Origin of the sequence: Glutamicibacter sp. AOP12-B1-11 (assembly GCF_052379245.1) — a bacterium.
Taxonomy (GTDB): domain Bacteria; phylum Actinomycetota; class Actinomycetes; order Actinomycetales; family Micrococcaceae; genus Glutamicibacter.
On record NZ_JBQSYL010000005.1, the window covers coordinates 1 to 164,011 of the forward strand.

Annotated in this window: 142 protein-coding genes, 2 tRNA genes, 1 pseudogene and 1 riboswitch; of the genes and pseudogenes, 94 read left to right on the forward strand and 51 right to left on the reverse strand. The window is 59.6% G+C overall.

Going from position 1 to position 164,011, the window contains the following annotated elements; genetic code table 11:
- Positions 1-206 precede the first annotated feature (206 nt).
- Positions 207-1,769 carry an MFS transporter gene (locus ACT3UQ_RS03885; RefSeq protein ID WP_105553851.1) on the reverse strand — a complete coding sequence of 521 codons (1,563 nt, stop codon included), beginning with the start codon at positions 1,767-1,769 and terminating at the stop codon, positions 207-209.
- A gap of 31 nt (positions 1,770-1,800) precedes the next feature.
- Between ACT3UQ_RS03885 and ACT3UQ_RS03890 the strand changes: the two genes are divergently transcribed.
- The 4 genes from ACT3UQ_RS03890 to ACT3UQ_RS03905 all read left to right on the forward strand — a co-directional run bounded on the left by ACT3UQ_RS03890 (position 1,801) and on the right by ACT3UQ_RS03905 (position 4,569).
- Positions 1,801-2,358 carry a TetR/AcrR family transcriptional regulator gene (locus ACT3UQ_RS03890; protein WP_105553850.1) on the forward strand — a complete coding sequence of 186 codons (558 nt, stop codon included), beginning with the start codon at positions 1,801-1,803 and terminating at the stop codon, positions 2,356-2,358.
- A gap of 130 nt (positions 2,359-2,488) precedes the next feature.
- Positions 2,489-2,935 (forward strand): cytidine deaminase, encoded by a 447-nt coding sequence (locus ACT3UQ_RS03895; RefSeq protein WP_105553849.1) that lies wholly within the window; start codon positions 2,489-2,491, stop codon positions 2,933-2,935.
- Positions 2,936-3,290: 355 nt separating this feature from the next.
- Positions 3,291-3,776: an AAA family ATPase gene (locus tag ACT3UQ_RS03900; RefSeq protein ID WP_181148478.1), complete on the forward strand. Its 486-nt coding sequence runs from the start codon at positions 3,291-3,293 to the stop codon at positions 3,774-3,776.
- Between the two features lie 229 nt (positions 3,777-4,005).
- A complete protein-coding gene (locus ACT3UQ_RS03905; protein ID WP_105569855.1) occupies positions 4,006-4,569 on the forward strand; it encodes a GNAT family N-acetyltransferase in 564 nt (187 codons plus the stop codon).
- A gap of 342 nt (positions 4,570-4,911) precedes the next feature.
- Here ACT3UQ_RS03905 and ACT3UQ_RS03910 read toward each other — a convergent pair whose 3' ends face one another.
- The gene (locus ACT3UQ_RS03910; protein WP_096287593.1) at positions 4,912-6,699 is read right to left on the reverse strand and encodes an ABC-F family ATP-binding cassette domain-containing protein; all 1,788 of its coding nucleotides are present in this window, start codon (positions 6,697-6,699) and stop codon (positions 4,912-4,914) included.
- Positions 6,700-6,887: 188 nt separating this feature from the next.
- On the opposite strand from ACT3UQ_RS03910, the gene ACT3UQ_RS03915 reads away from it, so the two are divergent.
- The 3 genes from ACT3UQ_RS03915 (at position 6,888) to ACT3UQ_RS03925 (ending at position 9,600) form a co-directional block, all read left to right on the forward strand.
- Positions 6,888-6,962 (forward strand) — tRNA-Gln (locus ACT3UQ_RS03915).
- 135 nt (positions 6,963-7,097) lie between these two features.
- Positions 7,098-8,549 (forward strand): bifunctional UDP-N-acetylglucosamine diphosphorylase/glucosamine-1-phosphate N-acetyltransferase GlmU, encoded by a 1,452-nt coding sequence (glmU, locus tag ACT3UQ_RS03920; RefSeq protein ID WP_105553845.1) that lies wholly within the window; start codon positions 7,098-7,100, stop codon positions 8,547-8,549.
- A 70-nt stretch (positions 8,550-8,619) separates the two neighbouring features.
- Entirely contained in the window at positions 8,620-9,600 is a 981-nt protein-coding gene (locus tag ACT3UQ_RS03925) for a ribose-phosphate diphosphokinase (RefSeq protein WP_096287589.1), read from the forward strand.
- A gap of 83 nt (positions 9,601-9,683) precedes the next feature.
- Here ACT3UQ_RS03925 and ACT3UQ_RS03930 read toward each other — a convergent pair whose 3' ends face one another.
- Positions 9,684-10,127 carry a DUF1801 domain-containing protein gene (locus ACT3UQ_RS03930; RefSeq protein ID WP_105569856.1) on the reverse strand — a complete coding sequence of 148 codons (444 nt, stop codon included), beginning with the start codon at positions 10,125-10,127 and terminating at the stop codon, positions 9,684-9,686.
- A gap of 302 nt (positions 10,128-10,429) precedes the next feature.
- On the opposite strand from ACT3UQ_RS03930, the gene ACT3UQ_RS03935 reads away from it, so the two are divergent.
- The 4 genes from ACT3UQ_RS03935 to sufU all read left to right on the forward strand — a co-directional run bounded on the left by ACT3UQ_RS03935 (position 10,430) and on the right by sufU (position 13,294).
- Complete coding sequence (locus ACT3UQ_RS03935; RefSeq protein ID WP_105553843.1) at positions 10,430-10,714, forward strand: 50S ribosomal protein L25; 285 nt, start codon at positions 10,430-10,432, stop codon at positions 10,712-10,714.
- A 45-nt stretch (positions 10,715-10,759) separates the two neighbouring features.
- Positions 10,760-11,341, forward strand: coding sequence for an aminoacyl-tRNA hydrolase (gene pth / locus ACT3UQ_RS03940; RefSeq protein WP_105569857.1), 582 nt, complete (start codon positions 10,760-10,762; stop codon positions 11,339-11,341).
- A gap of 198 nt (positions 11,342-11,539) precedes the next feature.
- Positions 11,540-12,841, forward strand: coding sequence for a SufS family cysteine desulfurase (locus ACT3UQ_RS03945; protein ID WP_105553841.1), 1,302 nt, complete (start codon positions 11,540-11,542; stop codon positions 12,839-12,841).
- Complete coding sequence (gene sufU / locus ACT3UQ_RS03950; RefSeq protein ID WP_105553840.1) at positions 12,842-13,294, forward strand: Fe-S cluster assembly sulfur transfer protein SufU; 453 nt, start codon at positions 12,842-12,844, stop codon at positions 13,292-13,294.
- 97 nt (positions 13,295-13,391) lie between these two features.
- On the opposite strand, the gene nhaA is transcribed toward sufU, so the two are convergent.
- Entirely contained in the window at positions 13,392-14,675 is a 1,284-nt protein-coding gene (gene nhaA / locus ACT3UQ_RS03955) for a Na+/H+ antiporter NhaA (protein ID WP_308727260.1), read from the reverse strand.
- Positions 14,676-14,903: 228 nt separating this feature from the next.
- Entirely contained in the window at positions 14,904-15,398 is a 495-nt protein-coding gene (locus ACT3UQ_RS03960; protein ID WP_096287575.1) for a DUF2505 domain-containing protein, read from the reverse strand.
- A gap of 226 nt (positions 15,399-15,624) precedes the next feature.
- On the opposite strand from ACT3UQ_RS03960, the gene mfd reads away from it, so the two are divergent.
- The gene (gene mfd / locus ACT3UQ_RS03965) at positions 15,625-19,251 is read left to right on the forward strand and encodes a transcription-repair coupling factor (RefSeq protein WP_105553838.1); all 3,627 of its coding nucleotides are present in this window, start codon (positions 15,625-15,627) and stop codon (positions 19,249-19,251) included.
- A gap of 59 nt (positions 19,252-19,310) precedes the next feature.
- On the opposite strand, the gene ACT3UQ_RS03970 is transcribed toward mfd, so the two are convergent.
- From ACT3UQ_RS03970 to ACT3UQ_RS03990, 5 genes are all read right to left on the reverse strand, one after another.
- Positions 19,311-19,790 (reverse strand): tetratricopeptide repeat protein, encoded by a 480-nt coding sequence (locus tag ACT3UQ_RS03970; RefSeq protein WP_258133601.1) that lies wholly within the window; start codon positions 19,788-19,790, stop codon positions 19,311-19,313.
- A 104-nt stretch (positions 19,791-19,894) separates the two neighbouring features.
- Positions 19,895-20,146, reverse strand: coding sequence for a hypothetical protein (locus ACT3UQ_RS03975; protein WP_105569860.1), 252 nt, complete (start codon positions 20,144-20,146; stop codon positions 19,895-19,897).
- 35 nt (positions 20,147-20,181) lie between these two features.
- On the reverse strand, positions 20,182-20,868 hold the full coding sequence (gene deoC, locus ACT3UQ_RS03980; RefSeq protein WP_181148502.1) for a deoxyribose-phosphate aldolase: 687 nt from the start codon (positions 20,866-20,868) through the stop codon (positions 20,182-20,184).
- Between the two features lie 56 nt (positions 20,869-20,924).
- The gene (locus ACT3UQ_RS03985; RefSeq protein WP_444636511.1) at positions 20,925-22,655 is read right to left on the reverse strand and encodes a phospho-sugar mutase; all 1,731 of its coding nucleotides are present in this window, start codon (positions 22,653-22,655) and stop codon (positions 20,925-20,927) included.
- Between the two features lie 37 nt (positions 22,656-22,692).
- On the reverse strand, positions 22,693-23,493 hold the full coding sequence (locus ACT3UQ_RS03990; RefSeq protein ID WP_105569863.1) for a purine-nucleoside phosphorylase: 801 nt from the start codon (positions 23,491-23,493) through the stop codon (positions 22,693-22,695).
- 114 nt (positions 23,494-23,607) lie between these two features.
- Between ACT3UQ_RS03990 and ACT3UQ_RS03995 the strand changes: the two genes are divergently transcribed.
- The 3 genes from ACT3UQ_RS03995 to ACT3UQ_RS04005 all read left to right on the forward strand — a co-directional run bounded on the left by ACT3UQ_RS03995 (position 23,608) and on the right by ACT3UQ_RS04005 (position 27,722).
- Positions 23,608-25,020, forward strand: coding sequence for an NAD(P)H-quinone dehydrogenase (locus ACT3UQ_RS03995; protein WP_105649481.1), 1,413 nt, complete (start codon positions 23,608-23,610; stop codon positions 25,018-25,020).
- Between the two features lie 377 nt (positions 25,021-25,397).
- Positions 25,398-26,786, forward strand: coding sequence for an MFS transporter (locus ACT3UQ_RS04000; protein ID WP_105569865.1), 1,389 nt, complete (start codon positions 25,398-25,400; stop codon positions 26,784-26,786).
- A 183-nt stretch (positions 26,787-26,969) separates the two neighbouring features.
- The gene (locus ACT3UQ_RS04005; RefSeq protein WP_105649480.1) at positions 26,970-27,722 is read left to right on the forward strand and encodes an SDR family oxidoreductase; all 753 of its coding nucleotides are present in this window, start codon (positions 26,970-26,972) and stop codon (positions 27,720-27,722) included.
- Positions 27,723-27,800: 78 nt separating this feature from the next.
- Here the strand turns inward: ACT3UQ_RS04005 and ACT3UQ_RS04010 are convergent, their stop codons facing one another.
- The 6 genes from ACT3UQ_RS04010 to ACT3UQ_RS04035 are packed head-to-tail and all read right to left on the reverse strand — an operon-like array spanning position 27,801 to position 37,761.
- Positions 27,801-30,995 (reverse strand): type I restriction endonuclease subunit R, encoded by a 3,195-nt coding sequence (locus ACT3UQ_RS04010; protein ID WP_219844261.1) that lies wholly within the window; start codon positions 30,993-30,995, stop codon positions 27,801-27,803.
- A gap of 22 nt (positions 30,996-31,017) precedes the next feature.
- Positions 31,018-32,124: a PDDEXK nuclease domain-containing protein gene (locus ACT3UQ_RS04015; RefSeq protein ID WP_105569868.1), complete on the reverse strand. Its 1,107-nt coding sequence runs from the start codon at positions 32,122-32,124 to the stop codon at positions 31,018-31,020.
- A gap of 47 nt (positions 32,125-32,171) precedes the next feature.
- Entirely contained in the window at positions 32,172-32,885 is a 714-nt protein-coding gene (locus tag ACT3UQ_RS04020; RefSeq protein ID WP_146113372.1) for a hypothetical protein, read from the reverse strand.
- A gap of 29 nt (positions 32,886-32,914) precedes the next feature.
- Complete coding sequence (locus ACT3UQ_RS04025) at positions 32,915-34,120, reverse strand: restriction endonuclease subunit S (RefSeq protein ID WP_181148480.1); 1,206 nt, start codon at positions 34,118-34,120, stop codon at positions 32,915-32,917.
- On the reverse strand, positions 34,107-35,735 hold the full coding sequence (locus ACT3UQ_RS04030; protein WP_105569871.1) for a class I SAM-dependent DNA methyltransferase: 1,629 nt from the start codon (positions 35,733-35,735) through the stop codon (positions 34,107-34,109). Before ACT3UQ_RS04030 ends, ACT3UQ_RS04025 begins: the two co-directional genes overlap by 14 nt.
- Positions 35,722-37,761 carry a hypothetical protein gene (locus ACT3UQ_RS04035; protein WP_444636512.1) on the reverse strand — a complete coding sequence of 680 codons (2,040 nt, stop codon included), beginning with the start codon at positions 37,759-37,761 and terminating at the stop codon, positions 35,722-35,724. The genes ACT3UQ_RS04030 and ACT3UQ_RS04035 overlap by 14 nt, the downstream gene beginning before the upstream one ends.
- Before the next feature lie 232 nt (positions 37,762-37,993).
- On the opposite strand from ACT3UQ_RS04035, the gene ACT3UQ_RS04040 reads away from it, so the two are divergent.
- From ACT3UQ_RS04040 to ACT3UQ_RS04055, 4 genes are read left to right on the forward strand one after another with little or no spacing between them, the layout of a single operon-like run.
- A complete protein-coding gene (locus ACT3UQ_RS04040) occupies positions 37,994-38,464 on the forward strand; it encodes a hypothetical protein (protein ID WP_105569873.1) in 471 nt (156 codons plus the stop codon).
- A gap of 2 nt (positions 38,465-38,466) precedes the next feature.
- The gene (locus ACT3UQ_RS04045) at positions 38,467-39,114 is read left to right on the forward strand and encodes an Rnase Y domain-containing protein (protein ID WP_444636513.1); all 648 of its coding nucleotides are present in this window, start codon (positions 38,467-38,469) and stop codon (positions 39,112-39,114) included.
- Positions 39,115-39,166: 52 nt separating this feature from the next.
- The gene (locus tag ACT3UQ_RS04050; protein WP_444636514.1) at positions 39,167-39,946 is read left to right on the forward strand and encodes a TM2 domain-containing protein; all 780 of its coding nucleotides are present in this window, start codon (positions 39,167-39,169) and stop codon (positions 39,944-39,946) included.
- Between the two features lie 12 nt (positions 39,947-39,958).
- Positions 39,959-40,237, forward strand: a complete 279-nt coding sequence (locus tag ACT3UQ_RS04055; protein ID WP_444636515.1) for a hypothetical protein — start codon at positions 39,959-39,961, stop codon at positions 40,235-40,237.
- Positions 40,238-40,345: 108 nt separating this feature from the next.
- Here ACT3UQ_RS04055 and ACT3UQ_RS04060 read toward each other — a convergent pair whose 3' ends face one another.
- The 5 genes from ACT3UQ_RS04060 to ACT3UQ_RS04080 all read right to left on the reverse strand — a co-directional run bounded on the left by ACT3UQ_RS04060 (position 40,346) and on the right by ACT3UQ_RS04080 (position 48,709).
- Positions 40,346-42,118: an acetyl/propionyl/methylcrotonyl-CoA carboxylase subunit alpha gene (locus ACT3UQ_RS04060; protein WP_105569877.1), complete on the reverse strand. Its 1,773-nt coding sequence runs from the start codon at positions 42,116-42,118 to the stop codon at positions 40,346-40,348.
- 318 nt (positions 42,119-42,436) lie between these two features.
- Entirely contained in the window at positions 42,437-43,075 is a 639-nt protein-coding gene (locus tag ACT3UQ_RS04065) for a Maf family protein (protein ID WP_444636516.1), read from the reverse strand.
- A complete protein-coding gene (locus ACT3UQ_RS04070) occupies positions 43,072-46,512 on the reverse strand; it encodes an MMPL family transporter (RefSeq protein WP_444636517.1) in 3,441 nt (1,146 codons plus the stop codon). The genes ACT3UQ_RS04065 and ACT3UQ_RS04070 overlap by 4 nt, the downstream gene beginning before the upstream one ends.
- 3 nt (positions 46,513-46,515) lie before the next feature.
- Positions 46,516-47,187 (reverse strand): TetR family transcriptional regulator, encoded by a 672-nt coding sequence (locus tag ACT3UQ_RS04075; RefSeq protein WP_096287537.1) that lies wholly within the window; start codon positions 47,185-47,187, stop codon positions 46,516-46,518.
- Positions 47,188-47,326: 139 nt separating this feature from the next.
- On the reverse strand, positions 47,327-48,709 hold the full coding sequence (locus ACT3UQ_RS04080; protein ID WP_176484225.1) for a dicarboxylate/amino acid:cation symporter: 1,383 nt from the start codon (positions 48,707-48,709) through the stop codon (positions 47,327-47,329).
- Between the two features lie 597 nt (positions 48,710-49,306).
- On the opposite strand from ACT3UQ_RS04080, the gene ACT3UQ_RS04085 reads away from it, so the two are divergent.
- Positions 49,307-49,618: a VOC family protein gene (locus ACT3UQ_RS04085; RefSeq protein ID WP_444636518.1), complete on the forward strand. Its 312-nt coding sequence runs from the start codon at positions 49,307-49,309 to the stop codon at positions 49,616-49,618.
- Positions 49,619-49,679: 61 nt separating this feature from the next.
- Here ACT3UQ_RS04085 and ACT3UQ_RS04090 read toward each other — a convergent pair whose 3' ends face one another.
- The 3 genes from ACT3UQ_RS04090 to ACT3UQ_RS04100 all read right to left on the reverse strand — a co-directional run bounded on the left by ACT3UQ_RS04090 (position 49,680) and on the right by ACT3UQ_RS04100 (position 53,354).
- Positions 49,680-51,347, reverse strand: coding sequence for a DUF885 domain-containing protein (locus tag ACT3UQ_RS04090; protein WP_444636519.1), 1,668 nt, complete (start codon positions 51,345-51,347; stop codon positions 49,680-49,682).
- A 131-nt stretch (positions 51,348-51,478) separates the two neighbouring features.
- Positions 51,479-51,697, reverse strand: a complete 219-nt coding sequence (locus ACT3UQ_RS04095) for an acyl-CoA carboxylase epsilon subunit (protein WP_096287529.1) — start codon at positions 51,695-51,697, stop codon at positions 51,479-51,481.
- A 46-nt stretch (positions 51,698-51,743) separates the two neighbouring features.
- Positions 51,744-53,354: an acyl-CoA carboxylase subunit beta gene (locus ACT3UQ_RS04100; RefSeq protein ID WP_444636520.1), complete on the reverse strand. Its 1,611-nt coding sequence runs from the start codon at positions 53,352-53,354 to the stop codon at positions 51,744-51,746.
- A gap of 195 nt (positions 53,355-53,549) precedes the next feature.
- Between ACT3UQ_RS04100 and ACT3UQ_RS04105 the strand changes: the two genes are divergently transcribed.
- The 7 genes from ACT3UQ_RS04105 to ACT3UQ_RS04135 all read left to right on the forward strand — a co-directional run bounded on the left by ACT3UQ_RS04105 (position 53,550) and on the right by ACT3UQ_RS04135 (position 61,218).
- Positions 53,550-54,407: an SDR family oxidoreductase gene (locus ACT3UQ_RS04105; protein ID WP_444636521.1), complete on the forward strand. Its 858-nt coding sequence runs from the start codon at positions 53,550-53,552 to the stop codon at positions 54,405-54,407.
- A gap of 39 nt (positions 54,408-54,446) precedes the next feature.
- Entirely contained in the window at positions 54,447-55,313 is an 867-nt protein-coding gene (locus tag ACT3UQ_RS04110) for a biotin--[acetyl-CoA-carboxylase] ligase (RefSeq protein WP_105553818.1), read from the forward strand.
- 86 nt (positions 55,314-55,399) lie between these two features.
- Positions 55,400-55,951: a hypothetical protein gene (locus ACT3UQ_RS04115; protein WP_105553817.1), complete on the forward strand. Its 552-nt coding sequence runs from the start codon at positions 55,400-55,402 to the stop codon at positions 55,949-55,951.
- The gene (locus tag ACT3UQ_RS04120; RefSeq protein ID WP_105553816.1) at positions 55,948-57,159 is read left to right on the forward strand and encodes an adenylate/guanylate cyclase domain-containing protein; all 1,212 of its coding nucleotides are present in this window, start codon (positions 55,948-55,950) and stop codon (positions 57,157-57,159) included. Before ACT3UQ_RS04115 ends, ACT3UQ_RS04120 begins: the two co-directional genes overlap by 4 nt.
- A complete protein-coding gene (locus ACT3UQ_RS04125) occupies positions 57,160-58,089 on the forward strand; it encodes a PP2C family protein-serine/threonine phosphatase (RefSeq protein ID WP_105553815.1) in 930 nt (309 codons plus the stop codon). It begins immediately after the preceding gene.
- 87 nt (positions 58,090-58,176) lie between these two features.
- Positions 58,177-60,420 carry an NAD-dependent DNA ligase LigA gene (gene ligA / locus ACT3UQ_RS04130; protein ID WP_105553814.1) on the forward strand — a complete coding sequence of 748 codons (2,244 nt, stop codon included), beginning with the start codon at positions 58,177-58,179 and terminating at the stop codon, positions 60,418-60,420.
- The gene (locus ACT3UQ_RS04135; protein ID WP_444636522.1) at positions 60,421-61,218 is read left to right on the forward strand and encodes an inositol monophosphatase family protein; all 798 of its coding nucleotides are present in this window, start codon (positions 60,421-60,423) and stop codon (positions 61,216-61,218) included.
- 106 nt (positions 61,219-61,324) lie between these two features.
- Here ACT3UQ_RS04135 and ACT3UQ_RS04140 read toward each other — a convergent pair whose 3' ends face one another.
- From ACT3UQ_RS04140 to ACT3UQ_RS04150, 3 genes are all read right to left on the reverse strand, one after another.
- Positions 61,325-61,837, reverse strand: a complete 513-nt coding sequence (locus tag ACT3UQ_RS04140) for a hypothetical protein (RefSeq protein WP_146112477.1) — start codon at positions 61,835-61,837, stop codon at positions 61,325-61,327.
- A gap of 277 nt (positions 61,838-62,114) precedes the next feature.
- The gene (locus tag ACT3UQ_RS04145) at positions 62,115-62,522 is read right to left on the reverse strand and encodes an SRPBCC family protein (RefSeq protein WP_444636523.1); all 408 of its coding nucleotides are present in this window, start codon (positions 62,520-62,522) and stop codon (positions 62,115-62,117) included.
- A gap of 83 nt (positions 62,523-62,605) precedes the next feature.
- Positions 62,606-63,412 carry a glucosamine-6-phosphate deaminase gene (locus tag ACT3UQ_RS04150; RefSeq protein ID WP_105553931.1) on the reverse strand — a complete coding sequence of 269 codons (807 nt, stop codon included), beginning with the start codon at positions 63,410-63,412 and terminating at the stop codon, positions 62,606-62,608.
- A 566-nt stretch (positions 63,413-63,978) separates the two neighbouring features.
- On the opposite strand from ACT3UQ_RS04150, the gene ACT3UQ_RS04155 reads away from it, so the two are divergent.
- Positions 63,979-64,515 carry a GNAT family N-acetyltransferase gene (locus ACT3UQ_RS04155; protein ID WP_105569885.1) on the forward strand — a complete coding sequence of 179 codons (537 nt, stop codon included), beginning with the start codon at positions 63,979-63,981 and terminating at the stop codon, positions 64,513-64,515.
- 72 nt (positions 64,516-64,587) lie between these two features.
- Positions 64,588-66,501 carry a penicillin-binding transpeptidase domain-containing protein gene (locus ACT3UQ_RS04160; protein ID WP_105569886.1) on the forward strand — a complete coding sequence of 638 codons (1,914 nt, stop codon included), beginning with the start codon at positions 64,588-64,590 and terminating at the stop codon, positions 66,499-66,501.
- A 13-nt stretch (positions 66,502-66,514) separates the two neighbouring features.
- Here the strand turns inward: ACT3UQ_RS04160 and ACT3UQ_RS04165 are convergent, their stop codons facing one another.
- Entirely contained in the window at positions 66,515-67,117 is a 603-nt protein-coding gene (locus ACT3UQ_RS04165) for a GNAT family N-acetyltransferase (RefSeq protein WP_181148482.1), read from the reverse strand.
- A gap of 54 nt (positions 67,118-67,171) precedes the next feature.
- Between ACT3UQ_RS04165 and ACT3UQ_RS04170 the strand changes: the two genes are divergently transcribed.
- From ACT3UQ_RS04170 to ACT3UQ_RS04190, 5 genes are all read left to right on the forward strand, one after another.
- The gene (locus ACT3UQ_RS04170) at positions 67,172-67,798 is read left to right on the forward strand and encodes a maltokinase N-terminal cap-like domain-containing protein (protein ID WP_105719015.1); all 627 of its coding nucleotides are present in this window, start codon (positions 67,172-67,174) and stop codon (positions 67,796-67,798) included.
- Positions 67,799-67,884: 86 nt separating this feature from the next.
- Positions 67,885-68,181 carry an Asp-tRNA(Asn)/Glu-tRNA(Gln) amidotransferase subunit GatC gene (gene gatC, locus ACT3UQ_RS04175; protein WP_096287501.1) on the forward strand — a complete coding sequence of 99 codons (297 nt, stop codon included), beginning with the start codon at positions 67,885-67,887 and terminating at the stop codon, positions 68,179-68,181.
- Positions 68,171-69,724 carry an Asp-tRNA(Asn)/Glu-tRNA(Gln) amidotransferase subunit GatA gene (gatA, locus tag ACT3UQ_RS04180; RefSeq protein ID WP_444636524.1) on the forward strand — a complete coding sequence of 518 codons (1,554 nt, stop codon included), beginning with the start codon at positions 68,171-68,173 and terminating at the stop codon, positions 69,722-69,724. The genes gatC and gatA overlap by 11 nt, the downstream gene beginning before the upstream one ends.
- 9 nt (positions 69,725-69,733) lie before the next feature.
- The gene (gene gatB / locus ACT3UQ_RS04185) at positions 69,734-71,242 is read left to right on the forward strand and encodes an Asp-tRNA(Asn)/Glu-tRNA(Gln) amidotransferase subunit GatB (protein ID WP_444636525.1); all 1,509 of its coding nucleotides are present in this window, start codon (positions 69,734-69,736) and stop codon (positions 71,240-71,242) included.
- 427 nt (positions 71,243-71,669) lie between these two features.
- Positions 71,670-71,939 carry a hypothetical protein gene (locus tag ACT3UQ_RS04190; RefSeq protein ID WP_146114017.1) on the forward strand — a complete coding sequence of 90 codons (270 nt, stop codon included), beginning with the start codon at positions 71,670-71,672 and terminating at the stop codon, positions 71,937-71,939.
- Positions 71,940-72,060: 121 nt separating this feature from the next.
- On the opposite strand, the gene ACT3UQ_RS04195 is transcribed toward ACT3UQ_RS04190, so the two are convergent.
- Positions 72,061-72,528 (reverse strand): mycothiol transferase, encoded by a 468-nt coding sequence (locus tag ACT3UQ_RS04195; protein WP_444636526.1) that lies wholly within the window; start codon positions 72,526-72,528, stop codon positions 72,061-72,063.
- Positions 72,529-72,665: 137 nt separating this feature from the next.
- Between ACT3UQ_RS04195 and ACT3UQ_RS04200 the strand changes: the two genes are divergently transcribed.
- Together ACT3UQ_RS04200 and ACT3UQ_RS04205 are read left to right on the forward strand one after the other, a co-directional pair.
- Positions 72,666-72,845, forward strand: a complete 180-nt coding sequence (locus tag ACT3UQ_RS04200; RefSeq protein WP_444636527.1) for a hypothetical protein — start codon at positions 72,666-72,668, stop codon at positions 72,843-72,845.
- 387 nt (positions 72,846-73,232) lie between these two features.
- Positions 73,233-73,448 carry a hypothetical protein gene (locus ACT3UQ_RS04205; protein ID WP_105649447.1) on the forward strand — a complete coding sequence of 72 codons (216 nt, stop codon included), beginning with the start codon at positions 73,233-73,235 and terminating at the stop codon, positions 73,446-73,448.
- On the opposite strand, the gene ACT3UQ_RS04210 is transcribed toward ACT3UQ_RS04205, so the two are convergent.
- Positions 73,445-73,708, reverse strand: a complete 264-nt coding sequence (locus ACT3UQ_RS04210) for a hypothetical protein (protein ID WP_444636528.1) — start codon at positions 73,706-73,708, stop codon at positions 73,445-73,447. The two genes, ACT3UQ_RS04205 and ACT3UQ_RS04210, sit on opposite strands and share 4 nt — an antisense overlap.
- A 91-nt stretch (positions 73,709-73,799) precedes the next feature.
- Between ACT3UQ_RS04210 and ACT3UQ_RS04215 the strand changes: the two genes are divergently transcribed.
- From ACT3UQ_RS04215 to ACT3UQ_RS04265, 11 genes and pseudogenes are all read left to right on the forward strand, one after another.
- On the forward strand, positions 73,800-74,708 hold the full coding sequence (locus ACT3UQ_RS04215) for an aminoglycoside phosphotransferase family protein (protein WP_444636529.1): 909 nt from the start codon (positions 73,800-73,802) through the stop codon (positions 74,706-74,708).
- A gap of 101 nt (positions 74,709-74,809) precedes the next feature.
- A complete protein-coding gene (locus tag ACT3UQ_RS04220; protein WP_105553800.1) occupies positions 74,810-75,997 on the forward strand; it encodes an ROK family protein in 1,188 nt (395 codons plus the stop codon).
- Between the two features lie 126 nt (positions 75,998-76,123).
- Entirely contained in the window at positions 76,124-77,719 is a 1,596-nt protein-coding gene (locus tag ACT3UQ_RS04225; protein ID WP_444636530.1) for a peptide ABC transporter substrate-binding protein, read from the forward strand.
- 79 nt (positions 77,720-77,798) lie between these two features.
- A complete protein-coding gene (locus ACT3UQ_RS04230; RefSeq protein ID WP_105553798.1) occupies positions 77,799-78,722 on the forward strand; it encodes an ABC transporter permease in 924 nt (307 codons plus the stop codon).
- Complete coding sequence (locus tag ACT3UQ_RS04235) at positions 78,719-79,627, forward strand: ABC transporter permease (protein ID WP_105553797.1); 909 nt, start codon at positions 78,719-78,721, stop codon at positions 79,625-79,627. Before ACT3UQ_RS04230 ends, ACT3UQ_RS04235 begins: the two co-directional genes overlap by 4 nt.
- Positions 79,627-80,643, forward strand: coding sequence for an ABC transporter ATP-binding protein (locus tag ACT3UQ_RS04240; protein ID WP_105553796.1), 1,017 nt, complete (start codon positions 79,627-79,629; stop codon positions 80,641-80,643). The genes ACT3UQ_RS04235 and ACT3UQ_RS04240 overlap by 1 nt, the downstream gene beginning before the upstream one ends.
- On the forward strand, positions 80,624-81,661 hold the full coding sequence (locus ACT3UQ_RS04245) for an ABC transporter ATP-binding protein (protein ID WP_105553795.1): 1,038 nt from the start codon (positions 80,624-80,626) through the stop codon (positions 81,659-81,661). The genes ACT3UQ_RS04240 and ACT3UQ_RS04245 overlap by 20 nt, the downstream gene beginning before the upstream one ends.
- Before the next feature lie 73 nt (positions 81,662-81,734).
- Entirely contained in the window at positions 81,735-82,916 is a 1,182-nt protein-coding gene (locus tag ACT3UQ_RS04250; RefSeq protein ID WP_444636531.1) for a Gfo/Idh/MocA family protein, read from the forward strand.
- 19 nt (positions 82,917-82,935) lie between these two features.
- Positions 82,936-83,178, forward strand: coding sequence for a hypothetical protein (locus ACT3UQ_RS04255; RefSeq protein WP_105649443.1), 243 nt, complete (start codon positions 82,936-82,938; stop codon positions 83,176-83,178).
- A 54-nt stretch (positions 83,179-83,232) separates the two neighbouring features.
- The gene (locus tag ACT3UQ_RS04260; protein ID WP_105649442.1) at positions 83,233-83,877 is read left to right on the forward strand and encodes an isochorismatase family protein; all 645 of its coding nucleotides are present in this window, start codon (positions 83,233-83,235) and stop codon (positions 83,875-83,877) included.
- A 146-nt stretch (positions 83,878-84,023) separates the two neighbouring features.
- Positions 84,024-85,250: pseudogene (locus ACT3UQ_RS04265) on the forward strand (low temperature requirement protein A).
- A 77-nt stretch (positions 85,251-85,327) separates the two neighbouring features.
- Here the strand turns inward: ACT3UQ_RS04265 and ACT3UQ_RS04270 are convergent.
- Positions 85,328-86,002, reverse strand: coding sequence for an HAD family hydrolase (locus ACT3UQ_RS04270; RefSeq protein ID WP_258137736.1), 675 nt, complete (start codon positions 86,000-86,002; stop codon positions 85,328-85,330).
- Between the two features lie 34 nt (positions 86,003-86,036).
- Positions 86,037-86,483: a MarR family winged helix-turn-helix transcriptional regulator gene (locus ACT3UQ_RS04275; protein WP_105569888.1), complete on the reverse strand. Its 447-nt coding sequence runs from the start codon at positions 86,481-86,483 to the stop codon at positions 86,037-86,039.
- Between the two features lie 113 nt (positions 86,484-86,596).
- Here ACT3UQ_RS04275 and ACT3UQ_RS04280 point away from each other — a divergent pair, with 113 nt between their 5' ends.
- Together ACT3UQ_RS04280 and ACT3UQ_RS04285 are read left to right on the forward strand one after the other, a co-directional pair.
- Complete coding sequence (locus tag ACT3UQ_RS04280; protein WP_444636532.1) at positions 86,597-87,781, forward strand: MFS transporter; 1,185 nt, start codon at positions 86,597-86,599, stop codon at positions 87,779-87,781.
- 79 nt (positions 87,782-87,860) lie between these two features.
- Positions 87,861-88,691, forward strand: coding sequence for an aldo/keto reductase (locus ACT3UQ_RS04285; RefSeq protein WP_444636533.1), 831 nt, complete (start codon positions 87,861-87,863; stop codon positions 88,689-88,691).
- 201 nt (positions 88,692-88,892) lie between these two features.
- On the opposite strand, the gene ACT3UQ_RS04290 is transcribed toward ACT3UQ_RS04285, so the two are convergent.
- Complete coding sequence (locus ACT3UQ_RS04290) at positions 88,893-89,798, reverse strand: LysR family transcriptional regulator (protein WP_444636534.1); 906 nt, start codon at positions 89,796-89,798, stop codon at positions 88,893-88,895.
- A 137-nt stretch (positions 89,799-89,935) separates the two neighbouring features.
- On the opposite strand from ACT3UQ_RS04290, the gene tdh reads away from it, so the two are divergent.
- The 5 genes from tdh to hutI all read left to right on the forward strand — a co-directional run bounded on the left by tdh (position 89,936) and on the right by hutI (position 98,193).
- Entirely contained in the window at positions 89,936-90,982 is a 1,047-nt protein-coding gene (gene tdh, locus ACT3UQ_RS04295; protein ID WP_444636535.1) for an L-threonine 3-dehydrogenase, read from the forward strand.
- Positions 90,983-90,992: 10 nt separating this feature from the next.
- Positions 90,993-92,192: a glycine C-acetyltransferase gene (locus ACT3UQ_RS04300; RefSeq protein ID WP_444636536.1), complete on the forward strand. Its 1,200-nt coding sequence runs from the start codon at positions 90,993-90,995 to the stop codon at positions 92,190-92,192.
- Positions 92,193-92,327: 135 nt separating this feature from the next.
- Entirely contained in the window at positions 92,328-95,291 is a 2,964-nt protein-coding gene (locus ACT3UQ_RS04305; protein ID WP_444636537.1) for an ATP-binding protein, read from the forward strand.
- A 90-nt stretch (positions 95,292-95,381) separates the two neighbouring features.
- The gene (locus tag ACT3UQ_RS04310; RefSeq protein ID WP_105553783.1) at positions 95,382-96,797 is read left to right on the forward strand and encodes an FAD-binding oxidoreductase; all 1,416 of its coding nucleotides are present in this window, start codon (positions 95,382-95,384) and stop codon (positions 96,795-96,797) included.
- A 196-nt stretch (positions 96,798-96,993) separates the two neighbouring features.
- The gene (gene hutI / locus ACT3UQ_RS04315) at positions 96,994-98,193 is read left to right on the forward strand and encodes an imidazolonepropionase (RefSeq protein ID WP_105649434.1); all 1,200 of its coding nucleotides are present in this window, start codon (positions 96,994-96,996) and stop codon (positions 98,191-98,193) included.
- On the opposite strand, the gene ACT3UQ_RS04320 is transcribed toward hutI, so the two are convergent.
- Positions 98,177-98,809 (reverse strand): class I SAM-dependent methyltransferase, encoded by a 633-nt coding sequence (locus ACT3UQ_RS04320; protein ID WP_105553781.1) that lies wholly within the window; start codon positions 98,807-98,809, stop codon positions 98,177-98,179. The genes hutI and ACT3UQ_RS04320 overlap by 17 nt on opposite strands.
- 132 nt (positions 98,810-98,941) lie before the next feature.
- Here ACT3UQ_RS04320 and tpx point away from each other — a divergent pair, with 132 nt between their 5' ends.
- From tpx to ACT3UQ_RS04380, 12 genes are all read left to right on the forward strand, one after another.
- Positions 98,942-99,442 (forward strand): thiol peroxidase, encoded by a 501-nt coding sequence (gene tpx, locus ACT3UQ_RS04325; RefSeq protein WP_105649433.1) that lies wholly within the window; start codon positions 98,942-98,944, stop codon positions 99,440-99,442.
- A 275-nt stretch (positions 99,443-99,717) separates the two neighbouring features.
- A complete protein-coding gene (locus tag ACT3UQ_RS04330) occupies positions 99,718-100,590 on the forward strand; it encodes an SIS domain-containing protein (protein ID WP_374955680.1) in 873 nt (290 codons plus the stop codon).
- A 9-nt stretch (positions 100,591-100,599) separates the two neighbouring features.
- Entirely contained in the window at positions 100,600-101,538 is a 939-nt protein-coding gene (locus ACT3UQ_RS04335; RefSeq protein WP_105649431.1) for an ROK family protein, read from the forward strand.
- Entirely contained in the window at positions 101,535-102,467 is a 933-nt protein-coding gene (locus ACT3UQ_RS04340) for a 1-phosphofructokinase family hexose kinase (RefSeq protein WP_105649430.1), read from the forward strand. The genes ACT3UQ_RS04335 and ACT3UQ_RS04340 overlap by 4 nt, the downstream gene beginning before the upstream one ends.
- Before the next feature lie 12 nt (positions 102,468-102,479).
- The gene (locus ACT3UQ_RS04345) at positions 102,480-103,316 is read left to right on the forward strand and encodes a class II fructose-bisphosphate aldolase (RefSeq protein ID WP_105649429.1); all 837 of its coding nucleotides are present in this window, start codon (positions 102,480-102,482) and stop codon (positions 103,314-103,316) included.
- Between the two features lie 510 nt (positions 103,317-103,826).
- Positions 103,827-105,086: an extracellular solute-binding protein gene (locus ACT3UQ_RS04350; protein ID WP_444636538.1), complete on the forward strand. Its 1,260-nt coding sequence runs from the start codon at positions 103,827-103,829 to the stop codon at positions 105,084-105,086.
- A gap of 136 nt (positions 105,087-105,222) precedes the next feature.
- Complete coding sequence (locus tag ACT3UQ_RS04355; RefSeq protein WP_105569895.1) at positions 105,223-106,152, forward strand: carbohydrate ABC transporter permease; 930 nt, start codon at positions 105,223-105,225, stop codon at positions 106,150-106,152.
- A gap of 2 nt (positions 106,153-106,154) precedes the next feature.
- Positions 106,155-107,012 carry a carbohydrate ABC transporter permease gene (locus ACT3UQ_RS04360; RefSeq protein ID WP_219844281.1) on the forward strand — a complete coding sequence of 286 codons (858 nt, stop codon included), beginning with the start codon at positions 106,155-106,157 and terminating at the stop codon, positions 107,010-107,012.
- 2 nt (positions 107,013-107,014) lie between these two features.
- Positions 107,015-107,725, forward strand: coding sequence for a copper homeostasis protein CutC (locus ACT3UQ_RS04365; protein ID WP_105649428.1), 711 nt, complete (start codon positions 107,015-107,017; stop codon positions 107,723-107,725).
- Between the two features lie 12 nt (positions 107,726-107,737).
- A complete protein-coding gene (locus tag ACT3UQ_RS04370; protein ID WP_105569897.1) occupies positions 107,738-108,541 on the forward strand; it encodes a DeoR/GlpR family DNA-binding transcription regulator in 804 nt (267 codons plus the stop codon).
- Positions 108,542-108,660: 119 nt separating this feature from the next.
- A complete protein-coding gene (locus ACT3UQ_RS04375; protein WP_444636550.1) occupies positions 108,661-109,413 on the forward strand; it encodes a CPBP family intramembrane glutamic endopeptidase in 753 nt (250 codons plus the stop codon).
- A gap of 57 nt (positions 109,414-109,470) precedes the next feature.
- Complete coding sequence (locus ACT3UQ_RS04380) at positions 109,471-109,878, forward strand: GNAT family acetyltransferase (RefSeq protein WP_105649426.1); 408 nt, start codon at positions 109,471-109,473, stop codon at positions 109,876-109,878.
- Between the two features lie 97 nt (positions 109,879-109,975).
- On the opposite strand, the gene ACT3UQ_RS04385 is transcribed toward ACT3UQ_RS04380, so the two are convergent.
- Positions 109,976-110,620, reverse strand: a complete 645-nt coding sequence (locus tag ACT3UQ_RS04385) for a VOC family protein (protein ID WP_105553769.1) — start codon at positions 110,618-110,620, stop codon at positions 109,976-109,978.
- Between the two features lie 173 nt (positions 110,621-110,793).
- Positions 110,794-110,911: riboswitch (SAM riboswitch) on the forward strand.
- Positions 110,912-111,002: 91 nt separating this feature from the next.
- On the opposite strand from ACT3UQ_RS04385, the gene ACT3UQ_RS04390 reads away from it, so the two are divergent.
- Together ACT3UQ_RS04390 and metX are read left to right on the forward strand one after the other, a co-directional pair.
- Entirely contained in the window at positions 111,003-112,346 is a 1,344-nt protein-coding gene (locus ACT3UQ_RS04390; protein WP_105649492.1) for a bifunctional o-acetylhomoserine/o-acetylserine sulfhydrylase, read from the forward strand.
- A gap of 2 nt (positions 112,347-112,348) precedes the next feature.
- Positions 112,349-113,494: a homoserine O-acetyltransferase MetX gene (gene metX / locus ACT3UQ_RS04395; protein WP_105649425.1), complete on the forward strand. Its 1,146-nt coding sequence runs from the start codon at positions 112,349-112,351 to the stop codon at positions 113,492-113,494.
- Positions 113,495-113,590: 96 nt separating this feature from the next.
- Here the strand turns inward: metX and ACT3UQ_RS04400 are convergent, their stop codons facing one another.
- The gene (locus ACT3UQ_RS04400) at positions 113,591-114,457 is read right to left on the reverse strand and encodes an SGNH/GDSL hydrolase family protein (protein WP_105553766.1); all 867 of its coding nucleotides are present in this window, start codon (positions 114,455-114,457) and stop codon (positions 113,591-113,593) included.
- Between the two features lie 51 nt (positions 114,458-114,508).
- A complete protein-coding gene (locus ACT3UQ_RS04405; RefSeq protein ID WP_105649424.1) occupies positions 114,509-114,934 on the reverse strand; it encodes a hypothetical protein in 426 nt (141 codons plus the stop codon).
- A gap of 201 nt (positions 114,935-115,135) precedes the next feature.
- On the opposite strand from ACT3UQ_RS04405, the gene ACT3UQ_RS04410 reads away from it, so the two are divergent.
- The 3 genes from ACT3UQ_RS04410 to ACT3UQ_RS04420 all read left to right on the forward strand — a co-directional run bounded on the left by ACT3UQ_RS04410 (position 115,136) and on the right by ACT3UQ_RS04420 (position 117,305).
- The gene (locus tag ACT3UQ_RS04410; RefSeq protein WP_444636539.1) at positions 115,136-115,792 is read left to right on the forward strand and encodes an alpha/beta hydrolase; all 657 of its coding nucleotides are present in this window, start codon (positions 115,136-115,138) and stop codon (positions 115,790-115,792) included.
- Between the two features lie 104 nt (positions 115,793-115,896).
- Positions 115,897-116,958: a hypothetical protein gene (locus tag ACT3UQ_RS04415; RefSeq protein WP_105649422.1), complete on the forward strand. Its 1,062-nt coding sequence runs from the start codon at positions 115,897-115,899 to the stop codon at positions 116,956-116,958.
- Entirely contained in the window at positions 116,955-117,305 is a 351-nt protein-coding gene (locus ACT3UQ_RS04420) for a GntR family transcriptional regulator (RefSeq protein WP_105553762.1), read from the forward strand. Before ACT3UQ_RS04415 ends, ACT3UQ_RS04420 begins: the two co-directional genes overlap by 4 nt.
- 34 nt (positions 117,306-117,339) lie before the next feature.
- Here the strand turns inward: ACT3UQ_RS04420 and ACT3UQ_RS04425 are convergent, their stop codons facing one another.
- Positions 117,340-117,567, reverse strand: coding sequence for an RNA-binding S4 domain-containing protein (locus ACT3UQ_RS04425; RefSeq protein WP_105553761.1), 228 nt, complete (start codon positions 117,565-117,567; stop codon positions 117,340-117,342).
- A gap of 301 nt (positions 117,568-117,868) precedes the next feature.
- Between ACT3UQ_RS04425 and ACT3UQ_RS04430 the strand changes: the two genes are divergently transcribed.
- From ACT3UQ_RS04430 to ACT3UQ_RS04440, 3 genes are all read left to right on the forward strand, one after another.
- Positions 117,869-119,254, forward strand: coding sequence for a glycine--tRNA ligase (locus ACT3UQ_RS04430; protein WP_105553760.1), 1,386 nt, complete (start codon positions 117,869-117,871; stop codon positions 119,252-119,254).
- Positions 119,255-119,259: 5 nt separating this feature from the next.
- A complete protein-coding gene (locus tag ACT3UQ_RS04435) occupies positions 119,260-120,186 on the forward strand; it encodes a GNAT family N-acetyltransferase (protein ID WP_096287471.1) in 927 nt (308 codons plus the stop codon).
- Positions 120,187-120,269: 83 nt separating this feature from the next.
- Positions 120,270-121,256 carry a DMT family transporter gene (locus ACT3UQ_RS04440; RefSeq protein WP_444636540.1) on the forward strand — a complete coding sequence of 329 codons (987 nt, stop codon included), beginning with the start codon at positions 120,270-120,272 and terminating at the stop codon, positions 121,254-121,256.
- Positions 121,257-121,358: 102 nt separating this feature from the next.
- Here the strand turns inward: ACT3UQ_RS04440 and ACT3UQ_RS04445 are convergent, their stop codons facing one another.
- From ACT3UQ_RS04445 to ACT3UQ_RS04475, 7 genes are all read right to left on the reverse strand, one after another.
- A complete protein-coding gene (locus ACT3UQ_RS04445; RefSeq protein WP_105553758.1) occupies positions 121,359-121,835 on the reverse strand; it encodes a GNAT family N-acetyltransferase in 477 nt (158 codons plus the stop codon).
- A gap of 179 nt (positions 121,836-122,014) precedes the next feature.
- Positions 122,015-123,004 (reverse strand): ABC transporter substrate-binding protein, encoded by a 990-nt coding sequence (locus ACT3UQ_RS04450; RefSeq protein ID WP_444619998.1) that lies wholly within the window; start codon positions 123,002-123,004, stop codon positions 122,015-122,017.
- A gap of 80 nt (positions 123,005-123,084) precedes the next feature.
- Positions 123,085-123,951, reverse strand: a complete 867-nt coding sequence (locus tag ACT3UQ_RS04455) for an ABC transporter ATP-binding protein (protein ID WP_105649419.1) — start codon at positions 123,949-123,951, stop codon at positions 123,085-123,087.
- Positions 123,952-123,968: 17 nt separating this feature from the next.
- Positions 123,969-125,051 carry an iron-enterobactin ABC transporter permease gene (gene fepG / locus ACT3UQ_RS04460; protein ID WP_105649418.1) on the reverse strand — a complete coding sequence of 361 codons (1,083 nt, stop codon included), beginning with the start codon at positions 125,049-125,051 and terminating at the stop codon, positions 123,969-123,971.
- Positions 125,048-126,193, reverse strand: coding sequence for an iron chelate uptake ABC transporter family permease subunit (locus ACT3UQ_RS04465; RefSeq protein WP_444636541.1), 1,146 nt, complete (start codon positions 126,191-126,193; stop codon positions 125,048-125,050). Before ACT3UQ_RS04465 ends, fepG begins: the two co-directional genes overlap by 4 nt.
- Before the next feature lie 403 nt (positions 126,194-126,596).
- Positions 126,597-128,246, reverse strand: a complete 1,650-nt coding sequence (locus ACT3UQ_RS04470; RefSeq protein WP_105569907.1) for a DUF5671 domain-containing protein — start codon at positions 128,244-128,246, stop codon at positions 126,597-126,599.
- A 2-nt stretch (positions 128,247-128,248) separates the two neighbouring features.
- Positions 128,249-128,719, reverse strand: a complete 471-nt coding sequence (locus ACT3UQ_RS04475) for a hypothetical protein (protein WP_146113376.1) — start codon at positions 128,717-128,719, stop codon at positions 128,249-128,251.
- A 102-nt stretch (positions 128,720-128,821) separates the two neighbouring features.
- On the opposite strand from ACT3UQ_RS04475, the gene dusB reads away from it, so the two are divergent.
- The 4 genes from dusB to ACT3UQ_RS04495 all read left to right on the forward strand — a co-directional run bounded on the left by dusB (position 128,822) and on the right by ACT3UQ_RS04495 (position 133,415).
- Positions 128,822-130,018, forward strand: coding sequence for a tRNA dihydrouridine synthase DusB (gene dusB, locus ACT3UQ_RS04480; RefSeq protein ID WP_181148494.1), 1,197 nt, complete (start codon positions 128,822-128,824; stop codon positions 130,016-130,018).
- Between the two features lie 37 nt (positions 130,019-130,055).
- Positions 130,056-131,339 (forward strand): deoxyguanosinetriphosphate triphosphohydrolase, encoded by a 1,284-nt coding sequence (locus ACT3UQ_RS04485; RefSeq protein WP_096287455.1) that lies wholly within the window; start codon positions 130,056-130,058, stop codon positions 131,337-131,339.
- A gap of 68 nt (positions 131,340-131,407) precedes the next feature.
- Positions 131,408-133,288, forward strand: a complete 1,881-nt coding sequence (gene dnaG / locus ACT3UQ_RS04490) for a DNA primase (RefSeq protein WP_444636542.1) — start codon at positions 131,408-131,410, stop codon at positions 133,286-133,288.
- Positions 133,289-133,342: 54 nt separating this feature from the next.
- Positions 133,343-133,415, forward strand: a tRNA-Asn gene (locus tag ACT3UQ_RS04495).
- Here the strand turns inward: ACT3UQ_RS04495 and ACT3UQ_RS04500 are convergent.
- On the reverse strand, positions 133,377-133,700 hold the full coding sequence (locus ACT3UQ_RS04500; protein ID WP_441688148.1) for a helix-turn-helix domain-containing protein: 324 nt from the start codon (positions 133,698-133,700) through the stop codon (positions 133,377-133,379). The two genes, ACT3UQ_RS04495 and ACT3UQ_RS04500, sit on opposite strands and share 39 nt — an antisense overlap.
- A gap of 110 nt (positions 133,701-133,810) precedes the next feature.
- Here ACT3UQ_RS04500 and ACT3UQ_RS04505 point away from each other — a divergent pair, with 110 nt between their 5' ends.
- The 13 genes from ACT3UQ_RS04505 to ACT3UQ_RS04565 all read left to right on the forward strand — a co-directional run bounded on the left by ACT3UQ_RS04505 (position 133,811) and on the right by ACT3UQ_RS04565 (position 147,604).
- Entirely contained in the window at positions 133,811-134,074 is a 264-nt protein-coding gene (locus ACT3UQ_RS04505; protein WP_441688142.1) for a hypothetical protein, read from the forward strand.
- Complete coding sequence (locus tag ACT3UQ_RS04510; RefSeq protein ID WP_441688143.1) at positions 134,071-135,051, forward strand: hypothetical protein; 981 nt, start codon at positions 134,071-134,073, stop codon at positions 135,049-135,051. Before ACT3UQ_RS04505 ends, ACT3UQ_RS04510 begins: the two co-directional genes overlap by 4 nt.
- A gap of 3 nt (positions 135,052-135,054) precedes the next feature.
- A complete protein-coding gene (locus ACT3UQ_RS04515; RefSeq protein ID WP_444636543.1) occupies positions 135,055-136,191 on the forward strand; it encodes a DUF2637 domain-containing protein in 1,137 nt (378 codons plus the stop codon).
- An 86-nt stretch (positions 136,192-136,277) separates the two neighbouring features.
- Positions 136,278-137,549: a helix-turn-helix domain-containing protein gene (locus ACT3UQ_RS04520; RefSeq protein WP_444636544.1), complete on the forward strand. Its 1,272-nt coding sequence runs from the start codon at positions 136,278-136,280 to the stop codon at positions 137,547-137,549.
- A 64-nt stretch (positions 137,550-137,613) separates the two neighbouring features.
- Positions 137,614-138,435, forward strand: coding sequence for a sigma factor (locus tag ACT3UQ_RS04525; RefSeq protein WP_441687834.1), 822 nt, complete (start codon positions 137,614-137,616; stop codon positions 138,433-138,435).
- A 92-nt stretch (positions 138,436-138,527) separates the two neighbouring features.
- On the forward strand, positions 138,528-138,851 hold the full coding sequence (locus ACT3UQ_RS04530) for a hypothetical protein (protein WP_441687835.1): 324 nt from the start codon (positions 138,528-138,530) through the stop codon (positions 138,849-138,851).
- Positions 138,852-138,994: 143 nt separating this feature from the next.
- On the forward strand, positions 138,995-139,630 hold the full coding sequence (locus ACT3UQ_RS04535) for a hypothetical protein (protein WP_441687836.1): 636 nt from the start codon (positions 138,995-138,997) through the stop codon (positions 139,628-139,630).
- A gap of 32 nt (positions 139,631-139,662) precedes the next feature.
- Positions 139,663-140,007, forward strand: a complete 345-nt coding sequence (locus tag ACT3UQ_RS04540; RefSeq protein ID WP_441687837.1) for a hypothetical protein — start codon at positions 139,663-139,665, stop codon at positions 140,005-140,007.
- Between the two features lie 33 nt (positions 140,008-140,040).
- Complete coding sequence (locus ACT3UQ_RS04545; protein ID WP_441687838.1) at positions 140,041-141,078, forward strand: conjugal transfer protein TrbL family protein; 1,038 nt, start codon at positions 140,041-140,043, stop codon at positions 141,076-141,078.
- 123 nt (positions 141,079-141,201) lie between these two features.
- The gene (locus ACT3UQ_RS04550) at positions 141,202-142,755 is read left to right on the forward strand and encodes an SCO6880 family protein (protein WP_444636545.1); all 1,554 of its coding nucleotides are present in this window, start codon (positions 141,202-141,204) and stop codon (positions 142,753-142,755) included.
- The gene (locus ACT3UQ_RS04555) at positions 142,749-144,239 is read left to right on the forward strand and encodes a conjugal transfer protein TraC (protein WP_441687840.1); all 1,491 of its coding nucleotides are present in this window, start codon (positions 142,749-142,751) and stop codon (positions 144,237-144,239) included. Before ACT3UQ_RS04550 ends, ACT3UQ_RS04555 begins: the two co-directional genes overlap by 7 nt.
- Positions 144,236-146,053 carry a type IV secretory system conjugative DNA transfer family protein gene (locus ACT3UQ_RS04560; protein ID WP_441687841.1) on the forward strand — a complete coding sequence of 606 codons (1,818 nt, stop codon included), beginning with the start codon at positions 144,236-144,238 and terminating at the stop codon, positions 146,051-146,053. Before ACT3UQ_RS04555 ends, ACT3UQ_RS04560 begins: the two co-directional genes overlap by 4 nt.
- Positions 146,054-146,755: 702 nt before the next feature.
- Entirely contained in the window at positions 146,756-147,604 is an 849-nt protein-coding gene (locus ACT3UQ_RS04565) for a hypothetical protein (protein WP_441687842.1), read from the forward strand.
- A gap of 79 nt (positions 147,605-147,683) precedes the next feature.
- Here ACT3UQ_RS04565 and ACT3UQ_RS04570 read toward each other — a convergent pair whose 3' ends face one another.
- Positions 147,684-148,103, reverse strand: coding sequence for a hypothetical protein (locus tag ACT3UQ_RS04570; RefSeq protein WP_441687843.1), 420 nt, complete (start codon positions 148,101-148,103; stop codon positions 147,684-147,686).
- 138 nt (positions 148,104-148,241) lie between these two features.
- Between ACT3UQ_RS04570 and ACT3UQ_RS04575 the strand changes: the two genes are divergently transcribed.
- The 3 genes from ACT3UQ_RS04575 to ACT3UQ_RS04585 all read left to right on the forward strand — a co-directional run bounded on the left by ACT3UQ_RS04575 (position 148,242) and on the right by ACT3UQ_RS04585 (position 156,012).
- Positions 148,242-148,823 (forward strand): single-stranded DNA-binding protein, encoded by a 582-nt coding sequence (locus tag ACT3UQ_RS04575; protein WP_444636546.1) that lies wholly within the window; start codon positions 148,242-148,244, stop codon positions 148,821-148,823.
- Positions 148,824-148,996: 173 nt separating this feature from the next.
- A complete protein-coding gene (locus ACT3UQ_RS04580) occupies positions 148,997-149,491 on the forward strand; it encodes a hypothetical protein (RefSeq protein WP_441687845.1) in 495 nt (164 codons plus the stop codon).
- A 47-nt stretch (positions 149,492-149,538) separates the two neighbouring features.
- Positions 149,539-156,012: a helicase-related protein gene (locus ACT3UQ_RS04585; RefSeq protein ID WP_444636547.1), complete on the forward strand. Its 6,474-nt coding sequence runs from the start codon at positions 149,539-149,541 to the stop codon at positions 156,010-156,012.
- 49 nt (positions 156,013-156,061) lie between these two features.
- On the opposite strand, the gene ACT3UQ_RS04590 is transcribed toward ACT3UQ_RS04585, so the two are convergent.
- The 4 genes from ACT3UQ_RS04590 to ACT3UQ_RS04605 all read right to left on the reverse strand — a co-directional run.
- Entirely contained in the window at positions 156,062-156,931 is an 870-nt protein-coding gene (locus tag ACT3UQ_RS04590; RefSeq protein ID WP_441687847.1) for a CPBP family intramembrane glutamic endopeptidase, read from the reverse strand.
- Between the two features lie 40 nt (positions 156,932-156,971).
- On the reverse strand, positions 156,972-160,940 hold the full coding sequence (mobF, locus tag ACT3UQ_RS04595) for a MobF family relaxase (protein WP_444636548.1): 3,969 nt from the start codon (positions 160,938-160,940) through the stop codon (positions 156,972-156,974).
- Entirely contained in the window at positions 160,937-161,803 is an 867-nt protein-coding gene (locus ACT3UQ_RS04600; RefSeq protein ID WP_441687849.1) for a hypothetical protein, read from the reverse strand. Before ACT3UQ_RS04600 ends, mobF begins: the two co-directional genes overlap by 4 nt.
- A 1,282-nt stretch (positions 161,804-163,085) precedes the next feature.
- A partial coding sequence (locus ACT3UQ_RS04605; RefSeq protein ID WP_444636549.1) for an ATP-dependent nuclease occupies positions 163,086-164,011 on the reverse strand: 926 nt, incomplete at its 5' end.

Sequence of the window (164,011 nt, forward strand, 5' to 3'; positions counted from 1 at the left end):
AATGCGCACAAGAGGAACCTTCACTGGGATACTATTTGATGAGTTCGGCTCAGATTTATTTGTTGACCGTAATTCAGCGATGGAGCAGGTTGAAGTTGGAACCGGCCGTGGTAGGCGAGCTTGCGCAAGCCGATACATACGAGTTGGTGACTAGTGTGACCGCAATCCCCGCTAGGGCGACCGGCATTCTCGATTGGGATTGCTTACTACTCTTGTTTGTTCGGGGTCTGGCTGCCTTTTCGACTAGAGATCAGTGTCCATATGACGTCGATGACGAAGAAGATGACCCATATCTTTCCTGCGCCGTACAAGAAGCTTGGGATTCCTTCGAGCTCGGGTCGGCCTCCGGAGGCGAGGTGTTCGCCGAAGTCGTTGGTGCTGAATGAGTCCACTATCCAGGACATGCCCGTGAAGGCCAGTGCGATCTGAGCGATGGCGAAAATGAGTAGATGCCAGCCGAGGCCAGTGAGTTTGGAGTTATCTGCCTTGGTTGTTGCCATCATCTTTTCCTCTTGGTTATGTTCGGGTTGCCAGGCCTGTGGGCCTGGCGTGTTCATTTCCTCTGAAGTAGAAACAGCCGGTGCTGTCACCGGGCTTGGCTCGTCCCGGGGGACGTTGGCGGCGCCAGAACGACGTACAGCCCACGGCGTGACGATGGCTCCGGCGGCGATGACGCTCGCAAACAGGATGCAGGCAACCTGCCAGGAAGTTGTCTCATAGCTGACGCCAGCCACTAGCGCACCGACTCCGGCACCGGCCAACTTGGCTGACTCGTAGAGCCCAAATCCTTTTCCGCCGCGTTCACGTGCTACCTCGGCGATGACGGATTGCTCGATCGGGATGATAGCTGCCCACGCCGCTGCACTAAGAATCCACAGGGCGGCGATCGGCAAAGGTGAGGGCGCGAACGCTAAAGTGAACGCGAATGTGGCACTGGATAGCGCTGCGATAGCTGCGACTCTGCGCCGTCCGATCCTCAAAGTGATCCGGTGTGCTGGCCCTGGAACCAGGCTTATCACGATGGCGCCAGGCAGGAATACCAGCGCGATGGAAACCACGTCGAGGTCGAAAGCCTTTTGAAGGTGCAGCAGCAACAGCAAGCCAATTGCTGCTTCAGCCAGCGAGGTTAGTGCGGTAGCAACCAGCATTGGTCGTAGTCGCTGCGTCGGGAAGGCTGACTCTGCCTGTTTCGGGGACACAGTGGCGCGTCGAGGTGCTGTTGCGATCATTACCGCAGCGACGAAGCAGGCACCGGAAGCGGCCCAGAAAACACCTTGGAAATTCAGTGAACTGATTAGTGTCAGGCCGGCGACGAAGGCCACCCAAGATCCAGTTTCCTGCCACGTCATCAGCTTGGGAAAGGCAAACGAATCTGTGCCCGCCGATTCGCTCACTATGGCCCGTAACGACACCCAGAACAACGCACCCCCAAACCCACCGAGTGCCGCCGAGATAAAGGCCATTGCCGAACCCGCGGATAGTGCATATCCAGCGCACGAGAGCCCATACAACACTGCCCCAGCAGCTGCAATATTCCGACGTTCCCACACATCGGCCAGCAGCCCGGCGGGAAACCTGGCGGCAAAAGAGACAAAGAGTTCCGCTGCAACCAGTACGCCTATCACGGTCGCATCCAGCCCGAGCGCTGTTCCCGCCCAAAGGGGAATAAGGAAATCCAGCAAGTCTGCGGGGCCACCGACCAGCGCTGCCGACCACCTCGCTGAGGATTGGCGAACGGGAGCGCTCTGGGTAGTTGATGGCGATTTCATATTCAGAGAATACACACGTATTCTGGTGTTTATGAAATCAGGGATAAATAAGCGGGAAGCCTTTGCCGCATCGGTACTGGACCTGATTGTTCGTGGCGGTATCCAAGCTGTCAGTATCCGAACCGTGGCAGCAGATTCGGGCTGGTCCGTCGGGGCCTTGCAAAAGACGTTCTCCAACAAGGAAGCCCTGCTCCGTGCCGCCGTTAATCTGGTTATTTCCAGAGCCGAGGCGCGTATGAATGCTCTCCCTTTCAGTGGAGATGCGGTGGACTACCTGGTTCGCATGGTCGAGGAAACTTTGCCCCTCGACCAGCAGCGCAGAGAAGAGGCCATCGCCTGGAATGCCTTCGCTGCCGAGGCTATCCACACACCGTGGATCGCTGAAATCCTTATAGGCCAGGACAAGCTAGTCTCTGAACAATTGGTAGAGGCCTTGCGGTCTTTTGGTACAGCGCAACCGGAAGCTGCTGCGGCTGGCATCATTGCTATTTCAGACGGCTTCGCGCTCCGGCTTCTATATGACCCGACACAGGCAGCGGAATTCTGTACGGCACTGCGTCCAATCATCAATCATTTGCTCACCATCTAGGCCACCTAGCACGGAATCCCGCAAGCCGAACGCTCAGTTGGACGGTCGACGGAATGAACAGACGCGGGAATTTGAAAGGTTAGAACTAGCCAATAACATTTTGCTGAGTGGTTCATGCCAGAATGCGTTTATGAAACTTAACCAAAAACTCGTCAACGCGGCAATAGAACACATCAATCGTCGCTGGCCAGATGCGGAGCAGGCCGTCGCTGCCGCCTTGTACCTCGAAGATGGACAAATATTAACTAGCATCAGCCTCGACAATTTTAATGCTGCGGCTAACCTGTGTGCTGAAACGGGTGCCATCTGTCAGGCGTACAACATGGATCGACGAGTAACCGCCTCAGTTTGCGTGAGCAAGGCAGCCGGTGAAGACCAAGTTACGATTCTTGCTCCTTGTGGTCTTTGTCAAGAAAGACTCGCACTTTGGGGGCCGGACGTTCAGGTCGCGGTATCAGATCCCGGCTCAGCTGGAGGGTGGGCTGCGCGTACGCTGATTGAAGTCAATCCGTACTACTGGGCCACGGAGTTCACCGATGATGGGGCATGGCCAACTACTGCGGACCACAACGGATAACCGAAGGCAATACTTCTTTTCGCGTCGTTGGCTTTCGTCCCGCATACATTCCACTGGCTAATGCAGTCCACGCTTTACTAATTGCAATGCCATGTTGCACTAAGCGGACCATTTTTGGAGTCGTGCCAGATTTTAGGTTCCCTAAAAATGAGAGTCTACGATCCGTCCCATGAGCCGGTCGCTAGCCGATGAGTTTGCGGTGGGTGTTCGGAGCCTTCAGCATCTGGGCAGTACGCCCGCATGCCGAACGCTCTGTGGGACGCCGTCATCTATGCCAGAGCTAGAATGAGGTCATCTGCGTGCAGCGATGCGTATCGGTTTCATATTTGGATCTTAAGGAATGCAGGTGATGTGTATGTTGATAGTGATTCGTGGAAATTCAGCCTCAGGGAAAAGCACGATCGCGCGCATGCTGCAAACCAAACTCGGGAAACTTACAGCGGTGCTTCAGCAGGATCACTTTCGCAGAGTTATTTACCATGAGCGAGAGCAGGAAAGCCTAGCTCACGCAGACCTACTCGAAATTGCTGCCATTCATTGTCTAAACCGTGGACACAACGTAATCCTGGAAGGGATCTTTAACGCCTCCAGATACGGGGGAATGTTAGAGCGCGTGGCAGCGCATACTGCTGATGCCAGATTTTATTCATTCGATCTCGCTTTCGAAGAGACTGTCAATCGACATTCGACGAGACCGCAAGCCACTGAATTCAGCGATAAAGATATGCGCGGTTGGTACCACGGATGGCAGCCTCTTCCGTTCGTATCAGAGATGCGAATTGTTGCTGATGAAACTCCCGAGCAAATCGTTGAACGTATTTTGCAGCGCCCCACCCGCTAGAAGGAACTTTTCACCTACAGGTTTCCCGTAAGCCGGTCCTCTGGGGAAACGTACGTAAGAGGAACGCTCTACGGGACGAAACCATCACCACGGCGTATCCCGAAGATAGATAGCACCTTTGCGGACACCGGCCCGGCACGTTGTTGTTGGGCAAAGCGTCATGCCTGATGTCGCGCTGGCTTCCTCGCCTGGAATGCTCCTGAGGAAACAAGACATAGACTGAGTCACTATGAGAGAGACCGATCAAGAAGTTGGTTACGTCCGGTTCGAGCATGTTGCCCCGGACGAGATTTGGGCTGAAGTCACAAATCTCTTCGTCTTGTGTTTCGCAGCCCATCCTTACAATGAATCAGCAGATGAGCTACAAAGTATTGTTCAATGGGGCCCAGAGAAACTTGCTAGTCCTGGTGGGCGGCTTGTCGTGGCGAGGCACGATGATCAACTGGTCGGCTTTGCTTTATCTCAGAGGCTTGACCAGGACAGCTCTTGGTTGCAACGACTCAATGGGATGCCGCCAATGCTAGATTTGGACATCTTGCCTTCGAGAACCTTGGTTGTCCAGGAACTCGCTGTCAACGAAAACTTTCGAGGCCGTGGGATAGCCAAACAATGCATCCGTGGACTTCTCTCTAACCGAGCCGAACAAGATGCCGTCCTAGGTGTTTTTGGCCAAGCCACCCAAGTCCGAGAAATGTATAGGCACTGGGGTTTTTCGGAGCTCGGCACCTCTCCCATTTACGGCGGAACCGTGACCCTGCATGCCTTGCATCACAAACTTCCATGGACGGCCTAGGTTTCCAGCTTCAGACCAGTCCGTATGCGGGAACCCGCAAGCAATCATCTTCACCTCTGCAACAGTCGCTTCGTCCCACAGGGGTATGTTGGGACTATCGTTCGGGACCGTCCCGCAAGACGGTCGTTATACGGGACAGACGCTCAGCTGACTTCTGATATTTTCAAAACTTCGAGTTTCCAACGATTTCGCATTCCCATATACCCCGCCCGAGAAAATGCCCGGTGAACGGGGGCTAAGCGGGACACATTTCTGGGCGTTTGCTCCATAAAAATAGTGGCGCAGAAACCGAAGTTTCTGCGCCACCATTTCGTCAATTCAGGAAGTACCCGAAGCGGCCGACTAGTCGACTAATTCTGACAGTTCCAGCCAACGTTCTTCCAGGACGTCAACTTGTTCTCGAAGTTCACGAATCTCGGCCGTGATCTTGCCCAGACCTTCGAAGTCGCTTTGATCATGTGCTGCCAACTTTTCGTTCAGCTTGCTGATCTTCTGGTCGAGCTGACCGACCTTGCGCACGTTCGCGTTCAGTTCTTTCTGCGCGGCTCGACGGTCAACGCCCGAGCCGCCCGCAGTTTTGCCGCCCTTTGCAGAAGCGCTTGTGGGGTTGCCCGAGCCCTTGGAGCTTTCTGAACTGCGCAGCTCCAGGTATTCATCTACGCCACCTGGCACATGACGGAAGTTTCCATCGAGGATTGCGTACTGCTGATCGGTGACGCGTTCTAGCAAGTAGCGGTCGTGGGAAACGACAATCAAGGTACCTGGCCAAGAATCCAACAGATCTTCGAGGGCGGCCAGCATGTCGGTATCAACATCGTTAGTCGGCTCATCGAGGATCAGCACATTTGGCTCATCCATCAGGATCATCAGCAACTGAAGCCGGCGGCGCTGGCCACCGGATAGTTCCCGGACCTTGGTGGACAGATGTGCCGAGGAGAAGCCCAAGCGCTCCAAAAGCTGCGCCGGGGTCAGATCCTTGCCGTCCACATTAAAAGTAGTGCGGTAGCGGGCCAAGATCTCTCGGACCCGATCCTCGCCGATCTTTTCCAATTCACGGAACTGCTGGTCCAGCACCGCGAGCTTAACCGTCTGGCCGCGCTTGATCGTGCCGCCGGTAGGCAATACGGTTCCTGCAATCAGGCCCAAGAGCGTGGACTTGCCTGCGCCGTTGGCACCGAGCAGGCCGGTGCGCTCACCCGGGGCGATGCGCCAGGTGAAAGGCTTCAGGATGCGCTTCTCACCGAAGCTGACCTCGGTGTCCAAGAGATCCACCACATCCTTGCCCAGACGCGTGGTTGCCATCTTCTTCAGTTCCAGCGGATTGCGAACCGGTGGAACGTCGGCGATCAGCTGGTTTGCCGCTTCGATGCGGAACTTCGGTTTGGCAGTTCGCGCCGGGGCACCTCGGCGAAGCCAAGCGAGTTCCTTTTTCATCATGTTCTGGCGCTTGCCTTCGGTCACCGCCGCAATGCGATCACGCTCGACGCGCTGCAGGATGTACGCGGCGTAGCCGCCTTCGAAGGGTTCAACTAGGCGGTCATGGACTTCCCAGGTGTCGGTGCAGACCTCGTCCAGGAACCAGCGGTCGTGGGTTACGACCATGAGCCCGCCCGAATTCTTCGCCCAGCGATTCTTCACGTGATTCGCCAGCCACGAAATGCCTTCGACGTCCAAATGGTTGGTTGGCTCGTCGAGGATGACCACGTCCCAGTCCTGGACGAGCAATGCGGCCAAGGCGACGCGTCGTCGCTGGCCGCCGGAGAGGGTGGAAATTTTCGCTTCCCAATCCAAATCCGCCACCAGGCCGGAAACCACATCGCGAATGCGTGCCTCGCCGGCCCATTCGTGGTTTTCCATGTCGCCGACCAGCGCGTAGTGCACGGTAGCGTCGGAATCCAAGGTATCGCTCTGGTCGAGCACACCGACGCGCACTCCGCTGCGTCTAGTCACGCGGCCTGAGTGCGGCTCGATTTTGCCCGCGAGCATGCGTAGGAGCGAAGATTTGCCTTCGCCGTTGCGTCCCACGAGCCCGATGCGGTCACCTTCGGAAATACCGATGGTGACCGAGTCGAATACGACGTGAGTGGGATATTCCAGATGTAGGGTTTCGCCCCCGAGTAAATGAGCCACACCTCTAGTTTACGAAGCAGGGCAAATCGAGACGGATCCGCATCACCTGGAACCGGTGATTTTTTGCCGGAGAACAGCTGGAAGGACAAAAATACCCCTTCTTGGGTGTGTTGTGCGATTTCACTCAGGACATGGAACGTGGCAGAATAATTAGCGTGCTAAACGGGCAATGCCCGCGCGGTGCGTTTTCCGCCCTGGTGTAATGGCAACACGCCAGCCTTTGGAGCTGTGCATTGTAGGTTCGAATCCTACGGGCGGAACCACTTTGCTCAAGCGCCCCCTGCGGGCGCTTTTCTTTTTGGCGCCAGTTAAGCCGATCTTCTTCCGCGCGATAGACTGTCACCGGGGTTTTACTTCAATGCCGGAAACCTCAAACTCGACTTCGCAGGAGAAAGCACTTGAGCGATCAGGTCAACGCACCAGTAGCCGTTATCGTCCTCGCCGCAGGCGCGGGAACTCGGATGAAATCGGCGAAGCCGAAGATCATGCATGAAATCGCAGGTCGTTCCATGATTTCCCACGCGTTGCACGCAGCTTCTGCGTTGGAGCCAAAGAGCTTGGTCGCCGTGGTGCGTCACCAGCGTGACCTCGTGGCGGCGCATATTCTGGGCCAGTTCCCGAACATCACCATTGCCGACCAGGACGAAGTTCCCGGCACCGGACGCGCCGTGCAGCAGGGCCTTGAAGCGGTGGATCCAGCCCTCGAAGGAACCGTCGTGGTGACCTACGGCGATGTGCCATTGCTCACCAGCGAGGTGCTCTCCGGATTGGTTGTCACCCACGAGGCCAGCGGCAACGCGGTCACCGTGCTGACCACCGAGCTGGATGACCCTTCGGGCTACGGGCGCATCCTTCGCGATGAGAACGGGGACGTCTCCGGCATCCGCGAACAGAAAGATGCCAACGAGGCCGAGCTGGCCGTCAAGGAAATCAACTCCGGCATCTATGCATTCGATGCCGCCATGCTGCGTTCGGCGCTGACCGAGGTCACCACCGACAACGCGCAGGGCGAAATGTACCTGACCGACGTGCTCGCCATTGCTCGCTCGCGTGGCGGCCGCGTCGCTTCCTCGCAGATCGCCGACCGCTGGCAGATCGAGGGCGCGAACGACCGCGTCCAGGTCTCCAACCTGGCCCGCATCTACAACGAGCGCAAGGCCGAATTCTGGATGCGCCAGGGCGTGACCATCGTTGATCCGGCCACCACCTGGATCGACGCGACGGTCATCATTGGCCAGGATGTCACCCTGAAGCCGGGCACCCAGCTGCACGGGGAGACCATCATCGGCACCAACGCGGTAGTTGGCCCCGACACCACCTTGACCAACGTGGTGGTCGGCCAGAACGCCACGGTGAAGCGCACCGACGCTACCGACTCGCGCATCTCCGAGGGAGCCAGCGTGGGTCCATTCGCTTACCTGCGCCCGGGGACCGAGCTCGGCCCGGACGGCAAGATCGGCGCGTTCTACGAAACCAAGAACGTCACCATCGGCCGCGGCTCCAAGCTCTCGCACCTCGGCTACGCCGGGGATGCCGAAATCGGCGAATTCACCAATATCGGCTGCGGCAACATCACCGCCAACTACGATGGCGAAAAGAAGCACCGCACCAAGATCGGTTCGCATGTGCGCACCAGCTCGAACACCGTGTTCATCGCCCCGGTAGAACTCGGGGACGGCGCCTACACCGGCGCTGGCGCGATCGTACGCAAAAACGTCCCGGCCGGTGCGCTTGCGCTGTCCGTGGCCCCGCAGCGCAACACCGAGGGCTGGACGCTGGAGAAGCGCCCCGGCACCCCTTCGGCCGACGCCGCGTTCAAGTCCTCATTGAATGGCTCGGATTCCGAGTAATTCATTCGAGGAAGTCATTTCCTCAGACCACCTCATACGTGATAGCGAAGCGAGCGAGAAAGCAAACCCCATGAGTGAAATCAGCCATAATGTCGATAAAAAGCTGGTCCTGGCCACCGGCCGGGCACACCCGGAACTGGCAGCGGAAGTCGCCAAGGAACTGGACACCGAACTGCTCCCGTTGAACGCCTACGACTTCGCTAACGGCGAGATCTACGTTCGGTCGGATGAGTCGGTCCGCGGCAAGGAAGTCTTCCTGCTGCAGTCCTACCCGGCCCCACTGAACAACTGGCTGATGGAACAGCTGATCATGATCGATTCGATGAAGCGCGCCTCGGCGCGGCGCATCACCGTGGTCGCACCGTTCTACCCGTATGCCCGCCAGGACAAGAAAGGCCGTGGCCGCGAGCCGATCTCGGCTCGTCTGGTCGCAGACCTGTTCAAGACCGCAGGCGCAGACCGGGTGATCTCGTGCGATCTGCACACCGCGCAGATCCAGGGCTTCTTCGACGGTCCGGTGGACCACCTGTTTGCTTTCCCGCTGCTGGCCGACTACATCCGCACCAAGGTGGATGTGGAGCAGGTTACCGTGGTGTCCCCGGATACCGGCCGCGTGCGCGTTGCCGAGCAGTGGGCCGAACGCCTCGGCGGTGCCCCGCTGGCGTTCGTCCACAAGTCCCGCGATCTGACCATGCCTAACCAGGCCGAGTCCAAAACCGTGGTGGGCCAGGTTGAAGGCCGCACCGCGGTGCTGATCGACGACATGATCGACACCGGTGGAACCATCGCCGGCGCGGTGCGCGTGCTGAAGGAAGCCGGAGCCAAGGACGTCATCATCGCCGCCACCCACGCGGTGTTCTCCGAGCCTGCCGCGCAGCGTCTGGCCGAGTCCGGTGCCACCGAAGTGGTTGTCACCAACACCCTGCCGATCCCTGAAGAGAAGCGCTTCGAGAACCTCACCGTGCTCTCGATCGCACCGATGCTGGCTCGCGCCATCTCCGAGGTCTTCCACGAAGGTTCGGTGACGAACCTCTTCGACGGCCGCGCCTAGCAGTCCTCGTTTCGCAAGCCTCTGGCCGGCACCTTCGGGTGCCGGCCAGAGGCCGTTAAAAGCTATTTACCAGCGCATGAAGCTCAGCCGTCGGAAACCGGACCCTGCCCGGCTTCGGTGCGCGCCAAGGTGTGAGAGGCTTCGAGCAGCTCACGAAGCACGCCCAGATCGATCTTGGACAGCCGTCCCAGATAGAGGCAGGCCTTGCTGGCCCGGTGCGGGCCGAGCGCCGCGAGCAGTTCGGGCCACTTCTCGGCGAAATCGCTTTGGAGATAGAGGGTGTGCTTTGCGGATCCTGGGGCGAAGGCCATGAGCGGCGCCCGTGCGCTGCGCCCGTTGGCATGGAAGTATTCGTATTCACCGAACCCGATGATTTTCCCGGCCCAGACCACCGGTGTCTCTGCCGTGATTTCCTGATAGAGGCTCAGCAGCTCCTCGGCCTCGGCCCGCCGTGTCCCGGGGGCACGGTCCAAGACTTCTGAAACCGGCATCTCGGACGGTGACATCGCTGGTTGTTTCGTAGCCACAAGTGCTCCTTGGTTTAGGCGGATTCTCACCGTTGATCTATTGGATTGTTGCCACGCTACCGGGGGAGCGGAACTATGCCAAAAGGTATCATCTCTTGATGATGTGGGATGGGCTACATGTTTTTTCTCCGGGGTGAGTAACTGGTAGAATTACTCATTGTGCCCAGGCGAGGGAAACATCTTTTTTGATGTAGCCGTTATCGACAAGGCCGGAAAAGCTCTTTCATCTCCAGATGATGGATGCTTCCCAGGTCCACGCAGGGCGTAAGAAGTAGCATTCATTTACTCTAAGGAGATTCATCATGGCATCTGTCAACCTTGACGCCGTAGTCCGTTCCGATTTCGGCAAGGGCGCAGCCCGTCAGGCCCGCCGCGACGGCATGATCCCAGCAGTCATCTACGGTGCAGGCTCCGAGCCACAGCACATCCTGCTGCCAATCCACGAGACCACCCTGGCCATCCGTGACCGCAGCGTTCAGCTGGTTCTGAACATCGAGGGCAAGGAAGTAACCACCTCGATCAAGGATGTTCAGGTCCACGCCATCAACCGCACCGTTGATCACATGGACCTGCTGATCGCTGCGTAATTGCACTCTTCGGAACTGCAATACAGCTTTTAGTAGCTAAGACTCATGAGCAATGACACTTGGCTGGTAGCCGGGCTCGGGAATCCCGGGCCCGGCTACGCTGGCAATAGGCACAATATCGGGCACATGGTGCTCGACGAGTTGGCACAACGTTCCGGCTCTAAATTCAAAACCCATTCCTCGCGTGCCCAGATTATCCAGGGCCGGCTAGGCATCGGCGGACCCCGCATCGTCTTGGCCAAACCCCTGACCTACATGAACCTCTCCGGTGGACCGGTCGCGAACCTCGCCAAATTCTTTGGCATCGGGATCGAAAAATTGATCGTCGTCCACGACGAGATCGACATTCCCTTCGATACGGTCAAGCTCAAGCGCGGCGGGGGAGAAGGCGGCCACAACGGGCTGCGCGATATCTCCAAGGCCATGGGCTCCAAGGACTATCTTCGCGTGCGTGCCGGCGTGGGGCGTCCCGCCGGGCGCATGGATACCGCGGACTGGGTGCTGCAGGACTTCTCGAAAACCGAAAAGCAAGCGCTGCCGTTTCTCATCGACAATTCGGCGGACGCAGTCGAACTGTTGATGTCCTCCGGGTTGGAAGCGGCGCAGGAGAAGTTTCACACTTCCTGATCGTATTGCGATCAAAGCGGTCAGAATTTTTGCCACTGCGGCAGGGGTTCTGGCCGTTTTGCCTTTGCTGAGGGGTTGCTAACTAAGGACTTACTTAGATGTGTTCTGCGTTCTAGAGTGGAATAATTAGCTAATGTACCCTTTGCCTAATCAGCTTAAGCGATCTGGCAAACCACATCCATTACCTCGGAGGACCACGTGCAGACGGTTACCGGTCACCCAGAAACCACCGAAGCGCTCTCTCAAGCAGAGGTCGCACGGATCAAAGCAGACTTTGAAATCCTGGAGCACCAGGTCAACGGCACCGAGCTCATCTATTTGGACTCCGGAGCGACCAGCCAGAAGCCACGCTGCGTCTACGAAGCCGAGCAGCATTACTACGAGAACGCCAACTCGGCAGTGCACCGCGGTGCACATACCCTCGCCGTTGAAGCCACCGATATTTTCGAGCAGGCACGCGAGACCGTGGCCAAGTTCATCGGCGCGCGCAGCAACGAACTGGTGTGGACCTCGAATGCCACCGAAGCGTTGAACCTCATCTCCTACTCGCTTTCCAACGCCTCGCTCGGCCGCGGCGGCGAGTCTTCCGCACGCTTCCGGATCGGTGCCGGCGATGAGATCCTGGTGACCGAGATCGAGCACCACGCAAACCTGATCCCTTGGCAGGAATTGGCGTTCCGCACCGGCGCGACCTTGCGTTACGTGCCGGTCGACGAGCACGGGGCACTGCGCTATGAGTTGCTCGACGAGCTGATCAACGAGAAGACCAAATTGGTGGCCTTCACCCATGTGTCCAACGTCCTGGGCACCATCACGGACGTCGCGCGTTTTGTCACCGCCGCGCGGAAGGTCGGAGCACTGACGGTGCTGGACGGATGCCAGTCGGTCCCGCATATGCCCGTTGACGTGAAGGCCCTGGACGTGGACTTCATGGCCTTCTCCGGACATAAGATGCTCGGCCCAACAGGCATCGGCGGCCTCTACGGCCGTGCCGAGCTGCTGGACGCCATGCCGCCGTTCCTGACCGGCGGATCGATGATCACCGTGGTCGATATGGAACATGCCGAATTTCTTCCGTCGCCGCAGCGCTTCGAAGCCGGGACACAGCGCATCGCGCAGGTCCACGGGCTGGCTACCGCCGCCAGCTACTTGGACGAGATCGGCATGGATCGCATTGCCGCTTGGGAGGAACACCTCGGGGCCATGCTCTTCGAGGGACTGTCCAAGCTGGAAGGCGTGCGCGTTTTCGGTCCCTCCGGCATCAAACGCATCGGCACCGTGCCTTTCGAAGTCATCGGGGTCCACCCGCATGATGTGGGCCAGTTCCTGGACTCGCGCGGCATCGCCGTGCGCGTCGGACACCATTGCGCCCAGCCGCTGCACCGTGCCCTGGGAGTATCTGCCACGACTCGTGCAAGCACCTACCTTTACAACACCGAGCAGGACGTTACCGCGCTGATCGAGGCCGTTGCCTCCGTGCGTGAATACTTTGGAGTTTAAATGAACGAGCTAGATCAGCTGTACCAACAGGTCATCCTCGACCATGCCAGGCGTCGTTTCGGCTCGCCCTTGGTCGACCCGGCAGACGGCGAACTGCATGGCGAATCGCACCAGCACAATCCCATCTGCGGAGATCAGATCCGTGTCCGCGTGGCTCTGGATGGCGACGCGCATTTCACGGCGATGAGCTGGGAAGGAGACGGCTGTTCCATCTCCATGGCCTCCGCCTCGGTGCTCAGCGAGATGCTCCCGGAGATGACCAAGGATGAATTCCTGGACAAGCTGGAAGTCTTCCGTGAAATGATGCGCTCGCGGGGCACCATGGTTCCGGACGAGGACGTGCTGGAAGACGCTGCGGCATTCGTTGGTGTCTCCAAGTTCCCGGCACGCGTTAAGTGCGCCATGCTCGCCTGGGTGGCAGCCGAAGCAGCCATGCTGGGTGCCAACGCCTGAGCGGATCTCAGGGCAGCGCCAGAGCCTCTAGATATAAAGAAACCCTTGCTCCGCACATTGAAAATGTGCCGAGCAAGGGTTTCTTCGTCAAGCAGAGCTAGTCTTTGTCGCCGGGCTGGTAAACATCCGGGATGCCATCTTTGTTGTCATCGCGTGTTTCGCGGGCGGCAATGATCTTGTACCCACGGTTGCGCGGGATCAGCCACAAGGCGCCGAGGATCGCGGCAATGAAGGAGCCGGCCAGGATTGCGACCTTTGCATGTTCGTAGTGCACCGATTCCAGACCGAAGGACAGCTCGGAGACCAGCAAGGAGACGGTGAAGCCGATGCCCGCCAGCAGCGTCACGCCGAACAGGTCAGCCCATTTGGCGTCCTTATCCAAGGACGCCTTGGTGAACTTGGTGAGCAACCAGGTGAAGCCCATGATGCCGATCGGCTTGCCGAGCACCAAGCCAAGCACGATGCCCCAGAGCACCGGGTCGGTGAACAGCCCGCCGCCGCCGGAATCGGAGGAAACCACAGTGACACCCGCGGCGAAGAAGGCAAAGATCGGGATGCAGAAACCGGAAGAGAGCGGACGGAAGCGGTGCTCGAAGAGTTCGGACAAACCATAGCCTTCACGACCGTCGGTGCGTTTGACCGGGATGCAGAAGCCCAGAACCACGCCCGCGATGGTTGCGTGAATTCCCGAACCGAAGATGAAGATCCAGGTAATGACGCCCAGCGGCAACAGGATCGCCCACGCCGCCCAGGCGCGCTTGGCGAAGAACTTGCCCAGGGAACGGGCCAGCACGGTGAACAGGATGATCGGAATCAGGGCCAGCCCGAGGTAGGCCAGCTTGAGCTCGTCGGTGAAGACGAAGGCGATGATGACGATGGCGATCAGGTCATCAACCACCGCGAGGGTCAGCAGGAAGATGCGCAGCGCGGCCGGCAGAGCCGAACCGATGACGGCAAGCACCGCGACGGCGAAAGCGATATCGGTCGCCGTGGGGATCGCCCAGCCGCGGAGCAGCTCGGTGCCGCCCCCGGAACCGGCGGCGATAGCCACGAAGACCAATGCCGGAACCAGCACGCCACCGAAGGCAGCGGCAACCGGGACCGCCGCGGTTTTGACGTTGCGCAGATCGCCAATGACGAATTCTTTCTTCAATTCCAGACCGGTCAGGAAGAAGAACACCGCCAGCAAGGCGTCGGCTGCCCAGTGGCCGATGGAAAGATTCAGGTCGACACCGAAGAGGGTGGGCCCGAAATGAAAATCACGCAGCGCAAAATAGGAATCGCGCATCGGCGTGTTGGCCCAAATGAGAGCGAGGATCGCGCCAGCGATGAGGACCATGCCGCCGACGGTTTCCTTGCGCAGGATATCTCCAATGCGCACCGACTCTTTGTAGCTTGGGCGCGAAAACAGGTTCCTTGGCGAACCTGAAGAGGGCGTTGGAGTCATTGTTGAACTCGCTTACTTCGATAAATGAAAATTTGTTCGCCGACCAGACTTCCCGGCACACCTGACTTTAACACTAGCGCGAAACGTGGCTCGAACCACAAAATCCCGGGTGAGCGCATCTTCACACCGACCCGGGATCTTGCCGCTGGTTCTTGACGGCGGTTAGCGCGAAAGCCACTCATTGACCTGAGCGGCCTGCATGTTCAGCGCCTTGCCCAGGTACGGCTCCGCAGCGGAGGCAAGCTTGCCGCCGATGAACGGAATCGACGAGGAAACCTTCGCATCGATAGCGAATTCGCTCTGCTCACCGGCTGGGCTCAACGATTCGGTGCCGGAGACCGACACCGGGACGCCTGCCACGTTGATCTTCACCGAAGCCGAACGATTGCCTGCTGCATCCGGTGCGCTCCACTGCTCGACCTGCGTGACATCAATGGAAGCGCCCACGAATTTACGGGCGAAGTCCGGCACGCGGTCGGTGGGCAGCGCGCGGACGGTGGTCAGCGTGAAGGCGCTATTGGTGTCGCCCTCAACGGTGAAACTCGTCAACGTGCCCTTGGCGAGCGAGGTCAGATGCTCGGCGAAACCGCGATCGGCCAAGGTCGCGATGACCTTGTCTGCAGGGTGCGCGATCTGCGTGCTTGCGTTCAATGCCATGAATACGAATCCCGTTCTTGAAAGGTTCGGCGGTCGTGCAGAACAATCTTGTGTTCCGTGCCGGTTCTGGTCGTTATTAACCCTATCGGTTCCCTCAGGTTAGGTAGGCTAGGAAGGCCGCATAAAACAACATATTGGCATTGCGCCGACCGCGGAAACATTTTGCGGTCGTTGTTTGTGGTGCGCTACCGGATATTTTGCCTTCAGGAGAGGAACTTTAAGCAACATGAGCCTGAGCGGACTTCATGATTTCCTGCGCGAGGAACCGTCATTTAGGCGAATCCAGCAAGGCGCCTCGTTGGCCTTCAACGCCCGCAGCGAAGAGCTGGAGATCGCCGCCCCGCCGGGGATGCGCGCGATTCTCGGCGCCCACGTCGCCGAGGGGCTCTTCTCCGGGCAAGAGCAGTCGATCATGCTGATCGTGACCGCCACCGGGCGTGAGGCCGAGGATGTTTCGGCCTCCCTGACCGCATACATGCCCGCAGAGCAGATTGCGGAGTTCCCTTCCTGGGAGACCCTGCCCCATGAGCGGCTCTCCCCGCGCAGCGATACCGTGGGCCGTCGCCTGGAAGTCCTGCGTCGGCTGCACGACGGAGACCCGACGCTGAAGGTCATCATCGCGCCGATTCGCGCGGTGCTCCAGCCGCTGGTCTCCGGATTGGGGCAGCTGCGCCCGGTGGAGCTCGAGCTCGACGCGGAGCCGGGCTTCGAAAGCGTCATCAGGGATCTGGCCGCGGCGGCCTATGCCCGGGTGGACATGGTCACTCATCGCGGCGAATTTGCCGTCCGCGGCGGCATCATCGACGTCTTCCCGCCAACTCTCGAGCATCCGGTGCGCATCGACTTCTTCGGCGAGCAGATCGATTCGATGCGCTACTTCTCGATCGCCGATCAGCGTTCCTTGGAAGGCGAGGCTCCAGCCAAGATCGTGGCCACTCCCTGCCGCGAAATGCTCATTACCCCGCAGGTGATGAGCCGGGCCGCCAACCTCAAGGCGAACTTCCCCGCGGCGACGGAAATGCTGACCAAAATTGCCGGCGGCATAGCGGTGGAAGGCATGGAATCCCTGGCGCCGCTGCTGGTGGATGAGATGGTGCCGTTGCTCTCGCTGCTTCCGGCCTCGTCCATCGCACTGGTGATGGAACCCGAGCGAGTCCGCTCCCGCGCCCACGACCTGAACGCGACCAACGCTGAATTCCTCGCCGCGGCGTGGGCCTCGGCCTCCGACGGCGCGGCGGCGCCATTGGATCTGAGCACCGCGGAATCCGGACGCAAGCTCGCCTCCGGAGACTTCGCCTCGCTGGCCGAAACCGTTGAGCATGCCAAGGACGCCAAGGTCTCTTGGTGGTCGCTGACCTCGCTGGGTGCGGATGAAGATCTTGGCCTAGGCGCGGCGACCATCCGAGTCGAGGCCCGCGAGCCACGCGGCTACCAAGGCGACATCGAAGCGATGATGGAATTCCTCTCCGGCCGGGTCAAGGACGGGTGGCGCTTGGTGGTGGCCACCGAAGGCCCGGGCCCGGCGGCGCGGCTGTCTGAACTTTTCCAGGAATACCAGATCCCGGCGCACCGTGTCCCGGAGCTCAGCGAGCTGCCCACGGCGGGACTCATCGAAATCACGCAGGCCACCGCGGGGCGCGGCTTCGTTTTTGACGAGCTGAAATTCGGGTTGCTGACCGAGGCCGACCTGTTGGGGCGTTCGAGCGCCTATGGCAGCCGCAAGACGCGCAAGCTCAGTGCCAAGCGCAAGCGCAATGCGGTGGATCCGCTGTCCCTGCAAACCGGCGACTACATCGTGCACGAGCAGCACGGCATCGGCAAATTCGTGGAATTGGTGGCACGCAAGGTGTCCGGCTCCTCGAAGGATGCCAAACGCGAATACCTCGTGGTGGAATACTCCGCTTCGAAGCGCGGGGCACCGGGGGACCGGCTCTTCGTTCCGATGGAGCAGCTGGACCTGGTCACCCGCTATGTGGGAGGCGAAGCGCCAAGCCTGTCCAAGATGGGCGGCTCGGACTGGGCCAGCACCAAGTCAAAGGCCCGCAAGGCGGTCAAGGAGATCGCCGGGGACCTGATCAAGCTGTACTCGGCGCGGATGGCCAGCCGCGGCCACTCCTTCGGCCCGGACACCCCGTGGCAGAACGAGCTCGAAGAGGCCTTCGCCTATATCGAGACCCCGGATCAGCTCACCGCCATCAACGAGGTCAAGCAGGACATGGAGCGCGAGATCCCCATGGACCGGCTGATCTCCGGTGACGTGGGCTTCGGCAAGACCGAGATCGCGGTCCGTGCCGCGTTCAAGGCGGTCCAGGATTCCAAGCAAGTGGCCATCTTGGTGCCAACCACGCTGCTTGCCTCCCAGCACCACCAGACCTTCACCGAACGCTATTCGGGATTCCCGCTGCGAGTGAAGTCGCTTTCCCGTTTCCAGACGGCCAAGGAATCCAAGGAAATCCTTGCCGGGCTCAAGGACGGCTCGATCGATATCGTGATCGGCACCCACCGGCTACTGTCCAAGACGGTCCAGTTCAAGAACCTCGGGTTGGTGGTCATCGACGAGGAACAGCGCTTCGGTGTGGAACACAAGGAAGAGCTGAAGAAGATGCGCACCAACGTGGATGTGCTGGCGATGAGCGCCACGCCAATCCCGCGCACCTTGGAAATGAGCCTGACCGGCATCCGCGAGACCTCGACGCTGGCCACGCCTCCGGAGGAGCGCCATCCGGTGCTGACCTTCGTCGGACCGCGCAGCGATAAGCAGATCTCCGCCGCGATCCGCCGAGAGCTGATGCGCGACGGCCAGGTGTTCTTCGTGCACAACCGGGTCTCCTCCATCGACCGGGTCGCCGCGGAGCTGCGCGAACTGGTTCCCGAGGCGCGCGTCGAGGTGGCGCACGGCAAGATGAGCGAATCGCGGCTGGAACGAATCATCCAGGACTTCTGGGAGAAGAAGTTCGATGTGCTGGTCTCCACCACCATCATCGAAACCGGCCTGGACATCTCGAACGCCAACACGCTGATCGTGGACCGGGCGAACAACTACGGGCTCTCCCAGCTTCACCAGCTTCGCGGGCGTGTGGGACGTGCCCGCGAGCGCGCCTACGCCTACTTCCTCTGGGATGTGGAGAAGCCGCTCGGCGAGGTGGCGCTGGAGCGGCTGAAGGCTGTGGCAGCGCATAACGAGCTCGGCTCGGGCTACCAGTTGGCGATGAAGGATCTTGAATTGCGCGGAGCGGGCAACTTGCTTGGCGGGGAGCAGTCCGGACATATCGCCGGGGTCGGCTTCGACCTCTACCTGCGCCTGGTCGGCGAGGCGGTAGCCGACTTCAAGGGCGAAGGCGAAGAAGAAGCCACCGAAATGAAAATTGATCTTCCGGTCAATGCGCACCTGCCCCACGAATACGTGCCGGGTGAACGGCTGCGTTTGGAGGCCTACCGCAATATCGCCGGAGCCGAAACCGCCGAAGCGCTCGCCGAGGTCCGCGAGGAGCTCGAGGACCGTTATGGCAAGCTGCCGCAGCCGGTAGAGAACCTGATGCGTGTCGCGGCGCTGCGCGTGAGGGCACGCGCGGTGGGGCTGCGTGACATCCAGCAGATCGGGAACCACATCAAGGTGTCACCGGCGAAGATCGGAGACCTTCCGGCCTCGCGTCAGGTCCGTTTGGAACGCCTCTACCCAGGGGCCGCGAACAAGCCCGCCTTGAACGCAATCTTCATCCCGAAGCCGCGGACGTCGCCGGTGGGCGGCAAGGACCTTGCCGACGAGGCGATCCTTGAATGGGCCGAGCGCATGCTCTATGGAATCTTCGAGCCGACGCCGGCGGCACCAGCGGCGGCCGAAGCGAAAAAGTAGGCCTCGAGCAAATCGATGGCCGGGATTCCAGAACTGGATTCTGGGATCCCGGCCATCGGTCAGCTGGTGCGCAATTCGGCCGCGTAGGCGTGCACCGGCCGGGCATAGAGTTCCAGGCTCGGAGCCAATGCCTGCAAGGCGACCTGAAGGGCCGCGGAGCCTTCACCGGCATCATGCAAGGCCAAGGCGAGAAACGCTTGGGCATCACGGTGCAAGGAAGAATCCGGGCCGACCATACGGAGCAATTCGATGGCTTCCCGGACCTCTCCCAAATTGCGCAGGGTGCTGGCCAGCTGGATTCGCGCTTCGCTCAGTTTCTGCTCGCTCAATCTCCCGGCAATCGCCGCGCGGTAGGGGCCGACGGCCAGGGCCTCCTCGCCCAGATAATCGTGCAGCGAGGCTCGTTCAAAAAGGGCCTCAGCATCATCGGCTGGCTTTTGCGCCAGTAGTTGCGCCAGCTCATTGCGCAGGGCATCTGGATTTTTAGTCCCTGCGGTGTTCCAGAATAATTCGATACGTTCTTGCCAGCTGCCGGTCATGGCTTGAGACTAGTCTGGCAATCCAAGCCCAAGCAAGCAGCCTTGGCCGGACGGGGCGCGAAAAAGGGGGAGGCCCGAAGACCTCCCCCTAGCTCAAGCTTTACTTACTTGGCGGTGCTAGCTGCGGCAGCCACGGCGATGGAGTCCGAGCGGCCCATCAGGTGCATCGGAATTGCGAAGGCGCCGAACGACAGCACGAAGCATGCGATGGTCGGCCACCAAGCGGTCTCCAAGGTCCAGTAGGACAAGGCGTAGATGCCGGCCGAGAACAGCACCAGGAAGATCACGGTATTAACGATGTTGCCAACGAGGCGACCTTCACCAGAGTGGGCGGTGTTCTTGCCGTTCGAGTACACTTTTTCTCCTTGAGGAAACGAATGGGTGCGGTGCCCTAGTAGCTGGACCCGCTTTGCTCTCCCTCTAGGATAGCAACTCCGGAGCTGGAACCGAGACGTGTTGCGCCGGCGGCAATCATGGCCCGGGCGGTTTCCACGCTGCGCACGCCGCCCGAAGCCTTGACCCCTAGATCGGGGCCCACGGTTTTGCGCATCAAGGCGACATCTTCCACGGTGGCTCCACCGGTGGAGAAACCGGTGGAAGTCTTCACGAAATCGGCTCCCGCGGCCTTGGCGGCCTCGCAAGCCAGAACCTTGGCCTCTTCGGTAAGCAGGCAGGTTTCGATGATGACCTTCAAGATAGCGCCACCTTCGTGGGCTGCCTGGGCAATGGCGAAGATCTCGTTAACCAGCGCGTCGCCATCGCCACGCAGCGCCGCGGACACGTCGATCACCATGTCGATCTCGTTGGCGCCGTCGGCGACCGCGGTGCGGGTTTCAAAGACCTTGGTATCGGTGGTGGAGGTGCCCAGCGGGAAGCCAATCACCGAACAGGTCAAGACGTTGGAGCCGGACAGCTCGCGGGAGACCGTGGAAACCCACAGCGGGTTCACGCAGACGGACTTGAACTCATACTGCTTGGCTTCTTCGCAGATCGTCACGATCTGTTCGCGCGAAGCGTTCGGTGCCAGCAGGGTGTGGTCGATATAGCCGGCAATTTCGCGGGCGCTCAGTTCACTCATCATGATCCTCTGTTCGTTCTCTTACATAGTTTTTGAGCAGGTCCTGTACGAAGAAATTATTCGTTCAGGAACGCTTCGAGTTCGCGCTTTATGGCTAGGCACTGCTCGGTGGCACGCGCCCGGGCGGCAGGCACGCCGGCCAAGTCATCTGCGCGTTCCACGGTTTCGAGGTAGCACTTGAGCTTGGGTTCGGTGCCCGAGGGGCGGACTATGACGCGTGCCCCGGTAAAGGTGTGCAGCACCATTGCATTGGTGGCCGGCAGCTTTTCGGTGCCGCGGGACAGGTCGGTGACCTCGGTGACCGCCGCTCCGGCTAGTTCTGCCGGGGCGTTGGTGCGGATCTTGTCCATCAATACCGGAATCTGCGACAGGTCGGTGAAGCGCAGGGAAAGCTGGTCGGTGACATGCACGCCGTGCTTGGCCGCCAGCTCGTCCAGGCGGCCCTGGATGCTGTTGCCGCTGGCCTTGAGCTCCGCCGCCAGGTCGGCGAGTACCAACGCCGCGGACATTCCGTCCTTGTCGCGCACGAGCCCCGGGGCCACGCAGTAGCCCAGTGCTTCTTCGTAGCCGAAGCCGAGGTTCTCCACCCGCGAGATCCACTTGAAACCGGTGAGGGTTTCCTCGTGTTCGCGCCCGCTGTCCTTGGCAATCGCCGCGAGCATGCGCGAGGAGACGATGGAATTGGCCAGCTTCTGTTCCGCCGGGAGGCTGCGTGAAAGCTGATCTCCGAGCAGCCAGCCCACTTCGTCGCCGCGTAGCATGCGCCACGCGGTGCCGTCATGGATGGCGCCGGCGCAACGATCCGCGTCGGGGTCATTGGCGATAACCAGATCTGCGCCGACCTTGCGCGCCAGGGCCAGGGATAAATCGATGGCCCCCGGCTCTTCGGGATTGGGGAACTTCACCGTCGGGAAGTCCGGATCCGGGTGTTCCTGCTCGGGGACCATATGCACATCGGTGAACCCCGCGTTGCGCAAGGCTTGGCGCATGGTGTGGCCGCCGACGCCGTGCATGGCGCTGACCACTACCTTCAGCTGCTTGCGGTGCAGCGCGCGGGCTTCATCCGCCGCGTCAATCACCTTGCCGATCGAATCCAGGTAGGCCGCCTCGACATCTCCGTCCTGGCCGGCACCCGGAAGCACCGTCCACCCGGAGGGCAGACGCTCAATCTGCGCCACCGGCTGGTTCGGGTCGATGAGCTCCGCGATCTGCTCATCGATGGGGGAGACGATCTGCGCGCCGCGGCCCACCTCGTCGGCCACCCTGCCGCCGACATAAACCTTGTAGCCGTTATCTCGGGGCGGGTTGTGGCTCGCGGTGACCATGACTCCGGCCTCGGCGGAGAAGGTGCGCACCGCCCAGGCCAGCACCGGGGTGGGCAGTGCCGAAGGCATGAGCAAGACCTCGAAGCCGGCGGCGGTGAAAACCGCCGCCGAATCCACGGCGAACACCTCGGAGTTGTAGCGCGCGTCGAAACCGATCACTACCTTGGGCGCATAGGCGCCCGCGGCCCGTTCGCTGAGGAACCGGGCGATCCCGGCGGCGGTGCGCATGACCACGACGCGGTTCATCCGCATCGGGCCGGCGCCAAGTTCGGCACGCAACCCTGCGGTTCCGAATTCGAGCACGCCAGAAAAGCGCTCGGCAAGATCGTCCATGGCGATCGCATCCCCGGATTCGACCCGGGCGATCAGCTGCTGGAGTTCTTCGGCGGTAGCCGCATCCGGGTCCTGCGCTGCCCAATGGGCCGCCCGCGCCAGGAGCTGGATTTTCTCGGTGTGGTTCATCGTTTTCCTAGCCTCGAAAAGTGAAGTTGATTCTCGCCTAGAGCCGGGCGATGATCTGCGCCAGAAGTTTCGAGATGCGCGGGCCGGCAGCCTGGCCGGCTTCGATGACCTCTTCGTGACTCAATGGAATCGGGCTGATGCCGGCGGCCAGGTTGGTCACCAGCGAGATGCCGAAGATTTCCATTCCCGCATGGCGGGCGGCGATGGCTTCCAGCGCGGTGGACATGCCCACCAGATCGGCGCCGATGGTTTTGGCGTACCGCACCTCGGCCGGGGTCTCGTAGTGCGGGCCGGTGAACTGAGCGTATACGCCTTCGTCCAGGGTCGGGTCGACCTCACGGGCCACCTCGCGCAGGCGCGAGGAGTAGAGGTCCGTCAGATCCACGAAGGTGGCCCCTTCCAATGGGGACGTGGCGGTGAGGTTGAGGTGATCCGAGATCAGCACCGGGGTGCCCGGAGTCCATGCTGGATTCAGCCCGCCGCAGCCATTGGTCAGCACCACCTGGGTGCAGCCGGCGGCGGCTGCGGTGCGGATGGGGTGCACTACCGAACGGACTCCGCGTCCCTCGTAATAGTGGGTACGCGCGCCAAGGACCAGCACGCGCTTGCCGGTTTCGGTCAGGATCGAGGAAATGCTGCCACGGTGGCCGGGTACGGCCGGGGCATGGAACCCGGGGATGTTGGCGGCATCCAGGGTGTGGGTGGTCTCGCCGATCAGTTCGGCGGCCTGGCCCCAACCGGAGCCTAGGACAAGAGCAATGTCGTGCTTTTCGACGTTAGTCTGCTCGGCAATTACCTGGGCGGCCTGTGCCGCCAACGCCTGTGGGTCGTTTTGCATATCATTCACTTGAAATACGCTACCGGTAGGTAGCCCCTTTGTCAGGTGGCAACCGTGGCAACAGGGCGAAATTCACTGGATCGTGATGTGCGCAAATCCGGTGCATGGTGAACAATGGGAAAGGTGAGCGCAGATCGTAGGAATAAAGCAACCCGTTTAGTAATCCTTGGTGGCGGACCAGGTGGCTATGAAGCTGCCATGGGAGCCGCCCAGCTAGGTGCCAATGTCACCGTCGTAGAGCGTGCCGGGATGGGTGGTTCGGCGGTCCTCACGGACGTCGTGCCGTCCAAAACCCTCATCGCTACCGCTGACGCGGTACGTCGGGTGCAGCACGCAGAAACCTTCGGTGTCCACATCGAGGGCATCAACGATGCGCAGACCGACTTCTCGGTGGTCAACCACCGTTTGCTGGCCCTGGCGAAGGAGCAGTCCGGGGATATCCGCACCGGTCTGGAGCGCGCCGGGGTGCGTATCGTGATCGGCGAAGGCCGCCTGGTGGACCGCAAGACGGTGGCGGTAAGCCACCCGGACGGTTCCGAGCAGTCGATCGAAGCCGACGCCATATTGCTTGCCGTCGGCGCCCATCCGCGCGAACTTCCTACCGCCAAGCCAGATGGCGAGCGCATCTTCAACTGGACCCAGATTTATAACATGAATGAGGTGCCAGAGCACCTGATCGTTGTCGGCTCCGGTGTCACCGGTGCCGAGTTCGCTTCCGCCTATAATTTGCTTGGCGCCAAGGTGAGCTTGGTCTCCTCGCGTGACCGTGTGCTTCCGGGCGAGGACGCGGACGCCGCGGCCGTGCTTGAGGACGCCTTCAAGGAAAACGGCGTCAATGTCGTTTCCCAGGCTCGCGCCGAAGGGGTGGAGCGCAAGGGGGACAAGGTGTTCGTCACCTTGGCCGATGGCCGAGTGCTCGAAGGCAGCCATTGCCTGGTTGCGGTCGGCGGCATCCCGAATACCGAAGGCCTCGGTCTGGAGGAAGCCGGCGTTCAGCTCAGCGATTCGGGCCACATCAAGGTGGATGGCGTTTCGCGCACCACCGTCACCAACGTCTACGCGGCTGGCGACTGCACCGGTGTCTTCGCGCTGGCTTCGGTGGCCGCGATGCAGGGCCGCATCGCGGTTGCTCACCTGCTTGGCGACTCGGTGAAGCCGATCGATCTGGATTTGGTCTCCTCGAACGTCTTCACCTCCCCGGAAATCGCCACCGTCGGTGTCTCGCAGCGTGCGGTCGCCGAGGGCAAGTACCAAGCGAACATCATCAAGATTGATCTGAACACGAACGCTCGGGCAAAAATGATGAACGTCGAACAGGGCTTCGTGAAGATCGTTGCGCGCAAGGGCTCGGGCACCGTTATCGGTGGCGTCGTCGTCGCACCGCGGGCCAGTGAATTGATCTTCTCCTTGGCGCTTGCGGTGCAGAACAACCTGCACGTGGATGATGTAGCCGAAACCTTCTCGGTCTACCCATCGCTCTCCGGCTCGTTGGCCGAAGCCGCCCGCCGCTTGCACCGTCATATCTAGGTCTCTTGCCGCATAAGCCGGGCGTTCCTGAGCAGCAATCGGGAATGCCCGGCTTTTTCGCGCTGTCAGGGCCGTGGGAAGCCAGCGCCAGGTGGTGCGCAAGGCCACTGCCGCAGATTGGCGCAGAAGTATATTTTCGTGGGGCACTTCATAGTCCGCTCGTCTTTTGATATAAGGCATGCGCTGCGTTCGATTGCCGCGTCTCACTATTCGGGAGCACATTTCGCGCAAGTCAGGGGCGGATAAGTGGCCAGGCGGGTGCTGAATAAAAAATGTGTCCAAATATTGGACACAAATATCCACATACTGGTCGTTTCGGCTTACCATTGTGAAGTCATAAACGAGCCTTTACTCGCACTTCAGAAGGAGCCGCCGCCATGTCGCAGGCTAACCAGACAGTAGCGCCAAAGGAAAACACCCGTGGGCGCGTGCTGTTCGCCAGCATGATTGGCACCACGGTCGAGTTCTTCGACTTCTATGCCTACGCCACCGCGTCGGTATTGGTTTTCCCAACGCTGTTCTTCCCCAACGCCACGGCGATCAACGCCATCCTGTCCTCTTTCGCCATTTTTGGTGTCGCATTCATCGCGCGCCCGCTCGGTTCGATCGTCTTCGGCCACTACGGCGACAAGCTAGGACGCAAGGGAACTCTGGTTGCCTCGTTGCTGCTGATGGGTATTGCGACCTTCCTGATGGGCTTCCTACCCGCCGCGCAAGGCCACTGGACGGTGCTTGCGCCCACTGCGCTGGTGATCCTGCGCTTCGCACAGGGCCTGGCCTTGGGCGGCGAGTGGTCCGGTGCCGCATTGCTTGCCACCGAAAACGCTCCGAAGAACAAGCGCGCCATCTACGGAACCTTCCCGCAGCTCGGCGCACCGGTTGGCTTCATCCTGGCTAACCTGATGTTCGTGGTCCTGCAGACCACGCTGACCGCCGAGCAGTTCTTGGCCTGGGGCTGGCGCGTTCCGTTCTACTTCTCCGCGGTGATGGTCATCATTGGCCTGTGGGTGCGCCTGAAGCTCGTGGAATCGTTGTCCTTCCAGAAGGTGCTCAACGAGAAGAAAGTGGTGAAGTCCCCATTCTCGGTGACCATGAAGAACCACTGGCGACCAACCTTGGCCGGTACCTTCATCATGCTTGCCACCTATGTGCTCTTCTACCTGATGACCTCGTTCACGCTGACCTACGGCACCACCGCGGCAACGATTGAACAGGGACAGGCCGCCGCCGATGCCGCAGGAAAGACCTTTAGCGCCGAAGGGTTCGTCCCGGGTCTGGGTATCGAACGCCCAACCTTCTTGACCATGCTCATCATCGGCGTCGTCTTCTTCGGTATCTTCACCGTGGTCTCCGGGCCGCTGGCCGAGAAGTTCGGCCGCCGCAAGTTCCTGATCTGGGTTACCAGCGGAATCTTGGTCTTCGGCTTGGCCTGGACCCTGTTCTTCGGTCCGGGGCAGGGCGCGGCGATGGCCGGTCTGGTCATCGGTTTCACGCTCATGGGCCTGACCTTCGGTCCGATGGCTTCTTTCCTGCCTGAGCTGTTCCCTTCAAACGTGCGCTACACCGGTTCGGCAGTTGCCTACAACATGTCTTCGGTGATCGGTGCGGCTCCGGCTTCGTTCGTGGCCATCGCATTGTGGAGCGCCGGCAAGGGCAACACGATGGGCGTCGGAATCTACCTGGCCATCGCCGCGGTGCTGACGCTCTTTGCGCTCTTCCTGACCCGCGAGACCAAGGACGTGGACATGGAGGAATTCGTCGAGTAGCCTCGGTCGCCGAATGTTTTCGAAGGTGCGCAGGGAATTCCGCCAGGAAATTCCCTGCGCACCTTCTTTTGCTTTTGGCGGTTCAAAACGGCTGAGCTTGTCGTAGAGTCGGAATGGAAAGAGACGAGCTAGTGCTCATGGTGAGCCTGCTGACGTGGCAGGCATCCGAGATAGGGAAAGCCCATGAAGATTGCTATTGCAGGTGGAACCGGAACTATCGGCCGTCACGTGGTGGCCGCGGTTGAAATGGCCGGTCACCAGCCGCTGATCCTGACCCGAAAAACGGGCATGGACCTGCTGACCGGCCGCGGCCTGGCCCAAGCCCTGGCAGGGGTGGGCGCGGTTATCGACGTTACGAGCACCACAAGCATGCGCACCAGCACGGCGGTGGAATTCTTCACAAAGGTCACCGAAAACCTGCTGGCCGCCGGTCGGGCGGTGGGCAGCGCCAATCATGTGGCCCTGTCGATCATTGGCGCTTTGGCGGTGGACGCCCAATATTATGCGGGCAAGGCAGCTCAGGAGCGTTTGCTGATGGCGCAGCCCGGCGGATATACCCTGCTGCGCACCTCCCAATTCCACGAGTTCGCCGGTCAAATGCAAGGCCGTTTGGGCCTTGGCCCGGCGCAATTTGCTCCGGCTATGCGTTCGCAGCCGATCGCGGCGGCCGAGGTCGCCGCCGAATTGGTGAAGCTTGCGGTGGCCCAGCCGCAAGGCGTGGTGGCAGATCTCGCCGGTCCGCGCGAAGAGCGGATGGTGGATCTGGTTCGCGCCTATCTCAAACACGCCACCGGAAGGGCCAAGCGCGTGATGGAAATACCCATTCCCGGGCCAATGGGCCGTGCCATGCGCGATGGCACATTGCTGCCCGGAACCGGCGCGCGGCTGGGCTCCCAGACCTTTGCCGATTGGCTGCAGGAACAGCAAAGGCAGTAAGAGCCCGTTTGCGGTTTCGCGGAGCCGGCAAGCAGCCGGGAATGCAGGGAAGCAACGCAGGAAGGCCAGCAAGAGGTATCAGTGCACCCTGGCGCGGACGTTCTCGCGCAGGGCCATGGTTTCCATCTGCTCGATCACGAGCTTGATGGCCTCGGGCTGCTGGTCTGGCGGGTAGCCGTTGATCACCAGCAGCCGTTTGACTTGGGAACGCAATTTGGCGCGTACATCTTCGCGTACGGTCCAATCGGTTTTCGCATCCCTTTTCATCATGGCGACGAGCTGGCGGGCGATCTCGGCAAGGATTCCCGGACCTTGCAGATCGACCGCGGACTCATTCTGGCTGATGGCATCGTAGAACGCCAGTTCCTTGTAGTCCAACGGCGGCTCGAAGCGTTCGCCACGGCTGGCCTCATCGGTGATTTCGTCGGCCATCTCCAGCAGCTCTGCGATGATTTCCGCGCTGGTGAGTTGCTGATTCGTGTATTTGCGCATCAGTTCGGTGATGCGCTGCGAAAAGGCGCGCTGGCGAATCATGTTGTGCGCGGTGACGTTGATGGATTCCTCGGCTACCAATTTACGCAGTGCCTCGATGGCCAGATGCTGGTTCTTGGCCTTCTTCGCCTTCGCAACAAATTCCGGGGTGAGCTGGCCTAAGCTGGGCTTGGGCATCCCGGCGGCTTCGTAGATGTCTAAGACCTCACCGGTGACATCGGTGGACCGGGCAATGAGGTTCCCCAGCAGCGTCTGGATCTCGCTTGGAATCGGGCGTCCGTTGGCGCGGCGCTCCTGCGCATCGAATTTCGCCATCCAGACACGTACTTCCTCGAAGAACTGCACATCTGCGCGCAGCTCATCCACCGCGCCGGAGGCGGAGCACAGCGACCAGGCGCGCGCCAAGGCCGAGGATGCGATGCGATAGGTTGCCCCGAGGCTGGCTTCGCCTTCGGCTGGCTGATTGCCTGGAGTCAGCGGATCGCGCAGGTAGTTCACCGTGCTGTGCACCGCGCCGAGCCAGGAACGGGCCGAAGGCCCGCTGCGCAGCAACCGCCAGTCGATACCGGCGAGCATCTTTTCGATCTGGGCGATCAGCTGCTTGGTGAGGACCGCCAGTTCCTCGACGTTGCGGCCCACGGGTTTGCGTTTCTGGTCAGTGGAGGAGTATTCCTGCAAAGCCGCCGCCAGATTATCGGCCAACGGGGCGAAGGCCACCAGCAACCCGTCTTGTTTGCCGCGGAAGGTGCGGTTCACGCGGGCCAGGGTCTGCATAAGCAGGGCGCCCTTGAGCGGGCGGTCCAGGTACAGGGTATGCAAGGCCGGGGCATCAAAGCCGGTGAGCATCATGTCCTTGACGATGACCAATTCCAGTTCGTCCTCGGGGTTCTTCACCCGGGCCTTGACGATATTGTTCAGCGAGTCGCGGCGGACATGCGTGGACACCGGCGGCACATCCGTGGCATCCCCGGAATAAACCACCTTGATTTTGCCGGCGGTCAACTCATCGCTATGCCAGTCCGGGCGCAGCCTGATGACCGCGGCGTAGAGGTTTGCGCAGATTTCCCGGGTTCCGCCAACGATCATGGCCTTGCCATAGGTGGGTTTTCCCTCCGGCTCGGCGATGAACCCGGACATGGTTGCCCGACGCTCCTCCCAGTGATCCACGATTTCCTTGGCGAGCATCTCGATGCGCTCCGGGGCTCCGTAGACCGCATTGACCACGGCCACCGATTGCTCGATCTTGACTCGTTCGGTGTCGTCCAGACCGACGGTGGCCTCATCCGCCGCATTGTCGATGTCCTCTTCGCTCAATTCCTCCGAGCGCTGCACCTTGATCAGCCGCGGCTCGAAGTACACCGGAACGGTAGCCCCGTCGTCCACGGCCCGGGACAGGTCGTAGATGTCGATGTAGTCGCCGAACACGTCGCGGGTGTTGCGGTCTTCAAAGGAAATCGGGGTGCCGGTGAAGGCAATGAGCGTGGCACCGGGCAGCGCATCGCGCAGGTGGCGGGCATAACCATCCAGATCGTCGTAGTGGCTGCGGTGGGCCTCATCCACCATGACGATGATGTTCTTGCGGTCCGACAGCAATGGATGGCTTTGGCCGGTTTCGCGTTCGCGCTTGGTCTTGCCGAATTTCTGCAAGGTGGTGAAATAGATGCCCCCGGTCACCCGATTGGACAGTTCTGCGCGCAGGTCGCTGCGCCGTTGGATCTGCATGGGAGTGTCCGGGAGCAGCAGCGAGCGCTCGAACCCGGCGAAGAGCTGGCCGTCCAATTCGTTCCGGTCGGTGATCACCACGATGGTCGGATTCTTCAGCTGAGCGTGCCGCATCACCCGGTTGGCGTAGAGCTCCATTTCCATGGACTTGCCCGAGCCCTGGGTATGCCAGACCACCCCGGCCTTGCCGGTGGACTTCACCGCTGTGATGGTCGAGCCTACGGCCTTGGCCACGGCAAAGTACTGGTGCGGCTTGGCGATGCGCTTTTGCAGCTCCTCGCCGCCGTCGAAGGCGGTGTACCAGAAGAGCAGCTGGAGGAAGCGGGACGGATTGTAAAGCCCGGACAGGGCAGTTTCCAGTGGCAGCGGCGCTTCACCGCTAAGGTCATGGCCGGTTTCCACCGGCACCCCGTCATCATCGACCTTCCATGGAGAAAAATGGTTCAGCGGGGTAAATGGGGTGCCGTACCGTGCATCCAGTCCGTCGGAGGCGAGCGTGAACACGCAGAAGCGGAAAGCCAACGGGAACTCGCGCAGATAGGTTTGCAGCTGGGCGTGGGCAGTGGCCACGGTGGCGGAGACCGCACCGGCCTTCTTCAGCTCGACGATGCTCACGGGCATGCCGTTGCAGTAGAGCACTACGTCGAAGCGGCGCTCGTATTCGCCCTGCACGAGGCGGACCTGGTTGACGGCCAACCAATGGTTGTCCGTTTCCTCCATGCCCATCAGGCGCAGGGTCGGGTTTTGTTCGGTCCCGTCCGTATCGTAGTAGGACAGCCGATAGCCTTCGGTGAACATCCGGTGGACCCGGTAGTTCTCCGCAATGGCATCTTGGGATTTGGGAGCGATGATTTCAGCCAAGGCTTGCTGCAGATATTGGTCCGGCACTCCAGGATTCAACCGACGCAAGGCGGCGAGCAGGCGCGGCTTGATCAGCAGTTCATCCCAGGAGTCGCGCTCGCCGGTGCCAGGGGCAATGTACTTGCCGTGTTTGGGTTCCCAGCCTTCTTCGCCGAGCCGTTCGAGAGTGATACCTTCCCAGACATCCTCGTTGTTCATCGAATTCATGAGGGATCCTTTCCTAGGACTGCTGATCTAGCTGATGGGCATCTTCGAGTTCTGATTCGAGCTCTTCGATGGTTGGAAGTCCTGTGGCGAGCTCCGCCGGCAGGGAGTCCTTGATTTCGGTGGCCCACTCGGCGACGCCGATGGGGGATTTGAACCCACGCAACGCGTATTCGGCCACGACTTCGTTTTTCGTCTTGCACAAGAGCAGTCCGATGGTGGGTTCATCGTCTGGCTGGGCGAGAAGGTCGTCTACCGCGCTCATGTACATGCCCAATTGCCCGAGGTGGCCCGGTTCGAATTTGGTGACTTTCAATTCGATGACGACGAAGCGGCGGAGCTTGAAGTTGTAGAAAAGCAGGTCCGGGAAGAACTCGTCTCCGGCGATATTCAGTCTCATTTGCCGGCCGACAAAGGCGAATCCACGGCCAAGTTCGAGCAGGAAATGCTCGACATGCTTGATGAGCTGGTTCTCGAGGTCCCGCTCGTTGCGTTGGTTGCCCAGCGACAGAAAATCAAAGATATATGGGTCTTTGATGGACTCTTGGGCCAGAGTGGCAGCCGATTCGGGAAGCCTGTCGTGGAAATTGGTTACTGCTTTACCGGAACGTTCATGCAGGTGAGTCGCGATCTCGTGGACGAGGGAGTTACGGGACCAGCCCTCTTCGATAGCTCGCGATGCATACCAGAGCCGAGCCTCGGAATTATCAAGCTTCTCTAGCAAAGCGATGTGGTGGTACCAAGGTAATGTTGCAAGCGGCGCTTGCAACATTACTGAGCCCGGCCATGCCTCGGCTAGCGATTTCATGTACCGGAGATTTCGCGGAGAGTACCCTCGCGCGTCAGGAAACCGTTCCTTCAAGTCAGAAGATAAGCGCGTCACTACACGTGCGCCCCAGCCTTCCTCGGTTTCTCGGGCGAGGAGCTCGGCGCCAATTCCCCAGTAGGTGTGGATTAATCCCTGATTTACGGCGGAAATAGTACGAGCTTGACCAGTCTCGATACGCGTGGAGACAGCCGTCAGGAGGTCGATGTACCATTGCGGAACGGAGGATCGTGCTGGGGCATTCGAGAACCCGATTTTACTCAGTCTGCTGGAATCCCTGGGCTGAGATTCATGCATGATAGAACTCCGTTCAACAAGTTGGGGCGGGTTACTGTCTCGTTTTGCTATCCTGCTTCTTCAATGAGGATTGGGCGGGCCAAAATGATGCGCCGTTCATTAACGTCTGCAGTATCCAATACGGCCGCAGTTAGCCGAGCGGAAGGGAGACGGATTTGCCGATCCCAAGTGCGGCGTGAACGTTCAGTCTCCTGCATGGCAAAAACTGCACGATCACCGCTTTCGATCCATACAGCCATCATTGCGGAGACATCGGCAGCAACTTCTGGTGAGTTGAGCTCAAGTTCCGTCCGCACTATTTCGGCAAGGATTGATGGATCAGAAGGGTATCCGCGTGTTGTGCGTAGCTGCTCCTTGGTCCAACCCCGAACCCAGCCACCATGGGCGACATTGTCAGGCGAACCCACAAGAATTAGATCCGTTTCTTGCTCTCGGAACGGTTGTTGTGGAGGTGTATTCGAATGTCCCCACATGACGCTTGCCTCGCCATAAGTACTGTTCCCGAATAATCCAAATGGCATAACGCCGATGCATAGATTGGTAACGTAAGTATCTAGTAATGAGCCTTCGAATACTTCCCAAGGGTCTTTTCGAATTTGGCGATTCTTTCGTCGTGCCACTTTGAGAGCCATATCGACGCGTTCAGCCGACGAGAGTACTTCGCTATGTTCGATGTTTCGTTCGGCGCTGAAAAATCGCGATAAACCAACTTTCCATCCGCGAGTGCGAGACAGTATATGCCCATCGTGCACGTGATCCATGAGCGCTCGCTCCGAGAAATAGTGCATGGCTAAGCGCCTGCCTGCTGAGCGATATGTTCAGCATCTCTGACACTAAGTTTTCCGGACATGAGCTGCGGGAGGAGCGTATCCCGTGTTAGCTGCAGGAGCTCGTTTTCGGCCAAGAATCCAGCGATGGTATTTTCAATTGCGCCGACCTTTGATTCAATTTCTGATGCAATATCTTCACGCACCGTAGGGACTAGAATCCCATGCAACTGAGACTTGTTTATGGAACCAAAAACGGTCCCTTCTGCTTCGTACGGTGCCCAAACCGAACTTTCATGTCGAAGCAGGTGGAACAAGGTAGCCTGACGGCCAAATTTGTGTCTAACCGCTGAAAGTCCGCGACCTATGCAAACCTCATCTTGAGAGAAATTCACTTCCCCAACAGGGGCACGTACGCTCAACAGTATGTCGCCCTTTTGCGCAAGTCGTAATGCGTTAGTTGTGCTAACGCGACGCGATGGGAAACGCATGCCGAAATCGCGGACCCCTTGGAAAAACGCTATGCCCTCGCTATTTTCATTCAGGTCTGATCCTTTAGGAGAGGTACCCATGACAATGTTCGCGGCTTCATCGAGTCGTTGAGTCAATGACGTGACTGTCATTCGAACCATAGTTTTGGCTAAGTCGTCTGCAGTATCAGCGAGTTTTGTATTTGCCGCGATCTTGTCGTCGAGCGCGCCGAGAACTTCAGCGATGGCTTGTTGAGTGCCGATTAAAGGTAGAGGCACTAAATGCGAAGCGGCAAAATCGGTGTATTGGAATCGAGCAACGCCAGTATGCTGAACTTGGTACTGCTCAATTTCACCGGAGAGATACATCGACTGTAGATACCAGTAGAGGTATCTAGGGTCAACGATTTCACTATTCGCACGCATAAATCGGGCGAAGCTGGCGCATGTGACTGGACTGCTGAACCCTGCTTGAACTCGTTCCGAAAAGATCATGGTGCGCCCGGTTGGCCGACCAGGTGAGCCCCCTGCTGTTTCTATTAGAATGTCACCTGGCTCCAAGGTTCTACGCTGTACGTTTTTCTGATTCAAGAAGCGGACAGGGACTTTTCGCGTATCTCCAACGGAGACATCATGGAAATCAGTAGCACGAATTACTTGGTACTTTTCATAGCCATCCTGCTCCTCTGCTTTCCCCCAATCGCCATCCTTTGTTGTTATCAGGAGGTCTTTGAGGAGAATTCTACTAGTCTTGTGCATTCTGAACTCTTCCCAACTGCTGGCGAACAATTTGATCCAGTCGCGACGACTCATCCAACTGATCGAAGAGTCCCTTCTTCAACCGTTCTATCTTCTCTTCGATTGGTTCACCGTCGTCTTCGACTTCAGCGGCCCCGACGTAGCGTCCCGGGGTAAGGGCGTATCCCGCATCCTTAATTTCCTGAACTGTGGCCGAGTAGCAGAATCCCGGAACGTCTTCGTAGGCCCCTTCGGCAGATTCCTTGCCACGCCACGTATGGAAGGTATTGGCAATCGTTGAAATATCTTCATCGCTGAGTGCTCGTTCGGCGCGGTCAACCATGTGCCCCATACTGCGGGCGTCGATGAACAGCGTTTGCCCCGAGCGGTCCGTGGAGCCACCTACGCTGGCAGTTTTGTCTTTCGCGAAGAACCAGATGCAAACGGGGATGCCGGTGGAGCGGAAGAGTTGGGTTGGCAGGGCCACCATGCAGGAGACCACATCGTTCTCCACCAGCTTGGCGCGGATGTCTCCCTCGCCACCGGAGTTCGAGGACATGGAGCCATTGGCCATAACCACGCCGGCGGATCCGCCGGGTGCAAGTTTGGACAGGATGTGCTGGATCCACGCATAGTTGGCGTTGCCGGTGGGCGGAACACCGTAGGCCCAGCGGGGGTCTTCCTCGTTCCTCGCCCAGTCCTTGATATTGAATGGTGGATTGGCCATGATGTAGTCGGCTTTCATCTCCGGGTGGAGATCGCGGCCGAAGGTGTCTCCCCAACGGGGGCCCAAATTCGCATTTAGGCCGTGAATGGCCAGGTTCATCTTGGCCATGCGCCAGGTGCGCTCATTGAGCTCCTGGCCGTAGACGGAGATCGCCGTGCGATCCTCATTGTGGGATTCAAGGAATTTCTCAGTCTGGACGAACATGCCGCCCGAGCCGCACGCTGGGTCGTAGACGCGGCCGCTCTGGGGTTCAAGCACTTCAACCAGGACTCGCACCACGCCTGCTGGCGTGTAGAACTCGCCGCCTCGTTTGCCTTCGGCACGGGCGAACTTCTCCAGGAAGTATTCGTAGACTTCGCCGAGCAGGTCGCGGGCACGCGTTGACCCTTCACCAGTGAACCGCGCACTGTTAAACATGTCGATCAGTTCACCCAAGCGGCGTTGGTCTACGCTGTCGCGGTTGAAAATGCGCGGTAGGGTGCCGGCCAGCGTTGGGTTGGCTGTCATCAATTCATCCATGGCGGTGTCCACAAGCTCACCGATGTTCTTCGGAGCATTTCCGTCAACCGCGGACAGGCCCTTGGCATTCACAGCCAGGTGGGACCAGCGAGCGGCATCTGGAACAAAGAATGCGCCATGTCCGGTGTACTCGTCCGGATCATCGATCAGCAGGGCGATCTGGGCCTCGGCCAGGCCGCTGTCCGTCAATTCGGCGCGGATCTGTTGACGCCGCTCTTCGAAGGCATCCGAGACGTATTTCAGGAAGACCAGACCAAGGATGACGTCCTTGTACTGCGAGGCATCCATGGATCCGCGAAGCTTATCCGCAGCTTTCCACAAGGTGTCTTTGAGTTCCTTCATAGTTGAAGGAAGCGCGGCTTGGGCCGCTGACTTTTTACGGGGTGGCATTGCTGCCTTCCTTTCGCTGGGTACTGCGATCAATCATGTCAATTTTTTGGTCAATAACCATATTGGTTAATGAGTTTTCAAGCGCGTTAATCGTTTCTATTCTTTTTTGCGCGATCTTTTGCTCATTTTTCAGAAACTCCAAAGCTCGAACCAGCAGGTCTTTTTTGTCTTCGGGACAGATCCGGATATGCGTTCTCGGCCATTGCTTCAGCTGCTGGCGGTTAAGCGCTTCGACTATGAGGTCAGGGATCAGCCCACTGGAATTGTCCGCGGTAATTCGCAATGCCTTTGCCGGGAATCGCACCACTCGTGAGCCTTCGCGATCTACGACCGCCCGGACTTCGCCGGTTGTGCTGAAGACAATGTCGCCGGGTTCGGTCAGTTGGCTGTTCCCATAGCCGTTGGCCAATGCGAAGTGGGAAATAGTTGCATCCGTTTTGGCACTGGGTAGCAAGCTTGCCTCCCAGATGCCGATGCCAGAACGTACTGAGTCGTCGACATCACCTGGAGCAAATCTGGTGCCCGGCAGATGCTTCAAAGCACCGGACTCAAGCAGCTCACCGATGGTTGGTTCATGTCCGCGCTTGAAGTCCAGTCGAGTTTCCAATGCAGAAAATTCGAAAGGAAAACCGGGGCGGGCTTCGTTGGTTTCCTGCACTACATCGGCAAGAGCCTCCAACTCGGTGACGGCTCGGGCGGACGTTGCGTAGTCGGTGTAGATCTCCCGCTCCATGCGTGGTGCGGGAATCAGTCCTCCGGATGCAGCGACCAACGTGGGAAGTGGCATCCAGCGTGAGTGGATTACGGCCACTGGTCTCTTGCTGGTCATATTCCGTAGACCAAACGCCACCTGCGCGCCAAAATCCGCATTGAGCAGCTGCGTCAAAGTCCGTAGGCTCAGATCCGAGACGAGCATGCGTGCCGGACTCTCTCCGGTGCTTGGCAGTTCCGGCCCAAGAATCCACAAGGCCATGCGCTGCCGTGGCCTCGCGGCCCTTACGCCAGATGGGAGGGAAGCGATCACGTGAACACGCCGACTGCGCAGGATCGTTGAGCGGATCGAGTCCAGCTCCTTGTCCTCCAGCGGTTCGCTGAGAATCGATGCTGGTCCAACGATCAGTCCTCTGTCCTGACGGTCGAGGCTGAGTGCAAGCTCATCGATTTGGGAAAGCAAGGCACTTGCCTGGGCATCCGGGACCTCGGAGGACGGCAGTTGGGCCAGATAGGTTGCCTGTCCGTCCGTATGGACTGAGTCCAAGATGACATTGTCCTTACCGGCGGCAACGGCTACCACTCGACGCATGGCCATTCGCGCCAGTGCCGACCGCGCGGCCGTGTTCGGTTGCTGCAAGCCAACGGTGAGCGATTCTGTTTCCGGGAGTCGAGCCAGTGTGCTGAGCAGCAGGTCGCTTCCGCCGCGGGTGGCCTCAACTATCGCGCCTTGACCGCGCAGGGCCAAGGCCACGTCCGCGAGGAACAAGAGCGCGTCTTCGCTGAGAGCCGTTTGGTGCAGCTCCTTCAAGCCCTCGGTGAACCGCGCCGAATAGATGGCTTCCAAAGCGTGAGCCGCCGTATATGCGGCGTCAGCGCACATGTCCGCCTTCTTTGCCAGATGCTGCAGGTTCCGTGATTCATGGATTTCCTTGAAAAGGAACTCATCATCCGGATCTTCTTCGTCGGCCAGGTCCACGAGGTCATCGACTGCGTAGGTGCCCAAAGGCTCTCCGACCAGGGTCCTCAAGGCCAACAGCGCGGTCAATGGCTCGATGTCCTGCGGATCAATCTGGATATTTATTCCAGCGTCGGTCCGGACATGTGGGTTGTTCCCTTTGCCAGTCTCTTCCAGCCACGACACCACGTCATGCGAGAAGAAATAGCGCTGTTCGCCGCGAACCACGGCAGGTTCTGGAAATGGTGTGGAGCCGGCGGCATGCCGCTTGATCCACATATTCACGACGGGACGCCTGACCTGAGCCAGGCTCGCAATATCGGACATGCTCATGAGGTCACAGTGTTGATTTTCCATGAACACCTCCTGGAATTGTGGCGCCGATTGTTCCTTTCTCCATCATGTCAGAGTTCCAAGCAATACTCTCATTTTCTTTGATAACCCCCATTATCAGTTTATTTAATGACTCAGAGTGAATGTTCTCCGTAGCGTGGACTCGTCAGCACAAGCTGGCATCCAGTTCGGCCGGGCCAAGTTTGGGGACGCGGTCCGGCCCAGCAGATCTCATCACTTTCCAGGAGGTAGCGACATGTCGGAGACAGCCGACCAACCGCCAACTGAAACCAGCGAATTGGAGCAAGCAACGCGCTTGCCGCGACGGTGGATGCTCCCGGCAGCAATTGGGGGAGTTGCCGGTTGCCTCATCGGTGCGCTGGCGGTTGCCGGCATGTCGAACCCTGGACTGTTTGCCGGCGGGCCCGATTTTGCCCAGGTTGCCGAAGAATGCGAAGTTTCCGCGGAAGGCTTTCTCGTGCTGGATGACGGCGAGGCGCTGCAGCTGGACAGCAAAGGCAGTGACGTCTGGGATTCCGGAACGGAGGACTTCGCGCAGATTGCCTGCGTGCTGGCCGGGCTGGAGGTCCCCGGATCGGTGATCAGCAAGATCGACAGCACCCGGGCGCTGGATGGCCGCCAAGACGACAGCTGGGACGGCGTGGCAATTTCCTGGTCCTACCACCCCGACTCCGGGGTGGACATTCTTCTAGAAAAGGAGCGGTAACCATGAATTCCACCGAGCAATCCTCCACAGCTGATTCTTCGCACGTCAACCGAAAGCGCCGCGGATGGTTCAAACCTTTGCTGGCGCTCGTGGTCCTGCTGGGAACGCTGGCCGTCGGTTTCCTTGTCGGAAACGACAGCATGGATCCGACCCAGAGTGAGGAATACGCCGCTCTGGGGGCCGAGAAGTCCGCCGTGGAAGGCGAACGAGATGCCTTCGAGGAGGCGCGCGACGAGGTGCGGCAAGAACTCGACGAGTACCGGGACGAAACCGAAACCCGGGAAGCCGAGCTGGCTGAGCGCAGCGACGAGCTGGATTCCAGATCCAAGGCGCTCGACGAGCGCAAGGAGGAGCTGGATGAATCCGATGCGGCACTGGCCGAACGCGAGAAAGCCGTCGGCAAGGCCGAGGACGAGAAAGAAGCCAATACCGTCAGCAACGGCGTGTGGACCATTGGCGTGGATATCAAGGCCGGAACCTACAGGTCTGACGCGCCAGTCTCCAGCGACTGCTATTGGGCAGTGCTCAAAACGGGAACCAATGGGGACATCATCGACAATGACATCCCGGGCGGCGGACGTCCTTCGGTCACCGTGGGCAAGGGCCAAGACCTCGAGCTGAGCCGTTGCGGTACCTGGACCAAGCAATAACTGATCATCACTACCTATGACGCAGCTTCTGGCTGTGAGATTGAGGAATATCATGTCCAACCATATTCAGCAGGCTTATGACGCTCCGGGTTATCCCGGTGACCAGGCGCCAGCAAAATCATTTGTCGCCACCTGGCTCTTGTCCTTGTTCTTCGGGTTTCTCGGGGTAGACCGTTTCTATCTCGGCAAGATCGGTACCGGTGTGCTGAAGCTCTTGACCTTCGGTGGTCTGGGAGTGTGGGTGCTGATCGACTGGATCATCATCCTGACCGGCTCGATGCGCGACAAGTCCGGCAGGTTGCTAGAGGGCTACGCTAAGCACCGGCTCGTCGCGTGGATTGTCACCGCCGCATTGCTGGTCGTGGGGATGGTGTCAGGCGGTAGCAGTGCCGCAATGCTTGCCAAGACGGCCGCAGACGTGCCGGCGGTGTCGCAGCAGGCAGATCCCAGCTCCGCGGCAGCAGCCCCGGCTGAAGCCGAAGAGGAAGTTGTCGAAGACCCGGTCGGCGAAGCCGTCGAAGAGGCTGCAACCTGGCAAGAAGTGGTCACGTTGAAGGGCGGAACCGATAAGTCAAGCTCCACCTTCGACCTAACTGACGCGGAAGCCCGCATGACGTACTCGTTCGCCGGCGGCGAGGATTTCGCCATCGGTGCCATCTACGTCTTGGAAGAAGGGATCGTGCTGCTCGAAGACGGCGGCATTCCCGAGGTCATGCTCGACGGTCCTGCCGAGGACGAGACTGCACTCCATAAGAGCGCGGGCACATACTACTTGGACGTCAACGCGGCGAACTTCAGCGGGTGGACCGTTACCATCGAAGAGCTGCGGTAGGGGCGGGGGACAATGAAATATCTGCTGTCCAAAAAGGCGGAAGTTCTCGTATCTGCCATGTTCCTCACCGGTTGCCTGGCCATTGCCGCCTCCAACATTCTGGACAACGTTGACGAAGCCACACGCGGGGCGGAGCCCAACTACCTGATCACCGGAGTCTGGGTACTGGTTGCATTAGTGCAGATAGTGCTCTTCATCATGCACTTGAGTGCCTTGCGCACCTACAAGCGGTACGTTGCACAAACCGGAAATACGCAGGAAGCCAAAGCGGGACCGGAGAACCTGGAATAGTCACCTCCAAGATTCTCGCAGGGAAGGCCGGGCCAGAAAGCAAAAACCGGGCTTGTTTGACCTTGGAATCCAAGGTCAAACAAGCCCGGCTTTGTGCTGCCTGTTAGATTAGTCGGCGTCGACGATCGAAGCGATCACGGCACCGGAGGACAATGATTCACCGGGGCTGACTTCCAAGCCCTCGATCTTGCCAGCGCGGTGCGCGGTGATTGGCTGCTCCATCTTCATCGCTTCGAGCACCACGATCAAGTCGCCTTCGGCTACGGTGTCACCGCTTTCAACGGCTACCTTCACGATGGTTCCCTGCATGGGCGAGCGCAGCTCGGCACTGTTTCCAGCGGCGGCCCCGGCCTTGCGGCCCGGCTTGCGCTTCTTCTTGGCAGCCTTGTCATTCGCGGCGGCAGATGCCGCGCCCAGCGAGGAGGGCAAGGTGACTTCCAAGCGCTTGCCGGCAACCTCAACGGTGACCGAGGTGCGTTCTGCAGCTTCTTCCGCCTCGACCTGTGGCATCGGGTGCGGCTCGATGACGGTGGCGAATTCGGTTTCGATCCACCGGGTATGCACCGTAAAAGGCCCGGATTCGGGCACGAAGGCCGCATCGCTCATCACCGCGCGGTGGAATGGCAGCACCGTGGCCATGCCTTCGAGCTGGAATTCTTCCAGCGCGCGGCGGGCGCGGGCCGCGGCGATCTCACGGGTGGAACCGGTGACGATCAGCTTCGAGATCATCGAGTCAAAGTTGCCCGAGACGCTCTCGCCAGCTTCGACGCCGGAATCCACGCGCACGCCGGGGCCGGTAGGCAGAGTCATCTTGGTGATGGTGCCAGGGGTGGGGACGAATCCGCGTCCGGCGTCTTCGCCGTTGATGCGGAACTCGAAGGAGTGGCCGCGGACCTCGGGGTCCGTGTAGCCGAGCTCTTCTCCACGGGCGATGCGGAACTGCTCGCGGACCAGATCCAGCCCGGTGACCTCTTCGGAGACGGTGTGCTCCACCTGCAGGCGGGTGTTGACCTCGAGGAAGGAAATGACGCCATCCTGTCCCACGAGGAATTCGCAGGTGCCGGCACCGGTGTACTTCGCCTCGCGCAGGATCGCCTTGGAGGATTCGTAGAGCCGGGTGATCTGCGCTTCGCTCAGGAACGGCGCCGGGGCCTCCTCGACAAGCTTCTGATTGCGGCGCTGCAAGGAGCAGTCGCGAGTGGAGACCACCACGACGTTGCCCTGGATGTCGGCCAGGCACTGGGTTTCCACGTGGCGCGGGGCATCCAGGAAGCGCTCGACGAAGCATTCGCCGCGGCCGAAGGCCGCGATGGCTTCACGCACGGCGGACTCGTAGAGCTCGCCGATGTCTTCGCGGTTGCGCACCACCTTGATGCCGCGTCCGCCGCCGCCGTAGGCGGCCTTGATGGCCAGCGGCAAGCCGAACTCGTCGGCGAATGCGTAGACCTCTTCGGCCGAAGCGACCGGATCCTTGGTTCCCGGAACCAGGGGAGCGCCCACCTTCTCGGCGATATGGCGCGCCTTGACCTTGTCGCCCAGCTGGTCGATGGAATCCGGGCTGGGGCCAATCCAGGTCAGGCCCGCGTCGATGACGGCCTGGGCGAAATCGGCGTTCTCGGCCAGGAAGCCGTAGCCGGGGTGGATCGCGTCGGCGCCGGAACGCTGTGCGATATCCAGAATCTTCTCGATACGAAGGTATGATTCGGCGGCGGTGGTGCCGCCCAGTGCGTAGGCTTCATCTGCCAGACGCACGTGCAGCGCATCGCGGTCCGAGTCGGAATAGATCGCAACCGATTCGATTCCTTCATCGCGTGCTGCACGGATAATTCGCACTGCAATCTCGCCGCGGTTGGCGATTAGCACCTTCGTCAATGGATTCATGGGTGAACCTTGTCTATAAAAAATTAGGGTTTCTCACCTAGGAGCCTATCGGCTTTGTGGGAAGTATATGTACTTATCCGGAAAATCTGGGGTGTTAGGCCGATATTTTTGGAGGGTTCCTACAAAATGTGCTGCCATTTGGGCCAAAGACAAAACTCCTGATGTCCTGAGGCCTAACAGGCACCGTATTCCACACTTCGTTTCACCCTCTTTCGCGGGGCAAACCGGTGAACCGGCGGCCAACGGATTCGAGGGGATTGTTAAACACCGCGTCCCTGTCCGAGAATAAATCTTGGACAGGGACGCGGCAGGAGATGGCTACTTCCAGAGGCTCACAATCGGGATTCCGGCTTCCGCCAGCAGCTCGCGCAGCACGAAGATATCCAGACCCACCACGTTTTGGAAGTTCCCTTCGATGGACTCGATGAAGGCCGAGGCCAAGCCATCGATGGTGAATGCGCCGGCACAGGGCAGCGGTTCACCGCTGGCCACGTAGGCTTCGATTTCCTCGTCGCTGACCTCGGCGAAGTGCACGGTGGTCGAGGAGACACGTCCCCTCGCGCCTTGCGGGGCGTCGGTGTCTACCAGCCAATGCCCGGAATGCAGGATGCCGGTGGCGCCACTGAGCTGCTGCCAGCGTTCGCGGGCCACCTCGGCGGTATAGGGCTTGCCGTAGGCCACGCCATCGAGCTCGAAGACGGAGTCGCACCCCAGCACCACTGTGCCCTCGGGGTGCTCACCTGCGGCGACGTTCTCGGCCTTGGCCCGGGCCAGGAGCAGCGCGGTTGCTTCCGGGCTTTGCGCTCCGCCGGCGCTCACGGCGGCTGCCAACACGGCATCCTCGTCAACACGCGAGATCTGGGTTCCGAAGGCCAGCCCGGCATCGGCCAACAACTTTTGCCGCCCCGCGGAGGCGGAGGCCAGCAGCAGCCGGGCGCTCTTTTTGCTAGCGGTCATACGGTTACCTCTTCCTTGGCCGAAGCTTCGCCGAGCGGCCGCTCGGCCTTGCGGTCCAGCATCTCATTGAGCTTTGCGCCCTCGACATCCACGTCTGGAAGGATCTTATCCAGCCATTTCGGCAGGTACCAAGCCTTGTCGCCCAACAGGTGCATAATCGCTGGAATCAGCGTCATGCGTACCACGAAGGCATCAAAGAGCACCCCGGTAGCCAAGGCGAAGCCCAACGGCCGAATCATTGACAGGTGGGAGAAGATGAAGCCGGCAAATACCGCGATCATGATCAGCGCGGCCGCGGTCACCACCGGGGCGGCCATGGAGAAGCCCGAGCGCACCGCGTCCCTGGCCGACAATCCGTGGGCGTAGTGCTCACGCATCGCCGAGACCAGGAACACCTGATAGTCCATGGCCAAACCGAAGAGGATGCCGGTGAGCAGGATCGGCAGGAAGCTCAGCAGCGGGCCGGGGACATTGACGTCGAAGACCGAACCCATCCAGCCGAACTGGTACACCATCACGCTGGCCCCGAAAGCCGCAGCCAGCGAAAGCAGGAAGCCACCGGTTGCCAAGAGCGGAACCACTACCGATCGGAAGACCAGCAAGAGCAGGATCAGCGAGAGCCCCACCACGATGGCCAGGTACGGAGGCAAGGCGGAGGTCACCTTCTCCGAGACATCGATCTGCGCTGCGACCTGGCCGGTCACCGCGATCTTGGCGCCCGTGGCGTCGTTGATCCTCTGGGCGTCGCCGCGCAGCTCGTGCACCAGCGCTTCGGTGGCGGCGGAGGCGGGGCCATCTGCCGGGATCACCTGGATCGCGGACAGCGACCTGTCTTCGGTCATGGTCACCGGGATGGCGGCGACCACGCCGTCGTATTCACGGAGCATGTCTGCGATATCCAATGACTTGGATTCGGCCTGCCGCTCGGATAGGTCTGCGGGAAGGTCCGCGAGGACCAGCAGCGGGCCGTTGTAGCCGGCGCCGAACTTGTCGCTGGTCTGCTGATAGGCCTGGAAGGCCTGTGAGTCGGCGGCTTCGGCGCTGCCATCGGGCAAGGCGGTACGCATCTGCGATACCGGGATCGAAATGGCGCCGAGCACCACGACCACCAGCAGCGACACGGGAATCGCGATCTTGGTGACCAGGCGGACCCAGCGCGCCGAGACAGGTTCCTTGGCCACCGGCTTGTCCGCCTTTTTCCGGGCACGCTTGGACACCAGCTTGGAGCCGGCCATGGCCAGCAGCGCGGGGAGCAGCGTGATGTTCAGCAGCACCGAGCAGAGCACGGTAAAGGCCGCGGAGAGTCCGAGCACCGTCAGGAACGGCAGACCCGGAACTGCGAGGGCGGACAGCGCGATGATGACCGTCAGCCCGGCGAAGACTACGGCATTGCCGCTGGTACCCACCGCGCGGGCGATCGATTCACCGACCTCCATGCCGGAGAGCAACTGCGTGCGGTGGCGGTGAATGATGAACAGCGCGTAGTCGATTCCCACCGCGAGTCCCAGCATCAAAGCCAGCGCGGGGGTAATCGAGGCCATGGTGAACATCGAGGAGAAGGCAAGCGTGGTGCCCACCCCGGCGCCAACACCCAGCAGGGCGAGCAAGAGCGGCAAGCCGGCGGCGATCAGGGTGCCGAGCATGACCAGCAGGACTACGGCGGCGATCACCACGCCGATGATTTCGGCGGTGCCGAAGACCTCCGAAATGTCCTGCAGGATTTCCTTGGAGAAGAGCACCTCGACACCGGTGGACTGCGGCCCGCTGGCGATTGCGGTGATGGCTTCACGATCCGACGCGGTCAATGCGTCGGTCGCGATGCGGAAACTGACTTGGGAGACGGCGGTGGAGCCATCTTCGGAGACGAAACGCATGTCCCCGCTGGCGCCTACCTGGCGGGAGGCGAACTCAAGTTCGGCCCGTCCGCTCTCGAGGTCTTTTTCTCCCTTGGCGATGTCTTTTTCGCCCTCTTCGAGCTCTTTGGTCTTTTCCTTGATCGTCGTTTCGGACTCGCGCAGCTGTTTCTCTGCGTCCGCCAGCTGCGCTTTGCCGGCTACGAAGGCAGCCTTTTGCTTGTCGAATTCTGCCTGTCCGGCGTTGAGCTCGGCGCGGCCGGATTCAACTTCGGCACGCGCCTGCGCCAGCTTTGACTTGTTCGCATCGATTTCTTGCTTGCCCGAGGCAAGCTGTGCCTTGGCCTGGTCAAGCTGCTTTTTGGCGGAGGCCAGTTCGCCGCGGCTAGCCTCGAGCTCCTGGCGGCCTTCGGCGGCCTGGGTGGCCCCGGCATCCAATTCCTTGCGCGCGGCATCCAGCTGCTTCAGGCCCGCCTCGGCCTGGTCGATCTGCTTCAGCGCGGCGCTGGCCTGAGCCTTGCCCTCGGTGGCCTGCAGCTTGGCGGCGTTCAGTTCGGCGAGGCCGCCCTGCAGTGCCGTCAGCTTTTCGGTGTACTCGCGAATCAGGGCTTCGTCACCCTCGGCTTCGGCCTGTTTGAGCGCCTGTTCGACTCCGGGGATCTGGGATTCCAGTTCCGAGATTTGCGGTTCAATGGTCTTCAGGCCCTCTTCGGCCTTCGCCAGGCCCTCGGTGGCCTGCTCTTTGCCGGCAACTAGTTCCTTGTCAAACTGGCTGCGGGACTTGCCGTCCAGAAGCTTGTCCAGCCCCGCCCGGTATTCTTCCTCGCCTGCGTTCAGCTGCGCCTCTGCCTGATCGAGCTGCTTTTCTCCGGCCTCGAACTGGCTCCGCCCGGACTGGTACTTTTCGAATCCCGCATTGTATTCGGCGAGGCCCGCCTTGTATTTCTTTTCGCCGTCGTTCAGCTGCGCCTGCCCGCTGTTCAGCTGGGTTTCACCGGCGCGTAGCTCATTCCAACCGGCGGCCAGCTTCTTTTCGGCCGCGGCGATCTGCGGCTCGGCGTCCTCGATTTCCTTGGTGCCATCGAAAAGTTCGGACCAGCCCTCGGTGATCTTCTTTTGGCCGTCCGCGAGCTGTACCTTGCCGTTAGCTACCTGTTCCTTGGCATCGTCGAGTTCTTTCTGCCCGTCCACCAGTTCTTGTTGGGCGTTGTCCAGCTCGGGCTTGGCGTCATCAAGCTGTTTCTGCAGTTCGAAGGGGCTCATGGCCTCGACGACCTGCGGATGCAAGGCCAGCTGATCCAGGGAGTCCTGGATCGCCGATTTCTGGTCCGCGTTCAACTCGCGGTTTGAACCTTCACGGAAGACGATGGTGCCCTGTCCGCCGGCAAGATCGGGGAGTTCTTCCTTCATCCGGTCCATGGTGCGCTGGGTTTCGGTGCCCGGCAGGGTGAAGGTGTTCGACAGCTGCCCCATGAACAGGCTGGCACAGACGCCGATGGCGATAAACGCCGCAATCCACATGGAGAGCATGCGGAAACGGTGCCTGTGGGCCCACGAGGCGAGGCGGTAAAGGAACGTAGCCATGGCTTAGTCTTCCTTGAGCGAGTTTGGTGCGGTCAATGGCAGCGAGTTGAAACCCGCATCGAGTGTTTCCATGGCCCGGGTGATGAGCCGATGGAAGGAAGAGATGAGTTCGTCGGAAACGTGCAGCCCGGTCGCATCCGGCTCGGGCAGCTGGTCGATCCACGTATCGAAGGCCGCTTGCCCGGCCCCGAGGATGGCATGCGTGAACACGCGGATGGAGTAGGCATCGGTATGCGGGTACCGGGCGGCTATTTTGGCGATGACGTCGCCGGTGGCGCTTTGCCAGGCAATGAAATTCGGCGGGTAGCAGGTTCCGTTTTCCTGCCGGCGCAGATAGGCGCCGAATTGCGCGACCTGCCCCAAAAGCTCGGTGGCCCGCTCGGATTCCAAGGCGCGGACCACTGCTTGCATCAGTGGCAGCTGGTCGGTCAGGGGAGTTAATGTCTCGACCATGTGTTCGAGCACCGCGTGCAGGGGGTAGGACAAGATTGCATCTACGGAGGGGAAATAATTGAACAGGGTGCGCCGGGAAATGCCGGCAATTTCGGCGATTTGGGTGGCGGTGATCGCCGTGCCGTGCCCCTCGCGCAGCAGTCGAAGGGCGGCGTCGACGATCGCCTGATGCGTCGCCTGCCTATTGAGTTCGCGGCGCGTGCCGGTGCCATTGGAAGTCACGTAATTACACTACGTGCAAACTTGCACGCTGTGCAAAGTGGGGAGTTGTGTTCTGCCCCACGAAAAAGCGGTCGGCATCCTCCTGATGGGAGGATGCCGACCGCTGGGTGCTGCTCAGGCCGCTCGGACCTGAGGGGAACTAGGCATTTGCCGACGTTGCCGCCGACTGATCCTGGGTGGCCGCGATGCTGTCGTCGGCGAATGGATTGCCATTGCGTGGGGCGTTGTACAGCTCCGCATCCAAGATGCCTTCGCGCTTGGCGACAATCGTTGGGACCAAGGCCTGGCCGGCCACGTTGACCGCGGTGCGGCCCATGTCAACAATCGGATCAACCGCGAGCAGCAGGCCAACGCCGGCCAGCGGAAGTCCAAGGGTGGAGAGGGTCAATGTCAGCATCACTACCGCTCCGGTCGTGCCGGCAGTAGCAGCCGAGCCCAGAACCGAAACCAGGGCAATTAGCAGGTAGTCGGTCACGCCGAGGTCAATTCCGAAGAACTGCGCCACGAAGGTGGCGGCAATCGCCGGATAGATGGCTGCGCAACCATCCATCTTGGTGGTTGCACCCAAGGGGACGGCGAAGGATGCGTAGCCCGAGGGCACGCCGAGGTTGCGTTCGGTCACGCGCTGAGTCAGCGGCAGCGTGCCGATGGAGGAGCGGGAGACGAAACCGAGCTGCACCGCGGGCCACACCCCGGAGAAGTACTGCTTGATGGAAAGGCCGTGGGAGCGAACCAGGATGGGGTAGAGGGCGAAGAGCACCAGGGCCAGACCGATGTAGATGGCGAGGGTGAACTTGCCCAGCGCCCCAATGGTGTCCCAGCCGTAGCTTGCGACGGCGTTGCCGATCAGGCCAACGGTGCCGAGCGGGGCGATGCGGATAATCCACCACAGCACCTTTTGGATGATCGCGAGGATCGAAGCGGAGAAGGCCAGGAATGGTTCGGCCGCCTTGCCGACCTTCAGCGCGGCAATGCCCACGGCGATGGCGATCACCAGGATCTGCAGCACATTGAAGCTGATCGAGGTGGTGGCCGCATCCTCGGCGAGCTTGGTGCTTGCGCCCAGGCCCAGGAAGTTCGAAGGGATCAGCCCGGTCAGGAATCCGAGCCAGTCGCCGGTCTTGCCGTCGTACTCGGCCGGTGCGCTTTGGCCGGTATTGGCGCCGGGCTGCATCAGTACGCCCAGTCCCATGCCGATGGTCACGGAGATTAGCGCGGTGATGCCGAACCACAGCAGGGTCTGCCAGGCCAGGCGTGCAGCGTTTGTCACCTGTGCCAGATTGGCAATGGAAGCAACCACTGCGAAGAAAATCAGCGGGATGACGGCCGTGCGCAGCAGGGCAACGTAGCTGGAGCCGATGATCTGCAGGGCTTCACCGAGCGCGTTGGGTTCCTCGGAAGTGCTGCCGGTGTACTTGGCGACCAGGCCGAGGATCAGACCGACGATCAACGCAGCGATAATCTGCGGACCGAAACTGGTCATCCAACGAGGCAGTCGGGATGAAGGTGCGGTGTTAGACATGACTAAAACGGTATGCCGGAAAACGCCAACCATCGCAGTTAAAGTTACGCAACATTACGATTCTGGATTATTCCGTTATTGACAACTCAATTACTGTGCGACCGGTCACCGATCTGGGCTGAAATCCAGAGGTGTTTTGCGGATTGCGACGAGTGCCCCGGCATTCGGAGGTGCCCTGCGCGGCGTACCGGAGGCCTCGCCCAGGAGTTTCCAGATGGATTTTCGTAGGTAATTATGCTTCCAAGGATTTGGTTATTGCCGGTGAAATACAAGATGGCAGTACGAACGGTCGGCGCCAGGCGAAAACGCGCAACGAACGGTCTCAGCAGTTCTTGGGCTCCGGGCTGCACGCAATGGAATGGCACCGCGTACTGGCGAACTGCACCGCCTGCGCAGGGGTCGGTCCGCCGGCTGTTGACGATGGCCAGTTGGCTTTGAAAGTCGGTAGATTGGATGCCGCTAGGGGATTCGCCTTAGGCGTGCGACGACGAACATCGGAGAAATCATGCGGGTATATATCACTAGCGTCATGGTTGATGACCAGGCGAAGGCCGAAAAGTTCTACACCGAAATTTCTACACCGAAATTCTCGGATTTGTGAAGAAGCACGATGTGCCGGTGGGTGAATTCAAATGGCTGACACTTGTCTCGCCAGAAGATGAGGCAGGCGTCGAGGTCCTGCTGGAACCTGCCGAGCATCCGGCGGCGCGACCATTCCAGGCGGCTCTTTTCGCCGATGGCATTCCGCTGACCTCATTCGCGGTTGACGATGTCCGGTCCGAATATGAGCGTTTGCGCGCCCTGGGCGTGCGGTTCACCCAGGAACCCACAGAGATGGGCCCGGTGACCACTGCCGTATTGGATGACACCTGCGGAAATCTGATCCAGCTGTCCAACTACCGCGGTTAATGACGCGGCAGGAGCCGTTGGCTGCCGGGAATCCCCGGCAGCCATCGGCTTGGCTAGCTGCCTAGCTCAGCAGGGCGCGGTTGAGCGTATCAAGTCCCACCGAGCCGAGTTTCAGCGCCTTGGTGTGGAAGTCCTTGAGCTCGAATTGCCCGCCATCGCGGGCGGCAACCTCGTCGCGGGCCTGCTCCCAGAGCCGCTGGCCGATTTTGTAGCTGGGGGCCTGGCCCGGCCAACCGAGGTAGCGGTTGTATTCGAAGTCCAACTGGCCCTCGGTGAGATCCAGATTCTTCTGCAAGAACTCATACCCGTTATCGGCGTCCCAGGTTCCGGTGCCCCACTGGGGAGGAACCGCCAGGGCCAGATGCACGCCAATGTCGAAGACCACGCGGGCCGCACGAATGCGTTGGGCATCAAGCATGCCCAGATAGTCGCCCGGATCATCGAGGTAACCCAGCTTGTGCATCAGCCGCTCGGAATACAGCGCCCACCCCTCGCCGTGGCCGGAAACCCAGCAGAGCAGCCGGCGCCAGCTATTGAGCGTGTTCGCCTGCATTTGCGCGGTACCTATCTGCAGGTGATGGCCCGGTACCCCTTCGTGGTACACGGTGGTCAGCTCCGACCAGGTGGAGAACTGGTCTTCGCCCGGCGGCACCGACCACCACATGCGTCCGGGACGGGTGAAATCTTCCGAGGGCCCGGTGTAGTAGATTCCCCCGTCTTCTGTCGGGGCGATCAGGCACTCGATTCGATCCATCGGGGCTGGAATATCGAAGTGCCTGTCGCGCAGCTCGGCAATCGCCTTGTCGGCTTTGTCCTGCATCCAGCTCTTCAGGGCCTCGGTGCCGTCCAGTTTGCGCGCCGCATCAGCGTTGAGGATCGCCTTGGCTTCCTCGATGGAGGCGCCGGGCTTGATCAGTTCGGCCACGCGCTGCTGCTCCGCGATGATCGCATCTAGCTCGCCGACTCCCCAGGCGTAGGTCTCGTCCAAATCAACCGATGCACCCAGAAAGCGGCGGGACATCAACGCGTAGTATTCACGGCCTGCCGCATCCGCCTCGGGGGCCTGCGCCAGCAGTTCTTCCCGAAGCATTTGCGCAAGCTTCAGGTAGGCGTTCTTCGCCAGGGACGCTCCGGCGTGCAGCGACTCGGCGAGCTCGGGGTCTTGCTCGGCACCGGAGGTGGCTAGCCGATCGAAGAACCCACCGTCTTTTGCATAATCCCGGCACTGGCCGGCGACGATCTTCACCTGACGCTTAGCCGACACCAACCCCTTGGAGGCCGAATCGCGCAATGAGGCGATGTAGCCGTCGATTGCCTGCGGGACGTTGGCAAGCCGGGCGGCCACAAATGCGAAGTCCGCTGCGCTCTGCTGCGGCATGAGGTCGAAGACCGAGCGGATTTCCTGCGCCGCGCAGGCGATATTGTTCAGCTCGGTGCGTCCGGTCAGCTGGATTTCCAGATCCAGGCCGAGCCGCTCCTGCATCGCATCGAGGGTGACCGAGTCGATGTCATCTTGTGGCTTCGCCGCCTCAAGTTCCGCGAGAGTCTCCCGCAATAGCTCGATCTGCTGATCGGTGCCCCTGGGGGAGTAGTCGGAATAGGCCGACTCATAACCGGGGAGCCCGAATGAAACGCCGTACTCCGGAACTAATTCGAGAGTCTTGGCAAAGAAATTTTCCGCAATGGCGTCGATGCCCGTCGGCACGCGCTGCGTAGCAGTGGATGTCATGGAGCTAACACTAATAGATATGAAAGATTTGTTGAAGAGTATTGGGTAATTGCCGGCACACTTGTTTGGAATGCGATAAACCCCGGAGCCCTGTCTTTCGACAGAACGCCGGGGTGCAATACCAGCTGCCTCTAGCGTCGGCCTAAGCTCCAGCCGAGGCGGGGAGTCAGCGCGCGGCGCTTGCGAATGCGTGCCACGCGCTGTGGTTCGGCTGGGGTTTCGCTTGCTGCCGGTGCGGCGGTGCCCATCGCCGCGAGCAGTGCGGTGACTGCCGCGAGTTCCTCGGCGCTGGGCTTGCCCTTGGTCACGGTGATGAGGGCGGCCGCATTGGCGGTGCTTTGCTCGGGCACAGGCTACTCCTTGAGAAAATTAGTTGCTGGTCAATGAGTCCGCCGCTTACAGCGGGATATTGCCGTGCTTCTTCGGGGGCAGGGTCACATGCTTTTCACGCAGCGCGCGCAGCCCGCGCACTAGCTGCAGGCGGGTCTCGCTAGGGGCGATCACCGCGTCGATGTAGCCAAGCTCGGCGGCCTGGTACGGGTTGAGCAGTTCCGCTTCGTAGTCTTCGATGATTTGCTTGCGGCGCGCCTCGACGTCGCCGCCTTCGGCTTCTACCGCGGCCAGATCGCGGCGGTAGAGAATATTCACCGCGCCCTGTGCTCCCATCACGCCAATCTGCGCCGTCGGCCATGCCAGGTTGAGGTCTGCGCCAAGCTTCTTGGAGCCCATCACGATGTACGCTCCGCCGTAGGCCTTGCGGGTGATGACGGTCAGCTTCGGCACGGTGGCCTCGGCGTAGGCATAGAGCAGCTTCGCGCCGCGGCGGATGATGCCCTGGAATTCCTGGTCCTTGCCGGGCAGGAAGCCCGGGACGTCCACAAAGGTCAGGATCGGGATATTAAAGGCATCGCAATTGCGCACGAAGCGGGCTGCCTTCTCCGAGGCGGCGATATCCAAGGTGCCGGCAAACTGCATCGGCTGGTTGGCGACCACGCCTACGGTGCGCCCCTCGACGCGGGCGTAGCCGATCATGACGTTCGGCGCGTAGAGCGCCTGCATCTCGAAGAAGTGAGCGTCGTCGACAACCGACTCGATCACCTTGCGCATGTCATATGGCTGGTTCGCGGAATCAGGAATCAACGTGTCCAGGGACAGGTCATCGTCGTTGAGTTCCAGGTCCTCGTCGAATTCGGCGATAATCCCGTCGGCGAGATTCGAGGAAGGCAGGAAGTCCAGCAGTTCCTTGCAGAACTCCACGGCGTCTTCCTCGTCGGTGGCCAGATAGGTGGAGGTGCCGGTGTTCGCGTTGTGCTGGCGTGCGCCGCCCAGGGACTCCATGTCGATCTCTTCGCCGGTGACGGTCTTGATGACGTCGGGGCCGGTGATGAACATGTGGCTGGTCTTGTCGACCATGATCACGTAGTCGGTCAGCGCGGGGGAGTACGCCGCGCCGCCGGCGCTCGGGCCCATGATCAGTGAAATCTGCGGGACGACGCCGGAGGCGTGGACGTTGTTGCGGAAGATGTCCGCGAACATGGCCAGCGAGGCGACGCCTTCTTGGATGCGTGCTCCGCCGCCGTCGAGGATGCCGACGACCGGGCAGCCATTGCGCAGCGCAAATTCCTGGACCTTGACGATTTTCTCGCCATTGACCTTGGAGAGGGAACCGCCGTAGACGGTGAAGTCCTGCGAGTATACGGCGACAAGGCGGCCATCCACGGTGCCGTAACCGGAAACGAGTCCATCGCCCAGGGGCTTCTTCTTTTCCATGCCGAAGGCGGTGGAGCGGTGCACTGCAAGGGCATCAAATTCGATGAAGGAGTCTTCGTCCATCAGCATCTCGATGCGTTCGCGTGCGGTGTGCTTGCCGCGGGCGTGCTGCTTTTCGATGGCGGCTTCACCCGAAGGCGCCTGTGCCAGATTCTGGCGGCGGCGGAATTCGGCAAGCTTGCCGGCGGTGGTGGACAGATCGATTGATTCTTCCGTCTCGGTACGGCCCTGCGTCATGCCTTCGACTCCCTCGGGTTATGTCTTATGTGTAGGAATGGCACAAGAAAAATGCCAACTAAGTCAGTCTAACCGGGAAAATTTCGGTTTTTGTTGTAGGAAACTTACAAATTGGCCCCGGGGAGAACGTGAAGCACGCCAGAATAAGTTACTCACGAGTAGCTTAGTGCGGCGACATCGCGTAATCTAGGTCACATGACTAATGAATTGCGAGCCGACATCGCCCCTGACATTTCACAACTTAGCGGCCGAACCATCGTGATGAGCGGTGGAAGCCGCGGCATCGGATTGGCCATCGCCGAAGCTGCGGCAAAAGCCGGAGCAAATATTGTCTTGCTGTCAAAGACAGACACGCCACACCCCACTCTGGAAGGCACCATTCATTCTGCGGTAGCGAAGATCAACGCCGCCGGAGGCCAGGGGCTGGCGGTAGTCGGAGACGTGCGCGAAGATGCTGACGTCCGGCGCGTGGTCGACGCGGCGGTCGAAAAATTCGGCGGCATCGACATCGTCATCAACAACGCCTCCGCCATCAACCTGGCCAAAACGGATGACCTGGACATGAAGCGCTACGACCTGATGCAGGACATCAACGTGCGCGGCACCTTCCTGCTGTCCAAAACCGCGCTTCCCTACCTGCGCCAATCGACGCACGCGCATATTCTCACCTTGTCGCCGCCGCTGAACCTCGACCCGCACTGGGCGGGCCTGCACCTGGGCTACACGATGGCCAAATATGGCATGTCATTGACCACCCTCGGGCTGGCCGAAGAGCTCAAGGGCGATGGCGTCGGGGTGAACTCCCTGTGGCCGGCAACCCTCATCGATACCGCAGCCATCCGGAGCTTGCCAGGGGGAATGAAAATGATTCAGGCAGCACGCACCACGGACATCGTTGCGGACGCGGCGATGTGCATCTTGGCCAGCACGCCGTCTTCGGTGAGCGGGAATTTCTTCACCGACACCCAGGTGCTGGAGCTTTCCGGGGTAACCGACCTGGAAAAGTACTCGGTGAATCCCCAGGCCCAACTCATCGAGGACATTTTCCTTTAGAACTGAAGTTCGGTGCCGTGCGTGTCATAGAGTTGAAGGATGAATCCTGAAACATCCTCGGCGCGTGCGGCTCTGGACCCGTTGCCGCTTCATGAATTGGCCGCGCAACTGCGGCTGGGATTTATCAAGGTGCTCGCTACCTCGGGTTCCACCAACACCGAGCTTGCCCAGCTGGCAAGCTCCGGCGCCGCCGGGCACCTGAGCGTCCTATTCAGCGAGCATCAGCAGCAGGGCAAGGGGCGGTTGGGCCGCGAATGGGTAACGCCGGCCGGGTCGGCCATCACGGTCAGCGTCCTCGCTTCGCCGGGCACTGCCATGGAGCCAGAGTCCTTGTCCTGGTACACCATGCTGGCGGCACTGGCCTGGTCGCAGGCCGTAGAGGAACTAGCGCCGGTGAAGCCGCGCATCAAATGGCCCAATGATCTGCTTGCCGGAGACCGGAAAATCTGTGGAATTCTTGCCCAGCTGGTGCAGACGCCGCAAGGATTCGCTGTAGTCGTTGGAACCGGGATCAATGTAGATCAAGAAGCCTCGGAGCTTCCCGTCGCCACGGCAACCTCGCTGCGACTAGCCAGCGGCACCCGGGTCGACCGCGGTGAGCTCCTAGCCGAATATCTGCGTCGCTTCACCGCATTGGATGCCGCTTTTCGTGCGGTGGGCGGGCAGAGCACCGCGTCGCTCGGAGAATATTCCGGCCACTCCTTGCGCGACCTCGTCGCGGCTCGTCTGGCCACCCTGGAGCAGGACGTCCGCGTCGAATTCCCCGATGGATCGCAGCTGCTCGGACGTGCGGTGCAGTTGGCCGAGGACGGAGCGCTAGTGGTGGAAAACGCTTCGGGGCAGAGCCAACGAATCTTGGCAGGCGACGTGCACCACGTGCGGCGCGCCGACGGCAAATACGCGTAACAGGCGAAGCACAGAATACGCGGACTAGTATTAGTGGAGAAGACTGTACAGAAGAACCTACGGTAGGAGGGGCGAGGAACTAGACGATGAAGGTGCCGTTACATGACAGGGAGCGCGTGGTCATCAAGACCCGAGAACATTCCCGAGTGTTACGCCAACCTTTTGCCGTCTTTTTATTCCTCACCGCCGGGTGCGCGTTCTTGCTGGGCTACCTTTCACGCCATGACCTCTCGGACTGGCTCGCGAGCGAATCCGATCTATGGATGGTTCTCAGCCTGGTGCTCTGGTTCATTCTGGTGCTGATTTGGTGCGTGACACCGTGGGTGCGTTGGCTTCGCAGCTGCATCATCTTGACCACCGAGAGAATCTTGTTCCGGACCTCTTTTGGGCGCGCGGACCTTGAATCTGTCGGACTTTATTCCGTGCGCGACGTAATTGCGCACACCAAACAACAAGCTGCGATCACGAAACCAGGGGCCTTGGACGTTGTCTTAAGCCATGGACATGTGCGTATTATGCATGTGCCCGCAGTATCTTATTTCCGCACGTTGGCTATCGAAATGATGAGCAACTTGCATAATCAGCAGTCATCGAACTCCCAGGTAGATGCATCGAACAGTGAGGGCATTGGACAATGAGCACCGACAACTCCAATCCATCACGCCCAGATACCCCCTTGGCGGCCTCCGAAGCCGTACGCGAGGCACGCGGGCACACGGCAAACCATGAGATCCCGGCGGAGCTAGACCCGATTGCGGAACTTGCACAGGCAATGGAGAGCCCCCTGCAGGTACCTGACCATGCTTCCGACGCGGTCAAGGACCACATGGCCGAATTGGAAAAACGGCTGATCGGTGGACAGCGCGAATTCAAGCGGCGAGAAGTCGCCGCCGATGCGGGGGTCTCGCTACTTTCGGCGCGCAAACTTTGGCGCGCCATGGGCTTTCCCGAGCTCGGCGACGATGAGGTCTTCTTCAGCGGACGTGACACCGAAGCCTTGAAGACCATGGTCGACCTGGTCCGCGAGGGCAAGCTCACCGACGAAACGGCGATCTCGCTGATGCGCTCGGTCGGCCAGATGACCGATCGGATGGTCGTATGGCAGGTCGAGGCGATCGTCGAGGACATGGTTGCCAACCAGAATATGAGCGACCGGCAAGCCCGCCGCCAACTACTCGAGAGCCTGCCCGAACTTATCGGCCCTCTGGAAGAACTGCTGGTTTATTCCTGGCGCCGCCAGCTCAATGCCGGCATCCACCGGCTGGCGCTGCGCGCCGAGGCCGGGGTGGCTGCCTACAATCAGGACTCCAGCGATAGCGATGACACGCCGTTGCCGCTTGCCCGCGCGGTAGGTTTCGCCGATTTGGTTTCCTACACCTCACTCTCGCGCCGGATGAATGAGCGCACCTTGGCGCAAATGGTCCAGCGCTTTGAGTCCAAGAGCGCCGAAATAATTTCGGTCGGCGGCGGTCGCTTGGTGAAAACCATTGGCGACGAAGTCCTATACGTTGCCGAAACCCCGCAGGCAGGTGCCCAGATCTCCTTGGCCCTTTCCCGTGAGTTCGAAGCGGATGAGCTCTTGCCACGCACTCGTGTGGCCGTGGTGTGGGGGCGATTGCTTTCCCGCCTGGGCGACATCTACGGGCCGACGGTGAACCTCGCCGCTCGTCTGACTTCCCTTGCCGAGCCTGGGATGGTGCTGACCGATGCGGTGACCGCCAATACCTTGAAACAAGACGCCCGATTCATCCTGACCGCGCAAGAGGTGACCTCGGTGCGTGGTTTTGGTGATATTCAACCCTATGAACTCTCCGCTGGCGAGGGTGGCAGGCTGGTGCTGGACTAAATGGAAACCGAACAGCACTCAGAAAGCTTCCGCCTTGCGGTGAGCGGACAAACCCACGTGGGTCTGAAGCGTCAAGACAATCAGGACCGTATCCTGATCACCGACGTGATCCAGGCGGTAGCCGACGGCATGGGCGGGCACGAGGCCGGCGAGGTCGCAAGCCAGCTGGCGGTGGAGACCCTCGAAGAGCTCAATACCTTCAGCTTCAAGACCGTGGTGCCGCGTCTGCCCACCGTGGAACAGATCCAACGCCAGATCCAACTGATCGATGACCGCATTCGTGATGCCCTGGAGTCCCGTGGCGGCACGACCCTCTGCGCCTTGGCGCTGGTCCGCAGCGCCGGCCCGGGGCAAGACCAGATCAGCCAGCCAATGGTGGTTCCCCCGTGGACCGGCAGTTTTAAGATGAGCCAGAACACCGACGTGCTCAGCAAGATTACCCCCGAGATGCTGGCCGAACACCGCGCCCGGACCGAGAAGGTCAGTGCGGAAACCCAGAGCACCGGCGAATATACGAGCCTGCTATTGGTGAATGTCGGAGACTCGCGAGGGTATCGTTTGCGCGGGCAGGAACTGCGCCAGCTCACCCGGGATCATTCGGCCGTACAGGAAATGGTTGATGCCGGACAGATCACCGAAGCCGAGGCTCGCAGCCATCCGCATCGGAATCTCATTACCCGGGCGCTGGGTGCCGGTGCCGACAGCCAGCCCGATCTCACGGTGCTCCAGCCACGCATCGGCGACCGCTACCTGTTGTGCAGCGATGGGCTGAGCGGGGAGCTGACGGAGATGAATATCCAAGAACTCCTGATCAACCACCCGGACCGCCAAGAGGCTACCCAGGTTCTGACCCAAGCGGCATTGGAGGCCGGGGGGCGTGACAACATCGCGGTGGTAGTCATCGATGTGTTGCCTGACACCGGTTCCTAATTACCGGGCGTGCTAGAGGCCAAAGCGTCGGCCGGGTGGGGCACAATTGGATACGTGAGTGAAAATCCAGTAACACCAGCAGACTCAATGATGACCCCACCGGATAGCGTTCGGGAACGCTATGAGACTCTGGTGGAACAGATACGCGCACATCGCGAGGCTTACTACCAGCAGGACGCTCCGCTGGTCCCCGACGCGGACTACGACGCGCTATTCCACGAACTGCAGCTGGTGGAGAGCCAATACCCAATACTCATGGGGCAGGATTCACCCACACTTGAGGTGGGCGGCGAAGTCAGCAGCGCCTTTGCGCCGGTCAAGCATGCAAGCCGCATGTACTCGCTGGAAGATGTTTTCACGCTTGAAGAGCTGGATGTCTGGCTCGAACGAGCCCAAGCGAATGCCACGAAGCTACGTCCCGAATCTCCGGTTAGCTGGCTGTGCGAAGTCAAAATAGATGGATTGGCGCTGAACCTGACCTATCGGGACGGCAAGCTCGTGCGCGCGGTGACCCGCGGGGATGGAACCACCGGGGAAGACGTCACGCACAACGCGCTGACCATCTCCGATATCCCGCAAGAACTCTCCGGGTCCGGCTACCCGCAAGAATTCGAGGTGCGCGGTGAGGTTTACATTGCCACCAAGGACTTCAACGCCTACAACGAGATGCTGATCGCCGAAGGAAAAGCACCGTTGGCGAATCCACGCAATGCCGCCGCGGGCTCGCTTCGGCAAAAAGACCCGCAGCAGACCGCCAAGCGTCCGTTGCGGATGTTTGTGCATGGGCTCGGACGCAGTCGGGACTTCTCGATGACCCACCAGTCCGAGGCCTATGAACTAATGCGCGGTTGGGGCCTTCCGGTCTCGCCTTATGGCCGCGTTGTTACCTCGCGTGCCGAGGTTACGGACTACATCGCCGAGAATGGCGAAAAGCGCCATGAGCTGATCCACGATATCGACGGCATTGTCATCAAGGTCGATGACCTGGCCACCCAGGAACAGCTCGGTTATACCTCCCGCGTCCCACGCTGGGCTGTGGCCTATAAATACCCGCCCGAAGAGGTCCACACCAAACTGCTCGACATCCAGGTGCAGGTAGGACGCACCGGACGGGTGACCCCCTTCGGCGTCATGGAACCGGTACTCGTGGCCGGATCCACTGTTGCCCGGGCAACCTTGCATAACCAGGAAGTGGTCAAGGCAAAAAATGTGCAGATCGGTGACACGGTCATCTTGCGCAAAGCCGGAGACGTGATCCCGGAGATCGTCGGCCCGGTCCTCGCCTTGCGCGAAGGCAATGAGGGCTTGCGGGACTTCGTGATGCCCACCGAATGCCCATCCTGTGGCCAGCCGCTGGCTCCGGCCAAGGAAGGCGACGTGGATATCCGTTGCCTCAACGCCGAATCGTGCCCGGCTCAGCTCACCGAACGCGTTGCCTACCTAGGCGGGCGCAGCGCCCTGGACATCGAGGCACTGGGCTACGAGGCAGCCGCGGCCTTGACCAGCGGCCCCGGAGAAGACCCAGCCACCCAGGGCGGTGTCATCCTCCCGGCGGGCCCCGGCCCGCTGCGCAATGAGGCCGAGCTTTTTGACCTGAAGGACAAGCTTGAACAGCTTTCCGAGGTCAAGGTGTGGCGGGAGAAGCGCGCCAAGGGAGAAGGCACCGGGGAATTTGAACTGGTGCCGTACTTCTTCACCAAGCCCACCGCCAAAAAGCCGTCGGTTGCCACGAAAGGCACCGAGAAGCTCTTTGACGAGCTGGAAAAAGCCAAGAGCAACCCGCTCTGGCGCGTACTGGTCGCTTTGTCGATCCGTCATGTGGGTCCCAATGCTTCGCGTGCGATCGCTACCCGCTATGGATCCATGGACGCGGTGCTAGCGGCCCTCGATTCAGCTAACGCGGTGGAGGAACTGAGCCAGATTGACTCGGTGGGTTCGATTATCGCCGAGGCGCTGGTGGACTGGTTCAAGGTTGACTGGCACCGTGACATCGTCGCCAGTTGGCAGGCCGCCGGGGTGAAGATGCATGACGAACAAGATGAAAACGTCCTCAAGCACCTAGAAGGCCTGGCCATTGTGGTCACCGGTACTTTGGAGAATTTCTCCCGGGACACCGCTAAGGAAGGCATTATCATCCGCGGCGGCAAGGCCACCGGAAGCGTGTCCAAAAAGACCGACTTCCTCGTAGCCGGCGAAGCCGCCGGGTCAAAGCTGGATAAGGCGCAGTCGCTCGGGGTGCCGGTATTGGACGAAGCAGGGTTTGTAGTACTGCTCGAGCAGGGCCCCGACGCGGCACGCGAAGTTGCATTGACAGCAAATCAAGGAGTCTAAGTGGAAAACAACAAGGCCGCACACGACCCGCTGGTGCTCGTAGCACGCCGCGCCGCGGCGGCCGGCGCCGAGGTGCTCTCCAAGCGTGACGTGGAAAGGTTCAACGTTGACGAGAAATCTGCGGCGGGAGACTGGGTCACCGACTTTGACCGGGCCGCCGAGGAAGCCATTCGTGCCACGATCATCACCACGCGACCTAATGACGAACTGACCGGCGAAGAGTATCCGAGTCGGAAGCCGAGCAATCCCAGCGGCTACCGCTGGAGCATCGACCCGCTCGATGGCACCACGAACTTTGTTCGCAACATCGCCTACTACTGCTCATCGGTGGGCGTGTGCCAGAAGCAGGAGGACGGAACCGATTTGTGGTTGGCGGCGGCCATTGTCGCCCCGGCCTTGCAAGTCGAATACTTCGCCGGCCGTGGACTGGGAGCTTGGAAGCATGATTTGCGTACCAAGAAGATCGCCAAGCTCGCCGGGCCGGTTGAATCCGACGCCAAGTTGTTGGGCACCGGTTTCGGCTATGACGCGCAACGCCGCGGCTTCCAACTCGGGGTCTTGGAGGAGCTTCTGCCTGATTTTGTGAATATCCGTCGAATCGGCTCGGCAGCACTGGATCTGTGTTTGGTCGCCGAAGGCTCACTCGACGCGTACGCCGAATTTGGCACTCAGGAATACGATTGGGCGGCCGGCGCTTTGATTGCCGAGGAAACGGGCACCCCGGTGGGTCGTCCCGTGGGATATCCGGGATGGCAGTACGCCGGACTTGTAGATACCGAGAAGCTGGTCAACCCCTAGCGCATCGCCTTGCAACGCAATGCTCTCGACCAACCAAGCTCAACCTGGCTCGGTCCGCCGCCCACAAAATGGACGGCGGACCGAGCCAGAAGTGTTTTGCGGACTATTATCCGAGCAGAGCTAGCTGGCTACTGAAATAACTGATCAATACGCCGACCATGACTCCACCACACACCTGGGAGGCGGTGTGCTGGCTGCTACGGATGCGCGACCAGGATAGCAAAGCAATGAACATTATTGCCGGGGCGAGGAAGGCATCTCCTGCGGAGATGTGAAGTACCACGTAGCAGCCCACGGCTAGATGTACCGAGACTTTCCACCATAAGTTGATCAAAGCCACCGTGAGTAGCCCCGCCAAGATGGACAGCACCTCGACAAACATTGTGGCGCTTGCCCCGAGCCAGCCGAGCAAGGCCAGTCCACAGAGGATCGACACCGCAGTCAGGGCAAAGATCTTATGGCGTTGGCTGCGTTGGGTGACGTGCAGATCGCTCACGCCGCCGCGGAACTTCGCTAGCACCAAAAATAGCCAAGGAATAATTATGGTGAACGTCGTGGCGGCTACCGCCTCAACCCAGGAGATCCCGTTGTGCCGCAAGGGCGTACCGATCAACAGCAAACCGACCAGCAGGACAGGCGAGAGGACATGCGAGACTACGAGCGCAATTTTGCCCGCCAGCGAATGGCTGGTCGCTGGGGGTTGAGTTTGTGTGGTGATAGGGAAGATCCTTGATCAGTGCGTCAGGCAAAACGGCTGCAGTTGTTCGGTCTTTTCAGACCACTTTAAGCTTAACGAGTAGTGGACTTAAAGTCTGCCCGGACCGGCAGTGCGTCAATTTCCAACGGACTAGTGGCTGCGAATTAACCATCCATTGAGGATCCGCGCCAGCTGAGAACTATCCATGCAGGAGAAAATCATTGCGCTGCCGGATAAGCCGGGGCAGGTACCAACCCAGGACCAACCTTTCGGCCAGCCATCCCAGGGGACCGAAAGGTGCGGCGAAACGTATCCGGTCAACCATCAGCGTCTCTCCGTCGAGTTCATGGAACTCGTGGACGTGATGGAAAGACTTAAACGGTCCGCGGAGCTGTTCATCGACGAACATTTCTGCGGATTTCATCTCGGTGATTTTCGTCGTGAGGCTAAACGGGAGCCCGAAATGTCGAGCCTTCCAGGTAACTTGTTCGCCGAGCGAGATGAGTCCACTTCTCACCCCGGCTATGGCTTGTTCTTGGGTGTTAGCCATGGAACCGCGGTGCAAATCGATGCTCCTCGAACGGTCAAAAAGTTCGGTTCGATCCATTGGAGTGCGAGTGACACATTCGAAGTAGACAGCCATACGCCCCAGTATTGCAGCTAGGTTTCGCAGGGCTGTGTTGAACCGGCTTAGTGCACTCGGAGATTCTCCAAGCTGATTCCCTCGGCTGCATCGTCATAGTAGGCACGCTTCTTCAAGCCCGCCGCGGCTGCCTCGTCGAGCACCACCACAGCATCCTGATGCAGCTGCAGTACGGACCCGGGGCACGAAGCCGACAACGGTCCTTCCACCGCCAACGCGATCGCCTCTGCTTTCGACTCACCGGTAGCCAGCAGCACCAGCCGCCCGGCCTCCAGCACCGTGCCAAGACCCTGGGTGACGCAATGGGTTGGAACATGCTCGATTCCGTCGAAGAACCGTGCATTGTCGATTCGAGTCTGCGCAGCCAAACGCTTGATCCGGGTCCGGCTACGCAAGGCGCTGCCTGGTTCATTGAAGCCGATATGGCCGTTGCTGCCGATTCCAAGGATCTGAACCTGGACGCCGCCGGAATCCTTGATCGATTGGTCATAGGCGCGTGCGTTGGCTTCGATTTCCTCTAAGGAATCGGCCATACCCTGAGGCGTGTGCAGCCCGCTGACCGGCATGCCGAAGGTGTTGCAAACCTCGGCGATGAGTGTCTGGCGGTAGGACAGTTCATGAGTGTCCGGAATGCCGATGTATTCGTCCAGCGCGAAGCCCTGGGCCTTGGAAAAATCTGCGCGTCCCTCGGCTACTGCCGCACTGAGCTCGCGATACAAACCAAGCGGCGAAGAGCCAGTGGCAACACCGAGCACGGGGTCTTTCCCTTTGCCGTGGTGAGCTAGTCCAGCGAGGACGTTATCTGCGGCGATACGGGCAACATGCTCCGCGGAAGAACCAATGAGAACGCGCAAGTCGTTCACTCTCCGATCTGTTAGTGGAAAATACTTCTAGTTGGGCAGGCCGCGAGCCGTAGGTCTAATCGTTGGATGTGAACCATCACGATGCCCTTTGCAGCACAAAAATCAATAAGTAAGTGGCCGATTCCTTGAGCGGAGTCCAAAATGCCGGCCGTGGCCGAAAATCATCCTAAAAACAACTGATTGGGCGCCGAATGGATTGCTCGGCCGAGTCCTCGGGCTGGGCGTTCACCACAGTGTGAATATCGAGGATTGCCGCGTGAACTGCGGCAACGCTAGTAAGTTTACTGGTTGCCGGCCCGAGATGGCAGCTGAACTAACTATTGTTGCTTCGAAAATCGGCTTGTTTCCCGTGCCGGCTTGGGAGAATTGCCTTGTCGACTTCAACCGGCATATGACTCGTCATTTACGATCAGAAGCATCGGTACGGCCTCACGCTGCAGAGCGAACTCTTCACGATTCGTTTATTGCCGGGCGGCCGAGCGGTGCAGGCCCAATAGTCGGCGAAGTGCCCTGCCGCAGCACCGCGAGCCGGATATCAATGGCAAACTAGAGGCACCATGTCTGAAGTTGATGATTGCAAAGCAGCCAAGGGCCAGTTGCGCATCGAATTGGCCAGCGCAGCCGATTACGAGCGCATCGGCGACCTCACCGTTGATGCGTACCTGCAGGCCGGGCATTTTGACGATCCGCAGCATGAGTACCTGCACTTTGTTCGCCAGGTTGCCCAGCGCGGTGCCCACTGCGATATTTTCGTGGCACGCAAAGACGGCCGGATCATTGCCTCGATGACCCTGATCCAAGCGGGCAACGAATACGCTGACGTTGCCCTCGAAGGTGAACTCGAAATCAGGATGCTCAGCGTGGATCCAACCGTGCAACGCGCTGGCGCCGGACGAGCCATGGTGCTGGCGGCGATCGAGCATGCCCGCCAGCTACCGGGGGTGCACGCCGTGTCTCTGACCACCGGTGGCCACTGGAGTGCGGCCCGGCGGCTGTATGAATCCCTAGGCTTCACCCACCGCCCGGAACGAGACTGGGTGGTTCCGGATACCGACATTCGCCTCGTGGTGTATGCGCTAGTGCTGGAAAGCTAAAGAATGTGCCTAATGCTGACTTGTGGCGAGCCTTTCTGGCTTGGCGCTCTCGCATTTGCATAGACTGGCGCCATGCGTCGTTTCCCCCGAAGTGCAGTCGCCCTGTCCATTGCAGCCCTCGTTGCTGGCTCTTTTACCGCCTGCAGCGCGGCGACACCGGATCCGAAGCCCGCGGCCGAGGCGCTTGCCGCCGCGCTTGGCTCCGGCGACTTCTCCGCGGTGCCACTGGCCGGAAGCGACGCCAGTGCGGCGGCGAAGAGCCTGGAAACCGCGTATGGCCCGATGGGGGACATCAAACGCAGCCACACGGTGCTCGGTGCCGCCGAAGACGAAGAGTCCCAAGATGGGGTGAAGACCGCCACCGCGACGCTGCAAACCACCTGGGACGTTGACTCCAGCGATACCGATCTGACCTATGACACCCAAGCGGTCATGGAATTTGATGAAGAGTCCGAGCAGTGGAAGCTGCGCTTTGATCCGAAGATTCTCGCACCAGAACTGGAAGCCGGCCAATACCTCGATGCGCGCTTCAGCGAAGCCGCACGCGGGCAGATCCTTGGCGGCAACGGCAACGCGCTGGTGAAGAACCGTCCGGTGGTGCGCGTGGGGATCGATAAGACCCGAGCAGAATCCGGCGAGTGGGAAGCCTCCTCACGCAACCTGGCAAAACTCGTGGGCATTGACGAAGATTCCTTCGCGAACCGTGTGGAAAAAACCGGTGCCAAGGCGTGGGTCCAGGCAATCGTATTGCGCGATGATGCGGACCGCGAAGTGACCGACGAACAGATTGCAGAGATTCCCGGAGCCCTCGGGCAACCCGATGAGATGCCGTTGGCGCCCACACGAGCCTTCGCCCGCCCGATCCTTGGAAGCGTCGGCCAGGCGACCGCCGAAATCATTGAAAAGTCCGAAGGGAAGATACAGGCAGGTGACCAAGTTGGTCTTTCCGGCCTGCAAGCCACCTATAACGAGTCCCTGGCGGGCACCGCCGGGGTAACGGTTTCGCGGTACAACGCGGAGCACGAACCGGTGGCCGAACTGCTGGGCACCGAGCCGGTGGCTGGCGAGGATCTCCAGCTTTCGCTGAATGAAAAGCTGCAGACCGTCGCAGAGTCCCTGGTTTCCGAATCCGATTCTGCTTCATCCATCGTGGCGATCCGGCCATCCGATGGCCAGGTGCTGGCGGCAGCTTCCGGGCCAGAGTCCAATGGGCTGAATACCGCGCTGAAGGGGCGGTACGCTCCAGGATCCGTCTTCAAAGTCATCAGCGCCTTAGCGATGCTCCGCGAGGGCGAAACCCCGCAGAGCCAGGTGCAATGCCCGGCGAGCACCGAGGTCGATGGCAAGAGCTTCAAGAACTATGACGGCTACCCCTCGGGTGCCGTGGGCACGATTCCGCTGGCCGAGGCCATTGCCGAATCCTGCAATACGGTATTCGTCAATGCAGGCAGCGAACTAGGTGCTGAATCCGTAGCCTCGGCCGCCAGCTCGCTGGGGCTTGTCGCCGAGGATGGCACCGGAGCCGAAGCATTTATCGGCTCCGTTCCGGATGCCTCGGAAGGAACCGAACTGGCTGCCAACATGATCGGACAGGGTGTGGTCGAAGCTTCCCCGCTGGGCATGGCCACAGTCATGGCATCAATCGCCCAGGGCAGCACCGTGCAACCACGGCTGGTGCTGGACCCCGAGCCGAAGGAACCTGCGCAGGCGAAGACCGAATTGACCGAATCCGAAGCCGGACAGCTGCAGGAAATGATGGCTGGGGTCGTGGACCATGGCACGCTGAGCGACCTGAAGTCGGTACCGGGAGCAAAGATCATTGGCAAGAGCGGCACCGCGGAATACGATGCGGAACGCAACGCGCACGCCTGGGTGATCGCCGCCCAGGGCGACCTCGCGGTGGCGGCCTTCGTCGAAGACGGCGACGGGGGAGCGCAGACCGCCGGTCCGCTGGTCGCCGATTTCCTCACCGGCGCCGGCAAGTAAGCCCGCCCGGGGTTCAGGGTCGCGCGGTGGCGAAGTAATCGCGGGCAAGGAGACCCATGATGAGCTGGTCATGAAACTTGCCTTGGTGGAAATACACCTCTCGTTCGCGGCCTTCGAGGCTGAAGCCGGCTTTTTCATAGGCCCGCAGCGCACGGGTGTTGAACGCCGCGACCTTTAAGCCAATGCGGTTCAGCCCCATCTCGTTGAAGCCGTAACCGGTCATCAGCCGGACCGCACGGGTGCCGTAGCCACGGTCCACGTGCTCCCCGCCAAGCATGATGGCAAATTCCGCTGCGCGGTGCGGCAGCGCGCCACCGGCGAGCGTGGCATGCCCAATGAGGTTGCCCTGCGGCTTTTCGAAGATGCTGAATCCGGCGTCCCCGCTGTTCGGCTTGTTCTCGCTCCACACGGCCAACATATCCATTACCCGCTGCGATGGCCTGGGCTTGGCGATCCTCTGTTGGAGCACCGCCCACTGCGGGTCATTCCACCACGCCGCCAGCTGGGCCAAGTCTTCTGGCTCCACCTCGCGCAGGCACACCCGTTCATCCTGTAACAGGGCTGCGCCGTAACTTTGGGCTTGGCTGGCCTGGTTCCACTGAGCATCGGTTGTCATGGATCCCATGCTAACGATATCCTCTGGCGGCACGGGCTCTGCAGGAAAAATAACATGCGCCTTGAGAGCCGCGGGCAACACGAGGGTCAAGCTCTTGTGCGCACGTCGCTGACTTGGCAGACTGAGCCCATGGGCATCGTCTACAACACCTCAATGTCGCCAACCAAAAATGAGTTGGTGTCCGCTTGGCTGGTCAAGCAGGACTTCTATTCTGGTCAGGGCGTCCCGAAACTTGAACATATCGGCGGATTCCGGCTCGAAGACCCCCAGGGGAAGGTCGGGGTGGAGCTGCGCATTTATGCGGATCATGCCGACACCTCCGAGGTGATTTACCATGTGCCCTTGAGCTATCGAGAAGCACCCCTCGAAGGCGGCGAGCCGTACCTGATAGGCATCAGCGAGCACGCCATCCTGGGGCCGCGCTATGTCTATGACGCGGCCGGGGACCCGGTCTTCAACGACCAGGCGCGCGGACTGCTCGCGGGCAAATCCATCCCGCAGCACCACACCGAATCATTTACCGACGATGCACGGATCACGCTCACCGGCGAGACCAGCGGGAAGCGCGCCGTCATTATCCGCAAGCCGGTGGCCGGCAAGGCCAGCGCCCCGGGAGTCATCGGCTTCTGGGAGAATGCGCTCGGCCAGGAGCTGAGCGGTTTGGTATTGCGCACAGCATAACGTCCGAAGGACTTTTGCGACCTAGTTGAGGGCGGGCAAGGGATAGACTTGTCTGTGAAACCCATCCGCCCACTTTAGGGAGATATATGTCTGCCATCAGCCGTGAGGACCTCGTGCACTTGTCACGATTGGCCCACATCGAGATGAGCGGCGCAGAGCTGGACAAGATGACCGGTGAGCTCGGCGTGATCGTCGATGCCATCGCATCCGTCAGCGAAGTCGCCTCCTCCGATATCCCAGCCACCAGCCACCCAATCCCGTTGACCAACGTATTGCGTGAAGACGTGGTGGGGCAGACGCTGAGCATCGATGAAGTTCTGCTCAACGCGCCTGACTCGGACTCGAACCGCTTCAAGGTCCCGGCAATTCTGGATGGTGAATAACCTAGTGTCAGATCTGATTCGTCTTTCCGCCACCGAGCTGGCAGCAAAGCTGCGCGCTGGCGATGTGACTTCCGTAGCCGCCGTCCAGGCTCACCTGGATCGCATCGCCGAAGTTGATGGTGCACTGAACGCCTTCCTGCATGTGAACGCCGAGGAAGCGCTCGCCGTCGCCGCCGAGGTGGACGCGATCCGCGCCGCCGGCGGAGCCGAAGCCGAAGCGCTGCACCCACTGGCCGGCGTGCCTATCGCCATCAAGGACCTGATCGTCACCAAGGGCCAGCCGACCACCGCGGCATCGAAGATGCTCGAAGGATGGATGAGCCCCTATGACGCCACCGTCATCGAGAAGATCCGCGCAGCGAAGCTTCCGATGCTGGGCAAGACCAACCTGGACGAGTTCGCCATGGGCTCCTCCACCGAGCACTCCGCCTACGGGGTGACGCGCAACCCGTGGAACCTGGATCGTATTCCCGGCGGTTCCGGCGGCGGCTCGGCCGCGGCCGTAGCCTCCTTCGAGGCTCCGCTGGCTCTGGGCACCGACACCGGTGGTTCGATCCGCCAGCCCGGCGCCGTCACCGGCACCGTGGGCGTGAAGCCGACCTACGGCGGGGTCTCGCGCTACGGCGCGATCGCCATGGCCTCCTCGCTGGACCAGATCGGCCCGGTCTCCCGTACCGTGCTCGACTCGGCACACCTGCAGGAACTGATCGGCGGGCACGATCCGAAGGATTCCACCTCGCTGCCAAAAACCCTCGAGGGCCTGGTGGCCGCCGCAGAATCCGGCGCCACCGGGGATCTCAAGGGTCTGCGCATCGGTGTGATCACCGAGCTGCAGGGCGAGGGCTACCAAGCCGGCGTGCAGGCACGCTTCGAGGAGTCCCTCGACCTGCTCAAGGGCGCGGGCGCGGAAATCGTCGAGGTTTCCTGCCCTAACCTGAAGTACGCACTGGGTGCCTACTACCTGATCATGCCCTCGGAAGTCTCTTCCAACCTGGCGAAGTTCGACGGGGTCCGCTTTGGGCACCGGGTGCTTCCCGAAGACGGCGCGCTGACCATCGAACGCGTGATGGGAGCCACCCGTGCCGCCGGTTTCGGCGACGAAGTCAAGCGCCGCATCATCCTGGGCACCTACGCGTTGAGCGCCGGCTACTACGACGCCTACTACGGTTCGGCGCAGAAGGTCCGCACGCTGATCCAGCGCGACTTCGACGCCGCGTTCGCGCAGGCCGACGTGCTGGTTTCGCCGACCGCTCCGACCGTCGCCTTCGAGCTGGGCGCCAACGACAACGACCCGCTGGCCATGTACCTCAACGACGTGGCCACCATCCCGGCAAACCTCGCCGGCATCCCGGGCATCACCGTGCCCGGCGGGCTGTCCGAGGACCTGCCGGTGGGCATCCAGTTCCTGGCTCCTGCCTTCGAGGACGCTCGCGTCTATCGTGCAGGTGCGGCACTGGAAGCACTGCTGGAAAAGAGCTGGGGGCACACCCTGATCTCGCAGGCACCTGCCATTGATTCCGCGTCGATCGCGCCAAAGGCCTAAGGGGAGCACATGTCTAACTACACCGATGAACTCGTCGACTTTGATGTGGCACTGGAGAAATATGATCCGGTGCTCGGCTTCGAGGTCCACGTAGAGCTGAACACCAAGACCAAGATGTTCTCGGACGCCCCGAATTCCTTCGGCGACGACCCGAACACCAACGTCACCCCGGTTGACCTGGGTCTGCCTGGCGTACTGCCGGTGGTCAACAAGACCGCCGTGGAGTACTCCATCCTGATCGGCCTGGCGCTGAACTGCCAGATCGCCGAGCGTTGCGGATTCGCGCGGAAGAACTACTTCTACCCGGACACCCCGAAGAACTTCCAGACCTCGCAGTACGATGATCCGATCGCCTTCGACGGCTGGCTGGATGTCGAACTGGAGGACGGGGAGATCTTCCGCGTGGAGATCGAACGCGCCCACATGGAGGAAGACGCCGGAAAGCTGACCCACATGGGCGGTGCCTCCGGACGCATCCAGGGCGCGGACTACTCACTGGTGGACTACAACCGTGCCGGAGTGCCGCTGGTTGAAATCGTCACCAAGACCATCGAGGGCGCCGGCAAGCGGGCGCCGGAGCTGGCGAAGGCCTATGTGGCTGCGGTGCGCGAAATCGTGAAGAACCTCGGGGTTTCGGACGCGAAGATGGAGCGCGGCAACGTGCGCTGCGACGCGAACGTTTCGCTGATGCTCAAGGGTGCGGACAAGTTCGGTACGCGTACCGAAACCAAGAACGTGAACTCGTTGCGCGCCGTGGAGCACGCCGTGCACTTCGAGATCGAACGCCACGCGGCGGTGCTGGACTCCGGGGCGAAGATCGTGCAGGAGACCCGCCACTGGCACGAGGACACCCGCAGCACCACCTCGGGCCGCCCGAAGTCGGATGCCGATGACTACCGCTACTTCCCGGAGCCGGATCTGGTGCCGATCGTGACCACCGCCGAATGGGTTGAGGAACTGCGTTCGCGTCTTCCCGAGCCGCCGGCAGATCGCCGCAAGCGGCTGAAGGCCGACTGGGGTTATGCGGATAAGGAATTCCGCGACGTGGTCAACGCCGGGGTGCTCGATGAGATCGAAGCGACCATCGCCGCCGGTACTTCCGCCGCGGTAGCCCGCAAGTGGTGGATGGGCGAGATTGCCCGTCTGGCCAAGGCGGCGGACAAGGAGATCGCGGATCTGGGTGTTACCCCGGAGACCATCGTTGAGCTGAACTCGCTGATCGCCGAGAAGAAGATCAATGACAAGATCGCCCGCCTGGTGCTCGAGTACGTGGTTGACGGTGAAGGCAAGCCAACCGAGATCGTTGCCAAGCGCTCCCTCGCCGTGGTCAACGACGACGATGCGTTGGGCAAGGCCGTGGATGATGCCATGGCCGCCATGCCGGACGTGGTCGAGAAGATCAAGGGCGGCAAGATGCAGGCCATCGGCGCCCTGATGGGACCGGTTATGAAGGCAACCCGCGGACAGGCAGATGCCGGCCGCGTACGCGAAATCGTGATCGAGAAGCTGGGTCTGTAAGACTCATCCTTCGTTACCCGAACGTCGAACCCCGAATTCCTTCCGAAGGAATTCGGGGTTCGACGTTTTTCCCGCAATCCACTCAGCGCGGATGCTCGCCCACCAGAGGGTGCCGTTCTTTGGAATGGCGAATCCTATAGCGTGGGCAGGAGCGGCGGGATAGTGGAGGAGAGCTTCGAAATTCAACCCGCCGGCACCCGCGTTGCCGGAGCCGGCTCCGACAGCCATTTGGCCTCAGGATGCAGCCAACGCGCGGGACGCGCGATTGAGGTTATGGGATTTAGTTCTTGCGCGAGTGGGGGTCCGGGGAATGGCCTTCGCCGCGGGCTAGGGAGTGTTCGGAAATGAGCGAACCAATGAGAAGGGTGCCTGCGGCGCATATTCCGGGCACATAGGATGCAAAGCCTGAAGCGCCGCCAAGTAGCCAATGAGCCACGGCAAAAACCGCAAATGCCAAAGCGAGGCAGAGGAGCAGGGACCCCCATTTAGTTTTTTCGCTCACGCCATCGCCTGGTGGTTCCGATTCGTTTTTGGCTTTTCCGTCCAAGCCAAACCAAGCAAGCATGCGACTCACGAAGCCCTTCTGTGCATGTCAGGTAGTTCAATCCAAGTTCAAACTGACTGGTTCCTATTAGAACTACCATCTTCACAATACGTTGCTTTGGCGGCCATGGCTATCGTCAATTTGGATGATTAAAATCCCTCTGAACGTGCGGTGCAAGGCTATATTCCATGGAATTATGCAGTCGGTGGAGTTAAAGTCCAGTGTTCGAACGCGCGGGGCAAGGGCGTGAAGGAGACTTGCCGGAGGCTCAGCGTCAACCGGCGAGCAGCAGGTCCCGGGTGATCTCGAGGTGTCCTAGATGCTGGCAGAACTCTTCCAATACGTGCAGCAGAACCCCCTGGCAGGTTTGTGCGAAGTATTCGTCCTCGCGGCCAGCTGGCAACGAAGCCGGACTGGCTTGCATCTCGGTCTGCGCCAAGTCGGCGGCGAATTCTGCACGCACTGCGGCAGCATGGGCCAGTGCTTGCACGGTGGGGAGGGTCGCGGTGAATTCGGCCGCTCGATCGCGGGGAATCGCTACCCCTAGATTCACCGTTGAAGACCAGCGGCGCATCATCCCGCAGCAGTGCACCAAGAGCTGGATGGGTGAGTTGCCGCCGGGACTCCCCGGGCGGGTATTGGGCAGTTCCTCCGGCAACTGGGCGATAATTTCGATAATCTGATCGAACTTTTCCAGGAGCAGCTGGACGAGGATCTGTTCGCTTGGTGAGTGGCTGCGCATGCAGTGATTCTAGCCTGCCCGAGGTCAGCAACTTGATGCTCTAGCGCCGGTACCTATAACCCACGATGCATCGAAGGTAGACTGCCTCGAACAACGACTTCAATGACCCTGGGCGTTTTCTAGAGAGTAGGCGAATCATGAGTGCTTGGCCGCGAATCGCCGCGTTGGCGATGCTCCTCCTGGCGATGGTGCTGTTGATCATCTGGCAGTGGTTGCCCGCATTGCTTCTGCTTCCCTCGGCCGGCGGACTCGTAGCCTGGGAGTCCCAGAATGCACGTACCCGCAGCAGCCGGAACAGCAACGGTGGATTAAAGTAAAACAACGTCTCGCCGAGCTTTTTGCTGGCCAAGTAATTGGGCGCGCACTCGGACGCAGCAACCCCATGTTTGCTGGTGGGTTCTAAGCTTTGAACCTCCGCCTTCGTTCCCAAAAACGCCTCTTTTCTTGTGTACTTATGATGAGTCAACGCGTTTGGTCGATGGCAAGGATTTTTGCGCGCGGCCCTCCTACTAAAGTATGAGTGTGTTGGCTTTGACTGCGTTTGCTACTCCTTAGTAAGGTTGCTGATTGTAGTTAGAATTGAATTAATTCGATCAAGTGAACCACCTTTAGTTTTGTGCTATATATCTTCGCGAAGAAAGCGGTGATTATCGAATAGCCAAAACTGATCAACGAAACAACGAGATGTTCACAGGGGACAGGCAATGCGTTCGACCAACAAAGCGTCTTTATTCGGGATGCTTCTCGGCTTTGCGCTGGGCACCGCAGCAGAAGCGATCCGCTACAACATCGGCGACCAGCGATCCTTCGGAGAAATGGCATTTTTTGTTATCTCAATGATGCTCATCGGTGCCATCGCCCCGCTGTGCAAGATGAAGAGCAAGAAGCGGAAAAGCAACGAAGGTAATGAAGGAAACTAGGCGCATTGCGCCCAGGCGATCAATTCTGTGATGGAGCGGTTCGCAATGGCCGCAGCAAACAAGAAATGCGAGAGCAGACGTTTACCGTCCGACTCGAAATAAGCGTCGGATTTGGCACCGGCTGAGGTTTCCGAAGCAATGGACACCTCGGCCAGTTTCACCGCCGATTTCATATCGGTGACGAAGGACAGCGGGTTCCACCACCGGGAGGGTCCTTCGCCGAGGATGCCTTGCACGTCGTATACCCAGGCGGTGCCCACACGGGTGCGGGGGCTACCTCACTGCTCGGGGATGGCCGTCCCAAGCGGAATGGGAACGGTCGCTTTGGCGGGATTGATTTAGCATGGAGCAATGACCTTCCAAGAAATGCCGGTTTCGGCTATGCCGGCGGCCGAAGTGTCTATTGACCGGGACCTGGTGCGCGAATTGATCCTCGCGCAGGCACGCCAGTGGGCCGGGAAGCCCCTGACGTATCTGGCCACCGGCTGGGATAATGAGGTTTACCGTTTGGGTGAAGACCTGTTGGTGCGATTGCCTCGACGTGCGCTGGCCGAAAAGATCGGGCACAAGGAGCGCAGATGGTTGCCTCGCCTGTCGTCCGACAGCGGTTTGGAGGTGGGGGCCGCGGTATTCATCGGCGAGCCGTCCGCGAACTACCCGTTCACCTTTTCGATCTGCCGGTACGTGCCTGGCATCAGCGCCGCGACGCTGGGGCGAACGCAACGTGATGCCTACGCACCGGCTTTTATCGACTACCTGCTGGCGTTGCATGGCCCGGCTCCGGAGGATGCGCCACGCAGTGAATTCAGGGGCTGCGAATTGCAAGCCGTGGACCGGCGCACCAGGGAGCAAATCTCCCAGCTTCCAGCGACGTACCGGCGTGGTGCGCAACGCATCTGGGAGCAGTCGCTGGAGGCCGAAGCCTATGGAGGGCCGCCACGCTGGCTCCACGGTGATCCGCATCCACACAATACGATTGTGACCACCGTTGCGGGCAGGGCCGAGCTGTCCGCCCTGGTGGATTTCGGAGATCTCTGCGCCGGAGATCCAGCTTCGGATTTGGGGATGCTGTGGATGCATTTTACCGAGGAGCCGCGGGAGCAAGCGTTGCAGAGGTACAGCGTCGATCGCGGCATGTCAATGAGGTTGCGCGCCCGTGGTTGGGCGCTGCGCTACGCCATGCTCACCGCGCCACTGGGCGCAGCCGATCCCTTGGGAAAAATCGGCCGGGATACCCTGAAGGTGCTGCTGAAGCCGTGAGCCTGCCGGGCCGGCAGATGCGCAAGTCTGCTGTACAGATGAAAGAATGATGAAAGCATTCCTAGACAAAAGGAATATTCTGGAAGAAAGGTGCCCCTGCCATGAGCCGTAGGACCGATCCGGCCCGCGCTCGGAATTTTGCGTCGGTGCTGCGCGAAACCTTCGCTTCTCCCGGGCGCTCACGCAAGGAAATTGCCGACGCAATCGGCATTAGCGCCGCCTCGGTCACGAGCATTGCCGCCAGCTTGCTGGATCACCAGCTGATTGCCGAGGCCGATGCGGTGGCCGCGGGCCAGGGCAGGCCCCGCGTTCCGCTGAGCGTGGACAGCGAATCGAACCTGGTCATGGGCATCCACCTCGGCCCGCGGGTTACCGGCGTGGTGTTGACCGGATTGGACGGAATCTCCAAGGCGTCGGTCCTCGTTCCGCACGCGGGACTGGATGCCGAAGCCTCGTTTGCGCTGATCATCGAACAGGCGAACCTGCTCATAGCCGAGCACGCCAAGGGGCGTCAGATCCTCGGGACGGGAGTCGCGACCGGTGGCATTGTCGACCGGATCAATGGCCGAATCGTCGAGAACCAGGGCGCAGGATGGAGTGAGGTTCCGGCGGTCAGCATGCTAGCTGACCTGCCCCAGCCGCTGATCTTGGATAACAATGCCAGAGCTGCGGCGCAATCCGAACTCTTTTACGGACATGGAGCCAGGGAATCAGATTTCCTGCTCATGGTGATTACCTCCGATCTCGGGGCGGTGCTGGTCAGCAATGGACAGATCCGTGCCGGATGGTCGCAGCATGCCGGGAACATTGCTCATCTGCAGGTCAGCGACGCAGGATATCCCTGTGCCTGCGGACGCCGCGGATGCCTGCAGGTGATGGCCACGGATGAAGCGACGGTGCGTCGCGCCCACGAGGCGGGGAGGCTGGACGTCAAGGACTATGGGGATATCGACCGGCTTTATGATGCCGGAGATGAGCAGATCCGCTCGCTGGTCACCGAACGGAACGGTTTTGTGGCGCACGCCGCCGCTACCGTATTCGACCTGCTTGACCCCGGGCTGCTGGTGATTGCCGGTACGCCAGCCGAGCGTCCCGAAACCCTGGCCGGGGTGCAGTCTGTCGTGGCCAGCCGGTCGTTGCAAGGACCGCTGGCCGCCCAGCGGGTGGTCTACTCCAGCGATCATGAGCTATCGCTGTCCATTTTTGCCGCCAGCATCATGGTTAACGAAGTGCTGAGCAACCCGCTGAGCTTCATCGAGCGGATGCACGCCGAGGCAATCCGCAAGTAATTTCATGCACAACTGTTGACATCATCCTCCTATCGTGTTTACTTTATTTCATAAAATAAATAAATGTGACGGCAGCCACTGCCTTGGCGCTCGTGCCCGGAATGCCGTAAATCAGGGAGGAAAAGGATGAAACAATCCAAGAAAATCGCGTTCGTTGCGGGGGTGGCCTCATTGGCGCTCCTCGCCACGGGATGCTCATCGTCGAGCACGGCCGCAACCGGCGCCGAAGGATCAGACGCGACCTTGACATTCATGTCGACGGAACCAAAAAGCATCACTCCGCAGAAGGAACCCGGAAGCCAGATCGGCATGGCGCTCTGCGCGAACCTGATGGAGGTCAACTCCCAGAGCCAGAAACTGGAGCCATTGGCCGCCAAGTCCGTCACCAGCCAGGACGCCAAGGTCTGGGACATCGAACTGCAGGACGGATGGACCTTCCACGATGGCACGCCGGTCACCGCACACTCCTTCGCCGAGGCCTGGAACGCGACAGCCACCGGCTCCAACGCCTGGCAAGGCAACGGTACCTTCGTCTCCTTCAAGGGCTACGAAGAACTGAACCCGACCGATGGCAGCAAGGCTTCGACCGAAAAGCTCTCCGGGGTGGAGGTTGTCGACGAAACCCGACTGAGGGTCACCCTGAATGCGCCGAACGCCGACTTCCCGAAGCTGTTGAGCACCAATCCGACCTGCCCCATGCCGGAATCCGCCTTCGAAGACCTGGACGCCTACGAGCAGTCCCCGGTCTCCAACGGCCCCTACAAGTTCATCTCCTGGGACCATAACCAACAGGTCGTCTTGGAGAAATGGGACGGCTTCAAGGGCGCCGAAGGATTCTCCGGCGGTGCGGACAAGCTGGTCGGCAAGATCTACACCGCGGTGGATGCCGCCTACACCGACATGACCGCCGGAAACCTCGACATGATCCGCAATGTGCCGGCGACTATGGTCGACAAAGCGAAGAACCAGCTGGGCGAACAGGCCCTCTACGAGGTGGAAACCGCCTCCAAGCAGCAGACGCTGCAGATCCCCGAATACGTCGAGGAACTGAAGTCCCCGGCATTGCGCCGGGCCATCTCGCTGTCCATCGACCGCGAAGCCATTGCCGCCTCGCTGCTCAAGGGCCATGCGCAAACCTCGGATTCGCTGGTGCCTCCGTCGCTGGGCTCCTATGTGTCCGGCTCCTGCGCCGACTGCGTCTTCGACCCGGAGCGGGCCAAGAAGATCCTGGCCGAGGACGGCGGGTTTGACGGCACGCTGATCATCGAGAGCAACTCCGCCTCGGACCAGCAGCTGGTCCAAGCGCTGACCAAGCAGATCCAGGACAATCTGGGCATCAAGGTGCAGCTGAAGCCCACCCTGGGCACCGAGCTTTCCGAACGCCGCAACAGCCAGAAGCTCGATGGAGCCGTGTTCGGCCTGTGGGGCTGGTCCTACATGTCGCCGGACCAGTACCTGAGCCAGTACGAGACCGGGGGAGACGGCAACACGGTGACCGGCTACTCGAACGACAAGGTCGACAAGCTGCTGCGTGCGGCCCGCGCAGAAATGGACGAAGCCAAGGCCGCGAAGCTCTACACCGAAGCCGAGGCGATCATCGTCGAGGATCTGCCGGCAATCCCGCTGTTCATCCCCACCGACTACGGACTGCAGTCGCAGTGCGCGCAGCTGAACGACGTCCAGGGAGACCTGCAGTACTACCGCGCCGGCTACGGCTGCTAGCAACGGTTCCGTTTGGCTGGTGCGGCCGCACGAAGATCTTGCGGCCGCGCCAGCCACCTATTGTGATGAGGGAGTACCCATGCTGGGCTATACCGTTCGGCGTATCGGGCAGATGATCCCGGTGCTGCTCGGCGCCACATTCATCATCTACGCGTTGACCTTCCTGATGCCAGGTGACCCGATTTCGGCATTGACCGGGGAGCGTCCCTTGCCGGAAGCCACCGTGGCGCAGATCCGCCAGGCCTACCATCTGGATGATCCCTTTTTCGTCCAGTACGGAAACTACATCCTCGGCGTCTTCCGCGGCGATTTCGGCATCGACTTCTTCGGCCGCCCGGTGCTGGGCCTGATCCTGGAACGCCTGCCAACCACGCTGGCCCTCGCCCTGACCGCATGGGTGCTCAAGCTTTTCATCGGCCTGCTCATCGGGGTCTACGGCGGGTTGCGTGCCGGGAAAACCGGGGACCACTTCGCACTGGTCTTCACGGTCCTGTTCATGGGGGTGCCGGGGTTCGTCATCGCGCTGGGCGCCCAAACCTACTTCGGCGTGCACCTGGGCTGGGTCGATCCGGCCGGCATCCGCGCCGGATGGCCGATGGCCTTCATCCTGCCCGCCCTGGTGATGGCGCTGGAGGCCGCCGCCGGCCTGGCCAGGCTGACCCGCACCTCGCTGGTGGACGTCCTGCGCGCCGAGTACCTGCGAACCGCGAAGGCCAAGGGCCTTACTCCGCGGCGCATCATCTGGGGCCACGCGCTGCGCAACGCCATGATCCCGGTGGTCACCTACCTGGGCCTGAGCCTGGCCGGGATGCTCGGCGGGGCAGTGATCATCGAGGCCATCTTCAATCTGCCGGGCATCGGCGGGCTGATGGTCTCCTCCATCAACAACAAGGAAGGCACCGTGGTGGTGGGCATCGCCACCCTGCTGGTGCTGGTCTACCTGGTCTTCAACCTCCTGGTTGACCTGACCTACGGCCTAATCGATCCACGGGTGAGAATATGAGCGCGACAAGCACAACAATCGGCCCCGGCGACGGCGCCCAGGCGGTGGACCGGGCCCCGGCTCCGAGCCGCGGCGCCCACCGGCGCTGGTGGCTGCGCCCCCGGCTGGCCATCTCCGGCACGATCGTGCTGCTGATGATCATCATGGCGGCCTTTCCGCAGCTGTTCACCGGATTCGGCGCCGGACCGACCGAGAACTGCGACATCATGCTCTCCAACCAGGCCCCGAGCGCCGCGCATCTCTTCGGCATCGACATCCAGGGCTGCGACTACTACACGAACGTGATCTACGGGGCCAGGGCCTCCATCCTGGTGGGCATCGTGGTCTCGGCCATCGCCTTCGCCATTGCCGCCCTGGTGGGCGCGATCGCCGGCTACTTCGGAGGCTGGGTGGACGCGGTCATTTCCCGCATCTGCGATATGGCCTTCGGCCTGCCGTTCATCCTGGCGGCGATCGTGGTGCTGCAGCTGTTCGGCCAGCGCAATATCTGGACCGTGATCTTCGCGCTGGCACTGTTCAGCTGGCCCGGCGGGGTGCGCTTCATGCGCTCCTCGGTGCTCGAGATCCGGCACCGCGAATATGTGCAGGCCGCCCGGCTGCTCGGCGCCGGCAACCGGCGCATTATCGCCAAGCACATCGTGCCCAACGCCGTCACCCCGCTGCTGGTGCTGCAGACCCTCGGGGTGGGCGGCATGATCTCCGCGGAAGCCGGGCTGACCTTCATCGGCATCGGGCTGACCCCGCCGGCGGTCTCCTGGGGATTGCAGCTGGCGGCCGCCCGCGACTACATCGACGCCGCACCGCACCTGCTGCTCTTCCCCGCGATCTTCCTGACCATAACGGTGCTCGGCTTCGTGCTCTTCGGCGAAGCGCTGCGCGACGAATTCGACCCGAAAGGAAAGTAATGAGGCAACCGCACCACGCCCCGCGGCCACTGCTGGAAATCCGCGACCTGCGCGTCCAGTTCGCCACGCCCCAGGGCACCGCGACCGCCATCAACGGCGTCGACCTGCAGCTTGCCGCCGGCCAGTGCCTGGGCATCCTGGGCGAGTCGGGATCCGGCAAGTCGGTGACCGCCCGGACCATCATGGGGTTGCTCGACACCCCTCCGGCCAGGGTCGCCGGCGGCGAAATCCTGCTCAACGGCGAAGACCTGCTGTCCATCGGCGCCAAACGCCGCCGGCAGCTGACCGGCCCGTGCATGTCCATGGTGTTCCAGGACGCGCTCAGCGCCCTGAACCCGGTGCATCCGGTGGGCCGGCAGATCGGCGAGCTGTTCCGGGTGCACCGCGGCTACAGCCGCAAGGCCGCGAAGGCCGCGGCCATCGAGATGATGGACCGGGTGCGCATCCCGGCCGCGGCCAGCCGGGTGAACGACTACCCGCACCAATTCTCCGGCGGCATGCGCCAGCGCATTGTCATTGCCATGGCGCTGGCCTTGGGACCCGAACTGCTGATCGCCGACGAACCGACCACCGCCCTGGATGTGACCGTGCAGGCCCAGATTCTGGAGCTGCTCAAGGAGCAGCAGGCGGAGAACAATATGGGCCTGATCCTGATCACCCACGATATTTCGGTGGTGCGCGAGGTCACCGACCAGGTAGCGGTCATGTATGCCGGACGGATCATCGAGCAGGGGCCGACCGCCCAGGTGCTTTCCGCGCCGCGCCACCCCTATACCCGGGGGCTCGCCGAATCCGTGGCCAGTGAAGCGCTCAAGGGTCACCGGCTTCCGGCGATTCCCGGCAGCCCGCCGGACCTGTTGAACATTCCCGTGGGCTGCTCGTTCGCCAACCGGTGTTTCCTGGCCGACGAAGCCTGCACCGCCGCCGTGCCCGCGCTGGAGGCCATCTCGGCCGGACGCCAATCGGCCTGTTTCCATTCCCAGGAGGTACCGAGTCATGCCGCATACAGCCACTGAGCCGCGGACCGGCAAGACAGCATCCGGACCGATTATGGAACTGCGCGATATCAGGATGCACTATCCGGTAGCCCGGCCGCTGCCCTTCGGAGCGAAGAAGGTGCTCAAGGCGCTGGACGGGGTGGACCTGCAGGTGCCCGCCGGGCAGACGCTGGGGATCATCGGTGAGAGCGGCTGCGGGAAGTCCACACTTGCCCGCATCCTCTCCGGGCTGGAAAAGCCCAGCGAAGGCCAGGTGCTCTTTGACGGGGTGGACATCAACGAGCTGCAGCGTGCCGAGCGTGCCCTGATGCGCCGGAACATCCAGCTCATCTTCCAGGATCCCTACGCTTCGCTCGATCCGCGGATGACCATCGAGCAGATCCTGCTTGAACCCTTCGAAATCCATCCCGATCTGGTGCCCCGTGCCCGGCGGCGGGCGAAGATCGCGGAGCTGATGGAATTGGTGGGGCTGAACCCGGATCATTTGAGCCGCTATCCGCATAACTTCTCCGGCGGCCAGCAGCAGCGCATCGGCATTGCCCGCGGCATTGCGCTGAATCCCCGGGTGCTGATCTGCGATGAGGCGGTCTCGGCCCTGGATGTGTCGGTGCGCGCCCAGGTGGTCAACCTGCTTCAGGATCTGCAGCAGGAACTCGGGTTGACCTTCGTGTTCATCGCCCACGACCTGCAGATTGTCCGGCATATCTCGGACAGCGTCGCGACGATGTATCTGGGCAAGGTGGTCGAATCCGGAAGCTACGACAGGGTCTATGAGCACAGCGCCCACCCCTACACCCAGGCGCTGCTCTCCGCGGCGCCCGAACTCCGGCAGGGTTCGAGCACACCGCGTGAATTGATCCTGCTGCAGGGGGATCCGCCCTCGCCCATCGACCCGCCGACGGGGTGCCGATTCCATACCCGCTGTCCCATCGCGCAACCCAGCTGCGCCGCCTCCGAGCCGCGGCTGGACCCGCTGCAGGGTGATCATGCGGCCCGCTGTTTCTTCCCCGGCCCGCTGAACCTCGGCTCAGGCTAGCCGCGCCGGCTTCATCCGGTCATCAAATATTTGCTGTGCGCGCCGCAAGGGCGCCAATCAAAAGGAGAACTACATGGACCTCAAGGTCGGAATCGTCGGCTTCGGACTGCGGGCTTCGCTGCACCGCTACCTGCAACGTCCGGGGGAAGGCAGCGTGGTCCGGATCGTCTGCGATACCAGCGAGCGCGGCCGCGAGGATGCCCGGGCGGCCTTGCCCGAGGCGGAAGTCACCGCGGACCTGCAGGTATTGCTGGACGCCGGCCTCGACGCGATCCTCGTCCTCACCCCGGATTTCACGCACCGCGACGTAGTGCTCCGCACGCTGGAAGCGGGTATCCCCACCTTTGTCGAAAAGCCCCTGGACATCACCCTGGAGCGCGCCGACGAGATCCTGGCCGCCGCCCAGCGCACCGGCACCAGATTGTACGTCGGGCACAATATGCGCCATATGCCGGTGATCTGGCAGATGAAGCAGCTGATCGAACAGGGCGCCATCGGCGAGGTGAAGGCCGTGTGGTGCCGGCACTTCGTGGGCAATGGCGGAGATTACTATTTCAAGGACTGGCACGCCGAACGCCAATACAGCAATACCTTGCTCTTGCAGAAAGGGGCCCACGATATCGATGTCATCCACTGGCTGGCCAACGGCTACAGCACCCAGGTCTCCGGCGTCGGATCGCTGGCGGTCTACGGCCAGGTGGAGGACCGGCGGAATAATGCGGACCTGCGCCTGCGCGACTGGTTCTCCCTGGAGAACTGGCCGCCGTCCGCGCAGCGCGGCCTGAACCCGAAGCTTGATGTGGAGGATCTGTCGATGGTCCAGATGAAGCTGGATAACGGGGTGCTGGCCTCCTATCAGCAGTGCCATTTCACCCCCGACTACTGGCGCAATTACACGGTCATCGGCAGCGCCGGAAGGTTGGAGAACTTCGGTGACGGCCCCGGGGACTTCATCCACGTGTGGAACACCCGCACCACGCATGGTTTCGCCGAACCGGATCTGAAGGTTGAGATCAAGGGTGATGATGCGGGCCACGGCGGCGCCGACCCGAATCTGATCGCCGAATTCCTGCGTTTCGCCCGTGATGGGGGAGCGACCGAAACCTCGCCGCTGGCTGCCCGGGCTGCCGTCGCCGTGGGTGATTTGGGTGCCCGTTCGCTGCGCTCGTCGGGGCAGACGCTGCAGATTCCCGGTCTGGAGGAAGGGCTGGTCAGCTACTTCGAAGCGGACCAGCAGGCGCAGCACGTCAACTAGGGAGCCGTCATTTGGCCAGGTGGCTTCCGAACGCTCGGCGGAACCGCGGCCGGGCGGGATTCGATGGGTGATCCGTCTGGTCCCGGCGCGCAAGAGTGTGCCACCTGGCGCAATGGTGCAGCTGGAGCCGGAGGAGAACCCCGCATTGGCGGTGCAGCCGCGCCTTGCCGCCCAGGCGCCTGCCTTGGGCCGGTCCAATGGGCCGAAGGCATTCGCGCGCGCCTCGCTCTGGCCTCTGGTTCCGCCGCACCGCGTAGGATAACGTGTTTTCCACGTACCCCTTTTCGTTGGTGCATAGGCCCTGAAGGAGAAGCAGATGTCCAAGAAGACCTCGCCGGAACCGATCCGCGATCAAGCGCACGATCACTTGCTGACACCGCAGAACTGCGTCTTGGCGCTGATCGATTACCAGCCCGAGCAGTACGGCACCGTCACCTCGGCCACCCGTGAGCGGATCGACTTGAACGTCGTGGCGCTGTGCCGCCTGGCCATGAAATACGAGATTCCGGTGGTGCTCTCCACTGTCGGCGTGGACATGGGCGTGAACGAGGGCACCGCGCAGCACATCAAGGACGAGCTGCCCGGAGTGCCGGAGATTGACCGCAGCGGTGTCAATGCGTGGGAGGACGCCGAATTTCGTGGGGCCATCGAGGGCAGCGGCCGCCGCAAGGTGGTGATGGCCGGGCTGTGGACCGAAGTCTGCCTGACCTTCCCGACCTTGGACATGCTGGCCGAAGGATACGAGGTCTACCCGGTAGCCGATGCCGTGGGAGGAATTTCGCAGGTGGCCCACGATCGGGCCTTCGACCGGATGATCTCGGCCGGCGCACAGCCGGTGACCGCGATTTCTTTCGGCGGGGAGCTGATGCGTAATTGGGCACGCGGTGACTCGGATAAATTGCGCGAGATCATGCGCTGGTACTTCCCGCTGAAGCACGAGCTTGACGCTGCCGGGAAGTAGCAAAGAAGCGGTGGTCGATGGCGGTTGCTTGCGTATTTCAGTGTTCGGTCCAATATTCTATTGCTGTTCGCAAGTTGCCGTTCGAAAAGGCTGTATCGATGACCGTAAGCACGGGAGATAATTTCTACCAGCATGGCCTGCGGCGCATGCGCGGCCGGGATCCGCAGGAGAAAAACAGGTCCGCCAGCACCCTGGAGTTATTCTTCGACCTGACCTTCGTCACCGCCTTCGGCGTGGCCGGTAGCGAGCTGGCCCACGGCATCGAGGTAGGCCATTATCTGCCGGCCATCGTTTCCTTTGTCATCGCCTGCTTGGCGATCGTCTGGGCCTAGGCCAACTATGCCTGGTTGGCCTCGGCCTTCGATAATGACGATTGGCTGTTCAGGAGCCTGACGCTGGTGCAGATGGCGGGCGTCATCGTGCTGGCGGTCGGCATCCCGATGATGTTCCAATCCATAGATCATGGGGCGGTGCTGGATGCCAATGTGATGGTAGTCGGCTACATAGTCATGCGCATCGCGCTGATCGGGCAATGGCTGCGTGTCGCCCGGCAGGACCCGCAGCACCGAGTGGTGGCCCGCGGAAACGCTATCGGCGTGGGCATCGCGCAGATCGGCTGGACCTCGTTCCTTTTCCTTCCGCTGTCGCTGGTTCCGGCCTTGGTCTGCCTGGCGATTTTCTGGGTCATCGATTTCAGTGCGCCATTGATTGCCGAGAAGGAGGCCCGTCGGCGCGGCGAATCAGGCATTCCCTGGCATGCCCACCACATTGCCGAACGCTATGGCTTGATGGCCATCATCGCTCTCGGCGAATGCATCGTGGGAACGCTGGCGGCGGCCCGCGCGATCTCGGCGGGCTCTAATTGGAGCTTTGAGAGCGTGGTGGTGGTCTCGGTAGGCGTGCTGATCTCTTTCAGCCTGTGGTGGGCATACTTTCAGCTGCCCTCCGGGCCGGTCCTGCATCAGCGGCGCGACAAGGCTTCCGCGTGGATTTACGGTCATATTGCCCTGTTCACATGCATCGCCGCGATTGGTGCCGGGCTGCATACGGTCGGCTACGCCTATGACCCGCAGGCCGCCACGGATCCGGTCGTGGTGATCCTCGCCTTGGCGATTCCGGTATTCATCTTCATGCTGATCATCGCCTCGTTGCTGACCTGGTTGCTGGACGCTGCGATGTTTACCCTGGCGCATCTACCGACGTTTCTGATGCCGCTGGCTGCGGTCCTGCTGAGCCAATGGGGCCTTCCGGTCTGGGCTTGCCTGCTGGTGCTGCTGTGCTCGCCGCTCACCGTGATTGTCGTGTATGAACTAGGTTATTGGCGAAAGCTGGCGGTGACCCTCGACCGTGCGCTGCAGCATCCGGCGCGGTAGTTGAGCACTTTCGGAAACACGGTGACGCACGCCGCCGGCGGCGTCGGCTGCGTAATCCCGGCCAGAGACCCGGGACGCTAATCCTTGATGGTCAGCGCGTGCAGTTGGTCCATGCTGCTGAAAATCCGGCTTGCCCCGGCCGCCAGCAGGTCCTCGGCCGCGGTGCTGCTGGGACCGCCATTGGCGAAGCCGAACACCGTGGCGCCGGCTGCCACCCCGGCGGTGACTCCGGTGACGGTATCCTCGATGACCAGCGCCTGAAGCGGGTCAATTTGCAGGGCCGCGGCGGCTGCCAGATACACATCCGGTGCTGGCTTGCTGCGCGGATACTCCATGCCGCTGAATACGCGATCTCCAAACCAGGGGGCCAGGCCGGTAACCGAAAGCTGCATTTCCACTTTGCCTCGATCCGCGCCGGTGGCGCAGGCGATCTTTGACCCGTAGGTCTTGGCGATCGCGGCTACCGCGTGGGCCGCGCCGTCGATCGGGGCCAGCGCGCTGCGCAGCGCATCATCTCGGCGTGCGCGGAATCTGGTGAGCCACGCACCGTCGATGCGGAATCCGGTGTGCGCGAAAATCGGTTCCCATTGGTCCTTCAGTGCCTTGCCGATAAAAATCTCTAGGCAATCCTGCACGCCGATCTCCCAGCCCAGCTCGAGCAGCATAGTGCGGAGGACCGAATTGGTGATCAGTTCGGAGTCTACGAGGACGCCGTCGCAGTCGAAAAGCACGGCGGAGAAGCGGGGTATCACGATGGTTGTGGCCTTTCGCGGAAGTGGCAGAGGGCTAGGCGGAAGGGAACTGAGGCAGGATCCGGGCTAGCGGTGCGAGTTCGGGCTGCTGCTCGGCCTCCTTGAGCACGCGTTCCAGGGTTGCGTCGTGAATTGGCTTCGCCTTGCGGTAAAGCTGCTGGCCGGCGTGCGTCAGCTCGGTGTAGATGCCGCGTCGATCATCGGCGCAGAGCACCCGGGAGAGCAGGGCGCGATCTTCCAAACGGCTCACCAGGCGTGTGGTGGCGCTGGGGCTCAGTGCGGTCGCCCGGGCCAGTTGCGCCATGCGCATATGCCAGCCGTCCTGCCGGTTCAGCGCGTCCAGAAGTGTGTACTCCACCACAGACAAGCCGACTTCTGCGCTGAGGTCTTTTTCCAGTGCGGACTCGATAATTCCGTGCAAGGCCGCCAATGTACGCCACCCGTGGGCACGGATTTCGACCGCGTCGTCTGCGATTCCCACTTCATCCTCCAAAATGATTGCTTGCGCGCATTAATTGCGTGTGCAACTATTTAACCCATCGGCGCAATAACAAGCGTCTGCAACTATTTTTCAAGTTTATCAGGAGTAAGCAAATGCCACTGGGACTCATCGCGCTGGCCCTAGGTGCCTTCGGCATCGGGCTCACCGAATTTGTGATCATGGGCCTGCTGCCCGAGGTGGCGGCGGACTTCGGCGTCAGCGAAGCGGCCGCAGGATGGCTGATCTCCGGCTACGCGCTGAGCGTGGTGGTCGGCGCTCTCGGGCTGACCGCCGCCACCGTGCGCCTGCCGCGCAAACCGGTATTGGTGGGGCTGCTGGTGCTGTTCATCATCGGCAATACGCTCACCGCCATCGCCCCGGACTATATGGGGGCCATGATCGGGCGGGTGATCGCCGCACTATGCCACGGCGCCTTCTTCGGCATCGGCACCGTCGTCGCCGCGGATCTGGTGCCCGAGGCCAAGAAGGCGCGGGCCATCGCCATCATGTTCACCGGACTGACCGCCGCCAATGTCCTTGGCGTTCCCTTCGGAACCTTCCTGGGCCAGCAGGCGGGGTGGCGTTCCACCTTCTGGGCCATCTCCGGCATCGGGGTGCTCGCACTGATCGGCATCCTGCTTCTGGTGCCGGTGCTCCGGCATGCCGCCGAAGCGGTATCCCTGCGCAGGGAGCTGAGCGCCTTCGCCTCCCTGCAGGTGTGGCTCTCGCTGGGTGTCACGGTGCTTGCCTATGGCGGGATGTTCGGTGCCTTCACCTACATCGCCTACACGCTGACCGAAGTATCCGGCTTTGCCTCCGGAGCCGTCCCATGGCTGCTGGTGCTCTTCGGCGTGGGGCTATTCGTTGGCAATTGGTTCGGCGGACGCATGGCCGACCGGAACATCGACCGCACGCTGCTGATCTTCATCGCCTCCCTGGTTGTTGTCCTGGTGGGCTTCGGTGCTCTGGCGGCAAGCCCGATAGCCACCGTCGTGGCCCTGCTGCTCATGGGTGGATTCGGCTTCGGCACCGTTCCCGGCCTGCAAAGCCGCATCATGCGCTACGCCGGGACTGCCCCGACGCTGGCTTCCGGAGCAAATATCGGCGCCTTTAATGTCGGCAATGCCCTCGGCGCTTGGGCCGGCGGGGTGGGCATCGCCGTGGGGCTTGGCTACACCTCGCCGATCTGGATTGGCGCCGCCATCACCCTCGCCGCGCTGCTGTTGATGCTGCTGGCCGCCTCGTTGGCCAAGCGGGAGCCGTCGACTGCGCGAACCGCGGTTATGGCAGCAAACTAGGCCGCAGGCTTTCACCGACCGGGCTTTCACCGCTCAACTAACCACTGAATGACCAGAAAAAATTCTCAAAGGGAGTCCCATGACCAATTCAATCCCAAACCTCACGCTCAATAACGGCATCGAAATGCCGCAGCTGGGCTTCGGAGTCTTCCAAGTGCCAAATGAGCAGACCACGGCAGCCGTCGCCGCCGCGCTGGACGCTGGCTACCGCAGCATTGACACCGCCGCGATCTACGGCAACGAAGAAGGTGTGGGCAAGGCCCTGGCCGAGTCCGGCATAGCCCGTGATCAACTGTTCATCACCTCCAAGCTCTGGATCGCCGATATGGGCTACGAGCAGACCCTCGAAGCCTTTGGGGCGAGCCTTGAACGCCTGGGCCTGGACTACTTGGATCTATTCCTGATCCACTGGCCGGCGCCCGCGAAAGATCTCTACGTCGACTCGTGGAAAGCGCTCGAAAAGCTCTATTCCGAGGGGAAAGTCCGTGCCATTGGCGTATCGAACTTCCAGCCGGGGCATCTGGAAAAGCTGGTCGAGGCGGCGGACATCGTTCCGGCGGTCAATCAAGTCGAGCTGCACCCGGCACTGCAGAATAGCGAAGTGATCGCCGCGAACGCCAAGCACGGCATCGCCACGGAAGCCTGGAGCCCACTGGCGCAGGGAGCGCTGCTGAGCGAGGAATCGATTCTGGCGATTGCCGCAATGCACAAGGTCACCGCCGCGCAGGTGATCCTGCGCTGGCACCTGCAGGAAGGAAGGATTATTATCCCGAAGTCGGTCACCCCTGCGCGGATCGCCGCCAACCTAGACCTGTTCGGCTTTGAGCTCTCCGCTGACCAGATGTCCGCGATTGATGCCCTGGACCGGGATGGCCGCACCGGTCCAGATCCGGACGCCTTCAACGGCTGATAATGAACTGCTTCTAAACGCCCGTCCCTTTCGAAGGGCGGGCGTTTTCCGTACCCGGAGCCATTCCGCGGCCACCATAAAAAGGCGGCGGCGGTGGGTAGAAAGCCATCGGGCATGCTCGCGGGACAGTGACCGACATGCAAAAGAGGGTTTTGCCTAGCGGTTTCGTGCCTAGTGTGGAAGTGACTGCGTATTCCTGCCTCAGCTGATTACCAGCCGCTGCACCGTACTGCGGATGGCGTTGATGACATCGTTTACCGTGCCGCGGTGCAAATGCTCCGCCCGCAGTAGAAGGTCGATTTGTCGACCTGAGTTCAAGTCTTTGATTGGTCGTAAAATCACCGTTTCATCCAGGGTGTTGCGCGCCGTGTACCGCGGCAAGATTCCTAGGCATTTGCTGGCTTCAATCAATGCCCCGGCGGTGGCGTAGTCATTGACTCGGTGCTCCACCATCGGTGCCCGGCCGGCGAGGGCGGCGATGGTCTCCAGGACGTCGGCCGGCGAATAGCCAGAACGCGAGACCACCCACCGCTCGTCGATCACTTGTTCCGGGGAAAGCTCGGAGTACGCTGCCAACGGGTGATCGCGGTGAATTGCGATATCCAAGGGTTCAAAGGCCAGCGGGATCACGGCAATGCGTTCTTCCGGCCAAGGCGCGGTATGCGGCATGCGGTGGGCCAGCACCAAATCGTAGCCGGAGGTCAGTGCCGGGAAGTCCTGTTGCGAGACATCCTCATCGGAGAAGCGCAGCGGGGGTAGCTCCCCTTCCGGGTAGGTCAGCAGCGGAGCGAAGATCGTCTGCCCGATGGAGTGGAACCCCGCGATATGTATTGGCACCTCGAGGTCTTGGTCCTGTGTGCGGATCTTCGCCTCGACCTCGGCCAAGGTCGAGGCAACCGAGGCGGCGGCCGAAGCCAGCAACTTTCCCTCGGCCGTTAGCACCAGCCGGCGTCCATCCTTCTGAGTCAGCGCGGCTGGGAAGCCGCGCTGCAACTGCGCGAGGTGTTGGGACACGGCCGACGGCGAGACGTACAGGGCCTTCGCGACCGCGTTGACGCTGCCTAAATCCGCTAGCTCGCGAAGAATCCGCAACTGATGTAATTCCATGAAGTAAATACTAAATCGTTAGATCAGGAAATCGAAGTTCGTCTAAGGTTTCTTCCCATGCTGTTGGGTGCGACACTTGAAACAACCCCCAAGTCTGTCGTGCACGCACCCCGATGCCCGATCCCAAAGGAACCAGCATGAAAGCACTGTACAAGTCCGGACCAAATGCCGGACTGGAACTCGTCGACCGGCCAGAGCCGGAGGTCGGCGTCCACGATGTCAAAATCCGTGTGATGACCGCCGGAATCTGCGGCACCGATCTGCACATCGAAGCCTTTGACGATGCAGCGAAGGCCATGATCAACACCCCGCTGGTCCCCGGCCACGAATTCTACGGCGAGGTCGTCGAGGTCGGCTCGTTCGTGCAAGGCGTTAAGATCGGTGACCGGGTTTCCGGCGAAGGCCACGTGGTCTGCGGCCTGTGCCGCAACTGCCGGGCCGGGCGCCCCCATATGTGCATCAACGTCAACTCCGTCGGCGTGCAGCGCGATGGCGCGTTCGCCGAATACGTAGCGATCCCCGAAAGCAACGTATATGTTCACCGCGACGAGCGCATCACCCCGCTGCTCGGCGCTATCTTCGACCCATTCGGCAACGCCGTGCACACCGCGCTGCAGTTCCCCATGGTCGGCGAAGACGTGCTCATCACCGGAGCCGGCCCCATAGGCCTGATGGCCGCCGCGGTGGCCCGCCATGCCGGCGCCCGCAATATCGCCATCACCGACGTGTCCGAGCAGCGCCTGGAGCTGGCCCGCACCATGGGCGTGGACCTGGCGATCAACGTGGCCCAACAGCGAATCGCCGAAGCCCAGAAGGAATTGGGAATGCGCGAGGGTTTCGACTTCGGCATGGAAATGTCTGGTCACAAGACCGCGTTGCCCGAAATGATCGAAAACATGAACCACGGCGGCAAGATCAGCATGCTCGGCCTGCCCAGTGAATCGATCGATATCAACTGGGGCAAGGTCGTCACCCACATGCTCACCCTGAAGGGCATCTACGGGCGCGAAATGTTCGAGACCTGGTACGCCATGAGCGCCATGCTCACCACCTCTGATATTTTGCGTGAACGCGTCGCCTCGGTGGTCACCGACTTCCTGCCGGCTACCGAATGGCAAGCAGGCTTCACCGCCGCTCGTGGGGGACACGGCGGCAAAGTTGTTTTGGACTGGACAGTTTTCTAGGAGATATGACATGTATACAGATATGAAAGACCAGCTGTCCGCGGAACTGGAGCAGCTTAAGGATTCGGGCCTCTTCAAGGCCGAACGCCACATCGACTCGGCGCAGTCCGCATCGATCATGGCCGGCTCGCTGGGAAGCGAATCCCGCCGGGTATTGAACTTCTGCGCGAATAATTACCTAGGTCTGGCCGACGACCAGCGCATCATCGACGCGGCCAAGAACGCCATGGATGATCGCGGCTTCGGCATGGCCTCGGTCCGCTTCATCTGCGGCACCCAGGACCTGCACCTGGAACTTGAAGCCAAGCTCTCGGCATTCCTCGGAACCGAAGACACCATCCTGTTCTCCAGCTGCTTCGATGCCAACGGCGGTGTCTTCGAATCCCTGTTCGGCGCCGAAGACGCGATCATCTCCGACGCGCTGAACCACGCGTCGATCATCGACGGCATTCGCCTGTCGAAGGCGGCACGCTTCCGCTACAAGAACCAGGACATGGAAGACCTGGAAACCCAGCTGCAGGCGGCCGCCGCCATGAACGACGGCGCCGGTGCCCGGCGTACCATCGTCGTCACCGATGGCGTGTTCTCCATGGACGGATTCTTGGCCCCGCTGGAAGCGATCTGCGACCTGGCGGACAAGTACGGCGCACTGGTGATGGTCGATGATTCCCACGCGGTGGGCTTCATGGGCTCCAACGGTGCCGGAACCCCGGAGCACGCCGGCGTCTCGGACCGGGTTGACATCTACACCGGAACCTTCGGCAAGGCGTTGGGCGGTGCCTCGGGCGGCTACGTTGCCGGCCGCGGGGAGATCGTGGCGATGCTCCGCCAGAAGGCACGCCCATACCTGTTCTCCAACTCGCTGGCCCCGTCCATCGTGGCAGCCACGCTGACCGCCCTTGACCTGGTGGCAGGATCCGGAGATTTGCGCGAGAAGCTCTTCGAAAACGCGGCGCACTTCCGCCGCCGGATGACCGAGGAGGGCTTCGACCTCCTCGACGGCGAGCACGCGATCATCCCGGTCATGTTCGGGGACGCGGTCAAGGCCGCTGAAGTCGCCGGCAAAATGCTGGAGCATGGCGTCTTCGTCACCGCGTTCAGTTTCCCTGTCGTGCCGAAGGGGGCCGCGCGCATCCGTGTGCAGCTCTCCGCCGCGCATTCGGCCGAGGACATCGAGGCCTGTGTGCAGGCTTTCGTCGCCAGCCGCTAAGCAGCAACACCAAACCGCCCGTGCTTCCGTTCCCGGATGCGCGGGCGGTTTTGCGTGTACGCCCGGCATGGGCATTGTGGCACCAGTTAGGTGGTGCCACAATGATATGTGGGGCCAACTCGGGGAAGGCCAATAGTGCTATATCTGAATTTGTTTGGGGAACAGCGGCTCACCGCGTGGGGCGCTGATGTTCTCTCGGGCCGATCGCGGGCACTTGAATTGTTGGCCTATCTGGTGTTGCATCCCGGAGTCCAAATACCACGGCTGCTTTTAGCGGGAACCTTCTGGCCGGAATCCAGCGACTCCCAAGCACAAACGAATCTGCGCCGCGAACTTCATAACCTGCGCATCGGGCTCGGCGAGGTGGACTGCCTGGGCACTGCCGATGGGGCCATTTCCTGGTTGGGCAGTGCCGGGATTCGCGTAGACGCCCAAATTTTCGCCGAACAGCGGGCCAAAGCAGAGGCTGCCACCGCGCGCGGAGATGATCAGCGATTCTTGGATCATGCCGAACTAGCGGTAGCCGAATACCTGGGTGAGCTGATGCCCGGTAGCTACGCCGACTGGGTGTTGCATTCGCGTGAACGGCTCGCGGGGCAGTGCGCGCAGTTGTGCGCCCAGGCCACCGATGGATGGCTGAACAGGGGCCAGGGCCATCGAGCACTAACCATGGCGCAGAGACGCTTGGATGTCCAACCCTTGGAGGAGGCCGGGTATCGGGACCTGATGCGCGTGCAGATGTCGCTGGGCGAAGATACGGCGGCCATGTACACCTTCCATAAGTGCGCTGAGGTTCTGGACAACGAACTGGGCGTCGCTCCGGGCCGCGATACCCAGTCGCTGATTCAAAAAATGCTGCCTCGGATGCAACCCGGTGCCCAACGCACGTCAAGTCCACGAAGCGAATCGGCCGATGGCGGACCGGAAAGCACTGGGCGTGAAACCGAGACGAACACCCTGAAACAGCTCTGGGCCGAGACGGTGCGCGGAAAACGATCAATGGTAGTGCTCCAAGGCGGGCCGGGAGTAGGCAAGACCCACCTGGCCCGACAGCTCGAAATCCATGCCCGCGCTACCGGCGCCTTGATTGCCCGAGCACGCTGCGTGGACTCCGGTGGGCTCATCCCGCTTGCGCCGGTGGCCGGTTGGTTGCGTGATCGAGCCTTCGCCCCGCTGCTGGCTGGATTGCCAGTGGAGCTCAAGCGCGAGGTGGGCAGGTTGCTGCCCGGGCTGCTGGGCGAGCCGCAACGCGCCGAAGCCCACGCGGGAAACCGGGCTATGGTCGATGCCTGGCAACGCTACAGGTTTTTCGAAGGGCTGGCCCGCGCGATGGGTACCGCGGGCCGTCCGATACTTTTGATCCTCGATGACCTGCACTGGTGTGATGCCGACACCGCGGCCTGGATATCTTTCCTGTTTTCCGGACCTCATGCCAGCCAACTCCTGCTCGTGGCCACCATGCGCACCCCAGACGCCGCTTGCAGCCCCGCCGTGGCGGGAATGCTAACCACGCTGCGAAACGCCGGCGCGCTGGGCGAACTGAGCCTCGAACCGCTGGGGGTCGAGCAGAGCGCCGAACTTGCTGCACGAGTTCGCGGCCAGGCGCTGACCGGCTCCCAAGGTAAGCTCTTGCACGCCGCGACGGGCGGATACCCGCTGTTCATTCTCGAAGCGGCCCGAGCTGCCTCATCATCCGGGGATCTGCAGGGCACTGGATTCCATGCGGTGCTTGATCATCGATTCGAACAGCTCTCACCCGCGGCCAAGCACTTGGCGGAGCTTGCCTCCGCGTACGGCCGCGAAATCACCCTTGACCTGCTCAGCGAGGCAGCAGATCTGGAGAATCATGACCTGGTCGGTGCGGTGGATGAACTGTGGCGATTGGGAATTCTGCTACCGGCAGGAAATGGTTATGACTTCGTGCATCATCTGGTGCGCCGGGCAGCCTACGAGAAGGTTACTCCGGCCAACCGTTGGCTGCTTCACCGCAGGCTGGCCCAATCCCTGGAATTACTGCACTCCGCAAATCTCGACCCGGTAGCCGCGGTGCTCGCCGAACAATACGCGCTGGGTTCAAACCCCGGTCGGGCCCTGGATTTTGCGCTCAGCGCCGGAGCGGCGGCTTCAAGGATCTATGCAAATTCAACCGCACTGGTCAACTTCCGTACCGCTTTGGAACTGATCTCCGCCCAGCCTGCCGGGCGCGAACGCGACGAACGGGAGCTTTCCACCCGGACGGCCATGTCCTCACCGCTGACCGCGTTGCGCGGCTACTCGGCACCCGAACTACTGGACAATCTCGAACGCACGGCGCAGTTGGCCCAAGAATTGGGCCACCCGAAGGCTCTCGCCGCAAGCCTGATCGGGCTGTTCGCCGGGCGCTACGTCGAAGGCAAGAACCCGTTGTGCCACAGCATTGGGGTGCGCGCCCTGGAACTGTCGCAAGGAGATGCCGACCTGACTGGCCAATCGCATTTCGCGGTGGCGGGTGGTGCGTTGGCTCTGGGCCGGCATCAGGAAGCCATCGAGCATTTTGCCGCCTGCTACGAGAGCGGACAGAACGGCTATTCGTTCATCCTGGGCACACGGCTTGAAATCCATGCGCGAGCGTGGGCCTCGCACGCGCATTGGCTTGCCGGCCACACGGAGCAGGCCCTGCGCTTAGGCTCAGAAGCGCTGACCAGGGCGGCCGCCTCCGGGCATCCCTATACCAGGGCGGTGGCTCTGGGGTATGTGTGCCTACTGCATCAGCTTGCCGGGGACCGGGCGGAACTGAGCCTGCGGATCGCTGAACTACTTAAAATATGCCGCCGCTACGAGATCGCCTACTACGGGCAGTGGGCCGAGATCTTCGCCGGGTGGTACGCCGGCGGCAGCGCAGGAATCACCCGGATCCACGAAGGCATCAGTGCCCTCGAGGCACAAGGTGCGCTGGCGAGGATGCCCTACTGGCGCATGCTGCTGTCGGATGCGCTCGCCGACCACGGCCAGTTGGATCTGGCCCGCACCGAATTGGATGCAGCACTGCGGCAGGCCGAAGAACTTGGGGAGTGCTGCTGGAGCCCGGCCCTGCTGCGGCTACGCGAACGGTTGGGATAGCACGGCTGCGAACGCTGCGAACGCCAGACGAACGCGCGGGCTCCTAGCGTGGGTAAAACCCAGCAAGAGAACCGAACGAAGGAGTTGGTCATGGGTAGCAAGACAGAAATCCTTGCAGACCTCGCGGCAGCGCTGCGCGGGCCGCTGACCTTGCCCGAGGACCCCGACTATGACAAGGTCCGCGCCGTATACAACGCGATGATTGACAAATATCCGGCAGCCATTGCCCGCGTGGCGGACACCGCGGACGTGATCACCTGCGTGAACTTCGCGCGCGAGCACGAGCTTCTCCTCGCGGTACGCGGCGCCGGGCACAACGCCGGAGGCCTGGGCATCGCCGACGACGCGCTGGTCATCGACTTGGGGGCGCTGCGTAGCACCACCGTGGACCCTGCGGCGCACACCGTGCGGGTCGACGGCGGCGCCACGTGGGCAGATGTGGACCATGCAACGGTGGCCTTCGGCCAGGCAACCCCGAGCGGCTTCATTGCCTCCACCGGCGTGGGAGGCTTGGCCTTGGGCGGCGGCATCGGCTACCTGACCCGGCGCTTCGGACTGACGGTGGATAACCTGCTCTCCGCCGATGTGGTGCTCGCCGATGGCGCCCTGGTCACCGCCGATGAGAACCGCCACCCGGACTTGTACTGGGCCCTGCGCGGGGGAGGCGGAAACTTCGGGGTCGTCACCTCCTTCACCTTCCGCACCCACGACATCGGCGAGAACGGGATCATTATCGGCGGGCCGGTGCTCTACGACATCTCCGACACCACCGAGGTCATGCGCTGGTACCGGGAAATACAGCCTTCGCTGCCGGAGGAACTTTCGGGCTGGATCGGGTTGCTGACCATCCCGGGTGCCGCGCCGTTCCCGGAGGAGCTGTGGGGCCGGCAGGCCTGCGGGATCCTCTGGTGCTACACCGGAGCCCATGAGCTGGCCGAGCAGGTGATGGCCCCGGTGAAGGAATTCGGCAACCCGCTCTTGGTGGGGCCGCACGAGATGCCGTTCAACATCCTGCAGCAGGCCTTCGATGCGCTCTACCCGGCGGGGATGCAGTGGTACTGGAGAGCGGACTTCGTCACCGAGCTGACCGACACCGCGATCGAGGTCCACAACTACTTCGGTGCGCAGCTTCCCACGGGCCACTCCACCATGCACCTGTATCCCATCGACGGGGCGGCAGCACGTGTTCCGGTCGAGGACACGGCCTTCGCCTACCGCCAGGGCGGCTGGGCCGGAGTCATCGTCGGGGTGGATCCAGATCCGGCCAAGGCCAAGCTGATCACCGATTGGACGCAAGCCTATTCCGAGGCCCTGCATCCGACCACCGCGGGAGGCGCATACGTCAACTTCCTGATGGACGAGGGCGAGGATCGGGTGAAGAGCGCTTACCGGGAAAACTATGAGCGGCTGAGCCACATTAAGGCCGTCTATGACCCGGGGAACTTGTTCCGGGTGAACCAGAACATCGTTCCGGCGCAGGGCCGCAGGGAGCGCCAATACCGCTAGACGGCTACGCCACACTGGATAGTGAGCCACCTCAGCGCATTGCTGGGGCGGCTCACTTTGTCCGAAATACCGGATTCAATTTGGCCGCGGAACTTCACTGGCCAGGTTCTATTGAATAGTCTCTGAGGAGGCCCTCAGGGCACACCTCAGAGGCAGGGGTGCCCTCACACGCAGTGAACCCAAGGAATCAAGGTAGATGAACACCCACTTACTGACCAACATCTCCCAGCTGTGCACCGTAGACCGCGAGGGCACCGTGCTCAGCAACGCGGCGGTGCTGATCCGCGATGGAATCATCGATTGGGTGGGTGCAGCGCAGCAGGCACCGTCGGCAGAGAAGGTCACGGATCTGGACGGACGCGCGGTCCTGCCCGGTTGGGTGGATTCGCACAGCCACCTGATCTTCGCCGGAGATCGCGCGGATGAATTCGTGGCCCGGATGGCCGGGGAAGACTATGCGGCGGGCGGAATAGCCGTGACTACCACGGCTACCCGGGCCACCGATGACCAAGCGCTGCGTGAGCTGGTATCCGCACGCCGGGCGGAAGCCTTGGCCATGGGCACCACCTGGATGGAAACCAAAACCGGCTACGGGCTGACCCTCGATGAAGAGGTCCGCCACGCACGGTTGGCCCGGGAGCTGGTCGATCAGGTGACCTTTCTCGGCGCACACCTCGTCCCTGCCGGACGGGACGCGGACGAGTACACCGCGGAGGTGGCCGGACCGATGCTTGACGCCGTGGCCGGAACCGTAGATTTCGTGGACGTGTTCTGCGAGCGCGGAGCCTTCAGCGAAGCGCAATCGCGCAAGGTGCTGCAAGCGGCAAAGGATCGGGGATTGGCCACCAAGATCCACGGAAACCAGTTAGGCCCGGGCGCCGGCACTCGACTGGCGGTCGAATTCGGCAGCCTCTCGGTGGACCACGTGAACTATCTGGAGCTCGGCGACATCGATGCGCTCGCCGGAACCTGGTCCGCGTGGAATGCCCGGCAGCGCACGGGCGACCGCGGAGTGGTCGCCACCTGCCTTCCGGCCTGCGACTTGTCCACCCGCCAGCCGCTGGCTCCGGGGCGTGAACTGTTGGACGCCGGAGTGGTGATCGCCTTGGCCAGCAACTGCAATCCCGGCACCAGCTACACCAGCAACATGAATTTCTGTGTGGCGACGGCGGTGCTGCAAATGAATCTCAGCCTCGCCGAAGCGATTGAGGCAGCCACCATGGGCGGCGCGATGGCGCTCGGAGTGGCAGATAAAGTCGGCTCGATCGAGGTCGGGAAGCGCGCGGACCTGCACGTACTTCAAGCTCCCACGGCGGCTCACCTTGCCTATCGTCCGGGAATGCCTCTGACCCACAGCGTGTATCGGGCCGGGGAACTGGTCAGCGGCCGAGGATGAACTTTCCGTCCGGAGTTTGCGGGAACTCGCGTGTTTCGGTGCGGGCAAAGACGCTTACGGACCAGGGGGAATCATCCGAAAAAGGGTTCAGATGCCAATCCGCGTAACGGTGAGTGAGCAGCAGCTCGGTCGTCTTCGAAGCTTCATCTTGATCTTTTGGGCCGCCGCGCAACGCGCTGGTAGTTCCGAGAATGAGTGCACCTTGGGGTCTAAGCAGTTCGCCAAGCAGTGCAAAGCAGGTGCTGAACTCGGCCGGGCTCAGGAACGCAGGAACATTTCCCGACAGCAGTATTGCATCGTAGGCAACGGGAAGCTCGGCACGGACTAAATTATCAACGGAAATCTCGGTGGCACTGATGGGGCGGAACCATGCCGGGTCGTGGAGTTCCGCGGCGACCTGCAGCACTGCTTCGGTGGGATCGATCCCGTAGGCGTTGTGGCCGCGGAACCTTAACCCGTGGACGGCGTTTCCAATGCCGCAACCGATGTCCAAGATCGTTGCGGCACGCGAACAAAGCATATCCACGAAGCGAACGTCGACCTCAAGATCAGTACCTTCTTCGGTTAACGCACGCATTTTTGCTGCATATGCGTTGAGGTCGGTGGCCGTATCCATGCACTGAGTCTGTCATGGGAAGGTACGCTTGTGCTGCGAAAAATCGGGGCGAAGGGTGAAATATGGCTTTGCTTCGTTGCGCTCTGGCCGAAATATGGCTGGGATCTGGCCATTCGTGATAGACAATGAAGTATGGCTATTACTGCATTCAAAGATACCCCTGTCCAGACTATTGGCGAGCTGCCTGCCGTTGGCGCGCAGGCACCTTCCTTCACCCTGACCGATACCAACCTCGCAGAGGTCACCAGTGAATCACTGGCCGGCCGTCGCGTGGTGCTGAACATCTTCCCATCGGTTGATACCGGCGTATGCGCTGCCAGCGTCCGTAAGTTCAACGAGCTGGCTGCCGGCCTGGAAAACACCACCGTGGTGTGCGCCTCCGCCGACCTGCCATTCGCCTTGGGCCGCTTCTGTGGCGCCGAAGGCATCGCGAACGTTGTGGCAGCTTCCGTCTTCCGCTCGAACTTCGGTGCTGACTTCGGCCTAACCCAGATCGACGGCCCGCTGGCAGGCCTGCTGGCCCGCGCTGTGGTCGTTTTGGATGAAACCGGCAAGGTTGTTTACAGCCAGATCGTTCCAGAGATCACCACCGAGCCAGATTACGATGCCGCTATCGCTGCTCTGAATAGCTAATCTCCGTTCTGCGCCTTCGGACCTGAAAAGGTGACGGTGCAAAAGTCGTGGCGATGCGCCGCTCCCTTAAATAGGGGGCGGCGCATTTATTTTTCCCCGAGGCATTCTCAAGAGCGGGTTCTAACCCTATACTCGTTTAAAGATCGTTTGTGATTGTTAGTATCTTGAAAAGATCACAAAACATCAAAATGTAGATTCTGTTCGACTAGATATTGAGAATTTGATCCCGGAAGGGGAGAGCTGCCGTGAGCGAACAAGTCGTGCTGGGTGCACATATGGAGCAGGAGCTGGTTTCACAGCCAGAGATGTGGCGGCGAGCAGTGGCGCAGCAAAAAACTGAGAACCTGCTGCCTGCACCGGGTCTTAAAGTCGCGGTCATTGGCTGCGGCACTTCATGGTTCATGGCCGAGGCATATGCCGCGGCGCGCGAAGCGGCAGGCCAGGGGATCACCGACGCCTTCGCCGCCTCGGAAGCCCGAATCACCACCCGCGACTATGACGTACTGGTTGCCATAACCCGTTCAGGCACGACCTCCGAGGTGCTTCAGGTCCTTGATGACCTCCGAGGTTCCCTGCGCACGGTCGGAATTATTGGCGATGTCAACTCGCCGATCATGGAAAAGCTCGACGCGGTAGTCGAACTTTCCTATGCAGACGAGCGTTCGGTGGTTCAAACTCGCTTCGCGACCACCGCCTTGGCTTATCTGCTCTCCAGCGTGGGCATCGATTTGGACGAGGCAATTGTGCAGGCCGGGGAACTGGTCAACGCGCAGACGCCCCAGCAACTCATCGAAGCCGAACAATTCACCTTCCTTGGCCGCGGTTTCAGCGTGGGGCTGGCCCATGAAGCTGCCCTCAAAATGCGCGAAGCGGTCCAAGGGTGGACCGAGGCGTACCCGGCGATGGACTACCGCCACGGGCCAATTGCCATTGCCGCACCAAACCGGGTGACCTGGATGTTCGGTGAAGAACCGGAAGGTCTGGGCGCGCAGGTTCAGCGCACGGGGGCCATCTACGTCAATAATGATCGGCACCCGCTGGCGGAACTGGCCTACGTTCACCGCGTCACTTTAGACCGTGCGCGAGCTCGCGGTATGGACCCGGATAGTCCACGTAACCTCACTCGTTCGGTGATCTTGGAAGACTGAGCTAGCCACATGAGTGAGCATTTCCTACTTTTTGATGTCGGTGGAACAGACATCAAGGCAGCCCTTGCCGATGAGCATGGCCATTTCCTGCACGTTCTGCGCGAGCCGACCATCGTGGCTGTTGCCGAGCTGGCAGCCGCCACGCTGATGAGGCAGTTGGTTGAACTTGCGGCGAGGCTTCGCAAGCTTTCCGGGCAGACGCCGCTAGCCGCAGGGCTGGTGGTATGCGGACTAGTTGATGCCGAGCACGGCATCGGGATCTTTTCCGCCAACCTTGGCTGGCGTCGGGCGCCACTGCGCCAAATGGCAGAGCAAGCCTTGGGCCTGCCCGTCGGCTTCGGGCATGACGTCACGCTGGCGGCCCGGGCCGAACTGGAGTTTGGAAGTGGCGCTGCCGATCCGGACCTGAAACGCAGCACGGTCGTGATGATCATCGGAACCGGAATCAGTTCCGCGCTGCTTGTTGACGGGCGGATAGTCAGTTCCGGTGGATATGCGGGCGAACTGGGCCATGCGCAAGTTCCCGGAGGGCTCGATTGCAAATGTGGCAACACCGGATGTTTGGAAACTCTGGGTTCTGCGGGCGCCATCGCCAGCAGATACGAGCAGCGCACCGGCCGCCGCGGCGGGGCCAAGGAGGTCTTCGAGGCCCGCAAGGCGGGAGACAGCGCAGCGGCACAAGTCATTGCCGACGCCATTGAGGCGCTGAGCTTCACGCTCGCCCAACAATGCGCATCAATTGCGCCCGAAGGCATTGTGATCGGTGGCGGACTAGCGCAAGCCGGAGACCGGTTCTTCGAGGAGTTACAAGTTGCGTTGTATGCCAGGCTTTCATTTCATCGTAAACCTCGCTTGGTTCCAGCACAGCTCGGGGCCAACGCCGGACTGCGCGGTTCATTGATCTTGGCTCAAGAAGCATCCGAGAAAAATCAGGGGAAAACTCCATGATTCTCAGCTTCACCCCGAACCCTGCCATCGATGAGAGCTACACGGTGGAAAATCTCACGCTTGATTCGAGCCATCGAGTTCCGTTACCGACCTCCCAAGCCGGTGGCAAGGGAATCAACGTGGCCCGGGTCCTGCACTCTCAGCATCACCCGGTGCTTGCGCTCAGCCCCACCGGCGGTAACAGCGGGATTGAATTTACCGAGAATCTGCTGGGCAGCGGCCTGCCCTTCAGAAGCATCCCGGTGACCGCGTCCACCCGGCGTTCTATGGCCTTTCACGATCCGCAGGCGAATACCACGACGTTATTCAATCAGGCCGGACAGGCGCTGGACTACCGGCAATGGAAAAACATTCTTGCCGCCTATGCGGAAGCACTCGGTGCTGCCAACGCGGTCAACATTTCCGGTTCGTGGCCTCCGGGAACCGAACCGGGACTAATCGGAGAGTTCATCAACCTCGCAACCGCGCGTGGATGCCCGGTGCTCGTCGATGCCACCGGCCCATGGCTCCTGCAAGCTGCCCGGCATCATGCGGTGCTCAAGCCCAACGAATACGAATTACGCGAGGCAACAGGCTGCCAGGACCTGGCCTTGGGCGCACGCAAGCTGATCGACCTCGGAGCTACGGAGGTATTCCTGAGCGCCGGTGCGCGCGGCATCTTCCGTTTCTCCTCGGCTACCCCGGCCATAGGCCATGCGGTGTTGCCAAGGTCCCTCAGCGGAAACCCGACTGGCGCCGGAGACTCGGCCGTGGCAGCAATCATGACCGGCTACTTGCGTGAGCAAGAACCTGAATTTACCTTGCGGCTCGCCGTTGCCTGGTCTGCGTCCACGGTGCTCATGCCCACCGCAGGTGCCCTTGCGCCTGCTCATCAAGAGCTCTTCGACGAAGTCGAGTATCAAATTCTGCCGGCAAACGCCGAAATCTAAGGAGAAACGCCCATGCCATTGGTGCCCACCCGAGAAATAATGGACCTCGCACAGGCAGGGGCCTTTGGACAAGGCGCCTTTAATGTCATTCATCTAGAAACGGCGCAAGCCCTCATTCAAGGGGCCGAACTGGCGAATACCGCGTTGATCTTGCAGATTAGCGAGAACTGCGTGAAATACCACGGGGGACTAGCGCCCATTGCCGCGGCCAGCAAGGCGCTGGCCGAACTGGCCAGCGTGCCAGTGGCCCTGCACCTGGACCATGCAGAAGACGAACAGTTGGTCTATCAAGCGCTAGAGCTTGGCTTCGGATCCGTGATGTTCGACGGGGCGAAGCTGGGCTTTGAAGATAATGTCGCAGCCACCCGCCGTGTAGTTGCGGCCGCGAAACTCACCGGAACCTATGTTGAAGCCGAGCTCGGGGAGATCGGCGGAAAAGACGGGGCTCATGCTCCCGGAGTCCGGACCGACCCAGGCGAGGCAGCCCATTTCTCCTCGCTGACCGGCATAGATGCATTGGCCGTTGCTGTCGGTTCGTCGCACGCGATGTTGCACCGCGGTGCGACACTGGATCTGGAGCTCATTGGGCGGCTTAAGGAAAGTCTGGGCATTCCGCTGGTGCTCCATGGGTCCTCGGGAGTGCCCGACGAAACACTGGTTGACGGAATCCGGGCCGGGATGCGCAAGATCAATGTCTCTACGCATCTGAACGGGTACTTTACTCGGGCGGTACGGCAATGGCTCGCGGAGCATCCCGAAGCGGTGGATTCGCGCAAATACATGGCTGCCGGGCGAACCCAGATGGCAATCGAGGCAGCGCGACTGCTCAAGCTCTTTGCCTCTGCCTAAAAGCCATGAGCCGTTGTCGCGGATCGGTGGCAATCCGCCGAAGGGACAGTTCTCCGCTCCTGCCCAACCGCGTCGGACTTCAAGGCCAATTTTTGGCTCTTGCGGTTGGGCCTGCGCGTGTATTCTTCGTTGATTGCTTCTAGGGCACGCAAAATCCCACCCTGCCCAGAATCCGTAATTCTCTTCGCGGATCTCTACCCGACAGGGCTGGAACGGAACCGAGCCGGCATGAATCGTTGCACTGCCGCGCGAATGAGTACGTCCAAGGCATGCGGTGATGCCTATCCGTCACCTTACGTCCCGAACGTAGAAAAATTCATCCAGAAGTGATTGTTTATGATCTTTTAGCGCCTAGTTAGCTCTAAAAATATCATCATGAAGCCTTGACCAGTGAGCTCTATCACTACATAATCGGTGTAGGCCGATTTTTTCTGACTATAAGTCGCCAAAAAAATCAGAATCGTTCACACCGAGTAGGGTGCCGCAATGGCGCGACAATGAGGAGCAGAGATGAAACGAACTACACGTACCGCGGTGGTGGCCCTGTCTGCAACGGCAGCGCTGCTGTTGAGCAGCTGCGGTTTTTCTGGCGGTGAAAGCGATGCCTCCACAGATGCGGCGGGCGGCGAAAACACCACTTTGGAAATGCTCGTTCCTACCTACTCCACAGGCACCAAGGCCCTGTGGGAAGGTGTGATCGAAGACTTCGAAGCCGAACACAGCAACATCAGCATCAACCTCGAGGTGCAATCGTGGGAAAATCTTGAAGGCGTACTGAAGACCAAACTTCAGGGTAACCAGGCACCCGATATTTACAACGGTGGCGCCTTTGCCGAGTTCGCCGCAGAAGGACTGCTTGCTCCGGTCTCAGATGTCGCTTCACCCGAAACCATTGAGGACTTCCAGCCCGCCTTCGCAGATGCCGAAAAATTTGAAGGCACCCAGTACGGACTGCCACTGATTGCCTCGGCCCGCGCGCTGTTCTACAACGAGACGCTGATGGACGAAGCCGGAGTCCAGGACGTCCCAAAGACCTGGGATGAACTCTACGAAGCATCAAAGCTGATCAGCGAAAAGACCAAGGCGGACGGCTACGGCATGCCTCTGGGCAGCGAAGAAGCCCAAGGCGAGTCACTGATCTGGTTTGCGGGAAACGGAGGCAACTTCGGTGATGCAGATTCGATCTCCGTGGACACCCCGGAAAACCTCGAAGCCGCCGAATTCATGAAGAAAATGATCGATGACGGCGTCACGCAAAACGATCCGGGCGCTACCCAGCGCACCCCTATGCTGAACACCTTCATCCAGGGCCAGCTAGGTTTCGCCTATGCACTGCCACAGACCGTGGGGCAGATTGAAAAGGAAAACCCCGATCTGAAATACGGGGTTACCACGGTCGCCACCAAGACCGGGGAACCTGCAACCTTAGGCGTCGCGGATCGGCTGATGTCTTTCAAGAATGACGGAAGCAAATCGTCAGCCGTCAAGGAATTCATGGACTACTTCTACTCGGCCGATGTCTACACCGACTGGGTCAGCACCGAAGGATTCCTTCCAACTACCCAGTCCGGTTCCGAGAAGCTCGCCGGGGACGAAGTCCTCAAGCCATTCTTGGACATGTTGCCGAACGCGGTTTTCTACCCCACGACCAACCCCGCATGGAATGCGACCGACGGTGCTTTCAAATCGCTGATGGGCGAACTGGGTACCGGTAAGTCCGCCGAGGACGTGCTCAAGGGCATCCAAGCCAAGGCTGACGCGGCCAGCTAGCAGCCTGGGCGAATCCAAGTAACCACGCAATAAGAGGCCCGACGAACGTTTCGCCGGGCCTCTGTTGCCGAACCAAACGATACGGCCGGCCCTCGTAGTTTTCCCGTGGCGCCGAAAGAATAAAGGAGAGCAGAGCGTGAGTACCTCGTTACAGGTCACCCCGGCACCTGCCAAGAGACGCAAACGCGGTAATGACTCGCAGTCATTGCTGTCCTCAGTGCCCTGGATAGGGCCGGCTTTGCTCTTGATTTTGGCCATGGTGGTGTATCCGGCCGGTTACATGATCTACAACTCGACCCGTAAGATTTCATCGGTTGGCACCGACCTTCATTCTGTCGGATTGGACAACTTCGTCACGGTCTTCCAAGATCCGGCACTGCCTCGGATCATGATCAACACCGTGGTTTGGGTCCTCTCCGTTGTCGTGATCACGGTGCTTCTTTCATTGGCTCTCGCCCAATTCTTGAACAAGCCGTTCCCCGGGCGCACTTTTGTGCGAATGGCCGTCATCGTTCCCTGGGCCGCCTCGGTAGTCATGACCACGACAGTGTTCTACTACGGCTTGGATCCCAACTACGGAATCTTCAACAAGTTCTTCATCGACATAGGGCTCATGGACGAAGGGTTCGGTTGGACTAAAAATGCGGTCCCAGCGATGCTGGTTTCGATCGTCGTTGCCATTTTCGTTTCGATACCCTTTACCACCTATACGCTGCTCGCCGGGATGCAGGCCATCCCGGAAGAAACCCTAGAGGCAGCTCGGGTGGACGGGGCAGGTAAATGGAAAACCTACATCTTCGTGATCCTCCCGCAGCTGCGCTCGGCGCTCGCCGTCGCGGCTCTGATCAACATCATCAACGTTTTTAATAATCTCCCTATTCTGAAGGTGATGACCGGTTCGATTCCGGGAAACAGCGCCGACACGCTCATGACCTACATATTCAAGGTTCTGCAATTTGATCGCCGCTTGGATATCTCCTCAGCACTTTCCGTGGTGAACTTCGCCATTGTTGTTGTCATCGTGGCCATCTACGTCAAGTCCGTCAAACCAATGCAGGAGGTATAGAGATGGCGTTTCTCGTCACCGCCGATCGTGCCTCGCGCAAGACGGTGATCATGCGCATGCTGATCGGTGTACTAGTTGTTCTCATCTTCCTTCTGCCATATCTGGCCATGCTCATTGGCTCCATAAAAACACAGGCGGAAATCCTCTCTATTCCGCCGGATTATCTCCCTCGTGAAGGTGCACAATGGTCGAACTACGCTTCGATGTGGGCGACTCCAGAGACACCGGTCCCATATAACCTCATTTCCACGATTGTCATCTCGGTTTTCGCCACGCTGTTGGTGCTTTTGGTAGCTACCCCGGCGGCGTATTACACGGCCCGTTTTAAGTTCCCGGGCAAAATGGTGTTTATGTTCTTGGTCATTGTGACCCAGATGCTGCAGCCTGCGGTGCTTACCGCCGGCCTGTTTAAGCAGATGCTTGCGTGGGATCTACATGACACGTGGCTGGCCATGATTCTGATCAATGCGGCCTTTAACCTTGCCTTCGCCGTATGGATCATGCACTCCTTCTTCGCAGGCGTTCCGCGCAGCATCGACGAAGCCGCGCAAATCGACGGTGCAGGAAAACTGCGCGTGCTCTTCACCATCAATCTGCCCTTGGTTTGGCCGGGCATCGTCACCGCGGTGATCTTCACCTTTGTCTCCTGCTGGAACGAATTCGCAGCGTCATTGGTGATCTTGTCGACGGCCGAGAATCAGCCGCTCTCCGTGGCGTTGACGAAGTTCGTGGGACAGTACTCCACCGCCTGGCAGTACGTCTTTGGGGTTTCGATTGTCGCGATTGTTCCGGTGATCATTCTGTTCGCCCTGATTGAAAAACGACTGATCGGTGGCCTTGCCGCTGGGGCGGTGAAATAGCTATGCCAGGTAACGCGCCTGCGCTGGAAATCGTTGCAACTTCACCAAGCTGTGCCGCGCGCGCGGTGGGCGCAGGAGCCGACAGAATCGAAGCATGCCAAGCGTTGGAACTCGGCGGGCTTACCCCAAGCCCCGAACTGCTGGTCAAAGCCCTGGAGCAGTCGCCCCCGCTTGGCGTACATGCACTTTTGCGTGAGCGTCCCGGTGATTTCACCTACACTGCCGAGGAACTAGATTTGCTGGTCAGCCAGGCGCAGCGGCTTGCCTTCGAAGGAGTGCAAGGACTGGTCATCGGGGCTACGACCGCTGAAGGATCCCTAAATATCCCGGGGATTCGCGTGCTGATCGAGGCTGGGCGGCAGATCAATTCGCAAATGGAAATCACGGTGCACCGCGCCATCGACGCAACGCCCGATCCTGCGCACAGCGTCCTTGAGCTTTTGCAACTTCCGGTCACACGAGTGTTGACTAGCGGAGGACGAAGTACGGTTGGTGAAGGGCTACCCATGATCAAACGCATGGTGCAGCGTGCCGAAGGAAGAATTGAAATCATGTCCGGTGGTGGCATGAAGCCACGGGACGTGCGTGCGGCTTATGCCACAGGCATAGCGGCAGTTCATTTCTCCGCCAAAACACCTTATGCGCAGAGCCTGGCCGTTGATGAACAACAGGTTAGAGAACTACGCAATTTACTTGATGATTTGCACTATTAGAGAGCTGGATCCATGAAACGCGAGGAACGCCTGAACCATATCCTCGACCTCCTGGCTAGCAATGGCCAGATTGATGTCGAGCAGATTGTTCAGCAGCTGGAAATCTCGCCTGCGACTGCACGACGGGACCTGGACTCGCTGTCCAATGCCTCGCTTCTCACTCGAACCCACGGTGGAGCAGTCTCAAACACGGTCGCCTATGACCTTCCCTCGCGGTATCAGCGTGAAGACCATGACGAACGCAAACTTCAGATCGCAAGGCTCGCCGCTGGCATGGTTGAAGCCGATACCGTGGTCGGACTTTCTGGGGGCACTACCACTAAAGCAATAGCCATTGAACTGGGCATGCGCCAGGATCTAGTGGGGGAGCCCGGTCGTATCACCCTCACCGTAGTTACCAACGCAGTCAATATCGCCTCTTTGCTCGCCGTGCGCCCGCACATTCGCGTTATGGTCACCGGTGGGGTGCTCAACGAGCGCTCCTACGAGCTTGTCGGCCCGCTAGCGCAAAATTCGCTTGGCAAAATCACACTCGATATGGCTTTTGTAGGCATCAATGCGCTGGAACCGAGCATCGGAGCGATGGTCAGCGATGAGATGGAAGCAGCAGTCAACGAATTGATGATCAACCAGTCTCGTAGGAGCTACCTGGTGGCAGATGCTTCGAAGATCGGAGGGCATTCCTTCGTGATCTTAGATCGCGAAAACCTCACCGGTCTGATCACCGACGATCAGATCACGGACGAGCAACGGGAGGCCCTTGCCATGGCAGGGATCCCGGTCATCACCAAAACGGGAATGTCTGCGGCACAGTAAGTGCATCGGGCCAACGCTGCAGCATGGTCAGGCGCTGCAGTATGATCCGCTCGGACTCCTTGCTCAGCCGCAGCACAGCAGTCGAAGTCTATGATCGATATGTGACTGGTGAAAAGACATTGACGACGAGCGGCACTCGCATCCTGAAGATTGAGATTTTCCTCGTTCTAGGGCTCTCACTCGGACAGAGCGCCGTGTATTCGCTTATCAGCTTTGCCGACAAGGCGACTCGTGCGCCACTGCGCGAGCAGGCCACATCCATGAACAATCCGTTGAACACGCGAGAATACTTTGACCTGGCGTACCAGCTCCTGGATATCCTTTTCGCCCTGCTCCCGGTGGCCCTCGCGCTCTATTTCATGCATCGAACGCTCGGACGAAGCATCAGGGACATAGGCTTCGATTTCCGTCGTCCTGGCAAGGATGCGCTGCTCGGGGTGTGCTTGTTTCTCGTCATGGGAATCGGCACGCTAGGCGTATATGCAGCGGGTCGAGCATTCGGCATCACCACAGCGCTGGCCACGGCAAATCTCGCAGACTACTGGTGGAGTGTGCCGGTGCTGGTCCTTTCAGCGGTACGCCATGCAGTACTGGAGGAAGTCGTGATGTTGGCTTTCCTCTTCGGCTACGGCAAGAGACTCAATCTTGGACCCTGGGTGCTGATTCTCGGTTCGGCCCTGCTGCGCGGAAGCTATCATCTGTACCAAGGGGCCGGACCGATGATCGGCAACTTCGCCATGGGTGTGGTCTTTGGCTGGCTCTATCATAAATACGGTCGCGTCATGCCCCTGGTCATCGCACATTTCCTGCTGGATGCCGTTGGTTTTGTAGGCTTCTTGCTCATCGGCCCGGCCATCGGCATTGGTGCCTGAGCACTTTCCAGATTCACGATGGCCCAATTTCGGAGTGCTTTTAGCAGGGGAGTGAAAATGCAGATTAGCGAGCTTCAGATGAATGGCCTTGCCGAGGTGGTCGCACTCTGGCAACGGGTGGAACTCACCCGGCCTTGGAATGATCCGCTGGCCGATGCGGAACAAGCGCTACGCAACGAGTCATCCACAATTCTTGTGGGGCACCGCGACGGAGCGCTGCTTGCCTCCGCGATGGTTGGTTTTGATGGTCACCGCGGGTGGCTGTACTACGTTGCGGTCCGTCCCGAGAGCCAGGGCCAAGGACTGGGCCAACAGATCGTTGGCGCGGCCACCGATTGGTTGCGCCGACGTTCGGTGCCCAAGGTGCAGCTGATGGTTCGCTCCGAGAACTCGCAGGTCATTCGATTCTACGAGCAGCAAGGCTACGAAACCCAAGACATTGTGGTTTTGGGCAAGCGGCTATAGGCAGAGCAGAGCCTTGCCAGTTTGAGCGCACAACTGGCATTAAAGAAGAGTAGGTGGGGGCGCCATTGCCCCCACCTACCTTCGTGCGTACCTTGTCTTACAGCACCACGGTACCGTTATCGGTTTCGAAAGTTACAGACAAGATGCCCGGGGTCCCGTTGGGTGCTTCATACTCCATGCTCACCGCACCGAGATTCACGTTTTCTGGCTGCCCCAGCCAATCAAGGACTCGGTCGCGTGAACCGGCAATGGCAATGCTCTGGATCTGGCCAGCGGGATCCAGCGCACGGGAAGGGTGCAAGTCTTCGGTGCCGGCGTCCCAGCGCAACAAGTATGGAACCTGCGGGTCCGCGATCAGACCCTTGATGCCAATCTGCTGCCAGGTGAGTTCGCGGCCGTCAGGGAACTTGCGGTTACCCGGAACCGATTTGCGTCCCAGGCGCTCTTCTGCGCTTGAGAGATCCTCAACTGAAACACACCATCCCATCCATCCGCCGCCCAGCTCGGAACGGGCACGGACCGCCTGCCCAAACGGTGCCTTGTCGCTAGCGGGGTGGTTCAGAACTTCAACTACTTCTAGGTATTGGTCATGCTTGAGCGGGAAAATTACATTGCGAGTTCCGAATCGCGGATGCACGCCTCCCTTGACGAATTCCAAGCCCAAAGCCTCGGAGATTCTTTCGGCGGTTGGCATGAGCCCGTCCGGGCCACATGCGTACGTAACGTGATCTAGCCTCATCATGTGCCCATCATGTCACTATGTGATTCAAGTCTCGACTTAGGCTACCCTAACTGGCAAACTGGCGATCGAACGCTCTGCATAAATTGCGTTATAAAAGTGCAATATGACCGATTGCGTCACTTTGAGCCACTTCATATTGCCAAGATCTTCGGTTGTCCGGCAGACTTGTGTCAGGTCATGAGTCCCAGTAACAAGCCCCGGCTTACTGGGCGGCAACCCTCCTCCGCGGTGGGGTGCCCCGGGTGAAGACCTGGCCCTCGGCACAAACTGTGTCTAGGACAAGCGCGGGTTACCCCCTGGAAAGTACCTCGACGAGGAGCTTCCTGTCGGTGTGTTTTTTAGTGGTGTACCCCCATAGTCAACAAGCTATATGGAGGAAACCATGAGTAACAACTGGTCATTTGAGACGCGTCAGATCCACTCCGGACAACAGCCCGACCCGGTTACCGGAGCGCGTGCCTTGCCGATCTATCAGACGTCTTCGTTCGTCTTCCCCAGCGCAGAGAGCGCGGCCGCGCGCTTCGCCTTGCAGGAGCTGGAGCCGATCTACACTCGCATTGGAAATCCAACCCAGGAAGCCGTCGAAAACCGCATTGCCGACCTCGAAGGCGGTGTCGGCGCACTGTTGCTCGCCTCCGGGCAGGCGGCCACCACCTTCGCCATCCTGAACCTGGCCCAGGCCGGCGACCACCTCGTTGCCAGCCCAAGCCTGTATGGTGGAACGCAGAACCTGTTCAAGCACACGTTGCGCAAGCTCGGCATCCAGGTCACCTTCGTGGCCGATCCGGATAACCTGGCGCAGTGGCGCGAGGCTGTGCAGCCAAATACCAAGGCGTTCTTCGGCGAGGTGGTCTCCAACCCGCGTCAGGACATCCTGGACATCGAGGGAATCTCGGAGATTGCCCACGAAGCCGGTGTTCCGTTGCTGGTGGACAACACCTTGGCCACCCCATACCTGATCCGTCCGATCGAGTGGGGCGCGGACATCGTCATCCATTCGGCCACCAAGTATCTCGGCGGGCACGGCACCGCCATTGCCGGCGTCATCGTGGATTCGGGGAAGTTCGACTTCGCCAAGGATCCGGAACGCTTCCCTGATTTCAACACCCCGGACGAGTCCTACAACGGTTTGGTGTTCGCCCGAGATCTGGGCGTCAACGGCATTCTCGGCGCAAACCTCGCCTACATCCTCAAGGCACGCGTGCAGTTGCTGCGCGACCTGGGCTCATCGGTGGCACCCTTCAACGCCTTCTTGATTGCCCAAGGGCTGGAAACCCTGTCGCTCCGCGTGGAACGCCACGTGCAGAATGCCAAGGAAGTCGCCGCCTGGCTTGAAGGCCATGAGCAAGTCGAGCTGGTCGCCTATGCCGGGTTGCCTTCCTCGCCATGGTTTGAGCGTGGCCAGAAATATGCGCCAAACGGTGTTGGGGCGGTCATCGCCTTTGACGTTGCCGGCGGCGCCGAAGCGGGCAAGGCATTCGTAGATGCCCTAGAACTCCATTCAAATGTGGCGAATATCGGCGACGTTCGCTCGCTGGTGATTCACCCCGCTTCGACCACCCATGCACAGCTGACCGAGGCGGAACGCCTGTCGGCCGGCGTGCGTCCGGGGCTCGTTCGGCTGAGCGTGGGGTTGGAGAACATCAAGGACATACTCGCTGACTTGCAACTTGGTTTTGCTGCGATCGCAGAGCCTGCTAACCAGGAATTGCAGGAAACCCTCTAGGCATGGCATCCATAGTGACTACCGAAGAGACTCTCGACTCGAAGAACCTCGCCGACGGACAGGACGGCATTTTGCGCCGCGCGTCCGTGGGGGAGTACACCTTCGAAACCGGTGGATACCTGCCGCGTATCGAGCTGGCCTATGAATCATGGGGGCAGCTGAACGCGGACGGGTCAAATGCGGTGCTGGTTATGCACGCGCTGACCGGTGATGCTCACGTATCGCAGGGAGATTCGCAGACCCCGGGCTGGTGGGAAGACTTTGTCGGCCCCGGGCTGACCGTTGATACAGACAATTACTTTGTCCTGGCCATCAACATCATTGGTGGTTGCAATGGATCCACCGGGCCCGGTTCGCTCGACGAACACGGCGAAGCCTGGGGCTCACGTTTCCCCTTCGTCACGATCAAAGACTCGGTGCGCCTTGAGGCACGCCTGGCCGACCTGCTCGGGGTGCACACCTGGCATACGGTCATCGGTGGTTCCATGGGTGGAGCGCGGGCCCTCGAATGGGCAGTCGAATTTCCGGAACGGGTCAAGAACGTGGTTGTCATGGCCTCCAGCGCGCAAGCTACGGCGGAGCAGATCGCATTTGCGCAGGTGCAGACCGAGGCGATTCGCCTCGATCCAAATTTTGCGCAAGGCGACTACTACGCCAACGGTGTGCGCCCGGATGCCGGCTTGGGCCTAGCCCGCCGACTGGCGCATATCACCTACCGCTCCGAAGTCGAGCTGGAGACGCGTTTCGCGCGCAAGCCGCAGCCCGGGGAACAGCCACTGGATACCTCGGAAGGTGCACGCGGACGCTACCAGGTGGAAAGCTACCTGGATCACCAAGCGACCAAGCTGGTGCATCGGTTCGATGCGAATAGCTATCTGGTGATCACCGAGGCCTTGATGAGCCACGACGTTGCTCGCGGATACGATTCGCTACGTGATGCCTTGGCCCGTCTGGCTAAGGTGAACGTGGTGGTTGCCGCGGTCAGCAGCGATCGGCTGTACTTCCCGGCACAGTCTGAACTGCTCGCTGCGTCGTTGCCGAAGCCGAAACCGGTGCATTACATCGATTCACCGATTGGCCACGATGGCTTCCTGACGGATGCCAAGCAGCTTGATCCGGTCTTGCGGGCCCTGGTTTTTGACGACTAGGAACTCGCCTAGCTAAGTATCCAAACATAAAAGGAACGCAGTTTGATCCACCAGTAAGCGGTGCATCAAACTGCGTTCCATTGTGCGTTGTGGGGCTCAGTCCTGCATGGGGGCGCTATCCCCAGCGCCCAATGACTCATTCGGCGGTGGCAGGGTGAACGGGGTGGGTACCGGGCGTTTGGCCGTCACCCCGTCACCGGAAGACTGGTGTCGAATGCGGCGCAAAACCCATGGCGCAAAGTACTCGCGTGCCCACTGCAGATCTTCGATTCGCGCTTCGCGCCAGCTTCGTGGCGCGTTGTCCAGCTGAGCATTCAAGGACAGCTCGTGGGGTACGTTCAACGCATCCAAGGCCATCGCGGCGATGAGCTGATGTCCCAGTGGAGAGAAATGCAGCCGGTCGGGGTCCCACATGCGTGTTCGGCGCAGCTCATTCAAGGCCCAGAGGTCGCCCACCACGGCATCGTAACGTTGCGCAATTGCCCGCACGTTTTCGTTGTATATGGCGACTTTCCCGCGTATGCCGCCAAGGACAGGCGTATCGCGAATATCGGGTCCGGTGAGCAATAGTATTGTTGCGCCGGTCTTGCTCAGATCGCTAATCGCCCGCTCTAGCTGTTCGGCGATTCTGTCCGGATCGCCGCCGGGGCGAATGACATCGTTTCCTCCAGCGCAAATGCTGATCAAGTCTGGTTTGAGATTTATTGCCGGGGTCACTTGTTCGGAAATGATCTGGCCGATCAGCCGCCCACGGATGGCCAAGTTTGCGTAGGAAAAGTCCGGAACGGTGGTGCTCAACTGTTGGGCGAGACGATCTGCCCAGCCGCGGTGCCGCCCCGGGTTCTGCGGGTCGGGGTCCCCGATACCCTCGGTAAAGGAGTCTCCCAGCGCCACGTACCGGCGCCAGGGGTGACTTGTTTCGTGAGCGGGGAGGGATGATTCGGACGCAGAATTTTCAGACACAACAATATTGTTACTTTTCGGTAACTAGCTGTCAATGGCGTCAGCGGGAGGTCACCCCAGCAGCGCCTTGCTGCGAGTCGCGGCGTATTCTTCGCGGGTGATGATTCGCCGAGCGAGCAGATCATCTAGCTCTGCGAGTTTCTGCTCCAAGTTCTTATTCCGCGCCAACAGGTGAGCGTTGGCCGGCAGTATTCCTGGATCGGACTGCGGCGAGTAGTATTTGGCCCCGGATTGCTTGGTTGACTTGAAATTACGCACAAGCAAGAAGGTGGTAGCGGCCGCCATGAGGACAAAAAGAGCGACGATGGCTCCGAAAGCAAAAGGCATCGCGTTAAAGAGCGTGTCAAGAGCGCCAAAGCTTCCGGCGGAGTCATCATCCACATAACCGAAAGGAGTCGAATCATTGAGCTCGCTGAGCTCATCAAATTCTTCCTGAGTGAGTTCTGTAATTTCTGCTGCAACCTCAGTGATATTCATGTCATCCAATATGTTCGCTCCGCGCACGTCGGGTAGCTCTCAATGCGTTGTTCGGAATGCCGCAACGCATGTTGATATCGTTAGTCAACCATGGATCTTTCAGCCTTCCCTTATTTATTCCAAACGTTACATTATTGTAATGGCGACCCAGACGGTGAATCGATTTGCCGAATCCCTGCTGGCATCTGGTTGACTTGATGCGTGAGTGAAAATATCTGGAATCCCACCGTCATTTGGTCCCGGCCCGAAGCCGAAAGAGCCGGCACGCCGCTATTGGTCTTGCTTCATGGTTATCTTTCCAACGAGGAAGATCTCATGGGGTTGGCTCCCATGCTTCCCGAAGAGTTCACCATCGTCTCGGTGCGTGCGCCTCAGGCGCTGGGGCCCGGCTTCACGTGGTTTCCGCTGATGCAAGACCTGGATTACTCCTTCGATGAGGTGAAGGCCGCAATCTCGGACCTGTGGAGCTGGCTCGAACCGATCACCAGGCAGCACTCTTCGGTGAGCCTGCTGGGCTTCTCGATGGGCATGGCCGTGGCAACTTCGCTGTTGCGGCATCGGCCGGAGGCGATCACGGCAGTTGTCGGCCTTTCGGGGTTTGCGGTGCCGGAAGAGGGCAGCGGCTTCTTCCAAGACGAAAAGCTGCGCCAGATGCGCAAGCCACTGTTTTGGGGCCGTGATCAGGATGATCCGGTGATTACCGCCGAAAAAATTGAATACACGCACGGGTGGGCCACCAGCGACGTTCACGTCACCAAGGTGCTCTACTCGAATATGCTGCACTCGGTGAACGCGCAGGAGATGGCGCACGTGCATGAGTTCCTCAGCACCGTAGTACTCCAAGGAGCTGCAACCTAAACGCCTTGTATCAACCTATTGACACAAGGCGTTGCCTCCTGCTTGTATTGTTCCAATGATACAAGCGGGAGGCCGGTGTGCCTCTCATCACGTGAGGAATTCACATGAGCAACGTCTTGCCGTTCTTGGTGCTAATAGGATTCGGGCTTGCCCTGACCTTGCTGATTCGTCGTGGCGTGTTATCGCAGCGGCGGGCTGACCTGGTGAATCTGGCGCATCGCGGCGCCGCCGCCGAAGCGGGAATTGCGGGGAAGGTACTGCGAGCCGTGCGTGCACGGAACATGGCGGCGCTGATAGTTGCGCTACTTGCTGGCACTTGGGCAATTTACCTCAATCAAGCTTTCCCGAAGGCCAATGGGCTGCAGCTTGTCGCGGCTCCAGTCGGCATCTGGATACTGGTAGCCATTGTTTTTATCATCTTCCCCATCCCGCACGATTTCGCTAGTGCCGAAGAAGGGAACGGCGCGCGTGTCAGCGCAGACCTCACTCCGCGATCGACGGGAATGTTTGGCCCGGCTTGGGGGATAATTGTCCCTGGAGTGATGCTCGGTGCCACCCTGATCGGACTGCTCGTTGCGGGCTTAGCATCCTCCCCGGACGAACGGGGGCGATACCGCATGCTGCCCTATGCTTCCGCCAACGGCGCCAGTCTCGACGAAAACATGATGGTCACCGAGGTGTCGCTCGGTGACGGCGCCACGGGGCCATTCCCCGGCTGGTACTACGGAATTCCGCTGCTGGTGTTCCTCGTGCTGGGGGCGCTACTGACCTTGTGGGCGTTGAACCGCAATGCTCGGCGTCCGAGCCTGCGCAGCCCTGCGCTCCAAGGTTTCGACAACGCGGTGCGCACACATAATGCTTACGTGCTGAGCACCGGGTTCAGCGCAATGCTTTGTTTTCAGTTGTTGCCGTTGCTCGCCATGGCTGCGTCAGCCATCTACAACGCTGGTTACACGCTGAATTTTGTAGTTGGCGAAACCTACACACGCGGAGCCCTACCCGAAGGTTCCACGGACCTGTGGAACGCGGCACTGGCATTGAGCCTTGCGGGCCTGGGGCTGTTGGTGCTTGTCGTCGGTGCAATACTTCTCGGTCAGCTGGCTGGCTGGATTGCCACGATTTTCAAGGCGACGGATAAGGAAATAGGGGAGGGGGTAAGCGCGTGATCACCCTTGACCCTTCGGATCCCAGCGGGCCATCCGAACAAATCAGAGCCCAGCTTGCCGCGATGATCCAAGGTGGGGAGCTCGCCGCCGAGACGAGGCTACCTCCGGTGCGGCAGCTCGCAGGTGACCTGCGTGTTGCCGTAGGTACGGTGGCCAAGGCGTATAAGGAACTTGAAATCGCTGGCCTGGTGCGCACCGGGCGAGCCAACGGAACCAGAGTGAATCCGGGACAGATTCTCACCACCGCGCTGCTCTCCGAAACCCGCGCACTCGCTGGCAACGCAAAGGCCTCCGGCCTGAGCCTCGCGGAATTGCAAAGACTCGTGGCGGCGGCCTGGAACTCCTAGCCGCCGCCACAAAGGGGTGTTCAACTACCTCGAACTAAGCTGTTTCGACAACGACGGATTCGCCTTGGACGGTGACCTTGTCGCCTTGGCGCATCTGAGCGCCGCGGCGCGTTTCGACCTTGCCGTTGACCCGTACAAGGCCCTCTTCGATCAGTTGCTTTGCGTGAATGCCGTCTTCTGCCAACGAAGCGAGCTTGAGCAGCTGTCCCAGACGAATCGATTCGTCGCGGATCTGGATGGAGAATACCTCGGAATTTGCCATGCTTCTATCATCGCGCACATCGGACGGCGCGCATAAATGAATTTCAGGAAAATCCCGTATCTGTGGTGGAGCCGACAGCGCATCGTCCGAGGCATGGCTAAATCTGGCATTCCGCACGACGGCGGCAGATTTCTGGGCGCCCGAGAGCGCGGAACCGGCGACCGCCCAAACGATGCCCGGCGCGAAGCGCGAGGGAATATCCCTTGGTGTGCGCCAGCCCGAGCAGACACGATAGGCTTAACCGGTATGTGTTTCCTACGGACCGCAACCAGCGGCCTCGTACTTTCCTTTGGAGTTGAAGATGGCGCCACAGTCCAAGCTTGATCAGGTTATTTCCCTCGCGAAGCGTCGCGGATTCGTTTTTCAGGCTGGTGAAATTTACGGTGGTTCCCGATCCGCATGGGATTACGGGCCATTAGGCACCGAGCTGAAGGAAAATATCAAGCGTGAATGGTGGCAGAGCTTCGTGCGCGGACGCGAAGACATGGTGGGGCTCGACTCCTCCATCGTCCTGCCTAAGGCTGTCTGGGAAGCCTCCGGACACGTCAAGACCTTCACCGACCCGCTGGTCGAGTGCACCCAGTGCCACAAGCGCCACCGCGAAGATCACCTGATCGAGGCATTCGTAGCCAAGAAGGGCCGTGATCCAAAGGACGGCATGAGCGAGATCGCCTGCCCCGACTGCGGAACCAAAGGCCAGTTCACCGAGCCGCAGCAGTTCTCCGGCCTGATGAAGACCTTCCTCGGCCCGGTGGATACCGAAGCCGGCATGACCTACATGCGCCCGGAAACCGCGCAGGGCATCTTCGTGAACTTCGCCAACGTGCTCAACGCCAGCCGCAAGAAGCCGCCCTTTGGCATCGGCCAGATCGGCAAGGCCTTCCGCAACGAAATCACCCCAGGCAACTTCATCTTCCGCACCCGCGAGTTCGAACAGATGGAAATCGAGTTCTTCACCGCTCCGGAAGACGCCGATCAGTGGTTCAAGCACTGGGTTGACACCTGCTGGGCCTGGTTCCTGGATCTGGGCATCAACCCGGAGAACCTGCGCCAGTTCGACGTGCCGGAAGACGACCGCGCCCACTATTCGGCTGGCACCATCGACTTCGAGTACCGCTTCGGCTTCCAGGGCTCGGAATGGGGCGAGCTCATGGGCGTCGCCAACCGCACCGACTACGACCTGACCAGCCACAAGGATGCTTCGGGTTCCGACCTGTCGTACTTCAACCAGGCCTCCGGCGAACGCTACGTGCCATTCGTGATCGAGCCTTCCTTCGGCCTGACCCGTTCCATGATGGCTTTCCTGGTGGATGCCTACACTGAGGACGAAGCACCGAATACCAAGGGCGGCGTGGACAAGCGCACCGTGCTGAAGCTGGATCCGCGTCTGGCACCGGTCAAGGCGGCCGTGTTGCCGTTGAGCCGCAACGAATCGCTGTCCCCGAAGGCCAAGGACTTGGCCGCCGAGCTGCGCAAGCGCTGGAATATCGATTTTGATGACGCCGGCGCCATTGGCCGCCGCTACCGCCGCCAGGATGAGATCGGCACCCCGTTCTGCATCACCGTGGACTTCGATACTCTCGATGACCACGCGGTCACCATCCGCGAACGCGACACCATGGCGCAGGAACGCGTGGCCCTTGACCAGGTCACGACCTACCTATCCGAGCGTCTGAACGGAGCCTAGGGCGCATGAGCGATCTAGCATTCCGCGCCTGGCGTTCTGGCGATGACCTCGAATTGCTGCAGATCTTCGGCGATCCGCTGTCTCCGCAGGCGTACCAGGACCGCACCATGCTGCGCGAGGACAGCGATGCGCCGTTCTCGCGCACCCTGGTGGCAACCAGCGAATCCGTAGCTATCGGCGCCGGCGTGATCTTTGCTTCCTCGCTGCACCCGCAGCGTTTGTGGCTCTACGTGGAGGTGGCCCCAACCCACCGCCGTCAAGGCGTGGGCACCGAGCTGGTGGCGCAGCTGCGGACTTTGATTCCGGCCGGGGAAAGCACCGAACTGAAGTCGCGGTACACCGTGACCGCCGGCGATCCGGCGCAGGCCGCCGGCGGTTTCTGTGCGGCCCTCGGACTGGGAGAGATCCAGGTATCGCGGGACGTCATCCTGGAACCCGGTGCGCTGGCCGAACCGGACTTTGACAACAACGACCGGGTCATCGAGGATATCGCTACCGGCAGCGTCGAATTGACCAAGCTTGTCATGGACTTCTACAACGCCACCCACCAGTGGGACCCGGCGAAGATGACCGTGGGCTCGGCGCAGAAGATGCTGCTCGACGAAAGCACCGGCGCCCAGGGCGCCATCGTGCTGCGCGACAAGCCACGCAGCGAAGGCGGAAAGATCCTGGCCTTCGCGATCAGCTATATCCCGGCCCGCGAGGAATCACCCACCGACGTGCTGGTGGGCTCCAACCCGGCATTCAGCGATGACCAGGTGGCCGAGTCGGTTCGCGACCTGGTTGCCATGCTGGTTTACCAATACCCGGTGAAGCTGGAGGTCGACTCGTCGATGTTCGTGCTTTCCTCCTTGGTGGATGCCCTGGCCACCGTTGAGCAGGCAACGATCATCTCAACGACGCACATTCTGGCGAGCGACTACGCCAACTAAGTAGTTCCAAGGCGGGACCCGGCAGGGTCCCGCCTTTGCTTTCCCCGCAATGCATTTGCCCAGTATCTGAGAAAGAACCACGAGTGAACAATTCGCTTAACACCACCTTGAGCCCCGGCCTGAAGCTGGTGTATCTGCTGATCGCCGTGGCCACCGGACTGCTCATGCCGATTCAGAGCCGCGTCAACGGTGCCTTGGGTGTTGAGCTGGGCGACGCGGTTGCCGCCGCGCTGGTCAGTTTTCTGGTGGGGCTGGTGGCATTGACCATCATCCACCTTGTGGTCCCCGGCGCCCGCCGGGCCGCGCGCTCGGTGCCCCGCGTCATCCGCGAGCGTCAATTCCCGTGGTGGTATCTGGCCGCCGGCGCGGTAGGCGGATTTGTGGTGGTCAGCCAGTCGGCCGCGGTTCCGTTGGTTGGCGTGGCGCTATTTACCGTGAGCCTGGTGACCGGCCAGACCGTCGGCTCGATGATCGTGGACCGGATCGGCTTCGGTCCGGCGGGGCCACGAAAGATCAGTGCGCTGCGCTTGGCCGGGGCGGCGCTCACGGTGATCGGAGTAATCTGGGCCGTCAGCCCACGCATTAATACGGACATCGAGCTGACCACGCTGTTGCTGCCCATGATCTTCTCACTCGTGGTGGGCATACTCATGGGATTCCAATCGGCTTCCAACGGGGTGCAGGCCCAAGCCTATGGCACCCCGATAACCGCTACACTGATGAACTTTGTCGTGGGCAGCTTGATGCTCGCGGTGATCTTGCTGGTGCGCCTGCCCGCTGTTTCCCCGCTCGGGGCCCCGCCAAGCCAATGGTGGTTTTACGTCGGCGGGCTGCTTGGATGCGTTTTTATCGGCGTCTCCGCATTCATGGTCAAGCATCTAGGGGTGCTGTTCACCGGCTTGTGCATGATCTGCGGCCAGCTGCTCGGCTCGCTCCTGATGGATTTGCTGGTACCCACCGACGGGTCGCAGATTAGCTTTGCCACGGTAGCCGGCACCGTGCTGACCCTGCTCGCGGTAGCGCTCGCATCGGTCAGCGGCACCGGAAAACTCACCCGCAAGCGCAACTAGGGGATTCTGCTCTCTATGGCTGACGGGCCATCAGGACCGCCGATGCGATTACGGCGCTTTGGGCTCGGCCCCGGGCTGCGCGCATGACCGGGCACCGGGTGCCTATTCGGCCACGAGACTTTTTCGCATCTTTACGCTTGTGGTTTCGTATCCGAGCGACTCATAGAGCCCTCGCGCCGAGCGATTGAAGCCGAATACGCTCAGCCCCAGGGTGCACGCTCCTTGCGATCGCGCATAATCTTCGGCCAGCAGCATGCCTGCCTTGCCATGTCCCCTGCCGCGGGCATCGGAGTCGACGACAATGTCCCACACCCACCAAGAGGTCGGATCCTTCGACTGATCCGGTCCGACCCAGATATAGCCGACCGCAGATCCGTTCTCGTCGATCAGATTAAATACCGCATTCGCTGAATTGGGGCGCTCCGTGGGAAACGCCCCGCGGAGCGTAAGCTCCGCCTGCGACCTGGCGGCTTCGGTGGTGCTTCCCAACGAGACCAGATCGGCGGCATACTCGCTGGCGCTTCGTTCCATCCATGCTGGGAACTCTGCGGGCTCCAAGGCAACCAGTCGAATAGTCATGGCTCAAGCCTAAGCCGATTTCTGCCACGGGATGAACGCCGCAATCGGCTACCAGCCGGTGAGCCCGGTGGCAGGCACCGCCCGGACGGCAACGAATCCGGTTCCCGCGTTCGCCCTAAAACGGGCGGAAACCGGATCTCGTGCCGAGATGTGGGCAACACCTTCGAGCCGGCCAGCCGCTAGGAACCGAAGGTTTTGGCATCTTCGAGAATGTCGATGAGCTGATCGAACCACTGCACGTAGCTGGCGTAGGTGTAGGGGCGTTTGTCATCCCACTCCACGACTTGGCCGGACTGCACCGCAGGCAGTGAGGAGAACACCGGATGGTCTTTGACCTGTGCTGCCGTCCCCGAGTAGCTGAGCACCACGTCTGCCGGGTAATCACTAACCTTTTCCCAACTCAGTGAGGCCCACCCGCTATCAGCGGTCGGGCCGGCTATTTCGAATCCCAGGTCCTCGAGCAAGGCGAGCTGGCCGATGGTTTTCTGACCGACGTAGAGCTCATCGTAACCGTTGAGCGCGATGATCCTCAGCCCGGGCTTTTCGGCGGCGATGCCCTTCAGCGTCTCGAGCCGCTCGGTGAAAGCCGTTTTGTCTTGCACCGCCGACTCGGTGTTCGTATCACCGCCGAGCGCTTCGGCTAGGGCGGCATAGTCCTCGATGACGCTTTGAACCGGGCGGCCGCCTGATTTAATCGGCAGGTATGGTGCGGTGGCGGTAGCTTCGCCCTGGACCTTCTCATCCCACCAGGTCCAGCCGGTGCCTTCGGAGTTGCCGTAGCCGATAATCACCTCGGGGTCCAAGGAGAGCAGCTTCTCCAGGTTGAACTCCGCGTCCTTGCCGACGATCGTCATCTGGCTGACATCCGCGTTGCCTACCGAAAGTCCGCCTTCTTCGGTGAGTCCATAGCCAAAGACACCGGTGGGGCGGACGCCGTAGTCCCACAGCGCGGCCGCGGAGTAGGAATCCACGACGATCGATTCGGGCAGCTGGTCCAGGGTAGTTTTCTTCTCATAGAACGAGTCGGTAAACGACCACGAGCCGTGCAGGGTCTCTGGCGAAGCGCCGGTGCTCGCATTTTCAGCGCTCTGCGCTCCACAGCTGGTGAGCGCGATGATTGAGGCGGCGCTGAGCATGGTCAGCAGCGTGCGTCGGGTAGGTGCAGTCATATTCGGTTCATCTTTCGGTTAGGTGCGGCGCGTCCGGAGCCGGCCGGCCAAGGCAATATTCTGGTGGTGTTGACGAGCCGCTAGGCCCAGCTCTCTACGTCACCCAGGGGAACGACCAGCGGCGTCCGGGATACGGGGTCCTCGATGATCCGGCAGCGCAGCCCGAAGACCTCGTGAATCAGCTCTTCGGTGACGATCTCGGACGGCGCACCGGTGGCCACGATGGCGCCGTCCTTCATGGCAATCAGATGATTGGCATAACGGCATGCGTGATTCAGATCGTGGAGCACCGCGACCACCGTGTGCCCCTTGCCGCGGTTGAGCTGGCGGCAGAGCTCCATGATTTCTATCTGGTGCGAAATATCGAGGTAGGTGGTGGGTTCGTCCAGTAGCAGCAGCGGGGTTTGCTGCGCAAGCACCATCGCGACCCAGACGCGTTGGCGTTGTCCTCCGGAGAGCTCATCGACCAGCCTGCGTGAAAGGCTGGCCGTATTGGTCGCTAGCAGGGCTTCGAGCACCGCGCTCTCATCCGCTGCAGACCATTGCGAGAGTAGCTTCTGATGCGGGTAGCGACCGCGAGCCACCAGATCTGCGACGGTGATTCCATCCGGGGCAATCGAGGACTGGGGGAGCAGCCCCAACCGCTTGGCAACGTCCTTGGCAGGAAGCCTATGGATCGGTTTTCCGTCCAAGATAACCTGCCCGGCCAGGGGCTTGAGCAGACGCGACAGCGCGCGCAGCAAGGTTGATTTGCCGCAGGCGTTCGGACCGATAATGACGGAAAATGATCCGTCGGGGATCGCGACGTTCAGCTCCTGGGAGATGGTGCGCTGTTCGTAGCCCAGAGTAAGATCGTGGCCGCTTAGCCGAGAGGTGGTTGACTCCCCAAGGCGGCCAGGGGCATTGGTGAGCTGGGGATCTCGAACCGATGGCTGGCTTGTTCTCATCTGCAACTTATTGCCTTTCAACTTCTTTTCGCCTCGCGGAGCAAGAGCCAGATCAAATAAATGCCGCCTACGCTGACCGTGACCACGCCGACCGGTAGCGCGGTCTCCGGAACCAGGCGCTGGGCCATCAGATCGCTGAAAAGCAAGAGCACCGCACCGAGAATGGCCGATGAGCCCATGCGGACTCCCGCGCTGCGCGTTAAACGCCGGGCTACTTGGGGTGCGGCCAGGGCGATAAACGAAATAGGCCCGGCGGCGGCCGTGGCCAGTGCGGTGAAGCCGACGCCGACCACCATCAGCAGGAGCCTGGCGGGCTCAACTCGAATGCCCAACGCGCTGGCGGCGTCGTCTCCCATCTCCAGCATGTGCATCCGCGGGGCCAGCATGGCGGCGGCGATGAAAAAGACGGTGACCGCGAGCAACGCCGGTTGTGCGTGCTCCCACCCCATCGCATTGAGCGACCCGGCGCCCCAGACGGCCGCGGACATCGCTTCTTCGAGCCCCGCACGCAGGATCAGCCAAGTATTCAGCGACGCGAGAATGGCGCTGATTGCAATCCCGACAATGATCAACCGGAAACCTTGAGACCCGCGGCGATAAGCCAAGAGATATACCAATGCAGCCGTCAGCAGGCCTCCGAGAAGTGCCCCAGCGGCAATCTGAAAATATCCTCCGCCAGCGAGAAAAATAATCGCCAAGGCGCCGGTGTATGCGCCGGTGTTGAACCCGATGATGTCCGGGCTGCCCAAAGGGTTCCGAGTCAGCGACTGGAAAATCGCTCCGCTGATACCCAAAGCCGCGCCGAGCGCCAGGGCCATGACTACCCGCGGCAAGCGCCAGGAGAGCACCACCAGCTCGCTCGAGCTGCTGCCGGTGCCGAGCAGCGCACGCAGAAGCTCTATGGCCGAGAAAGTTATTTCGCCTGTGGCTAGGGCCCAGAGCGCTAGCACGAGACCGAGCGCAGCAAAGATCGCGCAGACGATGATCGAACGGCGCTGCACGCGGAGCGAGAAGCGGCCGCCAGGCGATGAAAGCACCGTGTGCCCTGGCCCGAAATCCACGCGTTGAGCGGAAGCGAGAGTGTTGCCCGTGGTGGTCATAGCCCGCTGACCTGCTTTCGGCGGACCAGCCAGATCAGCACCGGCGCGCCCACGAAGGCCGTCACGATGCCGACCTGCAACTCACCGGGCGGAGCAACTACGCGGCCGATGACGTCCGAGACCAAAAGCAGCACCGGTCCCAACGCCAGGCTATAGAGGACAATCCACCGTTGATCCGCGCCGACGATCCATCGGGCGATGTGCGGAACCATCAGCCCCACGAACCCGATGGGGCCGGCAGCCGCGGTGGCGGCGCCGCACAATAATGTCACCGCAACGATGACCGCAACGCGGGTTCGCGTGACGTTGCTTCCCAATGCGCGGGCCATGTCCTCACCCAGCGAAACCGCATTGAGCGAGCGTGTGCAGAAAAAGGCCAGGCATAATCCTGCCACGACAAAAGGCAGGATCACCCAGACCATATCCAAGGTCCGGTTGTTCAAGGTACCGGCGCCCCAAAACCGCATCCGGTCGAATGCCTCCGGGTTCAGCAACGTGATGCCACTTGAGATCCCGCCGAGCATGGCGCCCAAGGCAACGCCCGAGAGGGTCAGCTTGATCGGTGTAGCGCCGGACCGTCCACGGGAGCCTATGAGATACACCAGCACGGTGGTGATGATTGCTCCACCGAATGCGAACCAGATGTAATCGGCAATGGAGACGATGCCGAATACGGCAACTGCAAGGACAACCGCGAAGGCGGCACCCGCGTTGACACCAAGAATTCCCGGGTCAGCTAGCGGATTGCGGGTCAAGGCCTGGATCAACGCGCCGCCCACGGCTAGCGCCAGCCCAGCCATGAGGCCGACCAACGTACGCGGTACGCGCAGTTCGTTGAGTATCACTAAATTTTCCTGGGTGCCCAGGCCTGCTAAACCCCGGATTACCTCGACGGCCGGAATCCACTTAGCGCCAACAGCGAGCGACAAGAGCACCGATACGCCGAGCGCTGCGAGTGCTAGCGCGAATCCAACCGCGCGGGTCGCATTGCTCGCAGCTAAACCGGTACGGGTTTCAGTTGAATTTGCTTCGGGGGCAGCAAGGCCAGGCAGGGACGCGACGGCCTCATCGGTCGCCGGAGCGGGTTCGACCCCTGGGACTAATTCCTCGGGCTCTGCGGAGATCTGCGTCGGAGTTCGCATCAGACCTTCTTGAGTTAGGTAATGCTCACCTATCTGATGGCACAAAAGAAAACAGTATCATCTTCTTATTCGGAAGTATCGCAAGATTACGACGGGGACCCCGTGGCCCCTCGGTCGAATAACCGGTCGCCGGCTTGGAATGATGGACGAGCTATGAAGAAATTCGGGTTGGAGGACCCAGTGTTGGGTGCCCTAACTAACTTCGCTGAAACGCCTTGCTCGAGCGGCAGGCGTACCGCGCTTCACGCGGTGTGCATGAAATGCTCTATTTGATCCATCGGCTGGCGCTGAGCAATTGCATTGAGATAAAAAACCGCCATCGTGCCCTGAAATAGGGCACGAAGGCGGGGTGAAGCAGGTCGCAATCGGGGCTGGAATTTCCCTATTCGGGTCGCATCTGGGCTCAGGCCAGTGAGACGAATTGCGCTTTGCCGGAAGAATCAACGGTTACCAGCAGCCCGGACGCTTCAGAATCGATTCGGGTGGAGACTTCAGTGAGCAGCTGGTCCAGGGCGTCCTGCGCAGGAGCAGTGCCTGTGCAGGGCACCCAGTGAAGTTGGATGTGCTTCAGTTGACGCAGTCCTTCGAGCAGGTAATCGGAGCCTTGCGGCGCAACGATCATCAGGCTGCGTGCAATTTCGGCTGCCGGGAGATTCTCCGAGGACACGGAGCTCAGCAGCTGGCGATCCGAACGCCACAAGAAGAAGTGGTACGTGGCAACCAGCGCGGTGGCAACTAGCCAGCCGAAAGGTGCTCGGATCATCTCCAAGAGGCTTCCCGAGCCGGTGCTAACCAGCAGGAATTCGAAGATTCGGTAGCCAACAACAAGCAGCGAAATCAGGGCCACCAGTGCACTGCAACCGAAGAACATCACCAGGTAGACGCGTCGGGAGGCCGGTTTGGCAGGTGCCATGGGGCGGAAGAAAAACACCCAAGCTAGCGCGCCGACAACCAGAAACGCGATTCCGGCGCGGAGCACCGATGCCGAGGTGCCTGTGGAGAACGGAACCGCGAGCGAGGCCAGAAGGGCATTGATGACCATGCCCAAACCGCTGGCGCCGATGGCCAGTGCGGCGCCGCTAACGATCTGCCGGGAAACCTCCGCTGACCACGTGCCGCGTGTGTTCAATTTTGCCTGATGATAGATCCACACGATTAAACTGACCAGCAGCCCGGCGATTAATGGCGGGCCGTCGATGGTGAGGTCCTCGACCCAGGTGTCCGACCCCACGGGTAGCGGGAGCAGTAGGGACAGCAGCCCCGCCGCGCAGAGCAGCGAGAACACCGCGGGCAAAGAAATTCCGATGATGACGTAGCTGAAATCCGTAAAATCATCAACCATGCTGTGCACGCGCTGCACTGTCCAATGCCACCACCATAGGAGGAGTGCGCCAAACGTCCAGACTGCAGCCGCCAATAACTGGGGGAGAGCGGTGGGCGCTCCTAGCAGGATTTCCTGCGGTGAAAGGAGCTCGCTGACGGCACGCTGCACCAAGTACACGGACGAAATGCCGGCCAGTACCAGGGCGTAGGCAGAACCCAGCGCAGGAGCGAGCGAGGGGAGCTCTGTGGGTGCGTACTTCGGGCTATTGATCAAGCGGTACTGCCACACAAAAACCAGGCCCCAGCCCAATCCGGCGCCCAGCAACGACTGCCAGCCGGTGCCGTTCCTGGGGTCGACCAACTCGGCGAATAATCGGAGGAAGGATATTGAAGACATTGCCAGGGCAAGCACGTACACGGCCGCGGCCTGCAAGGACCAAATAGCGGCGTCAACCGGATTGACCTGTTGGAGGTTTTTTCGGACCGTGCGCCACAGCAGCCAGGTGAGGGGGCCGGCGATCAAGGTGAAAGACAGTCCCACCGCGAGTTCGGTGGATCCGCTGTAGGCCGGAACGAAGCCACGCAAGAGCATCGAGATCAGGGTCGAAAGTCCCGAGCCGAGGACCATGAGCAAAATGAACAACAAGCCGTGCAGAATTAGTTGGCGAAGGCTGGTCACCGTTTGCCCGGCCACCGCGTGATTGGGCCGTTGCGTGGTGGGGTTGCTCATGGCTAGTACCCCAACATTTCTTCGTCGGTGCACATATTGACCTGCCATGGGGCAACCAGGATTTTCCACTCCGAGCCGACCTGGGTCAGCTGGAAGGAATCCTGGTACGCGTACATGCCGAAGAAGGAATCGTAAACAGCGCTGGTGTCATCGTTGAAGGTCACGTGGACCTCGGCGCTGTTGCCGGTGATCACGGTTTTTATCAGGCTCACCTCGGGGTCGCGCAGCTCTGCAGACAAGGGGTCGCAGAGCTGCTTGTCTGCAGCGTTATGAACGAAATTCTTCGCGGTATCCATATCGGCGTCGGCGATGGCCATGATGTAGCGCTGGACGGCGCCCTCCGGGGTGTTCTCGGCAAGCAACGGGGCCGCGGGGCGCAGGGCAACGGAGATCAGGGCGGCTATAACCAATGCCACACAGAGCGCACCAAGGGCTATCAATGACAGCCGTACGCGCGAATAATTACTTGTCATCCCATAATTCTGCCTGTTAGATATAAGATAATCCAGCTACGCATGGTTGCGATTTGATATAGATCTCACCCGAGATTTGCTCGGGTTTGAGATAATGGTTGTGTGACGATCCTTTCTGCTACCCAAACCACCGAGTCGACCGACGTTCCGGCCCTTGAGCTGCCCCCGCTACAGCTGGGCAAGCACACCATCGAAACCCCGGTGATCCTGGCCCCCATGGCTGGCATCACCAACCGAGCGTTCCGTCGACTGTGCCGTGAATACGGTGGCGGCGTGTATGTAACCGAAATGGTCACCGCACGCGCCCTGGTGGAGCGAAACGCCGAGTCGATGCGCATCATCTCCCACGACGAGGATGAGGAGCTGCGCTCCATCCAGATTTACGGTGTGGACCCGAATACCGTGCGCGCCGCGGTGCGCATGGTCATCGACGAAGACCGCGCCGACCATATCGACCTGAATTTCGGTTGCCCGGTCCCGAAGGTCACCCGCAAGGGCGGTGGCGCTGCGCTGCCGTGGAAGACGGACCTTTTCACCTCCATTATCGAAGCGGCCACCTCCGAGGCAGCCAAGGGCGAGGTGCCGTTGACCATCAAGATGCGCAAGGGCATCGACGAGGACCACCTGACGTACATCGAGTCGGCCAAAATCGCTCGTGACCACGGCGCCGCCGCAGTCACCCTGCACGGCCGCACCTCCCGCCAGTACTACGCAGGAAAGGCCGACTGGGAAGCCATCGCCACCTTGCGCGAAGCCCTGGCGGATATTCCGGTGCTGGGCAATGGAGACATCTTCAGTGCCGAAGACGCCATCGAGATGGTCGAGCAGACCGGAGTCGACGGCATCGTGGTGGGCCGCGGCTGCCAGGGGCGCCCGTGGCTTTTCGGCGATCTGCAGGCCGCTTTCGAAGGGCGGCCGCAGCGTTTCCGCCCCGGCGTGCGCGAAGTGGCGGACACCGTGTACCGCCACGGAGAGCTGCTGGCCGAGTACTTCGAGGATGAAGGCAAGGGGATGCGCGACATCCGCAAGCATATTGCCTGGTACTTCAAGGGCTATCCGGTGGGCGGCGATATCCGCGCCCAGCTGGCCCAGGTGCCGTCCTTGGAGCGCCTGCGCGAACTGCTGAATGAACTCGATCTGGATTTGGGCTACCCGGGCTCTGCCGCCGAGGGGACCCGTGGACGTGCCGGAACGCCGAAGAAAACCCACCTGCCAGACGGCTGGCTGAGCTCGCGTGAGATGTCCGATGAGCATCGGGTCATGATCAAGGCAGCTGAGTTAGACATCTCCGGTGGATAAGTGAACGAGTGACCCAAAAAGTCACTAGACTCTTCATATGACCGAGATCAACGGATATACCGAAGCTGATCAGGAACGTTGGGTGCCCGAACCGGCTAAGAAGTCGTATCGCACCGCGTTCGCACGTGATCGCGCCCGGGTTTTGCACTCCTCGGCGCTGCGCCGGCTGGGCGCCAAAACCCAGGTGGTCTCACCCACGCTGAACGATTTCGTGCGGACCAGGCTGACCCACTCCCTGGAAGTGGCGCAGGTGGGACGCGAACTCGGGGCCGCCTTGGGCTGCGATCCCGACATCGTAGACACCGCGTGCCTGGCCCACGACCTAGGCCACCCGCCCTTCGGCCACAACGGTGAGAAAGCCTTGAACAAGCTGTCCAAGGACATCGGTGGTTTCGAAGGCAATGCGCAGACCCTGCGCCTGCTCACTCGGCTGGAGACCAAGACCTTCCGTCATAACGGCCATTCGGCCGGGCTGAACCTTTCACGAGCTGCCTTGGACGCCTCGTGCAAGTACCCTTGGCTGCGTGAAGATGCGCCGATGCGAAACGGGAAGAAGACGAAGAAATTCGGCGTCTATACCGATGACCGGCCGGTCTTCGACTGGCTGCGCAGCGGCCCGGATTCGGTGCTCGGCCAGGTGTGCATGGAAGGCCAAGTCATGGATCTGGCCGATGACATCTCCTACTCGGTGCATGACGTGGAAGACGCGATAGTCGGAGGGCGCCTGCAACTGCGCTGGCTGCTCGAATCCGCGCAAAGGGACCGCGCCCTGCAAGTGACCAAGGACTGGTACCTGCCCACCACGAACGAGTCAGATATCGAGGCGGCATTGGCTCGCCTGGAAGCCTCGGCCGAGTGGGTATCGCACGCCGACGGCTCACGCCGGGCACGAGCGGCGCTCAAGGATATGACCAGCCAATTCATCGGACGGTTCTGCCAGGCGGCCATGGACGCCACGCGCAGCGAGTACGGGCAGGGAAGCCTGACCCGGTACAACGCACAGCTGATCGTTCCCGAGGAAACCGAACACGAGATCGCGGTGATGAAGGGGATTGCCGCGAACTTCGTGATGACCAACGAAGAGCGCCAGCCAATCTATGCGCGGCAGCGGGAAATACTCACCGACCTGGTGGAGTTGTTATCCGATAAGGAAGACAAATACCTCGATTCCATCTTCGCCGCCGACTACAAGGACGCGGCGGACTCGCATGAACGTTTGCGGGTGATCATCGATCAGGTCGCCTCGTTGACCGACGCTTCGGCCCTGGAATGGCACACGGCGCTGGTCAAGGGCGAGAGTTTCGAACCGAAGCTTTTCTAGGCTGAGCATCATGCACAGCCCGTGACGCGCGCAGCCTAGGCGGCGCGCAACTTCTTAGAATGGGAAACATGGCAGGGCTGATTAAACGAGAAGACATCGACGAGGTGCGTAACCGCATCGACCTTCGTGAGGTCGTCGAATCCTATGTCACGCTCAAATCCGCGGGCGTGGGCTCCTACAAGGGCCTGTGCCCGTTCCACGATGAACGCAGTCCTTCCTTCCATATCCGCCCTCAGCTGGGAACCTTCCACTGCTTCGGCTGTGGCGAGTCCGGGGACGTGATTGCGTTCATCCAGAAGATGGACCACTCTTCATTCACCGAGACCGTTGAATCCCTGGCGGCTCGCATCAACTACGAGCTGCATTATGAGGATGGCGGAACCGGGCCCCGCCGCGAAGAATACGGTAAGCGCCAGCGACTGGTCGACGCCCATAAGGTGGCCGAGGAATTCTTCCGCACCCAGCTAGCCAGCGACGAGGCGCAAACCGCTCGAGAATTCCTGAACGGGCGCGGCTTCGAGCCTCAGGCGGCAGCCGATTTCTCCGTGGGGTACGCACCCAAGGGGTGGGACGCGCTGCTCAAGCACCTGCGTTCAACGGGTTTTGCCGACGAGGAACTCAAACTCACCGGCATGTTCTCGGAAGGCAACCGCGGGATCTACGACCGGTTCCGTGGCCGGCTGGTATGGCCCATCCGCGACCTGTCAGGTGCCACGATTGGCTTCGGCGCGCGCAAACTCTACGAGGATGATCAGGGCCCTAAATACCTGAACACCCCCGAGACCCAGCTGTATAAGAAATCGCAGGTGCTCTACGGGCTGGATCTGGCTAAAAAACAGATTTCCAAGACCAGGCAAATCGTCGTTGTCGAAGGCTACACCGACGTGATGGCCTGCCACCTTGCGGGGATCACCACGGCGGTGGCGACCTGTGGCACCGCCTTCGGCACCGACCACATCAAGATCGCCAGGCGGCTTTTGCAGGATGACGGTACCGGTGGCGAAGTGATCTTCACCTTTGACGGCGATGCCGCCGGGCAGAAGGCGGCTTTGCGTGCCTTCGAAGAAGACCAGCGTTTTATCGCGCAAACCTATGTGTGCGTTGAGCCGACCGGTGCGGATCCCTGCGATCTGCGTTTGCATCGCGGGGATGAAGCGGTGCGTGAACTGATCGAGCTCAAGCGCCCGCTCTTCGAGTTCGCGATCCGCGCGGAGCTGAAGAAGTTCAATCTGGACACCGTTGAAGGCCGTGTGCAGGCCCTGCGGCAGACCGCACCGATCCTCGCGCAGATTCGTGACTCGTCGATCCGTCCGGCCTACGCGCGTGAACTGGCCGGCTGGCTGGGCATGAACAATGAAGACGTGAACCGTTCGGTTGCCGCCTCCATCAAACGCGCCCGGCTGCCTAAGAACACCCAGGCGGCCGCCGGTAGCGCCCAGGCTGCGGGGGAGGCGCAAGAGCAGCCCGGCAACGCCTTCGAACGTCCCGACAAGCGTGATCCGGTGATGCGTTTGGAGCGTCAGGCGCTGGAAGTTGTCATTCAGCAACCTCACCGGCTCAGTGAAGAGCAGTGGCAAGCCTTTTACGAGGCCCGCTTCATGGCTCCGGCGCACGCCGCCGTACACGATGGGGTGGTGGCTGCCAGTGCGGTAGGCGCTTCGGCATCGTCGTGGGTCGAGGTGATTCGTGATGAGGTGCCCGAACAGTTGCGTTCTTTCGTCTCCGAGCTTGCGGTGACCAGCATTCCGGCCTCCGATGAGCACAACTTGTCCCGCTATTGTTCAGACATCATCAATGGGCTGATTGAGCTTCAAATCACACATCGCAAAGCCGAGCTCATTGGCCGGTTGCAGCGGGCCGAAATGGAACCCGAAGGGGAGGAATACACCCAGATCAACCGCGAACTTATGGAACTTGAGATGCGTCGCCGAATCCTCCGTGGGACCTGAGCGGCCAGTTTTGGTTTTTGGTTGAGCGTCGGGTAAAGTTATATCTCGTTGCATTCCTCCATAGCTCAATTGGCAGAGCATTCGACTGTTAATCGAAGGGTTGTTGGTTCAAGTCCAACTGGAGGAGCTCATTCTGGCCCCGATCCGCATTGCGCGGATCGGGGCCTTTTTCATTTAAAATTTCTTCTCCAAGAAGTTGCCCAAGGGTCACGTTTAGGAGCCCGCTGACGATAAGTAGCTCGTCAATAGAGAACGAGACCTTACCTAGAATGCGTTGAGATACTGCGCCCTGTGAGACTCCGAGGGCTTCAGCCAAGTGACCTTGAGTCATGCCGCGGCGCGCCAGCCAAGCCTTTACTTCAAGCCCTGCTGTGCGGTTGATGGGGGTACGGTTTATTGGAGCTGCTGTCATGCTTCAACGATAGTTGGCCGGATGCAGTAACTCAAGCTCCAAAGAAATATTTTCGGCTCAGACAAAAATCTTGCTTGCTTAACTTTCGGTTGAACTATAAGTTTAAGTGCATGGCTACATATTCTCAGGCTGTTCGAGCAAATGTACTTGCTGAACTTGGCCGGAAAGATCTTAAACAACACGTCGCAGCTTCTTGGCTCCCGATTTCTGGTTCTGCCTTTTCGTCACGCCTGGACGGCAAGGTTGAATTTCGCATTGGCGAACTCGTGAAGATCGCAATTCACCTTGGAGTCCCATTCAGTACCCTGGTCGCTGGACTCGACGAAATTGTGGCTGAAGAAATAGCTAAACAGTCGAAAGCGGTGGCGTCATGACCAACGAAATCCAATCAATTGAAGCAGAAATTATTGTTGAAGAAGATGGATTATCAGTTTTGGCGGCAGATGTTGCTCGTGAACTGACAACAAGGATTCGGCAGGCGCTCGAATTTACTTGGGAACTTGTGATCCAGGCGTACCAAGGCCGCGCTTGGCTTGCGTTGGGTTACAAGACCTGGAATGACTACTGCGTCAAAGAATTCGGCAACCAGCACATTGCTATTCCCCGAGAAGACCGTGACGAAGTAATTGGCTCACTGCGCTCAGCAGGGCTGAGTGTCCGAGCGATTGCGGACGCGACTGGACTCTCCAGGGGCACTGTCGGTAATAGCGCAAAGCGGGTAGACGAGCTCAGGTCGTCCGAGAGCGTCAGTAACGCTGGCTCCCCTGCTCCAAGTGGAACAGATGGTGACAAAGAATCAGGTGTCCAAAATTGGACACCTGAGAATAGCAATTCACACACTGAGAGTAAGTCTCAGAAAGTCCAAGGCATTGACGGCAAGATGTATGACCGTTCTGCGCCCAAACCAAGGCCGAAAGCTGAAGAGTCCACTGAACAGCCTTTAGACGGCCAGACGGACATTGTTGACGCATTGGACATGCCACTCGAAGACTTGGGCATCACACCGATCAGCCCGAACGAGGTAATTGATAAGAACGCCAAGAGCCGTGTGCAGAACGTGAAGCGGCTTACCGGATCAGGTGGACAGTACGCGCAAGCTCCCCTGCCAATGGTGATCAACCTAGCCGGACAGATCGTGGAAACCACCGCTGGCGCACACGACCTCGACGTCGAAGAAATCACGTCCCTAGCTGATGACAGCTCCCGTGCAGTCTTGGTGCTCGCTCGGATGCTGGAAACCATCGACTCTGACGAGATTGACGACGAAAAGACACGAGCAGCCATTGAACAGAACTTGAACCAGGCACAGGAATACCTGGACAACTTCTTGACCACTCTGACGGAGGTCTAACCCATGAGCACGCAACAAAAAAGCTCCCCAGCTGAATTGCAGTCAGCTGAGGAGCCATCAAAAACTTCTAACCCGAAGTCACACCATTATATGCAGGAAGATGCCGCCACTGCTACCCGGAGCGGACGGATCAACCCGGACTCACGACAGATGCTCTGGCTGGCAGTTTCACTCGTCGGATTCGTGGGCGCTATCAGCTTCATGGTTTCATTCGCAGGACTCGTCGCCGTCGCAGAGTGGGCCGGCCTACCACCATCAATGCGCTGGACAGTTCCAATCTTCATCGACACAGCAATTCTGGTGTACTCCATCGCCGTCTTGGTGCACCGTTCACGCGGAGAAAAGACGTGGGCATCCTGGCTATCACTCGGTGCTTTTACGTTCGTTTCGGTACTTGCCAACGTCGGCCACGTGCTGCTGCTTGACCAGAACATGGACAGCTTCAAGACCGGCATTGGCGCGATTGTCGCAGGCATGGCCCCGATTGGTGTCTTCGCTGCTACTGAAGAGCTAGGTCGTCTTGCTATTGCTCGGCCACAGCGTCAACGTGACGAAGAGCGTTTGGTGCAGGTAGGTGTGGACCGTCCCAACCCGACGCCGCCCACGACACCACAGCCAGATCGCACGACACCTGAACTTGAGGTCGCTGCACCGGTCATCGACAGCGTTGAACCTGTCTCCGCTTATGAAGAGCAGCAGACTGTTTCTCAGCCCGAACCGGCTGTAGCATCCGTCGAAGATCCAGCACCAGCTACCAAGAAGAGCGTCTTTGCTTTCTACCCATTCGACCAGGATGCTACCGAACTGGAATGGGGCCGGACGTTCATTCCACCTGTGGATTCGGAGCCTGTAGTACCCGCGATCAAGCCGGAACCACCGGTCACTCCTGTTACCAGCGCCCAGCCAGCACAACAGCCTGAGAAGCCGTCCCTAAGTGCTGTTTCTTATATGAATCCTGTTGACCAGGAACAGCAAATCATCGATGACCTGCTGGCAGCACATGGAGCGGAACTAACCGCGCAGATGCTTGCTGACGCACTTGGAAAGACCTTGCGTACTGGCCAACGGAAGTTGACCCGTATCAAGGCAAAGCACCCAGAAATTTTCTCTGACAATACTGAAAGCTCGAAAGAGGCATAGATCTTGGCACCGCAAATTTTGATCAATGAACCTAGAACGACGCTTCCTAGGTTGATTGGCATGGTTGATGTAAAGGGTGAACTTCAGTGAGCTTTGAAGCAACGAACCTCGCCCGGAAAATGGCATCATCCAAAGAGTTCCGACCAGGCGAATTGCATGTGATGCTGTTGCTGGCTGATCATGCCAACGAAGAATGGGTGTGCTGGCCGTCCCTCGAATTGCTCGCCATGGATACGTGCATGGGCGAACGTACCGTGCGTCGTCACCTGCGCGCTTTAGAAGAGCGCGGGGTGCTGGTCTGTGATGCATTGTATGACTCGCATAGTGGTGCACGTATCGGCAACCAGTTCAGGCTTGTGGAATCAGCCATGGAGCGTTTGGCGCAGGCAGGGGCACAGCAGCGTGCCGAGATGAAAGAGCGCATGGGGCAACGTCGGTCAAAGATGCGTCACAGCAAAACAGTGTCTATTGAGACCGGTGTGGATGCTGAATCGGAACCATCGGCCATTTTGGCCGGTGGTGAAAGCCCAGCAAATACAAGCCCGGCCAAAATGGCCGGTGGTGAAAAAACAGTTCTTCAGACGGGCGAAAACCCAGTAATTACAAGCCCGGCCAATTTGGCCGGTGGTGGTTCAAACGATGATGTACCACCGGCCAAATTGGCCAACCCATCGTCGAATTTGGCCAAAAATACTGAAGTGCCTTTAAAGGAACGCGCGCGCATTAACCATCATCATCAATCATCAGACGCGGGAACGTTCGATCCCGTGGCGATTCCAGTGACTGATGATGACGATGATTCGAAGTCGGACGTGGGACAGAAAAATGAAGAATCTCCTGTGCCGATGTCGGAGGTTTATCACGGCGTAGATCTTGGTGCGCTGCACCATATGGTTCCAGCAACCTTGCAAAGCTTGAGCGTGCAACAGGTGCGGTCAGTGATCGACATTGTGCTGGCTCGCGCCACAACCAAGATCAGTTCGCCACTGCGCTATGTGGCAGCGTCGTGCCGCCAAGACCCAGAATCGCTGTATGCGGCTGTCACAGGCCTAAGCGCCGTGACTGGGCCAGTTGCCACGGTTAGTAGTGGTTTCGCTGATCAGGACGCATCTACAGGCTACGAGCCGGGGTTCATTGCGGAATGCGAGTCGCATGATTGGAGCTCGAAGAATCCAGACTCGATCTGCCCCGGATGCAACGCGAACTATCTCACCGGAGAAAGTCACCTGAACCCACGCCCAGGGAAGCCAGAACGTGGCTGGTTTCGCACCAGTCTTCTGCTCGACGACGCGCCAAGTCGTGGAGGAACCGCGGATGTAGGCCTGCCGTGGGGGCCTGACGATGACCCCGGTTTCTAAGCAGCACCAGAACGCCATTGACCCACCGATCGACGACAACCTGAATTCAAGGAGGTGACCAGCAATGACTCAAACTTCATCAACACTCAAAGCCACACAGCTGCCAGACCAGGAAACCCTTGCCCGGGCTGTTTTCCAGGCGAAGAACGCAGTTTCCTCAGTGCTTGGCCCGACTTTTCGAGATGGACTTGACGACGTACTTCAAGAAACGTGGATTTCTGCGAAGAAGTCATTACCGAACTTCGACGGTGCAGCGTTGCAAGCATGGGTGAACACTATTGCTCGTCGCCGCGCCAAGGACTACATCGCCAAAGTGGGGCGATTGCGCGAACATCAGGACAAGTTCGAGCATGAATCGACTAGCCGCTATAAGTCCAGCCTGTCGTTAGTTGCTGAGGATTTCTCAGAAATGGTCAGTGACCAGCAGGCCGCTGCGGGGCGAATCGGAACGCTGCTGACCTACGTGGAATCTTTCATCCAGAATCAGGCCACATGCTCTCGGGCGTTAGCGCTGATCACAACCTATGGTGACCAGGTTGATGTTGCGGCCCGAGCCATGACCGTCAGTGAAGATACTTTGCGTTCTTGTCGTCGAGAGTTCGTGCGCTGCGCGGTCGTTGTTTCTCGGGCTCTGGAAGCCAAGGAACAGGGTCTGAAACCGAATATGGATGTTCTGATTGATTGCCTGCCAGGCTCTGGAGAATCAGGGGAGTGGGTCGCTGAGTTCGTTGCCGACGTATTGGCGTGCGGTGGATTTGCCAAGGTGGATATGCCGCAGTTGATGGGACGCACCGGGAAGAGCTACAACACGGTACGTCAATATCTTCACGATGCCCTGTGGCTGCTGCGTATCGCGGTCACGGTACTCACTCCGGATGAAGAATAGGGTTCCATGCAATCCAGACACATTTGATCCGGCCAGGGGAGATACGACAGCGATATCAAAAATAGAACTAACGCATTTCGAGGGGCATGACGATGGACGACAAACAGGGTGTGGGGAACGAGCTGGATAACGCGGACTTACTGGAAGAAATTCGGCAGCTTCGACAGGAAGTCGCTAACGTCAAACCGCGCCGGGGTCTAGTGCGACGGGTGCGTGACAAGTCCAAAGCCTGTGGGGCATGGCTGATCAATGGGTTGGCTCCCGTTGGAGAGGCAGACCAGGTAAGGGAGGAAAGCACTGTGGTTCAGTTCCTCGCGAAGCGGATGCGGACTCGGCGCGGTAAAGCGTTGATCCTGGCGATCAGCGCGGCAGTGTTTGTTTTCTGGGTTGGGTTGGTTTTGGCGATCATGATGTGACAGCTGCAGATGGTGGGGGAGTACGGTAGCGTGCTTCCCCTTTTTTGTGCCCTGAAATTCTCCATCAATCTGACACACAGATGCATCGACACTTTCTGATCTGCAATTGACCGCTCGGAAACGAGAAAGAAATGGAGTAAGACATGGATAACATCCCAGGGCTGGAAGACAGCCCACTGATCGATGTGGCAGGCATGTGGCTCTGGATTGGCTTTTTGGTGTGTCTGGTTGGTCTTGTCGTCGGTGCGCTGGCATTTGCGTACGGCAAGATTCGGGGCCGTCGTGGTTTCACCCAATCCGGTTTGGTTGCCGTACCCATCGCCTTGGTGGGTTCAGTGATCCTCGGTGGCATCAACGGGGCAGTGGCTTGGTCATCGACAAAGGAATTCACGATGCAGGCTTTGCCTGAAGACGCGCAGTCTCGCTCGATCACGATCGAGAAGGCAGCACCAAAAGTGACATGTTCCGACACCATCAAGATTTCGCATTCCTGGAGACAGGACGAAGCATCGAAAAATGATCGAGAAAGGGCTAACTATTTGTGGCCCAAGCTCGTCTCTGACGAAGATGCTGCCAAGCATCCAACAGTCCTCGGTTTGGAGTACATGCCCCAGGGCCCTGACTGCAGTAAAGCGAACGAGGTTGCTCAGACTTGCACCAACGTCACTGTTTGGGTCGAGAAGGAAGACAGCAAGCCGATGCGGCCCGGGGACCAAATCCCCGATGCGATGGACCCGGACAAGCACGAGTATCCGGCTCGTGGCTCCAAAGACTGCTAGATCATCACTACACGAAAAGGAAATAAGAGATCATGTTGACCACGATTTCAACTGCGGCTTCAGCATTGGCCGCCAAAGCGAATGTTGGCGTTTTAGCCAAGACGTCCGGTTACAACCCAAACATCGGCGTGAATGACGACGTTCCAGGCGCTGCTTTTGCCGCCGATATGGCCGGTGGCGTGTTCTTCTACGCCTACATCGGTTTGGGCGTGGCCTTGGTGCTGGCTGGTTTGTTGTGGGGCTTGGGCAAGCTGTCCAAGAACCAGGGAATGCAGAGTATCGGCATTGGCGCGGTGGTCACGGTACTCATCGCTGCGGTGCTTGTTGGTTCGGCCAATGGTCTGATCGCTTGGTTCTCAAGCCAGAACCTGACCTAAGCCAACCGCCACAACAGTAAGGAGCGCCGTCACATGTTTGATGACTGGGGCAAAACAATCCAGGAATGGATGAATGGATCCGTTGAAGGGTTCGCCTACTGGGTTTGGATGTGCATCAAGTCCGCATTTTCCTACTCGGATATGAACGATTCATGGTGGATCACCGTCATCGGTGGAACTGTGACAACCCAAGTAGGTTCGGTATCCAGCGAAGTCAATCATCCGGGGATGCTCAACGTCATTGCTTTGGCGGCGATCCCGGTGTTGATTATCTTCATCGTGATCCAGCTAGCCATGTCAATGTGGCGGCGTTCCACTGTAGGCCTGATTCGGGCCGCACTAGCGGGATTCTTTGCGATCCCGACGACCTATATTTTTACCGGTTTCCTCTTCTTGTTCATCAAGGCAGGAGATTGGCTCTCAAACTTCATTCTCGAAGTCGGTGTCGATGATGGTGAAGCAGACGCGATGGCATCAATCCTTGCGCTCTTCGGACTCAGCTGGGATCCGACCAACGAACGTGTCTTGCTGGACGAGAACTACCAGCAATGGGCCATGGCGAAAGACCCGGAGAACACCGGTGGAGCGCTTGTCGGGCTCGTGATTATGCTGTTTACGTTCATTTGCGCGTTCTTCTTGATGATCATGATGGTGTTCCGCACTTACGCACTGGTGGTTATGGCGGTCTTCCTACCGATTGCCGTGTATTCACTAGCCAATGAAGCGGCTAAAGGAATCTTCATGCGGTGGATGAGCGTCGTGATCGGTTTGATCCTCGCTAAACCTGCGGCCGCTGTGATGATCAAAATTGGTTTGACGATTTCCAGCTCAGCCGACGAAGCATTGCAGATGGCAGCAGGAATCATCGGGTTGCTTATCGGCGGGATGACACCACTGTTTGCTGGAGCATTCGTCAGCTTCGTCAACAACAACTCCCACGGAAACATTGATTCATCTGCGGTTGGCCATGGTGGAGGGATGGGCCGTCGTGTCGGCAACATGAGCCGCTCGGGACGGCAGAGCATCGGTAACGCTGGCCGCACACTGAGTCGCGCTGTGCGACGCCGATAGAACAGGAACGGAACTATGTCTGTACAAGCTGCACCCACCGAAATTTCGTCATCGTACAACGACGCTCGCTTCGGCCGCCGGCCACGCACAGGTGTCTTCATGGGCTTGGGCTGGCTCCAAGTCATGCTGGCCGTCATTACGTTGCTCCTAGCCGTAGGCTCGTTCATCTCCCGTGGTTTTCCCCGCGGAATCATTTCAACAACGCTGATCCTGATCATCGGCGCAGGGCTCATTCTTCCCACATATTTTGGGCGTTCGGTGCCCTCATGGATTGGAGTATTTTTCATGTTTCGCTTCCGTAAGGCTCTCGGGCAGGCTTCGTACCGTCGTAAGCTGGACGGCCAGGTAACTGCCATCGTTTCGGATAACCCCGACGAGGAATCCTCGGACGCGCTGCCCAAAGGTCACACGATGGTTGATGGTGTGCATCGCGATAAGAAGGGCCGCATTGTTCTCGGGGCACCCTCACGCTTGCACCTGCCAGGCGTGGATGACCAGGTTGAGCTTTACACCACGCCGGATGGTTTCGCGTTTGCCTACGACAAGGCACGGCAGCTAGGGCTGATCACGGCGAAGCTGACAACGACTCGCGCGTTCTCCATGGAATCTTTCGACCGCAAGATGGCACGCACAGGGGCTTTTGACGATGCGTTGACCGCGTTTGGCATGATCGAAGGCTTGGCGCTGATCCAGTTAAGTGACCAGACTCGGATGCTCTCCAGCCGCAATATCCGTGAATATTACGAGCACCGCATTGAGAAAGCACCGGTCGCTATGGAATACGGCGAAGAGGTCAAGCTTGCCGGAGCGCAGATTGACCCGTTCTTGGACTCTTCTTACCGCGACTTAGCTGAGTCAGCGCATACCCAATCAATACACGAACAGTGGATGGCCTTGGGGTTTAGCGCTCGTGAGTTGAGCGCCGAAATTGAGGAAAATGGTAAGGGAATTTCAGGGTTCGTTGAAGCGATCATGCAGCGTCTGGGCTCGGTCAACGATTCCATGCAGCAAGCTGGTGTTCTCCTGCAGCACTGGCACGATCCGCGTTCATTCGGTGCGCTGATCCGTTCAGCGTTTGACCCTGAATCCACCATCGAAATTAGTGAGCGCAGCGGAAACTTTTCCGGGGTAGAGCCAAACGTTGCTGGCCCCATGGCCGTAGAAGTGCATTGGAGCTACCTGCAATCTGATTCTGGGTTTCATCGGGTGTATTGGATTTCGGAATGGCCCCGTAAAAAGGCGCGGATGGGCTTCCTCGAAGCTCTGGTATTTGCTGGCGACTTCCCTCATACGATCACCCAAGTTCTGCGTCCGGTCACGGTTGGCAAGGCACTGAAAAAGATTGAGACCCGCAAGACTGACTGGGACACCACCGATAGGTTCCGTCAGAAGTCGGGCCGTGCAGCATCTCGCCAGCATGACGCAGAGTTCGAAGACATTGAAGGCGTGGAAGAGCAGCTCGTTGATGGGCACGGCTCGTTCTACATGACTGGACTAGTGACAGTTTCCGGGGCGACCAAGGGGGAGCTGGAACGAAACTGCGCCAAGATGAGAGACGCTGCATCACGTTCTCGTATTGAATTGTCGCCAGCCTACGGTCAGCAGGATTCAGCGTTCAGCGCTGCTGCTTTGCCACTGGCGAAGGGAATCAACTTAGGGGTGACGTTGCCATGGTAAAAACCGTTGTCGGTGTTGAAGCGCCGGGAGAACGCAAGAGTTTCCGTAATCTGAAAGCATCTTTGATCAAGCAGTTCCGCAAGGAACAGCGCGAAGCATCGCAGCAGACGGGCGCGCGCCTGCCGGAAGCTGAATCGAAGTTCAAAGAGCTGTCGCAACAAGAGAATCTGGCGTTGATGCTCAAGTACACGCCACAGATGTTCTCGTTTTCTACATTCACCATGGCGACCGCGTTACCGTTCGTTTCTGGCCCTCAAATGTCGACAATGGGCCCGTTGATCGGCAAAGGCATGTATGGGTCGGGGCCATTCCGCTTTGACCCTTGGGAAATGTATAAGGCCAACAAGATTTCCAGTATGTCCGCGGTGCTTCTGGGCGCGGTGGGTGAGGGTAAATCGTCGTTGGCGAAATCCATTGCTCTGCGCTTCCTGCTGCACGGCCGCAAGCTTGCGGTGATGACTGACTCCAAAGGTGAATGGACTGCCGTTGTGCAACGTGCTGGCGGTTCGGTGATTGAAGTAGGGCCAGGACGTGACGCGCGCATTAACCCGCTGGATCCAGGAACACGTCCCTCACGGATGACTAATGGCGAGCTGATGACGGACGAAGGGTGGAAGTCCATGGTTCGCTCGCGCCGCATGAGCCTGTTGAAGACCCTTGTCGGCATCTTGGTACTCCGTGATCTTGAATCGACAGAGCACTCGGCGCTGTCTCACGCACTGGATGCATCGGTGGAGAAATACGGGACCGAACATGTGGTGTTGCCGCATTTAGTGGACTTCCTGCGTAGCCCTGACCCCGATATGGATCCAGCACTGCGCAAGGCTTATCTGAATTTGAGCTATGCACTAGACCGCACCAAGGAAGGTGACCTGGCTGGCATGTTCGATGGGCCGACCACAGTCGCTTTTGATGCCAGCAAGCCTGCAGTTTCCGTCGATACCTCGGCACTATCCGGTGCTAGTGCGGAAGCGAAGCGTATTGTGTCGGCCTGCGTGGGTAACTGGGTCGAAGCGATGGTCACTAACCCTGATGGTGGCCAGCGGATCTGCATTTATGAGGAAGGCTGGGACAACATCAACTCCGAAGCTGACCTTGAGCGTATGGTCGTTTCGTGGAAGTTGGCTCGTCATTACGGCATCTTTAACCTCTTGGTGATTCATAAGCTGGGCGACTTGAACCTCGCCGGTGACTCAGGTTCACGCATGAACACGATGGCGCAGTCACTGTTGGCTGATGCTGGTATCAAGATTGTTTATCGTCAGGACGAGTCGGAACTCAAGCATCTTTCCGACAAGCTGGGTCTTTCGGATCGTGAGTGCGACATTGTGCGTTCTTTGAAAAAGGGGCAAGGTCTTTGGCGTATCAACCAGGACTCTTACTGCGTGGAGAACATCCTGACAGCAGCCGAAAAGGATTTGCTGAATACGGACTCGCGCATTGTTGAGGGACTAGCTGACGAGGAATGGGACGAAGCAGCATGAACAAGTCATCACGTGACCCTGTCCTGATTGGTGCGGCGATCATCTTGCCGATCATCCTTATTTTTGCTGTGGGTGGGCAGCTGGGCATTTTCTTCCACTGCGGACAGTTCGGACGTTTCGGCAAGTTCCCACCGGTCGGTATTTTCACGAATCAACTAGATCAATTCGCAGCGACCGGTGACGGTTGCTATGCCCAGGGGCCGGCCTTTTGGGTTCCGGTAGCGGTCCTGTTTGTCGTTGCTGTGGCGATTGCCGTGACTATCTATCTTTTGGTGGATCGGTATAAGCAGTCCGACAAGTATTTCGTGAAGCAGCTCAAGCTGCGTGACGGTATCGCAAAATCGCCGGAAGTCGCTCGATTCTTTGGTGTGCGACGGGCCAAGAGCATGGGCAAGACCATCCGTCCATCCCTAGTGCAGGGCAAGAAGAAAGCCAAGAACGCGAAGGATGTTGCACTGAAAATTGGTGTCTCCATGTTGCGAGACGTGTGGCTGATCCTGGAAGAATCCATTCTGCTCATTGGTGCGCCCCGCTCTGGTAAAGGTGTGCACGTGGTCATTGCCGCGATCTTGGATTCTCCCGGTGCGGTCGTCACGACATCTACTCGCGCTGACAACTACGCTGCCACTTACAAAGTTCGTGAAGAACAAGGTTCGAAAGTGACGTTATTTGATCCGCAGGGATTGACCGGTCAGAAGACGACGTTGAAGTGGTCACCCATTATTGGTTGCGATAACCCGCTGACTGCACAGCAGCGAGCTAACTCTCTGATTTCTGCATCAGGGCTGGGTAAAGGTGGATCGAATGAAGAATGGCGTGCCCCGGCTGTACTGATTTTGCAGTCTTTGCTGCACGCGGCCGCCGTTGGACGTCGCGGTATGGATGATTTGATTCGCTGGGGCAATGACATGGGTGCGGCCCGTGAAGCAGTCGATATCATGACGAACAGCCCACAGGCAGCTCAAGGTTGGGCTGGTGCGCTGGGTGATGTGATCGAAGGTGACGCCAAACTGGCCGGGTCAAAATGGTTCGGTGTTTCCAACGTCATGGTGGGTCTGTCTGTACCTGAAATCCGTGAAGTGATGGATCCTAAGAATGAGTCGGAAATGTTCAACATTGATGAGTTCATTTTGGGCCGTGGCACGCTGTACTTGGTGGGCACAAAAACTGGTGGTGGTTCCGTTGGTGCTTTCCTGATTGCCATGATGGATTCGATTACTGAGCGTGCCCGTGAGATGGCGGCGAAACTTCCTGGTAACCGGCTTGATCCGCCGATGACTCTGGTACTGGATGAGATTGCGAACATGGCTGGTGCATGGCCTGGACTCACCACGTTGATGGCAGATGGTGGTGGTGTTGGTATTGTCCCGATTCCGGTGTTCCAGTCGTTGGCTCAGGCACGCGATAACTGGGGTGTGGAAGCGTCCAAGAGTATTTTTGACGCGGCGACGATCAAAATTCTTCTGGGTGGTTCTTCTAGCAAGGAAGACCTCGATATCTTTTCCTCGCTGATGGGTACTCGTGAAATCACCAAGGAATCAACGTCTTACGGTAAAGACCACACGTCGTATTCTGAGCAACGGCAAGACGTTGCGGTGTTACCGGTAGATGAATTGCGGCGCTTGCCCTTTGGGTACGGAATTATGTTCGGACGAACGTCGCGGCCGGTATTCCTAGAGCTGCAAGGTTACTGGAACCGTAAAGATGCTAAGAAGATTGGGTCGTCCAAGAAGTCTTACGATCCAGCAGCGTCACAGAAGGATCGTGCAGCATCTCCAGTATCAACTACGGTTGATGACGAGCCGGTGTGGTGATGCGACATGGGGATGTCGCTGCGACGTTCAGGCAATCAGGAATACCGCGGGTATTTGCGTTCTCGTGCCTGGGGCTGGCGGCGGCAGCGCTGGTTTCGTGACTGCCGAATTAAAGGCGCTGAGCCTGCGTGCCAGGTCTGTGGGATACGGCTTGAAACGGCGGGATCTTTGGACTTGCACCACGTTTCCTATGACGGTGTCAGGAAAGATGACCAGGGGAACTGGGTTGCACAGGAAAAAGACGAGGATTTGATGCCATTATGTCGAGAGCACCACAACCGGTTGCACCAAATTATTGATGAGCACGGGCGAGACTACCAGGGGTGGAACCGCCGTCGTGCCAGTGTCGTGATCCTGGGAAGATTGCGACGTGAACACTTGCGAATGAAAGACCAACATGACTCATAACACCGCTGAAATACACTGCTTCATCTGCCATAACCAAGAGCGTGCACGGCATTGGCACTCTACGGAACATTCCTATCTGGATCGTGCTGAATGTAGAGCTGCAGCACAGGAAGAAGGGATCTGGTTGTGTTCGGTGTGTGAGGAAAGCGTGCACCGATGGATGAAGCAGAACACTGATGTTGAGAAGTCTTCCGACCAGGCAGTTACGGTCATGATTAGCCGGTTGAATGATGCGATTTATCAACCACGGAAGACACGACGGCGGAACACTGAACAAGGTGAAGGGGAAGAACGATGAGTACGAAGTCCGAGGTTCCCGATACGTCTGGTTGGACGGACAAGCTGACCGATTTCGATTTTTCGGAGATGCCCGACGAAGAAGTGACTGAACCTGAAACCACGCCTACCCCTGTCGTGGGTTCGCCCTTGCCCTCTCACGTTGATTCGGAGGTTGCTGTTGAAGCAGCAGGGGAAGCGAACCTGTGGATGGGGATTCGGTTCGATGAGATTCCTGCCGAACTCAAACAGAAAGCTTGGACAGAGTTGCGTCGCTGGGTCGATCAGTTTCTGATTCAACAGAATTTCACCGATGTGGTGGCAGCTTGCTGGTTCCAGCACCCTGATGCGGTCAATGAGTTGTATGCGACGTTGTGCGCCGAATACAAGGTCTGGGAAGAAGGAGCACCGAGCGTCGGGCCGTTCTTGTCGTTCCAGTCGTATTTGCCAGGATTGAAGCAACGGCTGCGTGATTCGACAATGAAATCGTGCTTGTCGTCCAAACGACATAGCTGGGATGTACCAGCACCTTTGGCGTATGACCAGGAAGCGTGGGAGAAAGTCCGCGACACCGTGACCGACGTGGTGACTGTTCAACGTGAAGATCAGACGGTGGAAGTTCGGGCGAAGGTCAAGAACGAAGAACTCGCGGCGACCTCCCCGGCCCGAAAGATTGGGCCAGTCCGGCAACAAGATCGTGTCCTACCAGCTGTAACAGTTCGTGACCGGGCGGCTGCGGGTGAAGTCCTAGTGCAGGTGCTTCGGCATCGTGATGATGAGATTCAGTGGCAGATCCAGCATGATGGCCAGTGGGAGCACCTCGACGTTGAAACCACTGACGACATCGTTGACATGAGCGGCGAATAAAAAAGAACATTCAGGAGCGACACAAGAGTGGGGATGAACAAGCTTTAGCTTGTTCATCCCCACTCTTGTCTGTGGCGGGTTAGTTTTCGAGGTCGTTGGCATCCACCAGAATGCGTGTTTCACCTAGCGGGGAGTGAGTCTTAGCGGCCGCATAGAACGTTTCGCCGGGAGCCAGCTTGCGAACACGACTCTTAAGCTCACGCCACACAGGTGAGCAGCTATTGCACGCTTCAGAATGAGCAATCCGGTCAATAGGAATCCAATAGGGCGAATCAGCTACCGCCAGCAAGCAGATGATTCCAGTCAAAGGATGGGCAATGGCGTAGGGCTGATTCTCGTCGTTGCGCACCAGGTTGATCACCGGGGATACCTCGCCGTCGGGGTGCGCGTGATTGAGCAAGGGTATATAGAGCGTATCGCCGTGAGTCGTGAGGTGATCAAAAATGGGTGCCGCGTATTCCTCAGCTAGTTCTGGAGCTAGTTTTGAAACTTGAGACATGGCGTGATCCTTTCGAGTTGTCTATCGGTTGATCAGCCTGTCGCCTCAAATTTGTGTGTCACTAGCCCTTCTCCTCTGAGTATCGATTCATTGAGGTACGTAGCAAACCCGAACACGAAAGCGGAGATGACAATGAGAATGGGCCCCAAGACCGTTACCGGTAATCTCGCCGATAACCCCGTGTGGCAGGAAGCCAACGGCAACAAATTCTTGACCATGTGCCTGCTGGAAACACAGCGGGTGCAGAACCGTGAAACCAGGCAGTGGGAGGACGGCGAAACTACTCGTTACGACGTGGCCGTTCGCGATCTGCGCATGGCTGAGAACATCATGCAGTCCGCTGGCAAGGGGGACCGACTCACCGTATCCGGCCAGTACGATCTGGCTCCTTATGTGGATAGTAAAGGCGAAGCGGGGATGAATCATCGGATCTATGCCAGTGAAGTGGCTGCATCCATGAAGTTCAATCCCGTACAGGTTCCTGAACGTCAAAAGTCGGTCCAGCAATCGCCAGACGTTGACCAGTGGACCCCACATCAAGGGCAGAATGCGCCGGCCCAGGCGCCACAGCAGTCCGCTCCCGCACACGGGGGAAATGCGCCCTCACAAGTATCACGTTCAGGGGAAGCACAGGCGTTTGGTGCTCGCATGACCGATCACTTCCGCCACCAGGGCCCGCCACCGGTAAATCCATCATCAACTAGTGGCCCATCGTATTGAAATTTTTTAGCCAAGTAGCCCCGCATAAATAGTGTGGGGCTACTTGACTTATCCAATGATCCATCGTGTTATGTAAAGTAAGCAGGTTGTAATGGCCCGGTTCAAGCCACGGCAGGAAGAATCGTTATTCGATTTCGACGGCGAAGCATTCCAGATCAATGAGGAGATTATCAATGAGCCAGAACCCAGCATCAACGTCACGGATTCTGAGCCAAGACGATCTGAAGGGGATCGATCTGACGCTCAGCGGTCAGGTGCAGCCGACGTCGTTGATCCACGAGTGGGAGACGAACCCGGACTCGTGGAAGACTCCGGAGAGCTGCCCATGGGGCAACCTCGTGGAGGACTTCAACCAGGAATACGAGAACATCTCGACGATGCTGGACGAGATTCTGTTTCACCATCCGCAGATGAGCGAAGCGTTCCAAGACTCGATGATGAGCAATCTGATGTTCAAGCGGGGCATCATGAGTCCGGCATTCCCAGCGAAGTTCACGCACGAGATGTTCAAGAACGCATCGAACACGGACAAGGCGACCTCGCTGGCCGCGATGGACGTGATCACGCAGGAAGTCGTGGAGTTCCTGAACCTGGAGGGCAAGCCACTCACAACGGACGGCTCGCTGCCGGATCTGCGCCTGTTGAAGGGCAACAGCAGCCAGAAGTAACCGAACCACGCGCTGTAGAGCGTCAAGGCCCGGTTCCTGCCCGATATGTGGGGGAACCGGGCCTTGACGCGCCACGAAACGAACGTGAGCGCGTCCTCTACAACCTCGACGCACTGGAACTGCTCAACACACTCAATGAAGAACACCGTTGGCCGAGCCCCCAAGAGCAAGCTGTACTGGCCCGATATGCATCCTGGGGCGGCGCGTCCAAAGTCTTTGAAGAATTTCGGGAGGATTGGAGCGCCGAACGTGATCGTTTGAAGTCGCTAGTTGACGCCGAAACCTACCGGCAGTTGAGCGCAACAACCTTGAACGCTCACTTCACTCCCGACGAGCTGGCCAGCTCCATGTGGTCAGCGTTGAAACAAGCCGGATTCACCCAGGGGCAAGTGCTCGAACCCGGATCAGGTAAAGGAACGTTCATCAAGCACGCTCCTGACGGGGCCCAAATGGTGGGCGTGGAAATTGATTCTGTGACCGCACAGATTTCTAGTTTACTCGCACCGGATGCCCAGATTCACCGGGAGTCTTTCGGTACTTTTACTCGTGATAACGAGTCGTTCCACGCGGTGATTGGCAACGTACCATTTGGTGATTTCCGTGTTCCTGACCCGAAACACAATCCAGGTCGCTACTCGATCCACAATCACTTCATCAACAAATCACTGCAGCTCACCGCACCGGGCGGTTACGTCGCGGTCATAACGAGCTCCTACACGATGGATAGCCTTCGGGCGACAGCTCGCACAGAGATGATGCGTCACGGCGACCTAGTGGGAGCTGTTCGATTGCCTAACGGCGCATTCCGGGCTTCGGCCGGAACTGACGTGATGGCCGATGTTCTGGTGTTCCGTGTCCGTGAAGCAAACCGGGAACTCGCTGACGGAGCATGGCTCAAGACGGCCGAACTAGAAGTTGGCGATGAACAGGTGGCGGTGAACCAATACTTCATTGACCACCCAGAGAATGTTCTAGGACAGTGGCAGACACGCTCAACACCATTCGGTACACGCACAGCGGCCGTTTCGAATCCGGACATGAGCACTCTTGGCGCGCAACTGGAAACCTCACTGACGAGAATCATCGAGAACGCTAAAGAAAACAACCTCGGGTACAAACCTGAAAATGTTGTGGCCCCAGAATATGAACCGGGACTCCGTGAGGAAGTCGTTCTTACCCACACCATCGGCCACGTTCGATACGAGAATTCGGCCTTTGAACGCTACGAACCTAATGGGACATGGGCCAAAGTTGCCGTCGCTAAGGGGCGAATCCAAGAGTCACAGCAACTTTTGGGTTTGCGTGACGGGGCCGTGAAGCTCATTGATCTGCAGCGGACTAACGCTGATCCGGCCCAAGTTCTAGAAACTCGCGAAGAGCTCTTGGAGAATTACACGGCGTATGTCGCAGAGTTTGGTGCGGTGAACCGATCTGAAAATGTTTACACCAGTCCAACCCAGAAGGCTCAAGAGAAGGCGTTCGCCCAATTGGAAGCTGACTGGCGGGGAACATTGCCTGACGACGGCGATATCGCACCAGAAGACATGCCTATCCCTGCCGACCTCGCTGAACAGTGGCAAGACGAAGTTTCAGAAGAACAACTAACTCGCGTCAAGCAAGAACACCTGAAATTCTTGAAGTCTGATGCCATGACTGGGCTACTGACCGCCGTTGAAAAGTACAACGTCGAAACGGGCGAAGCCGAACCAGGGGACATCCTGCTCAAAGACGTAGTGGATCTGCGTGCCCGTCCTGAATCTGCTGAGTCGGCGCAGGCAGCCGTGGCAATCAGCATGGATGAGCTGGGCCGGATTGACGTTGAGCGTGTCGCCGACCTGTTGTCGATAGATCAGGAACAGGCACTTGAAGCGTTAGAGCCGTTGTCGTTCAAGAATCCGGAAACACACGAACTCGTACCTGCAGTCGTTTACCTCTCTGGGATGGTGCGAGACAAGCTTGATGCTGCGGTGTTGGCTGCTGCGGAGAATCCCGAATACCAGCGCAACGTTGAAGCGCTAGAGGATGCGTTGCCACCGAACATTCCCATTGACGACATTTCGGTTAATCCTGGCGTGCGGTATGTTTCAGCAGAAACTTATACCCAGTTCGTCCGCGAGACGCTGCAACTGGATGCGAAAGTTGCTTGGAATGAGACATCACAGTCGTGGGAGATGGAGAAGCCGAAAAAGCATAAGTGGGATCCGAAAGTACAGTTCGATTTCGGCACTGAAGCTCGCAGACCAGATGCGATCATGCTCAATGCGCTCAACGGTACCGCACCGATAGTGACCTTCAAGGACGCTGAGGGCAAGCGAGTCAAAGACGAAGTAGGTACTACTGCTGCGCGTGAAAAACTAGAGAAGCTCAAAGTTGAGTTCCGAAACTGGGTGATTGCTGACCCAGAACGAGCACAAGAGGTAGAGAACAACTACAACCGGGCATTCAACTCTCTTGTCGCGCCGAACTATGACGAGCTGGCATCAGAAATGAACTTTCCTGGGCTGGCTAAAGGTCGGGTGCCTTACAACTATCAACGCGCTGCCGTCGCCAGAATTGTTAACGAGCCAGCCGTCCTACTTGATCATGTGGTGGGCGCTGGCAAGACCGGCACGATGGTGATGTCATGCATGGAACTTCGACGCACCGGCATTGCCAACAAACCGGCGATTGTCGTCCCCAACCACCTCGTGGAGCAAGTCGGCCGCGAGTTCAACGAATGGTATCCAGGGGCGCGGGTACTCACCATTGAAACGGGAATCAACGCAGTTGATCGTACTCGTGCTGTCGCGCAGGCCGCTGCCGGGGACTGGGACGCAGTGGTGATCCCGCAGACGACATTCGAAAAGATCAAGATTGATCCGTTGCGTACTGCTGAATGGCTTGAAGAGGACATTGACCGGCTGAAATCGCAGCTCAATGGTGCGGATGAGAAGCACACCAAAGCGATTGAGCGTGAGGTGAAGCGGCTTGAAGAACGTTACGACAAGCTCTCGGCAGAAAAAGATCCAGGCGTGACGTGGGAACAGACTGGCATTGACTATCTGTTCGTGGATGAAGCCCACAATTACAAGAATCTTGGCCGTACTGCACCATTGGCTGAACTGAGCTGCGGGATCACGAACCGCGCCCAGGACTTGGACTACAAGCTACGTACGATGCGTGAAGCAAAAACTGAAGCGGCCATCGCTACCGGACGCTACTCGGAATCCTACGTTCCAGCAGTAGCAACGTTTGCCACGGGAACACCGGTGGCGAACAACATGTCGGAGATGTGGGTAATGCAGCATTACCTGCGCCCAGATTTGCTCAAGCGTGCTGATGTGGATTCGATTGGTGCCTGGGCGACAACCTTCACAGTGCAAGGGCAGGTGATTCGCCCTAAGCCTGCTGGCGGTGGCTACGACCAGATCATGAAGGTCAAAGAGTATGTGAACGTCCCGGAGTTGGTGGGCTTGTCGGCGCAGTTCACTGATGTCGTCACCACAGCACAGCTCACCGCGAAGCTGCCAACCCTGCGTTCTGAGGAACGTTTGTTGAAGCGGCGCGAGCCTGAACCAGCCGTTGAGCTCTACATTGATTCTTTGCAGGAACGTGCTGAGCTGCTCAAAGGTACTCGTCCTGAAAAGGGCGGTGATAACATGCTCAACGTCGTCAACGATGGAAGAAACGTGGCTCTGGCTGCTGAGCTTGCTGGGCTGGATCCCGAGGAAGATGGCGGACGAGCACGGCAGGTTGCTGAAACCATTTTTGCGGAGCACGAAGCTACCAAGAACAACCAGTACATGGATGCACACAAGAATGTTCATCCAACATCAGGCGCGTTGCAGATCGTTTTTGCTGACAGGGCGACGCCGAAAGCTGACGGTTCATTCTCGATCTATCCCAAGATCAAGGAAGAACTAGTGGCTTTGGGAATGGAGCCTGAACGTATCGCGTTCATCCATGATGTGAAGAATGGCCAGCAACGGGCACAGCTCTTTGAAAGATGCAGAACCGGGCAAGTGAACGTCATCATTGGTTCGACAGAAAAAATGGGTACAGGTACGAACATTCAAGCCAGAGCTATCGCCTTGCACCATGTCGATGTGCCGTGGCGGCCGGCCGATGTTGAACAGCGCGAGGGCCGGGTCATTCGCCAGGGTAACCAGAATGACCATGTGGAGATTTACCAGTACGCCACTGATAAGACCTTTGACGTGTACATGCACGATGTGATCGCGAAGAAGGCCGCATTCATCAAACAGCTCAAAGTCGGTGAACAGGTTAGTCGCACTACCGAAGATCCATTTGGCGGTTTGGACATGTCTGCTGCGCGTGTTTCGGCCGCGTTGAGTGGTGATCCTCGGCTGCTTCATTTGGCAGAGTTGGAAAGCACAGTGAAGGAGCTGGAACAGCTTTCAGCGGCCCATACGAATGCCAAACAAAACGCACGGCTCACCCAAGCCTTGAGCGAGTCATCGTTGGAATCAGTCAATAATGCTATCGCTGATTTGGAAGCCAGAATCCCAGCTTCCGTGCCGACACATGGTGACCAGTTCACGTTTATCAGTTCCACGGGACAACACTTCACGGAGCGAGTTGAAGCTGCGGCGCACATCCGCCAGCGGATGGTGGATTCTTTGAATCCGGGTGCCGATCCTCAAGAACGTGCCCTGGGCACGCTTGGTGGCCATTCATTCGTGTTCAAGCCCACTCCTCAGTTCGATGACGTTCAGTACGGGATTCAAGGCTCACCAGTCGTCAAAAGTCTGAGCCGTGGCGACATGGGCAGCGCTGAGACGGACTACGGTGTCGTGACCAGGCTGGAAAACTATGTCACTGGTATGCCAGCCGAATTGGACCGGCAGCGGGGCCGAATAGATGAACTATCCGGTAAGATCGCGGCCGCGCAACAAGTCCTCGACAGCACCTTTGACCGAGCCCAGGAGCTGCAAGAAACACAACAGGAATACAAGACGTTGCTTGCCGAACTAGGTGAACAAGATCAGGATAAGGCCGGTGCAGATGAACTGTCCCGCGACCAGATGATACTTCTCTATGGCCAGATACCGACAGGATCTTTGGACCAGGTAGCGCGGGCCGGGGACATAGTCCTCGATGGGAGTAAGAACTACAAAGTAGAAAAACTGGATAATGGTTCGCTCTACGGTTTCGAGTTGGACTCAGAACCTTCTCAATCGACTATCGCGTTGAGGGGGTATAGCGACGTGACTGTCGTGACCCGATACAGGGAAAACCTGACTGAGAACGAACAGAACGTACTGAACTTCAACCCTGAATACGATCTGATCACCTATCGCCGGGATGAAGTCCAAAACGGTGAGCGCGTATCAGCTGACTTGCAACTGCAAGGTGGCGGGACGAAATCAATGACTGGCATTGTCCAAGCTCGTGGGCAGGACTTCTACCCTGACGGGTCAGAAGAGATGGTTCCGTTCATTCCGAAAGGCCCGATCCTGCGTATCGATGTGACTAACCCGGAGAAGATCGCTGAGGAACAGGCCAGGCTGGAAGCTGAACGGAACAAAGTGCGTCCCAGCGATTTGCTCCCGGGCGATATTTTCGTTGACGACGTTCCCTATCTCGGTGCTCATGCTGGCGACGTGATGCGGTTACACGAACGTTATAGTTCGTTGCAGAAAACACCGTGTAGTCCTGATACTGGCCAGCCAAGAAAAGAACCACGCTATTACGACCGCGGGGAGATGCCGGATCACATCAGCAGGGTTTCGGGGCGTGATCTGACGGCTGATGAACGCCAGAAAGTGCTACCGGAGCCATCGACTACGATTGTGGAACTGCGCCAAGGTGACGCTGTGCGACTCAAGGATCTGGATACCGCCAGGACTGATGACTACCCAGTACGGATCGTTGAAGTCTCTGGCAGGTACAGCTCAAAGATCAGTGTGAACTATGCAGATATTGACGGTTCAAAGCATGAGGTCAAGCGCAAGGATGATCAGGAGATTGAGGTGTTGGCTCGCCGTCACGGCGCACTGAATGCTGTGGAGCTGTCCTATCTTGCCGGTGCTGATCAGGGGGCTGAAAAGAAATTGGCCTATTACCTGTCACAGGATGACCAAGGCAGGTACGTCACTGGGACAGACTGCAGCACTGGTGAGAACTTCCAAGGCGTATTCCAACGAACCGACGAACACTCCGGCCATGTGATCCTGCTTGATGAAAATATGCGACCAGAGCGGCATCGTGTAGAGCCAAACACAAGGCTAGTGGTCAGTGACCAGGAAATATCGTTGGCTGAATTGCCTTGGGCTGACACCAGCACTGAAACTGCAGCACCGAATGGGCAAACCGCTGAACCTGAACGGGTAGACGTTGATCCAAACCAAACAGCTCATGAACAGGAGCCTGCGTTCGCCGGAGCTGTGGTGCCAGACCAACCGGCACAGAGCGAGATGAGCCAACGGCAACGAGGTAAACCTGATCCAGCCGTGGATCATCATCGGCCACCACTGCCGCCGGCGGGGCCCGGGGCTTCCGGGCCAGGTCTGGGAATGTAGAGCACAAGACGATGGGAGCTACGCCAATTAGGGCGTGGCTCCCATCGTCTTACTTCGCGGCTTCCGGGCTCTTCTTGCTGCGTGATAACGATTCGCGAATAACATCGAACAGGATCAAGCCGACTGCGACGACCGCAGTCAGTATGGTGCCCAGCCCTGAAACCATTCGGTCAAGAATGATTCCTACATCGATCAAGGCATGAACCGTAACCATAATCCACAAACAGCCGAACCGTTGGTAGATGTAGATTGTTCCCGCTGCCCACAACGGCACCCACAACATGTCGGGGAAATAATAGAGATGGAACGACGTGCGCAAAATGATCGCGGTGAGCCACGCTACCCAAGGCTTGTATCCTGCCGCGTAGAGCAACACGATGATTCCCGCAGTAAAAACAACTTCCTCACCTCCGGCACTGATCGAACTCGCAAGCTGTACCACGTTATCTTGAGGGGTTTCCATAGCTTGTTTGGCATCGATGTACCAAGGCGTTCCGACAGCAGGGATGAGGTGGCCGACGGCATCCGAGAGTGACTGGGCAACGTATAGGAGCGCGATGTATGCGCCTACCGTGAAAGTAGCTGCGTAGGGAGTACGTGCCGATTTTTTGGTGAGCCCAGCAGCAGTGGGGGAAACACCTGCGTAGAACTTGATGAGAATGAGCGTTAAAACGATGATGCAAAAGAGCTCAAACAGGTTACCTGCGGATCGTTCAATTGCGGTGCCCCAGTGCGTGATTGGTTCAGATGGTGGCCGAGCATTGAACATAGCCAGAACGGCGGTGACTGAACCTTGACCCCAACCGATAGTCCACAACGCGATGATGGCCAGCCAGACGCCACGACGACCAGGGCGTTGGGTCGGGGTGTCTTGCAGGATGGGGAAACGTGGTTTTAACTGTTCTTCGAGCGGTTTCAATAGTTCCTCTTTCTATCTGACTTTGATGATTCCACATGGTTTAGGAAATACCGGGTCCATGCTCGTTGTCGGGAGCTTGTGGTGGGTAGTTCGGCGCCTGGGGTGTTTCGGCCGTGGTTGGTGATGGCGGGAGCGGTATCAGCTTGTTGGGTAGGTCAGGTATGTCGAAGAAATCAGCTTTGGGATCTTCCATGTCCTCATATAGTGGTGCTTCATCCCAGGAATCATCGAAAGGAATATCCTGCCACTCTGGTGGTTCTTCGGCAGAGAATGGCACCTCGGCATATGGGTCTTCGGGAAGCTGAACTTCTTGGCCGCGTTGGCTTGTTTCTTCCGGTTCGTTGCTTGTGACGGGATGATGACGATGCTCGATGTTCTGTTCATTGGCCGGGGCTGTCTGCTTAACTTCTGGCAGACGTTGCAGGTGAGAAAGCTCGGATAGCGTCCGGGCGTAGAACGTGTGCATGTACCGGTTTTGTTGTGGATGAGGTGCTACTGCCAGTGGCTTTTCTGCATCGTCTTGGTCGGAGACGCTGCGCCAGGCGCAGTGGATCCGGATTGCTTCTTCAACGTGGTCTGGATATTTGGCCGCGACTTGTTGCACCCATTCGGGATTTTCTGCGATGGTCATGATGGTCATTTCGTCCAGGCGCTGATTCATCTTGGTGGTAAGGCGCTGCTGAGCTTCGGCCTGATCGTCGGTTGCTGGGGTGTAGGTGGGCACGATAGCCGCGAAATTTTGTGGTGTCTCTGGTTCTTGGGCGTAGGTCAGTAGTTCGGTGATAGTGATGTCGTCTTTATCTGGTGGCGATGTCAGGTTCAGTGCAAGGTCTGCGCGGACGAGCTGTTGCCAATATTCTGAGGATTGCAGCGCTTGCAGCTGGTCACTCCCGTAGTGTTCGGTAATCCAGGCGATGGTTCGGGTGCTGCGTGCCACGTCGGCTAGGTAGACAGCTTCGTGAGCCATGCGTCCGTAGTCTTTGGCCCATCCATGCTCGGCGTTTTCGATTTCATGGGCGGTTTTTGTTGCTGTTTCTGTGCGCAGGATTCCGGCGAGAACTTCCATGCGTTTCTCGGGCTGTACCTTGCGCATGATGCCCCACTGATCGGGGGTTTCTTCTTCCTCGGGAATGTCCACATAAACGTAGTTGCCGTGTTTGCCGCGTGTCATGGCTACATAGAACAGCTCGCGGGGGATCCTGGACTGTGCGACGGTATGGCAAGTGTCGACGGTGACTCCCTGGGCACGGTGTGCTGTGGACGCGTAGCCAAGCTCAACGCTGTTCTCCAAATAGTCGGCGTCGAGGGTGATCGTTGCGTCGTTGTCGGTTCTGTGCCCGATGGCGGATCCATCGTCGTGTATCTCAGTGATGCGGATACGAACACCGTTGGCAATAAACGCACCGTTGGAGTCTCGGAGGTTTCGGTTATTCTTGCGTGCCAGAACGACATCCCCGATACCGGCTTGTGTGTCTTCGCGCAGGGTGACGACAGTGTTCAAGTCAACCTGGCCAGCATCAACAAGGTCGAGCTGCGCTTTGGTGTTCATATCGCGCACTTGTTCGTTGGTGGCTCCAACCATGAGGGAGTCTTTGCCTGCCAGAGTGTCGGTGATCCATGCTTGGTAGGCATTTTCGGTTGCGTTGCTGTCTTCGTCGCCGATGATACGGCCGTGTTCCTCGTAGATCTTGAGTAGGTCTTTGCCATCTTCAGAGTCAATGTTGGCTGACCGGAGTTTGAGAGACGCTTTAGCTTCCCAATGTTCGGGGGAAGGCGCCTGTCCTTCGTCGCGGAAACGCCAGACCTGGTTCAGTTGTGAGACTTCTGCATCGCGTTCCATCCACCCAAGGAATCCTCCTGCATCAATGGCATCGAGCTGTCGAGGGTCACCCACGAGGAGGACTTTAGCGTTGACGGCCGCTGCTTGCCGGTTGAGTTCTGCCAAGGTGGCAGTGCCGACCATGGATGCTTCATCGACAATGACCAGTTGCCCGTCGTGCATCGTGTATTTGGCTTGAGCCGCATATTCGGCGGCCAGCTTCGTGGTGAGTGCATCGATTTGTTTCAGTAGGCCGCGGTGCTTTCGGCTGGCCGCTGTGGGTAGTTGTTGATTGAGTGCGTCGAGTGCGTACTGTTGGGTTTGGATTCTGGAGATTCGGCGGGCGGCACCATCGCCTACTGATTCGTAGAGCCACTTGGCCGTGTTGTCGGTGGGTGCTTCAATTTCATCGCCAAGAACGCCAGCGGCAACGGCTGACGGGGCCAGCCCAATCACAGATGCGTCGCCGTGGTGTTCTGTCCAGAGGTCACGGATTGCTTTCATCGTCGTCGTTTTGCCTGTGCCAGCGGGGCCGATGATCGCGTCGAGTGCCTTTCCACTGGTGAGCACGTTGGTTGTCGCTGCAGCCTGGTCAGAACTGAGCGCGTGGCCCTCTTTGGTGCGCATGGTCGCAACCTTGTCGCCTAGTTCTGCAGCACTGATTCCTGGTGCGCTGGCCGTGGTGCGTTCCATCAGGAACTTTTCATCGTTCATGATCTGCTCGGTCGTGTAGATTCCGGCGTGCTTCTTGTGCTCGAAGATGGATTCCCCGCGCAGGTTGAGAGCAGGATCAAGGCTCATTCGTGGGGATACTTCACGTTCAGGTGAGAGGACGACGGCCTGTGCCAGGGCGGCTTCGGTGATCCGCTCGGTCAGTTGTTCACGATCTTCGGCCCTGTGGCAACGTACAGTGCGCAGGATGCGTTCGGTGCTGGCCATAATGTTGGCACGTGTAAATGTAGTGCGGCGAGTTCCGGTGTCGGTCAATACCCAATGTCCGAGCCGATCAACGGTGTCTTGATCGAGCATGGAGGCGGTGATCGTCGGTGCGTCGTGGCCGGTGCTGTCGCGGACCAGTTGAGCTGGGTCGTAGTGCAAGGCTTTAGTGCGTTCGCGCCAGGTCGTCATCTTGTCGGACAACGATATGGGGGAGTCAGCGTCTTTCGGTTGCCTTGTTTCGAGTGTCGCCTGTTGACGCAGACGCAAGACAATGTGACGCGGAGGTTCCTCTTGTCCGTTCGTTTCGCACCATTGCTTGATCAGCTCGTCTTTGCGTTCGGTGATCATGCGGGAGCGGCTTGAGAATTCCTTGATCAGATCATCGGGAATTCCTTCGAGCTCCACACGGGCGTTGTAGGGTTCGTAATCAGGTTCCGTGGCCAGTTGCTCGTGTTCGTTGAGGAAGTCGTGAAGTTGCTGGGCGGATGCGGCTGCTGATTGATCGCGTACTTCAGCGACGGCCCCGGCTGTTTGGTATAGGCGGTCGTAGAGCAGGGAGTTGTAGCGTTCGGAGATCGCGACGACGTGCCGGTGCAACGTATACGAATCGATTGTTGTCCACTGGCCGTCGCTGGCACGCTGCACACGGTTATGAATGACAGCGTGCGTATGGAGCTGAGGATCACCGAGACGCGAATCTGAATGATCAAAGAGCGAACCGACGATTCCATTGGTGGCCACGTGAGCGACACCGCCATGGCCGGCACGAGTCTGAACGACATTCTTCTCGGCCCAGGCAAGTGTTTCGGCAATTGCATCTTTGTGTGCCTGGTGGATCCGTCCTTGCAGTTCGGGGTCAGCGATAGCCCACAGCGCAGAGACGGACTTGGGTGCGCTGAAGGTGAGGTCGAAACCGTGGACGGGTTTGCGCGTGGATTTGGCCTGTTCACCTTTGGGCGTTTTCGCTCCATCCGGTGTTTTCTGTTCCTTGATCGGTGGGCGGCCGAGCTGCTTGTTAGTGTATGGGTCGATCATGTCCTGATAGAGCTTTTTTGCTGCCCATGATTCGACCTGCTGCCCCTCCACCATGCCCGTGCTGGCCAGTCCGGAGCCGAACCAGGTACCTGCCGGGTCGCCTGACTCGGTGTAGTAGCTGGTGAGGTCTTTAGCGTTACCTAGTTGTGCGCCGTCGCCGCCTGCCGCGGTGGACAGGTAGTAGTTGATGGACATCTTCGAGATGCTAACGGTCATGACTTTTGTCCTTTCGCCCAGGCTTCATAACTGGACATGGTGGCGAGGATTTCTTGGTGTCGTTTCTCGGTGGGCCGTCCACCGGTGCGCCGATAGAGTTCTCTGGCCAGCGTGCGCCATTGGGTGACGATGACTCGATGCTGATCCCGCTGGACTTTGGCAAGAGCTAAGGCTTGCTGTGCACGGGTGTATTGATCACGCAGTTTCCCATGAGCTGCCTTGGCGGTGTTTAGCCGTTCGGACAGGGTGTTGATGATGGTGTCTGCCTTAGCGATAATTTCTCGCTGGCAGGCAATCGTCTCGTCTTTAGCATCTTCAACGTCAGCGACAATCTCTGGTGTCGGTGACGTTTCTGCCAATGTCGCGGACAGGGTGTCATTGTCTTTGCGGGTTCGCGGCCGTTGGTGTCGCAAGCCCAACGTGTCGTCGAGTTGTCGAGATACCTGCGCGACAAGGTGTACGAGTGTCGCAGCGTTGTCACTGTCGCCGGACAGGGCGCCGCGCTGCAGGTGAGCTGGTGCTGTCGTGGGTGCAGCCCATGTCGCGTCATCGAGTCCGACCAAGTTCAGCTGATGTCCAAGTTGGGTTAGGAGCGTGTGAGCGTGACGGTACTTGGCTCGTAGTTCCTGATGCTGAGTTTGGAAGTACAGCAGTGAGCGTCGCCGCTCGTCGGTAAAGCTGTTCAGCTCTTCGCGTGCTTTCTTCGCATCGCGGCGATATCGCATTGCACGGTCGTGAACCTTAGCCAATTCACCCTGGGCGCGAGAGAGCTGTTCGCGTAACTTCTCGTTTTGAACGACCAGTACATCGGCAGGTGCTGCCTGGGGCTGGCCGCCGCGTTGACGGGCTCGGTTCTGGCGCATTCGGCAAGCGTCGTCGCAGTATTTGCGGCGCTTGTCCGTGCCTGCCGGAAACGGCTCGTTGCAGGCTTGGCAACGGTGGTTTTTTTCCATGTCTTTGTATCGCAAGCAGGGGCTTGCGATACGTGTCATCCCGAACGCTTGCGTTCGGGTAGTGCACCTCGGTGCCAGACGTGTGATTGGTTTTTGGGTGAGTTGGGCATGGGGTGAACTGCTCGTGTGTTGGGCGGCTGATTCTGTGGGGTTTCTGGGGTGATGGGTTCTCTTTCTGGTTGCTCATTTTTGGTGACCGTTAGGTTTTTGCTTGGTGCTGTATCTCTGGTTCGGTGGCTTCTCTGTGGGTTGGGTGCGGATGGTTTGAGGTGGGGATTTTCTGTCTGGGGCTGGTCGGTTGTATTGGGTTGCTGGTGACCTATTGGTTCGTTTCGGGAACGCCTGGATAGAGTCTTGGCTTGCGTGGATTGGCTGGTTCGCCCGTACGAAACGAAGCTGTCCATATGCGACGGTCACTGAACTAAGCGCTGCCAATGTCCTAAACCTGGAGCATGTGGGCAGGTGTTCACCATGGGGTCCAGTCGTCCACATGTGTGCGACAAAAGACCGCTTTTTATCTTTTGTCGTGCCCATGTGGGCGAGGGGTAAGACGACGCTGCCGACGACGTCTCGCTGTCGCATGGTCTTGTCCTACTTGTCCTGCCGTTTGTCGTGTCGTCGGGTGCACGACAAAACTAGGCTGTCCATATGCGACGGTCGCCTGTCGCCAAGGTTGTCGTGTCCGAGACCTGACGCTTGTGGGCCGGCGGTCAGGTGGGTCCCGTCGTCCACATGTGTGCGACAACAAGCAGCGGAGCGATTGGGCTTGTGTCGTGCCCATGTGGGCGAGGGGCCAGAAAACGTCACCCCAGCGACAGGGCGACAACGTCATTGATCGCTGGCGGTGACACCTGGATGGGGCTCCTCTTAGATTCGGCCGGTGTCACCGCAAAAGAATCTGCAGGGTAAAAGTAAGGACTGCTCGCCACGGTGCGGTGGCAAGCAGTCCTTGGGGTGACCCCACGACAGGTCGTCCCGGTTTATTACAGATAGGAATGAACGCTACTGATCGTAGCAGCGGAAAATTTCTGGTGTGCGCTGTGTATGTCTTGACCTCGACGGCACTAGCGGTGCCAACGTTTCTATGTCTGAGGTTTGCCTGCAACGTTTTGCCGGAACTCCTGTCTACATGTGTTTTGGGACGAGCAGCTAGTGAGTCTTCTCGAACAAAAGCAATGTTATAGGGAAGCGATTACGCCTTCGCCATTTCGTTGAGCTTCTCAAACCATGAACGAACTTCTCCGGTCGGATCAGAAGCATCAAGTAGTTCAACTGTCATTTTTCCGAATCCCAGGTCGGCTAATTTTGACTTAACGACTTTCTCATTCATGGGGCGGACTCCTGACGTGTTACGGCTGGCTTGCACAACAGCGTCTGGAACATTGATCTGTGGAGTGATGGCAATTTGAATCCCCAACGCTTGTTGAACTGCGTCTGGATGGAGGTAGTTCTCCATCATGAGTCGGTTTGTGATGTATGCAATCGATCCATCATTTCGTGCATTCACTTCATCTGCAGCGTTTCTATAGACTTGTACGTCGCCGTCATATAAGTGGAACTCTTTGCGTCCGAGGCCCATGAGGTATCTATTGCTGACCCATTGTCCAAGCGTCCCGCCACCTTGCGGTACGAATGCAAACCTTGGGTCTTGCGAAAGATCCGGATACTTGTCTGGGTCATTTTCATTGAGGCACAGGGATAAACGTTTGAGGGAAGTTACATCGTGGGGGCCTTCGACGCAAATGAGGACAACGACTCTGTTGTCCGGTTGTACGCCTAGCTCATCCGCCATTTCAGCCCAGGTGTCTTCTGTGCCATCGGATACGAACGGAATTCCTGTAGTGGGATTTTTGCGAACGTATCGGAGACTATCTGCAGGAAGATGTGACACGAAGCCTGGGCTATGCGACGTGAGGATCAGCTGCGTACCAGGGGCCTCAGACATGGAAGTGAATGAGTCTAGGAGGATCCGTTGATTTCGTGGGTGCTGCGAAGTCTCGGGTTCCTCAAGCGCATATATGACTGACGCTCTATCGTTTTCTTCAAGTTTACGTTTTGCTTCAGCTTTGAAAAAGCTGACCAAGACAAGGCGGCGAACACCTGACCCACGTTTGTTAA

Bases quoted from the DNA above. Each gene is read 5' to 3' on its own strand.
- ACT3UQ_RS03885 (WP_105553851.1), bottom strand. From the start codon at position 1,769: ATGAAATCGCCATCAACTACCCAGAGCGCTCCCGTTCGCCAATCCTCA.
- ACT3UQ_RS03890 (WP_105553850.1), top strand. From the start codon at position 1,801: ATGAAATCAGGGATAAATAAGCGGGAAGCCTTTGCCGCATCGGTACTG.
- ACT3UQ_RS03895 (WP_105553849.1), top strand. From the start codon at position 2,489: ATGAAACTTAACCAAAAACTCGTCAACGCGGCAATAGAACACATCAAT.
- ACT3UQ_RS03900 (WP_181148478.1), top strand. From the start codon at position 3,291: ATGTTGATAGTGATTCGTGGAAATTCAGCCTCAGGGAAAAGCACGATC.
- ACT3UQ_RS03905 (WP_105569855.1), top strand. From the start codon at position 4,006: ATGAGAGAGACCGATCAAGAAGTTGGTTACGTCCGGTTCGAGCATGTT.
- ACT3UQ_RS03925 (WP_096287589.1), top strand. From the start codon at position 8,620: ATGAGTGAAATCAGCCATAATGTCGATAAAAAGCTGGTCCTGGCCACC.
- ACT3UQ_RS03935 (WP_105553843.1), top strand. From the start codon at position 10,430: ATGGCATCTGTCAACCTTGACGCCGTAGTCCGTTCCGATTTCGGCAAG.
- pth (WP_105569857.1), top strand. From the start codon at position 10,760: ATGAGCAATGACACTTGGCTGGTAGCCGGGCTCGGGAATCCCGGGCCC.
- sufU (WP_105553840.1), top strand. From the start codon at position 12,842: ATGAACGAGCTAGATCAGCTGTACCAACAGGTCATCCTCGACCATGCC.
- ACT3UQ_RS03960 (WP_096287575.1), bottom strand. From the start codon at position 15,398: ATGGCATTGAACGCAAGCACGCAGATCGCGCACCCTGCAGACAAGGTC.
- mfd (WP_105553838.1), top strand. From the start codon at position 15,625: ATGAGCCTGAGCGGACTTCATGATTTCCTGCGCGAGGAACCGTCATTT.
- ACT3UQ_RS03970 (WP_258133601.1), bottom strand. From the start codon at position 19,790: ATGACCGGCAGCTGGCAAGAACGTATCGAATTATTCTGGAACACCGCA.
- deoC (WP_181148502.1), bottom strand. From the start codon at position 20,868: ATGAGTGAACTGAGCGCCCGCGAAATTGCCGGCTATATCGACCACACC.
- ACT3UQ_RS03985 (WP_444636511.1), bottom strand. From the start codon at position 22,655: ATGAACCACACCGAGAAAATCCAGCTCCTGGCGCGGGCGGCCCATTGG.
- ACT3UQ_RS03990 (WP_105569863.1), bottom strand. From the start codon at position 23,493: ATGCAAAACGACCCACAGGCGTTGGCGGCACAGGCCGCCCAGGTAATT.
- ACT3UQ_RS03995 (WP_105649481.1), top strand. From the start codon at position 23,608: ATGGGAAAGGTGAGCGCAGATCGTAGGAATAAAGCAACCCGTTTAGTA.
- ACT3UQ_RS04000 (WP_105569865.1), top strand. From the start codon at position 25,398: ATGTCGCAGGCTAACCAGACAGTAGCGCCAAAGGAAAACACCCGTGGG.
- ACT3UQ_RS04005 (WP_105649480.1), top strand. From the start codon at position 26,970: ATGAAGATTGCTATTGCAGGTGGAACCGGAACTATCGGCCGTCACGTG.
- ACT3UQ_RS04010 (WP_219844261.1), bottom strand. From the start codon at position 30,995: ATGAACAACGAGGATGTCTGGGAAGGTATCACTCTCGAACGGCTCGGC.
- ACT3UQ_RS04015 (WP_105569868.1), bottom strand. From the start codon at position 32,124: ATGCATGAATCTCAGCCCAGGGATTCCAGCAGACTGAGTAAAATCGGG.
- ACT3UQ_RS04020 (WP_146113372.1), bottom strand. From the start codon at position 32,885: ATGGATCACGTGCACGATGGGCATATACTGTCTCGCACTCGCGGATGG.
- ACT3UQ_RS04025 (WP_181148480.1), bottom strand. From the start codon at position 34,120: ATGCACAAGACTAGTAGAATTCTCCTCAAAGACCTCCTGATAACAACA.
- ACT3UQ_RS04030 (WP_105569871.1), bottom strand. From the start codon at position 35,735: ATGCCACCCCGTAAAAAGTCAGCGGCCCAAGCCGCGCTTCCTTCAACT.
- ACT3UQ_RS04035 (WP_444636512.1), bottom strand. From the start codon at position 37,761: ATGGAAAATCAACACTGTGACCTCATGAGCATGTCCGATATTGCGAGC.
- ACT3UQ_RS04040 (WP_105569873.1), top strand. From the start codon at position 37,994: ATGTCGGAGACAGCCGACCAACCGCCAACTGAAACCAGCGAATTGGAG.
- ACT3UQ_RS04045 (WP_444636513.1), top strand. From the start codon at position 38,467: ATGAATTCCACCGAGCAATCCTCCACAGCTGATTCTTCGCACGTCAAC.
- ACT3UQ_RS04050 (WP_444636514.1), top strand. From the start codon at position 39,167: ATGTCCAACCATATTCAGCAGGCTTATGACGCTCCGGGTTATCCCGGT.
- ACT3UQ_RS04055 (WP_444636515.1), top strand. From the start codon at position 39,959: ATGAAATATCTGCTGTCCAAAAAGGCGGAAGTTCTCGTATCTGCCATG.
- ACT3UQ_RS04060 (WP_105569877.1), bottom strand. From the start codon at position 42,118: ATGAATCCATTGACGAAGGTGCTAATCGCCAACCGCGGCGAGATTGCA.
- ACT3UQ_RS04065 (WP_444636516.1), bottom strand. From the start codon at position 43,075: ATGACCGCTAGCAAAAAGAGCGCCCGGCTGCTGCTGGCCTCCGCCTCC.
- ACT3UQ_RS04070 (WP_444636517.1), bottom strand. From the start codon at position 46,512: ATGGCTACGTTCCTTTACCGCCTCGCCTCGTGGGCCCACAGGCACCGT.
- ACT3UQ_RS04080 (WP_176484225.1), bottom strand. From the start codon at position 48,709: ATGTCTAACACCGCACCTTCATCCCGACTGCCTCGTTGGATGACCAGT.
- ACT3UQ_RS04090 (WP_444636519.1), bottom strand. From the start codon at position 51,347: ATGACATCCACTGCTACGCAGCGCGTGCCGACGGGCATCGACGCCATT.
- ACT3UQ_RS04100 (WP_444636520.1), bottom strand. From the start codon at position 53,354: ATGACGCAGGGCCGTACCGAGACGGAAGAATCAATCGATCTGTCCACC.
- ACT3UQ_RS04105 (WP_444636521.1), top strand. From the start codon at position 53,550: ATGACTAATGAATTGCGAGCCGACATCGCCCCTGACATTTCACAACTT.
- ACT3UQ_RS04110 (WP_105553818.1), top strand. From the start codon at position 54,447: ATGAATCCTGAAACATCCTCGGCGCGTGCGGCTCTGGACCCGTTGCCG.
- ACT3UQ_RS04115 (WP_105553817.1), top strand. From the start codon at position 55,400: ATGAAGGTGCCGTTACATGACAGGGAGCGCGTGGTCATCAAGACCCGA.
- ACT3UQ_RS04120 (WP_105553816.1), top strand. From the start codon at position 55,948: ATGAGCACCGACAACTCCAATCCATCACGCCCAGATACCCCCTTGGCG.
- ACT3UQ_RS04125 (WP_105553815.1), top strand. From the start codon at position 57,160: ATGGAAACCGAACAGCACTCAGAAAGCTTCCGCCTTGCGGTGAGCGGA.
- ligA (WP_105553814.1), top strand. From the start codon at position 58,177: ATGATGACCCCACCGGATAGCGTTCGGGAACGCTATGAGACTCTGGTG.
- ACT3UQ_RS04145 (WP_444636523.1), bottom strand. From the start codon at position 62,522: ATGGATCGAACCGAACTTTTTGACCGTTCGAGGAGCATCGATTTGCAC.
- ACT3UQ_RS04155 (WP_105569885.1), top strand. From the start codon at position 63,979: ATGTCTGAAGTTGATGATTGCAAAGCAGCCAAGGGCCAGTTGCGCATC.
- ACT3UQ_RS04160 (WP_105569886.1), top strand. From the start codon at position 64,588: ATGCGTCGTTTCCCCCGAAGTGCAGTCGCCCTGTCCATTGCAGCCCTC.
- ACT3UQ_RS04165 (WP_181148482.1), bottom strand. From the start codon at position 67,117: ATGACAACCGATGCTCAGTGGAACCAGGCCAGCCAAGCCCAAAGTTAC.
- ACT3UQ_RS04170 (WP_105719015.1), top strand. From the start codon at position 67,172: ATGCGCCTTGAGAGCCGCGGGCAACACGAGGGTCAAGCTCTTGTGCGC.
- gatC (WP_096287501.1), top strand. From the start codon at position 67,885: ATGTCTGCCATCAGCCGTGAGGACCTCGTGCACTTGTCACGATTGGCC.
- gatA (WP_444636524.1), top strand. From the start codon at position 68,171: ATGGTGAATAACCTAGTGTCAGATCTGATTCGTCTTTCCGCCACCGAG.
- gatB (WP_444636525.1), top strand. From the start codon at position 69,734: ATGTCTAACTACACCGATGAACTCGTCGACTTTGATGTGGCACTGGAG.
- ACT3UQ_RS04190 (WP_146114017.1), top strand. From the start codon at position 71,670: ATGAGCCACGGCAAAAACCGCAAATGCCAAAGCGAGGCAGAGGAGCAG.
- ACT3UQ_RS04195 (WP_444636526.1), bottom strand. From the start codon at position 72,528: ATGCGCAGCCACTCACCAAGCGAACAGATCCTCGTCCAGCTGCTCCTG.
- ACT3UQ_RS04200 (WP_444636527.1), top strand. From the start codon at position 72,666: ATGAGTGCTTGGCCGCGAATCGCCGCGTTGGCGATGCTCCTCCTGGCG.
- ACT3UQ_RS04205 (WP_105649447.1), top strand. From the start codon at position 73,233: ATGCGTTCGACCAACAAAGCGTCTTTATTCGGGATGCTTCTCGGCTTT.
- ACT3UQ_RS04215 (WP_444636529.1), top strand. From the start codon at position 73,800: ATGACCTTCCAAGAAATGCCGGTTTCGGCTATGCCGGCGGCCGAAGTG.
- ACT3UQ_RS04220 (WP_105553800.1), top strand. From the start codon at position 74,810: ATGAGCCGTAGGACCGATCCGGCCCGCGCTCGGAATTTTGCGTCGGTG.
- ACT3UQ_RS04225 (WP_444636530.1), top strand. From the start codon at position 76,124: ATGAAACAATCCAAGAAAATCGCGTTCGTTGCGGGGGTGGCCTCATTG.
- ACT3UQ_RS04230 (WP_105553798.1), top strand. From the start codon at position 77,799: ATGCTGGGCTATACCGTTCGGCGTATCGGGCAGATGATCCCGGTGCTG.
- ACT3UQ_RS04235 (WP_105553797.1), top strand. From the start codon at position 78,719: ATGAGCGCGACAAGCACAACAATCGGCCCCGGCGACGGCGCCCAGGCG.
- ACT3UQ_RS04240 (WP_105553796.1), top strand. From the start codon at position 79,627: ATGAGGCAACCGCACCACGCCCCGCGGCCACTGCTGGAAATCCGCGAC.
- ACT3UQ_RS04245 (WP_105553795.1), top strand. From the start codon at position 80,624: ATGCCGCATACAGCCACTGAGCCGCGGACCGGCAAGACAGCATCCGGA.
- ACT3UQ_RS04250 (WP_444636531.1), top strand. From the start codon at position 81,735: ATGGACCTCAAGGTCGGAATCGTCGGCTTCGGACTGCGGGCTTCGCTG.
- ACT3UQ_RS04260 (WP_105649442.1), top strand. From the start codon at position 83,233: ATGTCCAAGAAGACCTCGCCGGAACCGATCCGCGATCAAGCGCACGAT.
- ACT3UQ_RS04280 (WP_444636532.1), top strand. From the start codon at position 86,597: ATGCCACTGGGACTCATCGCGCTGGCCCTAGGTGCCTTCGGCATCGGG.
- ACT3UQ_RS04285 (WP_444636533.1), top strand. From the start codon at position 87,861: ATGACCAATTCAATCCCAAACCTCACGCTCAATAACGGCATCGAAATG.
- ACT3UQ_RS04290 (WP_444636534.1), bottom strand. From the start codon at position 89,798: ATGGAATTACATCAGTTGCGGATTCTTCGCGAGCTAGCGGATTTAGGC.
- tdh (WP_444636535.1), top strand. From the start codon at position 89,936: ATGAAAGCACTGTACAAGTCCGGACCAAATGCCGGACTGGAACTCGTC.
- ACT3UQ_RS04300 (WP_444636536.1), top strand. From the start codon at position 90,993: ATGTATACAGATATGAAAGACCAGCTGTCCGCGGAACTGGAGCAGCTT.
- ACT3UQ_RS04310 (WP_105553783.1), top strand. From the start codon at position 95,382: ATGGGTAGCAAGACAGAAATCCTTGCAGACCTCGCGGCAGCGCTGCGC.
- hutI (WP_105649434.1), top strand. From the start codon at position 96,994: ATGAACACCCACTTACTGACCAACATCTCCCAGCTGTGCACCGTAGAC.
- ACT3UQ_RS04320 (WP_105553781.1), bottom strand. From the start codon at position 98,809: ATGGATACGGCCACCGACCTCAACGCATATGCAGCAAAAATGCGTGCG.
- tpx (WP_105649433.1), top strand. From the start codon at position 98,942: ATGGCTATTACTGCATTCAAAGATACCCCTGTCCAGACTATTGGCGAG.
- ACT3UQ_RS04330 (WP_374955680.1), top strand. From the start codon at position 99,718: ATGGAGCAGGAGCTGGTTTCACAGCCAGAGATGTGGCGGCGAGCAGTG.
- ACT3UQ_RS04335 (WP_105649431.1), top strand. From the start codon at position 100,600: ATGAGTGAGCATTTCCTACTTTTTGATGTCGGTGGAACAGACATCAAG.
- ACT3UQ_RS04340 (WP_105649430.1), top strand. From the start codon at position 101,535: ATGATTCTCAGCTTCACCCCGAACCCTGCCATCGATGAGAGCTACACG.
- ACT3UQ_RS04345 (WP_105649429.1), top strand. From the start codon at position 102,480: ATGCCATTGGTGCCCACCCGAGAAATAATGGACCTCGCACAGGCAGGG.
- ACT3UQ_RS04350 (WP_444636538.1), top strand. From the start codon at position 103,827: ATGAAACGAACTACACGTACCGCGGTGGTGGCCCTGTCTGCAACGGCA.
- ACT3UQ_RS04360 (WP_219844281.1), top strand. From the start codon at position 106,155: ATGGCGTTTCTCGTCACCGCCGATCGTGCCTCGCGCAAGACGGTGATC.
- ACT3UQ_RS04365 (WP_105649428.1), top strand. From the start codon at position 107,015: ATGCCAGGTAACGCGCCTGCGCTGGAAATCGTTGCAACTTCACCAAGC.
- ACT3UQ_RS04370 (WP_105569897.1), top strand. From the start codon at position 107,738: ATGAAACGCGAGGAACGCCTGAACCATATCCTCGACCTCCTGGCTAGC.
- ACT3UQ_RS04380 (WP_105649426.1), top strand. From the start codon at position 109,471: ATGCAGATTAGCGAGCTTCAGATGAATGGCCTTGCCGAGGTGGTCGCA.
- ACT3UQ_RS04385 (WP_105553769.1), bottom strand. From the start codon at position 110,620: ATGATGAGGCTAGATCACGTTACGTACGCATGTGGCCCGGACGGGCTC.
- ACT3UQ_RS04390 (WP_105649492.1), top strand. From the start codon at position 111,003: ATGAGTAACAACTGGTCATTTGAGACGCGTCAGATCCACTCCGGACAA.
- metX (WP_105649425.1), top strand. From the start codon at position 112,349: ATGGCATCCATAGTGACTACCGAAGAGACTCTCGACTCGAAGAACCTC.
- ACT3UQ_RS04405 (WP_105649424.1), bottom strand. From the start codon at position 114,934: ATGAATATCACTGAGGTTGCAGCAGAAATTACAGAACTCACTCAGGAA.
- ACT3UQ_RS04415 (WP_105649422.1), top strand. From the start codon at position 115,897: ATGAGCAACGTCTTGCCGTTCTTGGTGCTAATAGGATTCGGGCTTGCC.
- ACT3UQ_RS04425 (WP_105553761.1), bottom strand. From the start codon at position 117,567: ATGGCAAATTCCGAGGTATTCTCCATCCAGATCCGCGACGAATCGATT.
- ACT3UQ_RS04430 (WP_105553760.1), top strand. From the start codon at position 117,869: ATGGCGCCACAGTCCAAGCTTGATCAGGTTATTTCCCTCGCGAAGCGT.
- ACT3UQ_RS04435 (WP_096287471.1), top strand. From the start codon at position 119,260: ATGAGCGATCTAGCATTCCGCGCCTGGCGTTCTGGCGATGACCTCGAA.
- ACT3UQ_RS04445 (WP_105553758.1), bottom strand. From the start codon at position 121,835: ATGACTATTCGACTGGTTGCCTTGGAGCCCGCAGAGTTCCCAGCATGG.
- ACT3UQ_RS04450 (WP_444619998.1), bottom strand. From the start codon at position 123,004: ATGACTGCACCTACCCGACGCACGCTGCTGACCATGCTCAGCGCCGCC.
- ACT3UQ_RS04455 (WP_105649419.1), bottom strand. From the start codon at position 123,951: ATGAGAACAAGCCAGCCATCGGTTCGAGATCCCCAGCTCACCAATGCC.
- fepG (WP_105649418.1), bottom strand. From the start codon at position 125,051: ATGACCACCACGGGCAACACTCTCGCTTCCGCTCAACGCGTGGATTTC.
- ACT3UQ_RS04465 (WP_444636541.1), bottom strand. From the start codon at position 126,193: ATGCGAACTCCGACGCAGATCTCCGCAGAGCCCGAGGAATTAGTCCCA.
- ACT3UQ_RS04470 (WP_105569907.1), bottom strand. From the start codon at position 128,246: ATGAGCAACCCCACCACGCAACGGCCCAATCACGCGGTGGCCGGGCAA.
- ACT3UQ_RS04475 (WP_146113376.1), bottom strand. From the start codon at position 128,719: ATGACAAGTAATTATTCGCGCGTACGGCTGTCATTGATAGCCCTTGGT.
- ACT3UQ_RS04485 (WP_096287455.1), top strand. From the start codon at position 130,056: ATGACCGAGATCAACGGATATACCGAAGCTGATCAGGAACGTTGGGTG.
- dnaG (WP_444636542.1), top strand. From the start codon at position 131,408: ATGGCAGGGCTGATTAAACGAGAAGACATCGACGAGGTGCGTAACCGC.
- ACT3UQ_RS04500 (WP_441688148.1), bottom strand. From the start codon at position 133,700: ATGACAGCAGCTCCAATAAACCGTACCCCCATCAACCGCACAGCAGGG.
- ACT3UQ_RS04505 (WP_441688142.1), top strand. From the start codon at position 133,811: ATGGCTACATATTCTCAGGCTGTTCGAGCAAATGTACTTGCTGAACTT.
- ACT3UQ_RS04510 (WP_441688143.1), top strand. From the start codon at position 134,071: ATGACCAACGAAATCCAATCAATTGAAGCAGAAATTATTGTTGAAGAA.
- ACT3UQ_RS04515 (WP_444636543.1), top strand. From the start codon at position 135,055: ATGAGCACGCAACAAAAAAGCTCCCCAGCTGAATTGCAGTCAGCTGAG.
- ACT3UQ_RS04525 (WP_441687834.1), top strand. From the start codon at position 137,614: ATGACTCAAACTTCATCAACACTCAAAGCCACACAGCTGCCAGACCAG.
- ACT3UQ_RS04530 (WP_441687835.1), top strand. From the start codon at position 138,528: ATGGACGACAAACAGGGTGTGGGGAACGAGCTGGATAACGCGGACTTA.
- ACT3UQ_RS04535 (WP_441687836.1), top strand. From the start codon at position 138,995: ATGGATAACATCCCAGGGCTGGAAGACAGCCCACTGATCGATGTGGCA.
- ACT3UQ_RS04540 (WP_441687837.1), top strand. From the start codon at position 139,663: ATGTTGACCACGATTTCAACTGCGGCTTCAGCATTGGCCGCCAAAGCG.
- ACT3UQ_RS04545 (WP_441687838.1), top strand. From the start codon at position 140,041: ATGTTTGATGACTGGGGCAAAACAATCCAGGAATGGATGAATGGATCC.
- ACT3UQ_RS04550 (WP_444636545.1), top strand. From the start codon at position 141,202: ATGCTGGCCGTCATTACGTTGCTCCTAGCCGTAGGCTCGTTCATCTCC.
- ACT3UQ_RS04555 (WP_441687840.1), top strand. From the start codon at position 142,749: ATGGTAAAAACCGTTGTCGGTGTTGAAGCGCCGGGAGAACGCAAGAGT.
- ACT3UQ_RS04560 (WP_441687841.1), top strand. From the start codon at position 144,236: ATGAACAAGTCATCACGTGACCCTGTCCTGATTGGTGCGGCGATCATC.
- ACT3UQ_RS04565 (WP_441687842.1), top strand. From the start codon at position 146,756: ATGAGTACGAAGTCCGAGGTTCCCGATACGTCTGGTTGGACGGACAAG.
- ACT3UQ_RS04570 (WP_441687843.1), bottom strand. From the start codon at position 148,103: ATGTCTCAAGTTTCAAAACTAGCTCCAGAACTAGCTGAGGAATACGCG.
- ACT3UQ_RS04575 (WP_444636546.1), top strand. From the start codon at position 148,242: ATGGGCCCCAAGACCGTTACCGGTAATCTCGCCGATAACCCCGTGTGG.
- ACT3UQ_RS04580 (WP_441687845.1), top strand. From the start codon at position 148,997: ATGAGCCAGAACCCAGCATCAACGTCACGGATTCTGAGCCAAGACGAT.
- mobF (WP_444636548.1), bottom strand. From the start codon at position 160,940: ATGACCGTTAGCATCTCGAAGATGTCCATCAACTACTACCTGTCCACC.
- ACT3UQ_RS04600 (WP_441687849.1), bottom strand. From the start codon at position 161,803: ATGCGCCAGAACCGAGCCCGTCAACGCGGCGGCCAGCCCCAGGCAGCA.